189 protein-coding genes and 8 tRNA genes (2 of these 197 running past the window's edge) are annotated in these 230,686 nt (G+C 64.0%); 123 read left to right on the top strand and 74 right to left on the bottom strand.

Going from position 1 to position 230,686, the window contains the following annotated elements:
* The 6 genes from DOM33_RS03110 to DOM33_RS03085 form a co-directional block, all read left to right on the top strand.
* Positions 1–1,614, top strand: partial view of a glycosyltransferase gene (locus DOM33_RS03110; protein ID WP_110665714.1) — the 3' portion only. Its footprint begins 1,467 nt before the window's first position; 1,614 of the gene's 3,081 nt are visible here — the last part of the coding sequence; its start codon lies beyond the left edge, outside the window; it ends in the stop codon at positions 1,612–1,614.
* Between the two features lie 129 nt (positions 1,615–1,743).
* Entirely contained in the window at positions 1,744–4,368 is a 2,625-nt protein-coding gene (locus DOM33_RS03105) for an alginate O-acetyltransferase AlgX-related protein (RefSeq protein ID WP_162617873.1), read from the top strand.
* A 13-nt stretch (positions 4,369–4,381) separates the two neighbouring features.
* Positions 4,382–6,874, top strand: coding sequence for a glycosyltransferase family 2 protein (locus DOM33_RS03100; RefSeq protein WP_110665710.1), 2,493 nt, complete (start codon positions 4,382–4,384; stop codon positions 6,872–6,874).
* A 72-nt stretch (positions 6,875–6,946) separates the two neighbouring features.
* Positions 6,947–7,981, top strand: coding sequence for a glycosyltransferase family protein (locus DOM33_RS03095; RefSeq protein WP_110665709.1), 1,035 nt, complete (start codon positions 6,947–6,949; stop codon positions 7,979–7,981).
* A gap of 146 nt (positions 7,982–8,127) precedes the next feature.
* Positions 8,128–9,144 (top strand): phytanoyl-CoA dioxygenase family protein, encoded by a 1,017-nt coding sequence (locus DOM33_RS03090; protein ID WP_110665707.1) that lies wholly within the window; start codon positions 8,128–8,130, stop codon positions 9,142–9,144.
* A gap of 312 nt (positions 9,145–9,456) precedes the next feature.
* Positions 9,457–10,812: a hypothetical protein gene (locus tag DOM33_RS03085; RefSeq protein WP_110665705.1), complete on the top strand. Its 1,356-nt coding sequence runs from the start codon at positions 9,457–9,459 to the stop codon at positions 10,810–10,812.
* Positions 10,813–10,978: 166 nt separating this feature from the next.
* On the opposite strand, the gene DOM33_RS03080 is transcribed toward DOM33_RS03085, so the two are convergent.
* The 6 genes from DOM33_RS03080 to DOM33_RS03055 all read right to left on the bottom strand — a co-directional run bounded on the left by DOM33_RS03080 (position 10,979) and on the right by DOM33_RS03055 (position 25,738).
* Positions 10,979–12,304: an aminotransferase class I/II-fold pyridoxal phosphate-dependent enzyme gene (locus tag DOM33_RS03080; RefSeq protein WP_110665703.1), complete on the bottom strand. Its 1,326-nt coding sequence runs from the start codon at positions 12,302–12,304 to the stop codon at positions 10,979–10,981.
* Positions 12,301–19,860 (bottom strand): type I polyketide synthase, encoded by a 7,560-nt coding sequence (locus tag DOM33_RS03075; RefSeq protein WP_110665701.1) that lies wholly within the window; start codon positions 19,858–19,860, stop codon positions 12,301–12,303. The genes DOM33_RS03080 and DOM33_RS03075 overlap by 4 nt, the downstream gene beginning before the upstream one ends.
* Positions 19,861–20,036: 176 nt before the next feature.
* Positions 20,037–21,545 (bottom strand): LTA synthase family protein, encoded by a 1,509-nt coding sequence (locus DOM33_RS03070; RefSeq protein WP_110665700.1) that lies wholly within the window; start codon positions 21,543–21,545, stop codon positions 20,037–20,039.
* Entirely contained in the window at positions 21,538–22,347 is an 810-nt protein-coding gene (locus tag DOM33_RS03065; protein WP_110665698.1) for an SDR family NAD(P)-dependent oxidoreductase, read from the bottom strand. The genes DOM33_RS03070 and DOM33_RS03065 overlap by 8 nt, the downstream gene beginning before the upstream one ends.
* Before the next feature lie 52 nt (positions 22,348–22,399).
* The gene (locus DOM33_RS03060; protein WP_110665697.1) at positions 22,400–23,677 is read right to left on the bottom strand and encodes a capsule biosynthesis protein; all 1,278 of its coding nucleotides are present in this window, start codon (positions 23,675–23,677) and stop codon (positions 22,400–22,402) included.
* Positions 23,678–25,738 carry a capsular polysaccharide biosynthesis protein gene (locus DOM33_RS03055; protein WP_110665695.1) on the bottom strand — a complete coding sequence of 687 codons (2,061 nt, stop codon included), beginning with the start codon at positions 25,736–25,738 and terminating at the stop codon, positions 23,678–23,680.
* A gap of 751 nt (positions 25,739–26,489) precedes the next feature.
* On the opposite strand from DOM33_RS03055, the gene DOM33_RS03050 reads away from it, so the two are divergent.
* The 21 genes from DOM33_RS03050 (at position 26,490) to DOM33_RS02940 (ending at position 56,222) form a co-directional block, all read left to right on the top strand.
* Positions 26,490–28,265, top strand: coding sequence for an SLC13 family permease (locus tag DOM33_RS03050; protein ID WP_338053814.1), 1,776 nt, complete (start codon positions 26,490–26,492; stop codon positions 28,263–28,265).
* A gap of 93 nt (positions 28,266–28,358) precedes the next feature.
* The gene (cysQ, locus tag DOM33_RS03045; protein ID WP_110665691.1) at positions 28,359–29,174 is read left to right on the top strand and encodes a 3'(2'),5'-bisphosphate nucleotidase CysQ; all 816 of its coding nucleotides are present in this window, start codon (positions 28,359–28,361) and stop codon (positions 29,172–29,174) included.
* A 47-nt stretch (positions 29,175–29,221) separates the two neighbouring features.
* Positions 29,222–30,139 carry a sulfate adenylyltransferase subunit CysD gene (gene cysD / locus DOM33_RS03040; RefSeq protein WP_110665689.1) on the top strand — a complete coding sequence of 306 codons (918 nt, stop codon included), beginning with the start codon at positions 29,222–29,224 and terminating at the stop codon, positions 30,137–30,139.
* Between the two features lie 86 nt (positions 30,140–30,225).
* Positions 30,226–32,136 (top strand): sulfate adenylyltransferase subunit CysN, encoded by a 1,911-nt coding sequence (gene cysN, locus DOM33_RS03035; RefSeq protein WP_110665687.1) that lies wholly within the window; start codon positions 30,226–30,228, stop codon positions 32,134–32,136.
* A gap of 73 nt (positions 32,137–32,209) precedes the next feature.
* A complete protein-coding gene (locus DOM33_RS03030) occupies positions 32,210–32,614 on the top strand; it encodes a DVU3141 family protein (RefSeq protein ID WP_162617872.1) in 405 nt (134 codons plus the stop codon).
* Positions 32,615–32,748: 134 nt separating this feature from the next.
* A complete protein-coding gene (locus tag DOM33_RS03025; protein WP_239495242.1) occupies positions 32,749–34,569 on the top strand; it encodes a polysaccharide biosynthesis/export family protein in 1,821 nt (606 codons plus the stop codon).
* A 70-nt stretch (positions 34,570–34,639) separates the two neighbouring features.
* Positions 34,640–35,449, top strand: coding sequence for an ABC transporter permease (locus DOM33_RS03020; protein ID WP_204352592.1), 810 nt, complete (start codon positions 34,640–34,642; stop codon positions 35,447–35,449).
* Positions 35,450–35,459: 10 nt separating this feature from the next.
* Positions 35,460–36,404, top strand: coding sequence for an ABC transporter ATP-binding protein (locus DOM33_RS03015; RefSeq protein WP_110665683.1), 945 nt, complete (start codon positions 35,460–35,462; stop codon positions 36,402–36,404).
* Positions 36,401–37,501, top strand: a complete 1,101-nt coding sequence (locus tag DOM33_RS03010; protein ID WP_110665681.1) for a KpsE/RkpR family capsule polysaccharide export protein — start codon at positions 36,401–36,403, stop codon at positions 37,499–37,501. Before DOM33_RS03015 ends, DOM33_RS03010 begins: the two co-directional genes overlap by 4 nt.
* 88 nt (positions 37,502–37,589) lie before the next feature.
* Positions 37,590–38,669 (top strand): dTDP-glucose 4,6-dehydratase, encoded by a 1,080-nt coding sequence (rfbB, locus tag DOM33_RS03005; protein WP_110665679.1) that lies wholly within the window; start codon positions 37,590–37,592, stop codon positions 38,667–38,669.
* Positions 38,666–39,553: a dTDP-4-dehydrorhamnose reductase gene (gene rfbD, locus DOM33_RS03000; RefSeq protein WP_110665677.1), complete on the top strand. Its 888-nt coding sequence runs from the start codon at positions 38,666–38,668 to the stop codon at positions 39,551–39,553. The genes rfbB and rfbD overlap by 4 nt, the downstream gene beginning before the upstream one ends.
* Positions 39,554–39,693: 140 nt before the next feature.
* Positions 39,694–40,587, top strand: a complete 894-nt coding sequence (gene rfbA, locus DOM33_RS02995) for a glucose-1-phosphate thymidylyltransferase RfbA (RefSeq protein WP_110665676.1) — start codon at positions 39,694–39,696, stop codon at positions 40,585–40,587.
* 83 nt (positions 40,588–40,670) lie between these two features.
* Positions 40,671–41,216 (top strand): dTDP-4-dehydrorhamnose 3,5-epimerase, encoded by a 546-nt coding sequence (rfbC, locus tag DOM33_RS02990; RefSeq protein WP_110665674.1) that lies wholly within the window; start codon positions 40,671–40,673, stop codon positions 41,214–41,216.
* Between the two features lie 131 nt (positions 41,217–41,347).
* A complete protein-coding gene (locus tag DOM33_RS02975) occupies positions 41,348–44,185 on the top strand; it encodes a glycosyltransferase (protein WP_162617871.1) in 2,838 nt (945 codons plus the stop codon).
* A gap of 812 nt (positions 44,186–44,997) precedes the next feature.
* Complete coding sequence (locus tag DOM33_RS02970; protein ID WP_110665667.1) at positions 44,998–46,044, top strand: HAD family hydrolase; 1,047 nt, start codon at positions 44,998–45,000, stop codon at positions 46,042–46,044.
* A 20-nt stretch (positions 46,045–46,064) separates the two neighbouring features.
* Positions 46,065–48,869 (top strand): rhamnan synthesis F family protein, encoded by a 2,805-nt coding sequence (locus tag DOM33_RS02965; protein WP_204352591.1) that lies wholly within the window; start codon positions 46,065–46,067, stop codon positions 48,867–48,869.
* The gene (locus DOM33_RS02960; protein WP_110665665.1) at positions 48,869–49,798 is read left to right on the top strand and encodes a hypothetical protein; all 930 of its coding nucleotides are present in this window, start codon (positions 48,869–48,871) and stop codon (positions 49,796–49,798) included. The genes DOM33_RS02965 and DOM33_RS02960 overlap by 1 nt, the downstream gene beginning before the upstream one ends.
* A gap of 63 nt (positions 49,799–49,861) precedes the next feature.
* Complete coding sequence (locus DOM33_RS02955; protein ID WP_110665664.1) at positions 49,862–50,890, top strand: glycosyltransferase family protein; 1,029 nt, start codon at positions 49,862–49,864, stop codon at positions 50,888–50,890.
* A 32-nt stretch (positions 50,891–50,922) separates the two neighbouring features.
* On the top strand, positions 50,923–52,806 hold the full coding sequence (locus tag DOM33_RS02950; protein ID WP_110665662.1) for a glycosyltransferase family 2 protein: 1,884 nt from the start codon (positions 50,923–50,925) through the stop codon (positions 52,804–52,806).
* 4 nt (positions 52,807–52,810) lie between these two features.
* Positions 52,811–55,132, top strand: coding sequence for a glycosyltransferase family 2 protein (locus DOM33_RS02945; RefSeq protein WP_162617870.1), 2,322 nt, complete (start codon positions 52,811–52,813; stop codon positions 55,130–55,132).
* A gap of 52 nt (positions 55,133–55,184) precedes the next feature.
* A complete protein-coding gene (locus DOM33_RS02940) occupies positions 55,185–56,222 on the top strand; it encodes a glycosyltransferase family protein (RefSeq protein WP_110665658.1) in 1,038 nt (345 codons plus the stop codon).
* A gap of 233 nt (positions 56,223–56,455) precedes the next feature.
* On the opposite strand, the gene DOM33_RS02935 is transcribed toward DOM33_RS02940, so the two are convergent.
* From DOM33_RS02935 to DOM33_RS02925, 3 genes are all read right to left on the bottom strand, one after another.
* On the bottom strand, positions 56,456–57,769 hold the full coding sequence (locus tag DOM33_RS02935) for a capsular polysaccharide export protein, LipB/KpsS family (RefSeq protein ID WP_162617869.1): 1,314 nt from the start codon (positions 57,767–57,769) through the stop codon (positions 56,456–56,458).
* A 174-nt stretch (positions 57,770–57,943) separates the two neighbouring features.
* Complete coding sequence (gene ligB / locus DOM33_RS02930) at positions 57,944–59,743, bottom strand: NAD-dependent DNA ligase LigB (protein WP_110665655.1); 1,800 nt, start codon at positions 59,741–59,743, stop codon at positions 57,944–57,946.
* Between the two features lie 255 nt (positions 59,744–59,998).
* Entirely contained in the window at positions 59,999–62,080 is a 2,082-nt protein-coding gene (locus DOM33_RS02925; RefSeq protein WP_110665653.1) for a carboxy terminal-processing peptidase, read from the bottom strand.
* A gap of 131 nt (positions 62,081–62,211) precedes the next feature.
* On the opposite strand from DOM33_RS02925, the gene DOM33_RS02920 reads away from it, so the two are divergent.
* The 4 genes from DOM33_RS02920 to DOM33_RS02905 all read left to right on the top strand — a co-directional run bounded on the left by DOM33_RS02920 (position 62,212) and on the right by DOM33_RS02905 (position 66,498).
* Positions 62,212–63,528 carry a M18 family aminopeptidase gene (locus DOM33_RS02920; protein ID WP_110665651.1) on the top strand — a complete coding sequence of 439 codons (1,317 nt, stop codon included), beginning with the start codon at positions 62,212–62,214 and terminating at the stop codon, positions 63,526–63,528.
* A 90-nt stretch (positions 63,529–63,618) separates the two neighbouring features.
* Positions 63,619–64,620: an N-acetyltransferase DgcN gene (dgcN, locus tag DOM33_RS02915; protein WP_110665650.1), complete on the top strand. Its 1,002-nt coding sequence runs from the start codon at positions 63,619–63,621 to the stop codon at positions 64,618–64,620.
* Positions 64,614–65,594, top strand: coding sequence for an N-acetyl-D-Glu racemase DgcA (gene dgcA / locus DOM33_RS02910; protein WP_110665648.1), 981 nt, complete (start codon positions 64,614–64,616; stop codon positions 65,592–65,594). The genes dgcN and dgcA overlap by 7 nt, the downstream gene beginning before the upstream one ends.
* 43 nt (positions 65,595–65,637) lie before the next feature.
* Entirely contained in the window at positions 65,638–66,498 is an 861-nt protein-coding gene (locus DOM33_RS02905) for a D-amino-acid transaminase (protein ID WP_110665646.1), read from the top strand.
* Positions 66,499–66,642: 144 nt separating this feature from the next.
* Here the strand turns inward: DOM33_RS02905 and DOM33_RS02900 are convergent.
* From DOM33_RS02900 to DOM33_RS02860, 9 genes are all read right to left on the bottom strand, one after another.
* A tRNA-Met gene (locus tag DOM33_RS02900) sits at positions 66,643–66,719 on the bottom strand.
* 92 nt (positions 66,720–66,811) lie between these two features.
* Positions 66,812–67,903 (bottom strand): redox-regulated ATPase YchF, encoded by a 1,092-nt coding sequence (ychF, locus tag DOM33_RS02895; RefSeq protein ID WP_110665644.1) that lies wholly within the window; start codon positions 67,901–67,903, stop codon positions 66,812–66,814.
* A gap of 207 nt (positions 67,904–68,110) precedes the next feature.
* Positions 68,111–68,698 (bottom strand): aminoacyl-tRNA hydrolase, encoded by a 588-nt coding sequence (gene pth, locus DOM33_RS02890; RefSeq protein ID WP_110665642.1) that lies wholly within the window; start codon positions 68,696–68,698, stop codon positions 68,111–68,113.
* Between the two features lie 35 nt (positions 68,699–68,733).
* The gene (locus DOM33_RS02885; RefSeq protein WP_110665640.1) at positions 68,734–69,381 is read right to left on the bottom strand and encodes a 50S ribosomal protein L25/general stress protein Ctc; all 648 of its coding nucleotides are present in this window, start codon (positions 69,379–69,381) and stop codon (positions 68,734–68,736) included.
* A 150-nt stretch (positions 69,382–69,531) separates the two neighbouring features.
* The gene (locus DOM33_RS02880) at positions 69,532–70,473 is read right to left on the bottom strand and encodes a ribose-phosphate pyrophosphokinase (RefSeq protein WP_188112401.1); all 942 of its coding nucleotides are present in this window, start codon (positions 70,471–70,473) and stop codon (positions 69,532–69,534) included.
* A gap of 275 nt (positions 70,474–70,748) precedes the next feature.
* A tRNA-Gln gene (locus DOM33_RS02875) sits at positions 70,749–70,823 on the bottom strand.
* A gap of 134 nt (positions 70,824–70,957) precedes the next feature.
* Entirely contained in the window at positions 70,958–71,854 is an 897-nt protein-coding gene (ispE, locus tag DOM33_RS02870; RefSeq protein ID WP_239495241.1) for a 4-(cytidine 5'-diphospho)-2-C-methyl-D-erythritol kinase, read from the bottom strand.
* Positions 71,851–72,522, bottom strand: a complete 672-nt coding sequence (gene lolB / locus DOM33_RS02865) for a lipoprotein insertase outer membrane protein LolB (RefSeq protein WP_110665637.1) — start codon at positions 72,520–72,522, stop codon at positions 71,851–71,853. The genes ispE and lolB overlap by 4 nt, the downstream gene beginning before the upstream one ends.
* On the bottom strand, positions 72,497–74,263 hold the full coding sequence (locus DOM33_RS02860; RefSeq protein ID WP_110665635.1) for a tetratricopeptide repeat protein: 1,767 nt from the start codon (positions 74,261–74,263) through the stop codon (positions 72,497–72,499). Before DOM33_RS02860 ends, lolB begins: the two co-directional genes overlap by 26 nt.
* Positions 74,264–74,698: 435 nt before the next feature.
* Here DOM33_RS02860 and hemA point away from each other — a divergent pair, with 435 nt between their 5' ends.
* The 5 genes from hemA to DOM33_RS02835 all read left to right on the top strand — a co-directional run bounded on the left by hemA (position 74,699) and on the right by DOM33_RS02835 (position 79,497).
* Entirely contained in the window at positions 74,699–75,973 is a 1,275-nt protein-coding gene (hemA, locus tag DOM33_RS02855) for a glutamyl-tRNA reductase (RefSeq protein WP_110665633.1), read from the top strand.
* Complete coding sequence (prfA, locus tag DOM33_RS02850) at positions 75,970–77,058, top strand: peptide chain release factor 1 (protein ID WP_110665632.1); 1,089 nt, start codon at positions 75,970–75,972, stop codon at positions 77,056–77,058. Before hemA ends, prfA begins: the two co-directional genes overlap by 4 nt.
* Positions 77,051–77,917 carry a peptide chain release factor N(5)-glutamine methyltransferase gene (prmC, locus tag DOM33_RS02845; protein ID WP_110665630.1) on the top strand — a complete coding sequence of 289 codons (867 nt, stop codon included), beginning with the start codon at positions 77,051–77,053 and terminating at the stop codon, positions 77,915–77,917. Before prfA ends, prmC begins: the two co-directional genes overlap by 8 nt.
* A gap of 253 nt (positions 77,918–78,170) precedes the next feature.
* The gene (locus tag DOM33_RS02840; RefSeq protein WP_110665628.1) at positions 78,171–78,671 is read left to right on the top strand and encodes an Lrp/AsnC ligand binding domain-containing protein; all 501 of its coding nucleotides are present in this window, start codon (positions 78,171–78,173) and stop codon (positions 78,669–78,671) included.
* Between the two features lie 70 nt (positions 78,672–78,741).
* Positions 78,742–79,497 (top strand): HesA/MoeB/ThiF family protein, encoded by a 756-nt coding sequence (locus tag DOM33_RS02835; RefSeq protein ID WP_110665627.1) that lies wholly within the window; start codon positions 78,742–78,744, stop codon positions 79,495–79,497.
* On the opposite strand, the gene DOM33_RS02830 is transcribed toward DOM33_RS02835, so the two are convergent.
* A complete protein-coding gene (locus DOM33_RS02830; protein ID WP_162617868.1) occupies positions 79,476–80,255 on the bottom strand; it encodes a lipopolysaccharide kinase InaA family protein in 780 nt (259 codons plus the stop codon). The genes DOM33_RS02835 and DOM33_RS02830 overlap by 22 nt on opposite strands.
* A gap of 119 nt (positions 80,256–80,374) precedes the next feature.
* Between DOM33_RS02830 and DOM33_RS02825 the strand changes: the two genes are divergently transcribed.
* Positions 80,375–81,655, top strand: coding sequence for an NAD(P)/FAD-dependent oxidoreductase (locus DOM33_RS02825; protein WP_110665623.1), 1,281 nt, complete (start codon positions 80,375–80,377; stop codon positions 81,653–81,655).
* 39 nt (positions 81,656–81,694) lie between these two features.
* Here the strand turns inward: DOM33_RS02825 and DOM33_RS02820 are convergent, their stop codons facing one another.
* A complete protein-coding gene (locus tag DOM33_RS02820; protein ID WP_110665622.1) occupies positions 81,695–82,666 on the bottom strand; it encodes a LysR substrate-binding domain-containing protein in 972 nt (323 codons plus the stop codon).
* A 142-nt stretch (positions 82,667–82,808) separates the two neighbouring features.
* Between DOM33_RS02820 and DOM33_RS02815 the strand changes: the two genes are divergently transcribed.
* The 6 genes from DOM33_RS02815 to DOM33_RS02790 all read left to right on the top strand — a co-directional run bounded on the left by DOM33_RS02815 (position 82,809) and on the right by DOM33_RS02790 (position 91,479).
* Positions 82,809–84,023: an aldose epimerase family protein gene (locus DOM33_RS02815; protein WP_239495240.1), complete on the top strand. Its 1,215-nt coding sequence runs from the start codon at positions 82,809–82,811 to the stop codon at positions 84,021–84,023.
* A 350-nt stretch (positions 84,024–84,373) separates the two neighbouring features.
* Positions 84,374–85,363, top strand: coding sequence for an arabinose ABC transporter substrate-binding protein (locus tag DOM33_RS02810; protein WP_110665620.1), 990 nt, complete (start codon positions 84,374–84,376; stop codon positions 85,361–85,363).
* A gap of 66 nt (positions 85,364–85,429) precedes the next feature.
* On the top strand, positions 85,430–86,929 hold the full coding sequence (gene araG, locus DOM33_RS02805) for an L-arabinose ABC transporter ATP-binding protein AraG (protein WP_110667456.1): 1,500 nt from the start codon (positions 85,430–85,432) through the stop codon (positions 86,927–86,929).
* A 115-nt stretch (positions 86,930–87,044) separates the two neighbouring features.
* On the top strand, positions 87,045–88,049 hold the full coding sequence (gene araH, locus DOM33_RS02800; RefSeq protein ID WP_110665619.1) for an L-arabinose ABC transporter permease AraH: 1,005 nt from the start codon (positions 87,045–87,047) through the stop codon (positions 88,047–88,049).
* Between the two features lie 228 nt (positions 88,050–88,277).
* On the top strand, positions 88,278–89,678 hold the full coding sequence (locus DOM33_RS02795; RefSeq protein ID WP_110665617.1) for a GntP family permease: 1,401 nt from the start codon (positions 88,278–88,280) through the stop codon (positions 89,676–89,678).
* 16 nt (positions 89,679–89,694) lie between these two features.
* A complete protein-coding gene (locus tag DOM33_RS02790) occupies positions 89,695–91,479 on the top strand; it encodes an IlvD/Edd family dehydratase (protein ID WP_110665615.1) in 1,785 nt (594 codons plus the stop codon).
* Between the two features lie 83 nt (positions 91,480–91,562).
* On the opposite strand, the gene DOM33_RS02785 is transcribed toward DOM33_RS02790, so the two are convergent.
* Together DOM33_RS02785 and DOM33_RS02780 are read right to left on the bottom strand one after the other, a co-directional pair.
* Positions 91,563–91,982: a secondary thiamine-phosphate synthase enzyme YjbQ gene (locus DOM33_RS02785; protein WP_110665613.1), complete on the bottom strand. Its 420-nt coding sequence runs from the start codon at positions 91,980–91,982 to the stop codon at positions 91,563–91,565.
* Positions 91,983–92,042: 60 nt separating this feature from the next.
* Positions 92,043–93,149, bottom strand: coding sequence for a phosphotransferase (locus tag DOM33_RS02780; protein WP_110665611.1), 1,107 nt, complete (start codon positions 93,147–93,149; stop codon positions 92,043–92,045).
* Positions 93,150–93,474: 325 nt separating this feature from the next.
* Between DOM33_RS02780 and DOM33_RS02775 the strand changes: the two genes are divergently transcribed.
* Complete coding sequence (locus DOM33_RS02775) at positions 93,475–94,602, top strand: zinc-dependent alcohol dehydrogenase family protein (protein WP_110665609.1); 1,128 nt, start codon at positions 93,475–93,477, stop codon at positions 94,600–94,602.
* Positions 94,603–94,765: 163 nt separating this feature from the next.
* Positions 94,766–96,145, top strand: a complete 1,380-nt coding sequence (locus tag DOM33_RS02770; protein ID WP_110665607.1) for a class II fumarate hydratase — start codon at positions 94,766–94,768, stop codon at positions 96,143–96,145.
* An 88-nt stretch (positions 96,146–96,233) separates the two neighbouring features.
* Here DOM33_RS02770 and DOM33_RS02765 read toward each other — a convergent pair whose 3' ends face one another.
* From DOM33_RS02765 to DOM33_RS02755, 3 genes are all read right to left on the bottom strand, one after another.
* Positions 96,234–97,328, bottom strand: a complete 1,095-nt coding sequence (locus DOM33_RS02765) for an endonuclease/exonuclease/phosphatase family protein (RefSeq protein ID WP_110665605.1) — start codon at positions 97,326–97,328, stop codon at positions 96,234–96,236.
* Between the two features lie 110 nt (positions 97,329–97,438).
* Positions 97,439–98,965 (bottom strand): glycerol-3-phosphate dehydrogenase, encoded by a 1,527-nt coding sequence (glpD, locus tag DOM33_RS02760; RefSeq protein WP_204352590.1) that lies wholly within the window; start codon positions 98,963–98,965, stop codon positions 97,439–97,441.
* Positions 98,966–99,113: 148 nt separating this feature from the next.
* The gene (locus tag DOM33_RS02755) at positions 99,114–99,935 is read right to left on the bottom strand and encodes a DeoR/GlpR family transcriptional regulator (RefSeq protein ID WP_110665601.1); all 822 of its coding nucleotides are present in this window, start codon (positions 99,933–99,935) and stop codon (positions 99,114–99,116) included.
* A 342-nt stretch (positions 99,936–100,277) separates the two neighbouring features.
* On the opposite strand from DOM33_RS02755, the gene DOM33_RS02750 reads away from it, so the two are divergent.
* From DOM33_RS02750 to DOM33_RS02730, 5 genes are all read left to right on the top strand, one after another.
* The gene (locus DOM33_RS02750) at positions 100,278–101,006 is read left to right on the top strand and encodes an MIP/aquaporin family protein (RefSeq protein WP_110665600.1); all 729 of its coding nucleotides are present in this window, start codon (positions 100,278–100,280) and stop codon (positions 101,004–101,006) included.
* Positions 101,007–101,057: 51 nt separating this feature from the next.
* On the top strand, positions 101,058–102,566 hold the full coding sequence (gene glpK / locus DOM33_RS02745) for a glycerol kinase GlpK (RefSeq protein WP_110665598.1): 1,509 nt from the start codon (positions 101,058–101,060) through the stop codon (positions 102,564–102,566).
* Between the two features lie 326 nt (positions 102,567–102,892).
* Positions 102,893–102,969 (top strand) — tRNA-Val (locus tag DOM33_RS02740).
* 25 nt (positions 102,970–102,994) lie between these two features.
* A tRNA-Val gene (locus tag DOM33_RS02735) sits at positions 102,995–103,071 on the top strand.
* A gap of 140 nt (positions 103,072–103,211) precedes the next feature.
* Positions 103,212–104,045 carry an HDOD domain-containing protein gene (locus DOM33_RS02730; protein ID WP_162617867.1) on the top strand — a complete coding sequence of 278 codons (834 nt, stop codon included), beginning with the start codon at positions 103,212–103,214 and terminating at the stop codon, positions 104,043–104,045.
* Positions 104,046–104,083: 38 nt separating this feature from the next.
* Here the strand turns inward: DOM33_RS02730 and DOM33_RS02725 are convergent, their stop codons facing one another.
* The 4 genes from DOM33_RS02725 to DOM33_RS02710 all read right to left on the bottom strand — a co-directional run bounded on the left by DOM33_RS02725 (position 104,084) and on the right by DOM33_RS02710 (position 107,430).
* Complete coding sequence (locus DOM33_RS02725; protein WP_110665595.1) at positions 104,084–104,548, bottom strand: GAF domain-containing protein; 465 nt, start codon at positions 104,546–104,548, stop codon at positions 104,084–104,086.
* Between the two features lie 245 nt (positions 104,549–104,793).
* Positions 104,794–105,594 carry a MetQ/NlpA family ABC transporter substrate-binding protein gene (locus DOM33_RS02720; protein ID WP_110665593.1) on the bottom strand — a complete coding sequence of 267 codons (801 nt, stop codon included), beginning with the start codon at positions 105,592–105,594 and terminating at the stop codon, positions 104,794–104,796.
* Positions 105,595–105,752: 158 nt separating this feature from the next.
* Positions 105,753–106,406, bottom strand: a complete 654-nt coding sequence (locus tag DOM33_RS02715; protein ID WP_110667454.1) for a methionine ABC transporter permease — start codon at positions 106,404–106,406, stop codon at positions 105,753–105,755.
* Entirely contained in the window at positions 106,387–107,430 is a 1,044-nt protein-coding gene (locus DOM33_RS02710) for a methionine ABC transporter ATP-binding protein (protein WP_110665591.1), read from the bottom strand. The genes DOM33_RS02715 and DOM33_RS02710 overlap by 20 nt, the downstream gene beginning before the upstream one ends.
* Positions 107,431–107,727: 297 nt before the next feature.
* On the opposite strand from DOM33_RS02710, the gene DOM33_RS02705 reads away from it, so the two are divergent.
* The 11 genes from DOM33_RS02705 (at position 107,728) to DOM33_RS02655 (ending at position 115,298) form a co-directional block, all read left to right on the top strand.
* Complete coding sequence (locus DOM33_RS02705; protein ID WP_110665589.1) at positions 107,728–108,336, top strand: riboflavin synthase subunit alpha; 609 nt, start codon at positions 107,728–107,730, stop codon at positions 108,334–108,336.
* A gap of 170 nt (positions 108,337–108,506) precedes the next feature.
* On the top strand, positions 108,507–109,055 hold the full coding sequence (locus DOM33_RS02700; protein WP_204352589.1) for an adenine phosphoribosyltransferase: 549 nt from the start codon (positions 108,507–108,509) through the stop codon (positions 109,053–109,055).
* A 55-nt stretch (positions 109,056–109,110) separates the two neighbouring features.
* Positions 109,111–109,599 carry a xanthine phosphoribosyltransferase gene (gene gpt, locus DOM33_RS02695; protein ID WP_110665585.1) on the top strand — a complete coding sequence of 163 codons (489 nt, stop codon included), beginning with the start codon at positions 109,111–109,113 and terminating at the stop codon, positions 109,597–109,599.
* Between the two features lie 87 nt (positions 109,600–109,686).
* Positions 109,687–110,376 (top strand): uracil-DNA glycosylase, encoded by a 690-nt coding sequence (gene ung, locus DOM33_RS02690; RefSeq protein WP_110665583.1) that lies wholly within the window; start codon positions 109,687–109,689, stop codon positions 110,374–110,376.
* A 60-nt stretch (positions 110,377–110,436) separates the two neighbouring features.
* Positions 110,437–111,066 (top strand): uracil phosphoribosyltransferase, encoded by a 630-nt coding sequence (upp, locus tag DOM33_RS02685; protein ID WP_110665581.1) that lies wholly within the window; start codon positions 110,437–110,439, stop codon positions 111,064–111,066.
* Positions 111,063–111,668 carry a molybdenum cofactor guanylyltransferase MobA gene (gene mobA / locus DOM33_RS02680; RefSeq protein WP_110665579.1) on the top strand — a complete coding sequence of 202 codons (606 nt, stop codon included), beginning with the start codon at positions 111,063–111,065 and terminating at the stop codon, positions 111,666–111,668. Before upp ends, mobA begins: the two co-directional genes overlap by 4 nt.
* Positions 111,652–112,269 carry a molybdopterin-guanine dinucleotide biosynthesis protein B gene (gene mobB, locus DOM33_RS02675; protein WP_420820179.1) on the top strand — a complete coding sequence of 206 codons (618 nt, stop codon included), beginning with the start codon at positions 111,652–111,654 and terminating at the stop codon, positions 112,267–112,269. Before mobA ends, mobB begins: the two co-directional genes overlap by 17 nt.
* 176 nt (positions 112,270–112,445) lie before the next feature.
* Entirely contained in the window at positions 112,446–113,270 is an 825-nt protein-coding gene (gene moaC, locus DOM33_RS02670; protein WP_110665577.1) for a cyclic pyranopterin monophosphate synthase MoaC, read from the top strand.
* Positions 113,271–113,396: 126 nt separating this feature from the next.
* Positions 113,397–113,858 (top strand): molybdopterin synthase catalytic subunit MoaE, encoded by a 462-nt coding sequence (moaE, locus tag DOM33_RS02665; protein ID WP_110665575.1) that lies wholly within the window; start codon positions 113,397–113,399, stop codon positions 113,856–113,858.
* A complete protein-coding gene (gene moaA / locus DOM33_RS02660) occupies positions 113,855–114,844 on the top strand; it encodes a GTP 3',8-cyclase MoaA (RefSeq protein WP_110665573.1) in 990 nt (329 codons plus the stop codon). Before moaE ends, moaA begins: the two co-directional genes overlap by 4 nt.
* A gap of 160 nt (positions 114,845–115,004) precedes the next feature.
* Complete coding sequence (locus DOM33_RS02655; protein WP_110665570.1) at positions 115,005–115,298, top strand: H-NS family histone-like protein; 294 nt, start codon at positions 115,005–115,007, stop codon at positions 115,296–115,298.
* Positions 115,299–115,462: 164 nt separating this feature from the next.
* On the opposite strand, the gene DOM33_RS02650 is transcribed toward DOM33_RS02655, so the two are convergent.
* Positions 115,463–117,064: a ribonuclease J gene (locus DOM33_RS02650; protein WP_110667450.1), complete on the bottom strand. Its 1,602-nt coding sequence runs from the start codon at positions 117,062–117,064 to the stop codon at positions 115,463–115,465.
* A 416-nt stretch (positions 117,065–117,480) separates the two neighbouring features.
* Between DOM33_RS02650 and purU the strand changes: the two genes are divergently transcribed.
* Positions 117,481–118,347 carry a formyltetrahydrofolate deformylase gene (gene purU, locus DOM33_RS02645; RefSeq protein WP_239495239.1) on the top strand — a complete coding sequence of 289 codons (867 nt, stop codon included), beginning with the start codon at positions 117,481–117,483 and terminating at the stop codon, positions 118,345–118,347.
* A 137-nt stretch (positions 118,348–118,484) separates the two neighbouring features.
* Here purU and dinB read toward each other — a convergent pair whose 3' ends face one another.
* A complete protein-coding gene (gene dinB, locus DOM33_RS02640) occupies positions 118,485–119,549 on the bottom strand; it encodes a DNA polymerase IV (RefSeq protein ID WP_110665568.1) in 1,065 nt (354 codons plus the stop codon).
* 14 nt (positions 119,550–119,563) lie between these two features.
* Positions 119,564–120,223, bottom strand: coding sequence for a transcriptional repressor LexA (gene lexA / locus DOM33_RS02635; RefSeq protein WP_110665566.1), 660 nt, complete (start codon positions 120,221–120,223; stop codon positions 119,564–119,566).
* Between the two features lie 303 nt (positions 120,224–120,526).
* On the opposite strand from lexA, the gene DOM33_RS02630 reads away from it, so the two are divergent.
* The 3 genes from DOM33_RS02630 to DOM33_RS02620 all read left to right on the top strand — a co-directional run bounded on the left by DOM33_RS02630 (position 120,527) and on the right by DOM33_RS02620 (position 122,921).
* Positions 120,527–121,186, top strand: a complete 660-nt coding sequence (locus DOM33_RS02630; protein ID WP_110665564.1) for a TetR/AcrR family transcriptional regulator — start codon at positions 120,527–120,529, stop codon at positions 121,184–121,186.
* Positions 121,187–121,237: 51 nt separating this feature from the next.
* The gene (nagZ, locus tag DOM33_RS02625; RefSeq protein ID WP_110665563.1) at positions 121,238–122,269 is read left to right on the top strand and encodes a beta-N-acetylhexosaminidase; all 1,032 of its coding nucleotides are present in this window, start codon (positions 121,238–121,240) and stop codon (positions 122,267–122,269) included.
* Between the two features lie 79 nt (positions 122,270–122,348).
* Entirely contained in the window at positions 122,349–122,921 is a 573-nt protein-coding gene (locus DOM33_RS02620; RefSeq protein ID WP_110665561.1) for a hypoxanthine-guanine phosphoribosyltransferase, read from the top strand.
* Positions 122,922–122,981: 60 nt separating this feature from the next.
* On the opposite strand, the gene ppsR is transcribed toward DOM33_RS02620, so the two are convergent.
* Positions 122,982–123,815, bottom strand: coding sequence for a posphoenolpyruvate synthetase regulatory kinase/phosphorylase PpsR (gene ppsR, locus DOM33_RS02615; protein WP_110665559.1), 834 nt, complete (start codon positions 123,813–123,815; stop codon positions 122,982–122,984).
* A gap of 231 nt (positions 123,816–124,046) precedes the next feature.
* Between ppsR and ppsA the strand changes: the two genes are divergently transcribed.
* Complete coding sequence (gene ppsA / locus DOM33_RS02610; protein ID WP_110665557.1) at positions 124,047–126,419, top strand: phosphoenolpyruvate synthase; 2,373 nt, start codon at positions 124,047–124,049, stop codon at positions 126,417–126,419.
* Positions 126,420–126,545: 126 nt separating this feature from the next.
* Here ppsA and DOM33_RS02605 read toward each other — a convergent pair whose 3' ends face one another.
* From DOM33_RS02605 to acnB, 3 genes are all read right to left on the bottom strand, one after another.
* Positions 126,546–128,360: a glycerophosphodiester phosphodiesterase gene (locus DOM33_RS02605; protein ID WP_110665555.1), complete on the bottom strand. Its 1,815-nt coding sequence runs from the start codon at positions 128,358–128,360 to the stop codon at positions 126,546–126,548.
* Between the two features lie 188 nt (positions 128,361–128,548).
* Positions 128,549–129,136, bottom strand: coding sequence for an outer membrane beta-barrel protein (locus DOM33_RS02600; protein WP_110665554.1), 588 nt, complete (start codon positions 129,134–129,136; stop codon positions 128,549–128,551).
* A gap of 319 nt (positions 129,137–129,455) precedes the next feature.
* Entirely contained in the window at positions 129,456–132,059 is a 2,604-nt protein-coding gene (gene acnB / locus DOM33_RS02595) for a bifunctional aconitate hydratase 2/2-methylisocitrate dehydratase (RefSeq protein ID WP_110665552.1), read from the bottom strand.
* Positions 132,060–132,516: 457 nt separating this feature from the next.
* Between acnB and DOM33_RS02590 the strand changes: the two genes are divergently transcribed.
* The gene (locus DOM33_RS02590; protein ID WP_110665550.1) at positions 132,517–133,158 is read left to right on the top strand and encodes a MiaE family protein; all 642 of its coding nucleotides are present in this window, start codon (positions 132,517–132,519) and stop codon (positions 133,156–133,158) included.
* Between the two features lie 109 nt (positions 133,159–133,267).
* On the opposite strand, the gene DOM33_RS02585 is transcribed toward DOM33_RS02590, so the two are convergent.
* Positions 133,268–133,993 (bottom strand): UDP-2,3-diacylglucosamine diphosphatase, encoded by a 726-nt coding sequence (locus DOM33_RS02585; protein WP_110665548.1) that lies wholly within the window; start codon positions 133,991–133,993, stop codon positions 133,268–133,270.
* Positions 133,994–134,030: 37 nt separating this feature from the next.
* Positions 134,031–134,525: a peptidylprolyl isomerase gene (locus DOM33_RS02580; RefSeq protein ID WP_110665546.1), complete on the bottom strand. Its 495-nt coding sequence runs from the start codon at positions 134,523–134,525 to the stop codon at positions 134,031–134,033.
* A gap of 315 nt (positions 134,526–134,840) precedes the next feature.
* On the opposite strand from DOM33_RS02580, the gene DOM33_RS02575 reads away from it, so the two are divergent.
* On the top strand, positions 134,841–136,562 hold the full coding sequence (locus DOM33_RS02575) for a glutamine--tRNA ligase/YqeY domain fusion protein (RefSeq protein ID WP_110665544.1): 1,722 nt from the start codon (positions 134,841–134,843) through the stop codon (positions 136,560–136,562).
* Positions 136,563–136,626: 64 nt separating this feature from the next.
* Positions 136,627–138,015 carry a cysteine--tRNA ligase gene (gene cysS, locus DOM33_RS02570; protein ID WP_110667446.1) on the top strand — a complete coding sequence of 463 codons (1,389 nt, stop codon included), beginning with the start codon at positions 136,627–136,629 and terminating at the stop codon, positions 138,013–138,015.
* 143 nt (positions 138,016–138,158) lie between these two features.
* Here the strand turns inward: cysS and mtnN are convergent, their stop codons facing one another.
* Together mtnN and folD are read right to left on the bottom strand one after the other, a co-directional pair.
* Positions 138,159–138,863 carry a 5'-methylthioadenosine/S-adenosylhomocysteine nucleosidase gene (mtnN, locus tag DOM33_RS02565; protein ID WP_110665543.1) on the bottom strand — a complete coding sequence of 235 codons (705 nt, stop codon included), beginning with the start codon at positions 138,861–138,863 and terminating at the stop codon, positions 138,159–138,161.
* A complete protein-coding gene (gene folD / locus DOM33_RS02560; protein ID WP_110665541.1) occupies positions 138,860–139,741 on the bottom strand; it encodes a bifunctional methylenetetrahydrofolate dehydrogenase/methenyltetrahydrofolate cyclohydrolase FolD in 882 nt (293 codons plus the stop codon). Before folD ends, mtnN begins: the two co-directional genes overlap by 4 nt.
* Positions 139,742–139,978: 237 nt before the next feature.
* Here folD and DOM33_RS02555 point away from each other — a divergent pair.
* The 11 genes from DOM33_RS02555 to DOM33_RS02505 all read left to right on the top strand — a co-directional run bounded on the left by DOM33_RS02555 (position 139,979) and on the right by DOM33_RS02505 (position 150,261).
* Positions 139,979–140,055 (top strand) — tRNA-Pro (locus DOM33_RS02555).
* A gap of 42 nt (positions 140,056–140,097) precedes the next feature.
* Positions 140,098–140,174 (top strand) — tRNA-Arg (locus tag DOM33_RS02550).
* Between the two features lie 39 nt (positions 140,175–140,213).
* A tRNA-His gene (locus DOM33_RS02545) sits at positions 140,214–140,288 on the top strand.
* Between the two features lie 23 nt (positions 140,289–140,311).
* A tRNA-His gene (locus DOM33_RS02540) sits at positions 140,312–140,386 on the top strand.
* A 278-nt stretch (positions 140,387–140,664) separates the two neighbouring features.
* A complete protein-coding gene (gene tig / locus DOM33_RS02535; RefSeq protein WP_110665539.1) occupies positions 140,665–142,017 on the top strand; it encodes a trigger factor in 1,353 nt (450 codons plus the stop codon).
* 85 nt (positions 142,018–142,102) lie between these two features.
* Positions 142,103–142,723 carry an ATP-dependent Clp endopeptidase proteolytic subunit ClpP gene (gene clpP, locus DOM33_RS02530; RefSeq protein WP_110665537.1) on the top strand — a complete coding sequence of 207 codons (621 nt, stop codon included), beginning with the start codon at positions 142,103–142,105 and terminating at the stop codon, positions 142,721–142,723.
* A gap of 64 nt (positions 142,724–142,787) precedes the next feature.
* Complete coding sequence (clpX, locus tag DOM33_RS02525; protein WP_110665535.1) at positions 142,788–144,071, top strand: ATP-dependent Clp protease ATP-binding subunit ClpX; 1,284 nt, start codon at positions 142,788–142,790, stop codon at positions 144,069–144,071.
* A gap of 205 nt (positions 144,072–144,276) precedes the next feature.
* Positions 144,277–146,676 (top strand): endopeptidase La, encoded by a 2,400-nt coding sequence (gene lon, locus DOM33_RS02520; protein ID WP_110665534.1) that lies wholly within the window; start codon positions 144,277–144,279, stop codon positions 146,674–146,676.
* Between the two features lie 177 nt (positions 146,677–146,853).
* Positions 146,854–147,126: a nucleoid-associated protein HU-beta gene (gene hupB / locus DOM33_RS02515; protein ID WP_110665532.1), complete on the top strand. Its 273-nt coding sequence runs from the start codon at positions 146,854–146,856 to the stop codon at positions 147,124–147,126.
* A gap of 217 nt (positions 147,127–147,343) precedes the next feature.
* Entirely contained in the window at positions 147,344–149,167 is a 1,824-nt protein-coding gene (locus DOM33_RS02510; RefSeq protein WP_110665530.1) for a SurA N-terminal domain-containing protein, read from the top strand.
* Between the two features lie 92 nt (positions 149,168–149,259).
* Positions 149,260–150,261, top strand: coding sequence for an NADP-dependent oxidoreductase (locus DOM33_RS02505; protein WP_110665528.1), 1,002 nt, complete (start codon positions 149,260–149,262; stop codon positions 150,259–150,261).
* 39 nt (positions 150,262–150,300) lie between these two features.
* Here the strand turns inward: DOM33_RS02505 and DOM33_RS02500 are convergent, their stop codons facing one another.
* The 7 genes from DOM33_RS02500 to DOM33_RS02470 all read right to left on the bottom strand — a co-directional run bounded on the left by DOM33_RS02500 (position 150,301) and on the right by DOM33_RS02470 (position 155,226).
* Entirely contained in the window at positions 150,301–150,552 is a 252-nt protein-coding gene (locus tag DOM33_RS02500; RefSeq protein ID WP_110665526.1) for a YkgJ family cysteine cluster protein, read from the bottom strand.
* 21 nt (positions 150,553–150,573) lie between these two features.
* Positions 150,574–151,416 carry a 6-pyruvoyl trahydropterin synthase family protein gene (locus tag DOM33_RS02495; RefSeq protein WP_110665524.1) on the bottom strand — a complete coding sequence of 281 codons (843 nt, stop codon included), beginning with the start codon at positions 151,414–151,416 and terminating at the stop codon, positions 150,574–150,576.
* The gene (gene queE / locus DOM33_RS02490) at positions 151,416–152,066 is read right to left on the bottom strand and encodes a 7-carboxy-7-deazaguanine synthase (protein WP_110665523.1); all 651 of its coding nucleotides are present in this window, start codon (positions 152,064–152,066) and stop codon (positions 151,416–151,418) included. The genes DOM33_RS02495 and queE overlap by 1 nt, the downstream gene beginning before the upstream one ends.
* A 90-nt stretch (positions 152,067–152,156) precedes the next feature.
* Positions 152,157–152,816, bottom strand: coding sequence for a 7-cyano-7-deazaguanine synthase QueC (queC, locus tag DOM33_RS02485; protein ID WP_420820178.1), 660 nt, complete (start codon positions 152,814–152,816; stop codon positions 152,157–152,159).
* 25 nt (positions 152,817–152,841) lie between these two features.
* Positions 152,842–153,975 carry an asparaginase gene (locus DOM33_RS02480; protein WP_239495238.1) on the bottom strand — a complete coding sequence of 378 codons (1,134 nt, stop codon included), beginning with the start codon at positions 153,973–153,975 and terminating at the stop codon, positions 152,842–152,844.
* Positions 153,959–154,585 (bottom strand): CBS domain-containing protein, encoded by a 627-nt coding sequence (locus DOM33_RS02475; RefSeq protein ID WP_110665519.1) that lies wholly within the window; start codon positions 154,583–154,585, stop codon positions 153,959–153,961. Before DOM33_RS02475 ends, DOM33_RS02480 begins: the two co-directional genes overlap by 17 nt.
* Positions 154,586–154,725: 140 nt before the next feature.
* Positions 154,726–155,226: a hypothetical protein gene (locus DOM33_RS02470; protein WP_110665517.1), complete on the bottom strand. Its 501-nt coding sequence runs from the start codon at positions 155,224–155,226 to the stop codon at positions 154,726–154,728.
* A gap of 260 nt (positions 155,227–155,486) precedes the next feature.
* Here DOM33_RS02470 and fliD point away from each other — a divergent pair, with 260 nt between their 5' ends.
* The 21 genes from fliD (at position 155,487) to DOM33_RS02365 (ending at position 177,569) form a co-directional block, all read left to right on the top strand.
* Positions 155,487–156,893: a flagellar filament capping protein FliD gene (gene fliD / locus DOM33_RS02465; protein ID WP_110665515.1), complete on the top strand. Its 1,407-nt coding sequence runs from the start codon at positions 155,487–155,489 to the stop codon at positions 156,891–156,893.
* A 13-nt stretch (positions 156,894–156,906) separates the two neighbouring features.
* Positions 156,907–157,317, top strand: a complete 411-nt coding sequence (fliS, locus tag DOM33_RS02460; protein ID WP_110665513.1) for a flagellar export chaperone FliS — start codon at positions 156,907–156,909, stop codon at positions 157,315–157,317.
* 4 nt (positions 157,318–157,321) lie between these two features.
* On the top strand, positions 157,322–157,702 hold the full coding sequence (locus DOM33_RS02455; protein ID WP_162617866.1) for a flagellar protein FliT: 381 nt from the start codon (positions 157,322–157,324) through the stop codon (positions 157,700–157,702).
* Entirely contained in the window at positions 157,699–158,907 is a 1,209-nt protein-coding gene (locus tag DOM33_RS02450; protein WP_110665508.1) for a hypothetical protein, read from the top strand. Before DOM33_RS02455 ends, DOM33_RS02450 begins: the two co-directional genes overlap by 4 nt.
* Positions 158,900–159,199 carry an EscU/YscU/HrcU family type III secretion system export apparatus switch protein gene (locus tag DOM33_RS02445; protein ID WP_110665507.1) on the top strand — a complete coding sequence of 100 codons (300 nt, stop codon included), beginning with the start codon at positions 158,900–158,902 and terminating at the stop codon, positions 159,197–159,199. Before DOM33_RS02450 ends, DOM33_RS02445 begins: the two co-directional genes overlap by 8 nt.
* Positions 159,200–159,520: 321 nt before the next feature.
* Positions 159,521–159,850 carry a flagellar transcriptional regulator FlhD gene (flhD, locus tag DOM33_RS02440; protein ID WP_110665505.1) on the top strand — a complete coding sequence of 110 codons (330 nt, stop codon included), beginning with the start codon at positions 159,521–159,523 and terminating at the stop codon, positions 159,848–159,850.
* Positions 159,851–159,852: 2 nt separating this feature from the next.
* Positions 159,853–160,443, top strand: a complete 591-nt coding sequence (gene flhC, locus DOM33_RS02435) for a flagellar transcriptional regulator FlhC (RefSeq protein ID WP_110665502.1) — start codon at positions 159,853–159,855, stop codon at positions 160,441–160,443.
* Positions 160,444–160,737: 294 nt separating this feature from the next.
* Positions 160,738–161,625, top strand: coding sequence for a flagellar motor stator protein MotA (gene motA, locus DOM33_RS02430; protein WP_110665500.1), 888 nt, complete (start codon positions 160,738–160,740; stop codon positions 161,623–161,625).
* Positions 161,622–162,536, top strand: coding sequence for a flagellar motor protein MotB (gene motB, locus DOM33_RS02425; RefSeq protein WP_110665498.1), 915 nt, complete (start codon positions 161,622–161,624; stop codon positions 162,534–162,536). The genes motA and motB overlap by 4 nt, the downstream gene beginning before the upstream one ends.
* Before the next feature lie 46 nt (positions 162,537–162,582).
* Positions 162,583–164,730 carry a chemotaxis protein CheA gene (gene cheA, locus DOM33_RS02420; RefSeq protein WP_110665496.1) on the top strand — a complete coding sequence of 716 codons (2,148 nt, stop codon included), beginning with the start codon at positions 162,583–162,585 and terminating at the stop codon, positions 164,728–164,730.
* Positions 164,727–165,227 carry a chemotaxis protein CheW gene (locus tag DOM33_RS02415; RefSeq protein WP_110665494.1) on the top strand — a complete coding sequence of 167 codons (501 nt, stop codon included), beginning with the start codon at positions 164,727–164,729 and terminating at the stop codon, positions 165,225–165,227. Before cheA ends, DOM33_RS02415 begins: the two co-directional genes overlap by 4 nt.
* A gap of 414 nt (positions 165,228–165,641) precedes the next feature.
* Positions 165,642–167,267 carry a methyl-accepting chemotaxis protein gene (locus DOM33_RS02410; RefSeq protein WP_110665492.1) on the top strand — a complete coding sequence of 542 codons (1,626 nt, stop codon included), beginning with the start codon at positions 165,642–165,644 and terminating at the stop codon, positions 167,265–167,267.
* A gap of 130 nt (positions 167,268–167,397) precedes the next feature.
* Positions 167,398–169,572, top strand: coding sequence for a methyl-accepting chemotaxis protein (locus tag DOM33_RS02405; RefSeq protein WP_110665490.1), 2,175 nt, complete (start codon positions 167,398–167,400; stop codon positions 169,570–169,572).
* A gap of 14 nt (positions 169,573–169,586) precedes the next feature.
* Positions 169,587–170,492: a CheR family methyltransferase gene (locus tag DOM33_RS02400; protein ID WP_239495236.1), complete on the top strand. Its 906-nt coding sequence runs from the start codon at positions 169,587–169,589 to the stop codon at positions 170,490–170,492.
* Positions 170,489–171,592, top strand: a complete 1,104-nt coding sequence (locus DOM33_RS02395) for a protein-glutamate methylesterase/protein-glutamine glutaminase (protein WP_275425786.1) — start codon at positions 170,489–170,491, stop codon at positions 171,590–171,592. The genes DOM33_RS02400 and DOM33_RS02395 overlap by 4 nt, the downstream gene beginning before the upstream one ends.
* Positions 171,593–171,654: 62 nt before the next feature.
* The gene (cheY, locus tag DOM33_RS02390) at positions 171,655–172,044 is read left to right on the top strand and encodes a chemotaxis response regulator CheY (protein WP_110665486.1); all 390 of its coding nucleotides are present in this window, start codon (positions 171,655–171,657) and stop codon (positions 172,042–172,044) included.
* An 18-nt stretch (positions 172,045–172,062) separates the two neighbouring features.
* A complete protein-coding gene (gene cheZ, locus DOM33_RS02385) occupies positions 172,063–172,728 on the top strand; it encodes a protein phosphatase CheZ (RefSeq protein WP_110665485.1) in 666 nt (221 codons plus the stop codon).
* A gap of 314 nt (positions 172,729–173,042) precedes the next feature.
* Positions 173,043–174,209 carry a flagellar biosynthesis protein FlhB gene (gene flhB, locus DOM33_RS02380; protein WP_110665483.1) on the top strand — a complete coding sequence of 389 codons (1,167 nt, stop codon included), beginning with the start codon at positions 173,043–173,045 and terminating at the stop codon, positions 174,207–174,209.
* The gene (gene flhA, locus DOM33_RS02375; protein WP_110665481.1) at positions 174,206–176,290 is read left to right on the top strand and encodes a flagellar biosynthesis protein FlhA; all 2,085 of its coding nucleotides are present in this window, start codon (positions 174,206–174,208) and stop codon (positions 176,288–176,290) included. The genes flhB and flhA overlap by 4 nt, the downstream gene beginning before the upstream one ends.
* An 11-nt stretch (positions 176,291–176,301) precedes the next feature.
* The gene (locus DOM33_RS02370) at positions 176,302–176,718 is read left to right on the top strand and encodes a flagellar protein FlhE (RefSeq protein ID WP_162617865.1); all 417 of its coding nucleotides are present in this window, start codon (positions 176,302–176,304) and stop codon (positions 176,716–176,718) included.
* A 152-nt stretch (positions 176,719–176,870) separates the two neighbouring features.
* Positions 176,871–177,569, top strand: coding sequence for an RNA polymerase sigma factor FliA (locus DOM33_RS02365; RefSeq protein ID WP_110665478.1), 699 nt, complete (start codon positions 176,871–176,873; stop codon positions 177,567–177,569).
* A 199-nt stretch (positions 177,570–177,768) separates the two neighbouring features.
* Here DOM33_RS02365 and DOM33_RS02360 read toward each other — a convergent pair whose 3' ends face one another.
* The 3 genes from DOM33_RS02360 to DOM33_RS02350 are packed head-to-tail and all read right to left on the bottom strand — an operon-like array spanning position 177,769 to position 181,431.
* Entirely contained in the window at positions 177,769–178,371 is a 603-nt protein-coding gene (locus tag DOM33_RS02360) for a PqiC family protein (RefSeq protein ID WP_239495233.1), read from the bottom strand.
* Positions 178,368–180,065 carry an intermembrane transport protein PqiB gene (gene pqiB / locus DOM33_RS02355; RefSeq protein WP_110665476.1) on the bottom strand — a complete coding sequence of 566 codons (1,698 nt, stop codon included), beginning with the start codon at positions 180,063–180,065 and terminating at the stop codon, positions 178,368–178,370. Before pqiB ends, DOM33_RS02360 begins: the two co-directional genes overlap by 4 nt.
* A complete protein-coding gene (locus tag DOM33_RS02350; protein ID WP_420820177.1) occupies positions 180,058–181,431 on the bottom strand; it encodes a PqiA/YebS family transporter subunit in 1,374 nt (457 codons plus the stop codon). Before DOM33_RS02350 ends, pqiB begins: the two co-directional genes overlap by 8 nt.
* A gap of 356 nt (positions 181,432–181,787) precedes the next feature.
* Here DOM33_RS02350 and DOM33_RS02345 point away from each other — a divergent pair, with 356 nt between their 5' ends.
* Positions 181,788–182,780 carry a calcium/sodium antiporter gene (locus DOM33_RS02345; protein ID WP_110665473.1) on the top strand — a complete coding sequence of 331 codons (993 nt, stop codon included), beginning with the start codon at positions 181,788–181,790 and terminating at the stop codon, positions 182,778–182,780.
* A gap of 65 nt (positions 182,781–182,845) precedes the next feature.
* Here DOM33_RS02345 and DOM33_RS02340 read toward each other — a convergent pair whose 3' ends face one another.
* A complete protein-coding gene (locus tag DOM33_RS02340) occupies positions 182,846–184,129 on the bottom strand; it encodes a multidrug effflux MFS transporter (RefSeq protein WP_204352588.1) in 1,284 nt (427 codons plus the stop codon).
* Positions 184,130–184,710: 581 nt separating this feature from the next.
* Between DOM33_RS02340 and DOM33_RS02335 the strand changes: the two genes are divergently transcribed.
* The 6 genes from DOM33_RS02335 to DOM33_RS02310 all read left to right on the top strand — a co-directional run bounded on the left by DOM33_RS02335 (position 184,711) and on the right by DOM33_RS02310 (position 193,210).
* Entirely contained in the window at positions 184,711–186,123 is a 1,413-nt protein-coding gene (locus tag DOM33_RS02335; RefSeq protein WP_110665471.1) for a cytochrome ubiquinol oxidase subunit I, read from the top strand.
* Positions 186,124–186,126: 3 nt separating this feature from the next.
* Positions 186,127–187,128, top strand: coding sequence for a cytochrome d ubiquinol oxidase subunit II (gene cydB, locus DOM33_RS02330; RefSeq protein ID WP_110665469.1), 1,002 nt, complete (start codon positions 186,127–186,129; stop codon positions 187,126–187,128).
* Positions 187,125–188,858 carry a thiol reductant ABC exporter subunit CydD gene (cydD, locus tag DOM33_RS02325; protein ID WP_110665467.1) on the top strand — a complete coding sequence of 578 codons (1,734 nt, stop codon included), beginning with the start codon at positions 187,125–187,127 and terminating at the stop codon, positions 188,856–188,858. The genes cydB and cydD overlap by 4 nt, the downstream gene beginning before the upstream one ends.
* Before the next feature lie 71 nt (positions 188,859–188,929).
* The gene (gene cydC, locus DOM33_RS02320) at positions 188,930–190,681 is read left to right on the top strand and encodes a thiol reductant ABC exporter subunit CydC (RefSeq protein WP_239495232.1); all 1,752 of its coding nucleotides are present in this window, start codon (positions 188,930–188,932) and stop codon (positions 190,679–190,681) included.
* A gap of 96 nt (positions 190,682–190,777) precedes the next feature.
* The gene (locus DOM33_RS02315; protein WP_110665463.1) at positions 190,778–191,956 is read left to right on the top strand and encodes an acyl-CoA dehydrogenase; all 1,179 of its coding nucleotides are present in this window, start codon (positions 190,778–190,780) and stop codon (positions 191,954–191,956) included.
* A 6-nt stretch (positions 191,957–191,962) separates the two neighbouring features.
* Positions 191,963–193,210, top strand: a complete 1,248-nt coding sequence (locus tag DOM33_RS02310) for a CaiB/BaiF CoA transferase family protein (protein WP_110667436.1) — start codon at positions 191,963–191,965, stop codon at positions 193,208–193,210.
* A 51-nt stretch (positions 193,211–193,261) separates the two neighbouring features.
* Here DOM33_RS02310 and csiR read toward each other — a convergent pair whose 3' ends face one another.
* Positions 193,262–194,302, bottom strand: a complete 1,041-nt coding sequence (gene csiR, locus DOM33_RS02305; RefSeq protein WP_338053810.1) for a DNA-binding transcriptional regulator CsiR — start codon at positions 194,300–194,302, stop codon at positions 193,262–193,264.
* 134 nt (positions 194,303–194,436) lie between these two features.
* On the opposite strand from csiR, the gene DOM33_RS02300 reads away from it, so the two are divergent.
* Positions 194,437–195,660 carry an AGE family epimerase/isomerase gene (locus tag DOM33_RS02300; protein WP_110665462.1) on the top strand — a complete coding sequence of 408 codons (1,224 nt, stop codon included), beginning with the start codon at positions 194,437–194,439 and terminating at the stop codon, positions 195,658–195,660.
* A gap of 109 nt (positions 195,661–195,769) precedes the next feature.
* Here DOM33_RS02300 and DOM33_RS02295 read toward each other — a convergent pair whose 3' ends face one another.
* From DOM33_RS02295 to flgA, 7 genes are all read right to left on the bottom strand, one after another.
* Positions 195,770–197,587, bottom strand: a complete 1,818-nt coding sequence (locus tag DOM33_RS02295; protein WP_110665460.1) for a SulP family inorganic anion transporter — start codon at positions 197,585–197,587, stop codon at positions 195,770–195,772.
* 327 nt (positions 197,588–197,914) lie between these two features.
* Positions 197,915–198,277 (bottom strand): hypothetical protein, encoded by a 363-nt coding sequence (locus DOM33_RS02290; protein WP_110665458.1) that lies wholly within the window; start codon positions 198,275–198,277, stop codon positions 197,915–197,917.
* A gap of 418 nt (positions 198,278–198,695) precedes the next feature.
* Entirely contained in the window at positions 198,696–198,962 is a 267-nt protein-coding gene (locus tag DOM33_RS16090) for a hypothetical protein (RefSeq protein WP_162617864.1), read from the bottom strand.
* 276 nt (positions 198,963–199,238) lie between these two features.
* Positions 199,239–200,300, bottom strand: a complete 1,062-nt coding sequence (locus tag DOM33_RS02285) for a flagellin N-terminal helical domain-containing protein (RefSeq protein ID WP_110665456.1) — start codon at positions 200,298–200,300, stop codon at positions 199,239–199,241.
* 323 nt (positions 200,301–200,623) lie between these two features.
* Entirely contained in the window at positions 200,624–201,076 is a 453-nt protein-coding gene (locus DOM33_RS02280) for a flagella synthesis protein FlgN (protein WP_110665454.1), read from the bottom strand.
* A gap of 64 nt (positions 201,077–201,140) precedes the next feature.
* Positions 201,141–201,416 carry a flagellar biosynthesis anti-sigma factor FlgM gene (gene flgM, locus DOM33_RS02275; RefSeq protein ID WP_110665452.1) on the bottom strand — a complete coding sequence of 92 codons (276 nt, stop codon included), beginning with the start codon at positions 201,414–201,416 and terminating at the stop codon, positions 201,141–201,143.
* A 207-nt stretch (positions 201,417–201,623) separates the two neighbouring features.
* Complete coding sequence (gene flgA / locus DOM33_RS02270) at positions 201,624–202,322, bottom strand: flagellar basal body P-ring formation chaperone FlgA (protein ID WP_162617863.1); 699 nt, start codon at positions 202,320–202,322, stop codon at positions 201,624–201,626.
* A gap of 372 nt (positions 202,323–202,694) precedes the next feature.
* Between flgA and flgB the strand changes: the two genes are divergently transcribed.
* The 11 genes from flgB (at position 202,695) to flgL (ending at position 213,901) form a co-directional block, all read left to right on the top strand.
* Positions 202,695–203,111 carry a flagellar basal body rod protein FlgB gene (flgB, locus tag DOM33_RS02265; protein WP_110665449.1) on the top strand — a complete coding sequence of 139 codons (417 nt, stop codon included), beginning with the start codon at positions 202,695–202,697 and terminating at the stop codon, positions 203,109–203,111.
* A 4-nt stretch (positions 203,112–203,115) separates the two neighbouring features.
* Entirely contained in the window at positions 203,116–203,529 is a 414-nt protein-coding gene (gene flgC / locus DOM33_RS02260) for a flagellar basal body rod protein FlgC (protein WP_110665447.1), read from the top strand.
* 113 nt (positions 203,530–203,642) lie between these two features.
* Positions 203,643–204,356, top strand: a complete 714-nt coding sequence (locus DOM33_RS02255) for a flagellar hook assembly protein FlgD (RefSeq protein WP_110665445.1) — start codon at positions 203,643–203,645, stop codon at positions 204,354–204,356.
* Positions 204,357–204,493: 137 nt separating this feature from the next.
* On the top strand, positions 204,494–205,978 hold the full coding sequence (locus DOM33_RS02250) for a flagellar hook protein FlgE (protein ID WP_110665443.1): 1,485 nt from the start codon (positions 204,494–204,496) through the stop codon (positions 205,976–205,978).
* A gap of 105 nt (positions 205,979–206,083) precedes the next feature.
* On the top strand, positions 206,084–206,848 hold the full coding sequence (locus tag DOM33_RS02245) for a flagellar basal body rod protein FlgF (RefSeq protein WP_110665441.1): 765 nt from the start codon (positions 206,084–206,086) through the stop codon (positions 206,846–206,848).
* 29 nt (positions 206,849–206,877) lie between these two features.
* Entirely contained in the window at positions 206,878–207,660 is a 783-nt protein-coding gene (gene flgG / locus DOM33_RS02240; protein WP_110665439.1) for a flagellar basal-body rod protein FlgG, read from the top strand.
* Between the two features lie 155 nt (positions 207,661–207,815).
* The gene (locus tag DOM33_RS02235; RefSeq protein ID WP_239495292.1) at positions 207,816–208,460 is read left to right on the top strand and encodes a flagellar basal body L-ring protein FlgH; all 645 of its coding nucleotides are present in this window, start codon (positions 207,816–207,818) and stop codon (positions 208,458–208,460) included.
* The gene (locus DOM33_RS02230) at positions 208,460–209,614 is read left to right on the top strand and encodes a flagellar basal body P-ring protein FlgI (RefSeq protein WP_110665435.1); all 1,155 of its coding nucleotides are present in this window, start codon (positions 208,460–208,462) and stop codon (positions 209,612–209,614) included. Before DOM33_RS02235 ends, DOM33_RS02230 begins: the two co-directional genes overlap by 1 nt.
* The gene (gene flgJ / locus DOM33_RS02225) at positions 209,614–210,771 is read left to right on the top strand and encodes a flagellar assembly peptidoglycan hydrolase FlgJ (RefSeq protein WP_110665432.1); all 1,158 of its coding nucleotides are present in this window, start codon (positions 209,614–209,616) and stop codon (positions 210,769–210,771) included. The genes DOM33_RS02230 and flgJ overlap by 1 nt, the downstream gene beginning before the upstream one ends.
* 207 nt (positions 210,772–210,978) lie before the next feature.
* Positions 210,979–212,604, top strand: coding sequence for a flagellar hook-associated protein FlgK (gene flgK, locus DOM33_RS02220; RefSeq protein WP_110665430.1), 1,626 nt, complete (start codon positions 210,979–210,981; stop codon positions 212,602–212,604).
* Between the two features lie 85 nt (positions 212,605–212,689).
* Positions 212,690–213,901 (top strand): flagellar hook-associated protein FlgL, encoded by a 1,212-nt coding sequence (gene flgL, locus DOM33_RS02215; RefSeq protein WP_110665428.1) that lies wholly within the window; start codon positions 212,690–212,692, stop codon positions 213,899–213,901.
* 216 nt (positions 213,902–214,117) lie between these two features.
* On the opposite strand, the gene fliR is transcribed toward flgL, so the two are convergent.
* The 13 genes from fliR to fliF all read right to left on the bottom strand — a co-directional run bounded on the left by fliR (position 214,118) and on the right by fliF (position 225,915).
* A complete protein-coding gene (gene fliR / locus DOM33_RS02210; protein WP_110665426.1) occupies positions 214,118–214,912 on the bottom strand; it encodes a flagellar biosynthetic protein FliR in 795 nt (264 codons plus the stop codon).
* A gap of 70 nt (positions 214,913–214,982) precedes the next feature.
* Complete coding sequence (gene fliQ / locus DOM33_RS02205; protein WP_110665424.1) at positions 214,983–215,252, bottom strand: flagellar biosynthesis protein FliQ; 270 nt, start codon at positions 215,250–215,252, stop codon at positions 214,983–214,985.
* A 46-nt stretch (positions 215,253–215,298) separates the two neighbouring features.
* Positions 215,299–216,060, bottom strand: coding sequence for a flagellar type III secretion system pore protein FliP (fliP, locus tag DOM33_RS02200; protein ID WP_110665422.1), 762 nt, complete (start codon positions 216,058–216,060; stop codon positions 215,299–215,301).
* Complete coding sequence (gene fliO / locus DOM33_RS02195; protein ID WP_110665421.1) at positions 216,060–216,530, bottom strand: flagellar biosynthetic protein FliO; 471 nt, start codon at positions 216,528–216,530, stop codon at positions 216,060–216,062. Before fliO ends, fliP begins: the two co-directional genes overlap by 1 nt.
* Positions 216,527–217,048, bottom strand: coding sequence for a flagellar motor switch protein FliN (gene fliN / locus DOM33_RS02190; protein ID WP_110665419.1), 522 nt, complete (start codon positions 217,046–217,048; stop codon positions 216,527–216,529). Before fliN ends, fliO begins: the two co-directional genes overlap by 4 nt.
* Positions 217,041–218,057: a flagellar motor switch protein FliM gene (fliM, locus tag DOM33_RS02185; protein WP_110665417.1), complete on the bottom strand. Its 1,017-nt coding sequence runs from the start codon at positions 218,055–218,057 to the stop codon at positions 217,041–217,043. The genes fliN and fliM overlap by 8 nt, the downstream gene beginning before the upstream one ends.
* An 18-nt stretch (positions 218,058–218,075) precedes the next feature.
* The gene (gene fliL / locus DOM33_RS02180; protein ID WP_110665415.1) at positions 218,076–218,576 is read right to left on the bottom strand and encodes a flagellar basal body-associated protein FliL; all 501 of its coding nucleotides are present in this window, start codon (positions 218,574–218,576) and stop codon (positions 218,076–218,078) included.
* Positions 218,577–218,851: 275 nt separating this feature from the next.
* Positions 218,852–219,469, bottom strand: coding sequence for a flagellar hook-length control protein FliK (locus DOM33_RS16085; protein ID WP_162617862.1), 618 nt, complete (start codon positions 219,467–219,469; stop codon positions 218,852–218,854).
* 820 nt (positions 219,470–220,289) lie between these two features.
* Positions 220,290–220,760, bottom strand: coding sequence for a flagellar export protein FliJ (fliJ, locus tag DOM33_RS02170; RefSeq protein ID WP_110665412.1), 471 nt, complete (start codon positions 220,758–220,760; stop codon positions 220,290–220,292).
* A 186-nt stretch (positions 220,761–220,946) separates the two neighbouring features.
* Positions 220,947–222,359 (bottom strand): flagellar protein export ATPase FliI, encoded by a 1,413-nt coding sequence (gene fliI, locus DOM33_RS02165; protein WP_110665410.1) that lies wholly within the window; start codon positions 222,357–222,359, stop codon positions 220,947–220,949.
* Positions 222,349–223,125, bottom strand: coding sequence for a flagellar assembly protein FliH (locus DOM33_RS02160; RefSeq protein ID WP_110665409.1), 777 nt, complete (start codon positions 223,123–223,125; stop codon positions 222,349–222,351). The genes fliI and DOM33_RS02160 overlap by 11 nt, the downstream gene beginning before the upstream one ends.
* Positions 223,118–224,116 carry a flagellar motor switch protein FliG gene (gene fliG / locus DOM33_RS02155; RefSeq protein ID WP_239495231.1) on the bottom strand — a complete coding sequence of 333 codons (999 nt, stop codon included), beginning with the start codon at positions 224,114–224,116 and terminating at the stop codon, positions 223,118–223,120. Before fliG ends, DOM33_RS02160 begins: the two co-directional genes overlap by 8 nt.
* Complete coding sequence (gene fliF / locus DOM33_RS02150; RefSeq protein ID WP_110665407.1) at positions 224,113–225,915, bottom strand: flagellar basal-body MS-ring/collar protein FliF; 1,803 nt, start codon at positions 225,913–225,915, stop codon at positions 224,113–224,115. Before fliF ends, fliG begins: the two co-directional genes overlap by 4 nt.
* A gap of 293 nt (positions 225,916–226,208) precedes the next feature.
* On the opposite strand from fliF, the gene fliE reads away from it, so the two are divergent.
* Positions 226,209–226,544 (top strand): flagellar hook-basal body complex protein FliE, encoded by a 336-nt coding sequence (gene fliE / locus DOM33_RS02145; RefSeq protein WP_110665405.1) that lies wholly within the window; start codon positions 226,209–226,211, stop codon positions 226,542–226,544.
* Between the two features lie 10 nt (positions 226,545–226,554).
* On the opposite strand, the gene rarD is transcribed toward fliE, so the two are convergent.
* Positions 226,555–227,514 (bottom strand): EamA family transporter RarD, encoded by a 960-nt coding sequence (rarD, locus tag DOM33_RS02140; RefSeq protein ID WP_110665404.1) that lies wholly within the window; start codon positions 227,512–227,514, stop codon positions 226,555–226,557.
* A gap of 112 nt (positions 227,515–227,626) precedes the next feature.
* Between rarD and DOM33_RS02135 the strand changes: the two genes are divergently transcribed.
* Positions 227,627–228,433, top strand: a complete 807-nt coding sequence (locus DOM33_RS02135) for an amidohydrolase (protein ID WP_110665402.1) — start codon at positions 227,627–227,629, stop codon at positions 228,431–228,433.
* Entirely contained in the window at positions 228,430–229,137 is a 708-nt protein-coding gene (locus DOM33_RS02130; protein ID WP_338053808.1) for a pseudouridine synthase, read from the top strand. The genes DOM33_RS02135 and DOM33_RS02130 overlap by 4 nt, the downstream gene beginning before the upstream one ends.
* A gap of 62 nt (positions 229,138–229,199) precedes the next feature.
* Here DOM33_RS02130 and DOM33_RS02125 read toward each other — a convergent pair whose 3' ends face one another.
* Positions 229,200–230,686, bottom strand: the 3' portion of a protein-coding gene (locus tag DOM33_RS02125; RefSeq protein WP_110665400.1) for an ABC transporter ATP-binding protein. It continues 94 nt past the right edge of the window; the window shows 1,487 of its 1,581 coding nt (coding positions 95–1,581); the start codon falls outside the window, past its right edge — the gene reads right to left on this strand; it ends in the stop codon at positions 229,200–229,202.

The raw sequence follows: 230,686 nt of genomic DNA, 5'->3' as shown, positions 1-230,686 counted from the left end.
ACCGGCGAGCGAGGTAGACGCCATCGGCCGTTTCCGGCACCGCCAGAGTTTTTGCGAGAGCCTGATGCAGCGGAAGCCCTCGTACGCGAAGGCGAGGCGGTGGACGAGCGGGACCGCCTCGAGGCTTCGCCGCTGTTCGATGCCGGCTGGTATCTACGCCGCCACCCCCAGCTACACGACACGCGCGTCGAGGCGTTCGATCACTACTGGCGAGAAGGGCGCTTCGAGGGGCTCGACCCCGGTCCGGATTTCAGTCAGTCCGGTTACGCGCGCTCGCTGAACGGCGCCGTGGCGCTGGAAAACGCCTTGACGCACTGGCTCGTCTCGCCGGTCGCGCAGCGCGGTGATCCGCTGCCGGTGTTCGAGGGCAGGCACGTGCCAACCGAGGCGAAGGCCACGCTCCTGCTGTGCGGCCACCAGGCCGATGTTCAGCTCTACGGCGCCGAGCGAAGCCTGCTCGACGTGGCGCGGGGGCTATGCGAATCGGGGTATCGGCTCATCGTCGCGCTGCCGAGTGCGGTCAACGACGAGTATCTCGAAACGCTGCGTACGATCAGCCACGCCGTGGCAATCCTGCCCTACGGCTGGTGGCAGCTCGGCGGTGAGGCGGAGCCGAGAACGGTCGATCACTTCTCGCACCTGATCGAACGCTTCCAGGTCGATGCCGTCTCCCTCAACAGCCTGGTGCTCGAGGCGCCGCTGATCGCCGCGCGTCGCTGCGGTGTACCGGTCGGGATTCACCTGCGCGAACTGCCAAGGGCAGACGCCATTCTGTGCGACACGCTCAATGCCGATGCCGAGACGATCATCGCCGCCGTGCGCGAACGCGCCGATTTGCTGATCGCCAATTCGGCATACACCCAGGCGGCTTTCATCCAGGAGGCTTCCATTCAGTCGGCTTTCACCCGAACCACGACCGACGTGCAGAGTGAGTCATCCACTACCGCTGGTCCGAACGAATCGGCGGGGGCGCGGCTGACGACGGTATCGAACACCATCGATATGGACCCGCTCCTCGCGCTGCCGGTAGCGGGTGGCACGACCGACGCGCCGCTCCGGGTGGGGATTCTTGCCAGCGCCAGTGCCAACAAGGGGCTGACCGATCTCGAGGCCCTGGCCGCCGCGCTGGGCGAGCGCGAGGCGGCCGTCGAATTCATCGTCTTCGGCACGCCGACGCCGGCCCTGGAGGCGCTGGCTGATCGCGTCACGCAGCGTGCCTGTTGCCGAGTGACGCTGGCGGGGTACATAACGTCACCCGCAAAGGCGTTGACGCGGGTGCAGGTCGTGCTCAGTCTGGCCCACTTCGAAGAGTCCTTCGGCCGTACGGCGCTGGAGGCGATGGCCGCGGGCCGGGCGTTTGTCGGGTATCATCGCGGCGCGCTGCCGGAGGTCGTCGGCGCCGAGGCGGGCGAGGGCGAAGCCGGCGGGTGGCTGGTCCCGTTCGGTGATACCGATGCCCTGGCGCAGGCGCTCGCCACGCTGGCGGCTGATCCCAGCCGGCTCTTGGCGCTGGGGGAGGCGGGACGCCGCCGGGCCGTCTCCCGCTACGGCTGGGATCGGTATGTCGCCTCACTGGACGAGGCCTATGCGACTCTGCTCGGCCGTCGCGAGTGACTGCCCAAGAATGACGAGCGAAAGCATGACGGGCGAGAGCATGACGGGCGAGAGGACGGCGGGTAGGGGCATGACGGGGGCGCGAATCGCGCGAACCCGGTCGACGGAAGATTGTGAAGGGAGTCATTGGTGAAGCTGGCTATTGCGGCAATTGTGAAAGACGAGATCGACTCCCTGCTGGAGTGGATCGCCTATCACCGCGTCGTCGGTGCCGACCGTTTTCTCATCGCCGACAACGGCAGTCAGGACGGCACTCGAGAGATGCTGGAAGCGCTGAGTCGCGATGCCGAAGACGACGACTGGCTGCAGGTCATCGACGTGCCGACGCCATCGGATCGGGCCCCGCAGCTGCTCGCCTACGAGAAGCTTGCCGCGCTCTGTCCCGAGGACGTCGAGCTGATCGCCTTCATCGACGCCGACGAATACATCCTGCCTGTCCCGCCGAAAGGCAAGGAAGACACCGACCCGCGGGCGCGGCTGCATGCCTGGTTGGAGCAGCGCTTCGCGGATGACGCCATCGGCGCCGTCAGTCTCAACTGGTGCTGCTTTGGCTCCAGCGGCCAGCGCTTTCGCCAGGAAGGTCTGGTGATCGAGCGGTTCCAGCGGCGCGCCAAGCAGGCTTTCGGTCCCAATCACCATTACAAATCGATCGTGCGGCGCTCGGCGCTGGCGCGGATGCAGAACCCGCATCACCCCGAACTGACTCGCGGCGAAATGCGCAATGCCAAAGGCGAGCCGTTCGAGTTTCGCCTCTCCCGCGAGGGCATGCCGCGTCGCGGCCTCTCCGAAGAGATCGTCTGGAACGAGGTACGGCTCAACCACTACCTGGTGAAGTCGGTCGAGGAGTTCGTGCTGAAGAAGGCGCGCCGCGGCAGTGCGGCGACCGTGGGCTATACCAAGACCGCCGTCTACTTCGAGCGCCACGATCGTAACGACGACACCTGCACGCTGGCGGCAGCGCTGGCGCCGCGCGTGCGCGATGCACTGGCCGAGCTCGAGGTCATCATAGAGCTCCACCGCCGCCTTCGCGGCGATGCGACAGCGAATCTCCTGCCGATGGGCCACACCTGGCGTGCGCCTCGGGAACCCAAGGAGCCGCTGGTGAGGCGAGAGCCCTCAGCGGGGAGAGAGCCTTCAGCGGGTAGAGAGCCTTCAGCGGGGAAAGCGCCCTCAGCGGTTAGAGAGCCTTCACCGGGAAAAGCGCCGTCAGCGCAGAAAGCGCCCACAGTGGGGCAAGAATTCTCAGCGGGTAGCGGGCTGTCGGCGGACATGGCGCCTTCGACGGAGACCTCCCCCGCGGTCGGGGCGCAGGCGGCGTCCCAGGCACCGAAAGAGAATAAGGCCCCCGCGGCCAAAAAGGAGTGGTCGCTCTTTTCTCGCAAGCCGAGCGAGCCCGCTTCTCCGGTTCGCCACTGGGTGATCGACTATCCCAAGGCCGAGGGGCCGGCGCGAGTCGAGGCGGGGCAGGTTCTGGTGCAGGGATGGCTCTTTCTTACCGACGCCTTCGCCGATTTCAACGCCGCCGCCCGGCTGGTAGCGCGCTGGGCACCGGATTACGAACTCAAGCAGGCGTTCACCAAGAAGCGTCCTGATGTGGTGGCCCATTTCGGCTTCGATGACGCCCCTAGCCACCCTCAGCTCCAGTGCGGCTTCCAGTTCTTGTTGCCGCTTGGCGTGACACGCTGCGAGCTGGAACTCGAGATCGGCCGTCGGCGCTGGCCCCTGCAGACGCTGAAGGTTCGCGGCGACACCGCAACCGTGCGAGAGGCGGATAAGGTGCTGGTCGGCAAACACGACTGGCTCTTTCTACGCGCGGACACCAACTTGAGCGCCGAGCAGCACCGCGGCAATCTGCTGCTCACCCGCCGCGGGCTCGCGAGCTGGCGGGTCTATTTCGACGCCCTCGCCCAGGCCGCGGTGGCCAGAGGTATCGAGCATCGCGTTCTGATCACGCCCTCCAAGGAAACCGTGCTGGAAGAGGCCTACGGCTCCCCGCGAGCGACCACCACGCCGGTCGACCAGATCCTGACGCTTGCACCGGGGAACACGCTCTATCCGCTCGATGCCTTGAAGGCCCTGGGTGACGACGCCTTCTACCGCACGGATACCCACTGGACCCATCGCGCGGCGAAGGAAGCCGCGACCGAGCTGGCCGTCGCCTTCGGCGTGCGGCGCAAGGCGGTGAACAAGCGCTTCGCCAAGGACAGTTATCGGACGGTGGATCATCTGGGCGATCTCGGTGGCAAGCTCGAGCCGCCGGTTCGCCAACCGGTGGAGATCCTTGGCTCGTTCTCCAACGCCAAGCACAAGGTCTACGACAACGCCGTGCCCAACTTCGGCCGGCTGGCGATCTTCGACAATCCCAAGCCGCTGAGCGACGCGACGCTGCTGCTCTGCGGGGCGTCTTCGAGCGCGGGCCTTTTCAACTATCTCTCGCGGATCTTCGCACGGCTGATCTTCGTGCATACGGCCGGCAACCTCGACCCCTCGCTGGTCGAGGCGTTCGCGCCGGACTACCTGGTGATGCAGACCACGGCGCGCTTCGCCATCCGGGCACCGACGACGGATTTCTCGTTCGACACGACGCTGCGGGAGAAACTCGCCTCGCTCGACGCCGACGCGTGGCGCAAGATCGACAAGAACCGGGTCGCACCCGACATTCGCCCCCTTTGGGAACGCTGGGAAACCCTCTACCAACGCGAGCGGGACAAAAGCCCCCTGTCACAGGCTCGACCGGAAGGTGACTCACCATGAAGCCCACGACACGATGAAACCGACAACGCCCCCCAAACGTCGCGTCGCCAGGCGCTCGCGCCAGCTGCGTCTGCGCTACCCGCGATTTCGGACCATCCCCGGCCTGATGCCGATGGGCCAGATGTTCTCGCTTGCCAGGGAGCGCGCGGCGGGCAGCGTCGACGCCCCGGCGCTGGAAACGCCGCCGCCCGGCGCGGCCCAGCCGGATACCCCTGATGCGGGAAGGCGAGAGCCGGACGAGCCACTGGCCGGTGAACGGCCAGCGGACGAACGAGCGACGGACGGTCCCCCGGAGAGCGCGGCACCGCTCGAACCCTTCGAGTGGCGGGTCGGCGAAGGCGAGGCGAGCTTCATCCTCCTCGGCGATCGGCCCACCGCCGGCTGGAACATGATCGAGCTCGGCGTCAGCCACGACCTGCGCGCCGCCGCCGCCTGCATCACCTTCGACATGGGGCGCGGCTTCGAGCGGCGCCACAGCATCTTTCTGGTCATCCGCCGGGGCAAGGTCTCCAAGCGGGTCTGCTTCGTGCCTTACGGCACGCGACGCATTCGGCTGGAACCGCTGGTCGGCCAGCAGGGTCAGTTTCGGATCGATCACTTCAACTTCGTCTGGCTGACGCCGCGCTTCGCCTACGCCCGCATGATCAATCGCATCGGTTACGCGGACAAACGCTTCGACGACGTCAACGAGAAAGCGATCGTTCGCGCCCTCAAGCAGGAGGGCAAAGAGGAGGGCATCAGCTGGAAGAAGCTCCTCGGCGCCTACTACGAAGCGACGTTCATTCACTGTGCGCCGGAGACCAGTTACGAGTACTGGCAGGAGCACATCGAAATGCTGCGCGAGCCGTCGGCGAACAAGGTGGCGCGCCAGCAGTCGCAGTTCTTCGATCCGGCGGAAATCGCCGTGGTCCTGGTCGACGACGGCACGGCGGCCGCCTCCGGCGAGTCGGAGGCGCATCGCGCGCTGCTCGACTCCGTGCGCTCGATCACCGAGCAGCGCTATCCCCATTGGCAGCTCTTTCTGCCGGAAAGCCTGGTGTCGGTTCCCGATGACGGCGAGGCGGGCGAGAGAGGGCTTGCCGCTCGGCTCGCGGCCCGCGAGGAGCGCCTGCGTCGAGTCGCCAGCCCCCGCGAGGCGATCGCGCTGGCGGGTCAGCCGGGCGAAGGGCTCTGCGACTACGCGGTGTTCCTGCGCGTCGGCGACCGGCTGGCGCCGAACGCGCTCTTTCACCTCGCCAACCACTGCCAGATCTCGCCCGATGCCGCCCTCATCTATGGCGACGAAGATGTTCTCGACGAGAGCGGCGAACGCACGCGACCGAACTTCAAGCCGAGCTGGAACCCGGACTTTTTGCTCTCGACCAACTACATCGGCCACGCCTCGGCGTTCTCGCTCGATGTGCTCGAGTCGAACCTGGCGATGCTCGAGCGCGCGCCGTTCGATCTGCACCGGCTGCTGTTGGCGGTGACCCACGGCGTGGACGCCGCGCGGCTGCATCACGTGCCGTTCGTGATCTACCACAACGCGCGGGACAACCTGAATGGCGGGGCGGGTTGCCGGCCCGAGGCGCTCGTCGCGCACCTCCAGCGCCTCGACCCCGGCGCGACCGTCGCGCCGGTGGCGGCCCAGGAAGCGTCAGCGGCAACGGGCTATCGTGTCACCTGGCCGGTACCGACGCCGGCCCCCCTGGTCAGTCTGCTGATCCCCACGCGAGACCGGGTCGAGATTCTCAAGCCCTGCGTCGACACGCTGCTGGCGGTCACTGACTATCCGAACTACGAAGTGATCATCATCGACAACGGCTCGACCTGCGCCGACACGCTGGCGTACATGGATACGATCGTGCGGGATGCTCGAGTGCGCGTGCTGAGTTTCGATGCGCCGTTCAACTACTCGGCGATCAACAATTTCGGCGCTCGCCATGCCAAGGGGTCGGTCATCGGTCTGGTCAACAACGACATCGAGCCGATCAATCCGACGTGGCTGAGCGAGATGGTGGCGCACGCCTGCCGCCCGGAGATCGGCTGCGTCGGCGCCAAGCTCTACTACCCCAACGACACCGTGCAGCACGGCGGGGTCATACTCGGCCTCGGCGGCGTCGCCGGACACGCCCACCGTTTCTTCCCGCGAACGCACCCGGGCTATCAGAATCGCCTCTGCCTGGTTCAGAACCTGTCGGCGGTCACGGCGGCCTGTCTGCTGGTGCGCCGCGAGATCTTCGACGAGGTCGAGGGGCTCAACGAACGCGAGCTGACCGTCGCCTACAACGATGTCGATTTCTGTCTCAAGGTGCGCGAGCGCGGTTATCGCAATCTCTGGACGCCGTTCGCCGAGCTCTACCATCACGAGTCGATCTCGCGGGGCGCCGACGACAACCCCGTCAAGCAGGCCCGCGCCAAACGCGAAGTGGACTACATGCGTCGCCAGTGGCGGGATGCCCTGCAGCAGGATCCGGCCTACAACCCCAACCTGACGCTGAGCTATGAAGACTTCTCGCTGCGCTGATCGCGAGTCGCCGCCTGGGGGGCGGTCACGCTGTGGGGAACGTGGCGAGACGCGCCGGCGTCGAGGTCATCCTTGAGCGGGGCCAGCAGCGGTTGGCTGGTGCTGAGCGACGGGGCGGAACCGACCGAGGACATCTACTTCAGCCACGTGGCCGAGTGGCTGAGGCAAAAGGGCATAGACACCGCGCGCGTCGACACGCGGGACCGCTCGCCCTGGCGAGACTGGCCGTGGCGCGCCTGGCGCTGGCGCCACGTCAACGTTCTCGTCACCCGCTCGCTGAAGGAGCCGTGGCTGGGTTGGCTCGAGCGCTACCGGCGCTGGTTCGGCGAGATCTACTATCTCGTGGACGACGATCTGCTCGCCGCGGCGCGGAATCCGAGCGTGCCGGAAGAGTACCGGTTACGGATGCTGGCCCTCGTCTGCGATGTGCAGCCGAGGTTGTTCGCGCTGGCGGATGAGGTCGTGGTCTGTAGCGAGGCGCTGGCGCAGGTGACGCGCCACCATCATCCCCGCGTCAGCGTGCTCGAACCCTCGTTGATATCCCCGCTGCCGTCGCTCGATCACCACGGCGACGCGCGCCGCGAGATCGGCTTTCACGGTACCCGTGCGCATCTGGGAGATCTCGGCGCCCTCATTCCGGCGCTTCAGGCCGTACACGCCGCCAGGCCGGAGAGCGATTTCGAGATCATGCTGGGCGAGAACACGCCGGCGGCACTGCGTGAACTCGAACGGGTCGCGTGCCCGACGGCGCTCAAGTGGCAGGCGTTTCTCGACTACCAGCGCGGGCGGCGATTGCACATCGGCCTTGCACCGCTATGGCCCTCGGCGTTCAATCGAGGCAAGTCGTGGATCAAGGTGCTCGATATCGCCGTCATGGGCGGTGTCGGGCTCTACAGCGACCGCGAGCCGTACGCCGACGTGATTACCGACGGTCGGGACGGTCTGCTCGTGGCGGATGACCCGCGGGCCTGGCAGGCCGCGCTGGAGCGCCTGGTCGACTACCCGCGGGACACGCATCGACTGGCCCGCGCTGCCGCCGATACCGCCGCCGCGATTGGCGACCCCGAGAAAGCCAGAACGTTCTGGTGGCGGCGGACTCGGGGTTAGCCACGGGCTCGAATCGGCTCCGCCCCTCATGGGCGGGAGTCTGTCCGCGAGCCGATGCAACCGCGGCGTTACATACAGACGCGAGCGCGGCTCGCGAACCCGGGCGATATCCGATCGCTCGCGACTTTCCTGGGAGGCCAACGCTGATGAAACCCTGGACACGCTATCCCCTCTGGCTGGGTGAACTCTTCACCGGGGCCAAATCCTTCGCTGCCAACCCGATCATCGGCAGTGAGCGGCTGAATCGCTACGGCCTGCACGCCGGACGCGTCTGGGCGGCGTATTGGATCTCGCGCCTGCGCATGGCGTTCTTCGCCCCGGGCGTTCCCAAGGCGGATCGCGAGCAGTTCCAGACCCTGGGTTATGTGCTCAAGGAGAACTACCTGCCGCAGGAGCAGTTCGAACGCCTGGTCACGGCGGTTCGCCACTACGAAGGGGAGATCCGGGAGTGTCTGCAGGGTGACACCCGCACGCACCGCGTGCTGCTCTCCCCGGAGGTGCTCGAGACGCTGCCCGAGGTCAAGGCGGTACTCGAGAAACCGTCACTGAAACGGCTCTTCCGCTACTGCGCCGGCCATGCTCGACTGCCGATCTGCCATATCGAGAACGTGCACAACGGCAGCCGTGACAGCGTCACCGAGCGCGACCCGCAGAAGAATCTTCACGTCGATACCTTTCAGCCGACGATGAAATTCTGGCTCTATCTGGAAGAGGTGAGTGACGTCAACGGCCCCTTCGTCTTCGTCCCGGGGTCCAATCATCCCCACCGCGAGCGCCTCAAGTGGGAGTACGAAATGAGCCTGCGCGCGCGTGAGCACGCCGATCGCTACACGGCGCGGGGGTCGTTCCGGGTCAGCGCGGAAGAGGCCGAGCGGCTCGGCGTTTCCGGTCCCACGGCGTTCAAGGTCAAGGGCAACACGCTGCTGATCGGCAATACCTTCGGCGTGCACGCCCGCGGTAACGCCGAGCCGGGCAGTTCGCGCCTGGCGCTCTGGGGCATGAGCCGGACCAACCCGTTTCTGCCGCTGCCGGGCCTGGGCTTCAACGCCTTCAACCGGCTGCAGTATCGCGTTCTCCAGCGCGAGCGGGATCGGGCGGATGCCAAGGCCGCGGCGCAGGGCGGCCAGTCCTCATGGCACGTGATCGACCAGCGACGTCTCTAGCCCGGGGCTCGTGCTCGGGCGTCGTTCGAAGCGCCCGACGTCATCACCGAAAGCCACCCCCGGGTGGCTTTCGGCGTTTTCAGGCCGTGGTTTTCAAGGCCTTGCTTTTCAAGTCATGGGTTTCGAGCCACGGTTTTCGAGACATGATTCTCGAGACAGGGTTTTCAAGACGTCTTGGTGTTTTGGGGCCGAGACTCCGGAGACTTCACCACGCTGGTCATCGACCCGCCGGCTCGACCTTCTATGCTGAGTGAAACGCCGCCGACGACCAGGCTATCCGACGTCGGCGGTCGATACTGCCAGGAGCGATTCATGACCTCACGCCAGCAAGCTGCCGAGACGATTCGTGCGGCGCTCGACGCCGCCTCGATGCGCGGTACCTACGTCCTCTACCGCGGTGAGTACCGTGAAATGCCGGTGGTCGAGGTGCCGATCGGGCTACCGCTGTTTCGGCCGGAGAACGGCCGGCTGATCACCGTGCTGCAGCGCTACTGTCGCGAGCAGGGTATCGAGGAAGGGACGCTCGGCGAACAGATCGAACAGCCCTGGGTGCAGCAGGCGCTGTGGGAGCTTCTCCTGCCGCTCTCCCGCGACCCGCGGGGTTCGATCTTCGATGAGCTGGCGCGCCAGGGGCAGCAGACGGAGCCGCTGCTGATCACCTTCGACGGCGTCGTGGTCAACGGCAATCGTCGCCTGGCCGCGATGCGCGCGCTATTCGACGAGGACCCGGCGCGCTACGCCGCTTTCGCCCGGGTTCGCGCCACGGTGCTGCCGGCGGATGCGACGGCAGCGGATGCCGAGTACGTCGAGTCCACGCTGCAGCTCGCCCCGGAAACCAAGCTCGCCTACACCTGGATCAACCGTCGGCTCAAGCTGCGCCGTCAGCGCCGCGAGCTCGAACTGCCGGTGGCGCGCATCGTCGAGAGTTACCGGCTGCCGGACGAGGCGGCGCTGGAACGCGAGCTGGCGGAGGTCGAACTCGCCGAAGCCTATCTCCGCGACTACTGCGAGACACCGGGCGATTTCGATGCCATCGAGGACGCCGAGCCCTACTTCGTCGCGCTGAACGAACAGCTCACCGCGCTGAACGACGCCAAGCTCGAACGCCTCTGGCGGCTCGCCGGTTTCGCGATGATCCAGGCCCGCGGGCGGGGTACCAAGGTGACCGACTACTACCCGTTTCTGCCGCCGCGCCCGGCTAGCGTGCCTGAAAACGCCATGGCGCGTCTGGCGCAGTCGGCGGGGCTCGACGATCAGAGCGACAGCGGCAAGCTCCCGCACGGGGCGCTGGCGCGCTGGCTCGGCGAGCGTTCCCGGGCGCTCGAGGTCACCCAGGCCCTGGCAGACGTACTCGATCAGCTTCGCATCGAGGCCAACTACCACGAAATGCCCAAGCGCCTGCTGCAGCACGTGCAGAAAGCGCGCAAGCTCGCGGAAAAGCTCGAAGCCGACCGGCTGAGTGCCGACGAGAAAGCGCAGATCGGCTCGGAGCTCGCCGCCATGAGCTATCACAGTCGGCGGTTTCTGGAGGGAGGCGACGACGCCCCGGCGGCGCTATCGCCCGCCGCGCGGAAATGGCGCAAGTTTCGCAGCGAACCGCAGCGTTTCTGTGCCGATTCGACCCATCCCGTGCTGCGGTGGGTCGGTCGCCACTGGCCGGGGGCGTGAGTCCGATGCGCGCAGCCATTGGGCTGGCACGACGCGAACACCAGGCAGGGGTGGGGCGCCAACACCTTATCGAGAAAACTCGCGCCATCTGCCGGCGAACACCCCTTGGCGAGCTCGCTCGCCAAGGAGTGTCATTGTCCGAAAGGTAGGGTTTCGGCGTATCGACTCACTGCGTGCGCGCTTTCCACTCCGTTTCCAGCGCGTTCAACACGTGATCGATCTGCAGGCGCGTGTGGTCGCAGTTGAGGAAGAATCGCAGTCGCGCACTCTTCTCCGGGACGGCCGGGTGCAGAATCGGCTGCACGTTGATGTCGTACGCCAGCAGCGCGTCCGACAGCCCCGCGGCAAGCACGGAACTGCCGACGATGATCGGCACGACGGCCACACCGATGCTCTCGCCGACGTCGAACCCGCGCGCCTTGGCCTGCTCGAGGAAGTAACCCGAGATCGCGTGCAGCCGATGAAGCCGCTGGGGCTCGTCTTTCATCACGGCCAGTGCCGCAAGCGATGGCCCCGCTACCTGCGCCGGCATGCCCACGCTGTAAAGAAAGCCCGGGGCGAAGTAGCGCAGCATTTCGACCAGCTCGCGACAGCCGGCAATGTAGCCGCCGCAGCCGGAGAGCGTCTTCGAGAGCGTTCCCATCCAGATGTCGACATCGGGCGAGGGCACGTCGCAGTGCTCGCGAAGCCCCAGTCCGCGCTCGCCGAGCACGGCGAAGGAGTGCGCCTCATCGACCATCAGCCATGCCTGGTGGCGCGACTTGATCTCGACGAAGCGACCGAGATCCGGGGCGTCACCGTCCATGCTGTAGAGACCTTCGATCACTACCAGCACCCGTTCGAACTGATGGCGGTGGCGGGCGAGCAGGGCATCGAGGGCTTGTGGGTCGTTGTGCGCGAAACTCATTCGCCGCGCCCCGGAGAGCTGCGCCCCGACGACGGTACTGTTGTGGATGTACTCGTCGTGGAGCAGCAGATCCTTCGGTCCGAGCAGATACCCTAGCGTCGAGACGTTGGTGGCGTGGCCACTGACGAAGACCACCGCCTCCTCGACTTCGTAGGTATCGGCCAGCGACCGCTCGAGCGCCTGGTGGATCGGCCGCTCACCGGAGACCGGCCGGCTAGCGGAGACCGAGCTGCCGTAGCGGTTGAGCGCATCGATGCCCGCCTGTATCACCCGCGGGTGATGGGCGAGCCCGAGGTAGTTGTAGCTGGCGAAATTGAGCCGTTCGCGGCCCTCGATGGTGGTCGTGGCGCCGGCATTGCCCTCGTGCACCTTGAAGAACGGGTCGGGAATGCCGAGGCGTTGACCGCCTTCGCGCATCAGCTTGAGCTGCTGATAGCCCGGATGGCGGTCGAATCGCGTGAAGCGTTCATCGACCCCCTGGGCGGTGGCATCGACGGTCGGCGAATCGTCTTCGGGGCGGTCCTGACGACGCTTCCTGGCCTGCTGGAGCAGGCGCTGCTTGAGCGCCTCTCTAGATTGACTCAAGACCGGGCCTCCCCGGTCGGGTTACCGCTTGGCAAATCGTTGACTCCATGTTGTGCCGCGAGGTTCTCGAGCGCGTCGTCCTCGCCGTGTTCTTCGCCGTCGCCGCCGAGCTTGAGCATCAGATAGTCGCAGAGCTTGGCGAGCGTGCCCGCTTCGCTCAACACCATGACCGGCACCTGGATACCAAGACGCGACTCCAGCGCCGTGACCAGCTCCACACCCATCAGCGAATCGAAGCCCATGTCGTAGACCGACTTGTGGATGTCGATCTTCTCCTCGTCGATCAGCAGAATCTTCGCCAGCTCCTTGCGCAGCACGCTGATCAGGGTATCGAAGAGTGCCTCGGGGGCGAGGCTCGCCAGCAGACGCTGCAGATCGTCGTCACCCTCGTCGGTACCGGCATCCGGCGCGGTCCGCGCGATCTCGCGATAGCGAGGGGCTTCCGCGGTCGGCAGAAAACGGGCTAGCGCCTGCCAGTCGAGCTCGAGTACGCCGAGCGATGCGACGTCGGCCACCAGCATGCGCTCGAGCACCTCGAGCGCATCGCCGGAGGTCAGCGCCTGCCCGCCGAGACGCTCCTGCAGGCTGTCCCGAGTCTGTGCATTGCGGGCGAGAAAACCCACGTCCTCGATCGCGCCCCAGCGGACCACGGTTGCCGGCCGGCCTTCGGCGCGACGGTGGGCACCGAAGGCTTCCAGCCAGTGGTTGGCCGCCACGTAGCTCGCCTGGCCGGGGTTGCCGAAGAGCGTCGTCGCCGAGGAGTAGACGACGAAGAAGTCCAGCGTATCGTCCCGCGTGAGGGCGTCCAGGTGGCGGGCACCCTCGACCTTGGGCGCCATCGCCTGACGGATTCGCGTCTCGTCGAGATTGCGAATCAGGCCGTCATCGATAACCGTTGCGGCATGCACGATGCCCTTGATCGGCCCTGCCGCGCGGGCTTCCGAGAGCACTGCCGCCAGCGCGGCCTGATCGGTCACGTCGCACGCGCGGGCCCGAACGCTGACGCCCAGGGCCTCGAGTCGCGCCACGCCGGCGATGGCTTCTTCGGTCGTCGCGCCGCGCCGCCCCAGCAGCAGTAGCTGGCGAGCGCCGCGTGCGGCGAGCCACTCGGCGGTGGCGAGACCAAAGCCGCCAAGGCCCCCGGTGACGACGTAGCTGGCGTTCGCCTCGAGCTCGAGCGGTTCGGGCACGGTCGCCGCCGGTGCCACCTTGGGCGGGCGCTCGTAGGTCACGACCACCTTGCCGATCTGGCGCGCCTGCTGCATGTAGCGGAACGCCTCGACCACGCGGTCGCTGCCGAACGCCGTGTAGGGCAGCGGCGAGAGCGTGCCGTCGGCGAAGAGCGCCATCATCTCGCCGAAGAGTTCGCCGGTAAGGCGGGGCAGTTCGCGCATCAGCTGGTCGGAGTCGACACCGAAATAGCTCAGGTTGTTGCGGAACGGTCGCAGGCCGACCCGCGTGTTCTCGTAGAAATCGCGCTTGCCCAGCTCGACGAAGCGCCCGAACGGGTTGAGCACCCGCAGGTTCTGATTGATCGCCTCGCCCGCCAGCGAGTTGAGGATGACGTCGACCCCGTCGCGGCCGTCGTCTCGGCCGCCGAGACCGCGACGTTCGCTGGCGAAATCGTGGAGAATCTCTTCGGCGAAGGTGAGGCTTCGCGAGTCGTAGAGGCGTTCGACGCCCATCAGTCGCAGGAAGTCGCGTTTCTCCGGCGAGCCGACGGTCGCGACGATCTCGGCCCCCAGCCAGCGGCCGATCTGAATCGCCGCAAGCCCCACGCCACCGGCGGCACCGTGGATCAATAGCCGCTCGCCGGGCTGCAGGCGCGCCAGATGCTTGAGCGAGTAGTAGACGGTGAAGAACGTCGTCGGAATCGTCGCTGCCGCGGCGAATCCGATGTCGGCGGGGATCGGGGCGACGGCGTTGACGTCGGCGATCAGCCGGTCGCTGAAGCTTGCCGGGCCGAAGCCGACGACCGGGTCGCCCGGCTTCAGCGTCGAGTCCGCATCCCCGACGCGAACCACCTCGCCGGCGAACTCCAGGCCCAGGGTCGGCCCGGCGAAGCCGTTCTCGATCGCCTCGTCGGAGAGCAGGCCGAGGGCGTACATCACGTCGCGGAAGTTGAGCCCGGTCGCCTTGACCGCGATCTCGACTTGGCCCGCCTTGGGCGCCTCGAGGTCGTGTGCCATCCAGCGCAGATGACGCAGCTGGCCCGGCAGTTCGAAGCCCAGACTCACGGCCCGGCCGTCCCCGCTCTCGAAGGATTCGTGACGGGTGGGCGCGGCGACGCCGGGCGCCGCCTCGAGACCCAGGCGCGGCACCCAGCGCTGGCCGTCGGCATCCAGACAGATCTCGGTTTCGGCATCCGGCGCGCCGAGCTCCAGCGCCAGCGCATCGAGCAGCGCTTCGCCGGGCGCATTCGATGGCAGATCGAGTAGCGTGACCCGACGCGCGCCCGCTTCGTTCTGCAGTGAACGGCCGAAGCCCCAAAGCGCTGCGTCCTCGGGCAGCGCATGAGGAGCCGCTGCGTCCTCGGGCAGCGCCGCGCTGTGAGCTTTGCCGGTCAGCGTCGATGCCACGCCCTGCGTGACGATCCAGAGCGCGGCGTCGAGTCCCTCGGCGTCGAGCCGCTGCAGCCACTCGGCCGCCAGCACGCAGCGGGTTTCGCCGTCGCGGCCGAGGCCACGCAGATCGAGAATGCGGTCGACGTGGCGTGCCGATGTCGATACCTCGAGCAGGGCGCCGGGGCGGGCATCGTCCGTCACCGCGTGGCACGTCTCGCCGAGCGTCTCCAGGCGCTGGCAAAGCGCGGCGGCGAGCTCACGCGTTGGCGCATCGCTCACGACCAGCCAGCGACCGTTTTCGGCGTCACCATCGCCATCGCGCGCTTCGTCTTGCGCGGCAGCGGGTGCCTGCGTGGTGATCAGTTTGAGTCCGCCGTGGTCGCTCTCCAGGTCATGCACGGCGGTCTGGCGATAGCCCAGCGCCTCGAGCTGGCGCTGCGTCGCGGCGAGCGTGGCCGGCAGGGCCTCCGGCGTCGCCGCCAGCGTCAGAAAACGCTGCCAGTCGGCGCGTGCCGGTGCCAGCAGGGCGATCTGCGCATCGAACGCGAGGCGGCCGGGGAGCCACCGCAGCAGGGCATCGATCTCCGGCTGGGTGGCATCCAGGGTGATCAGCGCGACGTTGGCGCCGACGGCGGCCGGGGCGTCCTCGGTCGGGGTGACGAGCGCGACCCGAGCGTCGTCTTCGGCCAGCGGCTGTGCCTCGTGGCGCGCGCCGTCGCGCAGGGCGACGAACGAGAGCGCCGCGCGATCGCCTTCCAGGCTGCCCATCAGGCGCTCACCGAGCTGCGGCCGGTAGGCGGAGGCCTCGAGCATCACCAGCCGCTGATGCGGGGGCAATAGATCGAGCGAGAGCCGATACTGGCCGCGCCAGGTTTCGGCCAGCGCGTGCCAGCCGCGCTCGCCCACCGTGGCCTGCGCCAGACGGGTGAAGCGCTCGGCGTCGAGCCCGAGCGCCTGGCTCTCCATCGTCTCGTCCAGCCAGTCATCGAGGTGCAGACCGAAACGACCGACGCTGTGCGTCAGCGCCGCGTAGTCCGGATAGTCTCGAATCAGCAGGTTCCAGACCGTCGAGGCGTCGATCTCCGGCGCCGCGCCGAGCTGCCAGCCGCTCTCGGTCGCCTCGACCACGCCCACGGCCGTGGCCAGTTCGATCAGGGCGCGTCGTCGCTGGCGCTGCTCCACGCCACCGTCGTCGAAACGCCATGTCGGCAGCTGTCCGTCGGTGTCGGCATGGGCGCGCAGCGACTCGTCGACGAAAGCGGTGACCAGAGTATCCAGCAGCGGCTCGACTTCGTCCGCGTAGCGGCTGCCGGTCACGTCGCGGTAGTGCGAGACCAGCTCGTCGACGGCGAGCGCCGCCGTGGTGTCGTCGAGCACGAGTTCGGCCGCCTCGCGCGGGGCGGGCACCAGCCGGTGGTCGAGATAGCTCAGCCGATGCTGAGGCGCATGACGCAGCCGGGCGGCCTTGAAGCGAGCGCCTTCGACCACGGCGATCGCGTTGCCATCGGCGTCGAAGAGGGCAACGTCGGCGCACAGCGAGTGCGGCGCGCGGCTGGTGAGACGGACTTCCATCGTCGCCGGCGCTGCGGCACCCGCCCGTAGCTGCAGCCGCTCGAGACGCACCGGGACGAAGGCGAGCCCGCCGGCGGCTTTCAGTTCGTCGGCGAGCAGCGGAATGAACAGCTGGAAGGCGCTGTCGAGAATGCCCGGGGCCAGCAGGCACTCGCGCTGATCTTGGCTGATCGCCGTCGGCAGTTCGATCCGCCCGATGGCGCGGTCGTGCTCGACCCAGAGTTCGCTGACGGCCTGGAAACCGGGGCCGTAATCGAGACCGACGTGGGCCGCCATCGCCAGATGGGTCTCGCGGGTGAAATCGGCCGGCCGTGAGGGGAGTGCGGTTGCGCGCCGGGTGAGCAGCAGGCCGCGGCTCTGGGTACTGATGCGGGCGCGGGCGTTGAGCGTCCACGGATCGTCGCTGGCCGGCTCGCGGGTCTTGATACCGACGCTGCCGTCGCTGTCGTCGAGGGTAAGCCGCAGCTTCTTGCCGTGGGTCGCGTCGAGCAGCAGCGGACTCAGGATCTCCAGCGCCTCGATGTCGAGCAGCGGCGCGTTCTTCCACGCGCTGGCGGCGGCCAGTACCAGCTCGGCGAAGCCGGCGCCGGGGAAGACGGTGGCCCCGCCGACCCGGTGGTCGGCAAGCCACGGCAGTCGGCGAACGTCGAGCTGGCTCTCCCACGCCAGTCCCTGTTGGGCCAGACGGTAGCCGAGCAACGGATGCTCGTAGTGGCGCGCCATCAGCCCCTGAGCGTCGCCGGTCGCGGGCGTCCAGTAACGCTCGCGCTGCCACGGATAGTGCGGCAGATCGACGAAGCGCCCGGTGACCGGGAACCACGCGCTGGGAGAGACTGCTCCGCTGACGAGTGCGGTCGCAAGGGTGCGTTCGATGGCGTCGAGCCCGGCGTCATCGCGAGCGAGGGTGCCCACGACGCTGCCCTCGGCGCTCTGCGCCGACAGGGCATCGGTCAGGTAGCGGCGTAGGATCGGCTGGGCACCGAGTTCGACGAAGGTTCGCCCGCCATCGTCGATCAGCGTGTCGATCGCCGGGGCGAACTGCACCGGCTCTCGGATGTTGAGCCACCAGTACTCCGCGCCGAGTTCGGTCCCTGCGATCTCGCGGCCGCTGACGGTAGAGACGAACGGAATGTCGCTCGGGCGTGGCGTCAGGTGCGACAGCGCCTCGATGACCGGCTCGCGAATCGCATCCATCGCCGGACTGTGAAAGGCGTAGTCGAGCGCCAGCCGCTTGGCGAAGATGCGCTCGTCGTGGAGCGCCTTCTCCAGGCGAGTCAGCGCCTCGACCGGCCCGGCGAGCGTGACGCCCTTGGCACTGTTGACGCCGGCAATGACGATCGACGCGAAGGCGGCATCGTCGAGCCACTCGCGCATCGTCTCTTCACCCAGACCCACGGCGGTCATGCCGCCACTGCCGCGGGTGCGGCCCTGACCGGCACTGCGGTGGAAGATGACGCTGACGGCGTCTTCGAGGGTCAGCGCGCCGCAGGCCCAGGCCGCGGCGACTTCGCCCACGCTGTGCCCGGTGACGGCAGCGGGACGCACGCCTTCGGCGGCGAGCAGACGGGTGAGACCGACCTGCAGCGCGAACAGTGCCGGCTGGGCGATCTCGGTTCGCGCCAGCCGGTCGTCGTGGGCGTCATCGGTCGCCTCGGCGCCCGCGGCGCGCTGGTTGGCGCCGGAGAGCTCGTCGCGCAGCGAAAAATCGGCGTGACGCTGGAACAGCGCGTCAACCTCGTCGACGGCCGCGGCGAAGATCGGCGAGGTGTCGAGCAGCGTCTCGCCCATCGCCGTCCATTGACAGCCGTTACCGGTGTAGACGAAGACCGGCCCCTGATGCTGGGCGTCGGCGTCGTGCCATTCCACGCCCTGACCGACGGCCGCGCCGGCCACGGTTTCGCCGGCCGCCAAGGCGTCGAGACGGGTGATCGCGTCCGCGGAGCTGTCACTGAAGAGCACCGCGCGGTGGGCGTGCACCTCGCGGCGATGGACAAGACTGTAGGCGGTATCGAAGAGCGAGGCGTCGCCCTCGGTCAGGCGGTTGCTCACCCGGCCGGCGAACTCGCGAAGCGCTTCCGGCGTGCGCGCGCTCAACAGCAGGGGCAGGCGTCGGTCGAGCGTCTGCGCCGCCGACTCGATCACCGGCGGGGCCGACTGCAGCAGCACATGGGCGTTGGCGCCGCCGAAGCCGAACGAGTTGATGCCCACGTTGAGCGGCCCTTCGGCCTTGAGCGGGCGCGCGCTGTCGACGATGTCCAGGTTCCAGCCGTCGAGATCGATGCGTGGATTGACCTTGCGAATGCCGATGGTGGCCGGCACTTCGCGCTCGCGCAGGGCGTAGAGGGCCTTGGCGAGGCCGGCAACGCCGGAGGCCGTCTCGAGATGGCCGAGGTTCGACTTGACCGAGCCGATCGGCAAACGCTCGCGGCGCTTCTGGCCGATCGCCTCGCCGATGGCGCGGGTCTCCAGCGGGTCGCCGACGGCGGTGCCGGTGCCATGGGCCTCGAGATAGTCCAGATCGTCCGGCGTCAGTCCGGCGCGGGCGAGCGTCTGCGTCATCAGCGCGACCTGCGCGTCGGCATTGGGGACGGTCAGGCCCTTCTTGTCGCCGTCGGTATTGACGCCGCTACCCGTGACCACGGCGAGAATGCGATCGCCGTCGGCCACTGCCTTGTCGTAGTCCTTGAGCAGGAAGACGCCACCGCCCTCGGAGCGCACGTAGCCGTCACCGGATTCGTCGAAGACGCGGCAGCGCCCGTTGGGCGAGAGCATGCTCGCCTTGGAGAAGATGATGAACCCGAACGGATGCAGGTGCAGGCTGATACCGCCGGCCAGCGCCAGTTCGGTCTCGCCGCTGCGGATCGACTGACACGCCTGGTGAAAGGCCACCAGCGACGACGAGCAGGCGGTATCCATCGACAGGCTCGGCCCGTGCAGGTCGAAGACGTACGAGATGCGGTTCGACACGATGCTCGAGGTGTTGCCGGTGGCGGTCGAGGTGTCGATCGAGGCCATGTCGTCGGCCATGCGGTAGGAGTAGTCGAGGCTCGCCACACCGACGAAGACGCCGCACTGGCTGCCGCGAAGCGTCTGCGGCGGGATGCCCGCGTCCTCCATCGCCTCCCAGGTCATCTCCAGCATCAGCCGCTGCTGCGGGTCCATCTGCGCCGCTTCGCGCGGCGAAATGCCGAAGAAGGCGGCATCGAAGCCGGAAATGTCACCGAGACTGCCGGCCGCGAAGGTGTAGCTGGTCCCCGGATGGTGCTTGTCCGGGTGGTGGAAGGCCTCGAGCCCCCAGCGGTCTTCGGCCACCGAAGTGACGAGATCCTCTCCGGTCTTGAGCGCTTGCCAGAAACGTTGAGAAGTCGGGGCGCTCGGAAACCGGTGAGCCGCACCGATAATGGCAACGCGTTGGGTCATTGGGACTCCTTGCTCCGTAGCTCATGGGCTACGCCTTGCTTTATTCGCGCCGTATTCAGAGGGAGCACGTCCAGAGAACAGGGGTGGGAGCGGGACAGCGGCCGATGCCTCGATCGGACGCCAATCGGTTTCGTCCTTGACTGTCGCTCTCTAGCCACCTGTCTCGTGATCGCGTCTCACGCTCGGCCGATGGTTCTATCGTAGATTGTTGTGCCCAGCTTATCGGCTGCCAGAGTCGTGCGCACGTTATCGCCGCAAAGCGCATCGCTCTGCCAGATGAAATAGTTGGTGAGACCGTCCGGTTCACCGTAATGGGCATACACCTTGGGCATGATCGGCACGTGGTCGCCGTAAAACGCCAGTATCCCCTCACGGTCGTTCGCCAACAGGGTGGTCTTGAGCGCTGCAAGCATACTATCGGTGTTGTGCAGATGTCGTAGATAAACCGTGAGGTCTTCGCAACCCTGAGTAACCCCGCCTTCGACCCAGCGTTCGGCGACCGCCGGATCGGGCGTCTCCAGATGCAGCGGCCCGTGGTTCTCCATGCTGATGACGAACACGAACAGGGGGCCCTCAGCGCCTTCCAGCTGCTCGCGCACCTTCTCGGCAAGGGCCAGATCGCCGATGTACTGCCCGTCGCGGTCTCGATCGTCGAACGCCGCGATGTCGATGAATTCATCGAATCCCAGCCGCGGGTATACCCGGTCGCGCAGATAGAAGGTGCCAGGATAGGGATGAATGCAGACGGTACGGTAGCCGAGCGACTTCAGCGCCCGCGCCAGATTGTTCACCTCCAGCCGGGAGAGCTGGTGGTAAGGATTGAAGCGATGCGCGCCCAGCGACTCGGGGGTGAGGCCGGTGAGTACTGCCGATTCGGTGCGCACGGTGTTCGCCCCCCAGGCGGGAACGTCAAGCGGCCCGCTCTGGACCGAGGCTGCCATCATCGCATCGAAGGTTTCCAGCACGTCGCGACGAATGGACGACAGCCAGTCGCGGGGGTCGAAGAACGACTCGCTCTGCACCAGCACCAGGTGGGGCAGCGTCGTCGGCGGGGTCTCGGGCGCGGGGAAGGCGTCGCGGTTGTCGTCGAGGTCGATCGGCTCTCGCGTCATGAGGGCATAGGCCCAGAGATAGGGGTAAAGGCCCAGGCGCTCGAGATCATCGAAAGGCGCGAGCGTACAGCGAGACAGTCGCGGCAGGTACAGCGCCAGCGCCGTCACCGCCGCTGTAGCCAGCGCGAGCGTAGCGAAGAGCGCCCAGGGACCCTGGGGTCGGCCGTAGAGCGAGGGTTCGAGCCAGAAACCGAGACCGATGGCGATGGCGCCGGCGATCAAGGAGGCGATAGTCAGCCCGACGCCGAAAAAGGGGATATAGAGCCGGGGGTGACGCACCGCGTCGACGAAGTACTCGAAGTCCTGGCACAGGAAAGGCTCCCGCAGCGAGGCCGACTTGGTGTTGTTGACCTGGATCACCACCATCTGCAGCGAGGCGGCGATCACCACCGCGAATCCCGGTCGCTGCACGATCAGCAGCCAGAAGGTGAAGTGCGAAAGCGTCGTCGCCACATGCACGACGACGGCCGCACGCTCGCGTTGCCAGAGCGAACGGGGGCGGGGCTTGAGCAGCGTCTCGAACAGCGTGGTCACGACGAGAGTGGCGACGATCGCCAGCAGCAGATCAATCATGGCGGCGCTCCTCGGGTCGCTCGGCGTTATCGACGTTCGCGGCCGGCGGCGAGTAGTCGAGTTTGGCCAGCAGCCACTGGGAGATGCTGGCGGGGAGTACCGCCAGCCACCAGCAGCCGAAATCCAGCGGGAACGGGAAACTGACGCGGGCGCTGTTGCGCGCCGCCCCCGCGGCGATTCGCTTCGCGGCGCGCTCGGGCTGCCACAGGAAGGGTTTGGGCCCGGGCATCTCGTGACACATCTTGGAGCTCACGTAGCCCGGCATGACCACGGTCACCCCCACGCCGCTGGGACCCAGCCAGCCCCGTAGCCCTTCGGCGTAGGCCTTCACGCCGGCCTTACTGGCGCTGTAGCTCGGCGTCAGCGCCAGCCCGTGATAGGCCGCGAGCGAACTCATGAACACCAGCTGACCGCGGCCCGCCGCGCGCATCCGTTTACCCAGCACGTTGCCCATCGCCATCGGGACGCGCAGGTTGATCGCAAGCAGGCGGCTGGCCTCGTCCCACGCCTCGCCCTCGCCGTGCTCGCCGATGTTGATGTTCATGCCCGCGTTGACGATCACGAGATCCGGCGGCGATGGCTCGCAGAGCGCCTCCAGCCAGGGGGTGAGCGCCGCATCGTCGGTGAGATCGATGCCGGAAACGGTCACCTCGGCCCCGCGCTCGCGACACTGGTTCGCTACGTCGTCGAGGACCGACTCGCGGCGGCCGTGAAGCGTGAGGTGCTTGCCCGGTGCGGCGTAGTGCAGGGCCAGCGCCGTGCCGATGGCGCCGGTCGCCCCGGTGATCACGATGCGCGTCATTGCAGCCCGTCAGCCATGTGGAGTCCGGCGTCAGCGGCCGGAGGCATTGATTTCATCGATGTGAGTTCCCTATTTCGTCGACCAGCTGCTCCAGCGGAGAGCGGTCGCGCTGCATCGTCTGCAGCGCATTCTCGGCGGCCAGCTCGATGCCCGGCTGGCAGTAGAAGCCGCCGTTGATCTGTACCGTCTGGGCGACCGTACGGCGGTAGGCGCGAAAGAGTTCCGGGTCCGGTTTCGGTGCGCTGTGCCAGAACGCGTCGAGCTTGCCCTGGTGAGTCAGCCCGGGCATGTCGTAGATCGGCGAGGCCAGCGTGTGGGTCGGGCAGTGAAAACCCAGCGCCACGTTGCCGGCGGTGCTGTTGACCGTGACCAGACCGCGGGCGCGCTTGAGCATCTGCTCCAGGTTGCCGCCCTCGAGATAGATCAGCCGGTCGCCCAGGTCGTACTCCCGGCTGAGAACGTCGATCAGGCGGGCGTAGTGCGCAAGCCCCATGTCCAGCGGATGGTTCTTGATCACCAGCTTGGCATTCGCCGGGGCATGGTAGGCGAACGACGCCGCCACCTTGCCGATCACCTCCTGCATGTTCTTGAAGTCGGAGTGATAGCGAATCTGCGCGTCGCTCTTGAGCTGCAGCGGCAGCAGGTAGAACGGCTCGTCGGCGGCGAGCAGCGCTTCCATGCGTTTCTGATCGCGCCGCTTGAGATACGGCATGCGCGCTTCGCGCAGCAGGAAACCGGCGTACTCCATCGGCGCGGTGACCAGCGCGTGGTTGCGATAGTAGGGATGCAGAAAGGGGTTGGCCGCGCCCGCCAGGTGATAGAGAACGTCGTGACGCGCTCGGGTCTTGAACTGGTTGGGAAACGACTGCGGCCGGCCCACGCTCGGCAGGCGCTTGCCGGCCTCGCGGTACCACGCCGGGTCCTTGGGCAGCAGCGAATGGGCGTTGACGCCTTCGCGCTCCAGTGTGACCCAGAAAGGACGGAAGTAACCTTCTTCGAACACGTGGTTGCGAATGCCGCGCTGGCGGGCAGCGACCACCGCTCGGCGATGGACCGGGCGACGATCGCCGAACACCACCTGATCGGTGATGCCTTCACGCTCCCAGATCTTCGCCAGATAGCGCGGGATGTCCTCGACGTGACCGCGGTAGACACGCGTCTCGCCGAGGCGCCAGTAGACGCTGTCACCGACGGTGAAGTTGACCTTGGTGACGCGATGGCCCGCCGCCTTCAATCGCTCGCCGAGACGATTGAAGAACGGCGAACAGACGCCCTGTAGCAGCAGGAAGTGCTTGCGGGGCGACGTCGTTGTCCGGGCGGCGGCGACCACTCAGACCCTCCCCGAAAACAGGTTGCGGTAGAGCCGATAGAAGCGCACCCGTGCCGAGAGGCCGCGCTGGCGTGCGCGCTGCTGATGCATCAGCTCGATGGCAGTGTCGGCATTGCAGAACTCGCCGCTCTCCGGGTCGACGTAGGTCGGATAGCGCAGCAGTGCACCGGCAATGAGCGCATCGAGCGAGAGTCGACGCTGGCGGCGGGGCGCGCTGAGCCGGTCGACCGTCAGCCCCCAGCCGGCGTAGAACGGCAGGCCGTGGGTGTGCACCTCGACGCCGCGCATCAGGCCCTCGAAGCCCGTCAGCGAGCACATGGTATGGATCTCGTCGGCAGCATCGATGAGCTCGAGGATGTCGGCATCCCGCGCCTCGACGTCGAACAGTTGCCGCGCCGCGTCGTCGATTACCCCGACCCGCGCCCCGGATACCACGTCCGGGTGCGGCTTGTAGACGATGAAAGCGTCCGGACGCTCGGCGCGTACGGCCTCGAGTAGCGCGCGGTTGGTGCGAACCACCGGCGAGCCCTGAGCGATGGAGGCGTCGGTCTCGACCTGACCCGGCACCAGGATCACGCGTCGGTCACCGATCGTCTCGCGCTCGGGTAGCGCCGTACCGGCCGCGACGACGTTGTACTTGGAGAGTTTCAGCGCGATCAGTCGCTCACGCAGCTTGGCGGCGCGGGCCAGCAGCGCCGGGTCGAACTCGGCGTTGCCGAGCAGCCACTCGAGATCGCTCTCGTGATGGGCGTCGTAGTAGAGCCCGCGGGCGTCGAACGCCAGTGACAGCGGCCGGGTCAGATCGACGCCGAGACCCACCGAGCGCACGAAGCCATCCTCCATGCGCCAGAGTTTCAGGCCGTGCCGGCGGCAGTAGTCGCGCACGGTGTCGGTCGCCTTCTGGCCCCAGACGACGAGGCTATCGCAGCCCTTGGCCTCGTCGTCGCCGGGACTGGCGTGCGGGGTGAAGCGCACGCTCGACGCCGGCCCCAGAAAGTCGCGAACGAAGGCGCGCTTCCAGCTCGAGAAGCCGACAGCGAGCCAGCGGCCGGCGAGCCGGTCGCGCTGACGTTTCTGGTCGCTGATCAGATCGATCGTCGCTTCCAGCGTCGACACCTGCCCGGTGTAGGGGTTGGCATAACGGCAGTAGCGCAAGTAGGTGGCGGCGAAAAGCTCGTCACGACTGCGCGTCCGTCGGCGGCGGTCGCACGTCTGGGTGTCACGTGTCAGCCCCCAGCCGGCATAAAAGGGCAGGCCGAAGCAGGAGACCGGCTTGTCGGCCATCAGCGCCTCGAAGCCGAGCTGGCTGGTGACCACGTAGACCGCTGCGACCGCTTCGATCAGTGTCCAGGGGTTGAGATCCTCGCCGATGAGTCGGCAGCGCGGATGCACGGCGGCGTCGGTGAGATAGCCCTGCTTGCGCCCGGCAATGACGTCGGGGTGGGTCTTGATCAGGATTTCGGCGTCGGGGTGCTCGTCGATGGCGCAGGCAAGCATCCGTCGAAACGCCTCGGCGTCGGCGAGCCCGTGGGTGATCGAGGCGTCGTCACGCGTCTGGTCGACGACCAGAATACGCTCGCGATCCGCGGCCGGCAGCGGCCGGTCCGGCGCGTGGTTGTACTTCGACAGCCTGAGCGTGCGGATGCGAGCGATGGCGCGAGCGGCGCGTTCGAGTTCGGCGTCGTCGAAGTTCGCCTCGTTGAGTAGCTGCTCGAGATCGGAGGGGCGCGTGGCGTCGTAATAGATGCCGCTATGGTCGACGACCAGGCTTTGCGGCTGGGCGTAGTGAACGCCAAGCCCGAGCGAGCGCAGAAAGCCGTCTTCGATGGCGACATAGGGGACGCCGCGTTTCGCTGCCAGCCGCCTGGCCTTGACCGAAGTCGGCTTCAGGCCCCAGCCGAGGATGGCGTCCACGGGACGAGACCGACCCGGGCGAAGGCGGACCTGCTGACCGAATTCCGGCAGCAGACAGCTGACGATTCGCCAGCGCTCCAGACCCTTGGACAGGTAGCCGGCCACACGGGTAGATGACGATCGCGGGGCGGTCGAGTCGTTGGGCATGGAAAAGGCCGCGGTAGTGTCCGGTCGGTCGACGAAAGGGATGGCTAAGCTACTCAAGTTCATGGCTTTAGGCAATCGGGGCGCCAGTGTAACGCAGACGCGGCGCCCGATTTTAGCGTCGTTTTCGATCGATCGCTGAAACCGCTTTGCATTGGGTTACGTCGAGGGCAGGGCGTGAACGCCAATGTAAGCAATCATTTCTTTGTAGCAACGTCGCCAACTCGGGCATGAAAAAGCTAAACCGTGAGCCGCGTTGAGACGCGGATTTAACTCACGGTTTCGTCTCCTGGCGGATGACGATAATTGAATAAAACAGTGGGCGAACTCTCCACGTCCTGCATGAGTTTGCCGCGTCGAACATCGCCGCAACGCCTCTTGCGCTGGCCGAACGAAACGATAAACCGTCGATATTGCGGCAGTTTACACGCCATCAGTCTTCTCATGTGCCCCTTCGCGACAAGGCTTAAAACCCCCTCTCTCAGCGAAGTTAGAACTCGCCGATTGTCCCTTTACAAACTGTCACGCGTCACGAATTTAGCGTTTGACTCACCCGGCCCAACCAGTCGAAAAAGAGCGTCGACAGCGCCAGGCAAAGAGCGCGATGAGTCGGTGAAGCGGGCCGTTTTCGCTGACTGTTGGCTTTTGGTTACGCGTCCGACAAACGCCTTGGGTTTCACCGGCGTCGATGGCGGTGAGACGAAGATCGAGCAGAACGCTCCGGGGAAGAGGGACTGTTGATGGGGACCGCACGATGACGATGGGAATGGATGCGTGGCTGAGCGTGGGATGCGTGCTGGCCGTCCTTGCGACGCTGATGCTCACGCGCATTGCCTCCGACGCCATCCTGATGGCGGCGATGACCTTTCTGATCGCCACTCAGGTCCTGACCCCCGGCGAGGCGCTGGCGGGATTCGCCAATACCGGGGTGATGACCATCGCCGCACTCTACGTGGTCGCCGCCGCGCTGAAGGAGACCGGGGCGATCAACTGGGTCGCCAACCAGCTGCTGGGGCAGCCGGCTACCCTGCGCCGCGCCTACTGGCGGGTGCTGCTGCCGGTGTCGTTTCTGAGCGCCTTTCTCAACAACACCACCGTGGTGGCGATGTTCATCCCGGCGATCCAGGACTGGTCGAAGCGGCTCAAGCTCTCGCCGTCGAAACTGCTGCTGCCGCTGAGCTACGTCGCCATCCTCGGCGGTACCTGCACGCTGATCGGCACCAGCACCAACCTGGTGGTGGACGGTCTGCTGCAGAGTCAGTGGAACCGCTCGCTCGGCATGTTCGAGCTCACGGCGATCGGGCTGCCGCTACTGGTCGTCGGCGGCGTCTTTCTGCTGCTGTTCGCCGACCGGCTGCTGCCCAAGCGCGAGGGTCTGGTCGAGCAGCTCGATCAGGTGCGGGAGTACGGCGTCGAAGTGGTCGTCGACAGCGGCGGGCCGCTGGTCGGCAAGCGCATCGCCGACGCCGGCCTGCGCCATCTGCAGTACGGCTATCTCGCCGACATCCAGCGCGGCCAGGATCTGCTCTCCGCCGTGCCGCCGGAGACGCGCCTGGCAGCCGGCGACGTGCTGGTCTTCGTCGGCGCCCCCGAGTGCGCCCGCGAGCTTCGCCAGATACGCGGCCTGACCCCGGCCAACGGCAGCGTCGACAAACTCGCGGTGGCGACCCATCGGCGCTGTCTGGTGGAGGCGGTGATCGGGCCGGACTTCGCGGGGATCAACCAGAGCGTGCGCGACAGCCGTTTCCGCTCGCGCTTCCAGGCGGTGATTTTGTCGATTTCCCGCGGCGGCCGACGGCTCACCGGCAAGCTCGGCGACATTCGGCTGCAGGTCGGCGACACGCTGCTGCTGGAGACCGGCGACGCTTTCGTCGCCCAGTACCGCTACCGCAAGGATTTCCTGCTGGTCAGCGCGCTCAACGATTCCACGCCGCCGAACTTCGACAAGGCGCCGCTGGCCATCGCCATTCTCTGTCTGATGGTGGGCGTCAATACGTTCGGCCTGGTCTCGATTCTCGAAGCCGCTCTCGGCGCCGCCGGGGCGATGCTGGCGACGGGCTGTCTCACCATGGGCAAGGCACGGCGCTATCTGGATCTCTCGGTGCTGATCGTCATCGCTTCCTCGTTCGCCCTCGGGGTCGCGATGACCAAGACCGGCGCCGCCGAGCAGCTCGCCGTCTGGCTCGTCGGTGGGGTGGTCTCGCCGCTGATCGGGCTCGCCCTGGTCTACGGGCTCACCGTCTTCTTCACCGAGGTGATCACCAACAACGCCGCTGCGGTGCTGATGTTCCCCATCGCCGTCTCCGTCGCTCAGCAGCTCGGGGTCGACATCATGCCCTTCGTGATCGCGGTGACTATCGCCGCCTCGGCGAGTTTCATCACGCCGCTGGGGTATCAGACGAACCTGATGGTGCTCGGCCCTGGCGGCTATCGCATTACCGACTACCTGCGCCTGGGGCTGCCGCTGAGCTTGCTGACGGCGGCGACCACGCTGTCGCTGGTGCCGCTGATCTGGCCTTTCCACCCATGACCGGTCCGTTTGCCACACCACCGAGCGCGCCAGCTCTAGGCCTACGACCGCTTTCGACAGACGACCGCTTTCGACAGAAGACAGGAAATCGACATGTGGAATGACGCAACCCGACAGACCCTGCTCGACGGCGTGAAAGCCGCGGGTGACGCGGTTCTCGCCATCTATCACCGCGACTTCGACGTCGAGACCAAGGCCGACGCCAGTCCGCTGACCGAGGCGGACCTCGCCGCTCACCGCGCGCTGGTGGCGCTGCTCAGCGAAGTCGAGCCGTCACTGCCGCTGCTGTCGGAGGAGTCGGAGGCCGTCGACTACGCCGAGCGCGCCAGCTGGTCGCGCTACTGGCTGATCGACCCGCTCGATGGCACCAAGGAGTTCATCAAGCGAAACGGTGAATTCACGCTCAACGTGGCGCTGATCGAGCAGGGCGTGCCGGTCTTCGGCATCGTCCACGCGCCGGTGCTCGGCGTGACCTGGTGGGGCGAACAGGGCGAGGGCGCCTGGAAAATTATCGACGGCGAGCGCACGCCGATCGCGCCGCGATCATTGCCGCAGGCCGACGACGAGGCGTGGCGCATCGTGGGAAGCCGCTCTCACGGCGCCGAGGCGTTCGAGACGTTCTGCGCGGCGCTGCCGGCCCACGAGCGGGTCTCGATGGGCAGCTCGATCAAGCTGTGTCTCGTCGCCGAAGGGGCGGCGGATCTCTACCCGAGACTCGCCCCGACCTGCGAGTGGGACACCGCCGCCGCTCAGGCGGTCGTCACCGCCGCCGGCGGCGAGGTGTTGGATGCCACAACGCTCGAGCCGCTTCGCTGCAACCGCGGGGAGAGCCTGCTCAATCCCTTCTTCATCGTCTGCTCACGGCGCGATCCGCGCTGGGAGTCGGCACTCGCCACGGCGTTGAGCTGACGCGCATGGCTCGGACTTCCCCTGACCCCTTACTCGGAGACTGCGGCATGTCGGAACTCGTACCCACTCGTCAGACCCACCTCAAACAGCTCGAGGCAGAGTCGATCCATATCATCCGCGAGGTCGCCGCCGAGTTTCGCAACCCGGTGATGCTCTACTCGATCGGCAAGGACTCCTCGGTGATGCTGCACCTGGCACGCAAGGCGTTCTATCCCGGTACGCCGCCGTTCCCGCTGATGCACGTCAACACGACGTGGAAGTTTCGCGAAATGATCGACTTTCGCGACCGTATGGCCGCCCAGGTCGGCATGGAGCTGATCGAGCACGTCAATGAGGAGGGGCGCGCCGCCGGCATCAACCCCTTCGACCACGGCAGCGCCAAGTACACCGACATCATGAAGACTCAGTCGCTCAAGCAGGCGCTGGACAAGTACGGCTTCGATGCCGCCTTCGGCGGGGCACGCCGCGACGAGGAGGCCTCGCGCGCCAAGGAGCGGGTCTACTCGTTTCGCGACCGTCACCACCGCTGGGACCCCAAGAACCAGCGCCCGGAACTGTGGAATCTCTACAACGGCCGCGTGAACCAGGGCGAGTCGATCCGCGTCTTCCCGCTCTCCAACTGGACCGAGCTCGATATCTGGCAATACATCTATCTCGAGTCGATCCCCATCGTGCCGCTCTATTACTCCGCGCCGCGCCCGGTCGTGGTGCGCGACGGCATGCAGATCATGGTCGACGACGAGCGCCTGCCGCTGGCGCCCGGTGAAGTGCCCGAAGAGAAGTGGGTGCGTTTTCGCACGCTCGGCTGCTACCCGCTCACCGGGGCGGTGGAGTCCAAGGCCTCGACGCTGCCGGCGATCATCCAGGAGATGCTGCTGACCCGCACCAGCGAGCGCTCGGGGCGGGCCATCGACCGCGACCAGGCGGGCTCGATGGAGAAGAAAAAGCGCGAGGGCTATTTCTGACGCCGGCTCACGCGCCATGAGCCACGGGCGGTGTCGTCTTCTTTCCCGGCGCCTGGCTTTTCATTCTTCATTCTCAGGGGGCATCCATGTCACACCAGTCTTCGATGATCGCCGATAACATCGAGCAGTACCTGCGGGACCACGAAAACAAGGATCTGCTGCGCTTCATCACCTGTGGCAGCGTCGACGACGGCAAGTCGACCCTGATCGGTCGGCTGCTCCACGACTCCAAGATGATCTACGAAGATCAGCTCGCGGCCATCACCCGTGACTCCAAGAGTCGCGGCACGACGGGCGACAAGGTCGACCTGGCGCTGCTGGTCGACGGCCTGCAGTCGGAGCGCGAGCAGGGCATCACCATCGATGTCGCCTACCGTTTCTTCTCCACCGACAAGCGCAAGTTCATCATCGCCGACACCCCGGGACACGAGCAGTACACCCGCAACATGGCGACCGGCGCCTCCACCGCGAGTCTCGCGGTGATCCTGATCGACGCGCGCTATGGCGTGCAGACGCAGACGCGTCGCCACAGCTTCATCTGCGATCTGCTGGGCATCCAGCATCTGGTGATCGCGGTCAACAAGATGGATCTGGTCGACTACTCCCAGGCGCGCTTCGACGAGATCGTCGCCGACTACCGAGAGTTCGCGACCAAGCTGTCGGTGAACGATCTGCGCTTCGTGCCGATGTCGGCGCTCGATGGCGACAACGTCGTCAACCACAGCGAGCACATGCCGTGGTATCTCACCGGGCGCGAGCGCGGCGCGCCGCTGATCCAGATTCTCGAGACCATCGACATCAGCCACGAGCTGCCGCTGGACCAGCTGCGCTTTCCGGTGCAGTACGTCAACCGGCCCAATCTCAACTTTCGCGGCTACTGCGGCACGCTGGCCGCCGGGGTGATCCGCCCGGGCGACGCGATCCGCGTCATTCCCTCCAACCAGCGCTCCCGGGTCTCGCGCATCGTCACCAACGATGGCGATCTGGCGGCGGCCTATCCCGGCCAGGCGATCACGCTGACGCTGACCGATGAGATCGATATCTCCCGCGGCGACATGCTGGTCGAGGCCGACAGCGAGCTCGAACCCTGCACGGCCTTTACCGCGGACGTGGTGTGGATGCACGACAAGCCGCTGGCGATCGGCCACGAGTACGAACTCAAGGCGGGCACGCGCACCGTGGCGGGGCGGGTGATCCGCATCGTCTATCAGGTCGACGTCAACACCATGGCGCGTAGCGCCACCGACCGCCTCGAGCTCAACGGCATCGCCCGCTGCCAGATCGAGACCACCCAGCCGCTGACGCTGGACGGCTACCAGCGCTCGCCGCACACCGGCAACTTCGCGCTGATCGACAAGCTCAGCAACCTCACCGTCGGCGCCGGCATGGTGGTGGACACCCTCAGCGCCAGCAACATCGTCTGGCACGACATGGCGGTGACCAAGAAGCGGCGCGCCGAACGCAACCGTCAGAAACCCTGCATCGTCTGGTTCACCGGCCTCTCCGGGGCGGGCAAGTCGACGGTGGCCAATGCGCTGGAACGTCAGCTCTTCGGCATGGGCTACAACACCTACCTGCTCGACGGCGACAACGTGCGCCACGGGCTGTGCCGCGACCTGGGCTTCAGCGACCGCGACCGTCAGGAGAACATCCGCCGGGTGGGCGAGGTCGCCAAGCTGATGACCGACGCCGGCATGGTGACGCTGGTCTCGTTCATCTCGCCGTTCCGTCAGGACCGGCAGATGATCCGCGACATGGTCGGCCCAGACGAGTTCATCGAGGTGTTCGTCAATACGCCGATCGAGGTCTGCGAGCAGCGCGATCCCAAGGGGCTCTACCAGAAGGCGCGCGCCGGCGAGATCACGCAGTTCACCGGCATCAGCTCCCCTTACGAGGTGCCGGAGGGCGCCGAGGTGGAGATCGATACCTCGGCCTATGACCTGGAAGAGACCGTGGGTCGGCTGATCGCGGCACTTCGCCGTCATCAGGTGATCTAGCGGCCGCGGCAGGATCGAGGCCGCAAGCGTCAGTCATGAAATGCATCAATAACCACGAAAAGAATCGATGACCATGAAAACGATCGATGCAGTGCGTACGCAAAGTCGCCCCCGGTGTCGCCTGGCAGGTGCGGCGCTACTCGTGCTGGCGCTCGCCGGCTGCGCCGCCAATGGCCACCAGACCGGTAGCGGCCCCAGTGTCCCCATGGACGACGCCACACCGGCGGGGCCGCAACTCTCGGCGTTTCTGGACAGCGCCGCCACGGGAAGCGCGACGACGCTCGCCACCTCGCCCTTGGGAGCCAATGTCGCGATCTACGCCCGTGAGCGCTACTTCGCCGCGAGCGGACGCCAGTGCGTCCATCTCGAACTCACCCGCACCGCGGGACCGTCATCGCTCGACGACGGCGCACTCGCCTGTCGTGTGGCGGGCAATAGCTGGTACACGCAGCGCCTGGTGACGGCCCTCATTCGCTGATCGAACCGATCCGCGACGCCGTCGAAACCCGCCGACCCAGATAGCGGGAAGGCATGAACGCCGGAAGGCTCGCGACCCCGTTTTCGGGGCCGGCGGACCCCTCATGGCCGCAATAACGATTGAGGCAGCACAACATGAACAAGCGGGCAGCGTTGATTTTCCGGGCCGGACGCCCGGTGGCGGTAGCGTGTCTGATGGCGATCACGGCATTGGCGATGAGCGGTCTCGACGCCACCCGAGCCCAGGCGCAGTCGATCGGTGTGGGCAGCGCCTCGCTGCTCGGCGGCCAGGAGGAGGCGGAGCCGGTCACCTCGTCCAGCGAGGGCAACGACGTCGAGACCTCGCCCCGGGCCAACTGGAACAACGCCAGCTATGGGGCGCCCTATGGCCAAGGCACCGGGCCCTACGGGCAGCCGGGCCAGAATCCCAACGATCCTCGCGGCCTCAGCGGCGCGGCGATCAACCCGGATCGGCTGCCACCGTTCGGCGCCAATCTGTTTACCGGTGGCTTTCGCGGCATCATGGCCGACGGTCTCAATCCGGAATACCTGATCAAACCGGGCGATCAGATCACGCTGAGAGTCTGGGGCGGGGTGGAGATCGAGCGCGTGCTGGTGGTGGATGCCCAGGGCAACATCTTCTTGCCGGGCATCGGGCCGCTATCGGTACAGGGCATCTCCAACGCGCAGTTGAACTCCCGGGTCCGCGGGGCGATCCAGTCGGTCTATCCGGAAAACGTCAGCGTCTACACCAACCTGCAGGGCGTGCAGCCGGTCGGGGTGTTCGTCACCGGCTACGTCCAGAGTCCGGGCCGCTACTCCGGCACGCCCAACGACTCGGTGCTCTATTTCCTCGATCAGGCCGGCGGCATCGATCAGGCCCTCGGCAGCTACCGGCGCATCGTCATCAAGCGCGGCAACACCACCCTCGAGGTGGTCGATCTCTACGACTTCCTGATCGACGGGCAGATCGCTCGCCCGCAGTTTCGCGACGGTGACACCATCGTCGTCGAGGAGCGCGGGCCGGCGATCAGCGTCGCCGGCGACGTCCAGAAAGCCTACCGCTACGAACTCGTCGGCGAGAGCCTGACCGGGACGGACGTGATCGATCTGGCGCGTCTGCGCGCCGGCGTCTCCCACGTGCTGCTGCGCGGCAGCCGAGAGTCGGGGCCGATCTCGCGCTACCTGCCGCTGACCGCGTTCGGCAGCGCCGAGGTACGTCGGGGTGACGAGGTGCTGTTCAGCGCCGACCGCCGTGACGAGACCATCGTGGTGCAGGTCGAGGGCAGCTACTACGGCCCGTCGCGCTATGCGCTGCCGCGCGATGCCAAGCTCGGCGAATTCCTGAACGCGATCAGCGTGCCCGAGTCGATGACCAGCTACCGCGACGTCTCGATTCGTCGGGTCAGCGTTGCCGAGCAGCAGGCCGAGTCGCTCAAGCAGAGCCTGCGCCGGCTGGAGACCACCTATCTGGGCTATCCCTCGCGGACCGCGAAGGAGGGCGAGATCCAGGTGCGCCAGGCGGAGCTGATCGCGCGCTTCGTGCAGAAGGCCTCCCAGGTCGAGCCCACCGGACGGCTGGTGGTAGCCCGCGACAACGACGTCGCCAACATCCGGTTGCAGGACGGTGATGTGGTCACCATTCCCGAGAGCACCGACTCCGTACTGCTCAGCGGCGAGATCGTGATCCCGCAGTCGATCGTCTTCACCCCGGGGCTGAGCGCGCAGGACTACATCCGGTTGGCGGGCGGTTTCACGCCGCGCGCCGACGACGATCAGGTACTGGTGGTGCATCGCAACGGGGCGGTCATCCACGCCGACGACACCGCGATGCGCGCCGGCGACGAAATCATCGTGCTGCCGGCCGCACCGACCAGCAACATCGAGCTGGCCTCGAGCATCACGCAGATCCTGTTCCAGATCGCGGTCGCCACCCGCGTGGCGCTGGATCTATGAACGTCCGTATCGACGTCGGCGTGAGGCGACCCGCCGCCGACGCCTCCTCGGCCGAACGCGGAGGTGAGTCATGGCACAGCTGAGCCTTTCCCGGCGACCCAGCCGGGGGCCCTGGCGGGTCACTCGCAGCGTCTGGTTCGCGATGTTCATGCGCGAGGCGATCTCGCGAACCATGGCGGATCGCATGGGGTGGTTCTGGATGCTCTTCGAGCCGCTGGCGATCATCGCCGTGATGGTCTCGGTGCGCGGACTCTTCCTCTCCGGCAGCGAGGTCGCCGGGGCCGATCACGTGCCGTGGCTGGTCGTCGGGCTGATGGGGTACGGCCTCTTTCGCGAGAACATGATGCGCGCGCTCGGGGCGATCGAGGCCAACAAGGGACTGTTCGCCTACCGCCAGGTGAAACCGGTCGACACCGTCCTGGTGCGCTGTTTTCTCGAAGGAGCGCTGAAGTCGTTTCTGTTCCTGCTCTTCATCGGCATCGGCACGCTGCTCCAGTTCGACCTGATGCCGGCGCGACCGCTCGGCGTGATGCTCGACTGGCTGTCGCTCTGGGCGCTGGGCTGGGGGGCGGGGCTGACGGTATCGGTGCTCGGCGATCTGGTGCCGGAAGTCGGCCGCGTGGTGCGCATTCTCAACCTGCCGCTGCTGCTGCTCTCCGGCGTCATCCTGCCGGTGATGTACATCCCGTATCCGTACCGGGAGTACCTGCTCTATAACCCCATCGTCCACGGGCTGGAGAGCATGCGGCTGAGCTTCTTCGACGGCTATCACACCCTCGACGGCATCGACATGACCTATCTCTGGTTCTGGGCGCTTTCGCTGATCGCGCTGGGGCTGATTCTCCATCTGCGCTTCGCCGCGAAGCTCAAGGCCGAGTGAGGAGCGCTCCATGATCGAGATCCGCAACCTCTACAAGCGATACCACAACCATCACGGTAGCCCCTGGGTGCTCGAGGACGTGTCGCTGACGATTCCCGACGGCGTCAGCGTCGGCCTGCTGGGGCGCAACGGTGCCGGCAAGACCACGCTGCTGCGCCTGATCGGCGGCATGGACACGCCGGACCGCGGCGAGATCGTGCGCGAAAGCCGCGTCTCCTGGCCGATCGGGTTGGCGGGCGGGTTCCAGGGGTCGATGACGGGGCGCCAGAACGTCAAGTTCGTCGCCCGCATTCACGGCGCCGACGACGAGATCGACGCCATCATCGACGAGGTGGAGGCGTTCGCCGACATCGGTGATGCCTTCGACGAGCCGGTGAAGACCTACTCCTCCGGGATGCGCTCCCGGCTGGCATTCGGGCTGTCGCTGGCGTTCGACTTCGACGTCTATCTCTCCGACGAGGCGACCGCGGTGGGCGATCGCGCCTTCAAGAAGAAGGCACGGCAGGCCTTCGAGGCGCGTATCGGCAAGGCGAGTCTGATCATGGTCTCCCACGGCGAGAGCGTGCTGCGGGAGTTCTGTCAGGCCGGCATCGTGCTGGAGAAGGGCAGTGCCCGCTGGTACGACGACATCGACGCGGCGATCGCCGCCTATCACCAAGCCACCGACGGGCGGGTGCCGCGAGTGCCGGTGGTGCCCCGAACCCATGCCGAGGCGAGAGAGGGGCTGAATGAGGCCAATCGGGATTTCGCCGAGGCCAAGGCCGCTTTCGAAGCGGCCGGGGACGACCCCGATCGCGAGGCCGAAGACGACACGCTGCGCTGGCGGCTCGAAGAGGCGCGCGAGGCCATGCTCGACGCCCGCCGCCACGTTCAGCGCCTGCGGACACCCGCGCAGAAGACTTCTCATCGCAACTCATCCAATCGTAAGCCCCCACACAAGAAGAGACGGCCATGAAGAAACGTTCCTCTTTCGCTAGCCGGTATCTGCACTGGCTGGTCTGTTTCGCGGCGATCACCGGCGTGACGCTCTACTGGATGCTGTGGGCGAGTGACCGCTACGTCTCCCACGCCAACGTGGTGCTGGAGAGCCCGCAGATCGCCGCCCCGAATCTGAGCTTCAGTTCGCTGCTCACCGGCAGCGCGTCCGGCAACCTCTCGGACATGCTGCTGCTGCGCGATTACATGCGCTCGGTGGACATGCTCCAGCTGCTCGTGGAACAGGCGGATTTCCGCGATCACTACGCCCAGTCGGGGGCGGACCCGATGAGTGCACTGCGCGACGCGAACGCCCCGATCGAGACGCTTCACGAGTACTACCTCTCGCGGGTGTCGATCGAACTCGACGACTACGCCGGCGTGCTGCGGCTCGACGTCGAAGCGTTCGATCCTGAAAAGGCGTACCAGATCGCCCAGCTGATGCTCGACGAGGGCGAGCGACACATGAACCAGATGGGACAGCGCCTCGCCGAGGAGCAGGTGCGTTTTCTGGAGAAGCAGGTAGCGATCCTCGAACAGAGGTTTCAGGATACGCGGGACGTGCTGTTGGACTATCAGAACGCCAACGGCCTGGTCTCGCCGGTGGGAACCGTGGAGAGCCTGAGTTCCGTGGTCGCTTCGCTCGAGGGTCAGGTCGCCGTCGCCAAAGCGCGCAAGAGCGCGCTTGCGAGCTTCCAGAGCGGGCGCTCGCCGGAAATGGTGCGCATCAACGCCGAGATCAACGCGCTCAACAGCCAGATCCAGCAGGAGAGCGAGCGGCTGGCGCGCCAGTCCGGCGACGCCCTGAACGCCGTGTCGTCGGAGTATCAGACGCTGATGCTGCGCGCCGATTTCGCCCAGCAGAGCTACTCCGGCGCGCTGGCAGCGCTCGAGAACACGCGCATCGAGGCGGCCCGCAAGTTGAAGCAGGTCTCGATCCTGCAGGCGCCGACGCGGCCGGAGTACCCGGAGCAGCCGGAGCGCCTCTACAACTCGGTAGTGTTCGCCGTGATCGCGCTGTTCGTCACGCTGATCCTCAACATGCTGATCCTCATTGTGAAGGACCATCGCGACTGAGCGCGCTTCGCAACCATTCAACCCGCTACCGAGGCCGTCATCGATCGCTCGGTGGCACCAACGACATGCCAACAACGGGAGAGAGGACATGAGCAAGACGTTTCTGGTCACCGGGGGGGCCGGTTTCATCGGCTCTGCCGTGGTCCGCGAGCTGATCCGGGAAACGGATCACCGTGTGGTCAACGTGGACAAGCTCACCTACGCCGGCAATCTCGAATCGCTTGCCGCGGTCGAGGACGACCCTCGCTACGCCTTCCGTCAGGCCGACATCTGTGATGCCGAGGCGATGGCCAGGCTCTTCGCCGAGACGCAGCCGGACGTGGTGATGCATCTGGCGGCAGAGAGTCACGTCGACCGCTCCATCGATGGGCCCGCGGCCTTCATCGAGACCAACGTGGTCGGCACCTACGTGCTGCTCGAGGCCGCCAGGCAGTACTGGAAAGGCCTCAAGGAGAGCGACGCGCAGAAGGCGGCGGATTTCCGCTTTCATCACATCTCTACCGACGAGGTCTACGGCGACCTGCACGGCGCCGACGACCTGTTCACCGAGACCACGTCCTACGCGCCTAGCTCGCCGTATTCCGCGAGCAAGGCGAGCTCCGATCATCTGGTTCGCGCCTGGCAGCGCACCTACGGCCTGCCGACGCTCGTCACCAACTGCTCCAACAACTACGGCCCGTATCACTTCCCGGAGAAGCTGATTCCGCTGACCATTCTCAACGCCGTCGCCGGCAAGCCGCTGCCGGTCTACGGCGATGGCAAGCAGGTCCGCGACTGGCTGTTCGTCGAGGATCACGCTCGCGCCCTGATCCACGTCGCTGCCACCGGCGAGATCGGCGAGACCTACAACATCGGCGGGCACAACGAGAAACCCAACATCGAGGTGGTCGAGACGATCTGCGCGCTGCTCGAGACCCTCGCCCCGGCCAAGCCGGAAGGGGTCACGCACTACCGCGATCTGATCACCTTCGTCACCGACCGCCCCGGCCACGATCTGCGCTACGCCATCGACGCCGGCAAGATCGAGCGCGAGCTGGGTTGGACGCCGCGGGAGACCTTCGATTCCGGCATGCGCCGGACGGTTCAGTGGTTCCTCGACAACGAGCAGTGGTGGCGCCGCGTCCAGAGCGGCAAATACCAGGGCGAACGACTGGGAGAGAGCGCATGACGATACTGATTCTCGGGGGCAACGGGCAGGTCGGCTTCGAACTCAGACGCGCGCTGGCGCCGCTGGGTGCCATCGATGCCCCGACCCGCGAACGACTCGATCTGATGGACGCGGAGGCGGTGGACGCGCATCTGAAGGCGCAGCGCCCGGCGCTGATCGTCAACGCGGCGGCCTGGACGGCGGTGGATGCCGCGGAATCGGCGGCCGAGGAGGCCTACCGGCTCAACGCCGGCCTGCCCGAGCAGCTCGCCGCCCACGCCGTCGAGAGCGGTGCGGTGCTGGTGCACTACTCCTCGGATTACGTCTATCCGGGTGACGGCGAGATGCCCTGGACGGAAAAGAGCGCCACCGGGCCGCTCTCCGTCTACGGCGCCAGCAAGCTCGCCGGCGACGAGGCGGTCGCCGCGAGCGGTGCCAGTGCCATCGTCTTTCGCACCAGCTGGGTCTACAGCGCCCGCGGCGGCAACTTTCTCAAGACCATGCTGCGTCTGGGGCGCGAACGGACGTCGCTCAACGTCGTCGTCGATCAGATCGGCGCGCCAACGCCGGCGCGGCTGATCGCCGAGGTCACGCTGTTGGCGCTGCAGGGGCTGCGACAGGGCACCTTCGCCCCGGGGCTCTATCATCTCGCCCCCCGGGGGGAGACCAGCTGGCACGGCTTCGCCGAGGCGATCTTCGCCGCCGCCCGCGACCGCGGCGAGACGCTGGCCATCACCGATGAGGGGCTGGGCGCGATTCCCACCAGCGACTATCCGACGCCGGCGACGCGTCCGCTCAACTCGCGGCTCTCGCTCAACAAGCTCGAACGCGAGCTGGGAATCGATCTGCCCACTTGGCAGGCGCAGCTCGATCTGACGCTGGAAGATATCCTGAGCACGCGCTGAGCACACGCCGCGACGACCGCCAGGGTCGCGGGTATCGAAACGGTTTCAGCAGGGCGCCGGTCAGACCGGCGAGTCAGTCACGTTGCCGGCCGCGCCGGCGTCACGCGTCAATGTCGGTCATTCCGACAAGGAGTTTCAGCATGGCACGTAAGGGCATCATTCTCGCCGGCGGTTCCGGCACGCGTCTGCACCCCATCACTCAGGGCGTCTCCAAGCAGCTGCTGCCGGTCTACGACAAGCCGATGATCTACTACCCGATCTCGGTGCTGATGCTGGCCGGCATCCGCGACATCCTCATCATCTCCACGCCGGAGGATCTGCCGCAATACGAGTATCTGCTCGGTAGCGGCGAGCAGTTCGGCGTGCGTTTCGCCTATGCCGAACAGCCCTCGCCGGACGGGCTGGCGCAGGCGTTTCTGATCGGCGAGTCTTTCATCGGCGACGACTCGGTCTGTCTGGTGCTGGGCGACAACGTCTTCCACGGCCAGCACTTCTCCGAGCAGTTGAAACGCGCCTCCGAAGTGGAGAAGGGCGCGACGGTCTTCGGCTATCTGGTCAAGGACCCGGAGCGCTTCGGCGTGGTGGAGTTCGACGACAGCGGCCGTGCGCTCTCCATCGAGGAGAAACCCAGCGATCCCAAGTCGCCCTACGCGGTGACGGGTCTCTACTTCTACGACAACGACGTGGTCGCGATCGCCAAGGACGTCAAACCCTCGTCCCGCGGCGAACTCGAGATCACCAGCGTCAACAACGCCTACCTCGAGCGCGGCGACCTGCACGTCGAGCGCCTCGGCCGCGGCTTCGCCTGGCTGGATACCGGCACCCACGACAGCCTGCTGGAAGCGGGACAGTACGTGCAGACCATCGAACACCGCCAGGGGTTGAAGGTGGCGTGTCTCGAGGAGATCGCCTGGAGCCAGCACTGGATCGACGACCAGCAGCTCGCCGCCCGCGGCGACGCGCTCAAGAAGACCGGCTACGGCCAGTATCTGCTCAAGCGTCTCGAGGACAGTCGGCGCGGCTCGGTCGCCTGACCGGGCGCGTCTGCTGGCCAGAGGTCGAGACAACCGACTCATAGACGTCGAGACAATCGGCTCATTTCGATAGGGAGACCCCCATGCAATACGAACGCCTCGCGATCCCCGATGTCGTCCTGCTCACCCCTAAGGTGTTCGGCGACGACCGCGGCTTTTTCATGGAGACGTTTCGCCATAGCGAGTTCGTCGAGCACTGCGGCGACTACGCCTTCGTCCAGGACAACCACAGCAAATCGGGCCGCGGCATTCTGCGTGGCCTGCACTACCAGCTCGAGCACCCGCAGGGAAAGCTGGTGCGCGTGACCCGCGGCGAGGTCTTCGACGTCGCGGTGGATCTGCGTCGCGGCTCGGCCACGTTCGGTCAGTGGGTGGGCGCTCGACTCAACGAAGAGAACCGCCAGATGCTGTGGGTACCGCCGGGCTTTGCGCACGGCTTCTACGTCACCAGCGACGAGGCGGAGTTCCAGTACAAGTGCACCGACTACTACGCCCCGGGCGACGAGTACAGCCTGCGCTGGAACGACCCGACGCTGTCGATCGACTGGCCGCTGGTCGACGGCGAGCCGAAGCTTTCCGCCAAGGACGCCGAGGGCGCGACGCTCGAGAACGCCGCAACCTTCGACTGACGTCACTTGGGGTCCACCTTCGACTGACGTCACTCGAGCAGGGCGGCCGAACCGAACTGGGCAGCAGGGGCGTGTAAGAGAGCCGAGCGAGAGCCGGGTCAAAGAGTCGAGCGTTAGCACAGGAGCGAGCGATGAGTGATGACGTTTCCAACGTCGGGCCGGCGGCCAACGACGAGCGCGTCGAAGGCGCCCCGCGTTTCGAGGCCAATCTCGACGATCACGATTGCGGCGTGCTGATCGGCTGGGCCTGGGATCGCCAACGCCCGGAGGCGGCGCTGGCGATCGAGGTGCGCGACGCCACGGGGGTACTCGCGGTCACGCGCGCGGATGGCTGGCGCCGTGATCTGGTGACGGCGGGCAAGGGTAACGGCCGTCACGGCTTCGAGGTCCGTCTCGACCTTGCGGCACTCGCCTCGCCGACCGCGATCCAGCTGTTCGAAGTCGGCAGCGTCGAGCCTTTGCTGAGCGTGCCCTATACGCTGACGCTCGCGCGGGGGCTGCGGGTCACGCTGGGCGGGATCGACTGGGGCCGGCTCGTCGGTGAGGTGGCGTACGAGGACGTCTCGGCCGGCGAGCCTGTCGCCGCCGATACGCCGGCATCGGTCGACGAGCGGCTGGCCACGAGCCGAGCCGTGCTGATCGATGCCGCCGGTAAGATCCATGCCCGGGCGGCCGTGACCCGGGACGAGGCCGACAAGTGGCGCTTTGCGCTGACGCTGCCCGCCGCACTCTGCAGTGGCGAGATTCAGCGCCTCGACGTTGCCGTCGAAGGCTTCCCCGGGGCGGAAGCGCGCTTCGTGGGCGTCGTCCCTCGTCGGCTGGGGGGCGTTGCCACGCTGGAAACGGGAGTCGATGACGAGAGTCACGTCGCCCGGCGCCGCTACGCTTCGCTCACCCGTCAGCTCGGCCGCCTGACCCATCGCCGCCAGGGGGCGGTGAAGGCCATGACGACGCTTCATCGCGCCCACCAGGTGCTGGTCAACGGCTGGCAGGGGCGGCGGCACTTCCCCACGCTCTCGCTGACGCCCGAGCGCAAGCCGGCGGTGAGCGTGCTGCTGCCGGCCCAGGGTGGTCTGCCGCGGCTCTACCATACGCTGGCGTCGTTGGCCTTGACCGCGGGCACGACCCCCTTCGAGGTTCTGGTAATCGACATGGGCGAGCGCGACACCGCCTGCGCGAGCCATGTCAAAGGCGGCTCGCCGTGGCTCGCGCGCCAGGCCGCGGCGGTGTGCGGGAATCTTCGGGTGGTGGAAGCCCTCGGTACCGGCGAACGTCTGGCGACGCGAGTCGCACGAAGTGTGGACGAAGCGCTCGCCGAGCATGTTCTCTGGCTCGAACCCGGCACCGAACTGCTCGAAGGAGCGCTCGAGACGCTGCACGCCACGTTCAGCGATTTCGATCAGGTCGGCGTGGTGGGCGCGAGTGCGCTCGAACCCGACGGTCGTCTGCGGCATGCCGGGGCGATGGTCCTGCGCAACGGGACGTGGCGCCGCTGCGGGGCGAACGAGGCGCCGTCGCTCACCGCCTGGTCCTACGTGCGTCGCGTCGACGCCGCGCTGCCGGGGGCGGTCATGTTCGAACGCCGGACATGGCACTCGCTGGACGGGGTGGCGTCGGTGGACGAGGGTTGGGAAAGCCTGCTGGTGGATCTCTGCCTGCGGGCGGAAGAGCGCGGCTGGCACACGCTCCATCAGCCGGGGGCACAGCTCGTCGCCCTGGAAACGTCGGCGAACGCCCGACAAGCGGCTCCGGTGTCACCTTCGTTCGTGGCGTGCTGGCTCGAGCGGCTCAGCCAGCGAGGGGTGACGGGTGACGAGATCGCCCCCGTCTATCGCGTGCTGATGATCGACGCCGAGATACCGCGGCCCGATCGTAGTGCCGGTGCCTATGCCGCCTGGCAGGAGATGCGGCTGCTGCAGGCGTGCGGCTGTCAGGTGAGCTTCGTCGCCGACAGCCTGGAGTTCGCCGACGCCTATACCCGGGCGCTCGAGCGCGCCGGCGTTCGCTGCTTCCACGCCCCCGAGGTTCGCAGCCTCGAGGCGTTACTGCGGGAACACGGGCGAGATTTCGATCTGATCTACATCACGCGGTTCAACGTGGCCGAGAAGCACCTGGCCGCGATCCGCCAGTTCAGTCACGCCAGGATCGTCTTCAACAACGCCGATCTGCACTTTCTCCGCGAACTTCGGTTGCGGCTCAGCGCCGGCGACCCGGATCTCTCCTTCCCGCTGGCGATTCGAGACAGGGAGCTTGCGGTCATGCGCGAGGCGGACGCCGTGCTTTGCTACAGCGAGGCCGAGCAGGCGGTGATCACCAGCCACAATCTGCGCCAGGACAATCTGTTTCGCTGCCCCTGGGTGGTGGAGGGGCGCGGTGCACGGGGCGGTTGGTCGTCACGGGCGGGCATCGCCTTTCTTGGCGGCTATCGACATCGGCCCAACGTGGAAGCGGTGGAACACTTCGTCACCCAGGTCATGCCGATGCTGCGCGAAGCGCTACCCGGCGTGAAACTGCATCTCTACGGTAGCGACATGCCGACGAGCTTTCAGGCGCTGGCCTCGGAAGACGTGGTGCTCGAGGGCTACGTCGAGGATGTCGCCACGCTCTTCGATGCCCACCGGCTCTTCATTGCGCCGCTGCTCTCCGGGGCGGGGATCAAGGGCAAGGTGCTGGAGGCGATGTCGTTCGGGCTGCCCTGCGTACTGACGCCGATCGCCGCGGAGGGAACCGGTCTGGTGGACGGGGTGAGCGCGCGGATCGTTCAGTCGCCGGCCGACTGGGTCGCGGCGATCGACGAGCTGTATGCCGACGCCGATCGCTGGCAGTCGCTCTCCGAGTCGAGTCTCGGCGTGGCACGGACCCATTTCAGTTTCGCCCGTGGACGCGAGCAGATGCGCCACATCCTGCGCGGCGTGGGTCTTGAGCCGCCGGTAACCCCACGCGCGCTCTGCACGCGGCACGCGCGCTGAATCCGAGCGGTCGTGGCGCCTGGGCGCCGCGGTCGCGATCTCGGCGCGGCGAGAAGTCGCCCCGCTGAGGTCGCTCGCCATCCACGCCTCGCAATCGTCCTACCCGCGTCGCATCCGCTCCCTTCGTTCGCACCGCTCCGACCTGATCCGCTCAGCCATGTCGCCCGCCTCATCGGTCCCGTCATCGGCGTTTTCCCACCACGACCGTCAGACCGAGGCTCGCGACTCGGCACCCGCGCGTGGTTGCGACAGGCACCGTTGACGGCCGAATTTCCAGCGATCATCGATCGATACGTTAATGCCTGTGTCGTCACAAAGCGTCACTACCGGCGATGGCCGTCACGCTTTAGCAACAGTGTCGGATAGTCGCGACGATTTACGTATTTAAACCGTAACCGGGTTATCAATGCGAATACAAATGATCCATTCCGATGAGTAAATTCATCTTCAGATAAAGACCGCCCAAGCTTAGCCTTTAGTCACGGTGAAACGGCGCTTTCGGCCGCAGGATGGCAAGCGTTGGGCGCCTCTCTAGTTACTCATTAAGAACGTCTCGAGAACCGTTAAACAGCGGGCTTTCGTATTCTATCTTTCGATATCGCGAGGCGATATCAGCGAGATGTTCAAAAGAATTAAATGATTTTGACGTTGTCGTTAAGTCGTTGTGGATTGAATATCACGACGCGCTTTTTTGCGAATTCAGGAAGGCTCTCGATCGTACGAATTCCGTCATGCGTTCGAGAGTGAGTTCATTCATTGGTGTCCGTCGTGGCGGGCATCTGGAAGTGGTTAAACGGTTTTCGAGGCCCATCATGCAAGCGAAGAGTCGAGCGTTACAGGATTTCGGCGCGACCTTTCTGGGACCCGCATTACATGCCTACGCCGACGCCATCGAGGCGGAGTCGGCGGGGCATCTTCCGGTCTGTCTGGCCCGGGAAGGGTGGTGTTTCCATCGTCTTCTCGGTCGGCTCAAGCGTGAAGGGCTCATCGAGCTCGAACATGACCCAGTCTATCTGCGCGTGTCTCGAACCTTGCTGTTCCGGGCCATGCTGGGTTCGTCGACGATCATGCCGATCGCGCTGGGCAGCGACTTCAAGGGCAGCGTGCTGGATCTGATGCGCAAGCGCTTCGGCCTGCAGCTCCACGAGATCTTCGCCGTTCTGCCGCTGGAGCTTTTACGCTTCCAGTGCGAGCTGCCGCAGGACCAGGACAAGGTCAGCCAGTGGCTGGCAGCGCATCTGCCCGCGCTGACCGAGCTGGTGGCGCCGACACGCAACGCGCTCGTCGCCTATCTGGCGCGATCCGGACTCACCGATTCGCGCATGAAGCCCCTGATGCTGGACCTGGGATACGCCGGGACTATCCAGAAAATCCTGACTCACGTGCTCAAGCGAGATACCGACGGTCTCTACTTCATTGCGACCAAGCCCGGTGACGCCCCGGTGGGAAATCATCATGCCCATCTCAAAGGCATCTTTCACGAAGGCGTCGGCTGGCGGAGCGGCTGCGTGATGCTCGATCGTTCGCTGCTCTTCGAGTCGCTGCTGACGGCACCCCAGGGCCAGATGGTCGACATTCGTCAGAAGCACAACGGGGAATTCGAATTCTTTTACGGCCGTGAAGCCGCGACGCAGCGCCACTTTCAGGATCTGAAAATGGTGTTCGACGGCGCGATCGATCACGTCATCGACTGTCGACGTCACGGTGTGAGCTATACCCCGACCGATGTACAGAATCTCTACGAAGTGTTCGCCACGCGTCCCAACTGCATTCCCAGAGACGTCTGGCACTTGTTCAGCGTGGATGACGACATTACCGGCAATGGACTCATCAATCCGTTGAAGATGTTCGCGATATAAAAAAGCCAGAGGATCATCTCATGAAATCAGCGGGGAAAATGACATCGCTACTGCCGTGGCTGTTCCAGGATTCGTCCCGGCGCGGCGCGAAGAAGCGACGCGGCCAGCGGGACAAGCTGGCGCGGGAGGAAGCGCCGTTGGAGATCGCCTCGTTGGACGGTGATACCGCCATGGTCAACGCAGCCGTCGGCGATCGCGTTCGCATCGAAGAGCGACCGGTCGCCGTGGCCGTGCGTGAGGCGCTTTTCAGCATGTCTCGAGGCGGTGGCCCGGGGTTGTCGCGCTCAAACAGGCAGCGGGAGAGAGCCAAGGATGAGGCGGCCATGAACCCAAGCGATGACATGCAGCGCGACCTGCAGGCCGAACGCGGTGAGGCTGAGGCCTACACCTTGCCTGCTGCATCGCTGCCCTCGCTCGGCGAGGGGATGGGTGACGCCGTGGCGGCGGAGAGACCGACCGAGCCGATGACGGCACAGGACTCGATGGTCGCAAGCTTGGGCGCGCATCGCTTGGGCGCGCATCGCTTGGGCGCGCATCGCTTGGGCGCGCACCCAGAGCGCGCCATGCTGCAGTCGGCGAATTCGGAAGCGCTCGAGCTGTCGTCGAGACCGGCCAGGCGAGCGGAGGTCGCACGAGACCCCGACGCGGGACGCCAAAATATCGAAGCGATGACGTCGGATCGGGACGATCGGCCAACGCCCGCCCAGGGCGCTGCCGACGACTCGGCGACACCGGGCGAGTCGCCGAGGCGTTCGACGGTTTCAGCGTCTGCCGGCGGCCCGGGGCCGGCTTCGAATGATCCGAATGACGGCGGCGGACCCGACGACGAAACGCCGCCAGGCGCCGGGTCGGTAGCCAACCCTCGCGCTGCCAATGACGAAACGACGCTGTCACTGGTGGATCGCCTCCAGCAGCTCGAGCAGCGCTCGGCGCTGGCCAATCAGCAGGCGATGATGGACCGCGTCTATCAAGAGGCGCTGAAGAGCGAGCTCTTCGACCCGAAGTGGTACCAGGCCACCTATCGCCAGACGTTCGAAAGTCCCCGGGCGGCGTTCGACGACTATCTGCGCAAGTCGCGTTTTGCGCCGGTCAATCCGTCGCCCCGATTCGACAGCGAAACCTATCACCGCATGTACATGGACGTGTTCCACGCCCAGCAGAGCCCGCTGCAGCACTACCTGCTGCACGGTCGTACGGAAGGTCGAGTCCACGCGCCAGCGACGGTGCGTTGGTTCCCGCGCGAGGTGATCGAACCGGCCGCGACGCTCAGCGAGGCGGCGAGCGAGTTGAAGGTCGCACTCTGTCTGCACGTCTTCTATGACGACTTCATCGACCGCTTCGCCAATGCCATCGCGGCGTTTCCGGTCACGGTCGATGTGTTTCTGACGCTGGCGGATGCCAAGTTCGAGACCCGGGCGCGCGAGGTCTTCGAGCAGCACGCGCGAGTGGGACGAGTCGAGACGCGTGTCGTTCCCAACCGCGGGCGCAACTTCGGGCCGATGCTGGTCGAGTACGGCCCGGCGCTGGACGAGTACGACCTGCTATGTCACCTGCACTCGAAGAAGTCGCTCTACTCCGGCAAGGAGCAGACCCAGTGGGCGGAGTACCTGATCGAATATCTGTTGCGCGACGTCTCGGTCATGACGCGGCTGCTCAATGCGTTCGCGGGCGATGACACGCTCGGCATGTACTACCCGACGACCTTCTGGATGATGCCGGGCTGGGTGAATCATCTGACCATGAACAAGGGCGCGGTGCGCGACTGGCAGAACCGTCTGGGGCTGGGGCGCATTCCCGACTTCTTGAGCTACCCGGCCGGTGGCATGTTCTGGGCTCGTCCCAAGGCGCTCGAGGGCATCTTCGATCAGACCTGGGCCTACGACGATTTTCCGTCGGAGCCGCTGCCCAACGACGACTCGATGCTCCATGCCCTGGAGCGAGTGATCGGGCCGCTGGTGGAGCATCTCGGTTACCGGCAGCTCTTCTTCTACCCGCCGACCGGGCAGTTCACCACCGATAACGGCTACATCACGTCGAGCTATCACGGCCACCTCGACCACCATCTGCCGAGCATCCAGGCGCACCCCTGCGTCAGCTTCGATGTCTTCGACACGCTGGTGAGGCGCCGCTACACCATTCCCGATTACGCCAAGTTGAAACTCGGCGCGCGTCTTCAGACGCAGGGCATCGTGGAGAGCGCGCAGGCATTCGTGGCGCTGCGTAACCAGACGGAGTCGGATATGCGGCGGCGCGCCAATTTCCAGGGCGACGTGCGTATCGCCGACATCTACACCGACATCGGCGAGCGTCTCGGCGTCGAGGATGCGCAAGCCCAGACGTGGATGAATCAGGAATTCGAGCTCGATCTCGAGATGATTCTGCCCAAGGACGAGATGGTCGAGCTGTTCAATCACCTGGCGGCAAGTGGCCACATTCTCTGGGTCATTTCCGACAGCTACTACACGCGCGACCAGGTCGGATTGATGCTGCGCAAGGCGGGCGTTTCCGCCGCCTATCGGCTGATGGTGTCGAGTGAAGAGCAGGCACGCAAGGACAACGGCACGCTCTGGATCAAGGTGAAACAGGATCTCGCCAGAGAGGGAATTTCACGCCATCTACACATCGGCGACAACGTGGTCGCCGATGCGCAGCGTCCGGGCGACATGGGCATGACGACATTCCACATCCTGCATCCGATGGATAAATGGCGCGCGCTCGGATTTCCGGACGTGCTGGAAGGGGGGGAGTCTCTCGACGAACAGGAGATTCTCAAATGGGGACGCTTGATCAGCGAGGTTGGACGTAATCCGTTCATTGGCCAATGATGAAAAAAGACACGCTTTATCTCCACGTAGGTTGGTCCAAGACGGGAACGTCGGCGATTCAGGCGCAGATCCAGGCGCAGAACGCGGAGTTTCTCGCTCGCGGCATTCTCTATCCGCAGTCGCTGCAGTGGCCGGATCATTCTCACCATCCCTTTGCGCTCGCCTTTCGCAACGCCGGTGTCTACGCCAGTGACATGTCGCCGGCGCAGGCAGTGGACAAGCTGGAAGCGGAGGTGAGCACGAGTAATGCCGACAACGTGCTGATCTCCTCGGAACTGTCACCGTTCTATTTCGACAATCCGCGGTTCCGTCAGTTCGTGGGCCAAACATTCCGCCAGGTCAAAGTGATCTTCACGCTGCGCTGCCAGTCGGAGCTGCTGCTGTCGCTTTTCAATCAGCTGGTGAAAGATCCCAACATTCGCTATCCGTCGTCGCTCTTTGCCCTGGCGATGAACAACGTCAACTGGCTGAACTATCACCAGACGATCAAGCGCTGGGTGGATGTCGTCGGCCGGGAGAACGTCGTCATCGTGCCTTACGGTCGTGACGTGGTGGATCGCTTCCTGGGGCTTTTCGACGTTCATTACCGTCAGACCGAGACGGGCGAGGCGACCATCGTCAACCCCTCGGTCCCCACTCGCTGTCTGTCGATGATTCAGTCGAAGACCCGCCAGGCGAGCAACAACGAGGAGTTTCTGGCCATTCGCGATCGCATCATCGTCGCCTCCAAGTACGTCGACGGCGATCAAGACAAGCACGTGCTCTTTGCCGTTCCCGAGCAGCAATCCTTCGATCAGTACTTCAAACGCTCCAACCAGACGCTGGCGGAGCAGTTCGACTTCGACGTCGGGTTGCTCGAAAAGTCGAGCTACAAGCCGGTGCTGGTGCTGCCGCCCAATTTCAATCTCGAAGCCTGTCAGGTGGCCTAGAACGCGTCGACGTCGAGCGTGCCGCTCACGTGCGCCCGACTCGTTTTTCGACAGGAGAACGTCATGAATAACGCCTGCTTTACGGCACTGACCATGGTGAGAGGGGAAAGCGACATCGTCTGGTCGTCGCTCGAGCACCACGCGCGTCTTGGCTTCGATCGCTTGATCGTCATCAGCCATCTCGAGCACACCTTCCTGCGCGACTGCGTGGATGTGCTTCGCGAGCGCTTTTCCGACTGCGAGATCGATCTGATCGAGCTCGAATACGACGGCAACTTCTCGCAGAAGAAGGCGTTCTACGTCAATCGGGCGCTGACGCTCTTTCTCGATCCGAAGCGGGAGAACCACGTGTACTGCTTCGACGCCGACGAGTTCCTCTCGCTCGGGCCGTATCGAGACGTGCACGGCTTCTACCGGGCGTTCGCCGAGAGCCTTCCCGAGGGCGGCAATCCCAACGTCGCCTCCCGCTGCTTTCTGCTGCCCTGGCTCAACCTCATCCCCAAGACGCAGGCGTTCGGCGCTGCGGACCTCACCGCCCAGTTTCTGTCAGCGGAGTACTTCTGCGTCGATCGGCGTGAGGAGAGTCGCACCAAGGTGCTGTTCCAGAAGAACGCCGCGACGCGCATCCATATGGGGTACCACTTCTCGTTCGACTCGCCGAAAGACGTGGCCATGATGATGACGCCGGCAGCCAAGCGTTTCGTCGAGACCACGGGTTGCTGTGTCTACCACGTCCCGCTGCGAAGCTTCGCCCAGTTCAGCGACCGGCTCGCCGTCTACCGTCGCAGCGCCACGCAGACCGAAAAGTACAACACGCTGATCGCGCTCTCCGACGGCCGAGAAGAGGACTTTCTCCAGGCGCTGTTCATGGCGTGTACCGCGGCGCAGCCGCTGTTCTCGACGCTCGACGAGGCCGCCGGGGTCTTCGGCGACGCCATTGTCGACAAGAAGCTTCAGGCCATTACCCGCTTCATTCACAAGCCGCGAGTCGACGTCGGCGCCGTGCTGGCGAAGGCGACGGAAGTGCCGGAGACGACGTCGCGGACGATTCGGGACGACGTGACCGCGGCCTCGGCCGTGACGTCGGCATAGGAGAGAGCGATGCGTCAGACAGGAATTCGACGATGAACGAGTCGACGGCTCGTCCCCGCCATGCGTTTGCGATCGCCGCGATCATCAAGAACGAGGCGCCGTACCTTGCCGAGTGGATCGCCTATCACCAGCTGATCGGCTTCACGCACTTTTTCATCGCCGACAACGGCAGCGAGGACGGTGGCGGCGAGATGCTGGCGGAGTGGGCGCGTCGTGGGTGGGTGACCACCCGGCGCTGGATGCCGGAGGAGAAGGCACAGACGAGCTGGTATCGCTACGTGCTCGATGAGTATGGCGACCAGATCGATCACCTGGCGTTTCTCGATGCCGACGAGTTCCTGGTGCATCCGGAGACGGATCGGCCACTCGAGTGGCTATCGCCGGTGCTGGCACGGGCCGATGTCGGTGCCGTCGCGGTCAACTGGCGCATCTTCGGCTCGTCCGGCATGCGTCATCGACAGCCCGGCGGCGTTCTCGCTCGCTTTCGGCGGGCGAGCCGTGTCGAACGTCAGGTCAACTGCCACGTCAAGTCGATCGTCAAGCCGCGTCACGTGCAGTCGATGACCGCCCATGCCGCCGTGCTCGAACCGGGCTTTGGCTACGTCACCGCGGACGGCCAGCCCGCGGCCTTCGTCGACGGAAAATCGGCTTCCGGGCGGACTCAGACGGTCTCCCCGACGCCGCTGAAGATCTATCACTTCAACGTCAAATCCCGCGATGAGTTCGTCGACACGAAGATGACCCGCGGACGCGCCAACATGGGGCCGAACCACTCCCGGGACATGAACTACTTCCGTCATCACGACCTCAACGAGGAGCCGGCGGCGCTCCCCGACGGGCTGTTCACCCCGCTACAGGCGCTGATCGCCCGCTTGAGCACGGCGGCACGCGAGGGCTCGGCACTGGCGGCCACGTCATCTGACGTCATGTCAGCGCAGACCGCGCCACCGCGCTTTTTCGTGCATATCCCCAAGACCGCGGGGACCAGCTTTCGTCTCGGGGCCAAGCAGTATCTGGGCGAGGCTCACGTCTGGCACGACTACGGCGAAGCGCAGCGCGAGACGGCGCCGGCCGTGGTGCGCTGGGCCTACGAGCGGCGTGACTACTGGTGGCTCTGGCAGACGGTGCGCGAGAGCCGGATCGCGCTGCTCGCCGGCCACGTGCCGTTGGCGAAATACGCGCACCTTGCCGGGCTGCGCGACTGCTTCACCTTCGTGCGCGAGCCGCTTCAGCGTATCGCCTCGGACTATCACCACTTCGCTCGCCATCACGGCTACGAGGGGAGCTTCCAGGACTTCTATCGGCGTTCGGACATGGTCAATCGTCAGAGCCGGTTTCTCGAGTCGACCCGGCTCGAGGCGCTGGGTTTCGTAGGGATCACCGAGCGCTACGCCGATTCGCTGGCGCTGATCAACGATCTCTACGGCTGGGCGGTACCGGGGCTCAAGGAGAATCTCGGGCACGCCAGCGCCGAGCACGTCTACGAGATCGGCGCCGACGATCAGGAGGCGCTGCGGGCGCTGAATCTCGAGGACATCCGGCTCTACGAGCAGAGCCTGCGCATCTTCGAAACGCGCCTTGCGCTCTGGAAAGCCGGCCAGCCTTTCGTTCACGGGGCGATCCAGCAGTGCCTGTCGGACCGTGTGGTTGGCTGGGCCTGGTGGGCGAGTGAGGACATGCCGGTAGAGCTCGACGTCTGGGTCAACGGCATTCGCGTCGGCGGCTGTCTCGCCAACGCCCTGCGCCCCGGCTTCTTGCGCTGGGGCGCCCCGCGCGGCGCTTACATCGGCTTTCATCTGCCCCTCGATGCCGAACCCGGCGACCGCGTCGAGTGTCGCGTCGCTCTCACCGGCCAGTCGCTCGGCGAGCAGCGTATCGCTGCCACCGAACGCATGGCCGCGACCACGGAGGCCTGAGGTCATGTCGCCACGTCCCGTTTCGCTCGTCCCCCCCGAGGTGGCGCCGATCCCGTTACGCCAGCGACTGCAGTCGGCGGCACGATTGGTGTGCGCGCCGCGTCTGCGGCCCGTGCATCAGCTCGAGGCGCTCGCGCCGGATTCGGCGGCGGCCCGGGAGGGCTTCGCCTGGCGAGCGACCGGCGAGGACCCGCAGTTCCTCTGGCTGCGTCGGCTACCGCTGCCGGGCTGGAACATGCTGGAAGTGACGCTGGCCCACGATCAGCCCAACGCTGCGGTCAGACTCTATCTCGATACCGGTGAAGGCTTCAGCGAGGCGCAGAGTCTCTATCTGGTGCTGTTGCCGGGGCGCATGAGCAAGCGGCTCTGCTATATCCCGCCGGGGACGCGGGCGATTCGTTTCGATCCGCTGGAGACGCCGGGAAATCTGGCGATTCGCCATCTCCGGCTGGTGTGGCTGCTGCCGGGCTTCGCTCGCGACCGCCTCGCCCAGCGCCTGTGCAATCTACACCCGGAGTGGCTGGAAACGCCGAAGTCGCGGGTCGTGTCGGCGCTCAAGGTCTCCGCGCGAAATCGCGGCGAACCCTGGCTGCCGCTGGCGCTGGCCCACTACGAATCGACCTTCGCGCGACGCTGCGCGGGGCGCAGCTACAGCGAGTGGCTGCGCGGACAGACGCCGCTGTCGGCGGGGGCCATCGCCCAGCGCATCGCGCGTTTCGCCCACCGGCCGCTGGTCTCGATCGTGGTGCCGGTGCACGACCCGGCGCCTGCGCATCTGCGCGAGTGCCTGCAGTCGGTGATCGACCAGCACTATCCGCACTGGCAGCTCTGCATCGCCGACGATGCCTCCCGCGACCCCGAGGTCTGGGAGACACTGTCGCGTATCGCGGCGAGCGACTCGCGCATCGAACTGATTCGGCGCGAAACCAACGGCCACATCTGCGCCGCGAGCAATACCGCACTGGCATTGGCGAGGGGGGAGTTCGTGGCACTGCTCGACCACGACGATCGTCTGCACCCCGAGGCGCTCTTTCGGGTGGTGGAGGCGCTGCAGGACAACCCCGGTGCCGAGGTCTTCTACTCCGACGAGGACAAGATCGACGATCGTGGCCAGCGCTTCGATCCCCACTTCAAGCCGGCCTGGAACCCGGATCTGCTGCTGAGCCAGAACTACATCTCGCATCTGGGCGTCTATCGCCGGGAGCGGCTGACCGCCCTGGGCGGCTTTCGGATGGGGTTCGAGGGCAGTCAGGACCACGATCTGGCGCTGCGCTTCGTGACGGGGCTGGCGGCTGACACCATCGTGCGAGTGCCGCACGTGCTCTACCACTGGCGCGCGGCCACCGGTTCGACCGCGACGGCGGCTGCGGCCAAGGATTACACCTGTCGGGCCGGGCTCGCAGCGGTACGCGAGCATCTCGAGCGTGCCGACCTGGCCGCGACGGTCGAGGAGGGGCGCTATCCCAACACCTACCGGGTGCGCTGGCCGCTGCCGTCGCCGGCGCCCAAGGTATCGCTGCTGGTGCCGACCCGGGATCGTATCGAGGTGCTGAAACCCTGCCTGCAGGCGTTGCTCGAGCGCACCGACTATCCCGATTTCGAGCTGCTGGTGCTCGACAACGGCTCGACTTGCCCGGAGACGCTGGCGTTTCTGGAGACGATCGCAAGCGACCCCCGGGTTCGGGTGCTGCGCTGGCCGGCACCGTTCAACTACTCGGCGATCAACAATTTCGGGGCCCGCGAGGCCAGCGGGGAGGTTCTGGCGCTGATCAACAACGACATCGAACCGCTCAATCCGGACTGGCTCACCGAGATGGTCAGCCAGGCATGCCGGCCGGGCGTCGGCTGCGTCGGCGCAAAACTCTACTACCCCAACGGCACGGTCCAGCACGCCGGGGTGGTGCTGGGTATCGGCGGTGTCGCGGGGCATGCGCACAAGTATTTCTCGCGCCACGAACCGGGCTATTTCTCTCGACTGCACCTGGTCCAGAACTACTCGGCGGTGACGGCCGCCTGTCTGGTGGTTCGACGCGAACTCTTCGAGACGGTCGGCGGGCTCGACGAGGCCAATCTGGCGGTGGCGTTCAACGATGTTGACTTGTGTCTGAAGGTCGGTGAGGCGGGCTACCGCCACGTCTGGACCCCTTACGCCGAGCTCTGGCATCACGAGTCCGTCTCGCGGGGGGCCGACGATACGCCGCAAAAACGGCTGCGCGCGGCGGGCGAGGCGAACTACATGCGCGCACGCTGGCGACACCGTCTGTTCGATGACCCCGCCTACCACCCCAACCTGACGCTGACTTACGAGGATTTCTCGCTGCGTTGACCGGCACCGCCGAGCCTCTCGCGCGTGTCCATTTCTTCAAGGGGAATCGATCATGACTTATCCGCGCTGGGTCGTATTGAGTGACGGTAGCTGTCCCACCGAGGACATCTACTTTCTGCGGTCGGTCGCTCCCTGGCTTCAGACGCGCGGGGCCGAGGTACGGCGTATCGATACCAGTTACTGGCGGTTGCCGATTCTCTGCATGCCGTGGCTGGTCGGCGAAATGCGCAGCGCCCATGTGATCGTCTGCCGTTCGATCAATACGCACTGGCTTTCCTGGCTGGAGAACAACCGTCGTCAGATGGCGTCGATTCGCTATCTGATCGATGACGACATCGCGGCTGCCGCGCTGGACCCGCGCCTGCCCGAGATCTATCGCCGGCGCATGGCGCACATTGCCGCCAACGTGCAGCCGCGACTGATGGCGATCTGTGACGAGATCGTCGCCTGCAGCGAGGGCCTGGCGAAACGCTACCGGGAATTTCACTCTTGTGTGTCGGTACTCACGCCGTCGCTGATCGTCGCGCCCCCCGCGCGAAACGATACCCCGATCTCGGCGACTTCCTCGTCGGTGGTGGGCTTTTTCGGTTCTCGCGCCCACCTGGCGGATCTCGAGTCGATCACGCCGGCGCTGGTCGAACTTCACGGCAGCCACGCAAGCCTCACCTTCGAGATCATGCTCGGCGATCACTCACCGGCCTCGCTGCAGTCGCTCGACCGCGTACACACCCCGAAGCCCATGAGCTGGCGGGCCTTTCAACGCTATCGTCAGCACCAGCGAGTGGACATCGCCCTCACGCCGATGGTCGACACGCCGTTCAATGCCGGGAAATCGCACATCAAGTTCCTAGATAACGCCATCACCGGCAGCGTCGGGGTCTACAGTGCCTGCTCACCCTATCGCCATATCGTCGAGCACGGCGCGGACGGCTTGCTGGTGGAGAATCATGCGGGCGCCTGGAAAGCGGCGATTCAGCGGCTCGTCGAGCGACCCATCGAGGCCCGGCGCATGGCGGGCAATGCGGCGCGCAAGGCGAGGGAACTGGGGGATCCGGTGCAGGCGCAGGCCTTCTGGTGGCAGCGTCGCTAGCCGATCGTTGACCGATCCATTTCGTTCTTTTACGGCCCACCGTTCTGCCGCGCCCACCGTTAGCACCGGTGGGCGCGGTCGTTTGGCGAAGCTGTCTCAACGGTGGGTGACGAACGGTGAGCGCGGCAAACGGTGAGCGCGGCAAACGGTGAGCGCGGCAGAACGGTGGGCGACGAGCAGTACTGCGCCACCGACATGCCCATCCGATAGGCTATCGGCGAGGCGGCCGATTCTTAATAGGCGACACGGGCGTAGGAGTGGCGCAGCAGTGTCTCCAGCGGCGAGTCGCTGTCGATCAAGCGAGGGGCGGCGTTGATGACCGCGAGTGCGCGACCGCCGGGACTGTAGAAGTCACCATTGAGCTGGGTGGCGTGGATGAGTACGCGCCGGTAGATGTCGACGAGACTGGCATCGGGAGACGGCGGGGCGTGCCAGAAGCGATCGAGATGCTGGCTGGCAGCGAGTCCGGAGAACGCGCAGGGTAGCGCGGCGAGCGTAAAGGCCGGGCAATCCGCCTGTAGCGCCAGAAGCGCCTGCGGCAGATGGGGCGTCACCCAGCCGGCGGCGGCGCTCACCGCCGTCGTCGATGGCGGGCCGATGATACCGAGCCGGCCCTCGAGCCCCCAGCGACGGGCCAGATGTCGCAGCCGACGGGTAGACGGTATCGAGCGGTGAAAGGCGCGGCGAGGATCGACGAGCAGGAGACGACAGGCCGGGGGGCCATGACGGGCGAACGAGGCAATGACACGCTCCAGTTCGGAGAAGGCGAGCGTGGGGCGACCACTGGGTTCAGCAGCCGAATGGCCCCTCGGTCGATCGCCCGAACGGGATGACGACGACAGCGAGAGCAGGAAGTAGGGCGCGGCGAGTCCGGTGGTTCGACGATTCGTCGCTCTGAGGGCTGGCGCCCAAACCGAAGTTTCGGCCCGGGGCGAAAACGAACGCGCGGTCGCGGCGCCATCGCGGGGCACACGCTCGAACGAAGGGGGCGGCGAGGCGCTCTCGCTGTAGCGTCCGGGTAACCTCAGCAGAGGATTGAGGATCGCGACGCCCCGTTCGAGCGTCCCGAAAAGGCCGCGCCGGGTGCGGCTGTCACCAGTGGCGCGCGCGGGCAGAGCTGGCGCGAGACGCCGGTTTGCCTGGTGGTACCACTCGGGGTCGTGAGGCAGCAGCGAGCGCTCGTGCGAGCCCTCTCGTTCGAGCGTGATCCAGTCCGGGGCGAGATATCCCTCGTCGAAGACATGGTTGCGAATACCGTAGCGCCTGGCGAGCGGGGCGGCGATGGCGTGCCATGGCCGAGCGTCGCGAAACAGGATTTGGTCGGTAACGCCGTACTCGCGCCAGAGCGTCGTCAAGGTGTGATCCAGCATGCCCAGCGGGAGTCGGTGAAACAGGGCCGGCGAGTGGTGCCAGAAGAGGGCATCGCCAGCCTGAAAATGCAGTTTCACGACCCGGTGTCCGTCGGAGAGTAGCCGCTGCGCCAGCTGTTGAAAGAACGGCGATGGCGGACCCTGCAGGAAGAGAAACGTGCGCTGATGATGAAACATCGAGTTACCCGGTGGCATCGACGAAAGCCGACTCGGGGTGTGGCGCGGGGCAGTCGTGACCCGGCAGTCGGTAAGGGCACTCTAGCCTGAACCCGAAGCGTCGCCATGAACCGTTTTCGTGAACGTGGCGATGGGAAATCGTCATTTCCCGGTCTGTGCGCGGTATGACCTGTCTCAGTCCGAGGCCTGCGCGGATATGGTTGCATCGTCGAGAGCCTCGAGCGATCCCAGTAGCCGGTGGATCTCCGGCGTAGCGAAAAAGCGTACCAGTTTATCCGCACCGACCGGGCCGATACCGGGATACTGTTGCCATTGCGTCCGGCTACGCCCGGCGAGCGCTGGCAAGGGACTGGACAGCGCCTCGGCCCGCATGGCCTTGGGCACCCCGGGGATGCCGAGCGCGACGAGCCAGCGAGAAAGGGGCTCGGTTCGCGTCGCGTCGAACGCTTGGGCCCAATTGGCGGCGCGAGTCGCGCCGACGCCGGGAAGCGTCTTCAACTGCGCAGGCGAGAGCGTTCGCCAACCCAGTAGGTCGTCGACCAGCCCGGCGTCGACCAGGGTCGCCCAGCTTTGCTCGCCGACGCCGCGGATATCCAGTCCTTCACCGCCGCCGAGCCAGGTCAGCCGAGCGATGAACTGCTCGCGACAGCCCTCGGTGGGTCGCAAACAGGTGAACGGTCCATAGCGCGACGCGTTCGGCACGGTGAGAGCCTGGCGTGGCTCGGCCGGGATCACCACGCGGTCGAGACGCGGGATCGTGGCGCCGGCGAGACTCAGCTGAACCTGGTCCTCCGGTCGAACGTCCAGCTCGACCCAGCGATCGACCGAGCCAAGGCTGACCGAACGAACCACGCGATCGTCCAGGCGCACCGGCTGCAGCGTGGCGACCGGCGTCACTCGACCGGTTCGGCCAACGGTAACGTCGATGCGCTCCACCGTGGCGAACGTTTCAACGGCAGGGTACTTCCAGGCCCGGCTCCACGCCGGTGGCGCGGCTTCCCAATGCTCGCCCGGCGGACGATCGGCACGTTTGACGACGACACCGTCGGTAGCAAAGGGTAGCGATGCGCGGTACCACCGCTGGCGCCAGTCGGCGACGGTGTCGAGGGACTCGACGGGATGGGTGAATCGCCGGGTTTGATCGAAGCCGAGCGCGCTCAGGCGCCGCAGCCGCTCGGCGCCGTTTTCTGGGCCGTCCGGCCAGCCCCAGGCGAAAAAACCGATCCGTTCGCGATCCGCGGCGATGAGCGTGTGGCGGGACATGAGGCCGGCCACCACGGCGCGTGCGCCATCGGTACCGTCACGCCGCTGAACGTGATCCGTCTGGCGCAGATAGAGCTCGCCCTGGAGCGTGATGCTGCCGGCGTTCGCCAGACGTGTGCGCACATGGGGCAGGGCGCGGACGGTGTCGGTCCAGTCTTCGCCCGTAAGGCCGTTGCCGCGGCTGATCGCGCGGGTGAGTTCGCCGTCACGATAGACCAAGGTGACCGCGACACCGTCGACCTTGGGCTGAACCCAGAGTGTTCGATCGCCTTGTGCCCGAAACCAGCGGTCGAACGCCTCGCGGTCCGGCGTCTTCGCAAGCCCGGTCTGGGCGTAGGGGTGGGCCGTCTCTCCGCTGTCGACGAAAGCATCGCGGCTCGCCGAGCTTGCCGGCAGCCCGGCACAGTTTCGGAGCCGCGCGAGGCGCCGCTGGGCCTCGTCGTAGACGCCGTCGGTGACCTGCCGCACGCCGTCGCCGTAGTAGGCCGCGTCCCAGCGCTGAATCCGTTCGGCGAGGGTATCGATTCGACGCCGCAGTACCGACTCGCCCTTTACCGGCGCGGCTGCCTGCTCACAGCGAGCGCCGACCGCGACGGAATCGGCGACGACAGAACTGGCCGCGATAGCATCGTCGGCGACAGGATCGGCAGTGACCGGATAGGGAGAACACAGCAGGGTGAGGGTCGCGATGACGGCAAATCGGCGAAGCATGAGAACTCTCCGAAAGGACGGATGTACCCGTTACAACGACGAGGCATGCCATTTCTGAAGGGAGCGTGCGCCGATACCGCGGCGAGGATGATGCCAGCGCGGACGCGAGCGCCGAGATGGCGCGGAGGACGACAACGCCGCGGCTGGCGGGTGAGTGTGGCGCCGACAGCCCCAGCCACTGAATCAGGCACCATGCAAAAGCCCCACGCGGGCGTGGGGCTCGGTCACTGCATTCGATGCCGAAACCGCCGGGTCTCAGCGAGCGGCGGGCTGCTTGAGCTGCACGTAATCCAGCAGGATCTGTGCGGTCTCCTGAAGCTCGGCGCGGTCGAGCGGTTCGGCATCGTCGGTGGTCTGCTCGGATTCGGCGCCGTCTGCCGTCGACTCACTGGCGTCGCGAGCGTCGACCCAGTCCTCGAGGGGCTCGAGACCCTGCGCTCGGCGGCGCTGATTCTCGAGGGCGAGCTGTTCGCTTTCCTGCGCATCCATCTCGCGCTGACGCTGCTCTCGATTGAGACTGATGCTCGTCTGCTGTTCGCGCAGGCGCTTGCTCAACTGGGCCTGTTTTTCGAGGTAGACGAAGTCGGGGTCGGTGGCGATACGCTGCTCGTGACGATCCTGCAGCGTTTCGAGATAGCGCCACGGCTGGCCGTATAGCTGGTACTGAACGGGCCGGACTCGGTCCCAGGGGAGGGCATTGTCGAGAGCGCTCTCGCCGATTTGATCCGGGTCGATCAGGCTCGGGTAGAGGATGTCGGGTTCGACGCCGCGGTGCTGCGTGCTCTCGCCGGAGATACGATAGAACTTGGCACGTGTGAGCTTGATCTGGCCGTGGCTCAGGTCGTTCAGCGTCTGCACGGTTCCCTTGCCGAAGGTGCGGCTACCGATGACCAGGCCTCGGCCGTAATCTTGGATCGCACCGGCGAAGATTTCGGAGGCGGAAGCCGATAGCCGGTTGACCAGCACGGCGAGAGGCCCGTCGTAGGCGGTACCGGCGTCGGTGTCACCGTAGAGGTTGATGCGGCCGCGGGCATCGCGGACCTGAACCGTCGGGCCGCGGTCGATGAACAGGCCGATCATCGAATTGGCTTCCTGCAGGGCGCCACCGCCGTCATTGCGCAGATCGAGCACGATCCCTTCGACGTTCTGGGCCTTGAGCTTTTCGATCTCCTTGGCCACGTCTCGCGTCGTGCTGCGGTAGTCCGTTTCGCCCGCTTGCCAGGCATCGAAATCGACGTAGAACGCCGGCACCGTGATGATGCCGATCCGCTGCGTTTCGCCATCGCGAGTCAGCGTTTCGACGCTGCTGTGCGCCGCCTGATCCTCGAGCTTGACCGTGTCGCGAATGATACGAACTTCCTGCGTCCGGGTGACATCGACCGCCTTGGCGGGAATGATCTCGAGCCGCACCGTCGAACCTTTCGTGCCGCGGATCAGGTCGACGACTTCGTCGAGACGCATCCCCACGACATTGACCATGTCGCCATCCTCGTCCTGACCGACCGAGACGATCCGATCCGCAGGCTGAAGCACGCCGCTCTTGTCGGCCGGGCCCCCGGGAACGAGGCTCGATACCTTGACGTATTCACCGTCGTTCTGGAGTAGGGCGCCGATCCCCTCGAGAGAGAGTCGCATCTGGATGTCGAAGGATTCACCCTGCTGGGGCGAGAGATACTCGGTATGCGGATCGACGGTGCCGGTCACTGCCGCCATCACCAGCACCAGCACGTCTTCCGGCTTGGTCTGCCGCACTCGGTTGAGCTGATTGGTATAGCGGTCGTGGAGCGTGTCCTGGATGTCTTCCGGGGACTGATCGCTCAGCGACAGCGTGAGCGCCGCATTTTCCAGGCGACGGTTCCAGAGCTCGTCCAGCGCCTCTTCACTGCCCGGCCACGCAGCGCCTTCTCGATCGAGTGCCAGCCGCTCGCTGGAGCTGTAGTCGTAGTCGAGGCCGGCGTCGACGCGATCGACAAGCCACTGAAGGCGCGATTCGACGCGTTCCTGATACCGGTTATAGAAGGCATAGACTCGATCCAGTTCGCCATTCTCGACCGCCTCGTCGAGCGACGTCTCGAGATCGCTGAACTGGTCGACATCGCGCTGAAGGAGATACGAGCGCTGCTCGTCGAGCACGTCCAGCAGCCGCGTGAAGGCGCGCTGCGACCAGTCGTCGTCGAGGTTCACATCGGCGTAGGAGCCGTACTGTAATGACTCTGCGACTTCGATCGCCGCTTGGCGCTGCTCATCGGTTGGAGTCGGCGCGGCAAGCGCCGCTGCGCTCCATCCCATCACGAGCAAACACATGGCCGCGTGCCTGGCGGCGACAGTCAGGGTCATCAATGAAGCACTCCCGGTTTCCTGTACACTCTGTTCCCTAGAATACGACCGAATTCATGAATCCGATTCAGCTCCGAAGCCCATTGTAGCAGTCACTCCGACTGACCACAGATCGCCATCAGAGGAACCCGATGACCGAACGTGTTGCCGACACCGCCACTATCGACCGTTTGATCGACTTTCTTCGCCGCTCCCCGTCACCCTGGCACGCTACCGCCAATCTGGCGGCGCGGCTCGAAGCCGCCGGATACCGCCGACTCGACGAGACCGAGAGCTGGACGCTGACGCCCGGCGACAAGGTCTACGTCACGCGTAACGATAGCTCGCTGATCGCGCTACAGCTGCCGGCCTCGAAGCTCGAGGCGCTGCGTATGGTCGGTGCGCACACGGACAGCCCGGCACTGCGATTGAAGCCTCAGCCGGCGCAGGTCAACAAGGGTTGGCTACAGCTCGGTGTTCAGGTCTACGGCGGGGCGCTGCTGGCACCCTGGTTCGATCGCGATCTGGGCCTTGCAGGCCGAGTGCATGTTCGTCGAGGGGACGGGCGACTGCAAGGAGTATTGATCGACGTCGCCGAGGCCGTCGCTACCATCCCGAGCCTGGCGATCCACCTCGACCGCGAGGCCAATAGCGGTCGCGCGGTCAATCCGCAGACCCAGATGGCGCCGCTGTTTCTGCAGGGGGGCGAAGCACCGGATTTCGACCGCCTGCTCCTTGACTGGGTGGAGCGCGAACACGGCTTTACCGATGCCGAAGTGGTCGACTTCGAGCTGGGTTTCTACGACGTGCAGCCTCCGGCGCGGGTCGGTGTCAACGGTGAACTCTTGGCGAGCGCCAGACTCGACAATCTTCTCTCCTGCTTCATTGGACTCGAGGCGCTGCTGGCGGCCGACGGTGAGCAGGGCGCGGTACTCGTCGCCAACGACCACGAGGAAGTGGGCAGCGCCAGCGCCTGCGGTGCCCAGGGTCCGTTCCTGGCCGACGTGCTGAGACGCGCCAATGCGGCGCTCGGCGAGCCCGGTGACGAAGGTTTCGTCAGGCTGATCCAGCGCTCGCTGATGATCTCGTGCGACAACGCGCACGCGGTGCATCCCAACTTCAGCGACAAGCACGACCCCCAGCACGGCCCGGCCCTCAATGCGGGGCCGGTGATCAAGATCAACGCCAGCCAGCGTTACGCGACCAACAGCGCTACCGGCGCGCTGTTTCGCGATCTGTGCCGGGAGGCGAACGTGCCCGTTCAGGAGTTCGTAACCCGTGCCGACATGGGCTGCGGCAGCACCATCGGGCCGATTACCGCTACCGAACTCGGCGTGCCCACCATCGACGTCGGTGTGGCCCAGCTGGGTATGCACTCGATCCGGGAAACCACCGGTACCCGAGATCCGGACTATCTGATTCGCGCGCTGACCACGTTCTTCAACCGGCCGTCGCTAGCGGTGGGTTGAGCAGGACGACGCTGCTGCAGGCGCGGCGGCTTTCTACAGTCATAAAGCGGGTCGCGCCACCGTCCTCTATCGATGAATAGGAGATGTTCCATGCTCGAGACCCCTTACCTGCTATTCCTGGGGGACGTCCCCGACCCGCTCTCTGCCAAGGTCGCTCAGGGTATCCGCGACTGGCGTCCGGAGTACGCCCTCGGGCAGTACCGCCTGCCGGGCTGCCAGGCCGACATGCAGCTGCCGGACCTGGACATCGAGGCGGCTGTCGACCAGGGCGCGAAAACGCTGGTGATCGGCGCCGCCAACCGCGGCGGAGTCATCTCGCGCCGCTGGATCGCGGTACTCAAGGAGGCGCTCGCCGCCGGTATGGACATCGCTTCCGGCCTGCATAATCTGCTGCGCGACGAGCCGGAGCTGGTCGAGGCTGCCGAAACGCATGGTGGTCGACTGATCGATGTGCGGGTGCCGCAGGTGCAGTACCCCATCGGTGACGGCAAGAAGCGGCGCGGCAAGCGCTGCCTGGCGGTGGGGACGGACTGCTCCATCGGCAAGATGTATACCGCGCTGGCGCTGGATATCGCGCTGCGCGACGCCGGGACCAAGTCGAGTTTCCGCGCCACCGGCCAGACCGGCATTCTGATCACCGGCCAGGGGGTGCCGCTGGACGCCGTGATCGCCGATTTCATGGCCGGTTCCATCGAGTGGCTGACACCGGACAACGACGACGATCATTGGGACATCATCGAAGGGCAGGGCAGTCTGTTTCACCCTTCCTACTCGGGCGTCACCATGGCACTGATCCACGGCGGCCAGCCCGACGCGCTGATCCTCTGCCACGAACCGACCCGAACGCACATGCGTGGGCTGCCGCACTACCAGCTGCCGACGCTGGAGCAGCTGCGAGACACGGCGCTGCCGCTGGCGCGCGTCGTCAATCCCGCCTGTCAGGTGGTCGGGGTCTCGGTGAACACCGCGGCCATGGACGCCGAAGAAGCCGAGGGCTATCTGCAGGGTCTGGAGGCGCGTCTGGGCCTGCCGTGTGTCGACCCCTATCGCCAGGGCGGTAAGCGGCTGGCCGAGGCGGTGTTGGCATGCTGACGCTGACGGTCGAGGAGCAGGTATTTCCGCTCGCTGAGGTATTCACTATCTCCCGCGGCTCGCGCAGCGATGCCCGGGTGGTGGTGGCGACCCTCAGCGATGGCACTCACATCGGGCGCGGCGAGTGCGTGCCCTACGCCCACTACAGCGAGTCGGTCGAGAGCGTGATCGCCCAGATCGAGTCGGTACGCGACGATCTGGCCAAGGGCATGGATCGACAAGCGCTGCAGTCGCGGCTTGGGGCCGGGGCGGCGCGCAACGCGCTCGACTGCGCGTTTTGGGATCTCGAAGCCAAGCTGGCTGGCCAGCCGGTGTGGCAACTGGCACAGATGGAGCCCCCGCGGCCGGCGATTACGGCGTTCACGCTGTCGCTGGACGCGCCGAAGGTGATGCGCGACAAGGCGCGGCAGCACGCGGAGAAGCCGCTACTGAAGCTCAAGCTCGGTGGCGAGGGAGACATCGAGCGTCTGCAAGCGGTGCGCGAAGGGGCGCCGTCGGCGCGGATCATCGTCGATGCCAACGAAGGCTGGGATGCCGAGGCCTACGAACGTCTGGCGCCGGTACTGCTCGAACTCGGCATCAGCATGGTCGAGCAGCCGCTGCCGACGGCTGTCGACGAAGCGCTGGCGGCGATCTCCCGACCGCTGCCGGTATGCGCCGACGAGGCCTGCCACGATCGCGGATCGCTTTCCCGGCTCGTCGGCCGCTACGACATGGTCAATATCAAGCTGGACAAGACCGGCGGTCTGACCGAGGCGCTGGCGTTGAAGCGCGAGGCGCAGGCGCAAGGTTTCGAGGTCATGGTCGGCTGCATGGTGGGCTCGTCGCTGTCGATGGCGCCGGCGCTACTGGTGGCGCAGGGCGTCGCGATCGTCGATCTGGACGGGCCGCTGCTGCTGGCCCGGGACCGCGAGTACGGTATGGTATTCGACGTTCAGGGGATCCATCCGGCAGATCGCAGGCTCTGGGGATGAGTCGGCACATGATCCCGCAACAGATTCGTCTCGGAGAGCGCGCATGACGCAGCGAACGGTTTTCGTCAACGGTGACTATGTCGATGAGCGCAAGGCCACCGTCTCGGTCTTCGATCGCGGCTTTCTCTTCGCCGACGGTGTCTACGAAGTGTGTTCGGTACTCGACGGCCGTTTGATCGACTTCGAGGCGCACGTGCGCCGATTGCGTCGTTCGGCGGGCGAGCTCGAGATCGCAGTGCCGTGGAGCGATGACGCGCTGCTCGAGATCCACCGCGAGCTCCTGCGGCGTAATGAGCTGAAGGAGGGGATGGTCTATCTGCAGCTGACGCGCGGCAGCAGTGGCGATCGCGATTTCCACTACCCCGAAGCGGTAACGCCCACGCTGGTGCTCTTTACCCAGGCCAAGTCGCTGGTCGACGCGGCTTCGGGGCGTCGTGGCATCCGCGTGGTGACACAGCCGGACTGGCGCTGGGCCCGACGCGATATCAAGACGGTGCAGCTACTCTATCCGGCGATGGCGAAGATGGCCGCTCGCAACGCGGGCGTCGATGATGCCTGGATGGTTGAGGACGGTTTCGTTACCGAAGGCGCTTCCAACAACGCCTGGATCTTGACGACGGAAGGGCGTCTGGTCACCCGCGAACTCTCGCACGACATCCTGCCTGGCATCACCCGCGCGGTGGTGTGTGAGCTGGCCGAGACGCTCGATCTGGTGGTGGAGGAGCGGGCGTTCACCGTCGAGGAGGCGCAGAGCGCCGCCGAGTGCTTCGTGACATCGGCCTCGTCGTTCGTGACGCCGGTGATCGAGCTCGACGGGGTCGCCATTGCCGATGGATATCCTGGCGAGGTAGTGCGTCGCCTGCGTGAGCGCTATATCGAGGAAAGCCGGCGTCGCGCCCTGTAACGTTGAGCCCTGGCGTCGCCGAGGTCCGGCGCCGATTGGGCGAGATCAGCAGGGCCTTGGGCGCGGCGGCTTGATGGGGCCGAGCGCAACGCGACACACACCCACAAAAAAGCCCACCGTGAGGTGGGCTTTTTCGATGCTGTCTGGTGGCTACGCCCTGATTCGAACAGGGGACCCCATCATTATGAGTGATGTGCTCTAACCAGCTGAGCTACGTAGCCGATGTCGTCTCGCCTGACGCGTGACAACGGAGGCGAATATTACCATAACCCGATGATGCGTCAACGAATTTCTGGCATTTTCGCCGTTCGCTTTAGACGTTGAAGCGGAAGTGCATCACGTCGCCATCCTTCACTACGTACGTCTTGCCCTCGAGACGCCACTTGCCGGCTTCCTTGGCGCCGTTCTCACCGCCGAGAGCGACGAAGTCGTCATAGCTCACCACCTCGGCACGGATGAAACCCTTCTCGAAGTCGGTATGGATCGCACCGGCCGCCTCCGGCGCGGTAGCGCCGATCTTCACGGTCCAGGCGCGGACTTCCTTCACGCCGGCGGTGAAGTAGGTCTGCAGGCCGAGCAGACCGAAACCGGCGCGAATCACGCGGTCGAGCCCCGGTTCTTCCATGCCCATCTCATCGAGGAACATGGCGCGCTCCTCGTCCTCGAGCTCGGAAATTTCCGCTTCGAGTTTGTTGCAGACGGGCACGACCACCGCGTTCTCCTCGGCGGCGATCTCGCGAACGATGTCGAGATGCGGATTGTTCTCGAAGCCGTCCTCGGTGACGTTGGCGATGTACATGGTCGGCTTCAGCGTCAGAAAGCCGTAGCTACGGATCTGACGCTGTTCGTCGGCATCCAGGGAGAGGCTGCGCAGCGGCTTGCCCTCTGCCAGATGCGGCTGGATGCGGTCGAGGATCGCCTTGGTGGCCACTGCCTCTTTATCCCCGCCCTTGACCGCGCGTGCCAAGCGCTGGATGCCGCGCTCGACGGCGTCGAGATCGGCCAGCGCCAGTTCCAGATTGATCGTCTCGATGTCCGCACGCGGATCGACCTGGTTGGAGACGTGGATCACGTTGTCGTCGTCGAAGCAGCGGACCACGTGGGCGATGGCATCGGTCTCACGAATGTTGGCCAGGAACTGGTTGCCCAATCCCTCACCCTTGGAGGCCCCCTCGACCAGCCCGGCGATATCGACGAACTCCATGGTGTTGGGGAGCACCTTCTGCGGTTTGACGATCTCGCTGAGTCGGTCGAGACGCGGATCGGGCATCGGTACGATCCCGGTGTTCGGCTCGATGGTGCAGAAAGGAAAGTTCTCGGCGTCGATGCCGGAGCGCGTCAGCGCGTTGAAGAGAGTCGATTTGCCCACGTTGGGCAGGCCGACGATGCCGCAGTTGAAACCCATGGTGCGTTCCTGAAGGCTAGTTCTGAAAGCCGTATCTGTAGACACGGCGAAAGAGCGAATGGCGCGCATTCTACGGGACGTCGCCTGTCCGGGCCACACTCTTGGCGTCGAGCGTCGAGATGCTAATAACGCAATATCGAACCACGCGAACTGTTGATGCTATTGCGGGAAAGGAAAAAGGAGAGAAACGCAGGCGGGGGAGGGGTATCAGCTCGGTTTGAAGCTGTGCAGGCGATTCATCGCTTTGGCCCAGTCACCCTTGAGCGCATCCGGAAGCGTCATGATGATCTCGTCGATGACATCGTCGATGGCCTGACGTTCGGCCTTGCCGGGCCGGCCCAGTACGTAGTTGGTGACGAGCTTGGCATTGCCGGGGTGGCCGATGCCGATGCGCAGGCGGTGAAAGTCCTTGACGTTACCCAGAGCACTGACGATATCGCGCAGGCCGTTGTGGCCACCGTGACCGCCGCCGGTCTTGTAGCGCGCGAGTCCTGGATCGATATCGAGTTCGTCGTGGGCGACGAGCAGTTCTTGCGGGGTGATCTTGAAGAACTGACACAATGCGGCCGTGGAGGCGCCGCTGCGATTCATGAAGGTGGTGGGGTTGAGCAGGTGCAGATCACGTCCACCGAGCGTGATCTTGGCGTAGAGCCCCTGAAACTTACGCTCGGGACGCAGCGATACCGCTGCGTCCCGGGCAAGACGCTCGACCAGCCAGGCGCCGGCGTTGTGACGTGTCTCCTGGTACTCCGACCCTGGATTACAGAGGCCGATGACCGCTTTGACTTCACTCATACCACCTGCCTGTGCTGATCACGTCGTCGAGGCGCTTACGCCTCGTCTTTCGGCTCGCCGTCTTCGTCGACGCCTTCACCGGCCAGCTCGTCATCACGTACGACGGTCGGGTGAGTCACGCTGACGACGCCAGCGTCGTGCTCTTCACCGTGGGACAGCTCGACCAGCGTCAGGCCTTCCGGCAGTTTGATGTCGGAGAGGTGGATGGTCTCACCGAGCGCCAGGTCCGCGACGTCGACTTCCAGGTACTCCGGAAGCTTCGACGGCAGGCAGCTGACCTGAACGTCGTTGTTGAGCACGTGCAGCACGCCGCCTTCGTCCTTGACGCCCTTGCAGTCTTCCTCGTTGAGGAAGTGGAGCGGAACGTTCATGGTGATTTCGTGCGTGGCATCGACACGCATGAAGTCGGCGTGAGTGATCAGCGCCTTGTACGGGTGGCGCTGCAGATCGCGGATAACGACCTGCTCGCTCTTGCCGTCGACTTCGATATCGACGATCGAGGAGAAGAACGCCTCGTCTTCGATGGCCTTGTAGAAGGCCGGCTTGTCGATGGTGATCGGCTGCGGCGCGGTCTCACCGCCGTAGATGATCGCAGCGACCTGTTCGTTCTTGCGGCGCAGGCGGCGGCTCGCACCCTTCCCCAGCTCCGTACGAACGTTGGCAGTAAGCGTGTAATGGGACATCGATTGTCACCTCTATTGAGCAATAAAGGAGAGCGGCACGGCCCGCGACCAGGCCGTGCCGTCTCCTGAGTGCGACTGCCGTCACGGCAGTCGCTCGGCTATCCGCGCGGTGTGATCCCTTCGATACCGAGCCGCGAGGGCTTCGGCGTCTTAGTGGAACATCGCGCTGACGGATTCTTCGTTGCTGACGCGGCGGATGGCCTCGGCGATGAGGCCGGCGACCGTCAATTGACGAATCTGACCGCTGCGACGCGCAGCTTCGGAAAGCGGTATGGTATCGGCAACCACGAGTTCGTCAAGCACCGACCCGCTAATATTGTCGACCGCCGGCCCCGAGAGGATGGGGTGCGTGGCATAGGCCACCACGCGACGCGCGCCGTGATCCTTGAGTGCCTCGGCCGCCTTGCACAGGGTGCCGGCGGTATCGACCATGTCGTCGACCACCACGCAGGTGCGATCCTGTATGTCGCCGATGATGTGCATCACCTGCGCCTGATTGGCCTGAGGCCGACGCTTGTCGATGATCGCCAGGTCGACGTTGAGCTGCTTGGCGATCGCGCGGGCGCGCACTACGCCGCCGACGTCCGGGGAGACGACGACCAGGTTGTCGTAGTTCTGACGCTCGATGTCGTCGAGCAGGATCGGCGAGCCGTAGACGTTGTCCACTGGGACGTCGAAGAAGCCCTGGATCTGGTCGGCGTGCAGATCCATCGTCATCACGCGATCGACGCCTGCCTTGACCATCATGTCGGCGACGACCTTGGCCGAGATCGGCACGCGCGCGGAACGAACTCGGCGATCCTGACGCGCGTAGCCGAAGTAAGGGACCACGGCGGTGATTCGCGTGGCCGAGGCGCGACGAAGCGCGTCGACCATCAGGATCAGCTCCATCAGGTTGTCGTTGGTCGGCGCGCAGGTCGACTGCAGGATGAAGACATCCTTGCCGCGCACGTTTTCGTTGATCTCGACGGCGATCTCGCCATCGCTGAACTGACCGACCGTGGCATGGCCGAGCCGGTTGTCGAGACTCTCGGCAACTTTCGACGCGAGGGCGACGTTGGCGTTACCGGTGAAAACCATCAATTTAGACACGCGCAGCCACCTTTGAGAGCTTTAGAGGGTCGGTAGGGAGTCGATTTGCGTTGAAGCGAGCGAGTCTGCAGAGGGAACTCGGGGAGAGCGGCGAGAGCTCATGATCCGATGTCGAGCCGGCGCGAGCGAACACGTCTCCCTGGCGAGTCTCTCGACCCGGGGAACGAACGTCGAAGCGGCGGGAGAAGCCATGGCGGCGCCGGTAGGGAAGTCGTGTGGACTGAATGGCCATCGCGTCCCGGTTTCCGTATGCAGGCTTTGGAATAGCGAAGAGATGGCTGGGGTACCAGGATTCGAACCTGGGAATGCCGGTACCAGAAACCGGTGCCTTACCACTTGGCTATACCCCAGCAATGTCGGTAGCGCACATTATGCGCAAAGGCGCTGACCGTTGACCAGTCGTGCACGTAAAACCAGTCTCGAGTCGCTGTTGGCTAAGAGAAAATGACGATAATCCTTTCATCTCTCTTCGCGCGATCGCGGCTCACGTGCAGCCTCGGTCGAGCTTCAAGGTGCGATGCAGCGGTGAGCGATTGCAGCCGCGAGCCTTGAAGACCTGCCATTCGCTCGGCGCATTGCGCAGGGCCTCTTCGGCCAGGGCGTCGTCGAGCGGACAGAAGACGCAAGCGCCTGTCCCGGTAAGCATGGCCGGCCCGTACTGCGAAAGCCAGGCAATGGCACGGTCGACCTCGGGATAGAGCGCACGAACGCTGCTTTCGCAGTCGTTGCGCCACACCGTCTCGGGGGTGGCCCCGTCGAGTGCGTGGCGCATACTAATGGCGAGGCTATGACGTGTCAAACCGGGGTCGTTGAAGACGGCTGCAGTGGAAACGCTGACCCCAGGATGCACGATGACGAACGCCGTTTCATCGAGCCGAACCGGATTCAGGCGCTCGCCGATACCCTCGGCCCAGGCACTGTCGCCACGCACGAAGACCGGCACATCGGCCCCGAGTTCGAGGCCGATCTCGGCCAGACGATCGAGTCCGAGCCCCAAGCCCCATAGCTGATCGAGACCGACGAGCGTCGTCGCGGCATCGGAACTGCCGCCGCCCAAGCCCCCGCCCAGAGGGAGACGCTTGTCGAGCACGATGTCGACCCCATTGCCGGTACCACTGATCGTCTGTAGCCGCTGTGCGGCCTTGACCACCAGATTGTCGTCGTGAGCGACGCCTTCCAGTGCCGATGACAGCTTGATCTGTCCGTCATCGCGGCGGGTGAAGTGCAGGGTGTCCGCAAGATCGAGCAGCTGAAAAAGCGTCTGCAGATCGTGATAGCCATCGTCGCGACGCCCGGTGATCCGCAGCAGGCGGTTGAGCTTCGCCGGCGCGGGCAGCGATAGCGTATTGGGGCGGTCCGTCTGCGCGTCGACCGGCATCATGGCGTTGCGTCGGCCGTGTCTGGCCGCCACTCATTGACCACCAGCGTGGCGCGGACGTCGTCGTAGGTCATGACCAGACGTCGCGGTAGCCAGAGGTCGCCGGCATAGGTCCAGTCCCGATATTCGATACGCCAGCCCGCCTGTTGCAGCGCTTTGGGGAAGCCGAGCTCGTCAGGCGTAGTTTCGAATGCCGTTCCCGGCGCCGGTAGACCGCGCACCCAGTAATCGAGGGCCGAAATCGGCAACGACCAGCCCAGCTGCTGCTGCATCAGGGCTTCGGGCGAGGCGGCCGTGAAAGTGCCGTCACCGGTGGTCAGCTCGACCGAGCCTTCACGGCCTTCGAGCACGCTACGCCCGGTGCCGAACGGTCCGCTGATCAGCATCCGATAGTGCTGCGGCGTCTGGGACCAGTCGAGATTGGCGCTGGTACTGTCATCCGGTGTGCGCAGCCCGACCTTGCCCGCGATCTCCCAGGTATCGAGTGCGACCAGATCATTCTGCTGGCGCTCCCAGTCGTCGCCCTGGCGGGGGACGTCGGGAACCGGCGCCTGACCGGCGCAGCCGGCTAGCCAGAGTGCAAGGCAAAGGGCCCCTAAGGGCCGGTAGCGGCGCCATGGCCGGGGAAAGGGGAGATACGGTCGATCATTGGCCGGTAGACGCGTCGGCATGGGGACGTCCTGTCGAAATCGGAGAAGAGGGTGGCGCAAGTTCGGGATGCCGGCGGAGCAGATCGTCGATGGCCGGATGCGTATCGCTGTTCGCCATCGCCGCGTCGATCACGCGCCTTGCCTCGGCGGCCTGGCCGAGCGTCAGCAGCGCCTCGGCGAGATGGGCAGCGATCTCCTGGTCGGGAACTTTGTCGTAAGCGCGCCGGAGGTAGTCGAGTGCCTTCTGCGTCTCACCGAGTCGGAAATGGATCCAGCCAAGGCTATCCATGATCGCCGGGCTATCGGGATCGATGGCGGCCGCCCGCTCGACAAGGGGAAGCGCTTCGTCCAATCGATCGGTTTCCGTCGCCAGGGTGTAGCCAAGGGCGTTGAGTGCAGCGGCATCGTTGGGATCGCGCTCGATGATCTGACGAAGTGTCGCCAGCATTCGGGGAACGTTGCCCTGCGTGTAGTCCCGCATGGCGCGGGTATAGAGAAGATCGCCGTCGTTGGGCGCTTGGGTTAGCGCATCGCTGAGTAGCGCATCCGCCGCCTGCGTCTGGTCTGCCGCATCCAGCGCCTCGATACCCAGCTGTGTCAGCGTCGAGCGCTGACGCGTGTGCCGGAGCGACTCGATGCGGACGAACTCCTGAAGGGTCGCGTAGCGCGCATCGCGTGCCAGCATTCGAATCGCCAGCGCTCGTGATTCATTGAAACCCGGGCCAGGGGGGACCTGGCGGTAATAGAGCAGCGCGTTGTCCGCCTCCCCCCGAGATTCGGCGATGCTCGCCAGCAGTAGATAGGCGCCGGGCGGCGTGTCGTCGCGATCCAGCAGTGGCAGCAGCAGTCGTTGCGCCGCGTCCGGTGCGGCAGACTGCAGGTAGAGCCGGGCGAGCGCGATGCGAAGCGTGGGGTTGTCGGGGTAGCGCTTGAGCAGACGATCGATCTGCGCCTCGGCGGCCGGAATGTCACCGCGGGCGATCGCACTTTGCGATAGCGCCAGCAGGAAACGGCTGTCACTCGGGGCGAGGGCGAGCCCGCGCTGGGCGGCGGCTTCGGCGAGGCCAGTGTCACCCGCGCCCAGCGCGATCTGAGACTGTACCAGCCAGAGTTCCGCCGATACGGTCGTCGTCGCGGCCAGATGGTCGAGGCGAGCCAGCGCCGCCGCGGGATCACCGCCGACGGCTTCGAGTCTCGCCATCGCGAGACCTGCATCGAGATCGGTAGGATGGCCAGCGACGTAGTCGCGCAGTGGCGCAATGAGTTCGTCGATGGCCGCGCCGGACTCGAGCGCCAGATCGATGAACGACAGTAGCTCGGCCTCTCCCCCCTGACGGGCGAGTTCGAGGCGATGTCCCAAGGCGGCGGGCCAGTCGCCGCGATCGATGGCAATGCCCGACAGCAGAGCCTCCGGCCCATCGTCTTCGGGGGCGAGACGCTGCCACAGGGCGGCGGTCTGGGTGAGCAGGTCGGTGTCTTCGGTATAGCGCGCCGCGAGCGTCGCCCGCTCGGCGAGCGCCGGCGAGCGATAGCGCTCGGCAGCGCCTTGATAGCCGAGCGCGGCGCGACGAAAATTGCCGCGCTGACCTGCCATCTCCGCGAGCAGCACGTCGGATAGCCCCTGGGCGTCGAAGCCGCGGGTGATCGGCGGCGCGTTGCGCAGAGGATCCTGATCTGAAGACGCGGTGGAATCGGCCGACATGCCTTGGCAGCCGGTCAGCAGCGCCGCGCAGCCGGCGGCGTAGAACAGACGTTTGGACATGCCGTCCTCGGGATCGATCGGTGGCTCAAGCATACCCGGTGAATGCGGCGGGTCAATCGGCGCCGCGGGCGGTTTGGCGGTGCCGAGTGCACCGGCGCAAAACGCTTGCCTGCTAAGCGTTCTTCGGTTGTGCTAAAATGGCGTCGCCGCGAGGGCAGGGTTGGACGACACGCGACGTTGCAAGAGGCGAGGGGCCGCAAAGGCTAGCGTCTCGAGAAACAGGCGTCTCGGATTCGAGCCGGTGTCGTCATCCGTTCGACCGGGACCTGCGTAACGACGCACGAGGCCCCGTATTCGGCCCGCCCCGTTTCGGCGAGCCTCTCGACGGCTGCCGCCGGTGTGCGACCGGGCCCAAGCGGCTCCGGCCTCCCAGGTGTCATTCGGGTGAATCGATGCCGGCGGCTCGACCCATGCAAGATTATCGACTGTGATTTCATGACGCTGCTAGCTCTGGGTATCAATCACAAGACCGCCGCGGTGGACATGCGCGAGCGGGTCGCTTTCTCACCGTCGCAGTACGCGGCGGCGCTGGGGCAGCTGCGTGCGCTACCGGACGTGCATGAAGCGGCGGTACTTTCGACGTGCAACCGTACCGAGCTCTACTGCGTCACCGCCGATGGCGGCGAGAGTCAGCTGCTGGAGTGGTTGAGCAGCTTTCACGGCATGGCCGCTCATGAGCTGCTCAATAGCGCCTATCACTACCACGAAGGCGAAGCCGCCCGGCATCTCATGCGCGTGGCCGCCGGGCTCGACTCGATGGTGCTGGGCGAGCCGCAGATTCTCGGCCAGCTAAAGGATGCCTATCAGCTTGCCCGCGAGCACGCCGGTCTCGGTAGTGAGCTGGAGCGGCTGTTCCAGCAGACCTTCTCGATCGCCAAGCAGGTGCGTACCGAGACATCGATCGGCGAGAACCCGGTTTCGGTTGCCTACGCCGCGGTGAGTCTCGCCAGCCGAATCTTCGACGACTTCGGCCGCGCCCGGGCGTTGCTGATCGGTGCCGGCGAGACAGTGGAGCTCGTGGCCCGACATCTGCGCGAGGCGGGAATTCTGGGGATCACGGTGGCCAACCGTACGCTGGCCCGTGCGGAGGCGCTTGCCGACGACTGCGGGGGCAAGGCGATCGAACTCGGCGGCATTCCCCAGGCGCTGGAGCAGGCGGACATCGTCATCGCTTCCACTGCAAGCGATCTGCCCATTCTGGGCAAGGGGATGGTCGAGCGGGCGCTCAAGGTGCGCCGACATCGGCCCATCTTCATGGTCGACATCGCCGTGCCCCGCGATATCGAGCCCGAGGTGGGCGATCTCGACGACGTCTTTCTCTACAGCGTCGATGACCTGCAACAGGTGATCGCCGAGAACCGGCGCCATCGCGAGGTCGCTGCGCATCAGGCGGAGCGACTCATCGAGCAGGGCGTCGAGCACTGGCTTCACGAGCGTCGCGTGCGCGGCGCGGGCGATCTGATTCGGCGCTATCGTCAGCACGGCGAGTCGCTGCGTCGCGACGCCGAAGCACAGGCGCTCGCACAGCTGGCGCGAGGCGAGGACCCCGAGACGGTCATCAAGCGGCTTTCGCATCAGCTCGCCAACAAGCTCATGCACGGTCCGACCCTGCGACTTCGCGAGGCCTCGGGCGAGTCACGCCAAGACATCATTCAGGCGGCCGACAGCTTGCTGATCGACGCCTCAGCAACGACACAGGATTCCGCATGAAAGCGTCTCTGCGCGAACGACTGGACGCCTTCCAGGACCGCTTCGAGGAGCTGTCCGCGCTACTTTCCGAACCCGATACCATCGCCGACCAGGCCCGCTTTCGCAGTTATTCCCGCGAGTATGCCGAACTCGAGCCGGTGGTTGAGTCATGGCTCCAGTATCGCCGGACCGAAGGTGACATCGATGCCGCCGAACAGATGCGACACGACAGCGACCCCGAGATGCGCGAGCTCGCCGAAGAGGAGTGGCTCGCCGCCCGCGCGACTCTGGAGGAGCAGGAGGCCGAGCTCAAACGTCAGCTGGTGCCCAAGGATCCCGACGACGCCAGCAACGTCTTCCTCGAGGTCCGAGCGGGTACCGGCGGGGACGAAGCGGCACTGTTCGCCGGCGATCTCTTTCGCATGTACGCCCGCTACGCCGAGCGTCGTGGCTGGGGCGTGGAGGTCGTCAGCGCCAATCACGGCGAGCACGGCGGTTACAAGGAGGTCATCGCCCGCATCAAGGGGGATAACGTCTATGCCATGCTCAAGTTCGAATCCGGCGCACACCGCGTTCAGCGCGTTCCCGCCACCGAATCCCAGGGGCGTATTCATACCTCGGCCTGCACCGTAGCGGTGATGCCGGAAGCGAGCGAAGTCGGCGATATCGACATCAACGCCAACGACCTGCGCGTGGATACGTTTCGCTCGAGCGGCGCCGGCGGTCAGCACGTCAATACCACCGACTCGGCGATCCGGATCACTCATCTGCCGTCCGGTGTCGTGGTGGAGTGCCAGGAAGAGCGCAGTCAGCACAAGAACCGCGCCAAGGCGATGTCGCTGCTGGCGGCGCGGCTCAAGCAGTCGGCGGTGGACAGCCAGCGTCAGCAGCAGGCGGACACGCGCCGCTCGCTGGTCGGCTCCGGCGATCGCAGCGAGCGCATCCGGACCTATAACTTTCCCCAAGGGCGGCTCACCGATCACCGCATCAATCTCACGCTCTACAAGCTGGGGGAGGTGGTCGGGGGCGATCTCGACGAAGTGCTGGTGCCGTTAATCAACGAGTATCAGGCCGATCAGCTGGCGGCGCTGCAGGGCGATGCCTGAGACTCGTCCGCCGCTTACGGTCGATGAGGCGCTGCGGCGAGCCTCGGGTCGCCTCACTGAGAGCGACTCGGCGCGGCTCGATGCCGAGCTCCTTCTGATGCACGTGCTCGGCGTGGGGCGAACCTGGCTCTACACCTGGGGCGATCGCCCTCTCGATGCCGATGCGCAAGACCGCTTCGACGCTCTGCTCGCTCGGCGCGAGGCGGGGTGGCCGGTTGCCTATCTCGTCGGCCGGCGAGAGTTCTGGGGGCTCGAACTGGATACCACGGCGGCGACGCTCATTCCGCGTCCCGATACCGAGCGTCTGGTCGAGGCGGCGCTGGCCTCGGCGCCACGGCAAGCGGGAGCACTGCTCGATCTCGGCACCGGTACCGGCGCGGTGGCGCTGGCCTTTGCCTGCGAGCGGCCCGGATGGCGGGTCAGCGCTGTCGACGACTCCGCCGACGCGGTGGCGCTGGCGGCGGCCAACGCCGAACGGCTCGGCCTTGAGGTCGAGGTGATGATCAGTGACTGGTTCTCCGCGCTCGCCGGACGTCGATTCGACGTCATCGTCTCCAATCCCCCCTATATCGCCGACGACGACCCGCACTTGACTCGAGGAGACGTGCGGTTCGAGCCACGCAGCGCGCTGGTCGCCGACGCTGACGGTTTCGCCGCTCTCGAGACGCTCGTCATCGGCGCTCGTACGCATCTGAACGTCGGCGGCTGGCTCTGGCTCGAACACGGATTCGAACAAGGGGCGACGCTCCGGCGACGCCTCGAGCACCACGGCTATCGCGACGTCGCGACCTTCGAAGATCTGGGCGGCCGCGAGCGGGTGACCGGCGGCCGCTGGGACGGTGAGCCGCAAAAGCGGTGACGGGAGACATTACCCGACGCTCCCTCGCGCTGCGTGGCTGACCCGGTCGGGCTCGGCGATGACCCGCCCGGGAACCGTTCGGCGGGGGCGTTCGCGAGGACCGATGGGCTCGGCGCGCAGCTGTAGGCGTCCGCGACACGCAGCGGTGGATGTCCGCGACGCGCAGCTGTGATAGTACTAACGCGCCGACCCCGCCGGTGCCAGGCGGGCGGGGTCGACGTTTCTCGATCCACTGGCTGGAACAATGACAGCAATGAAAGCCAAATCGCGCTCGCTCGACCGTATCGATCTCAACATTCTGCGCTGTCTTCAGGACAACGCGCGCATCTCCTATGTCGATCTCGCCACTCAGGTGGGGTTGTCGACCACGCCGTGTCTCGAGCGGGTCAAACGACTTGAACGCGCCGGCGTCATTCGTGGCTACCGGGCGCTGCTCGATCCCAAGGCGCTCAAGTCGAATCTGCTGGTGTTCGTCGAGATCAGTCTCAGCACGCAGTCGCCAGCGGTGTTCGACGAGTTTCGTCGGGCCGTTGCCGAGCTGCCGCAGATCCAGGAGTGCCACCTCGTATCGGGCCAGTTCGACTACATTCTCAAATGTCGCATTCCCGAGATGTCCGCCTATCGTCAGCTTCTCGGCGACGTGGTACTGACCCTGCCCGGGGTCAAGGAGTCGAAGAGCTACGTGGTGATGGAGGAGGTCAAAGAGGCCCTGTCGCTACCCATTCCCGAACTCGAGGCGATCGACGAGCGCTGAGTCGGGTACGCCCCCTCGATTCGCGCCTTTGCCCGCTCCGATCCACTTCCGACGTAACCCGCGAGAGGCCATGAACGACGACCAGCTACTTCGCTACAGCCGCCATATCCTGCTCGACGAGATCGATGTCGAGGGGCAGACGCGTCTGCTCGAGTCGCACGCGCTCATCGTCGGGGCCGGCGGGCTGGGCTCACCGGCGGTGCTCTACCTGGCAGCTTCCGGCGTAGGGCGACTGACCGTCGCCGATGACGACGTCGTCGAGCGCTCCAATCTGCAGCGCCAGATCGCGCATACCGAGGCCTCACTGGGGTCTGGCAAGGCCGCCTCCGCCGCCAAAGCGGCACTGGCACTCAATGGCGACTGCCGGATCGAAGCGCTGCCGAGCCGACTGGCCGGCGAGGCACTGCTCGCTGCGGTGGCGCAGGCGGATGTCGTACTCGACTGCACGGACCGCTTCTCCAGCCGTTTTCCGATCAATCGCGCCTGCGTTGAGACCGCGACACCTCTGGTCAGCGGGGCTGCCATCCGCTTCTCCGGTCAGCTCGCGGTGTTCGATCCCCGAGTTGCCGAGGGCCCTTGTTACGCCTGCCTGTATGGCGATGAGGCGGGCGAGGATGCCCTCAGCTGCGCCGAAAGCGGTGTGGTGTCACCGTTAGTCGGCGTCATCGGCAGCTTCCAGGCGCTGGAGGCGCTCAAGCTCTTGAGTGGGGCGGGTGTCTCGCATCGGGGGCTTTCGACCTTCGACGGGCTTCGCGGCGAGTGGCGGCGTTTCGAGCTGCCGCGTGATCCACACTGTCCGGTCTGTCAGCTACGCTCGGCTGACTGAAGCGACTCCCTTTCGAGAATCGTCTGCCAGCGTGCGTCACGACGGCCATCGCCCGAGCGCCCGAGATATTCGTCCAGGAAGAGCCGCCACTCTTCGCCCCCCCACTGAGTCAAGCGACGAGCGAAGCGCTGAACGTCACGGCGGCGCTCGTGGCGCGGGTTGATCAGTGGCCGCGCCTTTTCCAGATCGATGAAACAGGCGGCGAAGCCATGCGTGGCGGCCGCATCGGGGCGCAAGAACACATGCTTGGCGTACAGGCTGCCGTGGCGCCAGCGTCTGGCGTGCAGTCGGCGCAGGAGTGCCGCACAGCTGACGACGATCGACCGGCGAATCGGCTGTGAAAGCGCTTCCCACTGCTCATTGAGCGAGACGAGATCGGTGTAGTCTTCCAGTTCCGGCGTTGCCAGGATCGCCTCCCAGTTATGGTCGCGGCGGCGCTCGGCATGGTAGGCAACGGTCAGCGCTGGAATATCCAAGCGATGAAACGTCTCGATATTGCGCACTTCGCGCGAGAATGTCGGCTCGCCGAGAGGTCGACGCAGGCTGCGCCCGAGGTGATTGGTCTGTCGCTTCAAGAAAAAGGTACGAGTGGGCAGGCCCGGCGCATCGAGCGTCAACCGCGTTACTTCGGAGTGACCGCCGCGCTCGCGGTTAGGCAGATCGACCGGCTCGAGCGTCAGCGCCCATAACGCGTCGAAATCCGTCAGGCCATGGTGTGCAAAATAAGGGCGGTAGGTGGGAGAAATTGTCGGGTCCACGTGAGGTCTCGGTAGCCGGCGGTCGTTCGGTAGGCCGACGAGTCGCTGCGGAATGGGTTCCCGATGCGCTCGTCCGAAAGCGACGATACCATTAATTTAAGCGGGGCTTAAGATTTGCCATGAGCGTTTCGTTACCGCGCAGCTACTACCACGCTACCCGCCAGCTCGACTTGGCTTCGACAAGCGCTCTCCAAGGGGATGAGACGACAGATATCTGCATCGTCGGCGGTGGCGTGACCGGCTGCTCGGCGGCGCTGCACCTGGCCGAGCGCGGCTATCGAGTCGTTCTGTTGGAGGCTGGGGAGATCGGACACGGTGCGTCGGGGCGCAGTGGCGGCCAGATACTGCCGGGCTTCGGCACCGAAATGCCGGCGATCGAAAACGCCGTCGGGCTGGATGCCGCGCGTCGTCTCTGGGCGATGAGCTGCGAAGCCGTCGACCTCACCGAGCGCCTGATCGCGCGCCACGATATTCCCTGCGATCTGCGTCATGGCTACGTCCATGCGGCGGTGAAACCCCGCCACGCCAAGGCCATGCAGGCGCATACCGAGCGCATGGCAAAGATCTACGGCTATACCGGTGAGCGCTGGCTCGACCGGGATGCCCTTCGCGATCACGTGCGTACCGATGCCTACCTTGGCGGACTTTTCGATGCTGCCGGTGGCCACCTTCATCCGCTCAACTACACGCTCGGCCTGGCGCGCGCCGCCGAGCGCGCGGGGGCGACGTTGCTCGCTCGCTCCCCGGTCACGCGAGTCGAGCGTGGCGACGTCACGCGGGTCATGACGGCCAGTGGCTGCGTGCGGTGTAACGCCGTCGTCGTCGCCTGTAACGCCTACCTGAACGGGCTGGTTCCGCAGCTCGATGGCCGCATCATGCGAGTCAGCAATTACATCATCGCCACCGAGCCGCTCGACGCGGCGCTCGCCTCCCGCATTCTGCCGAGCGATCCGGCGGTCTCGGATGCCAATTTCGTGCTCGACTACTACCGGCTCTCCGCCGATCGGCGCCTGCTCTACGGTGGCGAGGTGAGCTACAGCGGCCGCGAGCCCCGCGCGCTCGATCGACGCATGCGCGAGAAAATGAGCGCGCTCTTTCCGGCGCTGACGGGAACGCGAATCGATTATCGCTGGGGAGGAGACGTCGGCATCACACTCAACCGGGCGCCGGATTTCGGGCGCCTCGGCGACACGCTCTATTACGCGCACGGCTACTCGGGGCACGGCATGGCGCTGGCGGGGCTGGCGGGGTGTCTGCTGGCGGAAGCGATCGACGGCGAGCCGGCGCGGTTCGACGAGATGGCGGCGATCCCCCACCGGCGGTTTCCGGGGGGCGAACGCCTGCGAGTGCCACTGCTCGCGCTGGCGACCACGTTCTATCGCCTGCGTGACCGCTGGTGAAAGCTGGCAGCCGGTACTTGAGCCCCGGGGCGTCCGGGATCAGACCGCGGGCGAGGCCTGGCTCTCGCGCACCATTCGGTGCAGCGTGCTCATCAGTCTCGCCGCTCCCGGCGACATGCGACGCTCGCGAAGGCTGATCAGTCCGTAAGGCTGGACGCTGAGCGCTTCCGGCAGGGCGAGAATCGCAAAGCGGGGCTGGCGGCAGAGCAGCTCCGCGACCTCGCGCGTCGTCACGGTGATCGCATCGGACTTGTCGACCATCGCCAAGGCCATGTAGATGTCCGGCGTGTTGATGATTCGCGCCGGTGGCGGTGAGTCGAAGTGCAAGAAAAGGTGCTCGACGCGCTGGCGCATCAGCGAGCCGGTGGGCTGCAGCACCCACGGGTATGGACTCAGCGCTCGAGGATCGTTGATCGGCGTGTCCGCCAGCGGATGGTCGGCGCGGCACACCGCACACAGGGCTTCCTCGCCGATCTCCTCGAAGACGAAATCGCTCGCCGGCATGTCGGCGGGGATGCGGGCGATGGCGAAGTCGTAGGCGCCGGCTCGCAGGCGCGGCACCAGCTGGCGGCTGACGTCGACGTCGATGTTGACCTGCAGGTGGGGCGCTTCGCGGTGCACCCGCTCGACTGCCGTCGCCAGCAGCGTCACCGCCGGCGCCATCACCGTGCCGATGGAAACGGTGCCCGCGTTGCCCTCCCTGAGCGCGTTGATCTCGTCGCTGGCCTGGGTCAGCGAGGTGAGCATGGCGTGAGCGTGCCGGATCAGGCTCTCGCCGTACCAGTTGGGCGTGACGCCGCGGGAGTGACGCTCGAACAGCGTCACCCCGAGCAGCGCTTCGAGATCGCCCAGCAGCTTCGATGCCGCCGGCTGACTCATACCCAGGCGCTCGGCGGCCCGGTGCAGGTTGCGGCACTCGTCCAGCGCCACGAACAGCTGCAGGTGTCGGAACTTGAGCCGGACGTTGAGGAACCAGTCGGGGGCCAGGAGATGGTTGGAGCGAGAGCGCATGACGTTACCTCGACGGTTCGACTTTGGTTCAGTGTGGAAACGGCTTTCCGGCGTAGCCAACTCACCGAGCAGCGGCTAGTTTGAAAATTCCGAAGCCGGCATTCGCCGCGGCTTCACCGTGTCAAACGTCGAGGGGTCTTCCATGAAACATCTCGCTTTTTCTTGGTCGATGGGGGTCGGACTGTCACTGGCGACGATTGCCGCCGGTTCGGCCGTTGCTGCAACGGGCGGTGGCAGCGGGGGCATGTCTTCGATGCTGCCGGCGGGCATCGAGCAGTCCGGGTTCGGTACACTGCCGGATGGTCGCAGCGTCGAGTGCTACACGATCACCAATGCCAACGGCATCGAGATGCGGGTGATCAATTACGGCGGGATCATCCTGTCGTTGGAGACGCCGGATCGTTACGGCCGCATGGACGATATCGTTCTCGGGTTCGACTCGCTCGGCGATTATCTCTCACCCACCTATCGTCAAGCCAACCCCTACTTTGGTGCCCTGATCGGCCGCTACGGCAATCGTATCGCCGACGGTCGATTCGCCGTCGACGGCCAGACCTACCAGCTGCCCACCAACGACGGCCCGAACACGCTCCACGGCGGCAACGAAGGCTTCAATCAGAAACTCTGGAACGCCCAGCCCTTCTCGAGCTCCGATGGCCGCGGGGTGGTAATGACCTACACCAGCCCCGACGGCGAGCAGGGATTTCCCGGTGAGCTCGCCACCCGCGTCACCTACACGCTCACCGATGACGATGCGCTGGTGATCGACTACCGCGCGCGGACCAGCAAGACAACGCCGGTGAACCTCACTCAGCACAGCTATTTCAACCTCGCCGGCGAAGGCAACCCGAGCATTCTCGATCATCAGCTCACCATCAACGCCAGTGCCTACACGCCGGTCGACGAGACGCTGATTCCCACCGGCGAGATCGCACCGGTCGCGGGGACGCCGTTCGACTTCCAGACGCCGACGACGATCGGGTCACGGCTGGGGCAGCGCGATACCCAGCTCGCCTACGGCAAGGGCTACGATCACAATTTCGTGCTCATCAAGAATGCCGCGGCGCCACAAACGCTGACGCGAGCGGCGCGGGTGGTCGAACCCAACAGCGGTCGCGTTCTGGAAGTGGAAACCACCGAGCCGGGCCTGCAGTTCTACTCGGGCAACTTCCTCGACGGCACGCTGGTCGGCAAGAGCGGCCAACCCTACGTTCTCCGTTCGGGATTGGCGCTGGAGACCCAGCACTTTCCCAACTCTCCCAATCAGTCGAATTTCCCCTCGACGCGTGTCGAACCCGACGAGACCTACCACAGCCAGACGGTCTATCGCTTCTCGACCGAGGACAATCTGCCCTGATCCTGGCTCGCCCGTGGTACCCCAAGGTGTGACGGGCGCCCGACCCAGGCGCGGTGCGATCATTCGTGCCGCCAAGGACCGCCCGCCCGGGCGGTTTTTTTGTGCGCCGGGATCACGCCTGACCAAAGTCGAGGGCGACTTTGGTCTGTCGGAGAACGCCGCCTGCCGGCTGGCGCGGGGCTGAATACCTGGGCTCGCGAAGAGCGATATACAAAACGGTATCGGCGAACGGCGGTTTGAATATTAGGCGGTTATTGACCTCGCTCTTATCGTCGCAGCGTACCCAAGGCAGAAGCACCGGCAGTCTCTGCCGTCCATAACAATCGAGCCCGACAGGGCGGAGGACAACCATGAACCGTGCCTTCCAACGTTCGCTACTCGCTTTGAGCATCTCCGTGGGTCTCGGAATCGGCGGGGCCCACTCTCAGGACGACGTCAAGATCGGCTTCATCGTCAAGAAACCCGAGCAAGCCTGGTTCATCAACGAGCAGGACGCGGCGACGAAGCTCGGTCAGGAAGAGGGCTTCGAGGTGGTGCGACTGGCCGGAGAAGATGGCCAGCAAGTGCTCAGCGCCATCGACAACCTCAACTCCCAGGGCGCCGACGGTTTCGTGATCTGCCCGCCGGACGTTCGTTTGGGGCCGGCCATCATGAATCGTGCCAAGCAGTACGGCATGAAGGTAGTCACCGTCGACGATCAGTTCGTCGGCGCCAACGGCGAGCCGATGGCGGACGTGCCGCACCTGGGCATGTCGGGCTACAAGATCGGTCGGCAGGTGGGTGACGCGATCGCCGCCGAGATGGAAGCGCGCGGTTGGGACATGGATAGCGTCGCGGCGCTGCGACTCAGCAACAACGAGTTGCCGACCGCCAAGGAACGCACCGACGGTGCCACCGATGCGCTGGTCGAGTCGGGCTTCGATGAAAGTCACATCTTCGATGCGCCGCAGCAGAACACCGACACCAGCAGTGGATTCGCCGCCGCCTCACCGGTGTTCTCGAAAAATGCCGACTACGAGCACTGGGTGATCTATGCCCTCAACGAAGAGAGCGTGCTCGGCGGGGTACGCGCCAGCGAGCAGTACGGTCTGGCACCGGAGGACGTCATCGGGGTGGGCATCAACGGCTCGGGCGCGGCCTTCGCGGAGTTCCAGCGCCAGAGCCAGACCGGCTTCTACGGCACCGTGGCGGTGAGTTCGACCATGCATGGGCGCCAGAGCGCGGAGAATCTCTACACCTGGATCACCGAAGACGACATGCCGCCGGCCAACACCGAGACCACCGGCGAACTGATGACCCGCGACAACTGGCAGCAGGTGCGTGACGAGCTTGGGCTGTGATCCCACGCCAACCGAGCGGAGCGGCATTAACCGAGTCGAGCGTCATCAACCGAGCGGAGAGCCATGATGGCACGAGCGCAAGCGAGCCTGCGCGTTGACGGCATCACCGTCGAGTTTCCCGGGGTCAAGGCCCTCGACGGGGTGAGCTTTTCCGCGCGTGGCGGAGAGGTTCACGCACTGATGGGGGAGAACGGCGCCGGCAAGTCGACGCTGCTCAAGGTTTTGAGCGGGGTCAATCGCGTTACCGCGGGCCAGCTCTGGATCGACGACGAAGCGGTGGTCTTCGCCAACGCGCGGGAGGCGTTGGCGAGGGGCGTGGCGATCATCTATCAGGAACTCACGCTGTCGCCCAATCTCTCGGTGGCGGAAAACCTGCTGCTGGGCCAGCTGCCGGCCCGCGGCGGCTTCATCGACCGTCGGCAGATGCGCGAGCGGGCGATGGCGATTCTCGAAGAACTGGGCGAAGGGAGCATTCATCCCTCGACCAAGGTACGCGAGCTCTCCATCGGCCAGCAGCAGATGATCGAGATCGGCCGGGCACTGCTGCGAGACGCCCGGATCATCGCCTTCGACGAGCCCACCAGTTCGCTGTCGGTGCAGGAGATCCGACATCTCAAGCGGATCGTCTCGCGTCTTCGCGACGAAGGCCGGGTGGTGCTCTACGTCACCCATCGCATGGAGGAGGTGTTCGACATGTGCGATGCGGTGACGGTGTTCCGCGACGGTCGCCACATTCGCACCCACGACACCCTCGACGGTGTCGACAACGATCTGATCGTCAGCGAGATGGTGGGGCGAGACATCGCCGACGTCTACGGCTACCGCTCGCGCCAGCGAGGCGACGTGCTGATGCGCCTCGAGGGGATCGAGGGGCGAGGCGTCAGTGCCCCCGTCAGTCTCGAGATTCATCGCGGCGAGGTGCTGGGGCTTTTCGGCCTCGTGGGCGCCGGGCGTAGCGAACTGATGCGCCTGGTCTGCGGCGCCGAACGGGCCAGCGGTGGGCGCGTGATCTTCGACGGGCAGCCACGGCGTTTTTCGACGGCGGGCGAGGCGATTCGCGCGGGCATCGCCATGTGTCCGGAGGACCGCAAGTCACAGGGCATCTTTCCGGTGGCGAGCGTCTCCGACAATCTCAACGTCAGCTGTCGCCGATTCTTCCGCCGCTGGGGGATCTTTCGCAACGCCAAGCGCGAGACCGAGAACACCCGCGACTACATCCGCCGGCTGAGCATCAAGACGCCGGGACCGAAGACGCCGATCGCCAACCTGTCGGGGGGCAATCAGCAGAAGGTGATCCTGTCGCGCTGGCTCGCCGAGCGGATCGAGCTGTTCGTCATGGACGAGCCGACCCGCGGTATCGACGTCGGCGCGCGGCGGGACATCTATTCGCTGCTCTACGACCTCGCCGAGCAGGGCAAGAGCGTGCTGGTCATCTCGAGCGATCTGGCGGAGGTGAGTTCGATCTGCGATCGCATTGGCGTAATGCGTGATGGCGAGCTCATCGATGTCGTGCCGCGCGACGAGGCGACACCGGAGCGTCTACTCGGCCTCGCGCTTCCCGCATGACGGGGCATCGTCAACGCCACCCCGCTTACCGGGCCGAGTGCACGCTCATCCGACCGCGCGCCGGCTCATCGAACCGATCGTCCGCTTACCGAACTGATTGAAAGGAACCGTCGTCATGTCCAGTGACAAAGTCGCATCCGCCGGCGCCGCCGCTCCCGAAGGGCGTCGGGGGTTGCCGAAACCGCTGCGAGCGCTGCTCGATACCTCGGGGCTCATCGCGGTATTCATTCTGCTGTTCATCGGCCTGTCGGTGCTGGTGCCGGACTTCCTGACCGGCCGCAATATCGTCGGGCTGCTGCTGTCGATCACGCTGATCGGCACCATTGCCACCACCATGATGATGGTGCTGGCGCTGGGCGAGGTGGATCTCTCCGTAGCCTCCATCGTCGCGTTCGCCGGGGTCGTTGCCGCGACGGTGACCTCGACCAGCGGCAGCGTGCTCATCGGCGTCGCCGTGGGGATCGCGGCCGGCGCCGCCGTCGGCGCGTTCAACGGTTTCGTGGTCGCACGCTTCGGAATCAACTCGCTGATCGCCACGCTGGCGGCGATGGAGTTCGTTCGCGGACTCGCCTACATCACCTCCGGCGGCGACGCGGTGATGATCACCGTGCCGGGCTTTTTCGACCTGGGCAGCGCCAGTTTTCTCGGCCTGACGCTACCGGTCTGGACCATGATCGGCTGTTTCCTGGTATTCGGCGTGGTGCTCAATCTGACCGCGTTCGGCCGCAACACGCTGGCCACCGGCGGTAACGCCGAGGCAGCGAGTCTCGCCGGGGTCAACGTGCGCCGACTCAAGATCACGGTCTTTGCGCTACAGGGGCTGGTGGCCGGCATCGCCGGGGTACTGCTCACCTCGCGTATGGGACTGGGCGATCCCAATACCTCTCAGGGGCTCGAGCTTGCGGTGATTTCCGCCTGCGTACTCGGCGGCGTCTCGCTCGCCGGCGGGGTCGCCTCGATCACCGGCGTTCTGGTCGGGGTACTGATCATGGGCTGTGTGCAGAACGCGATGGGATTGCTCAACGTCCCCACGTTCTATCAGTACCTGGTTCGCGGGGCGATCCTGCTGCTGGCGGTGATGTTCGACCGCTGGAAGCAGAGCCGACGCGCCGGCGGCTGAGCCAACGAACCACGCGACGATGGTCTAAATCGTCTTCGACTTTTGTCGTGGTGAAAGGGCGGGGCGCAAGTGTGACCGCCCCGGCTCATCCGCTACCGCGCTCATTAATATGCGTTTGGATATGAATGTCTGCGTGAGTGGGCATTATCGGTTATCGAGTCGGCTGGATAACGTGGCGAGGTACTTCCACCGATCGTAACCGGCAGCGTCACTGCCGAGGAGACCGCCATGCAAGACACGGTACCGACGGCGTCGGCTCTGCCCACCCTCATGCTGATGGGGATCGCCGGGCTCGCCATTGCCGTCCTTCTCGTCCTGATCATCAAGATCAAACTGCATCCGTTCTTCGCGCTGGTCATCGTGAGTATCGCCACCGCGCTGGCGACGGGCATCGCCGTTGCCGACCTGCTGCCGGTGCTGCTCGACGGTTTCGGCACCACGCTGGGTAACGTGGCACTGCTGATCGGTTTCGGCGCCGTGCTCGGGCGGCTGGTGGCGGTATCCGGCGGCGCTCGCGTGCTGGCGGATACGCTGATCCGCGCCTTCGGGCGCGAGAAGGCGCCTCTCGGACTCTCCATCGCCTGTCTGCTGTTCGGCTTCCCGATCTTTCTGGATGCCGCCTTCGTGGTGATGCTGCCGGTGATCTACTCAGTGGCGCGGGAGCTCAAGGCATCGCTGCTGCTCTACGGGCTGCCGGCAGCCGGGGCGTTTCTGGTGATGCACGCGCTGATGCCGCCGCATCCTGGACCGGTCGCCGCCGCGGTCTTTCTGGAGGCGGACATCGGTAAGGTGCTGTTCGTGGCACTCATCGTGGGGCTGCCGACCTGGTACCTGATGGGCTATCGGCTGTCGCTGCTGCTCGCCAACCGAACGCCGTTCCAGCCGGTGCCGAGTCTGATGGGCGGTGAAGACGACGAGGTGGAACCGGCGCGCCGTCCGAGCTTCAAGACGGTGCTGCTGGTGCTACTGCTGCCGCTGGCGCTGATCTTTCTCAACACCGGGCTCTCGACGCTGGTCGAAGGTGGCGCCATTCAGGGGGACAACGCCTTGGTGCAGGCACTCACGCTGATCGGCGAAACGCCCATCGCCATGCTCATCAGCACCTGCGTGGCGATGTGGCTGCTGGTGATCCGTGGCGGCGGGGGCGGCGCCATGGCATCGATCAACGAGGTCGTCGAGCAGGCGCTGGCACCGGTCTGCAGCATCATTCTGATCACCGGGGCCGGTGGCATGTTCGGCGGCGTACTCACCGCCAGCGGCATCGGCGACGCGCTCGCGGAGAGCCTGCAAGCATTCGGGCTGCCGGTGATTGTCGCCGGTTACGTGATCGCGGCGGTGATCCGGGTCGCACAGGGCTCGGCGACGGTCGCGGGGACCACGGCGGCGGGGATCATGGCGCCGGTAGTACTGGCGGAGCCGTCGCTCTCGGGGCTGCCGGCGGCCTGCGTGACGGTCGCGATCGTGGCCGGGGCCATCGGCTACTCCCACGTCAACGATTCAGGGTTCTGGCTGGTAGGACGGTTTCTGGGCGTCGATACCCAAACCATGCTCAAGACATGGACGGTGGTCTCGACAGGTATCTCACTGATGGCATTCGGGCTTGCCTGGCTGTTGTTCACGCTACTGTGATTCGAGGAGAAGTTTCATGAGCGATTCATCGTCCTATAACCCGGACGCGAAAGATGCGGCGAGCCAGGGCGTTAAACTGCGTTCCGCCGAGTGGTTCGGCCGCGCCGACAAGAACGGTTTCATGTACCGCAGCTGGATGAAGAACCAGGGCATTCCGGACCATGAGTTCGCGGGCAAGCCGATCATCGGCATCTGCAATACCTGGTCGGAACTCACCCCGTGCAATGCGCACTTCCGCAAGCTCGCCGAGCACGTCAAGAAAGGCGTTCTGGAGGCGGGCGGTTTCCCGGTGGAGTTCCCGGTCTTCTCCAACGGTGAGTCCAATCTGCGCCCGACGGCGATGTTCACCCGTAACCTGGCCAGCATGGACGTCGAAGAGGCGATCCGCGGCAACCCTATCGACGGGGTGGTGTTGCTCACCGGCTGTGACAAGACGACTCCGGCGCTGCTGATGGGCGCGGCGAGCTGCGACGTACCGGCGATCGTCGTCACCGGCGGACCGATGCTCAACGGCAAGCACCAGGGCAAGGACATCGGCTCGGGTACCGTCGTCTGGCAGCTCTCGGAGCAGGTCAAGGCGGGCAAGATATCGATGCACGACTTCATGGCCGCCGAAGCGGGCATGTCCCGCTCCGCCGGGACCTGCAACACCATGGGCACCGCCTCGACCATGGCCTGCATGGCGGAGTCGCTCGGCGTCTCGCTCCCCCACAACGCAGCGATTCCGGCGGTGGACGCGCGACGTTACGTACTGGCGCATCTCTCCGGCAACCGCATCGTCGAGATGGTCAACGAGGATCTCAAGCTTTCGAAGATTCTGACCCAAGAGGCGTTCGAGAACGCGATTCGTACCAACGCCGCGATCGGTGGCTCGACCAACGCGGTCATTCATCTCAAGGCGATCGCCGGACGAATCGGCGTCGATCTCAGCCTCGACGACTGGACGCGAGTGGGTCGGGGAACCCCCACCATCGTCGACCTGCAGCCCTCCGGGCGCTATCTGATGGAGGAGTTCTATTACGCCGGCGGGCTGCCCGCGGTGCTGCGTCGGCTCGGCGAAGCGGACCGGCTGCCGCATCCGAACGCGCTGACCGTCAACGGTCATACGCTATGGGAGAACGTCCAGGATGCGCCGCTCTACAACGCCGACGTGATCCGCCCGCTTGAGGATCCCCTGCGCGAGGACGGCGGCATGTGCGTGCTGCGGGGCAATCTCGCGCCCAACGGCGCGGTGCTCAAGCCCTCGGCGGCGAGCGCCGAACTGATGAAGCATCGCGGCCGCGCGGTGGTGTTCGAGAATCTCGACGACTACAAGGCGCGGATCAACGATCCCGAGCTCGACGTCCTACCCGACGACATTCTGGTGATGAAGCACTGCGGGCCGCGTGGCTATCACGGCATGGCGGAGGTGGGCAACATGGGGCTGCCGCCGAAGATCCTCGAGCAGGGCATCACCGACATGGTGCGCATTTCCGACGCGCGCATGAGCGGCACCGCTTACGGCACGGTGGTGTTGCACGTGGCCCCGGAAGCCGCGGCGGGCGGCCCGTTGGCCGCCGTACAGAACGGTGATTATATCTCGCTGGACTGCGATACCGGCTCGCTGGAGCTGGAGGTGGCTGCCGAGGAGATCGCACGGCGGCTCGAGCAGGCGGACCCGACGGCGGCGTCGGCCAGGATCGCCAGTACCGGCGGCTATCGTCAGCTCTACATCGAACGCGTGCTGCAGGCCGATGAGGGGTGCGACTTCGACTTTCTCCGCGGCTGTCGCGGGGCGGAGGTGCCCCGACACTCCCACTGATCTAGGGGGTCAGGGGCGCAGGTCGCTATCGATGCGGCCCATCGCCGCGGCCCATCGCGCCCGCCAGAGGCTCGCTCGTCGCGTCACTCGCCCGTGAGTGTCGCGACGACTTTGCGCGCGCCGCCGTGGCGGCGATGCTCGCCGAGCCAGATTCCCTGCCAGGTACCGGTCAGCAGTCGGCCTCTCTCCACCGCCAGCGTCAGTTCGGTACCGAAGAGGCTCGCCAGCACGTGGGCGGGCATATCGTCGGGACCTTCCAGCGTGTGTTGCATGCCGGCGACGTTGGCCGGGGCGAGCTTGTCGGCGAAGAGCGTCATGTCGTGGCGCACGTCGGGGTCGGCGTTCTCGTTGAGCGTCAGCGAAGCCGAGGTATGCATGAGCTGGAGATGCAGCAGGCCTGTCTGAACTCGCTGGAGTTCGGGCAGTGCCGCGAGAATCTCGTCGGTCACGAGATGAAAGCCCTGACGGCGGGACTCGAGACTGAACTGGGTACGATGCCACATGCTGATGACTCCTGGATTGCGAGGATAGAGAAAGGCGCGCGAGAGGGAGAGCGGGATGATTCACTTCGACAGGGCGGTGACGGCGATCGGCGCCGATGACTGCGTCTCCGTCGCCGAATCGTTTTCGACGGCGGACGCCCCCCGAGTACAGGCATCCAGTAGATAGTCGAGCCTGGCGACGAGTACGTCTAGCGTGCCTGCCTCGACGTGCGTACGAATCGTCTGTTGCTGAAGGCAGCGCCACAGCGAGAGCAGGGTGAATAGCGTCTGGCGATTGAAGGCGGCAGTGGCGACGAGGTGGTGCGCGCCATAGTCCTCGGCAAGTGCCTGGTCGTAATCCTGCTCGAACCGTCGGCGTACGTCATCGAAGCGGGACAGCGGCGTATGCACGAAGAGCTTGGCGAGCAGATCCGCACCGTCGAAGCCGATGCGTCCGATCTTGACCTCGCTCCAGTCGAGCAGATAGAGGCGGTCGCCATCGACGAGCATGTTTTTGGCGGCATAGTCGAGGTGACAGACGCAGCGCGGCGTCTCTTTCGCCGCACGCAGGCGCGCCTTCAGCCGGGGGCCGAGCGCCTTGAGGGGTGGCAGCAGACGCTCGCGGGTTTCGCTGGCGATCTCGGGTATCTCCAGATTGACCAGAAAGCGCTGAAAATTGAGGCGCGTGTGCCGCAGGTAGGGCCAGCGAAAGAAATCCATCAGCCAGAAATCGAGACGGGCACTCGCGGTGCCGGCGGCGATGTAGCGCGCCGATACGGCTTCCAGCTCCGCGATTCCACCCGCGGCATCGTGCAGCAGTTTCTCTCTCACCGGCCGCTTGCCAGCGATGTACTCCGAATAGATGGATGAGCGTCGAGGCGTTTCCGTCACGCCGAGAAGGGCCGGGTAGGCGATCCGGCGACACGTCGTGAGCATGGCGTAGTGGCGGTAGAAACGGGCTTCGCGACTGCGGTACAGAAGCGGTTTGCGCAAGGATTTCTCGACGACGTTCCAGCTCGTGTCGGTTTGGCGGCTGGTCAAGGCGTGGTGACGAACGTAGTCGACGCCGGCGCCGTTCGAGGGGAGCTCGCGTATCGTGTGGGCATGCCATTCACTCTCGGCGGGCGCCAGACGTGTGAGGCGTGCCGGCGGCAAGGCTTGGCTTGGGGCGTTGTGGTGATCGTTCATGCGTTTTGCTGGCTATCCGGGCGACGTACGTGTCGCTGACGACAAGTCCATCGGGTCCGTCGTGACTCGATCGATGAGTGGTGACAGCGCGAGGAGCGATACTGCGACAGACGTCTTCCTGACGATGGAAGCAGCGTAACGGGGTTTGCCGGAGAGGCCAAGCGAGCGGGGCGCCGTCAGCTGGTCGGCATCGGCAACGAGTGCTGCGCTGCCGCTGAGAAGTGGCCGGCGGGCGACCAAAGTCTCGGTCACCCCCGGCGCAATTGCGCTTAGGCTAGCGCGTGGTTGCCACAATGCCAGCGCCTACCTGTCTTTTGGAGAAGCCATGAAAATCCGTGCCGCCGTGATTCATGAGATGCAGCGCCCGCGACCGTACAGCGATTCTCTGCCGCTTTCCGTCGAGGAGGTCGAACTCGACCCGCCCGGCGCCGGCGAAGTGCTGGTCAGGATTCGTGCCGCCGGGCTTTGCCATTCGGATCTGTCGACCATCAACGGCGATCGCCCGCGGCCGTTGCCGATGGTGCTGGGGCACGAGGCGGCCGGCGAGGTGGTCGAGGTCGGCGATGACGTCACCGATCTCGCGCCGGGCGATCACGTGGTCTTCTCGTTCGCCCCGAGCTGCGGCGGCTGCGCTTCGTGCCTCGCGGGTCGGGCGGCGCTGTGCGCACCGGGACAGGTCGCTAACACCGCCGGACACCTGTTGGGTGGCGGTATGCGCCTGCATCGTGACGGTCAGCCGGTCTATCACCATATCGGCGTGTCGGGATTCGCCGAGTATGCCGTGGCATCGCGGCGGTCGCTGACTCGAATCGAGGCGGACCTGCCGTTCCATATCGCGGCGCTGTTCGGCTGTGCGGTCCTCACCGGCGTCGGCGCGGTGGTCCACACCGCGGGACTGCGGCTGGGGCACTCCGTACTCGTCGTCGGGCTCGGCGGGGTCGGTCTGGCGGCGGTGATGGGCGCGCTCGGCGGCGGGGCGCGCCAGGTGATCGCGGCGGACATCGCCGCCGACAAGCGCGAGACGGCCAAAGCGCTGGGGGCGACCCACGTGGTCGATCCCGGCGCTCCGAACGCCATCGAGCAGGTTCGCGAGATCAGTGGCGGCGGCGTTGATATCGCGGCAGAGTTCGCCGGCGTCTCCCAGGCGCTCGAGTTCGCCTATGAGTGCACCGCCCGCGGCGGCACGACGGTGACCTCCGGATTGCCCCACCCGGACGTGCGGTTTGCCATCAGCCCGACCCGCATGGTCGCGGAGGAGCGCACGTTGAAGGGCTCGTACCTGGGCGGCCACGTGCCGTCGCTGGATGTGCCGGAGTACATCGCACTCTACCGCTCGGGGCGCCTGCCGGTGGACCGGCTGCTGACGCACCGGCTGCGGCTCGACGAGATCAACCACGGCTTCGAGCGTCTGGCGAAGGGGGACGCCATCCGGCAGATCATCGAATTCGACTGACGTTGCCGGCAGGGATGCCGCGCTATGCTCAGTCGCGCCATGCTCAAGCGCGGCATGCGGAATCGGCGCTATGGTGGCGATCGGCTGCTAGCCTTGTAACGTCCCGGCCGCCGGCAGGCGTGCCGCTGGTCGGTCAAGCATCCGTATCGTAAAGGAGAAGGTCATGACCCAGACACGCGTCGAACGCGACAGCATGGGGGAGCTCGAAGTACCCCAGGATGCGCTCTATGGCGCGCAGACTCAGCGCGCCGTGAATAATTTCCCCGTGAGCGGCCAGCCGCTGCCGGCCGAGTTCATCGCGGCCGTGGCGCGCATCAAGCGGGCAGCGGCGCAGGTGAATCACGAGCTTGGGCTTCTCGATGAGGCGCGCGCCAGCGCGATCGTCGCCGCCGCCGACGAGATCATCGCGGGGCGTCATGGCGATCAGTTCCCCGTCGATGTCTTTCAGACCGGCTCCGGCACGTCGACCAACATGAACGTCAACGAGGTCATCTCGCATCTCGCCAGCCGCGACGATCTCGAGGTCGGCCCCAACGATCACGTCAACATGGGCCAGTCGAGCAACGACGTCATCCCGACGGCCGTGCATCTCGCCGCTGCCATCGAGGTTCAGGCACGGCTGCTGCCGGCGCTGACGCATCTCAAGTCAAGTATCGATGACAAGGCCAAGAGCCTGGACGACGTGGTCAAGACCGGGCGCACGCATCTGATGGACGCGATGCCGGTTCGCATGAGTCAGGAGCTCGGCGGCTGGTCGAACCAGGTGGGTCAGGCCGCCGAGCGCCTGCAGGACGGGCTCAAGCGCATCACCCGTCTGGCACTGGGCGGCACGGCGGTCGGGACCGGCGTCAACGCGCATCCGGATTTCGCCGCGAAGGTGGCGGGAAAGCTCGCCGAGGAAACCGCTCTCGACTTTCAGCCGAATGACAGTTTCTTCGCCAGTCTCGCTTCCCAGGACGCGGCGGTCGAACTCTCGGGGCATCTCAAGACGTACGCCTGCGCGGTCATGAAGATCGCCAACGATCTGCGCTGGATGAACTCCGGGCCGCTGGGCGGGCTCGGTGAGATCGAACTCGAGGCCTTGCAGCCGGGCAGCTCGATCATGCCGGGGAAGGTGAACCCGGTGATTCCGGAATCCGCGGCACAGGTGGCCGCTCAGGTGATCGGCAACGACACGGCGATCACCGTGGGCGGGCAGAGCGGTAACTTTCAGCTCAACGTGATGCTGCCACTGATCGCTCACAACCTGCTGGGTTCGATCCGGCTGCTCACCAACGTGAGCCATCTTCTGGCGGACCGTGCCATCGCGACCTTCAACGTGCGCCGCGACAACATCGAGACGCCGCTTTCCAAGAATCCGATCCTGGTGACCGCGCTCAACTCCGTCATCGGCTACAACGCCGCTGCGGGCGTGGCCAAGAAGGCCTATCAGGCCGGGCGTCCGATTCTCGACGTGGCCGAGGAGGAAACCGACCTGTCGCGCGAAGAGCTCGAGCGGTTGCTGGATCCCGCCAAGCTGACGGAGGGCGGCATTCCCGAGTGAGCCATCGTGCAGTCGCCCCGATGCCGGCCGGCAAACGAAAAACGCCACCCCTGGGGGTGGCGTTTTCGATGGCGTGGTTACCCGAGTGCTATACCGGATCTTCGCCGTGACGGTCCTCGGCTTCCTGGATGGTTTCCCGCGCGTCTTCTTTCTCTTCGGCATCGGCGCTTTCGGGTTCGTTCTCGTCGGCGTAAGTCGGCGTGTAGCTCAGCGTCACCAGTATCGGGAAGTGGTCCGAGCCAATTTCGCTCAGCCGCTCCATCGACACCAGCGAAAAGTGCGTCGAGACGAAGACGTGATCCAGCGGCCATCGCAGCAAGGGATATTTGGCGTGAAAGGTGCTGTACATGCCTCGACCGCGACGCAGATCGAGCATGCCACTGATCCGACAGAAGAGCTTGGTGGTGCGTGACCAGGCGACGTCGTTGAGATCCCCCGCAACGATGGTCGGGCGGCTGGTATCGGCGATTTCCTTACCTACCAGCAGCAGTTCGGCGTCGCGCCAGAGCGATTCCTCGCTTTCGGAGGGCGCTGGCGGACGCGGATGCAGCGCGTGAAAGCGGATGCGGTTACCGCTATCGAGCTTGACCCAGGTGTGGATCGAAGGGATGTCGTCTTGGATCAGCCATTTTACCTCCGTCTCTTCGAGCGGCAGCCGGGAATAGAGGTGCATGCCGTAGAGATTGTCGAGCGGAATTCGCACGGCTTCCGGCATGGCCTCGCTGATGGCAGCGTCGAGCTGGTCTCCCCACCACTGATCCGACTCCAGCGTCAGCAGCATGTCTGGCTGGTGGTGCTTCACGTGGGCAATCAGTTTGTCGGACTGGCGATTGGGCGTGAGCACGTTGGAAACGAGCAGGGTGAATGTCTGTTCGCTGTTCTGCTCGGTGCGTGACTCGTGGCGCTGGGTACGAATGACCTGCGAGCGCGCCAGCGGCGTCCAGGGATAGATCCGTGCCCATTGAATGGCAGCGGCGATCAGACTGGCGCCGACGCCGCCCCATTGCCACCACGTCTCGGGGCTGAAGGCGAGCTGAACGATGGCGAAGAGGGTGGCAAGCGTTGCGATCTGAAGCAGCGGAAAATCGAGGCTGCGGATCACGTAGTGGCGAATCTTGAGGTAGGGCAGCAGGGTAATGAGCAGTACGAGGCAGCCGAGCAGGGTTGTTAGCGTTTGAAGCAAGGGAAAACACCTCGAGGAGGAATGGAGGGGTGCATCCCGCTAGGGTAGCAGAGCCCTCGATGGGGGGTAGTGATTTCCCCGTCGAGGGCTGGGCAGTGGCATCGACGGCGCTAGACCGCCGCGCTGTTCAAGGCGTGGCCGGCCAGGTGTGGATGCCCTTCGAGGTAGGAGTCGAGCGCTTGCCGCTGAGGGGCGTCGAACAGCAGGCCGAGCTTGGTACGCCGAAGCAGGATGTCGTCGCTCGTGCGGGCCCATTCACGCTTGATCAGGTAGTCGACCTCTACCTGCGTCAGCCCCGCGCCGAAGGGATAGCCGAGAGCGGCCTGGCTCTCGCGGCCCTCGAGGAACCGCAGACAAAGTGTGCCGTAGCTCGAGGCGAAGCGTTCGCGCTGATCGGTCGTCAGGAAGGGATACTCCCGCGCGAGGCGCTCCGCGAACGCCGCGCGGCTGTCGATATCGCCACCCGGCAAGATCGCATCCGCCGTCCACGGGGCGCCGAGCGTCTCGAAAAGTGGCTCGAGCTTTTGCATCGCCGCCTCCGCGAGCTTGCGGTAGGTGGTGATCTTGCCGCCGAAGATCGAAAGCATCGGTGCGCCGTGGCGGTCGAGATCGAGCGTGTAGTCGCGCGTCATGGCCGATGGGCTCTCGGACTCGTCATCGCAGAGCGGGCGCACTCCTGAGTAGGTCGCGATGACGTCGTCACGCCCGAGCTTCTTGACGAAATGCGAGTTGAGCACGTCCAGTAGATAGTCCGTCTCTTCCTCGCTGATGCCTACCTGCGAGGGGTCGCCTTCGTAGCGCCGGTCCGTGGTGCCGATGAGGCTGTAGTGTTGCTGGTAGGGGAGCACGAAGACGATGCGGCCATCCCGGTTCTGCAGGATGTAGGCGCGCTCGTCGTCATTGAGCCGCGAGACGATCAGGTGACTGCCCTGAATCATGCGAATGCCGTAGCGAGACTCGCGCTGGGCATTGCCCTTGACGAACGACTCGACCCAGGGGCCACTGGCGTTGACCAGTGCCTTGGCGCGCACGGTGTCTCGCCCTCCCGTGAGTCGGTTCTCCAGCGTCACTTCCCACTCGCCGTCGATCTCCCTGGCGTCGATGCAGCGGGTGCGCACACGAACGTCGGCCCCTTTTTCCTGAGCCTGCAGCGCGTTCAGCACGACGAGCCGCGCATCGTCCACCCAGCAGTCCGAGTATTCGTAACCGCGCTGAATTTCGGGCACCAGCGGGCCGTTGCCATCGAACTTGAGCCGCTTGGCATTGGGCAGGCTGTCGCGGCGGCTCAGATGGTCGTAGATGAAAAGCCCCGTTCGAATCATCCAGCCCGGGCGAAGGTGGGGTTGATGCGGCAGGATGAAGCGAAGCGGCCAGACGATGTGCGGCGCCTTTCGCAGCATGACTTCACGTTCACGCAGCGCCTCGCGAACGAGGCGGAACTCACGATGCTCGAGATAGCGCAGGCCGCCGTGTATCAGCTTGCTGCTCGACGAGGAGGTAGCGCTGGCAAGGTCGGCCTGCTCGCAGAGCAGAACCGACAGCCCCCGCCCGGCGGCGTCGTTGGCGATGCCCGTACCGTTGATACCGCCGCCTACCACGACGAGGTCGTAACGCTGCTGCTCTACATCGGCGCTCATGAGGTCGCTCCCGGTCATCTGCCTGTTGGTCACCTGCGTTCGAAAACGAACATAGTGTAATCGGTTCCGAACATCAATGCGAAAACACGGGGCGGCGCGGTACCGCGATCAGAGCCCTTGAGTGTGGACCGGCGCTGAGGGGGCGTTTTTAGTCTGCAGGACGGGCGGCGTCTTCCGCATCGGTGAGCGCATCGACGCTTGCCGCGTCCGGGTTGGCGACGTGAAGTGCCACCCCGTGCTCTCGCATCAGTTGCACCAAGGGGTCAGGGGGCTGTCTGTCGGTAAAGAAGGCGTCGAGCTGGGCCAGGTTACCCTGGCGCACCACGGCATTGCGATGAAACTTCGAATGATCCGCAGCGAGAAAGACCTGCCGGGAATTCTGGATGATCGCCTGCGCGACGCGGACTTCCTGGTAGTCGAATTCCAGCAGTGAGCCGTCGCGGTCGATGCCGCTGATACCGATGATGCCGAAGTCGACCTTGAACTGATTGATGAAATCGATCGTCGCCTCGCCAATGATGCCGCCGTCGCGAGAGCGAACCTGGCCGCCGGCGACGATGACGTTGAAGTCGGTCTTGTGCTGAAGAATGGCAGCGACGTTGAGATTGTTGGTGATGACCTCGAGCCCGCGATGCTGGCACAGCGCCTCGGCAATGAACTCGTTGCTGGTACCGATGTTGATGAACAGCGACGAGGAGTCGGGAATCCTGTCGGCAAGCAACTCGGCGATGCGACGCTTGGCGTCGAGGTTCAACGTCTTGCGGGTGTGATAGGCAGTGTTGACGGTACTGGACTCGATGCCGGCACCGCCATGTACACGCTTCAGGACCCCGTTGTCGGCGAGCAGATTGAGGTCGCGTCGCACCGTCTGCGGGGTGACCTCGAACGTCTTGGCCAGCTGCTCGATAGAGGCGTAACCATGGCGTTTGACCATCTCGACAATGGCCTCGTGGCGTTCCTGCTGCGTCATTGACTGCCCGTCGTCATACGGTTGCTCGATGGACGGTCAGATTATCCGCCTCCCTCGAGTTCGGCAACAGCCGTCTGTGAGCCGTTTTCACTTTCCAGGAAGGTACGTTCGGTCCAGAACGATCTTTGGCCTCTAGGGTCGATACGAGCGCCGTTCCGACGCCTTTTTTCAAGTGTAAGACTAAGGTTTAACGTTTTAAAAAATCTTTTAAATCAGTAAGATAAAAGTTTATTGCGCCACCGAAGACGAGAGCTATCGATTTTTTCGATTGCGAAGATAGGATGCTCGAAATACGACATGCTCAGTGAGTAGCGTTCGGAACATCCGCATTTCGAGGTGGTGATGGGCATTATCGAAACCATTCTGGTTCATGAAATCGTCGGGACGGCTTTCCTGACACTGTTGGGCTGTGGCGTCGTCGCCAACGTGTTGCTCAGCAAGACCAACGGTCACGGCAGCGACGGCATCGTCATCTTCTTTGGCTGGGGGCTTGCGGTCTTTGCCGCCGTTTACGTCGCGTACGATACCGGAGGGCACATCAACCCGGCCGTGACTATTGCGTTACTCGTCGGCCCCGCGACACAGTACGCCGATGGCATCCCGATCACTGTCGCAACGACCCTTGCCTACCTTTTCGCCGAGTTCGTCGGCGCGTTTCTGGGGGCGATCATCTGCTACCTGGCATACAAGAAGCAGTACGACGAGACCGGGGACGTCGGCGCCATCCTTGCCACGTTCTCGACCGCTCCGACGGTCAAATCTCACGGCTGGAATCTCGTGACCGAAATCGTCGGTACGTTCGTGCTGATCTTCGTGATCATCATGTTCGGGCATACCCCGAGCGGGCTCGGACCGCTCGCCGTGGCGCTGCTCGTGGTGTCGATCGGCGCCTCTCTGGGCGGCCCCACCGGCTACGCCATCAACCCGGCGCGGGATCTGGGGCCCCGTGTCGCCCACGCGCTGTTGCCGATCCGGCACAAGGGCGACAGCAACTGGAGCTACGCGCTGGTCCCGGTGATCGGGCCCATCATCGGCAGCCTTCTTGCCGCGCTAGCCGCGCAGGTCTATTGAGCGATCACCATCGCGCATCTTCCGCTCACGCCAATCGAGGAGTCTTTGCTCATGAGCCAACAGAAGAAATACATTCTCGCGATCGATCAAGGAACGACCAGCTCACGCTCGATGCTGTTCGATCATCACGGTCACGTGGCCGGCATCGCACAGCGCGAGTTCGAGCAGATCTTCCCGCGGCCGGGCTGGGTCGAGCACAACCCCCGCGAAATCATGACCAGCGTGCTGACGACGCTCGCCGAAGTGATCAACAACTCCGAGGTCGACGTCGCCGACATCGCCTCGATCGGTATCACGAATCAGCGTGAAACGACGGTGGTATGGGACAGGAACACCGGGCATGCGGTGTGCAACGCCATCGTCTGGCAGTCCCGTCACTCCGCTGAGATCTGCGACGCGCTGCGGGAGGCCGGCCACGCCGATCTGATCCGCGACAAGACAGGGCTGGTGATCGATGCCTACTTCTCGGCAACCAAGCTTAAGTGGATCTTCGACAACGTCGAAGGCGTCAAGGAGAAGGCGGAGAGAGGGGATCTACTGTTCGGCACCATCGACAGCTGGCTGGTGTGGAACCTGACCGGCGGCAAGGTACACGTCACCGACGTCAGCAACGCCTCGCGGACGATGCTCTACAACATTCGCGAACGCCGGTGGGACCCCGAGCTGCTGGCGCTGTTCGGCGTGCCCGAGAGCATGCTGCCCGAGGTGAAGTCCAATAGCGAAGTCTATGGGCAGGTGATGCCGAAATACCTGTTCGGTCACGAAGTGCCGATTGCCGGCATGGCCGGCGACCAGAACGCGGCGCTGTTCGGCCAGGCTTGCTTCGAGCCGGGCATGGCCAAGAATACCTACGGCACCGGCTGCTTCACGCTGATGAATACCGGTACCGAGGCGACGCCTTCCGACAACGGGCTGCTCACGACCGTCGCCTGGGAAGTCGACGGCACGCTGGAGTACGCGCTGGAAGGCAGCGTCTTCGTCGCCGGCTCCGTGATCCAGTGGCTCCGCGACGGGCTGCGGATGCTGGGCCGGGCGTCCGACTCCGAGGCCTATGCCGAGCGCGCGGGCAGCAATGACGGCGTCTATATGGTGCCGGCGTTCACCGGTCTGGGCGCACCTTATTGGAACTCCAATGTGCGCGGGGCGATGTTCGGCCTGACGCGCGGCACCTCCAAGGAGCACTTCATTCGCGCCGCAGTGGAGTCCATGGCCTATCAGAGCGCGGACGTGCTGAAGGCGATGCAGGCTGATGCGAACATCGCACTGACGGAACTCCGCACCGACGGCGGGGCGATTTCCAACAACTTTCTCGCCCAGTTCCAGGCGGACATTCTGGGCGTCGACGTGCTGCGCTGCCAGGTGAACGAGACCACCGCGCTCGGCGCGGCCTATCTTGCCGGACTCGCCGTTGGTTTCTGGGCATCGCGGGAAGAGATTGCCGAGCGCTGGGCGATTGAGCGGCGTTTCGAACCTCGAATGGGCGAGCAGCAGCGGGAAACCCTCTACGCTGGATGGCGGCAGGCGGTGGAAGCGACCATGGGATTTCGAGTGGACTCCTGAACGGCGCCAACGGCCGTGGCGAGCGGGCTGTCGATGAGGCGAGATCCACTCTCACAGCCGCTTGCCCGAAGAGGGCGGCCGGTTCTGACGGCGATCACGAATGTCGATGTGGCGAAGGGCGTCACTCGACCGTTCAAGCCCGTGCGATTGATTCGTACGGGCTCGATCGCGGGCGACGACGCGCCGAAGGACTTCCAAGCTAAGCCGTTGACTATGCGGAAAGTTATTCGCAAATTTTTTATTTTGGGGGTTGCATTCCCCGCCGGGGTCGGTAAAATTCGCATCCGTTGTCACGGCGAGATCGCCAAAAGACGACAGCCAGGTATAGGACCGTAGCTCAGTTGGTTAGAGCGCCACGTTGACATCGTGGAGGTCAGCGGTTCAAATCCGCTCGGTCCTACCAAGTCTGGCCGTCATGACATCGCTTCAGGACCGTAGCTCAGTTGGTTAGAGCGCCACGTTGACATCGTGGAGGTCAGCGGTTCAAATCCGCTCGGTCCTACCAGATTCGAAACCTCGAGTTGCCGCTCGGGGTTTTTTTGTGTCCGTTCGTCGCGCATGCTGAAGCGCCCGGTCTCCGGATTCGGCGTTGACGATAACCCTGCGCTCACGCACCGGATCGGCGCTCATCACGCGAGAGTCGACATGTCACTGCTTCCGCTATTCGAGAAGATTCATCAGCTCCCTACCGTGCCGGCGGTCGTCAGCGAGCTCATCAGCAGTCTCGGCAATGACCGCATCAGCATTCACCACGTCTCGGCCAGCATCCGCAAGGACCCGAGTCTGAGCCTCAAGCTGCTGCGCTCGGCCAACTCGGTGCGCTATGGCGTGGGGCGCAACGTTGCCTCGATCGACAACGCGCTGCTGCTGCTGGGGTTCGACCGGGTGCGTACGCTGGTCATCGCGTCCGGCATGGTCGGCGTGCTAAAGGACGTGCCGGGGCTCGATCGTCGAACCTTCTGGCACGAATCCTTCATGGTGGCCAATATCAGCCGGGCGCTCATCCGGCACAGCCGTCTCGACGGGCTCGCGCCCGAAACCGCGTTTACCTGCGGGATTCTGCATCGCGTCGGGGCGGCGTTGATGCACATCGGCTATCCGGAGGTGATGGCGAGGGTCGACGCCCTGGTCGCCAGCGGCGCGCCGAGAAGCGAGCTGGAGATCGATCAGTTCGGGTTCAACTACGCCGAAGTGGGGGCGGAACTGGCCCGGCACTGGCGCTTCCCCGAGCCGATCAGCACGGCGCTCGCCTATCAGGAGCGCCCGCTCGAGGCGGTGCCTTTTTCGCCCTATGCAGCCGCGGTCAATCTCGCCATCGAGCTGGCGCGTCACGTCGGTGATGGCTGGCGCGAAGAGCATGCACTCAGCGAGATGCCGCGGGCGGTGAGGCGCCCGCTGGCGATCGATCTGTTGAGCCTGTATGAGGCGGTTCTCGAGATCCTGCGGGCGGATGACGAACTCGACGTCTTCCTTGATTGATGCCGCCCGCGGCGTCTGCCCGAGGCTGTCGTCCGGCTTCAGCCGAAATCGCAAGCGCTGACGAAGGTTTGGCAGAGCCGCTCGATGCCGGCCTGATCCTCGGCGCTGAAGCGCGTGGGCTGAGGGCTGTCGATATCCAGAACGCCCCATAGATGCCCCTCCACGACGATCGGAACGACCAGCTCTGAGCGCGAGTCAGCGTCGCAGGCGATGTGGTCGGCGACCGCATGTACGTCGTCCACCCGCTGGGTTTCACGGCTTCGTGCCGCGGCGCCGCAGACGCCGCGGCTGAAGGGGATGGGATTGCATGCCGGTTTACCCTGGAACGGGCCGAGAATCAGCGTTTCGGGCTGGCGCTGCAGGTAGAAGCCGACCCAGTTGAGCCCCTCCAGGCTCTGCATCAGAAAAGCGCTGGTCTGGGCGGCATTGGTCAGCCAGTCGCGGGTGTCGAGCAGGGCGGCGAGCTGACGCCCAAGGCTTGCGTAGTCGGTGGGTTCTTGCATGGGGAGGCGATCTCGCATCGATAGCTGGGAAGATAAGCCCGCGCGTGGAAAGACGCGCCTTCGGCGGCGCGAAGCGCTTCTCGCGACAGGCATGGGTCAGAATGAGTCCGGGTCACTATCAGTGCGGGCGAGCCGGCATTCGTTGCCGGTTTGGTTCATTCGCGGCGTGACCCGGTAACGGTCAGCGGTCGGCCAGAACGCAAAAACCAGCGCCGCAGCGCTGGTTTTCGGTCACGCCGATGCAATCACTTCCAGCCGGGCACGGCGCCGGCGCCGAAGAGCTCTTCGGCTTTATCGGCCACGGCCTCGGACTGGTAGGCCTTCACCAGGTCCTGGATCGCTTCACGATCCTGATCGCCTTCGCGCACGACGATCAGATTGACGTAGGGTGATTCCGGTCCTTCCTTGATCAGCGCGTCGTCCAGCGTCAGTCCGGCCGGCTGAGTGAAGGTGCTGTTGATGAACGCCATATCGACGTCTTCCAGGATGCGCGGCATCTGCGCGGCTTCGATCTCTTCGAAATCGTAGTCGTGGGGATTGTCCGCGACGTCGATCGGAGTCGCTTCCAGATTTTCCGGGTCGTTGAGCTCGAGCATTCCCTCGTCGTGGAGCAGAATCAGCGCGCGCCCTTCGTTGGTCGGGTCGTTGGGCAGGGCGATGGTGGCACCGTCCGGGAGATCGTCGATGCTATCGTACTTGGCCGAGTAGGCGCCGATCGGGTAGACGAAGGTCTTGCCAGCCACCGCGAAGTCGTAGCCGCGGTCCTTGACCATCGCTTCCATGTAGGGCGCGTGCTGGTAGGCGTTGGCGTCGAGGCTGCCATCCGCCAGCGCCGCGTTGGGCGTGACGTAGTCGCTGAACTCGACGATCTCGACGTCGAGACCGTACTGCTCCCTGGCCACGGTGGCAGCTGCCTGCATGACGTCGCTCTCGGGGCCGGCCATCGTGCCGACCTTGAGGCTCTCGTCGGCGGCGTGCACATTGCCGGCGGCAAGACCCAGGCCCAGTGCGGCGGCGCCGAGGGTGTGTTTGAGTGAAATCGGCATTGGCGAATCTCCTTGATCGATAGATCGATGAAAGCCTGATGCGACCGGTTCGATGACGGAACCGGTCACGGGAAGCGTCGAGATCGTTAAAACTAACGGAATAACCGAAATCCCGCTAATTCGTTTTGGTTATCAAAACCTTGAGATGGCGTCAGCGGTCACTTATGATCGCTCTTGCGCACCAGGTAGTCCCCCAGGCTCTGAAATACCTGCACCATGACCACGAGAACCACCACGGTGATCAGCATGACGGTGGGGTTAAAGCGGTTGTAGCCGTAGCGGATGCCAAGATCGCCCAGGCCGCCGCCGCCAACGGCGCCGGCCATCGCGGAGTAGCTGACGAGAGCGACCACGGTGATGGTCAGACCGTTGATGATGCCGCCACGCGCCTCCGGCAGCAGCACCTTCATGACGATTTGCATCGGCGTCGCCCCCATCGACTGCGCGGCTTCCACCAGTCCCGGCGGCACTTCGTTCAGAGCGCCCTCGACCAGACGAGCGACGAAGGGAATGGCGGCGATGGTCAGCGGGACTGCGGCGGCGTTGGTGCCGATGGAGCTGCCGACGATCATCCGCGTGAACGGAATGATCGCCACCAGCAGGATGATGAAGGGAATCGAGCGGCCGATGTTGGTGACCAGCCCGAGCACGCGATGCGCGACCGGCTGGGCGAGAATCTGCCGCGGCCGCGTCACGTAGAGAAGTATGCCCAGCGGGATGCCGAGCAGGGCGGCGATGATGCCCGACACCGCCACCATGTAGAGGGTCTCGAGAGTGGATTCCCAGACGAGATCAATCAGTGCGCTGGACATGGCCCAGTACCTCCACCTGCAGATCGAAGGATTCGAGTGTCGCCAGTGCCTGCGTCGTCTGCTCGGCCTGGCCCATCAGTTCGGCGATCATCAGCCCCAGCGTGCGCCCCTGGACGGATTCGACCTTGGCCTGAAGGATGCTGACGTCGATGCCATGATCGCGGGATAGCGTCGAGATCAGCGGCGTCGAGACGCTGTCCCCCGAGAAGGTCAGACGCACCACCGGGTGCGTCTTCTCGCCGGGCGTCGGTTCGAGACGCTCGACCAGGGCGCGGGGTGGCTCCAGCTCGAGGAAGTCGTTCAAGAAGGTGCGGCCGAGCTGCGTACGCGGGGCGGTGAAGAAGTCGCCGACTTCCGCGTCTTCGACCAGTCGGCCATCGGAGATCAGGCCCACGCGATGGCAAATCGTCTTGACCACTTCCATCTCATGGGTGATCAGCAGAATGGTCAGGCCGAGCTTCTGATTGATCTCCTGTAGGAGCGCGAGAATCGATGCCGTCGTCTGCGGGTCGAGCGCCGAGGTGGCCTCGTCGCAGAGCAGGACCTTGGGGCGGGTAGCGAGCGCGCGGGCAATGGCGACGCGCTGCTTCTGTCCGCCGGAGAGCTGGGCCGGATACTGGTGCGCCTTGTCGGCAAGCCCGGTCATTTCGAGCAGGGACTCGACGCGTTCCTGAATGGTCTGGCGCGATTCGCGCATCAGTTCCAGCGGCAGCGCGACGTTGTCGTAAACGCTGCGATTGGTCAGCAGGTTGAAGTGCTGGAAGATCATGCCGCAGCGATGGCGCGCGGCGCGCAGTTCAGCGGCACTCATCGCCGTCATGTCCTGGCCGTCGATGTGCACGCGACCGGTAGACGGGCGTTCGAGCAGATTGACGCAGCGGATCAGCGTCGATTTGCCGGCGCCTGACAGGCCGATCACGCCGTAGATGGCGCCCTGGGGCACGTCGAGGTCGACGTCGACCAGTGCCGGGACGGCACCCGCGCCGCTGCCATAGGTCTTGGAAACCTTGTCGAGTGAAATCATGGGACCCGTGAGATCGTGGGGGCCGTTGAGCCGAAAAAATGGACTGGTTGCCCGAGGCGGCGCCTGCCAGACGCTGCCCCGGCGTCAGCGAGCGCGCTAGTATACTGATCCCGCTCGTTGGCGGCGACCGCCGAAGCCCTCTCGATCAACGTTGCCGACAGGCTCGCCGCGAGCGACGCGTGCTAGACTGTCGCCACCCTTTCAGCCCATCGGTTGTCAGTCTCTGTCGTTTTTCAGCCCCATTCACCGCCGCCCGGCGATGCGCCGAGGTGGGCCCGTCGTCTCGTGAGGTCTTTCATGTTCACCGGCATCGTCCAGGAAGTCGGCACCGTCGTTGCGATCGAAAAGCGCGATCAGCTCTTCACTCATGTCGTCGCGTTCTCCGAGGCGATGCGTGAGGGGCTCGAACTCGGTGCGTCGGTCGCGCACAACGGCTGCTGTCTGACGGTCACGGCGATCGATGGCGACAACGTCAGCTTCGATCTGATGCGGGAAACGCTGCGGCTCACCAATCTCGGTGATCTCGACGTGGGTGGCCGGGTCAATCTCGAACGCGCCGCGCGCATCGGCGACGAGATCGGCGGTCACTCCATGTCCGGCCACGTCATGGACATGGCGAGCGTGGTCGAGATCGAGGAGGCGCCCAATAACCGACGGCTATGGTTCGCGCTACCCCCGACGCTTGCGCGCTTCGTGTTCGACAAGGGCTATATCGGTGTCGATGGCATCAGTCTCACCGTCGGCGCGGTCGACGAGGGGCGATTCTGTGTCAACCTCATTCCGGAGACGCTGGATCGCACGACCATTGGCGAGCGGATGCCCGGCGATCGAGTCAACATCGAGATCGATCCGCAGACGCAGGTGATCGTCGAGACCGTGGAGCGAGTGCTGGCAGCGAGAGGGTGATGGGGCGAGGCGGGGCGGCAGTGGGGCAGGTCATGATGACGGCATTCGCCGGGATGCCCGGCCTGCGGGTCGCGTCGACGTTCGGGCTTGGTTAACATTGCCGACTTTGCGCGGTGGTCGCTCGTTTCTAGCCCCATCGCACTGCTACCCGGTCCATGGAGTCTTCTTCGATGAGCAGTATCTACGGCGACTATATCAAGTCGGTGGTTCGCACCGTTCCCGATTGGCCGCAGCCCGGCGTGAACTTTCGTGACATCACGCCGCTTCTGCAGAATAGCGCCGCGTTTCGCAAGCTGATCGACAGCTTCGTACACCGGTATCAGGAGCTCGAGGTGGATGCCATCGCCGCCATCGATGCCCGCGGTTTCATCGTGGGGGCGCCGCTCGCCTACGAACTCGGCTGCAGCTTCGTGCCGGTGCGCAAGAAGGGCAAGCTGCCGTTTCAGACCATCAGTGAGACCTATTCGCTCGAGTACGGCGAGTCGACCATCGAGCTGCATTCCGATGCCTTTCGCGAACACGATCGGATCGTGCTGATCGACGATCTCATCGCGACCGGCGGCACCATGCTGGCGGCGGCGTCGCTGATCTCGCGCAGCGGTGGGCATATCGTCGAGCTCGCCTCGATTCTCGATCTCCCCGAACTGGGCGGCTCGCAGCAGATTCGCGATGCCGGCTACAGCGTCTTCGCCGTGTGTAGCTTCACCGAAGACGAGTAATCTATTCTGCCGTCGCCTCGTGGCCACGGCGTCTCTCTGAATACGGAACACGCCCATGACAGCCGATCGCTATCATCATCAATTCACTGTCTCCTGGGATCAGATCCATCGCGACGTGCGTGCGCTTTGTCATTTGCTCGTCGAAAGGGATTTCCAGGGAATCGTTGCGATCACGCGGGGCGGGTTGATCCCGGCAGCGCTGATCGCACGTGAGCTCAACATTCGCCTGATCGATACGGTCTGCATCAAGAGCTACGAGGTTCAGGAGCAGGGGCAGCTGGACGTGATCAAGGGCGTCGACCACGACGGCGATGGCTGGCTGCTGGTCGATGACCTTGTCGATACGGGCAAGACGGCCCGTGCGGTGCGCGAGATGCTGCCGAAGGCTCATTTCGTCACCGTGTACGCCAAGCCCGAGGGGCGACCGCTGGTCGATCAGTATTTGACCGAGGTCGCCCAGGACTGCTGGATCCAGTTCCCCTGGGATCTTGCGCCAGCCTACGTCGAACCGCTGGTGGACCAGGTTCGCGCGTCCAAGTCCTGAAAGGTCGACGCCTCGATCGATGAGGTCGTCTGGCGTCGCGCCGCTTGTCAGTCATCGTTCACCATGATCTCCAAGGAGGGAGTCGAGATGGCGTCATCGCCGCTTCCCGAGAGCTGGAACGCGTATCTGGGTCAAGAATTCGACGCGGATTACATGCGAAAGCTCCGCGAATTTCTCGCCGCTGAGAAGACGGCCCACAAGGTCATCTACCCGCACTCCGCCAACTGGTTTCGGGCTTTCGAGCTCACGCCGTTGGACGCGGTGAAGGTGGTGATTCTGGGCCAGGATCCGTACCACGGCCCCAATCAGGCCCACGGCCTGTGCTTTTCGGTACGCCCCGGCGTACCGACCCCGCCGTCGCTGCAGAACATCTATCGCGAGTTGAGCGAGGATGTCGGCACGACGCCGGTCAAGCACGGGTTTCTCGAGAGCTGGGCGCGTCAGGGAGTGCTGCTGCTCAACAGTGTGCTGACAGTGGAGCAGGGCAATGCCGGTTCGCACCGTAATCGGGGCTGGGAGACCTTCACCGATCGGGCGATCCAGACGGTCAACGAGCAGTGCGACGGCGTGGTCTTCCTTCTCTGGGGAAGCTATGCCCAGAAGAAGGCGAGCTTCGTGGACTGCGAGAAACACCTCGTGCTGCATGCCCCGCATCCCTCGCCGCTCTCGGCGCACCGCGGTTTTTTCGGCAAACGCCACTTCTCGCAGGCCAATGCGTTTCTGGAATCTCGGGGGCGTGGCACCATCGACTGGCAATTGCCAGCCAGCGTCGCCTGAGCGGCCCCTTCTCGCGTATAATGCCGGCGTTTAGATCCATTTTTGACGAAGGCGCCGATCATGAGTGTTCACCAAATCGACCACCCGCTGGTTAAACACAAGCTGGGCCTGATGCGCGCGGTCGACATCAGCACCAAGAGCTTTCGTGAGCTGGCGTGCGAGGTGGCGAAACTGCTGACCTATGAGGCGACGCAGAATCTCGAACTCGAGCCCGCGACGATCGAGGGCTGGGACGGTGGCCCGATCGCCATCGAGCAGATCAAGGGCAAGAAGGTCACCATCGTACCGATCCTGCGTGCCGGGCTCGGCATGCTAGACGGCGTCACCGACCTGATTCCGAGTGCGCGAATCAGTGTCGTCGGCCTGTATCGCAACGAAGAGACGCTGGAGCCGGTTCCCTACTTCGAAAAGTTCGTCAGTGATCTCGACGAGCGGCTCGCCATCGTCATCGATCCCATGCTCGCCACCGGCGGCTCGATGGTGGCGACGCTGGACATGCTGCGCCAGCGCGGCTGTCAGCAGATCAAGGTCATCGTGCTGGTCGCCGCACCCGAGGGGATCGAGCGGGTTCGCCAGGCGCATCCCGACGTCGAGATCTACACCGCTGCCGTTGACGAGAAGCTCGACGAAAGTGGCTATATCGTCCCGGGTCTCGGCGACGCCGGCGACAAGATCTTCGGCACGCGTTGATTCCTGCCTCTGATATCACAGCGGCGCTGCTCGCCGGGGGGCGTGGTACTCGGATGGGCGGCGTCGACAAGGGGTGGGTCGACGTCTCGGGTCGATTCTTGGTCGAGCGTCTCGTCGAGCGTCTTTCGCCGCAGGTCGGCGAAGTAGTGATCAACGCCAATCGTGAACTCGACCGCTACCGTGAGCTGGGTCTGCCCGTCATCTCGGATGACGTTCACGGCTTTCCCGGCCCGCTCGCCGGGGCTGCCGCTGCCATGCGCGCCGTGCGTACGCCCTGGACCCTGCTGGCACCGATCGACATGCCATGGCTGCCGCTCGACTGTGCAACGACGCTTTCGGCCGCCGCAGACGGCGCCGACATCGTCTCGGCCCACGACGGCGAGCGTCGCCAACCGCTGGTCGCGCTGATTCGCACCTCTCTGCGAGAGGATCTGCAGGCATGGCTGGCCACGGGCGAAGCCAAGGTCATCGTCTGGTATGCGCGGCACCGCTGGCGAGAGGTGTCGTTCGAGTGCGGCGGTCGGGCTTTCGCCAACTTGAATACGCCGGAGGAGCGGGTCATGGCCGAACGCCAGGAGAGGGGTGATGATGCCGCGACCTGAGACGCCTGCGGCGGTGATTCCCGTGCTGGGTGTCTTTGCTTGGAGCGGGACCGGGAAGACGACTCTTCTCGAAGCCTTGCTACCTCGCCTTCGCGCGCTGGGTTGGCCAGCGGCTGTCATCAAGCATGCGCATCACGCTTTCGATGTCGATACACCTGGCAAGGATAGCTACCGCCTGCGGGCCGCGGGCGCGGCGCCTACCCTGGTGGCGTCGGATCGGCGCTTCGCGTTGATGATGGAAACGCCAGGACAGGAGGAGCCGGATCTGGGGGCGTTGATCGCTCAGGTAGCGGCTCTTCGCCCGGCGCTGATCCTGGTCGAAGGGTTCAAATCCTGGCCGATCGCCAAGCTCGAACTCCGTCGATGTGAAACGTCCTCCCGGGATGGGCGGGCCGTAGAGAGAGCTACCCAGTCCGATCCCTGGGTTCGGGCGATCGCCATGAAACCCCTGGTGGAGACGTCGGGCGCTGTCGCGCTGGATCTCGACGATCCCGACGCGATCGCCCAGTGGATCGGCGTCTGGGCAGACAACTTCGATCCCGCTTGCGACATCGACGAGAGCCTCGTTGCCGCGGCCACACCGTATGACCGTCGGCGCTGAACGCGAACCGTCGAGTCGCCTACCTCACTCGAGTATCAGCCCCGTTGGGCTCCCATCGGCGACCGACTGCCTCTCGCGGGACTGTTACCGGCAACGCCGGCCGGGTTGGGAAGTCGCCAAGATCCGAACTACGCTTAACGATTGCCGTTAAGACTGACTAGCGAGGCCGAAGCGTTATGACGCTCACCCATCTCAATGCGCGCGGTGAAGCGCACATGGTCGACGTCGCCGACAAGCAGGAGACGCGACGCGAGGCAACGGCGTCCGGACGGATTCGTATGCGGCCGGAGACGCTTGCGCTACTCGCCGAGGGTGGCCTACCCAAAGGCGATGTATTGGCCACGGCGCGCATCGCCGGGATACAGGCCGCGAAGCGTACCCACGAGTTGATTCCGCTCTGTCACGCCCTTGCGCTCTCCAAAGTGACCGTGGATTTCGAACTCGACGAGATCGAATCCTGTGTCGACGTGACGGCGACCTGTCGTTTGAACGGGCGAACCGGCGTCGAAATGGAGGCGTTGACGGCGGTCTCGGTCGCCTGCTTGACGCTCTACGACATGTGTAAAGCCGTCGACAAGGCCATGACGATCGATGCCGTCCAACTTGAGGCGAAGCGTGGTGGGCGTTCCGGCGATTTCTCCCGCGATACCGCACCCGGACTCTCGATCCCGACGACCCCCGATGCGGCGTCAGCGCCAACCCAAGCCGTCGATACGAAAACGACAGTATCGAAAGCGGACAGCGAGCCGTCGATTCGTGTTCGCTTTCTCGCCGAGCTGCGCGAACGATTGGGACACGAGAGTTTGACGTTACCGGTGTCGGCGCTGGCCGAAGCCGACATTCAAGGCGTGAAGCGTGCGCTCCGTGATCACCAAGAGCAGTACGCCATGCTTGACGAGCCGCGTATTCTGATTGCGTGCAATCAAACATTGGCGAGTGACGACACGCGCGTCGAGCCCGGCGATGAGGTCGCCTTCTTTCCGCCGGTGACCGGTGGCTAGAACAGGTCTTCGTGCTCGCGGTTCGAGATTTTGCGCCCAGAGACACGAATCTGAGGCCGGCCGAGGCGAGCAGGGGGGCGGGATACTGGAGAGCGGACGCTAGACCGTTCGAATGAGGAGAAAGACGTGGCCTGGGAAGTTCGAGTACAAGAGTCGCCGTTCGATGTTGGCGTCGAGCAGGCGCGGTGGTTCGGCAATCGGCATGACATCGGTGCGGTCGTGAGTTTCACCGGTCTGGTCCGGGATTTCAACGAACGTCCCGACGTCCAGGCACTGACGCTCGAACACTTCCCCGGTATGACCGAAAAGGCCCTGACCGATATCGCCCGTGCGGCGGGAGAGCGCTGGCAGCTCGAAGGCGTAGGCATCATTCATCGCATCGGACGACTGGCGCCGGGCGATGCGATCGTCCTGGTCAGCGCAGCCAGCGCACATCGACGAGATGCCTTTGAGGCGTGCGACTTCGTCATGGATTATCTCAAGACTCGCGCACCTTTCTGGAAAAAGGAACACACCGCCAGTGGGGACTACTGGGTGAGTGAACGACAGAGCGATCGAAACGATGCCGATCGCTGGGAGCGACAATGACAGCTTTGATCGACAATTTTTCTCGCCAGGTACGCTACGTACGCATATCGGTTACCGATCGCTGCGACTTTCGGTGCGTCTACTGCATGAGCGAGGAGATGACCTTTCTACCGCGGGCGCAAATATTGACCCTCGAAGAGCTTCAGCAGATAGCCCGTGCGTTTACCGAGCTCGGTGTCGAAAAGATCCGGTTGACCGGTGGCGAACCACTGGTGCGGCAGGGAATCGGGGAGCTCGTCACGGGCATGGGCCAGCTACCGGGACTCAAGGATTTCGCCATGACGACCAACGGGGCGAGCCTTCCCAAGCATGCGGTCACGCTGAAGCAGGGAGGTCTTTCTCGCCTCAATATCAGCCTGGATTCGCTGGACCCGGGCCGATTCCGCCAGCTGACGCGTACCGGGGATCTGGCAAAAGTCATCGATGGCATTCACGCAGCTCAAGATGCGGGTTTCGAGCGGATCAAGCTCAACGCCGTCATTCTCAAGGGTCGCAACGACGATGAAGTTCTCGATCTCGTGGATTTCGCCAGAGACGAATCACTCGATATCAGCTTCATCGAAGAGATGCCGCTCGGTGACGTATCGGATCACTCGCGGGGTGAGACTTTCTTCTCAAGCGACGACGTGCAATCGCACATCGAAACCCGCCACTCGCTCATTCCCTCGCCGGAAACCACGCTGGGTCCGTCGCGTTACTTCCGAATGCCTGACAGCACGAGTCGGATCGGCTTCATTTCGCCGCATAGTCACAATTTCTGCAGTACCTGCAACCGGGTACGCGTGACAGTGGAAGGGCGTTTGCTGCTGTGTCTGGGTAACGAACACTCGGTCGATCTACGTCAGACACTACGACGCTATCCCGGCGAAATGGAGCCGCTCAAGGACCAGATCATCCAGGCCATGGATCTCAAGCCGGAGCGGCATCATTTCACCACCGACGGCGACGTGCAGGTCGTAAGGTTCATGAATATGACCGGGGGCTAGTACCGGAAATCTCTCGAGTGACATCGCTTTAACCCCGAAAAGGCACGCTTTTGACGCGTGCCTTTTAACTGGGTTTCTTGCCAAAATCCCGCGCGAGCATATACTTTTATTCGATCACCTAGCGTCAAGCTGCTATCGGTATTCGCAACGGGAGGGGACGATGTCCACCGAATCATTGGAGCGGATCGCTCGTAACAAGAACGTCGCACGCGCAGCGGCTCGCCAACTCAGCATGGAGCAACTCCATAAGCTTTCTGAGGTCATCGGCGAAGTCATCGAGCAAAAGCAGCAGGAAGACCATCTGCGTCAGAAAGAAGAGGCGGACAAGCAGCAGAAACTGGCCGAAATTCGCGATGCCATGAATACGGCCGGGCTTTCGATGGATGATCTCGTGGGTGAGCAACCGCGTAAACGTCGTGGGCGTCCGCCGAAGAGCGCCAGCAAGAATGCGTGATCCTCGAGGTGGGCGATGGGTCTAGGCGCGTCATCGGGACGCGGTGAGCGGTGTAAGCCACCACGCCAGCCTACTAGATCGGTCGGTATCTTTGGGAATCGGGCAAGTTCGAAAAAGAGCGTACGGGTTTTCTACCCGTGCGCTCTTTTTTATCGGCGCAAACCCTAGAACGAATCGTTTGTCCTTACTTCGTACTGGGGTTCGGGGTCAGCCGGCATGAGCTGAAGGTGAACCTGCACGACGCTCGACAGTCGTTCTTGCAGCCAGTCACACAGGGGGCGAAAAAGTTGCTGGCGCAGTTGGAGCAGCGTTTGTGCCGGAATCGCATCGATGCGCTCGTCCAGCCATTGCGCCAACGCCTGTTCATCGAGGTCGAGTTCGACGGCGCTATCCCAGATGAGGCGACCGATGCGCGTCCAGCCGGTTTCGGTGGGCAGAATGGTCAATGCAATGGCAAGCGAGCGGGTATCGCGGGACGTTTCGGGCTTCGGCTTGTCTCCGGGTCGCTGGCGCCCTTTGAGGAGGACCGGACGTAGATGGTGGTGTGTCTTGACGTTGAGCGTCTCACCTTCCCAGGCGACGATCGCGCCATTCTGCGCCAGTATCGGCACGTCGATATCCAGAGACCGTGCGAGATCCCGGTGTGCCTCCTGATGGGCGATTTCACCATGAACGGGTAGCAGGGCTTTCGGGCGCAGCCAGCCGTATAGCGTTCGTAGCTCGTCGCGCCCTGGATGACCGGAGGCGTGTAGCGAGGGGTTGGTGGTCTCGTCGTGGACGATGACGCCGAGACGCTTGAAGCCGTTCTTCAACCGCTCGATGGGCCGCTCGTTACCGGGAATGGCGCGCGCCGAGAAGACGACGTTATCGCCGGTATTCAGATCGAGTACGGGATGGCGGCCCTGGGCCATGCGCGAAAGGGCCGAACGCGGCTCACCCTGGCTGCCGGTCGCTATGATCAGGACTTCGTCCGGCGGCAGGTAGCCGATGTCGTGAGTCGGCACGCGCGCCGGGAAGTCCTCGAGATAGCCCAGCTGCATCGCCGTTGCGACCATTCGCTCCATCGAGCGGCCGAGCAGGCCGACACGGCGACCGCAGCGCTGCGCGATCTTGCCGAGCGCTTCGATGCGCGCCAGGTTACTGGCGAAGCAGCTCACCACCACGCGCCCGTCGCAGCCGCGGATGGCGGTTTCGAGGGCGCTGGCCGCCTCGGATTCGCTACGTGAATGCCCCTCGACGTCGGCATTGGTCGAGTCCGCCACGACGAGATCCACCGGGGAGAGGGCTTGGAAGGTCGAGGCTTTCATGGGCGAGCCGATCAGCGGCGCTTCGTCGAGCTTCCAGTCGCCGGTGTGAAAGACATGACAGGCCGGCGTGACGATCGATAGGGCGCAGCTCTCGGGAATCGAGTGCGTGACCGGCAGGAAGGTTACCTGGAATCGCCCGCAAACGGTTTCACTCCCCGGGGTGATCGGTTTGAGTGCGTCGGTTTTCAGTCCCTGTTCGATGAACTTCGTTCGCAGCATCTCGATCGCCAGCGGCGTCGCATAGATGGGGCAGCCCCAATGGGGCCAGATCCAGGCTAGCGCGCCAATGTGATCTTCATGACCATGCGTGATGAAAACCGCCTCGGGGACCATCGATTCGGCCGCCAGATGATCCACGTCGGGAATCTGGAGCGGCTGGTCGGGCAGGTCTTGGCGGATCATCATGCCGCAGTCGACGGCGATCCAGTGATCGTCATAGCCGTACAACGAGAGATTCATGCCGATTTCGCCGCAGCCGCCGAGAGGATGAAACAGCAGAGGGGGATGACTTCGGGGGCGGATCTGAGCGCGGGTGGGAAACATCGGCGTCCTTAGCGGGGAAAACTGCTTTCACTATAAGTCATGGCTCTCGACGGGCTCAAACGCCCGGTGCCCCCGGCTGCGAACGGGCGTCGTTGCAGTGATCACGGCGGCTGGTCTTTTCCGCGGGCCGGTACGCGTCCCGGTGGCCAAATCGGATACAATATCGCGCTCGACAGCGAGTCCAATCCTTCGATCGAGTCAGGGATTCGGACTTTTCACCCCCTTTGCTCATTGTGAATCGCCCTTCAATTTCTATGTCGACATCAGCCAGTGTTTCGCAAACGGCCATGCCGTCCTCTACCGCCGTCTCTTCGTCGGCCGCCGAGACGTCAATGGACATGGCGCAGCCCGCGCCGCATCACTACCGTCTCATCGTCTCCTGTCCCGATCGCGTGGGTATCGTCTCGCGCGTGTCGAGCTTCATTGCCGAGCAGGGCGGCTCCATTGTGGAAGCGAATCAGCATTCGGATCTCGATGCGGGACGTTTCTTCATGCGCTACGACATTCAGTCGAACGCGCTGAGCGCCGAGGATTTCCGCGCGGCCTTTGAAACGATTGCCCGAGAATTCGACATGGCATGGCGGCTGAGCGAACCGGCGCGTCCGCAGCGGCTGGTCATCATGGTCTCGCGTCAATCGCACTGCCTCGTGGACCTGCTCTATCGCTGGTCCTCGGGTGAGCTCGACTGCACGATTCCGTGTGTCATCTCCAATCATGACGATCTGCGCGCGCTGGTCGAATGGTACGGCATCGCTTTTCACCACGTGCCGGTCGACCCGGCGGACAAGGCGCCTGCGTTCGCTGAAGTCGAGCGTCTGATCGAGGCAGAGGATGCCGACAGTATCGTTCTGGCGCGCTACATGCAGATCCTGCCGCCGGCCCTTTGCCAGCGGTATATGGGGCGGGTCATCAACATCCACCACAGCTTCCTGCCCTCGTTCGCCGGCGCGAAGCCCTATCACCAGGCATTCGAGCGTGGCGTCAAGCTGATCGGTGCGACGTGTCACTACGTGACCGAGGAGCTCGACGCCGGGCCTATCATCGAACAGGACATTCAGCGTGTCTCGCACTGCCACGCGCCGCAGGATCTGGTGAGGCTGGGCAAGGACGTCGAGAAGGCCGTGCTCGCACGCGGGCTGCGCTGGCATCTACAGGATCGTGTGCTGATCCACGGCAACAAGACCGTCGTCTTTTCCTGATCGGCATACCCGGCTGTTCGCGAGCATCGCCAGGGTGGTCAGCACCGGCCGTCACCGGCCAACGTGAGGCGTCAGCCGGGGTGAGGGGTGAGAGGAAGACCGCTGGTCCGGTCACGCGGCGCCGATTCGTCGCGGATTCAATCGGCAGCGTCGAGCGTGTCGAAGAGTCCGAGCTGGCGCTGTTCGTGCTCCGGGGCGAGACGTACGCCCACCCCCAGCAGGCGAACCGGGCGGGCGCCTCGCTGCCAGGCGCTTTCTAGCAGTTCGTGGAAGCGGGCGTGAATGATACCTCGCCCCCCGGTTTCTTGGGTCGTGCTGGTGAAGTCGTTGAACTTCACCTTGACGAACTGCTTGCTGATGCTCGGCTCGCCGTGCTTCGCAAGCCGCTCGTGGAGTCGTTCGATCAGCGGCAGTAATGCTTCTTGGCACTGGGCGAGATCGTTCAGGTCCTGGTCGTAGGTGTTCTCGACGCTGACCGATTTTCGTTCTCGGGTGACGTTGACCGGTCTGTCGTCGATGCCGTGGGCGAGTTCGTGCAGGCGACGGCCGAACTTGCCGTACTGATCCAGCAGTCGTTCCAAAGGTTGCGCCCGCAGGTCGGCACAGGTGGCGATTCCCTGGCTCTCGAGCTTCTGCGCGGTAGCGGGGCCGACACCATGCAATTTCTTCACTGGCAGATCGGTGATGAATCGCTCGGTCTCCTGAGGGGGGATCACGTAGAGCCCGTCCGGCTTGTCCCAGTCGCTGGCGATCTTGGCCAGAAACTTGTTGGGCGCTACACCCACCGAAACGACGATCCCGGTACGCGCGAGTACCTCCTGCTTTAGCCAGCGCGCCATCCAGGTCGCGCTGCCCTGGAACTGCTCGACTTCGGTAACGTCGAGATAGGCCTCGTCCAACGAAAGCGGTTCGACCAGTGGCGTGAGCTCGTGGAAGGTCGCCAGAACCTGCTGCGAGACCTGACGGTACTTGTTGAAGTCGGGAGGGAGGACCTTGAGATCAGGGCAGAGCCTGACCGCGCGTGCCGTCGGCATTGCCGAGTGGATGCCGTACCGGCGCGCCGGGTAGTTGCAGGTCGCGACGACCCCCCGGCGCTCGGCGCTGCCGCCGATCGCCAGCGGTATGTGGGTGAGCGACGGATCGTCTCGCATCTCGACTGCGGCGTAGAAGCAGTCGCAGTCGGCGTGAAGGATCTTTCGCATCGCGGCGTGAAGACTTACTGCAGACCGGAACCGCCGCCGCGAATGACGCCGACGCCGAGGCCTTCTATCTCCAGATGCTCGTTTTCGAGATCGATCTCGATCGGTGCGAAATCCGGGTTCTCGGCCACCAGCGTGACGTGACTACCGTGACGCTGGAAGCGCTTCACGGTCACGTCGTCCTCGATCCTCGCGACGACGATCTGCCCGTCGCGCACGTCCTGTGTGCGATGCACCGCAAGTAGGTCGCCATCGAGGATGCCGGCGTCCTTCATCGAAAGCCCGCGCACGCGCAGCAAGTAGTCTGCCTTGGGCGTGAAATAGTCCGCCGGCATGGGGCAGTAGCGGTCGATGTGTTCGGCGGCGAGTATCGGGCTGCCGGCGGCGACGTTACCGACGATCGGCAGGCCCGCGTCGGCGTCTTCCGAGCGCGTCTCGGCGGTAACTTCGGACTCCGTTTCACCTGCCGGCAGGCGGATGCCGCGTGATGTGCCCGGGATCATGCGAATGACACCCTTGCGGTCGAGCGCGCGAAGATGCTCTTCCGCCGCATTGGGCGAGCGGAAGCCGAGGGCGCGAGCGATCTCGGCGCGGGTCGGCGGATAGCCGAACTCGGCCATCGTCTTGACGATGAAATCGTAGACCGTTTGCTGTCTGGCGGTGAGCGGTCGCGACATTGGCGTCTCCCGGGGCCCGAGTCGTGATAGACACGACGTCGAGCGTGTTTATGTATACAGCCTGGGATTGTATCCAGTCATTGCGGTGTTGGAAAGCGAGCTAGCGCCGCAATCACGCCTGTCAGCGCCGGCCGCCCCAATCTAAGGCGCAATTGTTCATTGCCCCAAAGGGTGCTTAGAATCGCTGGCGTTTGAAACGCGCGTTTTTACCTTCCAGTCGCATAGCCGACGAACGCTCTCGCTGAGAGATATTACCGGCGACGCGCGTTTTCGATGAGAGACATTGCCAGTCCAGAGGAAGTCATGGCGCAATCCGATACGGTCACTCGCATTCTCGACACCGCCGAAGTGCTCTTCGCCGAAAAGGGCTTCGCCGAGACGTCGCTTCGCAGCATTACGACACGCGCCAAGGTCAACCTGGCCGCCGTGAACTATCACTTCGGTTCCAAGAAAGCGTTGATACAGGCTGTTTTCGCCCGCTATCTCGATCCCTTTGCCGAGCGGTTGCACACCGCGCTCGACGAGTTGGAATCGCGCTATGCGGGAACTGCCATCCCTCTCGATGCATTACTCGAACAGCTGGCGCATAGCGTGCTGGAGGTGCCCGCCGAGCGCCACAGTCTTCAGGTCTTCATGAAGCTTCTCGGATTGGCCTATAGCCAGGCGCAGGGGCATCTGCGTCGCTACATCCAGGCGCAGTACGGCGAGACCTTTCAACGCTTCGTGGCGTGTCTGCGCATCGCGACCCCCGAGCTGCCCGACGCCGAGCGGTTCTGGCGGCTCCACTTCATGCTGGGCACGGTGATCTTCACCCTCTCCGGGCTCGATGCGCTTCGCGATATCGCCGATCACGAATACCAGCAGCACATGTCGGTACGCGAGCTGATCCGCCATCTACGGCCGGTCGTGGTGGCCGGCATGCGCGCGCCGTTGCCCGAAGACGATGGTTCAGCGCTGTCATGACGGCAGGGCGTCGTCTAGAATCGGCCGCTTCACGGTTTCAGGTAACGGCTAATGACTCAACCTCTCGGCCCGGTGATGCTGGACGTCGAAGGCATCAGACTGCGAGACGACGAACGCGAGCTGCTCGCACGTCCCCAAGTCGGTGGCGTCATCCTGTTCGCCAGGAACACCCCGGACGCGGCGACCACGCAGGCACTCACCGCCGACATTCGCGCCTGTCGCCCGGACATTCTGATCGCCGTCGATCAGGAGGGCGGCAGGGTCCAGCGGCTCCAGCAAGGCGTTACCCGGATACCGGCGATGGCAACGCTCGGGCAGCAGTTCGCAGTGGACCCGGAAGCCGCGCTGCTGCTGACACAGGACACCGGCTGGCTGATGGGAATGGAGCTCGCCGCCTGCGGTTTCGATCTGACCTTCGCGCCGGTTCTCGATCTCGATGACGGCCAATCGCCGGCGATCGGTACGCGAAGTTTCTCGCCGGATCCCGATGTCGTCTCTCGGCTAGGCGCGGCGTTCATCGATGGCCTGCACGAGGCCGGCATGGTCGCGGTAGGCAAGCACTTTCCCGGCCACGGCGGCGTGACGCAGGACTCTCATTTCGATGTCGCCGAGGACCCAAGGTCGCTGGAAGCGCTGCGCGAACGCGACCTCGTGCCGTTCATGCGGCTCGCCGGCAAACTCGATGCCATCATGCCCGCTCACGTGATCTACCGCGCGTTCGACGATCGGCCCGCCGGGTTCTCGCCCAGCTGGCTGGGACTGTTGCGCGAGGAGTTCGGTTTCAAGGGCGCGATCTTCTCGGACGATCTGACCATGGCCGCCGCGCATGCCGCCGGCGCTCCCGACGAGCGCGCACGCGCGGCGTGGGCCGCCGGTTGCGACATGGCGGTGATCTGCAACGCGCCGGACGACGCGCGCAAGGTCGTGGACGCCTGCGAAGGGGACGGCTCGATCCGCGTTGGCAAGCTGCGCTATGCCCGCGCCAGGCCCAGCCTCGAGTCGCTGGCCGCGATCTCTCGCTGGCGCCGGACTCACGCTCGCCTGGAAGCACTCAACGACACGGCGTCTGCCGCCACGCCTTGACCGACGATTCGCGGCGCATGGCACCTCGATCACGACGAATCATGCGCCGTCGTCACTCTCAGCAATGATATGGAAGACGATGACTCACTCTTTACCGACCGATGCCCTTGCCTCGATGCAGGACGTGATGGACAACGCCGACTGCCTGATCGATCAGACACAGGTGGAAGCGGCACTGGATCGCATGGCCGACGAAATCACCCGGGATCTGGGAGAGAAGCTCCCGGTCTTCTACTGCGTGATGAACGGCGGTCTGATCACCACCGGGCATCTGCTGACTCGGCTGGGATTTCCCCTCGAGGTGGACTATCTGCACGCCACGCGCTATCGCGGCGGCACGCGCGGCGGTGAGCTTTTCTGGCGCGTGTCGCCGGAAGTGCCCATGGCCGGGCGCCACGTGGTCATCGTCGATGACATTCTCGACGAGGGCGCGACGCTTGCCGCCATCCTCGACTACTGCCGCCAGGCGGGTGCTGCCAGCATCACCACGGCCGTGCTGGTCGACAAGCAGCACGATCGCAAGGCGGCGCCCGATCTGAAGGCGGATTACTGCGGGCTGGAAGTGGTCGACCGCTACGTCTTCGGTTTCGGCATGGACTACAAGGGCTACTGGCGTAACGCACCGGGTATCTTCGCGCCCAAGGATCTCTGACCGCCTGCGGTCGCTTCCCAGATCTGGCGATACGTCGTCACGCTCTCCACTTCAGCCCGCCTAGCGCGGGCTGAAGCGCCTCTGCAATCCGCTCTCGTTGATCATCCGCGTCGAGATCTCCTCGATGGAGAAGCGCGTGGTATCGATGTAGGAGATGTTGTGCTTGCGGTAGAGCGCCTCGGCCTGGGCGATCTCCTGCATGCACTGATCCATCGAACAGTACCGACTGTTGGGCCGGCGCTCGGTGCGAATCGCCGAGAGACGTCGCGCGTCGATGGTCAGGCCGAACAGCTTGTGGCGATGTTTGGAGAGCGACGCCGGCAGCGTCAGGGTGCCGTTCTCGTCGAGATCGTCTTCGGTCAATGGATAGTTGGCGGCGCGGACGCCGAACTGCAGCGCCAGATAGAGCGATGTCGGCGTCTTGCCGCAGCGCGAGACGCCGATGAGGATGACGTCGGCCTCCTCGTACTGATAGGTGCGGGCGCCGTCATCGTTGTCGAGCGCGAAGTTCACCGCCTCGATGCGGTGCATGTAGACGTCGTCCTGACCGATGGCGTGAGTGCGCCCGACGGTGTAGGTCGAGTGGGTGGCGAGCTCTTCCTCGAGCGGCGCGAGAAAGGTCGAGAAGATATCCACCATGAACGCCGGCGCTTCGGCGACCACGCGTCGCACGGCCTGGTCGACGATGGTATCGATCACGATGGGTCTGACGCCGTCGCGCTCCGCCGTCGTTTCGATCAGCGTGACCAGGGCATTGGCTTTCTCCAGCGTATCCACGTAGGGCTTGGTGACGTGGGTGAACTCCATGTTCTCGAACTGCGACAGCAGGCTTCGGCCCAAGGTTTCGGCGGTGATGCCGGTACCGTCGGAGATGAAAAAGGCGGTGCGAGTCATCGGCGTGCGTCCAATCGTAGGGCGGTCATTGTCGACCGGAGTTCGCATTGCGATCAACTCGCCCCCCGCCGACTACATAAAACGTTAAAAAGCGGGAAATCCTGTAGAAATACTCCAAACCCTACGCCTTTAAAGCGCTAGCGGTGCCCCGGGGTGGCTGATAGGTTCTGGCGTCATTGCGGTGCAGCCTCTGCGCCGGCGCGTTCAGCAAGAACCGATCAGGAGAGAGCCTTGGACCCGTTCATCATCACTTTCGAGAAGCTGGGTATGGGAGACGTCGAGCGCGTCGGCGGCAAGAATGCGTCGCTCGGCGAGATGATCTCCAACCTGGCGGATGCCGGGGTCACCGTGCCCGGCGGTTTCGCCACCACGGCGCACGCCTATCGCGAATTCCTCGCCCATGAGGGGCTCAACGATCGCATCAACGACGAACTGGCGCGGCTCGACGTTGACGACACCGAGGCGCTGGCCGAGGTTGGCGGTCGCATTCGTCAGTGGGTGATCGATACGCCATTGCCGCCGGCGTTCGAGCGCTCGCTGGCGGATGCCTACCAGACGCTGCAGGTCCAGTATCCCAATCTGAAAGTCGCGGTGCGCTCCTCCGCCACTGCAGAAGATCTACCCGATGCGTCCTTTGCCGGTCAGCAGGAGACCTTCCTCAATATCGACGGCTTCGACAACGTCAAGCGTGCCGTTCATGAGGTCTTCGCGTCGCTGTTCAACGATCGGGCCATCTCCTATCGCGTTCATCGCGGCTACCCGCACGAGAATGTCGCGCTCTCCGCCGGCGTGCAGAAGATGGTGCGCTCGGAAACCGCCTCGAGTGGCGTCATGTTCACGCTGGATACCGAGTCCGGCTACCGCGATGCGGTGTTCGTCACCGGCGCCTGGGGGCTCGGCGAGACGGTGGTGCAGGGCGCAGTGAACCCGGACGAGTTCTACGTTCACAAGCCGACGCTCGCGGCCGGCAAGCCGGCGGTGCTGCGACGCACGCTGGGCTCCAAGCGGATCAAGATGATCTATACCGAGGACGCGGCGGCGGGGCGCTCGGTGCAGACGGTGGATGTCGGCATCCAGGACCGCCAGCGGTTCTGTCTCAGCGACGAGGACGTCATGGCGCTTTCGCGCCAGGCGGTGACCATCGAGCAGCACTACGGTCGGCCGATGGATATCGAGTGGGCCCGCGACGGCGACGACGACAAACTGTATATCGTGCAGGCGCGTCCGGAGACGGTGGTCTCGAATCAGGAGGCCGGCACGCTCGAGCGCTTCACGCTGAAGGAGAAGAGCCGGGTACTGGTCGACGGCCGCGCCATCGGTCAGCGGATCGGTCAGGGTCGGGTGAAGCTGGTCGAGACGCCGGAGCAGATGCACAAGGTGCAGTCCGGCGACGTGCTGGTCACCGACATGACCGACCCGGACTGGGAGCCGATCATGAAACGGGCTTCGGCGATCGTCACCAATCGCGGCGGCCGGACCTGTCATGCGGCGATCATCGCCCGCGAGCTGGGCATCCCGGCCGTGGTGGGTTGCGGCGACGCTACCGAACGCCTCGCCGACGACCAGGAGGTGACGGTCTCCTGCGCCGAGGGCGATACCGGCCACGTCTATACCGGCAAGCTCGAGTTCGAGTGCCGTTCCACCAGCGTCGATGGCATGCCGGACATTCCTTTCAAGATCATGCTCAACGTGGGCAATCCGGACCGCGCATTTGCGTTCTCGGGCTTGCCCAACGAGGGGATCGGCTTGGCGCGGCTCGAATTCATCATCAATCGCATGATCGGTGTGCATCCCCGCGCGCTGATGGACTACGACAAGCTGTCGCCGGATCTCAAGCAGACCATCGACCTGCGTACCGCGGGCTATGACGATCCGGTGAGTTTCTACGTCGACCGCCTGGTCGAGGGTATCTCCACGCTGGCGGCAGCGTTCTACCCCAAGCGGGTGATCGTGCGGCTCTCCGACTTCAAGTCCAACGAGTACGAGAACCTGATCGGCGGCAAACTCTACGAGCCGGGTGAGGAGAATCCGATGCTCGGATTCCGCGGCGCGTCACGCTACATTTCGGAGGATTTTCGTCCCTGCTTCGAACTCGAGTGCCGGGCACTCAAGCGCGTGCGCGACGAGATGGGGCTCGACAACGTCGAGATCATGGTGCCGTTCGTGCGCACGCCGGGTGAAGGCAAGGCGGTGGTCGAGCTGCTCGAGGCCAACGGTCTCAAGCGGGGCGAGCGCGGTCTCAAGGTGATCATGATGTGCGAGCTGCCGGCCAACGCGCTGCTCGCCGACGAATTCCTCGAGCACTTCGACGGTTTCTCCATCGGCTCCAACGATCTGACCCAGCTCACACTCGGCCTCGACCGGGACTCCGGCGTCATCGCGCATCTCTTCGACGAGCGGGACCCGGCAGTCAAGAAGCTGCTGTCGATGGCGATCCAGGCGTGCAAGGCGCAAGGAAAATACGTCGGCATCTGCGGACAGGGACCGTCGGATCACCCGGAGCTGGCGAAGTGGCTGATGGAGCAGGGCATCGATTCGGTCTCGCTCAACCCGGACGCGGTGCTCGAGACCTGGTTCATGCTGGCGGGCGAAACGCTCGCCTGATTCCCACCGGCCGGTACCGGAGCCATGAAAGAGGACGCCGGCGCGACACTTGTCGCGTCGGCGTCACCGTTTCTGGCTGCGCGATCCATTCCGTTCGCCTTGCAGTCCGATGCGCGCAACGTCGGCCTAGGAGCGAAGCCAGTTGCGCAGCTTGATCAGCAAAAGTTCGCCGTCCGACATGGCGTGGCGCTCGTCGAGCATCTCCTGGAGCGCATCTGGGCGGTCGGTGATGATGTTGTCGACCCCCATGTCGATGTAGCGGGACATGTCGCGAGGCTGATTGACGGTCCACACGGCGACACCGCGCCCTCCGTCGTGAATCGTGCGCAGCAGACTCGGGTTGGCCTGGCTGTGGCGCAGTCCGATGATATCGGCGTCGGTCGTGCTGAGCGCGCCGGGCAGAATGAACTGGATGAACAGCGTGGTGCGGATCGAGTCGTCGATCGCTTTCACCGTGCCGATGACGCTTGGCGACAGCGACGCGATGACTGCGTGTTCGGTCATGCCTGCCGCCCTGAGCTCGGCGATGACCTGGCGTGCCAGCGCCTCGGTATCGCCGGGTTCCGGCTTCAGTTCGACGTAGAGACCGATACGTCCGGCGGCCCGGTCGATCACCTGCGCCAGTGTCGGAATCCGCTCGTTGGCGAAGGTGTCGCCGAACCAGCTGCCCACGTCGACCGTTGCGATCTCCGCGAGCGTCATGTCGCTGATGTTGCCCTCGGTACCGGTGACGCGCGCCAGGTTGTTGTCGTGAAAGACCACCACTTCACCATCGCCGCTCAGACGGACGTCGAGCTCCATGTAGTCGGCGCCGTCGACGATCGCCTGCTCCAGCGATGCCAGTGTGTTCTCCGGCGCCTTCTGCGAGCTGCCGCGGTGGGCGGTGATCTGCACGCTGTCGTTGATCTCGAACCCCTGCAGCACCCAGACGGCCTGGCCGATCGCGAACGCCAGCACCAAAAGTTCCAAGCCCCAGACGATAAGCCCCGAACGTTGGGGGGCGGGTGGCGGTGTCACCACTGACGCGCGATTCGTCGCCCGCCGGTAGAGGGTGGTCACGAGCAGACTGTTGGCTGAGATACCCAGAAAAGTCAGGGCGATGGTGCCGAGTATGTAGAGAACCAGATAGGCGACCATCGCCGGGATCAGAACGGCGTTGCGCTCGGGCATTGCCGCTAGCAAAGGCGTGCCCAGTGCATTGAAAACGAGCGTGAAGACGATGGGAATCGCGGTGACGGCGAGCGCGGTCGCAATGACCACCGACGCCATGCGCGTGCGCTGGCCTTTGGTGAGCGAGCGGCTCCGTTTGAGTGCGGCGATGGGGTTCAGATCGTCGAGCATCATCGCAGGCAGGGCGAGAAACCAGCGAAAATAGAGCGCGCCGCTGGCGGCGGCGAGTAGCCCCAGTAGCGGCAGGGCAACGGCGAGGAATTGCCAGAGCGCCGGCGGTTGGACGCGCAGCAGCACGTAGGGCTCGATGCCGCCGATGATGGCCGAGTAGAGGTGCGCCAGGCCGACGGCAAACGGCGTGGCGAGCAGCAGATGGCTGCCGACCTGAAGGAAAGTCAGCGCAGCGAGGGCGGGCAGGCGCCTGAGCACGTGCCATAGCGCCCCCATCGCGGCTCGGTAGCGCCCGCCGGCGCGACGAGAGACTACCAGCATCATCCCTGCCTGCTGGAGAAAGATCACCAGAAAGCTCAGGCCGATCGCAGCCAGTAACCACACGAGGCCCCAGGCGGAGAGCGCGACGTCTACGATCTGACCGTTACTGAGAACGGGGCGACCGATACGATGCAGAAGACCCGAGAGCGTACCGGCGGAGAGCGGCACCCACAGCGCCGTGGCCAGTAGCGTAAAGAACAGATGAAAAGCGATCAGCGAGCGAAGATGGGCACGAATCTGACGCGCAATATCCTGCATCAGCGTTCTGGAGGCGAGCATGGGGCGTTGCCGAAGTCCTTGAGGGCAATGGGTGTCACGGAGGGCCAGGCAGACAGATTGTCTTCAAACCGTCATCTTCGCAAGCCGCTGTTGGGGTGCAAGGCGCCGCTGCGGGCCACGTGCCGGTATAAACGAAGCGGGCCGCTTAGCGCGGCCCGAAGAACGGATTCGACGTTGCGTGACCGGCGTCAGAACTGCCAGCCGACCGAGGCGGTTACCGCATCGACCTGATAGTCGCTGTCGAAGTCGAAACGCTCGTATTCCGCACGCACCAGTACCGGCGCCAGATCGAGCTGGGCGCCGAGACCGTAAACGGGATCGATACCGTCGTCGTCATGAAGCTCGGTGTCGCCTGCACGGCCGCTGGTGTCGGTATCCCAGCGCGCCATCCCGGCCTTGGCGAAGAGATCGAGCCACGACGTGACCGGCAGTTTGCCGATCAGGCTCAGACCGTAGGCGCGAGTATCGATCTCGCCATCGCCCTGAGCGCTTTTCAAATCGAAGGTGCCGAGATCGGTGTAGAAGATCTCGGTGGCGAAGAAACGGTTGTATTCGTAGCCGACGAACGTCTTGAGCACGGTGTCATCGTCGTCGACGTTGAAGTCGCCATTTCGAGAACCGACGAAATCACCGAGTTCCCCATCGCTGCTGTCGAGCGAGCTGACACCGGCGCCGATGCCGGTGTAAAGGCCGTCGGCATTGGCGGCGTAGGTCGCCGGTGCCGCAAGGGCCGCGGAAACGAGAAGGGGGAGAAGCGAGCGAGTCGTATTTTTCATGATGTTTTTCCTGAGATACCGTCGGCTCGATGTGAGGGAATCGCTTCCAGCCGTGGATCGATTATGCGAACACTGTTCGAGGTCGTTCGGGACTGTAAGATTTGAGGCTCTTCGGCGCAAGCTTTGGCTGCCTTTGCGCCGCGCCACGTCGTCGCGGCGGTAACGGCGTCGCCTTGACGCTGCGGGATTGCCAGTCTCATCGAGGGAGTGATAGCGGGCTCATCGCCAGAGCCAGGCCGGGTTACAGAAAAAAACGCCCCGCGATAGCGGGGCGTTTCGGTAGCCTCTTCTGGAAGCTGCGAGCATCGGAAGAGCCGTATCAGGCTTCCTGAGCGACCGGAATGACGGTAGCGGCCGCTTTCTGGAAGTCTTCGATCTCATGGAAGTTCAGGTAGCGGTAGATCTCACCCGCCATGGCATTGAACTCGCCCATGGTCGCTTTGTACTCCTCGACCGTCGGCAGGCGGCCCTCCACGGCAGCGATCGCCGCAAGCTCTGCCGATGCGAGATAGACATCGGCGCCGTCGCCCAGACGGTTGGGGAAGTTACGCGTGGAAGTGGAAACGACGGTGGACTTCGGTGCGACGCGTGCCTGGTTACCCATGCAGAGCGAACAGCCCGGCATCTCCATGCGTGCGCCGGCGCGACCGTAGATACCGTAATAACCCTCTTCGGTGAGCTGATGTTGATCCATCTTGGTGGGCGGCGCAAGCCACAGTCGCGTCTTCAGACTACCGGCAGGCTGCTTTTCGAGAAGTTTGCCGGCGGCGCGGAAGTGCCCGATGTTGGTCATGCACGAGCCGATGAAGACTTCGTCGATCTTCTCGCCGGCGACTTCGGAGAGCAGGCGTGCATCATCCGGATCGTTGGGCGCGCAGAGCACCGGCTGATCGATGGCGTTCATGTCGATCTCGATCACGGCGGCGTACTCGGCGTCGCCGTCGGCGCGCATGAGGCTCGGATCGTCGAGCCAGGCTTGCATCGCTTCGATACGGCGCTCGAGGGTACGTGCGTCGCCGTAGCCGGCGCTGATCATCCACTTGAGCAGCGTGACGTTGGACTCGAGATACTCTTTGACGCTGTCGTCACCGAGCGTGATCGTGCAGCCGGCGGCGCTGCGCTCGGCGGAGGCGTCGGAGAGTTCGAACGCCTGCTCGGCGGTGAGATCCTCGAGACCTTCGATCTCCAGGATGCGTCCGGAGAAGACGTTCTTCTTGCCGGACTTGGCGACCGTCAGGTGGCCCTGCTGAATGGCCTGATAGGGAATGGCGTGCACTAGGTCGCGCAGCGTGATGCCCGGCTGGCGTTCACCCTTGAAGCGCACCAGCACCGACTCCGGCATGTCCAGCGGCATCACGCCGGTCGCTGCCGCAAACGCCACCAGCCCCGAGCCTGCCGGGAAGGAGATGCCCATGGGGAAGCGCGTGTGCGAGTCACCGCCAGTGCCCACGGTGTCCGGCAGCAGCATGCGGTTGAGCCAGGAGTGGATGATGCCGTCGCCCGGGCGCAGGGAGACGCCGCCGCGGTTCTGAATGAAGTCCGGTAGCGTGTGGTGAGTCTCGACGTCCACCGGCTTCGGGTAGGCGGAGGTGTGGCAGAAGGACTGCATCACGAGATCCGCCTGGAAGCCGAGGCAGGCGAGATCCTTGAGCTCGTCGCGGGTCATCGGGCCGGTGGTGTCCTGAGAACCGACGGTGGTCATGCGCGGCTCGCAGTACATGCCGGGGCGCACGCCCTCGAGGCCGCAGGCCTTGCCGACCATCTTCTGCGCCAGGGTAAAACCCTTGCCGGTGTCGACCGGCTGCTCCGGCTTGCGGAAAATGTCCGAGGCCGGCAGATCGAGCGCTTCTCGTGCCTTCTCGGTGAGACCGCGGCCGATGATCAGCGGAATCCGGCCGCCGGCGCGGACTTCGTCCAGAATCACCTGCGTCTTCAGCGAGAAGGTCGAGATGACCTCGTCACTATCGTGGCGCGTGACCTTGCCTTCATAGGGGAAAACATCGATGACGTCGCCCATCTCGAGCTGCTCGACATCCAATTCGATCGGCAGGGCGCCGGCATCTTCCATCGTGTTGAAAAAGATGGGGGCGATCTTGCCGCCGAAGCAGAAGCCGCCGGCGCGCTTGTTGGGGACGTGCGGGATGTCGTCGCCGAAGAACCAGAGTACCGAGTTGGTGGCGGACTTGCGCGACGAGCCGGTACCCACGACATCGCCGACGTAGGCGACGGGAAAGCCCTTGGCCTTGACCGCTTCGATCTGACTCATGGGGCCTTTACTGCCAGGCGCCTCCGGCTCGATGCCGTCCCGCGGGTTCTTCAGCATGGCATTGGCGTGCAGCGGGATGTCGGGGCGCGACCAGGCATCCGGGGCGGGGGAGAGATCGTCGGTGTTGGTCTCGCCCGGCACCTTGAACACGCTGATGCTGATCTTGTCGGCCAGCGCCGGCTTGGCGAGGAACCACTCGGCCTCGGCCCAGGATTCGAGCACGCGCTGTGCGACGGTGTTGCCCTGCTTGGCGCGATCGGCGACGTCATGGAATGCATCGAACATCAGCAGGGTGTGCTTGAGCTGCTCGCCGGCTTCTTCCGCCAGTGCGCTGTCGTCGAGCAGTTCCACCAGCGAGACGATGTTGTAACCGCCCTGCATGGTGCCCAGCAGTTTCACGGCGTGGATCTCGTCGATCAGCGGCGATGTCGCCTCGCCCTTGGCGATGGCGGTCAGGAAGCCGGCCTTGACGTAGGCGGCTTCGTCGACACCGGGCGGAACGCGATCGGTGATCAGTTCGAGCAGAAACGCTTCCTCGCCGGCGGGTGGCTGCTTGAGCAGCTCGACCAGCTGCGCGGTCATGTCGGCGGTCAGCGGTTTCGGCGGCACGCGCTCTAGAGCGCGCTCCTCGACGTGTTGGCGGTAGGCTTCGAGCACGGTGGGGAACCCTCGTCTGGTATCAGGGCCTCGCTGCGACGCCCGCCCATGCCGGATGAGAGGCGATCTGACGGAGGGGGCGGGCGGCGCCAAGGCGCGGCGAAGTCTACGGCAAACTGTCGACAATGTTAAGACTGTCGACAATGTGCGCGCAGGTGTATCTCCGGTCGGGAACGCGGTGCCGGGGTGCTCGCGGGGCAACGGCCCTCGACGCCGGTCGCGTCGATGTCCGCTCGATTCCGACGGTCGTCAGCTTCTCGTGGAGGTGTCGACGCCCGGCCGCCCCAGAATGGATGGCCACGGTGCTCGAACTCGCTGAGCGGTGGCGCTACCATGCGCCATCGAACGACGTTTCCATCATCGAATGACGCTTCCGGCATCGTTTTATTCCACCTTGGTTTTCACGCGCCGGCGCCCGGCTCACTGGGGCGCTTGCGCCACTCAATCGGCGAGATGCATGACCGCTTATACCGACACCGCGACCGATGCGTCGCTGCCTGCCGAGCTGCTCGATTTCCTGCCGTGCCCGACTCCGAACCGCTGGGTCGAGGCGGCGATGAAGAATCCTGCGCTCTTGATGATCGATCACGCCCAGTGCGAGAAGAAGGCGGCCTCGACAGCGATGAGCCTGATGTTTCGCTACGTGGATCGCCCGGAGCTACTCAACAAGATGTCGCAGCTGGCCCGCGAAGAACTTTTGCACTTCGAGCAGGTGATCAACCTGATGGAAGAGCGGGGGATCGACTACTCGCATCTCCAGGCGTCTCGATATGCGGAAGGGTTGCGCCAGCACGTGTCGAAGCAGGAGCCGCAGCGACTGATCGATACGCTGATCGTCGGGGCTTTCATCGAAGCGCGCTCCTGCGAGCGGTTCGCGCGGCTCATTCCGCATCTCGACGAGACGCTGGCGAAGTTCTATCGCTCGCTGGTGCGCTCCGAAGGGCGACATTTCGAGGACTATCTATCCCTTGCCGAGCGCTACGCCGATCGCGATGGCGTCAAGGCGCGGATCGCCGAGTTCGGTGAGTTCGAGCGCGAGCTGATCGAAAGCGACGACGCGACGTTTCGCTTTCATAGTGGGGTGCCTGCCGAATCCTAGCCCGTGCGTGCCGACGTCGACGTTTACCGGCCGAGAGGGAAGCGTGGAACGATCCGTGGGGAGATGATGAGAGGAGGGCGCACGATGTGCGCCCTCGAGAACCGCCGGATCAGCCGAGGGTGAAGGATTCCAGCGTCATCGAATCCCCGTCGACTCGCAGCTGCCAGCCCTGCCCGGGGCGCCAGTCACCGATCACGTAGCGCTTGGCCGGCTCGCCCTCGACGATGAGATCATGGACCGCGGGGCGATGCGTATGGCCGTGGATCAGCACGCGAGCGTCGTGATCCCGTAGCGTCTCGACCACCGCACTCGGGGTGACATCCATGATGTCCTCCGCCTTGTTGGTATTCGCTTCACCGGACTGTTCGCGGAGCTGCTTGGCCAATGCCAGGCGCTCGTCGACCGGCATGGCGAGAATCTGCGCCTGCCACGCCGGGTCGCGGGCCTGACGGCGGAATGCCATGTACGCTTCGTCCCCGGTGCAGAGACTGTCGCCGTGCATCAGCACCACGTGCTGCCCGGCGAGCTCCAGCGTCGTCGGATCTTCCAGCAGCGCGCAGCCGCTGTCGGCGGCGAAGTCCTCGCCGATGAGGAAGTCGCGATTGCCGTGCATGAACGCCAGTCGCGTGCCCGCATCGCGCAGCGCCCGCAGTTCGGCGATCATCTGTCGTTCGAAATCGCCGCGGCAGTCGTCGCCGATCCACGCCTCGAACAGATCGCCGAGAATGGTCAGGGAGGAGGCCTCGCGCGCCGGGCCGCGCAGGTAATCGACGAATGCCTGGGCGATCTCGGGCTGGCTGGGCTGCAGGTGAAGATCGGCGATCAGCAGTTGCATGGCATGACTCGATGGATGGCTGGAAGAGGGTGACGATTCAGTCGATGACTTCGGCGTGCTCGAGGATCACGTCCTCGACCGGCACATCGCTGTGCATGCCGCGGCGGCCGGTCGGCAGCTGGCGGATCTTGTCGACCACGTCCATGCCTTCGACGACGCGACCGAAGACACAGTAGCCCCAGCCCTGCAGGCTCTTGTCGCGATGATTGAGGAAGTCGTTGTCGGCGACGTTGACGAAGAACTGCGCGCTGGCGGAGTGCGGGTCCTGGGTGCGCGCCATGGCGAGCGTGCCTTTCTGATTGGTCAGGCCGTTGTCCGCCTCGTTGTCGATCGGCGCGCGGGTCGATTTCTGCTCGAAATCGGTATCGAATCCGCCACCCTGAACCATGAAGCCGTCGATGACGCGGTGAAAGAGGGTGTTGTCATAGTGGCCGTCGCGAACGTACTGCTCGAAGTTGGCGGCCGTCTTGGGTGCCTTGTCGTAATCGAGCTCGAGCTTGAGAGTGCCGTAGTTGGTCTGTAGAGCGATCATGGTCATTCCTGGTCCGGGAGCGAAGCGTGTCGCACCCGCATGGCCGAGTCCTGGCATTGTGCGGATGCATGGCGCTGTTCGTGCGCGGCGCTATAATAACGCGCTTTGTCGGATGCGGAAAAACGCACCTAAGAAACGCCCGGCGACGCATGTTACTGTGCAGCATATTCCCATTGGCCATGCCACGGTGACATCTGCTGCGCCTGCCAGCGTCTTCCGCCACGGCGCTTTTTGCGTCACCGCCTGAACTTCGCACTGTCACTCGAACCCGCGTGTTCGAACTTTCGTTTTCCCCACAGAGGTTGCCTGCATTCCATGAGCGTCGAAAGCCGCGCCGATAACGACGGTGAAACTCAACACGCCGCCCCCAACTTCCTGCGCAATCAGATCCGCGACGAGATCGCAGCGGGCCAGGCGTCGACGATCGTGACGCGTTTTCCGCCGGAGCCGAACGGGTTCCTTCACATCGGTCACGCCAAGTCGATCTGGGTGAACTTCGGTCTCGCCGAGCAGTTCGGCGGTCGCTGTCATTTGCGCTTCGACGACACCAATCCGGCGAAGGAAGAGCAGGCGTACATCGATTCGATCCGCGAGGACATCGCCTGGCTGGGCTACGAGTGGAGCGGCGAGATTCGCTACGCCTCGAGCTACTTCGATCAGCTCTACGCCTGGGCGCAGCACCTGGTGCGAGAGGGACTGGCCTATGTCGACGATCTCTCTCCCGATGAGATTCGCGAGTATCGCGGTACGCTCACTGAGCCGGGTAGGCCGAGCCCTTACCGTGACCGTGGCGTCGAAGAGAACCTGGATCTGCTTGAGCGGATGAGCCTGGGTGAGTTCGACGAGGGCGCCAAGGTGCTGCGGGCGAAGATCGACATGGCGGCGGGCAATATCAACCTGCGTGATCCGATCCTCTATCGCATTCGACATGCCCATCACCATCAGACCGGCGACAAGTGGAAGATCTACCCCTCCTACGATTTCGCCCACGGGCAGTCGGACGCGATCGAAGGCGTGACGCACTCGCTGTGCACGCTGGAGTTCGAGGATCACCGTCCCCTCTACGAGTGGTTCCTGGCCCATCTGCCGGTGCCGTCACATCCGCGGCAAACCGAGTTCGCGCGGATGAACGTCAATTACACCGTGACCTCCAAGCGCAAGCTCAAGCTGCTGGTGGACTCGGGTGTGGTCGACGGCTGGGACGATCCGCGGATGCCGACCATCTCCGGGCTGCGACGTCGCGGCTATACCCCGGGCTCGCTGCGCAAGTTCTGCGACATGACCGGCGTCAGCCGGGCGGCGAACGTCGTCGACATCGCCATGCTGCATTTCGCGATACGTTCCGATCTCGAAGACAACGCGCCGCGGGCGATGTGCGTACTCAATCCGCTCAAGGTCGTGCTGACCAACGTGTCAGCGGACCACTCGGAGTCGTTCGAGGTTGCCGGCCACCCGGCCCGCGACGATATGGGAACCCGTCGCCTGCCGCTGACCCGAGAGATATGGATCGATCGCGACGACTTCATGGAAGAGCCGCCGAAGAAGTTCTTCCGTCTGGCGCCGGGCAAGGAAGTGCGGCTGCGTAACGGCTACGTCATTCGCTGCGACGACGTGATGAAAGGCGACGATGGCGAGATCGAGGCGCTTCACTGTAGCGTCGACTTCGATACCCTCGGCAAGAACCCGGAAGGCCGCAAGGTCAAGGGCGTCATCCACTGGGTCAGCGCCGAACACGGCGTGCCGGTCGAAGTTCGCCTCTACGACAATCTCTTTCTCGAAGAGGCGCCGGATCGTGACAAGGATGCCGACTTCCTCGAGCACTTGAATCCAGAATCGCTGGTCACCGTTGAAGGCATCGCGGAGCCGTCGCTGGCGGAAGCGACGCCGGAATCGCGCTACCAGTTCGAGCGCGTGGGGTATTTCTGCGCCGATCGCCACGCCAGCCGCGACGGCAAGCTGGTATTCAACCGGACGGTGGGGCTCAAGGACTCCTGGGCCAAGATTCAGCAGAAGCAGGCCCAGGGGGCGCAGTCGTGACCCAAGGATCGCAGTTGTTGGAGAGTGACCCCAGGGGCGTTAGCAAGGACGAGGAATGAGCGCGTTGCAGATTTACAACACGATGACCCGGCGCAAGAGCGAGCTTGCGCCGATCGAGCCCGGCAAGATTCGCATGTACGTCTGTGGCATGACGGTCTACGACTACTGTCACCTGGGACATGCGCGCGTCATGGTCGCTTTCGACGTCATCACCCGCTGGCTGCGGCAGACCGGGCTCGACGTCACCTACGTGCGCAACATCACCGATATCGACGACAAGATCCTCAAGCGCGCCGAGGAGAACGGTGAGTCCATCACGGCATTGACCCATCGCATGGTCGAGGCGATGCACGAAGACGAAGGGCGACTCGGCGTGCTCAGGCCGGACCGTGAACCGCGGGCGACCGAGCACGTCGCTGACATTCTGGCGATGATCGAGCGTTTGATCGGTAACGGCTACGCCTACGCGGCCGATAACGGAGACGTCTACTATCGCGTTCGTCACTTCGAGGGCTATGGCAAGCTCAACAACCGCAATCTCGACGAGATGCGGGCCGGTGCCCGGGTCGACGTGGATAGTCACAAGGAAGATCCACTCGATTTCGTGCTCTGGAAGGCTGCCAAGCCGGGAGAGGCGAGCTGGCCTTCACCCTGGGGCGAGGGGCGTCCTGGCTGGCACATCGAGTGCTCGGCGATGTCGACCTGCTGCCTTGGCGATACCTTCGATATCCACGGAGGTGGGCCCGATCTCACTTTTCCGCATCATGAAAACGAGATCGCGCAGAGCGAGGCGGCCACCGGCGAGACCTACGTCAATACCTGGATGCATGCAGGCGCCGTGCGAGTGAATCACGAGAAGATGTCGAAGTCGTTGGGCAACTTCTTCACCATTCGCGATGTGCTCGAGGTACATGATCCGGAAGTCGTGCGCTACCTGCTGATATCCAGTCACTACCGCAGCCCGATCAACTACGCGCCCGAATCGCTCGACGAGGCGCGGCGATCACTGGAACGTTTTTATCACGCGCTCGACGGTATTCCTGCGGTGGAAGGCGATGTACAGGGCGCGTATGCCGAACGCTTCTCGGCGGCGATGAACGACGACTTCAATACCCCCGAGGCGCTTGCGGTCCTGTTCGACCTCGTTCGTGAAATCAATCGACTGCGCGAGGCCGATCCCGCCCGCGCCGGCGCGATGGGGCAGGAGCTCAAGCGACTGGCGAACGTGCTGGGTCTGCTCGAGCGCTCGCCGGAAGCGTTCCTGAAGGCGGGCGCGGCGTCGCTGCCACTTGACGAAGCCGAGATCGAGGGGCGAATCGAGGCGCGCAACGAGGCCAAGCGAGCCCGTGACTTTGCCGAGGCGGATCGCATTCGAGACGAGCTGGCGGCACTGGGCGTGGTGCTCAAGGATTCGCGTGAGGGCACGCGCTGGAGCTTCGAGCCAACCGCTTGATGTAGGAAGCCCGGCATCGCCGCGGTGAAGCCGCGTTCGGCGAGCGCCGCCTTCCGCGCTAAACAAAAAGCCCCGCTTCGGCGGGGCTTTTTGCGTGAGGTCGTTGCGACCGATCGGCGCTGGCGAAGGCGGCCATGGCCGCCTTAGGCCGTGGCGAGCCGAGCGACGATAGCGTCGACCATTTCGGCAGAGTGAGTCGCTGCGCGCTCGAGAAAGGCGTCGAAGGAGAGGTTCGACTCCTTGCCGGCGATGTCGGAGAGGGCGCGAATGACCACGAAGGGGCAGTCGAAACGGTGGCAGGTCTGGGCGATGGCGGCTGCTTCCATCTCGACGGCCTGCATCTGCGGGAAATGCTCTCGGGTCCTCTCGACGCGTGCGGGATCTGCCATGAAGCTATCACCGGTGCAGATCAGTCCTTCATGAACGTGAATCTCTCCGAGGGCTTCGGCACATTCTCGCGCCGTATCGACCAGGCCGGCATCGGCGACGAAGGCTGGCGGCAAGCCCGGCACCTGGCCCATCTCGTAGCCGAAGGCCGTCACGTCGACGTCGTGATGGCGCACCTCGCGGGAAATGATCACATCGCCCACCTCCAGTGCTTCGCCGAAGCCGCCGGCCGAGCCGGTATTGATGATGGCATCCGGGGCGTAGTGGTTGAGCAGCTGCGTAGTGCCGATCGTCGCGTTGACCTTGCCGATGCCCGACTGCAGCAGAACGATCTCCATGCCATGAAGACGGCCGCGATGAAAGCTGGCGCCGGGGTGGTGTTCGATCGTGGCGTTGTCGAGACGTGACGCCAGCAGGGTGATCTCCTGCTCCATGGCGCCGATGATACCCAGTGTTTTCATGAGGGCTCCACGTTGTCGGTCAGGTTGTCGTCGTGCAGAGCGGCGGCGTGAAGCGTGTTCTGCAATAGCGTGGCCACGGTCATCGGTCCGACGCCGCCGGGTACCGGCGTGATCCAGGCGGCGCGTTCAGCGGCCGGTTCGAAGTCGACGTCACCCACGAGAGAGCCGTCGTCGAGGCGGTTCATGCCGACGTCGACGACGACGGCCCCGGGTTTGATCCACTCACCCTGAATCAGGCCCGGCTTGCCGGCAGCGACCACCAGAAGATCGGCCTGACGTACTTTCTCCTCGAGATCCCGAGTAAAGCGGTGACAGATGGTCGTCGTCGCGCCCGCGAGCAGCAGTTCCATGGACATGGGGCGTCCGACGATATTCGACGCGCCGACAATGGTGGCGTCCATCCCACGCGGGTCGATGCCGCTCTGCTCGAGGAGCGTCATGATGCCCTTGGGCGTGCAGGGCCGCAGCAACGGGCGACGCTGTGTCAGGCGGCCCAGGTTATAGGGATGAAAGCCGTCGACGTCCTTATCAGGACGAATGCGCTCGAGCAGCGGGTTGGCATCCAGGTGAGCCGGCAAGGGCAGCTGAAGCAGAATGCCGTCAACGCTTGCATCGGCGTTGAGCTCGTCGATGACGCGCTCCAGCGTCTGTTGGGACGTATCGCTTTCGAGGCGATGGCTGAACGAGCGGAGGCCGGCGTTCTCGCAAGCGCGATGCTTGTGACTGACATAGATCTCCGAGGCCGGATCGTGGCCGACGAGGATGACCGCCAATCCGGGGCGGTGACGTCCGTCTTCGAGTCGACGATCGACTTCGACTTTCACCTGCTGACGAATGGCACCGGCAATACGTTTGCCGTCGATCAACTGAGCGGTCATCGACTTTCCTTTCTGAGTAGCGAGGGCGAGCAGCGCCCGACAAAGGTGGCAATTCTGGCACGCTCCGTGGCGCAGTCAACGAACCATGCTGCGTCAAAGGGTCATTCGGCGGCTTTTCTCCAGACCCTTCGGCAGGGCATCCAATTCACGTAAGGGCTTGACGGTGCTGAAAGGATCCGTAGAATACGCAGCGCATCGAGGGGCTCGTAGCGTCGCCGACTCGGTTTTACGGTCGTTCGGGGTATAGCGCAGTCTGGTAGCGCGCCTGCTTTGGGAGCAGGATGTCGGGGGTTCAAATCCCTCTACCCCGACCACGGTGAAGCAGCGGTCGACGAAGATGCCGTCGGTTATGGAACGCGCCTATAGCTCAATCGGATAGAGCAACGGCCTTCTAAGCCGTAGGTTGCAGGTTCGAGTCCTGCTGGGCGCGCCACGGCAATCGTGGAAAGCGTCTCGAAGCATCGTCGTAGTGGTGGGTGTAGCTCAGTGGTAGAGCCCCGGATTGTGGCTCCGGTGGTCGTGGGTTCGATCCCCATCATCCACCCCATTCGACGATCTGCTCAAGAAATGGTGGATGTAGCTCAGTGGTAGAGCCCCGGATTGTGGCTCCGGTGGTCGTGGGTTCGATCCCCATCATCCACCCCATTTCTTTTCCTTCTGTTGTTTTTCTCCGCGTCTATCTGTTCGTCGTTTCACGGCCGGTTCATGTGCTTGCTGATCGAGCGCAGGACGCAGTCCGTCACTAACGCGAGTGGTAAGAATGCGGTAGAGTCGCGTGATTTTTCCCTCTCTCCCTTGTATTCCACGGCTTCGAGACCCATGTACGCGGCAGGCCCGCTTGCCAGTGGGCATGGGGATTCATAGAATCGCCCTTTTATTTTTCGCTGTAATCACAGAACGCCCCCGTCGGTAGAGGATCATCTATGCAAGTTTCCATTGAGACGACTTCCCAGATCGAACGTCGCATCACCGTGCAGGTTCCGGCCGCTGAGGTCGACCAAGCGGTTGCCTCGCGTCTTCAGGACACGGCCAAGCGCGTTCGGCTCAATGGCTTTCGTCAGGGAAAGATCCCGATGTCCGTCGTGCGTCAGCGTTTCGGTGGCGATGTCCGTAACGAAGTCGTAAGCGAAATGATGCGCCAGCATTACGTCCGTGCGATTACCGAGCAGAGCCTCAACCCGGCCGGTGACCCGTCGATCGAGCCCACCGTCAACCAGGACGGCAAGGATCTCGAGTTCGTGGCGACGCTTGAGGTCTATCCGGAGATCGAGCTTCAGAGCATCGAGGGCACCGAGATCGAGCGTCCGCAGGCCGAGATCACCGAGGCCGACATCGATTCGATGATCGAGACCCTCCAGAGCCAGCGCGCCGCTTTCGAGCCGGTCGACCGGGCAGCTGAGATGGGTGATCAGGTCAAGATCGATTTCGAAGGTTTCCTCGGCGACGAGCCCTTCGAAGGCGGTGCGGCAGAGGGCCATGACCTGGAACTTGGCTCCAATCAGCTCATTCCGGGTTTCGAGGAGCAACTGGTCGGTGTGAAAGCGGGTGACGATACCGTGGTCAAGGTGACGTTCCCGGAAGATTACCAGGCCGAGCAGCTCGCCGGTCAAGAAGCGTCCTTCAAGGTCAAGGTTCACCAGGTGTCGGCGAAAACGATGCCTGAAGTCGACGAAGCGTTCATCAAGGAGTTCGGCGTCGAAGACGGCGATCCCGAGAAATTCCGCGCCGAAGTGAAAGGCAACATGGAGCGGGAGGTCAAGCAGGCGACCCAGAATCGCGTCAAGCAGCAGGCGCTCGACGCGCTTCAGAAAGCCAACGACTTGACCGTACCGCAGTCGCTGATCTCTCAGGAAACGCATGGCCTCAAGCGTCAGGCGGCTCAGCAGTTCGGCCTCGGTGAAGACTTCGACGTCAGCCAGCTGCCCGACGAGCTGTTCGCCGATCAGGCGCGGACTCGCGTGAAGATCGGTCTGCTGCTCGCCGAGCTGATCAAGCAGCACGAAATGGACGCGACGGACGACGAGATCCGCGCCCGCGCCGAAGAGCTTGCCGGTCAGTATCAGCAGCCGGAACAGGTCGTCGAACAGTACCTGCAGAACGACGAGCTCAAGAACCAGATCAAATCGGCCGTGCTCGAAGACAAGGCGGTCGACAAGCTGCTCGAGCAGGCCAATGTGAAAGACGTCAGCATGAGCTATGGTGAAGCTCTTCAGGCGGCCCAGCAGTCCGAGGAAGAGGCGGACGAGGCAGAAGAAGAGGGCGATTCCAAAGCCTGAATGGCGTTTGGTAATCACGATGACCCGGCTGCGGCCGGGTCTCTAGTCGATGGGCCTGACAATTACCGGATGTAAGGAAGTCGCGATGCAAAACCAATTCGATATCAGCAATGCCGGCGGTTTGGTGCCGATGGTGGTGGAGCAGAGCGCTCGGGGTGAGCGATCCTACGATATCTACTCCCGTCTGCTCAAAGAGCGCGTCATCTTTCTGGTCGGTCCGGTCGAAGATTACACGGCTAACCTGATCGTGGCGCAGCTTCTGTTTCTCGAATCCGAGAACCCGGACAAGGACATCCACCTTTACATCAATTCGCCCGGCGGTTCGGTGACGGCCGGCATGTCGATCTACGACACCATGCAGTTCATCAAGCCGGATGTCTCCACGGTCTGTATTGGTCAGGCCGCAAGCATGGGGGCGTTGCTGCTGGCTGGTGGTGCTCATGGCAAGCGCTATTGCCTACCCCATTCGCGTATGATGATTCATCAGCCGTTGGGTGGCTTCCAGGGGCAGGCGTCGGACATCGAAATTCATACGAAAGAGATTCTGACCATTCGTCAGAAGCTCAATCGAATCCTGGCACACCACACCGGGCAGGACATCGACAAGATCGCGCAGGATACGGATCGCGATAATTTCATGGACGGCGATCAGGCAGTCGAGTATGGCCTTATCGACGCCAAACTGGATAAGCGTCCGGTATCCTGATAGCGTTTTGAGTCAAGGTTTCACACGGTGACGCGCGTCGTCACCGTCCTGACGAGGTACACGAATGGCCGACGGTAAAGGCAAAGACGATAGCGGCAAACTGCTTTACTGCTCGTTTTGCGGTAAGAACCAAAACGAAGTGCGTAAGCTGATTGCCGGCCCGTCTGTCTACATCTGCGACGAATGCGTCGATCTCTGCAACGACATCATCCGTGAAGAGGTGCTCGAGGCGGACGCCGAAGGCGATGAAGATCGGCTGCCTGCGCCGCGCGAGATCCGCAATACGCTCGACGACTACGTGATCGGCCAGGACCGCGCCAAGATGGTCCTTTCGGTCGCAGTCTACAACCACTACAAGCGTCTACGCAGCAGTAGTGGCAAGAGCGACGACATCGAGCTGGGTAAATCCAACATCTTGCTGATCGGTCCTACCGGTAGCGGTAAGACCCTGCTGGCCGAGACGTTGGCGCGGCTGCTGAACGTGCCGTTCACCATCGCCGATGCAACGACGCTCACGGAAGCAGGTTATGTGGGTGAAGATGTCGAAAACATCATCCAAAAGCTGCTTCAGAAGTGCGATTACGATGTCGAGAAGGCTCAGCGAGGGATCGTCTATATCGATGAAATCGATAAGATCTCGCGTAAGTCAGACAACCCCTCGATCACTCGTGACGTTTCCGGCGAGGGTGTGCAGCAGGCTCTCTTGAAGCTGATCGAGGGCACGACGGCCTCGGTACCGCCTCAGGGTGGCCGCAAGCACCCGCAGCAGGAGTTCCTTCAGGTCGATACCGGAGACATCCTGTTCATCGTCGGCGGTGCATTTGCCGGCTTGGACAAGGTCATCCGCGATCGCGCCGAGAAGGGCGGCATCGGTTTCAATGCTAGCGTCAAGAGTAAAGATACCGAGAAGGGTGTAGGCGATGTGCTTGCCAACGTCGAACCTGAAGACCTGGTCAAATTTGGTCTCATTCCAGAGTTCGTCGGGCGCCTTCCGGTCATCGCCACGCTGACCGAGCTGACCGAAGAAGCCCTGATCGAGATCCTGGTCGAGCCAAAGAACTCCCTCGTCAAGCAGTATGCACGGCTATTCGAGATGGAGGGGGTCGAGCTCGATTTTCGCGATGACGCACTTCGCGCCGTGGCCCACAAGGCAATGGCTCGCAAGACCGGTGCGCGTGGCCTTCGGTCCATTCTCGAGGCCGTACTACTCGAGACGATGTACGACGTGCCCTCTCTCGAAGGTGTCAGTAAGGTCGTCATCGATAGTTCCGTCATCTCCGGCGATAGCGAACCGCTGCTGATTTACTCCCAGAAAGAGGAAGGGCGAGTCGCCAACCAGGACGGCTGAGCGAGCGCGGTCAGGGTATCGACGAACGATGCCGATAATGAAGGGGGCTTACTGCCCCCTTCTTGCTATGCGCGCAAGACAATCTCGCCTGCCGGTCGTTCATCGACTTGTAACCGTTCGCTGCAGCCCTCATTAAGGCTCGAGTACTTTTTTATTGCCGCGCTGGTGGCTCACTCATCCTATTGTAAGCCGAGGAAATGCTGTAATGGCGCAGAGCTCAGACCAGACGACCACGCTCCCCCTGTTACCACTTCGAGACGTCGTGGTATATCCCCAGATGGTAATCCCGCTATTCGTGGGTCGCGAAAAGTCTATCCAGGCGCTGGAAACGGCGATGGAAAGTGACAAGCGAGTGCTCTTGGTTGCGCAGCGTGAAGCCGCGCAGGACGACCCGGGCGCGGACGATCTGTTCAAGGTAGGGACGGTCGCGGAAATCATGCAGCTGCTCAAGTTGCCCGATGGCACTGTCAAGGTGCTGATCGAGGGCAGCTATCGAGCGGACATCCGTCAAATTCACGAAACCGACGATTTCGTCACCGCCGATTTCGAGCAGCGGGATAGCGAGCCACTCGGCGAGCGTGAGCAGGAGTCCTTGGTAAGAGTACTGCTGAATCAGTTCGAGCAGTACGTCAAACTGTCGAAGAAAGTCCCCAGCGAAGTTCTATCGTCACTCCAGGAGATCGAAGACCCCAGCCGACTGGTCGATACGATTTGCGCGCACCTCTCGCTGAAAATTGACGATAAGCAGGAACTGCTCGAGATGGATCGCGTTCGCGATCGAATCGAGCATCTGATGGCGCTGATCGAATCGGAAATCGATCTACTGCAGATCGAGAAGCGAATTCGCTCGCGCGTCAAGGATCAGATGGAGAAGTCTCAGCGCGAGTACTATCTCAACGAGCAGATGAAAGCCATCCAGAAAGAGATGGGTGAGCTCGAGAATACGCCGAACGAGGCCGACAAGTACGAGCAACGCATCAAGGATGCGGGGATGCCGCAAGATGCTGTCGACAAAGCGACTCAAGAGCTGAACAAGCTCAAGATGATGTCCCCGACGTCGGCAGAAGCAACAGTCGTTCGCTCCTATCTCGACTGGGTGCTCTCCGTGCCATGGAAGAAGCGTACGCGCGTCAAGCATGATCTTCCGCATGCCGCACGGGTGCTGGACGAAGACCATCACGGTCTCGACGAAGTCAAAGAGCGAATCCTTGAATATCTCGCGGTTCAGAAGCGGGTGAAAAAGCTCAAGGGGCCGGTGCTGTGCCTGGTGGGCCCGCCGGGTGTCGGCAAGACGTCGCTGGGTCAATCCATCGCTAGGGCAACCAATCGTCGCTACGTTCGTCTGGCGCTAGGTGGCGTGCGCGACGAGTCGGAGATTCGCGGCCACCGGCGTACCTATATCGGTTCTCTGCCGGGCAAGCTGATTCAGCGCATGAGCAAAGCCGGTGTACGTAACCCGCTATTTTTGCTGGATGAAGTCGACAAAATCGGCATGGATCATCGAGGCGATCCCTCTTCCGCGCTGCTGGAAGTTCTCGATCCGGAGCAGAACGACAAGTTCAACGATCACTACCTCGAGCTGGATTACGATCTGTCGGATGTCATGTTCATCTGTACGGCCAACTCGATGAACATTCCGGGGCCGTTGCTGGACCGTATGGAGATCATTCGTCTACCGGGGTATACCGAAGACGAAAAGCTGGCGATCGCCAAGCGTTACCTGATCCCCAAGCAGCTCAAGGCCAACGGACTCAAGGACGGGGAGTTGAGCTTCGCGGACGAGGCAGTGCTCGAGCTGATTCGTTACTACACCCGTGAAGCCGGCGTCCGAGAGCTCGAGCGCCAAGTGGCCAAGGTATGCCGTAAAGTGCTGCGTGAGCGTGTCGAAACCGAGAAGGGCCAGGGTGCGCAGTCCGGGCAAACGCTGGCCGCCGGCGACATCGACCAGTACGCCGGCGTCCGTCGTCATAGCTATGGGCTCGCCGACCAAGAGGATCAGGTGGGTCGCGTGACCGGACTCGCCTGGACGTCCGTCGGTGGTGAGCTGCTTTATATCGAGTCCGTCGTCACGCCTGGCAAAGGTCGGCTCAACAAGACCGGCTCGCTCGGTGATGTCATGAAAGAGTCCATCGGCGCGGCGCAAACGGTCGTTCGCGCTCGGGCGTCGCAGTTCGGTATCGACCCCGAACGTTTCGAGAAAGAGGACCTGCACATTCACGTTCCTGAAGGCGCGACGCCCAAGGATGGCCCTAGCGCCGGTGTGGGTATGGTGACGGCGATGGTGTCGGCCTATAGCGGCCGTCCGGTCCGGTGCGACGTCGCGATGACGGGTGAGGTCAATCTGCGCGGTGAAGTCATGCCAATCGGTGGGCTGAAGGAGAAATTGCTGGCTGCCAGGCGCGGTGGTATAAAGATCGTTCTCATTCCGGAAGAAAATCGCCGCGATCTGAAAGAAGTTCCCGACAACATCAAGAATGCCTTGGACATTCGCCCCGTCAAATGGATCGATGATGTGCTGTCGGTAGCATTGGTACCCGGGAGCGAAGGCGAAGAGAAGAACGCCGAAGATGTCAAGAATTCGCAGGCCAACGTCAGTACGCATTGACATGTTTAAGGCAGGCAATTTTAGCGTGAGGCCCGATGTGACGCGGTTTTTCTGGCGATCTCGATTGACAGTAGGAATGACGCATTGCTATAAAATGCGCACTTGTTGTGGTCGAGATCGCATTCAATGACTGCGCATCGATTCCTGTCAATTTCGTATACAGTCAAGGGGTGAAGTGTGAATAAATCCGAGCTAATCGAAGCCATTGCCGCGTCCGCCGATATTCCGAAGGCCGCTGCAACTCGTGCGCTGGATGCCATGATCGAATCGGTTGCGGATAGCCTGAAGAAAGGGGATTCCGTGGCTTTGGTAGGGTTCGGGACGTTTTCGGTCAAGGAGCGCGCCGCGCGTACAGGCCGTAACCCGCAGACGGGTAAGGCGATCGAAATCAGCGCTGCGAAAGTACCGAGCTTCAAGGCAGGCAAGGCGCTGAAAGACGCCGTCAACTGAGGTTGACCGTGCTGGCTGTCGACTATCGTAAGCGAGACCGTCGTACTCTCGACTTGTGATCGATTTCGACCAAGATAAGCGCATCGCTTCGCGATGCGCTTTTTTTATGCATCGTGATAGCGTTCGAGAGTGACTCCTTCGTGTCCAGGGTGTCTGTGACAATCGCGACGTTGTACGATGCGAGCGCAATAACGAGCAACCGACATGCGAGGACAGCATGCTGCAAAGAATTCGTGAGGGTTCCCAGGGGTGGGTAGCCAAGCTCATCGTGGGTGCCATTATCGTGACGTTTGCGCTTTTCGGCGCAGAGTCACTGGTGGGGTATTTCACGGCCGGCAGTAACGATGTCGCGACCGTGAATGGTGAAGGTATCGACCCTCAGGCGGTAGAAACCCAAGTACAGCGTGGCATTCGCTCAGGTCAGGTGCCACCGGGGCAAGAGCGTCAATACCGCGGGCAAGTGATCGACCAGATGATTCGACAGCGGGTGCTGGATCAGTACGCCGGCAATGGTGGACTGCATCTCTCCGATGACCAGCTGGATCAATTGATCGTGTCGATGCCGGAGTTCCAAGACCAACAGGGTCGCTTTTCCAACGAGGTCTTCAGCAATCGTCTGGCGCAGGCGGGCTATACGCCAACGTCATTTCGTCGCGAACTCCGAGCGGACACGCTACGTCGTCAGCTCCAAGCGGGCGTGGCCGGCGCCGCTTTCGCGCTTCCGAGTGAAAACCAGCGGCTGACAGCGCTACAGCAGCAGCAGCGAACCTTTCGGTACGCGACCCTCACCTCAGCGAATCTCGAGACGCCGGTCGAACCGCAGCCCGCGGATCTCGAACGTTACTACGAAGCACATCAAGACGAATTTTTGCGGCCCGAACAGGTCAAGGTCAACTACCTCGTCTTGAATCAGCAGGACCTCGTCGATGACGACGAGATCGACGAGCAAGCGCTGCGCGACGCCTATGAGCGCTCGCGTGAGCAGGCGCCCCGCGACGTCTCGCAGATTCTAGTGACCTACGGCAGTGAGCGCACTCAGGCCGAAGCCCGCGAGAAGCTCGAGCAGGCTCGAAGTCGGTTGCAGGACGGCGCCGATTTCGCCGATGTCGCGCGTGAATTTTCCGATGATAGCGGTTCGGCGCAGCAGGGCGGTGCGATGGGAACCGTCACAAGCCAAGACGACTACGGCGGTGACTTCGTCGATACGGTGCTATCGCTGGACGTGGGAGAAGTCTCAGACATCACGCAATCGGATTACGGGTTGCATCTGTTGAAGGTGACCGGCTTGGAGATTCCGAGCTTTGAAGAGGACCGCGAACAGTTGGCGCAACAACTACGCGAGGATCAGGCCAGCGACGCCTTCCGGGAGCGAGCGCAGCAGCTCACCAACGACGTCTACGAGTCGGACGATCTCGCGAGTGTAGCGGAGGACCTCGGCCTGACACTGCAGAGCAGTGACTGGTTCTCACGCGACAGCGGGGGAGACGGCGTGCTGTCGAATCCCGACGTGGTTGCGGCGGCGTTCTCGCCCGACGTGCTGGAGGATCGCTATAACAGCGATGTCATCGAGACTGATACGCAGCAGCGAGTCGTCGTGCGCGTCATCGAGCATCGCGACGCCAGTACGCTCGACCTGGCCGAAGTACGGGATCGTGTATCGAGTGCCGTCGAGCGTCAAATGACGCAGAGCCGATTGGATGAGCTCGCCGACCGCCTGATCGGGCAATTGCGTAGTGGCGAGTCCGTCGATGGGCTGAGCTGGCAGCAGGTACAGAGCGGCACCCGCGACGACGTCTCGGCGCCGAGTGCGGTCGTTACCGAAGCCTTTCGACTTCGTCGTCCCGACAGCGATTCGGTGTCCTGGGGACGGGTTCCGATGGATGGGCGCATTGCGCTCATTGGTCTCCAGTCCGTCTCGGCCGGCGAAGCCGACGACGGTGATGCGTTTCCGACACAGCTGGCGTCGCGACTGCGTTCGCAGAACGCCTTGCAAGCTCTCGACCAGACCCTGCAGGACGAAGCGGAGATCGAGCGACGTTAAGGGGTTGCTCCAAGCGTCCTAACGATTTGGCATAACCTGACTGACCCTCCTAGGCTGTACGTTCTCAGACGTACAGCCGGGAGGGTTTTTTTATGACGACGAGCCGCTATTTCACGCTCAAGCAGTTTCCGGAAGGGCTCCCCAAGCGCGAGGATTTCGCCTTGGAAGAGACCACGTTGCCGGCGCTGGATCACAACGAAGTGCGCATCCGGAACCGCTGGCTCTCGGTGGACCCTTACATGCGCGGTCGCATGAGTGGCGCCATGACCTACATCGAGCCCTATGAGCTGCGTCAGCCAATGTCCGGTGCTGCAGTGGGCGAGGTCATGGAGTCGAACCACCCGCAGTTTCAGGTTGGCCAGAGGGTTCGCCATATGGGGGGCTGGCGTGATGTTGCCCAGCTTCCTGGCAACGAGGTCGAAAAGCTGCCTGACTATGACGTGCCCGAGCAAGCCTTTCTCGGTGTACTGGGGATGCCGGGTATGACGGCCTGGACGGGGCTCAATCGCATTGCCCGGATGCAGGAAGGCAATCGGGTTCTCGTGAGCGCCGCCTCAGGCGCCGTGGGATCGCTCGCCGTCCAGCTCGCCAAGTCGGCAGGTTGCCACGTAGTGGGTGTCGCCGGCAGCGATGACAAGTGTCAGTGGCTCGAAGAGCGCGGGGTTCATGCCGTCAACTACCGTGGGAAGGATGTCGATGCACTGACCAAGGCGCTGAAGGACGCTTCACCCGAGGGATACGATGTCTACTACGAAAACGTCGGAGGCCCACTGATGGAGGCGGCACTGGCTAGCCTTCGAGATCACGCGCGAGTGGCGATCTGTGGCCTGATCGATCGTTACAACGATACCGAAGCTGGCGCCGGCCCGCGCAATATCAATCAGTTGCTGTTTCGCAAGGCGCGAATGGAAGGCTTCATCGTCATGGAGCACTGGGACTTCTACACGGACTTTCTCGGTGAGGTCGCGCCCTTCGTGGAAAAAGGCGCGATCGATTACCGCGAGACGATCGAGGAGGGGTTGGAAAGTACGCCTGACGCCTTTATCAGACTTTTCGAAGGAAGCAATTTCGGAAAGATGCTGGTCAAACTGTAAGCTGCGTTCTTATACCGTTATCCCATTAATGCCATTATTTTAGCGGGTCACTTCCTCCCAGTGTGACAGGATGGTCAGCGCTTCTTCCCGGCTATCGCCACAGAGCTCGGGATCATGATCGAAGCGAAAACAGACCGCTGGGCGGCTGGGGTGCCCGAATAGCCGGCAGAGATTGTTCTCGTCGAGATTCACGCAACGCATGCCGGCGGGCTTACCCGCCGGCATTCCCGGTATGGACGAGGTAATGGACGGCGCAATACAACACGCGCCGCAGCCAGCGCGACAACTCACGTATTCGATCCTCTCAGCCAGTCAGTCTGCTTTCGCCTGCGCCAAGGCACCCTTGTCGATCCCCTCGAAAGCTTGAACGCGTATTGTGCCATCGTTCGATTTAGCGACGTTGTCGGCGATCCACCCGGCAATGTGCTCGACGGTCGTTGGAGAGTTCAGAACGTGGCAGCGCGCCGCGGGTATCTGGAGTTGAAACTGTCCCTGTGCCGAGCGATAACGCACCGTGACTCGCTCGTCCGTATCACGGTTTCTGACGACGTCGCTCTTATCGACCAGATAGCAGTTGTTCAAGACTTGCGCCCAGTGCATCTCCAGATCGACGTTGCGGTGACCGTTCTGCCAAATCCGTAGGTGCGAGCGATGGCCATGCGCGATTCGCTGACAGTTGCCGGAATGATGTTTCAGGCCGTGGCTGTAGCGATAGATCGCCCCATCGGGCGTCTCTTCCCGTAGTCGTACCCGGATCGCTTCCACGCGAGGCGGTAGTCGCTTGCTGAGTTCTTGACTCATGTGGGCCTCGAGACGCTCAGCGGTGATCTGCGCCCAGGGAAAGAGAGTGAACGCCTGGCGCGGGGCGCGCATGTCGAGCGAATAGGGCAGCTCCGCGGTGAGATGCAGCCCTTCGAGGCACTCCTCGACTTTGATCCCGCCGCCATGACTCGGTACCAAGAGCGTGTGGTCGAGGCCGGCGTCGATCCGGGTCTTGATCCACGGTTTGACCTCGCCGAAGTCGAATAGCATGCCATCTTCGCCGATCTCGCCATCGAGCTCGACGTCGACATGCCAGCTTGCGCCCATCAGGCCATGCTGAGGCGACCAGATCGAGACATCGACGTTGGTCAGGTTGTTAACGAATAGAGTCATCAGTCGATTCCCGCGATCTTGTGAGTCTGCAGTGAGAGTCGCCATTGAGGGTTCGCCATGCAGTACTCGACCGCGTCTTTCATGGGGTGTCGATCCGATGCGATCGTCGCGTACGAAAGATCCATCGGCTGCAGATAGAAGTGGTCGAAGTCCATCGTGAGGAAGTCCGAGGGATCGACGCCCGCTTGAGGGTAGACCAGCTTGAGTTCGTCACCGCGGTTTTGAACGATCGGGTTGTTGCCCTTCGGACTGACGCAGATCCAGTCGATGCCCGGCGGCGCTGCCAGCGTGCCATTGGTCTCCACGGCGATTTCGAAGTTGCGCGCGTGCATCGCAGCGATGAGCGCGGCGTCCAGCTGCAGCAGCGGTTCGCCGCCGGTGAATACCACGTAGCGCTTAGCCCCCGATGAATCCGATGGCCAGAGCGCGGCGAGATAGTCGGCGAGGGCATCAGCCTGCTGGAACCGACCGCCGTTCTGGCCGTCGGTCCCAATGAAGTCGGTATCGCAGAAAGTACAGCGAGCCGTCTGACGATCCTGCTCGCGTCCCGACCAGAGATTGCATCCGGTGAACCGGCAGAAGACGCTGGCGCGACCGGCCTGGCCGCCTTCGCCCTGCAGAGTGTAGAAAGCTTCTTTGACGCTATACATGTCGAGTTCGTTGAAGACCTTGCAATAAATGACGACGAGTCGTGACGCGCCCCGACCACGACGCGCCAAAAAATGAAAAGGAGCGCCCGTTCAGGCGTAGGGCAGTGGGTCCGTCTCACCCCAGTGAGCGAAGGCGGCGAGTCGCTCGCGACAGCTACCGCATTCACCGCAGGCGCGCGCCTGGCCGAGATAGCACGTCCAGGTCTTGGCGTAGTCCAGGCGCATGTCCAGGCCGTCCTTGAGAATCTCGGCCTTGGTGCGCTCGAGATAGGGGGCGCGAATCTCTACCGGCTCGAAGTTGGCGATAGCTGAAACGTCATTCATGCGCTCGACGAATTCGGGGCGGCAATCCGGATAGAGAATGTGATCCCCGCCGTGCGCGCCGTAGAAACAGATCGGTGCATCGATGTTCACCGCATAGCCGATCGCCAGCGACAGCAGAATCATGTTCCGGTTGGGAACGACGGTATCCGCCAAGTTGTCGCCGTCGTACTCACCGACGGGAATCTCTCGATCGGGGTCGGTCAGCGCCGAATTGTCGATGAGCTGGTGGATCGCCCGGATATCGACCACCCGATGAGGAATGCCTTGCGTTCGGCAAACCTCGGCGGCGATTTCCAGCTCCTTGGCGTGGCGCTGTCCATAATCGAAGGAGAGGGCATGGACGCGATAACCCTCCCGGATGGCGCGATGCAGGACGGTATACGAATCCATGCCGCCGGAGTAGATCACCACGGCAGCAGAGTTCATGGAATCCTTGCGGGAAGTCATACGGTCAACCTGTGGAAGCGTCCTCTGCCTGCGGTGCGCGATCGGGCGCGACTGACAGCGTACTGCGCTCGCCGCTGAGCGGTGTCAAAAAGCGGCGTCGGACCTCGGGCAGGGGGAGTTGCTGAGAAAGAAGGTGCAAGAGCTTACAGAAGGCAGCCTCGGTCGTCATGTCATCGCCGGAAAGAACGCCGATTTCGTTGAGCGTCTCGCCACTGGCGTAAGCGCCAACGTTTAGAGAACCCACCGGACACTGGCTTACGGCAACCAGCGTCTTGCCCGCACCGACGGCTTGCGCCAATACGCCGATCAGCGCTGCATCTTCCGGCAGGTTGCCGCTACCCCAGCATTCGAGAACGCCGCCGCGGACCGACTCCATCTCCAGCCACCGCGCGACCAATGCCGGATCCATCCCGGGCCAGAGTGGCAGCCTGACCACGCTGGCTGTCTCGGGAAGCGACACGAGTTCGAAGCGCGGCGCTCCCTGATTGGCAAGAAATCGATCGACGTGGAGTTTCGCGTCGCCGTCGACGATCTCACCAAGAATGGGACAGTTGGGGCTTTCGAACCCCCGCGTGTCATGCGTGTAGATCTTGCGAGTTCGACAGCCTCGAAGGAGCCGCCCCCCGAAGACGAGGCCGACTTCACGCAGTGAGTCGGACGCGGCAAATGTCAGGGCCGCTTCGAGATTGGCAAGCGCGTCGCTGGCGTGGACCCCCAAAGGGCGCTGCGAGCCGGTGACAATGACCGGCTTGGTCAGGCCCTGAAGCTGAAACGTCAGTGTCGAAGCACACCAGGCAAGCGTATCCGTACCGTGCAGGACGACGAAGCCGCAGTAGTCCTGATAGTGCGCCGCGATCAGTTCGGCGATATGAGACCAGTCGGATGGTTTGGCGCTACTCGAATCGATCGGTGTCGGGCTCTCACGAAGTTCGTAGTCGGGCAGGCCTGAGCGTCGCTCGACGGGCAGCGTTGCCAATGCCGACGACATGCGATCGGCAAAATCGCGCCCCGGCACCAGCCCCCTCTCGCCGGCTTCCATGCCGATCGTGCCGCCGGCGTAGATGACCAGCACCTGGGCCGGGGGAGGCGCGTCCGCTACCGCGCCGCCGACCGTTTGCAATTCAGAGTTCGTGGCCACGGACGACCTGACAGATCGAGGCGAAGGTTCGGGCTTCCGGCGGGTGATTGAGATCGACCCCCAGCGCGCGGCTGATATCGGACGCGGAGATCAATCCGCGCAGACGCGAGCGGCCTTCGCCATTGGGTTCGGTAATCAACAGGTGTTGATCGCCGGAGGATTTCAGTGTTTCCACCAGATCGCCGACGCTGGCGTGCGAGATTCGCGTATAGGAAAGCGAATGAAGTTCACTGCGCGGCGTCTGGATCATGTCGATCGTAACCTCGTCGCGATCGATTCGGTGCTGCTGCATCGCAAGCGTTGCCCGGCGGCCACCGATGAGCTCCTGCGCATTGACGACACCGGTGAAGTCACCGTGCGCGCTGATCGCTAGCAGTAACCTCACGCCGGCCTGCTTCATGGCATCGAGCGCTTGCGCTACCGAGCTCGATGTGGAGACGGTATGAGGTTCGCTGACGCTGAAGTCGGTGACGAGCAGAACGGCGGAACTTTCCAGCGTCACTTGCTGCGTCGCCTCGGCCTGCGGATGAACGATACCGCTGACGCTGTCGAGGCTGTCGAGCGTGAGCGTAGTGAAATGAATCTTGGAAGGGTGTGGCGTATTGGCCATCGATGAATCTCCCCGGTGAATGACAAGATCGCAGAGTCGATCGGATGAAGCGCCGATAGGTTCGCCCGGCAGGCGGCATCGGTGGACGTCGACTTCGTCAAGCGTAGAACGAACCTTGCGCGCGGTGTTTCAAAACAACCCTATAGGTACTGGCGGAGATCGCCACGCACGCTGTCGAGAAAAGTGATGAAGCGCGTATCGCGAGCATCGTCCTGACGATCGGCGCGACTCCCGAGCTTCATCGACTTGCTGACCAGTAGCTCGTCGTAGATATCCAGCGTGATCTTCTTGGGGCTCTCCGCGGAGGGCTGGATCTCGCCGTCTTCGAGCGTGAAGGTTTCGAAAAGAGTCGCTCGAATACGCGTGGTGCCGCCCTCGGCGAGAACACGGCGGACGAAGAGCCAACCCTCGCAGGCGAGATTGTCACCCTCATCGCGTTGACGTTGGAAAAGCGTGCGATAGCTCGCGCCTTCTTTGGCGGCGCGATCCGCCATGCTGCGATAGGCCTCGGTGACTCGGGAAGCCATGGCGCCCGTCTCCGCCAGTTTCTGCACGGCTGCCCGATGCTCGCGTCCGAGTTGCTCCTGGCGCTGAAAGCGTAGCCACATCCGGTAGTCGGCCTGAAGGGAGTTCGCGTCCATGTCTGCTCCTGATAATGACGAATTGTCAGCCGCCTATGATCACCCATCCGATCTCTCTCTGACCACCCGAAGGGCAAATTCCTTGCAAGGAAGCAGGGCAGCGCCTCGACAGCGCCCTTGACGGGGAAAAACGTACGTTCAGTTAAAGTTTTGCCCGCCAAAAGCCGATGTGTCGATTAGACCGCGGAAAGCACGTCTTCTCCGCGACTGCGGCTAGCGGCGGCGTGGTACAAAGAGCGCCAGCAACTGAGAGAGGCAACATGGCAAGCATATCGTCCTTAGGCATCGGTTCGGGGTTGGACCTCAACGGTCTGCTTGGCGATCTCGAGAAGGCCGAGAAAGAGAAACTGACGCCGATCGTCAATCAGCAGAAAAGCTACAACACCAAACTTTCGGCCTTCGGGAAGCTCGAAAGCTCCCTCGAGTCGCTGCGCGATTCGTTGACCAAACTCGATGACGCTGAGACCTTCACCGCAGTGAAAAGCTCGGTTACCGGCGATGCGATATCGGCCACGACGACTGGCGATGCCGTGGAAGGGCGATACGATATCCAGGTCTCGCAATTGGCGCAGGCGCAGTCGCTTGCTTCCCGCGGGCATGCCAGTCAATCGGAGGCGCTTGAAGCTTCAGATAACTCGGAGCTTGCCGGACAGCTGAGCTTCACCGTTGGAAAAGGCGAAGACGCGTCCACATTCTCCATCGATGTGATAGCCGGTGGCTCGCTGGAGGACCTACGTGATGCGATCAATGGCGCCAATAAGGGAGTGTCCGCATCGATCATCAACGATGGTAGTGGTACGCCCTACCGGCTAGCGCTGACGTCGAAAAAGATGGGGGAAGATCATCAAATCGCCATTCGTGGCGATAATGACAATCTGAACGCCGCTTTTAGTTACGACCCCGCGAAAAGCAGCGATACGAACGGCATGGCGGAGAAAGTGCCTGCCCGTAATGCCCTACTCAAGGTCAATGGCGTGGATATCGTGAGTCAGTCCAACACCGTCGAAGGAGCGCTGCAGGGCACAACGCTGGAACTGACCGCCACAACCGAATCGGCAACGCTTTCCGTCTCGAAAGACACCGAGTCGATGACCAAGGCGGTCAATGCGTTCGTCACGGCATACAACAGCTTCCAGACAATGGCTGATAGTCTGACGTCCTACGACGCCGAGTCCGACACGGCAGGGGTGCTACTGGGTAACTCCACGATGCGCAGTATCGAATCGCGTCTTCGTAGCGCGTTGAGCGCGGGCACTGGTACGGACGTCATGTCTCGGCTAAGTGACCTGGGCATCGAGCGGCAGCTCGATGGCAAGCTCAAGGTCGACGACGACAAACTCAGCGAAGCCATTACCAGCGATAGTGATGCCATCAGTCGGTTTTTTGGCGGAAGTGATGGCGCAGACGGCTTCGCGGACAGTTTCAACGTCACGCTGAACTCGATTCTAGATGAGGGCGGACTGCTAGAAACCTCCACTAGCGGGATCGACACCTCGCTCAAACGTCTGGACGATCGATACAATCGTACCCAAGAGACGATCAATTCGACGATCGATCGCTATCGTAAGCAGTTTTCCCAACTGGATAGTCTGGTGGCGCAAATGAACTCGACCAGCAGCTACCTCACCCAGCAGTTCGATTCTCTGAACGCGCAGCTCAACCAGTAACAGCGAGGCGACAATGATTAATAGACGGGGGGCTGGCGCCTACGCTCGTGTGGGAGTCGAATCTGCGGTTATGTCCGCCGACCCGCATCAGCTGATCGTGATGCTGTTCGACGGTGCACAGGCTGCCATCAGTAGCGCAAAGCTCCATATGGAAGATGGGAATCGTGCGGCCAAAGGAGCGGCTATCTCCAAAGCGATAGATATCGTGAACAATGGGCTGGCGGCCGCACTCGACTACGAAAAAGGCGGTGAGATTTCGGGCAACCTGGGTCGTCTTTACGACTACGTCTCCCGTCTTCTACTGCAGGCTAATCTAAAGGACGATGCGCAGGCACTGGAGAGCGCAGCGGCGATTCTCGATAATATCGGTTCCGGCTGGCGAGAGCTTCGTCAGAATTCCTCACCGCTCGCCGAGGGAGCCTGACGTCATGGCCCAAGTATCGTCTTTGACCCAGCGCTACGAAGAGCTCTTGGTGGTCTCGACTCGCATGCTCGCGCACGCCGAGCATCAGGAGTGGGAGGCGCTGGTGCAGTGCGAAGCCCAGTACCTGGTCGAGCTTGACCAGGTTCGCTCGCTCGACGCGCAGATCGCGCCGAGCGAGACCGAGCAGTATGAAAAGCTCGCACTGCTCGAACGCATCCTCGAGCAGGATGCCCGGACACGCCAACTGCTGGATACCCGCCGTGAAGAACTGAGCCGGCTACTCGGTGATTCGAGGCGCCAAAAGGCAGTAAGCCAGGCTTACCAGGGCGGGATAAGCCAGATGGTGTCGCGACCGCGCATGGCCATCGCCGACGAGCGACCGTGAGCGGCATTACGCCGATTCTCGACACGCTCCTACACCAAGTGCTGGGTAAGCGTGTCGATGTGCCGGTTGCCAAGGATCAGCCGGCACCGGTCTCGTCCACGGTGTCGTCGGATGCCGTACAGTCCGGGCAAAGCGACTCTCGCCTTCATCAGCAGTCCCACAACCGTCTGAGCGACGTCGTCCCAACGCGTAACGATAGCCACGCCACCGGGACGATGACCGCGCGGGCCGATCAATCACCCGCCTCGACGCAGACGCATCTCAGTCGAGCCGCAGTCGATATCGCGACACTCCTGGCCAAATTTCCCACCTCGACCGGTGCGATGCCGGCTGCCCGCACCGCGTTGCTCAATGAGGTTCCGAACCAAGGGGCCACACTCGCTAACGCGCTAAAGGATGGCATCGCATCCAGCGGCGCGTTCTATGAATCCCATCTTCTCCGCTGGTCGCAGGGCCGTTTCCCCGTGCAGCGTTTGTGGCGAGAGCCGCAGGCTTGGCTGGCGCTCACTTTCCGCCCTGTACCGGAACCACCCGCGCCATTGGCGTCGGGCCCCAATGCCTGGTTGCAAACAGGAAGGGCGGCGCGGGCCGACAACCAGGCGTCTGGTCAAGCCTCTGCCATGCCGTCAGGGGGTCGCGGGGCACTGCTCGATGGACCTTTGCGTCCGGTGGTTTCACGCTCTCAGGGCCGGGTCGCAGCGCCTTTCCAGTCTTCTGTCGGTGGTCCACCGCAAGAGGGGACGAACCCGTTAGCGCCGGCACTGGAGAGGCTATCGGCGATTCACGCACACCAGTTGAATGCCCCAACTACGCCGGAGGCGCTCCAATCGCTGGTTCGGCATCAGCTCGAACTTCTCGTTTCGCCGCAGGTGCAGTGGTCTGGTGAGCTTTGGCCCGGAATGCCGGTCACGATCGAGCTGATCCCCATTGTCGAATCTGAAGGGGAAGAGGGTCGCCGGTCTGAACCGGAGCAGGCGTCTGACGAGCGCTGGCGAGCTCGTGTCCGACTGACGTTGGACCGGTTGGGGGATGTGACGCTCGTGCTAGAGAACAGCGGTCGTGACTGGCAAATCGAGATTCTTCCGGATGTCACGGAATCGTTGCCCCCACTTCAGCGTCATGTCGCGGACCTCGAAGCACGTCTGCAGCTTGCGGCCATCACCGCCGACATCCGCTTGAAACCAAGTGGGGTGGGGGATGAATGATGGTCACGACAGCCGGAAGCGTGCCGTGGCGCTGGCCTACTCCGGCGAGCGTCACGACGCTCCGCGCGTTGTCGCCAAAGGGCAAGGTGATGTCGCCGCTCGCATCGTTGACAGCGCACAGCAGTCCGGGGTGTTCGTACACGACTCCCCCGAGCTGGTCGCACTGCTGATGCAGGTCGATCTCGACGACAGAATTCCCGAAACGCTCTATCAGGTCGTCGCCGAGCTGTTGGTGTGGATTGCCGAAATCGACCGATCCGGTATGAGCGGGTGGGACGAAAAATCGGTTTGAGGGGCGTCTAGGCCGCCCTGAGCGCGAGTTTCGCAATCAACGGTTACAAATTCTCAACCCCCCTACCTTTCCCCATCTTCGTCCGCGTGAAGGTATTTTATAAAAATATCAAACACTTAAGCATAATAGGCTCGATTTCTAGGCGTTTGTCGGATTACCCAAAAATAATTTTAGTAACAAAACTTGCTTTTATTCACTAAAAAGTCGCAAACTGCGTCCATCATAAAGAACTGATGTAAGCGCGCTCACGATCTCGCTGGGCGCATTGTCAGTAAAGAGTGCCCGCCATAAGGGCATCGATAAAACGCAGGGACTCCCAAAATGCCTTCGAATAGCCTCATCGACGATATTCAGGATCTGAATTTATCGTACTTGCTGCTAGTCCAGCGTCTGCTGAGCGACGATCGCGAATCGGCGATGTTTCGTCTCAATCTCGATGCTGAGCTGGCGGACACGATCGGTGCGCTCTCCATTCGCCAGCTCACCCAGCTTTCGCGAACCAATCAGCTGCTGTGCCACTTACGGTTCACGAGTGCCGATCAAGTCAATCTTCTGCTTCACAATCCTCGTGCCCAAGGCCTGAGCCAAACGCACGCATCGTTGTTGATGGCGGGTGCCAGTCGCGCCGTTGCCAAGTCTTCGGAGGCCTGAGCATGGCGGACAAGAGTCTGGTAGGTGAGATGTTGCAGGTTCAGCTCGCTATCGAGCTGATCGAGCTGGGTGCCCGACTACAGGTGCTGGAGACGGAGACCGAACTGAGTCGCGGCCGTCTGATCAAGCTCTATAAAGAGGTCAAGGGCATGTCTCCGCCGAAGGGGATGCTCCCGTTCTCTGCGGACTGGTTCATTACCTGGTTGCCCAACGTCCATTCATCGCTTTTTTACAATATCTATCAGCGATTGGATCAGGAGCTCGGTTGTGAGCGCATGTCGGCCTTCGTCAAGGCTTATCGCCTCTACCTGGAACAGGTCGAGCTCGACGGCGCCGAGCCCACGCTCGGTTTGACTCGTGCCTGGACGCTAGTGCGATTTTTCGAGAGCGACCTGCTGCAGCTGACCCGCTGCCAAAGCTGTCACGGCGATTACGTCGCCCACGCGCACAGCCCGCGCCAAGGCTATGTCTGCGGCATCTGCCAGCCGCCGTCCCGCGCCGGTAAGACGCGTCGTTCCAAAGCTGCAGACGCGCAAGCGCTCGAGGCCGCCTCGGAAGAGACACAGGCGCCTGCGCGGCGAGTCGCGAACTAAAAATGGCCGACGCATTGGCCGTTGCTATATGACGCGAAGAACGGGCCCCTAGGGCCCGTTCTTCGGTTCCGCCTCATGGCTCGGCATGGAGTGTCCAGCGCCGATCCTCCATCAACCGGCTTTCGATGACGAAACATCCTATCCGGCATGGAGCTTACTCCCCAGTCGGCGGCGCCACCATTCGCATAACCGCTGACCGCGTTTACCCACCGCACATGAAATGTCGCTCAAGCCCGCCCCCGCGCTGCCGATAGAGAAAGCAAGTTCACTTGCCTCATTTCTGGAGCGTGCCCTGTGTTAATTCTGATTGGATACGCCGTCGTTCTGGCCAGCGTCTTCGGTGGCTACGTCTCCATAGGCGGTCACCTTGGGGCGCTGTTTCAGCCCGCTGAGTTCGTCATGATCATCGGCGCGGCGATTGGGGCGTTCATCTGTGCCAACAACGGCAAGGCCATCAAGGCCACGCTGCGATCGTTCTCGAAGCTCAAGCGAACCAAGCGCTACAACAAGATGATGTACATGGAGCTGATGGCACTTCAGTACCGCTTGCTCACCAAGGCCCGGCGCGACGGTATGCTGGCGATCGAGCGAGACATCGATGCGCCGAAGGAGAGCGCGATATTCGCTGACTATCCGAAGATCCTGTCCGACCCGATGATCATGGCTTTCCTTACCGACTACCTGCGTTTGATGGTGAGCGGCAATATGGATCCGTTCGAGATCGATGCGCTCATGGAGCACGAGATCGAGACCTTCCAGCACGAGGCGGAAATTCCCTCGCATTCGTTGACTGCCGTGGGTGACGGACTACCGGCGTTCGGTATCGTCGCCGCCGTCATGGGGGTCGTCCACGCATTGGGCGCTGCCGACCAAGGAGCCCAGGTAATGGGCCAGCTCATCGCACAGGCGCTGGTCGGTACCTTCGTCGGCATCCTGCTGGCCTACGGCTTCGTCACTCCGGTCGCACAGCATCTTTCCCACCAGGTGAACGAAGCCGCCAAGATGCTGCAGTGCATTCGAGTAACACTGATGGCGAGCCTCAACGGCTTGGCGCCGCAGCTCTCCGTGGAGTTCGGCCGAAAGGCGCTCTTCACGGCAGTCAGGCCTTCGTTCAGCGAGCTCGAGGAGCACGTGCGCTCTAGTGGCCAGACGCTCAAGAGTACCGGGACGGACAACGCATGAGCGACGGAGAACGCCGCCCCATCATCGTCAAACGTCGTCGGGCGGGAAAAGGCGGCCACCACGGGGGCTCATGGAAGATCGCCTACGCGGATTTCATGACGGCACTAATGGCACTCTTTCTGGTGCTCTGGATCCTGTCGACGGTCAGCGAGGACGAGCTCAAGGGAATCGCCGAATATTTCCGTACGCCGCTCGCCGTCGCCCTGACCAACGGCGATCGCAGCTCGGCGAGCACCAGCGCCATTCCCGGCGGCGGCGCCGATCCTACGGCGTCCGAGGGAGAGGTTCGGAAAAGCGACGATGCTCGCCAGCGGATCCGTCCGAGCGACGAGCAGCGCAGCCTGCGAGCGCTGCGTGATCGCCTTCAGAGTGTCATTCAAAGTGACCCTCAGCTGCGCGAACTCAGCTCGCAGTTGCGTATGGACTTCTCGCCCGAAGGGTTGCGAGTGCAGATCGTCGATAGCGATCGGCGGCCCATGTTCCAGATCGGCAGCGATCGACTCGCCCCTCACATGGTGACGATCCTGCGGCGCATTGCGCCGGTACTCAACGAGATGCCCAATTCGATCAGCATCAGCGGTCATACCGACGATCTTCCCTATGCCGGGGGCGAGAAGGGCTACAGCAACTGGGAGCTCTCTGCGGACCGAGCCAATGCCTCGCGACGTGAACTGATCGCCGCCGGGCTCGATTCGGCGAAGCTACTGCGCGTTGCCGGTATGGGATCGCGGGTCATGCTGCCGGATACCCGAGCGAGCGATGCGGTCAATCGGCGTATCAGTATCGTCGTGCTCGACGCGCGAGCCAGCCGGGCCATCGAGGATCAAAACGAGATCCCGCTTCCCGAGACGGTACCGTCGGGCGCATTCACGGCAAGCGATAACGAGCGAGCGCCGCGCGCCACGAGCTGACGACGGCGTCTCGTTCTACAAAGGACTTCCCCACTGGTGGGTCTGTATGGACATTTCGGATTTCTACGACACTTTTTTCGAAGAGGCGGACGAACTCCTCGCTGACATGGAGCGACTGCTCCTGGATCTCGACGTCGACGATCCCGATAGCGAAGAACTCAACGCCATCTTTCGTGCGGCTCACTCGATCAAGGGCGGTGCGGGAACCTTCGGGTTCACGGTGCTGCAGGAGACGACACACCGTCTCGAGAACCTGCTCGATCACACTCGCCGGGGTGAGCTCACGCTGAGACGCGATATCGTCGACACCTTCCTGGAAACCAAAGACATGCTTCACGATCAGTTGGACGCTTACCGCAACGGTGATGAGCCCGATGCGCAGGCGTTCGAGCGTATCTGCCGGGTCCTTCAGCAGATGGCGATGGACGAGCTCGGACAGAAGGAGGGTGCCGCCGCGGTACCGCCGCCGCCCGCGCCGACGATCGAGGCACAGCCGACGACACCCGCCGTGGATACCGAAGCGAGTGAGTCGGCCGAACCGCAAGGTACGGTACGTCTGGCCATCACGCTGCTTGGCGTCGATGAGAAGGACCGTCAACTACTCATCGAAGAACTCGCCCACTTCGGGGAGCTCGGCGAGCACGCCGGCGACGTCGAGCGTTACCGCATCGAACTCGAAAGCGGCGAATCGCAGACCGACATCGAGGCGGTACTCTGCTTCATCATCGAGTCCGAGCAGCTCCTCATCGAAACGATTGCCTCCAGCGAAGCGGCTGTCTCCAGCGACAGTGCCCCCGAAGACGCGACACCGGCTGACGAGACGTCGCCTCATGCCGACGCCCCGGCGGCTGTGGAAGCACACGATGCCACGGCGAGCGGCGAAAGCGTAGAGAACTCGACACCGGCGGTGGCGGCACCGGCCAAGGAGCGCAGTGGCGCCAAGCCCAAGGCGGCGAAAAGTGCGAAGGGCAGCGAGTCCAGCACCATTCGGGTGCCGGTCGACAAGGTCGATCAGATCATCAATCTGGTCGGTGAGCTCATCATTACCCAGTCGATGCTCGAGCAGACCGCCAACGACATGGACATCGTGTCGCACGGACCGCTGGTCAACGGCATGAACCTTCTGCAGCGCAATGCTCGCGATCTGCAGGAGTCGGTGATGTCCATTCGCATGATGCCGATGGATTACGTATTCAGTCGCTTCCCGCGTCTGGTTCGCGATCTCGCTGACAAGCTCGGCAAGGACGTGGAGCTGATCACGGAAGGCAAATCCACCGAACTCGACAAGAGTCTGATCGAGCGGATCGTCGACCCGCTGACCCATCTGGTGCGCAACAGTCTCGATCACGGACTCGAGTCCCCGGAGAAGCGCCAGGCCGCCGGCAAGTCGACGACGGGGCGGCTGACGCTCTCGGCTCAGCATCAGGGCGGCAACATCCTGATCGAGGTCATCGACGACGGCGCCGGACTGAGCCGAGAGCGGATTCTGGCCAAGGCTCGATCCAACGGTCTGCCCGTCAGTGACACCATGAGCGACGACGACGTCTGGCAGCTCATCTTCGCCCCCGGATTCTCCACCGCCGACCAGGTCAGCGACGTTTCCGGCCGCGGCGTCGGCATGGACGTGGTCAAGCGCAACATTCAGGAGATGGGCGGACATGTCGAGATCCTGAGCCGTACCGGTCACGGCACCACGACCCGAATCGTACTGCCACTGACGCTTGCGATCCTCGACGGCATGTCGATCCGCTGTGGCAAGGAGACGTTCCTGCTTCCGCTCAATGCGGTGCTGGAGTCGCTCCAGCCCGTCGCCGAAGACATCTACTCGATGGCGGGTAACGATCAGCTGCTCAAGGTTCGTGACGAGTACCTACCGATCATCACGCTGCACCAGGCGCTCGACGTCGTCGGTGCCAAGACTCAGGTCACCGAGGCGATCGCCGTCATCGTTCAGGGCGAGGGGCGGCGGTATGCACTGATGGTCGATGACCTCATCGGCCAGCAGCAGGTCGTCGTCAAGAATCTCGAAACCAACTATCGCAAGGTGCCGGGCATTTCCGCCGCCACCATTCTTGGCGACGGCAGTGTCGCGCTGATACTCGATATCGCCGACCTGCACCGGCTCGACCGCCGCAAGGCTCAGCAGCGCCAGGAAAACCAACGCCAGCTTTCACCGGAGGTATCGCCAGCATGACAACGCAAGCAAGCGCCGCCGCCAGCGTCAACGACGCGGCTAGCCGAGAGTATTTGGTCTTCTCTCTGGGCGAAGAGGAGTACGCCGTCGACATCCTCAAGGTTCAGGAGATCCGTGGCTACGAAAACGTCACTCGCATCGCCAATGTGCCGGCCTTCATCAAGGGCGTGACCAATCTTCGCGGCGTGATCGTGCCGATCATCGACCTGCGTTTGAAGTTCAATCTCGACAACGTCGAGTACGGTGGTCAGACAGTCGTCATCGTGGTCAACGTCGCCAATCGCATCGTGGGGATCGTCGTCGATGGCGTCTCCGACGTGATGAGTCTGACACAGGAGCAGATCAAACCGGCGCCTGAGTTCGGCGTCACACTCTCTTCGGACTACCTCAACGGTATCGGCAGTCTCGATGACCGCATGCTGGTGCTCGTGGATATCGAAAAACTGCTGACACATGAAGAGATGCAGCTCGTCGAGCACACCGCCGAAACTGCCTGACGGCGCCGGGCGCCCGCGCTACGCCTCGTCACAATGATCGAACGGCAAGTCCTTTGCTCGGCGCGCCAGGGCTGATCTCCATACGATGAAACCGCCCCGCCCGCCCGAGCTGGCAGGGCGGCTTTCGTCGCTGATCTTTCTCATCGTTTCCCCACGTCCAATCCGGTCTTCTTGCCCGATAGAAGCTCAATCGCGCTTCACCCCTTGCGCCTCGCCGACTCCCGATGAATGCCGGGGATCGGCGTCGCTCGTGCGCGTGAGTCTGTCAACTAGCGACCCTATCTTTGGTCGTAGCAGCCTCTTCCTCTCTCGCGAGCCGTCGATAAACGATCTACCTGGTGTCGCCGTGACGCCAAGTCCCGCGTCGCTGACGCCTCGATCGGATATCGATCCACGAACTCGGAGAATCAAATCATGTCGGGATTCCAGAATTGGACGATGCGACGCAAGCTCTGGACCACTCTGGTTCTGATGTGGATCGGTCTCGTGCTGGTCGCGGTCTGGTCGCTGTACTCGATGCGGGAGAACCTGTTCGAGCAGCGAACGCAGAGCCTGGAATACTTCATCGGCAGCGCCAAGCAACTGACCGAAAGCTACGTCGCGAAAGCCGTTAGTGGCGACCTGTCGACGGAAGAGGCCAAGGCGCGCGCGTTGGCACACATTGCCAATCTCAGCTTCGGCGCCGACGGCTACATCTTCGTGTTCGATTCGGACCTCGCCATCGTCGGACACCCCCGACGCGAGGTCGGCACCTCGATGAGAGACTACCAGGACGCCAACGGCACCTATCTGTATCGCGACATGCTCGACGTCGCCAACGCGCGTGGCGAGGGGGTCGTACGCTACGTCTCCACGCGTAGCGAAGGCGATTCCCTGTTCGACAAGCTCAGCTACGTCACTCGAATTCCCGAGTGGGATTGGCAGCTCGCCACCGGTGTCTACATTGACGACATCGATGGCGTGCTCGAGAAGGGCATCGTGGTCTACCTCGGACTGATCGGCCTCATTGGTGGCGTGCTCTCGCTGATCGTCGGCTGGGTCATTCGCGACGTGCTCAATCGGGTCGGCGGCGATCCCGGGCGTGCGCGAGAAGACGTTCAACGGATTTCCGAGGGTGACTTTTCTCGCCCGCTGGAGCTCAAGGCTCGCGACGATACCAGCCTGCTGTTTGCGATCGAGAGTATGCGCGCGCGGCTCGCGTCCACGTTGGCCGACGTGCGGGCGAGCGCCGAATGGGTCAACGTCGGGGCCGGCCAGATCGCCACCGGCAATCAGGATCTCGCGGTGCGCACCGATCAGCAGTCCGCGGCCATCGTCGAAACGGCCTCGAGCATGGAGCAGTTGACCCAGACCGTGCGTCAGAACGCCGACAACGCCGATGCGGCGACGCTCGCTGCCAGTCAGACTCGCGCACGGGCGGAGCAGGGCGGGCAAACGATGCAGGAAGTCGAGTCGACCATGACCCACATCCAGCAAAGCTCGCGAGAGATGGCCGAGATTGTCGACATGATCGACAACATCGCCTTCCAGACCAACATCCTGGCGCTCAATGCCTCCGTGGAGGCGGCAAGAGCGGGGGAAGCAGGGCGCGGTTTCGCGGTCGTCGCCGAAGAGGTGCGTCATCTCGCCAGCCGTAGCGCCGAGGCTTCGCGTGAGATTCGCACGCTGATCACGCGGTCGGGCGAGCAAGTCGAGAGCGGTGCCGCGCTGGTCGGGCGGGTCGGCCAGGCCATGTCGGCGATCGTCGAGTCGGTGGCCGGCGTCAGTGCCCTCATGAGCGAGATCGCCAGCGCCACGCGGGAACAGCACAGCGGTATCGAGCAGGTCAATCAGGCGATCGCGCAGCTCGACGAAGTGACCGGGCAGAATGCCGCTCTGGTACAGCAGACCGCCAACGCTTCGCAATCCCTGGTCGCGCAGTCGAAGCGCCTCGAACAGGCGCTGGACGTCTATCGAATCGACTCGCGGAACATCGTCGAGCGCGGCGGCTTCCAAGCGTGGCAGCCCGAAGCGCGGCGTCAGCCGCTCGAGCAGGCCTGAGCGGTCGCGTCGCATGCGCTCGACTCAAGTCCCAATGGGTTCGGTCGATAATCTTGTCTAGTAGAGACGGTTCGCCGGGTGAGTTCTGGCGGGCTACGTGTGACTAGGGATAACAACACCAGGAATCGCCATGCGTAACAATCAGCCGGTGACCGACCAGGAGTACAGCCTGAAGGATGAGGACTACCTCATCTCGCGGACCGATCTCGAAGGCTACATTACCTACGCCAACCCGCAGTTCATCGAAGCCAGTGGGTTCGACCGCGAAGCGCTGATCGGTGCCCCGCACAACCTGGTGCGTCACCCGGACATGCCCAGTGCGGCGTTCCAGAACCTCTGGTCCACGCTCAAGGCGGGGGAGAGTTGGTCAGGGACGCTCAAGAACCGGCGCAAGGACGGTAGCTTCTATTGGGTACAGTCGACCGTTACCCCGATCGTCGATGCGGGCAGTGTCGTCGGCTTTACCTCCGTACGGGTCAAGCCATCGCCGGCGCAGAGGCGTCTGGCCGAGACCGCCTACCCGAAGATGCAGGCCGGTCAACGCTCGGGAATGCGTCTGGAGCGCGGGCAGCTGGTGCGACGAGGGCCGCTCGCGGCGATCCAGCGGATGAGCTTTCGTTCACTCAAGGGCCGGCTGGTCAGCATGGTGGCGCTTGCGTTGATCGTGCTGGCGGCGAGCGGGGCGATATCGCTGCACGTTCTGCAAAAGGATGGCGAGCTGCTGGAGCGTCTGACGGTCGATGGCGTCGAAGACATCGCGCGCCTGCAGCAGATCGATCAGCTGACCTCGCGAGGACGCTCGGTACTCGAAAAACCGGTAGGCAATCCGATGGCCGCCGATCTCGAGCCGGTCAACGCAACGATCGACGACCTGCTGAGCAACCTCCAGTCCACCTGGAGCGACTACTACGACGGTCGGCCCGACAACCAGACGCCTAGCGCCAATGCGCTGGGAGAGCAGCTCGAACGCTATCGGGTCGAAGGGGTGGGCGCGGTCATGGAGTCCCTCAATGAGGGGGACTTCTATGCTTCCTACGTCGCTTACAACGACGTGCTGCTCGCCGGTGCCGACACCCTCAGCGCCTCTCTCAATGCCCTCGTGGACGAAGAGCGCGCGGCGAGCGCGGCCCTGACGGCGCAAGCCGCGCAGGCGCAGCGCAATGCCATCTATCTCCTGCTCGGTCTTTTGGGGATCGGCGCGCTGGCGTTACTGCTGATGGGGTGGAGCACGATTCGAGCGACGCTCAATCCGATCCGCGAAGCCCTCGATTTCACGCAACAGATCGCCTCCGGCAATCTCGGTGCGACGCTCAAGCAGCGCGGTGACGACGAAATCGGGCGTCTGACGCAGGCACTCAATCGCATGCGTCAGAGCCTTGGCAACATCGTCGGCGACGTCAATGCCAACGTGAACGTGGTCAAACCCGCGACCCGGGATATCGCCAGCGGTAACGAGGATCTCTCCTCGCGCACCGAACAGCAGGCAGCGTCGCTCGCCGAGACCGCCAGCAGCATGGAGCAGATGACTGCGACAGTTAAGCAGAACGCCGACAACGCGCGTCAGGCCAGCCGGCTCGCCGATGGCGCCACGGATACCGTACGCCGCAGCGGCGATGCCATGGGGCAAGTCGTCGACACCATGACGCGCATCACCGACAGCTCGCGCAAAGTGGCGGACATCGTCGGTGTCATCGACTCCATCGCGTTTCAGACCAACATTCTCGCGCTCAACGCTTCGGTGGAAGCGGCCCGCGCCGGCGAACAGGGGCGAGGCTTCGCCGTCGTCGCCGGAGAGGTACGCAACCTGGCCAGTCGTAGCGCCCAGGCGGCCAAGGAGATTCGCGACCTGATCGACAGTTCGACACAGGAAGTCGGGCAGGGCGCCGATCTGGTTCGTCATGCCGAGGGGTCGATCTCCGAGGTCGTCAGCGCCGTCACACGGGTCAACGACATCATCAATGAGATCTCCGCGGCGTCGGAGGAGCAGACCAGCGGCATCGAGCAGATCGGTCAGGCCATCTCGCAGATGGACGAAGTCACGCAGCAGAACGCCGAGCGCGTCCAGACGACGGCATCGTCGGCGGCGAAGCTGCGAGCCAGCGTCGATCACCTCTCGAGCTCCATCGCCGTCTTTCGTCTTGCCGGCGCCGGACCAGAACACACCAGTCACCAGACGGCTGCACCGCAGCGGTCCGATTCGGATCACGCCATGTCATCGCGCGCGTCGACCCAGGTGGAACCGGCAGCAATGCCAGCCTCTCGCCGCGTAGTCAGCGGCGATAACGAAGAATGGGAAGCCTTTTGAACGACACCGGCGTAGTGACCGCAAACTCGCACAGCGGTTTCAATGAAGCAGGAACGCCATTCGCGCGGGATATCGAGTTTACCGCGCAAGATTTCGACCGAATCCGTGAATTGATCTATCGGCGCGCCGGCATCGTCATGGCCGAAAACAAGCGTGAGATGGTCTACAGCCGCCTCGCCAAGCGTCTGCGGCTACACGGGCTTACGCGCTTTGGCGACTATCTCTCGCGCCTGAACGCCAACCCCGGGTCCGAAGAGTGGGAAGCCTTCACCAATGCGCTGACCACGAATCTCACTGCGTTCTTCCGAGAGGCGCATCACTTCCCGGTGCTCGCCGAAGAGATTCGCCGCCGCGGATCCGGCATCAAGATCTGGTGCGCCGCTGCCTCCACCGGCGAAGAGCCGTATTCGCTGGCGATGACGGTCCAGGAGACGCTCGGTGCCGCCGCCGCCTCGGTAAAGATTCTGGCAACGGATATCGACACCGAGGCGCTGAAGACCGCGCGGCAGGGCGTCTATCCGCTCGAGAGCGTGGAGAAGCTCGGCGAGGCACGCTGCCGGCGGTTCTTCCAGCGGGGCAGCGGCTCGCAGCAGGGCAGGGCGCGCGTGCGTCCCGAGCTTGCGGCGATGATCGATTTCCGGCCGCTCAACCTGGTGACCTCGTCGTGGTCGTTGAACGGGCCGTTCGACGTCATTTTCTGTCGAAACGTGATGATCTACTTCGACAAGACCACGCAGAGCGACATTCTCGGGCGCTTCGCCGGGCAGCTCAAACCCGACGGCATGCTGTTCGCCGGGCACTCGGAGAACTTCTCCTTTCTCAACCAGGTCTTTCGCCTGAAAGGCCAGACCGTCTATACGCTGGCATCGCCGTCGACGCGTGCGGTGCCGGACTCAGCGCGCCGAGGCCAGCCATCGTGATATTCACACATGCCAATGCCGCCACCGCGACCGGCAAGCCCAAGATCAAGGTGCTCTGCGTCGATGACTCGGCCCTGATCCGCGACCTGATGACCAAGATCATCGACGCGCAGCCGGATCTGACGGTGGTCGCGACGGCGCCGGACCCGCTGGTCGCCCGCGATTTGATCAAACGCTACAACCCGGACGTGCTGACGCTGGACGTCGAGATGCCGCGCATGGATGGCCTCGACTTTCTCGAGCGGCTGATGCGTCTGCGTCCGATGCCGGTGCTGATGGTGTCGTCGCTGACGCAGCGAGGCTCAGAGATCACGCTGCGCGCGCTCGAGCTCGGCGCAGTGGACTTCGTGGCCAAGCCCGAAGTCGGCATTCGCGACGGCATGCTCGACTACGCCAATACCATCGCCGACAAGATACGCGCCGCTGCCCAGTCGCGGCCGAAGCGCCAGGGTGGGCCAAGCGTCGAGAATCGCGTGCCGGAAGAGCGTTTGAAAGCCCCGATCCTGTCGAGTGAAAAAATCGTCATCATCGGCGCCTCGACCGGCGGCACCGAAGCGATTCGTCAAGTGCTCGAACCGCTGCCCGCCAACAGTCCGGCCATTCTGATCACCCAGCACATGCCCAGCGGCTTCACGCACTCCTTCGCCGAGCGGCTGGACAGGCTTTGCCGCGTTCGGGTCAAGGAGGCCGAGCACAACGAGCGCGTGCTGCCCGGACACGTCTATATCGCCCCCGGTGACTGGCACATGCGGCTACAACGCTCCGGGGCCAATTACGTCATTGCCCTCGATGCCAGTGCGCCAGTCAATCGCCATCGACCTTCGGTGGACGTGCTGTTCAGCTCGGCGGCCAGCTGCGCCGGACGCAATGCGCTGGGGGTGATCCTCACCGGTATGGGCAAGGACGGCGCGGCGGGGCTGGCGGAGATGCGCCGTGCCGGTGCCCACACGGTCGCCCAGGACGAGGGGAGCTGCGTCGTCTTCGGGATGCCCAAGGAAGCGATCGCGCTCGGCGGTGCCGAGTGCGTGGTGCCCTTGACGGAGATCGCCGGTCATCTGGTTCAGCAGATGCAGCTGTCGGGCCGTGCTCAGCGGGTTTAAAGCTGATCGACCCGCTGCCGATAAACACGGCAACGCCCATTTATCGAAGGATGAAAGACCTCATGGCTGACAAGAACATGCGCATTCTGGTGGTAGACGATTTTCCGACCATGCGTCGGATCGTGCGCAGTCTGCTCAAGGAGCTCGGCTTCGAGAACGTCGAGGAGGCCGAGGATGGCCAGGAAGCGCTGACCAAGCTGCGCGCCGGCGGCTTCGAGTTCGTGGTCTCGGACTGGAACATGCCCAACCTCGACGGTCTCGAGATGCTCAAAGTGATTCGTCAGGAACCGGCGCTCCAATCTCTGCCGGTGCTGATGGTCACGGCCGAGGCCAAGAAAGAGAACATCATCGCGGCGGCGCAGGCCGGGGCCAATGGCTACGTGGTCAAGCCGTTCACGGCGGCCACCCTCGAAGAGAAGCTCAACAAGATTTTCGAGAAACTGGGCAAGTAAAGCCGCGGAGGGTAGATCATGAGCGTTGCCAACCCTCACGTCAGTGCCACGGAGAGCGTAGCCTCCGACGATCTCATTCGTCGGATCGGTAACCTCACGCGGATGCTGCGAGAGAACATGCGCGAGCTGGGGCTCGACAAAGAGGTCGAGAAAGCGGCTCAGGCGATTCCGGACGCCCGTGACCGGCTGAGCTACGTCGCCTCGATGACCGAAAAGGCCGCCGAGCGCGCGCTGAACGCCATCGATCGTGCGCAGCCGATCCAGAACGCGCTCGAAAGCGAAGCCAAGGCGCTGGATCAGCGCTGGGGTGACTGGTTCGCCGAACCCAAAGCGCTCGACGAGGCCAAGGCGCTGGTCAGTGACACGCGTCACTATCTGAAGACGGTACCCGATCAGACTGGCGCCACCAGCGCGCAGCTGCTCGAGATCATGATGGCTCAGGACTTCCAGGATCTGACGGGCCAGGTCATCAAGCGAATGATGGACGTGATCCGCGAAATCGAACAGCAGCTACTGCAGGTGCTCATCGACAACGCGCCCGAAGCCAGCGAACGCCGGGAGGGCGCCAAGGAGAACACGAGCGCCTCCTCACTTCTCAACGGTCCGCAGATCAACCCGCAGGCGACCGACGTTGTCAGCAATCAGGACCAGGTCGACGATCTTCTCGATAGCCTGGGCTTCTGACGCGCCACGGCCTCGACGGATCGGATTCGGGTCGCTTTCCTGGCGGCCCCGAGACCCAAACGCCGTCACGACGGCCGGGCTCACGAGCCGATCATCCAGTCGCCTCCCCGCCGGTCGCGCCAGCCGCGTCCAGGCCGGCGTCGACGCTCCCCATGCCATCGAGCGGCCGCGTCTATCGACGCCCGCTTGAATGGCATTCTCCCCGCGCCATGAATAACCCCCTCTAAATCCTGCTGTTCGTGCCTTTGACGTCGTCGACGTCTGCGCAGAATGTCGGCCACGCGAGATGCCGCCTTACGCGCCGGAGACCCCGCTTGGCAGAGCAGAACGACAGCGATCAGGAAAAGACCGAACCTGCGACTCCTCGACGGCTGGAAAAGGCGCGCGAGGAGGGGCAGATCGCGCGCTCCCGCGAGCTCGCCACCTTCTTGTTGCTCATCAGCGGGGTCTTCGGCCTCTGGCTGACCGGCGGCGCGCTCTACGGCGAGCTTGGCGGCGTCATGGAGCAGGCGTTCCTGTTCGACCGCGGTCTGGCCTTCGACAGCACGCGAATGCTCAGTCACGTGTGGACGCTCGGCGAGCAGGCCCTCTTCGCGCTGGTTCCGCTGTTCGCGCTGTTCGTCGTCGCCGCCATGCTCGGCCCGATGCTGCTGGGTGGGTGGCTGCTCTCGGCCAAGTCGATGAAGCCGCAGATTGGCAAGCTCAACCCCTTCAAGGGGCTCAAGCGAATGTTCTCCTCCCAGGCCCTCGCGGAGCTGGGCAAGGCGATCGCGAAATCGATACTGGTCGGCGGAGTGGGCGTCGTTTATCTGATGTCGCAGCGCGACGTGCTCATCGGCCTGATGGAGATGCCGCTCTCCCAGGCGCTGGCGACGGCGATGCGGATCACCGCGGTAGGCTGTGCGCTGATTGCAATGTCGATGATCTTCGTTGTGATGATCGATGTGCCGTACCAGCTCTGGAGCCATGCCAAGAAGCTTCGCATGAGCAAGGAAGACATCCGCCAGGAGCACAAGGAGAGCGAGGGCGACCCGCATGTAAAAGGTCGCATTCGCTCTCAGCAACAGGCCATGGCACGCCGGCGAATGATGAGCAAGGTGCCCGAAGCGGACGTCATCGTCACCAACCCGACCCACTACGCCGTCGCGCTCTGCTACGACCAGACATCGATGGCGGCGCCTCGCGTGGTCGCCAAGGGGGCCGATGAGGTGGCCGCTCGCATTCGCGAGATCGGCGATGCCAACGACATCCCGCGGCTAGAAGCGCCGCCGCTGGCAAGGGCGCTTCACCGTCACGTCGACCTCGACCAGGAGATACCCGCGGCGCTGTATACCGCGGTGGCCGAGGTGCTGGCGTGGGCGTTTCGCCTCAAAGAAGTGGCAACCGACGGGGGCGAGACGCCGCCGACCCCGCAGGACCTCCCCGTACCCACTGAGCTGGACGAAGCCGGTGGCGATAATGACGCCAAGGAGCGTGAATGAACGCACTCACTCAGTGGTTCGGCCGCCAGAGCTGGGCCAGTGACACGCAGATGAAGGTGCTGGCAGGCCCGGTGCTGATCATCATGATTCTCACCATGATGATCCTGCCGCTGCCGCCGTTCGCGCTGGACATGTTTTTCACCTTCAACATCGCGCTGTCGATCATGGTGCTGCTGGTGAGCATGTTCACCCAGAAACCGCTCGATTTCGCCGCGTTCCCCGCCGTGCTGCTCTTCTCGACCCTGCTGCGCCTGTCGCTGAACGTGGCCTCGACCCGCGTGGTGCTGATGGAAGGGCACGAAGGGGGCGACGCTGCCGGCAAGGTGATCGAAGCCTTCGGGGCGTTTCTCATCGGCGGCAACTTTGCGGTGGGCCTGGTAGTCTTCCTCATCCTGGTCGTCATCAACTTCATGGTCATCACCAAGGGCGCCGGGCGTATCGCCGAGGTCGGGGCGCGTTTCATGCTCGACTCGATGCCCGGCAAACAGATGGCGATCGATGCCGATCTCAACGCCGGCCTCATCGGCGAGGACCAGGCGCGTATTCGCCGTCTGGAGCTGAATCAGGAGTCCGAGTTCTACGGCTCGATGGATGGTGCGAGCAAATTCGTGCGTGGCGATGCCATGGCGGGACTCTTGATCATGGTGATCAACCTGATCGGCGGTTTGATGATCGGCATCATCCAGCACGGCATGCCGTTCGGCGATGCCGCGCGCACCTATACCCTGCTGACCATTGGCGATGGTCTGGTGGCGCAGATTCCGGGGCTGGTGATCTCCACCGCCGCCGGCGTGACCGTGTCGCGAGTCAACACCGATCAGGACGTCGGCCAGCAGCTGCTCAGCCAGCTCTTCAACAACGCTCGGGTCATGTATCTCGCCGCGGGCGTGATGGCGCTGCTCGGCATGATCCCGGGCATGCCGAACTTCGTCTTTCTGCTGTTTGCCTCGGCGCTTGCCGGACTCGGCTGGTGGCTCTCGCGGCGTCAGCACGAACAGGCGGTTCAGAGCGTCGAGGAGAGGGCACCGACGGCCGTGCAGGAGACGCCGGAGGCGAGCTGGGATGACGTACAGCTCGTGGATACGCTGGGTCTCGAGGTGGGGCATCGACTCATTCCGCTGGTGGATCAACGCCAGCAGGGCGAGTTGCTCGGGCGAATCAAGAGCGTGCGCAAGAAGTTCGCGCAAGACATCGGCTTTCTCCCCGCCGTGGTTCACATTCGCGACAACCTCGAACTGGGGCCCAACGTCTACGTGATCACGCTCAAAGGGGTGGAGGTCGGACGCGCCGAAGCCTATCCGGGCAAGTGGCTGGCGATCGATCCGGGACAGGTCTCGGGCGCGATCGACGGGACGCCGACGCAGGATCCGGCGTTCGGTCTCAACGCCTGGTGGATCGAGACGGCTCAGCGTGAGCGCGCGCAGATCTACGGTTATACCGTTGTCGATGCGAGCACCGTCGTTGCGACTCACCTCAACCATCTGCTGCACGAAAACGCCGGCGAGATGCTGGGCCGCAGCGAGGTTCAGCAGCTGCTCGACAAGGTCGGTGAGAAACAGAAATCGCTGGTCGACGATGTAGTCCCGAAAGTGCTGTCGCTGACGGCGCTGCAGCGCATCCTCCAGAATCTGCTGGCCGAGGACGTACCGATTCGCGACATGCAGACGGTGCTCGACGTGCTGGCGGAGTACGCCCCCCAGCAGAGCGATATCGGCGAACTGACGGCGATCGTGCGCGTTGCGCTGGGACGGTCGATCACGCAGCAGTGGTTCCCCGGGCGCGAACCGATGCACGTGATCGGGCTCGAGCCGCGCCTGGAGCAGGTGCTGAGTCAGGCACTCAACAACGGTGGGGCGCTCGAACCCGGGCTCGCGGAGACGCTGATGCAGCAGTCCGCGGCGGCGGTCGAGCGCCAGCAGAGCCGCGACGAACCCACGGTTCTGGTCGTACAGCACGCCTTGCGCCCGCTGCTGTCGCGGTTCTTGCGTCGTCAGCTCAAGTCGCTGGCGGTGCTCTCTCAGGCCGAGATTCCGGATGACCGGCAGCTGCGCGTGACCACCTCCATCGGGGGCCTGTCTTGAACTCTCGGGGCTTGAGCCGAGTCGTCGCGCTCGCAGGTGTCGCGCTTGGCCTCTCATCGATGGGCGCGGGTGCGGTGCAAGCGGCCGCGGGGAGCTGGGTGGCATCGCTGTCGCGTCAGACCGTCGCCGCGAGCGAGACCCCGCTACGAGACCGACCGCTCGACAAGCCCGAACACATCGAGCAAGGCAGGATCACGACGGTGCACTGGTCGTTCGCCGTCGAGGGGGCGGATGTCCCGCTGCAGGCGTGGCTCTGTCACGCGAGTCTCTGCGTGGCGCTACCCGCAGCCCAGGGCTCGACACCGCAGTTCTCGGGGCATTCGGTCACGACGGATCTCCGTTTTCGATTCTGGTATCCGGCGACCCAGGGCGCCTCGGGCAGCGCAAGCGTGAGCCGAGCGCAGGTGATCGTCGACTACGAAGACTGATACGCCGCCCGGCACTAGCGGGCGACGTCAAAAAGCCAAAATGCGGGTCTTCACGGCGAGAACTCGACCGCTTGCGATGACCGAGACTGCGCATAATGGGTGGCATGGCAGTGGTCCGTTGGGACGACTTCGACACGACATGAGGCGATTCGATGTATACGGCACAGGGCAAAGTCGATCAGCGTGCATTGATTGAGCAATACATGCCGATGGTCAGGCGTCACGCGCTTTCCTTGCAGGTTCGGCTACCGGCGAGCGTCGAACTCGACGATCTGATACAGGCGGGGATGCTGGGTCTACTCGATGCCATGGGCCGGTACGACGACGCCCACGGCGCCATGTTCTCGACCTACGCCAATCAGCGTATTCGCGGGGCGATGATCGACGAGCTGAGAAGTCGCGACTGGATGCCAAGGAGCGTGCGGCGCAGCGCTCGATCGCTCGATCAGGCGGTGCGCCGTCTCGAACAGGAGCTGGGGCGCGCCCCGGACGAGCGCGAGATCGCCGCCGAGATGGGTATCTCGCAGGCCGAGTACCACAAGCTGCTCGCGGACGCGAACAACGGCTTTCTGCTCAACTACGACGAAAGCGATAGCGAGAACGGTGTCGGCGCGGTGAGCGAAGGCGGTCCGCCATCCCCGTTGGAAGCCCTGATGGACGGCGACAACCGCGCCCACCTGATGAAAGCGATCGATGCCTTGCCAGAGCGCGAGAAACTCCTGCTGGGCCTCTACTATCAGGAAGAGCTCAACCTCAAGGAGATCGGCGCGGTGCTGGGCGTGAGCGAATCGCGGGTATGCCAGCTACACAGCCAGGCCGTTGCCCGACTGCGGGCACGTCTGACTGCCTGAATTCCCCGATCGGCACCGCCGAGAGCTCCTTTCCGCCAGAACCGCGCGTTCCTCTCAATAACGTGGCCGCAACGCCGAGCGATCGACGTGCGGCCATGGCTCTTACGCTTGCGACCGTCTCGTTACCGTTCACTCCGATGACGATGGCCGCGCCTTTGTCGGCGCGATATTACCGCCGTGTGTAGTGGATCTTCGTGGATCAGCGTTCCCGAGACACACCGTCTGCGATCTGATCGGCTACCTCCCCCCATGCCTGTCCTAGAGTGCGCACCAGTGCCGGGTACCCATCCTCGGTCAACGGCTGCGTCACGCTGAAATCACGCTGCAGGATCAATCGGTCGCCATCGAAGAGTTGCCATTCGCCGGCGGCGACGGCCTGACCGTCATAGCGGCCCTGAAAGCTCTCGACGCTGACGTCGAGCTGTGGCGCGCCGGGTACGGACTGACCGGTCGAGACGACCGTGGTATCCCCGAGTCGATCTGAGAGCGCCTGGCCCAGGCGCCGAGTCAGCTGTCTGCCCAAGGCTTCCGCCCAGAGATTCTGATTGGCAGCGTTGAGCTCGATATCGCTCAGCTGCATGACGATTCCCTCCTGATTCAGGTAGCTCGCCACCTGAACCGGGCGGACGACCAGCGACGCACCGTCGGCCCGTACGCTGGCGGCCGAGGTCGCCGATGGCGCCTCCGGCAGCGTGTAGCGGCTCGAGGGAGTCGCTTGGCCGGCACAGCCAGTCAGCGCCAGCGCTGTGCCGGCGAGAAGCATGGCGGCACGGGTGCGCCGCCAGACGGTCGATCTCATCATTGCGAGGCCCTCGGCATGGGATCGGTCTGAACTTCGCGGTCGAAGATCAGCGCGTTGGGTTTTTCGCTCAGCGTGCGTGCCACCGGTTGGAGGTCGCGCATCAACGTTTCGAGCTGCTCGAGCGTGTCGTTGAGCTGGCGGTACCCGCTGGAGCCCGACGAGAAGCCGTTGAGCGTTCGCTGCAGCTCTTCGAGCGTGTCGTTGACGCTGCCCGGCAGTGACTGGGTCGCAGGGTCGGAGACGAGCGAGTTGATCGACTCGGAGATCTCGCGCACCTGTTCCAGCGTCTGCTGCGACGTCTGCAGTGTATCGTTCAGGCCGGTGAGAATCGGCTCGACCTCAAGACCGTTGAGCTTGTCGAGCAGACTGGACACCTTCTGTTCGATCTGGGCGAAACCGCCCGATATGGTCGGAAAGACGTTCTTGCCGTCGAACTGGAGCGCTTCGTAGGGTTCGACCTCTTCATTGAAATTGAGATCGACGAAGAGTGCGCCGGTCAACAGATTGCCGGCCTTGAGCGTCGCCCGCAGTCCGTACTCCTTGAACATGCGCTCGAACCGATCATGCACGTCCTCGTCGTTGACGTTGTCGTCGACGTTGGCGCCGCTCTCGAGCCGCTGGGGCTCGATACGAATCAGGACCGGGATGGCGAACTGGGTCAACGTGTCCGGCTGCGGTGCCGTGAAGTGCCAGGGCACGGCAACGACCGTGCCCAGACGCACGCCGCGGTACTCCACCGGGGCGCCGCGACTGAGACCGCGCACGGTGTCGTCGACCAGCAGCACGTATTCGATGTACTGATCGTAGGTCCCTTCGCGGGCACTCTCTTCGTTGTTGTAGAGCGTGTAGGTCGTGTTCTGCTTGGCCGGTTTGCCCGGCGAGATGTCCTCCGGCACGCCGAAGGTCACGCCGCCGCTGATCAACGTCTCGAAAGAGTCGAGATTGACGTTGACGCCCTCGGAGTTGAGCTGAAGATCGATGCCCGAAGAGCTCCAGAACCGGGTGGTGTCGGATACCAGCGTGTCGTAAGGCGCCTGAATGAAGATGCGATGGCGCATCTCCTTGTCCTCGGGGTCGAACTCGGTGCTCTCGACGCGGCCTACGGTATAACCCTGATACGTCACCGGGTCGCCGGCGCTGAGCGAGTTTCCGACCTGGCTGACCAGGTTGATGCGCAGCCCCGGCGCGTCCGGCGGTGCGACCGGCGGCTGTTCCAGGACGTCGAACGTTTCCTGGAAGGCTTCCGCGCTACCCGGCGCGAGCTGGATATAGGCCCCGGAGAGAACGGTATTCAAACCGCTGATGCCTTCGCGGCCGATGCGCGGCTTGACCACCCAGAAGCGGGAATCCTCGTTGAGCATCCGCTCGGCATCGCTCGCCATGCGTGCCGTGACCACCGTGTGCGAAAGATCGTCGGAGAGGCGTACCGCTTCGACGTGGCCGACCTCGACGTTGCGCGTCTTGATCAGCGTCTTGCCGGCTTCGATACCCTCGGCGCTATCCATGTTGAGATGGATCAGCGGCCCCCGGCTCGAGAAGTTGTCCCAGACCATCCAGGCCCCGATCAGCGCGGCGAGCAGGGGCACAATCCAGATCGGCGACAGGCGGGATCGGGACAGGCGCTTGGCACGCTGCATCGAGCGGTTATTGGACGAGTCGCTCGTGGCTGTATCAGGTGTCTTCGAGTCAGACATCCTCGGATTCCTTGACGGGGGAGTAGGGCGAGTGGCGCTTGAGCGCAACGGGCATCTTCGGCTGCATGTCGCGGGTGTCCCAGATCAATCGGGCGTCGAAACTGTTGGCTGCCAGCATGGTGATGATCACGACGGCGGCGAACGCGAGCGCGCCGGGGCCCGGGGTGATGGACAGCAGCGAACCGGCGTGGACCAGCGCGACCAGAATCGCCACCACGAACACGTCGATCATCGACCAGCGGCCGATGAGCTCGGTGATGCGATAGAGCTTGAGCCGCTTGTCGCGTCGGTCCGTCGCCTCGCGACGTTTGACCACGATGCAAAGCCAGCTCAGCGAGATCATCTTGCCAATCGGCACGACCACGCTGGCGGTGAAGATGATCAGGGCGATCGGCCAGTCACCGTGGCTCAAGAAGATCAGAACCCCGCCGACGATGGTGGACGCCGATTCATCGCCCAAGGACGCGGTGTTCATGATGGGATAGACGTTCGCGGGGATGTAGAAAATGACGGCTGCCGCCAGGAGCGCCCAGGTTCGCTGCACGCTGTGCGGGGCGCGAAAGCGTAGCGGTTCGCGGCAACGCTGACAGCGCCCGCGGCCGAAATGACTGAGTCGATTGACCAGTCCGCAGGTCGGGCAGCCCGTGACACCCTGTTCCGCCGCCGGACGGCCGGTTTCACACCCTTCCGGCGCCAGCGGCTCGCTCTCCAGCGAGAACCACATCCAATCGGTATCCAGCGAACGGGTCGTCCAGAGCAGCAGGAGCGCGAACGCGCAAAACGACCAGAACGAGAAACCAAGCTCCACCGAGGCCATCCCGGCGATCTTGATCAGGCTCACCAGCGCGCCGATGACGAAGACGTCCGCCATCATCCAGGGGGCGAGGTGCGAAAGTGCCCGGGCGATCTGGCGGCTGCGCGGAAGCGGTGCGCGGCGTAGCAGGCCGATCTGCAGCCAGATGACCGCACACAGAAAGAAGATCGGCAGGACCACGATCGTCAGCAGTACCAGGATACCCACGAACGGCTCCTGGAAATTGATCATGCTGCTGGCGGTGTCGGTCAGCTGTATCGAGTTGCTGATCCCGCGCGCCTCGAAGCGGATGAACGGGAAGCTCACCGACGCCGCCAGCGCCATGAGCGCCGTGATCGCCAGTGCCAGGCTACGCTCCGCCGGTCGGTAGTGCCGATAGCTCAACGTGTGCTCGCAGCGCGGACACTTCGCGCACTCGTGCGGGCGCAGCGGCGGCAGTGCCACCAGCAGGTCACACTCCTGGCAGGCGCGCAGTCTTCGCCGCGTGCGGGGAATGGTACCGTCGGCCGAAGAGGGCACTCGATCGGTCGTACTGTCAGCGGATGGGGGCAAGCGAGCTTCCTTGAAAAAGCAGGACTTCCAGAGCGCCATGGTAGCTGAGCCCATACACTCTTGCATGTTTCCCGCGCAGACGACTCGGCGGGTGTCGGACGCGGTTCCTGGCCTTTACCCGATGCGCGGATTACGCCGAGACCGCCTCAGCGGATGCGCCCGCGTGGCCGATCGTCATGATCGGTTGCCATCGGACCCAGCGGGGAAACGTCACTACAGTGCTGGCCGGGTTCGAGGCACTATGCTCGAAGTGCGCCGAGGGCCCCATGGGCGCGATCACAACGCCCGACGGGATTGGCGCTTTTGCCCGCGGGAACCCGCACCTAACTCTGTTTCATCGACAAGGAGACGTCAGCGTGCTCATGGCAATCACGGCCATTCTGGTCGGACTCATCGTACTGGTCTGGAGTGCCGACCGATTCGTCGACGGCGCGGCGGCCACTGCGACCCGTCTCGGGCTCTCTCCGTTACTGATCGGCATGCTGGTCATCGGCTTTGGCACGTCGGCGCCGGAACTGATGGTGTCGGCGCTCGCCGCGGGTCAAGGCAATCCGGGATTGGCGCTCGGCAACGCCTACGGTTCGAACATCACCAACATCGCCCTGATCGTCGGGCTCGTGGCGTTGATGAGTCCGCTAGCCGTGCACTCACAGGTGGTTCGGCGCGAGCTGCCCATTCTGGCAGGCGTCACACTGCTCTCGCTGTGGGTACTGTATGACGGCGCGGTCTCGCGTCTCGATGCGCTCCTGATGCTCGGTGTCCTCGCCCTCGTGCTCGCGATGAGTATCGTCTTGTCCCGACGCCAGAGCGGGGATCGCGCGGGCAGGAATCACGATGCGTTGGCCGCCGACGTCGGACAGCGGACGGGCGAAGAGACGATGTCGCTGACGCGCGGTATCGTCTGGACCGTGATCGGTCTGGTGATGCTGATCGTCAGTTCGCGGCTACTGGTATGGGGGGCCGTGTGGATCGCCGAGTCGCTGGGCGTGAGTGATCTGGTGATTGGCTTGACCGTGGTCGCCATCGGTACCTCGCTGCCGGAACTCGCCTCGTCGATCTCGGCAGTGCGCAAGAACGAGCACGATCTGGTGCTGGGTAACGTCGTCGGCTCCAACCTTTTCAACACGCTGGCGGTGGTGGGGCTGGCGGGCGTCATCCATCCCATCGATGTCGACCCGGCCGTACTGGCGCGGGACTGGCCTGTCATGGCGGCACTGACACTGGCGCTGCTGGTATTCGGAATCGGGGTCAAAGGCGCCGGACGGATCAACCGTATCGAGGGCGGCGTGCTGCTGGCGAGCTTCATCGGCTATACCGCTTGGCTGGTCAGCAGCGTCGTCGTTGCCTAGCGTCCCGCGTCGTCGTTGCCTAGCGTCCCGCGTCGTCGTTGCCTAGCGTCTCGCGTCGTCGTTGCCTAGCGGCCTGCGGCACTGCCGCGGGCGTTGGCGTCGAAGCGTAACCCGGTTCTCAGCGCCAGCTGGCCGATGAGGGCGGCGACGAGCAGCACGCTCGCCGCCGCTAGCGCCGGATTCGTGCCGAGGCCGGCCAGGGTCGTACACAGTGCGCCGATCGCCATCTGGGAGAAACCGTAAAGCCCCGCGGCCGATCCGATCACGCGCGGATTGACGCCGACCGCCAGCGTCAGCGCCGTGGGGCCGGTCATGCCGACCCCAAAGGTGAACAGCAGCATCGCCGCTTCGAGCGTCACCGGGGAGGCCCAGCCCGCCAGCACGATGACGACCATCGCACACGAGCCGACCAGGCTCAGCCAGCTCGCCGTCAGCATCAGTCTGACCATCCCCACGCGCTGAATCGTACGGTTGGTGACCAGATTGCCCAGCGAGATGCTCAGAATCAGCAGCGACAGGTAGAAGGCGACGTGATTGGTGGGCGCGTCGAGCTGCTCGAAGATGAAGGGCGCCGAGGCGACGAAGGCGAACATCGCCGTCGTGACGCAGCCCCCGCCGACGGCATAGCCGATGAAGGCCGGCGAACGGAGTAGCGTGCGGTACTCGATGGCGAGCACGTGGGTATCGATTCGCCCGCTCGGTCGTGCAGTCTCCGGCAGCCAGCGCCAGACGAACAGCAGGTTTCCCAGCCCCATCACACAGAGCGCCAGTAGAATCGAGCGCCACCCCAGCACGTCGGCCAGCACCGTCCCCACCAGCGGCGCCAGCGCCGGGCCAATCGCCACCACCAGGTTGAGTACCGACAACGTCTGCACGGCGCGGTCCGGGGCGGCGGTATCGCGAATCATCGCCCGCCCCAGTGCAAGACCGGCGCAGCCGCCAAAGGCCTGGAAAAAACGCGCGGCGATTAGCGTCTCGACGGTTTGCGCCTGCCAGGCGACGAGCCCCGCCGCGGTGTAGATCACCATGCCCAGCATGAGTGCCGGTCGCCGGCCGAGTGCGTCGGAAAGCGGGCCGTAGAATAGCTGGCCGATCGCGAGACCGAGAATGTAAAGACTGATGGTGAGCTGCATGATCCCGCTGTCGGCCATGAGTGCCTCACCCGCGACGGGAAGCGCTGGCACGAAGATATGCATGGCGAGCGTACCGGCCAGCGTGATCAGGACCAGCATCCACAGCGCAGGCGTCTCAGGCGCATCGTCATAGCGCTGCGCTGCCAGCGAGCGAGAAGGGCGGCGAGGGCGGATCGGGGTCTCCTCGAAGAGATGAACGCACGGGTGAATGCCCAATGGCAGATGCCGAGTTGCGTGCCGACGCGTCCATGAAAGGCCAGAGGGTGCGGCGACATTGATGGGATGGCGAACCGGCGTGAACGATAGCGGGCTAGTCATTATTAGCTTACGCGACTTCCTCGTTCGCTGACAGTTGACCAAAGCGGTATTGCCAGGGAGGCGGCAGCGTATCGTGCAAGTACACGGCAGACGAAAAACGCGGCGGAAAACCGGCATTTTGTCGCAGGGCAACCGCACTAAAATCTCTCATTCTTCTTAGCTTTAATGGCCCTGATACGCCGAAACGCTTGAATTCATTGGGCCGGGATACCGTCGAATATTACCGATCAATTCATCGACTGCGACACTCCTGCCGCCCTCGCATCCCCCTGCGACATTTGGGCACTAGAGCCGGCCTTCAGGCGCTGCTTATGATGATCGAGGTGGGATGGCTGCAACGGCCATCTCGCTATGAGAGCCAGCAATAGAGGGCTTTTCGTCGTCGCAGCGCGTGCTCGACGGCCGGGATTTCACCGAGGCGTCGTCGAACGGACGGGGGCTAGATCCGGGGGCGGCAAGTCGCATTCGAGGAGCCAGCCATGGCGTTAGATCCGATTCTCCTGTCACGATTGCAGTTCGCTTTCGTGGTGACTTTCCATGCGATATTTCCGGTATTCACGATAGGACTCGCGTCGTATATCGCGTTGTTGCAGGGCCTCTTCGTGGCGACCGGCAACAACGTCTGGGATCGCCTGGGTTACTTCTGGACCAAGATCTTCGCCGTAGTATTCGGCATGGGAGTGGTCTCGGGTATCGTCATGGCGTTTCAGTTCGGCACCAACTGGAGCAACTTCGTCCAGTTCGCGGCGAACTTCGTCGGACCGATGCTCAGCTACGAGGTCATCACGGCGTTCTTTCTCGAAGCGGGCTTTCTCGGCGTGCTGCTCTTCGGCCGCCACCGCGTCTCGCCGTCGGTGCACTTCTTCGCCGCACTCATGGTGGCGTTGGGGACGTTCGTGTCGGCGTTCTGGATTCTGGTGACCAATAGCTGGATGCAGACGCCAGCCGGGGTCGAGATTCGTGATGGGGTGGTGCACGTCGTCTCCTGGAGCGACGCTATGTTCACCGCATCCTTCCCGTATCGCTTCATGCACATGGCGATGGCGGCGTTTCTGACCGGCGGCTTCGTCGTCTGCGGTGTCAGCGCCTGGTTTCTATTGCGCGGTCGCGACGTCGAGGTCCACAAGCGTGCGCTGTCGATGACGATGTGGCTGCTGTTGATTCTCACCCCGCTGCAGGCGTGGATCGGCGACGAGCACGGGCTGAACACGCTGGAGCATCAGCCGGCGAAGCTGGCGGCGATGGAAGGCAACTGGGAAACCGGTCCGAACGTCCCGCTGCTTCTCTTCGCACTCCCGGATCGCGATCTCCAGGCCAACCGCATGGAGATCGGGATTCCCAATGGCGCGAGCCTGGTGCTGCGCCACGCTGCCGACGGCATCGTCCCGGGGCTGGATCGGGTGCCGGAGAGCGAGCAGCCGCCGGTGTGGATGGTCTTCTACAGTTTTCGCGTGATGGTGGCGCTCGGCATGCTGATGATCGCTTTCTCGGTGATCGGCCTCTTGCTACGCCGCGGCGGACGTCTCTACACCTCACGCTGGTTCCTGCACGGCCTGCAGGCGATGAGCCTGTCTCCGTTCCTCGCCGTCACCGCGGGTTGGTTCGTCACCGAGATCGGCCGCTCGCCCTGGCTGGTCTACGGCATCATGCCCTACGGCGACGCCGTCACGCCGTCCCTCACCGGCGGCATGGTACTGGCGACGCTGATCGGCTACGTCGCGGTCTACGCGGTGATCTTCTATGCCGGCGTCTACTACCTGTTCAAGGTGGTACGTCAGGGCCTCGAACCCCTCGATGCCGATGAGGAGATGGTCGACGTCGATCGTCCTGCGCGTCCTTTCTCCGCCACCCACGTGCCGTTCGACGGCAGCCTCTCGTCGTCCAGGAGCTGAGCCATGGAAATGTTCGATCTTTCTCTAATATGGGCCATCATCATCGCCGTGGGGGTGATCATGTATGTCCTGATGGACGGCTTCGACCTGGGTCTGGGAATTCTCTTTCCCTTCGCGCCGGACGAAGACGCCCGCGACGTGATGATGAACTCCATTGCCCCGGTCTGGGACGGCAACGAGACCTGGCTGGTGCTTGGCGGCGCGGGGCTCGTCGCCGCCTTCCCGCTGGTCTACACCATTCTGTTGCCAGCGCTCTATATCGGCGTCTTTCTGATGCTGGCCGGGCTGATCTTTCGCGGCGTGGCATTCGAGTTTCGCTTCAAGTCGCGACGCACCCGGCACTGGTGGAACCGGGCTTTCGCCGGGGGCTCCTTCGTCGCCGCCTTCGCTCAAGGGTGCGTGGTCGGGGCCTATATCCAGGGCTTCGAAACCGCAGACGGCGTCTATACCGGCGGTGCCTTCGACTGGCTCACACCCTTCACGATTCTCACGGGGCTCGGGCTGGTGGTGGGTTACATGCTGCTCGGCGCCACCTGGCTGGTGCTGAAATCTGAAGGCCACGTTAGGGAGTGGGCGCGCGGTCTGGTGCCCAAGCTGCTGGTCGGCGTGCTGGCGGTCTTTGCGATCGTCAGCCTCTGGACGCCGTGGATCGATGCCGGCGTGTCGGCACGCTGGTTCGATAACCTCGATGTCATCTGGCTGCTGCCGTTCGCCGCGCTGCTCTGCGCACTCGGCATCTTTCTCGCCAATCGGCACGGGCGCGAGGGATCGGCATTTCTGCTCACGCTGGGGCTTTTCCTCTTCACCTACCTGGGGCTGATCGTCAGTCGCTGGCCCTATGTGGTGCCGCCGGAGTACACCCTTTGGGACGCCGCCTCCGCACCGGAGTCGCAGTTCTTCCTGCTGATCGGCGTGCTCTTCGTGCTGCCTATCGTGCTGGCCTATACCGCCTGGTCCTACTGGGTGTTCCGGGGCAAGGTCCGCGTCGGTGAGGGCTATCATTGAGCGCTGAGGCCACCCGGCGTCGCCGCCCCGCGAATCCCTCGCGGGCGTGGCTCAACCGCCAGACCCGGGGCGTGGAGCGTTGGTTTCGCGGGGCGGTTGGCTGCGGGGTGATCGTGGGCCTGGCAACGCTCGTCCAGATGGGAGCGCTCGCCTGGACCGTCGATCGCCTGATCACTCACGGCGTGCCGCTCGAGCAGACCGTCAGTGGTATCGGGATCATCGTCGTGGCCATCGTTGTGCGAGCAGTCGCCCAGGCGGGGCAGGAGCGCTGCGGTCAGGAGTGCGGTCTGCGGGTGAAGCAGCACGTTCGCCAACGGCTGCTCGAAACGCTGGCGGCGCTCGGCCCGGTTCGTCTCGCCTCGCGACACAGTGCAGGGCTGGCGAGTCAGGTCGTGGATCAGGTGGAGTCGCTGGAGGGCTACTACGCGCGTTTTCTTCCGCAGATGTGGCTTTCGCTGCTGGTTCCGCTGATCTACCTCGCTGCGGTGTTCTGGCTCGACTGGCTGGCGGGGGTGTGGCTGCTCGTCGCCGCGCCGCTGATTCCGCTTTTCATGGCGCTGATCGGCATGGGCGCGCAGCGTTTGAACGAGGCGCAGTTCCAGGCGGTGACGCGTCTCTCCGGACACTTTCTCGATCGGGTGCGCGGCATCACCACGCTCAAGCTCTTCGGGCTCGGCGAGCGCAGCGTCGCCGAGGTGGAAGCGGTCGCTCACGATTACCGGCGGCGCAGCCTCAAGACGTTGCGGGTAGCGTTTCTCTCCTCGGCGGTCCTCGAATTCTTTGCTGCCGTCTCGGTGGCCGTGGTCGCGATCTACATCGGCCTCGGTCTGCTCGGTTACATCGGCTACGGGCCGTCGGGATCGCTCGATCTCTTCACCGGGCTGTTCATCCTGCTGCTGGCACCGGAGTTCTTCCAGCCGCTGCGCACGCTCTCCCAGCACTACCATGATCGCGCCTCGGCGCTCGGTGCCGCCGACGGGCTGCAGGCACTGCTCGCCGAGGGCGATGCGCTCACGCCCGAGAGCGAGTCCGCGCGGGGGCTCGCCGATGACGAAGTGCTGCGATGCGAGCGGGTAGAGATCGCCCATGCAGGGCGGGAACGACTGCTCGGACCGCTATCGCTCAGCGTGAGACGGGGTGAAGTGGTTGCCCTGGTCGGTGCCTCGGGGAGCGGCAAGTCGAGCCTGCTGCAGCTGATGGCCGGTTTCATCGCCCCGGCTGCCGGCGTACTGGCCGTCCGCCGAGCGCCGAGCGTGGGGTGGATGGATCAGCGCGCGCTGATCGTTCACGGCACGCTCGCCGACAATCTGCGCCTGGTCGCCCCCGACGCCAATGACGCCGAGCTTGGCGAGGCGCTTCAGCAGGCGGGGCTCGGCAAATGGCTGAACGCCTCGGCGCAGGGGCTGGAGACGCCGCTTGGCGAACGGGGTGTCGGTCTCTCCGGCGGTGAAGGGCAGCGTCTGGCGCTGGCGCGGCTCTTCCTGTCACCGGCGCCACTGCTGCTGTTGGACGAACCCACGGCGGCACTCGACCCGGTGACGGAGCGTGAAGTGATCGCCGGGCTGCAGCGACTCGTGGCGGCGGGGCGTACGCTTGTCGTGGCGACGCACCACCCGGCGATCATGGCGATGGCGAATCGGGTCGTCGCCATCGAGCATGGCGGACTACGAAGCGTCGGGCCGGGTGAGACAGTCGCCCTCGACGTCTTTCACGACGAGGAGGTGTTCTGATGCGGCGCCATCGTCATACGACTCAGCGGAAAACGAGTCATCACCGAACGGGGCAGTATCGAACTGACTCGGTGCCACCATCACAGCGGTCCGCCACGGGAGCGTTCACGGCGCTTCGTTCGCTCGAACACTGGATCGGCGTCATCGGTGAGCGCCGGGGGCGGCTGTTCATCGGCGCGATGCTGATGCTTGCGACGTTCGTGAGTGCCTTGGGACTGCTGTCGCTCTCCGGCTGGTTCATCACCGCCACCGCGATGACGGCCCTGACCGCGGCGGGCTATCTCGACGTCTTCACGCCGGGGAGCGGCATACGCTTTTTTGCGGTCTCGCGCACGGTGAGCCGCTATCTCGAACGACTCTACAATCACGATACCGTTCTGCGGCTGCTGGCGGATCTACGCGCCCGGGTCTTCGCCGGGCTGCTGAAGCTGGACGCCGCCACGCTCTCGCGCAGTCGCGCTTCACAGTGGCTCAACCGGCTGACGGCGGACATCGACACGCTGGACTCGCTCTATCTTCGCCTGCTGGCGCCGCCGCTCGTCGCGCTGGTCGGCATCGCCGGCTTCGCGCTCTTCGCCGGGCATTTCCTACCGGTGGCAGGGTGGACGCTCGCCGTCGTTCTCGTGCCGCTCTGGTTGGGAGGGACGCTGGGGTGTGCGATCTGGGGCTGGCGGCCGAGCCATCGCCGGATGGATCGACAGGAGCGGCTACGGGGACGGGCGATCGAGCAGGTCGAGGGGCTCCCGGAGCTGCTCGCCTATCGCGCCGTCGAGCGGCATCGTCGGCTCTGGCAGGAGGAGGAGGCCGCGCTGACGCAAGACCAGCGGACGCTCGGACGACGTCTGGCGGTCAGCAATGCCGTCGTCACGCTGACCATTCAGCTCACCGTGCTCGCGGTACTGCTGCTCGCCGCCGTGGCGTTTCGCGATGGGGTCGTCACGGGGCCGGTCATGGTGATGCTCGCACTGGGAACGCTGGCGATGGGAGAAGGGCTCGGCAGCTTGCCGATGGCTTTCGGCCAGTTGGGGGCGACGGTGCGGGCCGCCGAGCGGCTCAATCAGCAGGCGCCGGTGGCCACCGAGCGGGACGCGGCGCCGGACGTTGATGGCGATTCCGCCGGGCCGAGCGGGGCAGCGCCCGCACTGCGCTATCAGAAGGTGGATGTCACGCGTGACGCCCGCGTGGTGCTCGCCGGGCTCACGCTCGCCATCGCCCCCGGCAAACGGGTCGGCATCATCGGGCCTTCCGGCATCGGCAAGTCGACCCTCGCCGAGCTCGCCGTGGGTCTGCTGCCCCCTTCGCATGGGGACGTAATGCTCGACGATCACGCGATCAATGACAGCGATTCGGCCACCAGTGAGGCCGCCTCGTCTCGGGCGCGCATCGGCTATCTGACGCAGCGCAGCGAACTCTTTCATGACACGCTCGCGGCGAACCTGCGACTGGGCGATCCCGACGCCGACGACGCCGCGCTTCTGGCGGCGCTGGATCGCGTCTCGCTGACGGCGTGGGCGAATTCGCTACCCGAGGGTCTGGAGACCTGGGTGGGTGAGCAGGGCCGGCAGCTCTCCGGGGGACAGGCGCGGCGTGTGGCGCTCGCTCGGGTGATGCTGCGCGACTCGCCGCTGGTGATTCTCGACGAGCCGCTGAGCGGGCTGGACGCCGAGACCGCCAACGCCATCAAGCGTGAGCTGGAGACCTGGTTGGGCAGCAGAACGCTGTTGGCGCTGGGGCACGCCTTCGAGGCGCTGCCGCGCTGCGACCGCTATCTGCGCCTGGACGTCTCGGCCGCGGGGCAGACCCGTCTGACGCCGGTCGAGTAGGACGTTAGCCAATAACGTAGACATTCTGCCAATAGTGTCGACATTACTGACAGCGTAGGCTTGGCGAATCACCTCGATTCGCCAGGAGCTAGTGCCATGACCGGTTTTCAGTGGGACGACCCGTTTCTCTTCGATCAGCAGCTCGACGACGAGGAGCGTCAGATCCAACAGGCGGCGCGGGACTACTGCCAGGAACGCCTCGCTCCCCGCGTGCTCGAGGCCTACGAGCACGAACGCTTCGACCGCGAGATTTTTACCGAGATGGGCGAGCTTGGCCTGCTCGGGGCGACGGTCTCGGAGACCTACGGCGGCGCCGGGGCGAGTCACGTGGCCTACGGGCTGATCGCGCGCGAGGTCGAGCGAGTCGACTCCGGCTATCGGTCGGCGATGAGCGTTCAGTCATCGCTCGTCATGTACCCCATCGAAGCCTACGGCACCGAGGAACAGAAGCAGCGCTACCTGCCACGGCTCGCCAGCGGCGAGCTGATCGGTTGCTTCGGCCTCACCGAGCCCAACTCCGGTTCCGATCCTGCGAGCTTGCAGACCCGCGCGACCCGAGTAGAAGGCGGCTATCGCCTGCGCGGTCAGAAGATGTGGATCACCAATAGCCCCATCGCCGATCTGGCCGTGGTGTGGGCGAAGTCGGACGCGCACGACGACAAGATCAAGGGTTTCCTCGTCGAGCGGGAGAGCGAGGGGTTCTCCACGCCGCGTATCGGCAACAAGGCGTCACTGCGCGCCTCCGACACCGGCGAAATCGTGCTCGATGACGTCTTCGTCGGCGACGAGGCGCTGTTGCCCGGCGCCTCCGGTCTCGGCGGGCCGTTCGGCTGTCTCAACAAGGCGCGCTACGGCATCAGCTGGGGCGTACTCGGCGCGGCCGAGTTCTGCTGGCACGCCGCCCTTCAATACACGCTGGATCGACAGCAGTTCGGGCGACCGCTGGCGGCGACGCAGCTGGTGCAGGTCAAGCTCGCCGACATGCAGACCGAGATCGCGCTCGGCCTCCAGGCCTCGCTGCGGGTCGGACGGTTACTGGACAGCGGCCAGGCCACCCCGGAGATGATCTCGCTGATCAAGCGCAACCACTGCGGCAAGGCGCTCGGCGTGGCGCGCCAGGCCCGCGACATGCATGGCGGCAACGGTATCTCGCTGGAGTACGGGGTGATCCGCCACATGATCAACCTCGAAACGGTCAACACCTACGAGGGCACCCATGATGTCCACGCGCTGATTCTCGGCCGGGCACAGACCGGCATCCAGGCGTTCGGCTGAGTGGCGATGGACGAGCAGACGCCACGGGCGAATCACGCGACACCCCTGGCCGGTATCAAGGTGCTCGATCTGACGCGCGTGCTGGCCGGGCCCTGGTGCACGCAGCAGCTGGCGGACTACGGTGCCGATGTGGTCAAGATCGAACGGCCCGGGCGAGGCGACGATACCCGTGGCTGGGGGCCGCCCTGGCTGGCGGGCGGCGACGAGTCCTGTGCCCTCAGTGCCTATTTCCTCAGCGCCAATCGGGGCAAGCGCTCGGTCGCCGTCGATCTCGCCACCGCCGAGGGGCAGTCTCTCGTGAGGCGACTGGCGCGACAGGCCGACGTGGTGATCGAGAACTTCAAGGTCGGTGGGCTCGAGGCCTACGGGCTGGACTACGCCACGCTCAAGGGCGACAATCCGGGGATCGTCTACTGCTCGATCACCGGTTTTGGACAGGACGGGCCCTACGCCGGACGCCCCGGCTACGATTTCCTGATCCAGGGGCTGGGCGGGTTGATGAGTCTCACCGGTGCCGCCGACGAGGCCGGCGGCGAGCCGACCAAGGTCGGCGTGGCGGTCACCGATCTCTTCGCCGGGCTCTATGCCGCCAATGCGATTCTCGCCGCGCTCCTGGCTCGGGCGAACAGCGGCGAGGGCGCCTACATCGATATGGCGCTGCTCGACGTGCAGGTGGGCGTGCTCGCCAATCAGGCACTCAACTATCTCACGGCCGGGCAGACGCCGCAGCGCATGGGCAACACCCATCCCAACATCGTGCCGTACCAGGCGTTCGCGGCCGCCGATGGCCACCTCATCATCACCGTGGGCAACGACGATCAGTTTCGTCGCCTGGCCGAGGCCCTCGACGATCCCGCGCTGGCAAGCGATCCCCGTTTCGTGACCAACGCCCAGCGCGTCGCCCACCGTGACGTACTCGTCGCCCGTCTGGGCGATCGGCTGAAGGCGCACTCTCGTGATGCCTGGCTGGCCCGACTGGAGGCGTTCGGCGTGCCCGCTGGGCCGATCAACAGCCTCGATCAGGTCTTCGCGGACCCGCAGGTACGTCACCGCGGGATGCAGATCGAGCGCATCCTCGGCGACGGTCGCCCGATGCGACTCGTGGCGAGCCCCGTGCGGATGAACGGCCAACGGCCGAGCAGTGAGCGCCCGCCGCCGGGGCTCGGTGAGCATACCCGAGAGGTCATGCAGGGCTGGCTGGGCATCGAGGAAAGCGAGTGCCGTACGCTTCAGCGTCGGGGCGTGATCGGCTGAGCGGGAGAGGACGTGTCGTTCGAGAGGAGCGGGCGATGGCCGGCACGAGGCTCACTGATCGAGGTGGGTGGCACCGAGTCGCTCGCGAATGATAGGGACGGGCGTCAACAGATGCGCGCGCACCTGGCGGCAGGCGAGTTCGGCCCGGCGTTCCAGCACCGCCTCGACCAGCGCGTCGTGTTCCGCCCGCTTGTCGGCGAGCGCGTCGTCGGAGAAAACCGTATCGCGAAGCCACAGATACCGGTAGCGCTGGGCCTGATCGAACAGTGCCGCGCGGGCCTGCAACAGCGGTTCGCAACCGCAGCCGGCGACGATGGCGTCGTGAAACGCCTGGTGTCGGGTATCCCACAGCGTGAGGGTCTGCTCGGCACTTTTCAGCCGCTGGATTTTCGAGAGGCGGTGGGCGCTGGCGACGATGTCGGCTTCCCAGTCGTCGTCGCCCCGCTCGATGGCGAGCCTGACCAGCAGTGCCTCGAGCTCGGCGCGGGCATCGTAGATCGTCTCCAGTGCCTCCAGCGACAGCGGGGCGACGCGATAGCCGCGCTGACTCACGGTGGTCACCAGGCGCTCGCCGACGAGACGTGTCAGCGCTTCGCGAAGCGGGCCGACACCCAGCCCGTAACGCGCTTTCAGATCGTTCATGACGAGTTTGCCGCCGGGTGTATGAGACCCGCGCACGATGTCTCGCTTTAGCTGACGATAGGCGTCATCGGCGGTCTGGCTTGCCGGTGCTGGGTCGGCGCTTCGGGAGACGGATATCGGCATGGTTATCGCAACGGTCAGGACTGGAGGATTCCATCGCCATTCAAACAGAACGTCGGTGTTTTGGCATGTCCGGGACGGGCGCTTGGGTCCGAGTGCCACGCGGTGCCACATCCGAAAAGACGGGATGGTGTCATCGGAAGTCCCCTCCAAACGGTTGGCAACGTGCTCTAGTCTGGCGCCCACTTCGCGAGCCAGGTAGTCGCTGAAGCCCGGGCGCTCGAGCGTTTTCTCCAGGGTGTCGATAGGCAGAAACCGCTGCAGGTAGTCGCTGAAGCCCGGGCGCTCGAGCGTTCTCTCCAGGGTGTCGATGGGCAGAAACCGCTGCATCTCGCCTCTAAAGTCCGCGCTCGCCAACGGGCATTCGATCCCGCGAGATTTCCCATCATCGACCAGTGGCGTATGGCGTTCGTCGTCCCAAGCGCGCTAGATCGAATGACGTTCGCTTGCCGACGGAGCCTGCCATGCCATTGACCAGTTCACGCGAGATCGCCCACCAGATCGAGCGTATCGTGCAGTTCTACCACCCGCGCTGTATCGACACCCACGCGGGCTTTCATCACTACTTTGGCGACGATGGGCGCACCTACAACCCGGGGCGGCGTCATCTGCTGTCGAGCGTGGGGTTCGTCACCCTCTACGCCGATGAGGCCCGGCGCACGGACAGTCGAGAAGCCCTGAGCTGGGCGCGCCACGGCCTTCGCTACCTGGAGAGCACGCATTTTCAGACGCGCACGGGGGACTACGCCTGGACGCTCGATCACGGCGAGCCGGACTCGGCCACCTACCGAGTCAGCGGCCTCGTCGGCGTCATCGACGCCTATGCGGCCGCGGCGGGTGCGGGTATCGAGGCGGCGCAGGCGCCTTTGCGTCGCGAGCTGAAGCGGCTGGAGACGCGCTATTTCGATAGCGACCACGGGCTCTACGTGGACGCGGTCGACGCCCAGGGTCGCTGGCAGGCACCTCGAACGACGGCTGCGCAGCTCGATGTCGTCGCGTCGCTGATTGGCGCGTTCGCCGTCACCGCCGAGCGAGGGCTGATCGAACGGGCGCTCGCCGTGACCCGTCTCGTGTGGCATCGCCTTGCCCCGGTGGGCGATGGCTGGCTGTGGCCCCATTACGACGCCGAGTGGCGACCGGACTTCTCCCGTCACCGCTTCGCGCGCCGTCAGGAGGCGCTCGACGGTCGCTCGCCGCAATGGGGGGTTCAGATCGGCGAGCAGCTGGGGTGGGTCCGGCAACTCGTCGCCCTGTCTAGGCACTTCCCCCGCGAGCGATGGCTATTGGAGACCGCCGAGCGGCGATTCACCCAAACGATGGCGGCGGGGTGGGACAGACAGTGTGGCGGAATGATCCAGAGCGTCGATTTCGACCGCGAGCCGCTGGGCCGCGACAAGTGCTACTGGGTTCAGGCGCGGGGGCTGGCGGCGGCGGCAGAACTGCACGCGCTGACGGGGCAGGCACGCTTCGGTCGCGCGTTCGACAAGCTGATGGGCTTCGTCTGGCAACACGTCATCGACCACGAGCGTGGCGGCTGGCATGACCGGTTGACGCCGGACAACCGCCGCTATTCCCGGGAAAAGAGCCCGGCGCCCAAGGTGGACCAGGCCGCGCTTCAGGCGCTCCAGACACTGCTTCGCCTGGCCGAGCGTCGCGAGACGGGGCTGAGCCTCGCGGGGTCCGGCTGAACGCACCTGAACAGCGGTTTAGCCTGAATATCGAGGAGCCTCAGCGACGACTTGGCTTGAACGACGATCAGCGCGAACGGCGGTCAGCCTGAAACACAGCAAGAAGCGCTCAGCCGGCGGGCGCGGTATCGCCGGCTCTCGCATCGCTCTCCAGTCGATGGCGCAGGTCGGTCCAGGCAGCATAGGTGCTGAGATAGACCTCCCCGGTCAATTCGTCGAGCAGATCGCTCTTCTTCAAACGATCCATCACCGGGCCCTTGATCTCGGCCAGGTGAAGGGTGATCTGCGAGTCCTTGAGCCGCGCGTTGATCGACTCCAGGGTTTCCACCGCCGAAGCGTCGATCAGATTGATCGCCGAGCCGATCAGCACCAGATGCTGCATCGCCGGGCGGTCGGCCAGCAGGGCGTACACCGTATCCTCGAGATAGCGTGCGTTGGCGAAGTAGAGGCTTTCGTCGATGCGCAGCAGCGCGATCTCCTTGTCGATCTCCGTTTCGTGACGACGCACGTTACGAAAATGCTCGGTGCCCGGTAGCTTCCCCACCACGGCGGTGTGCGGCCGGCTGGTGCGGTAGAGATAAAGCGCCAGCGAGACGGCGACCCCCGCCATGACGCCCGCTTCGACGCCTTCGACAAAGGTGAGCAGGATGGTGATCAGCATCGCCGTGAAGTCGCTGCGGGAGTAGCGCCAGGTTCGCTTGAGCGCGCTGATGTCGACCAGCGTCATGGCGGAGACGATGATGCTGGCGGCGAGTGTCGCAATGGGCAAATACGCGATCAGGGAGGTCAGAAACAGGATGACCAGCGCGACGCCAAGGGCAGTGAAGGCCCCGGCAGCCGGGGTGCGTGCGCCGGCGTCGAAGTTGATCACGGTGCGCGAGAGGCTGCCCGACACCGGCATGCCCGACGTGATGGCCGCCGCGATATTGGCCGCCCCCTGTCCCACCAGTTCCTGGTCCGGCGAGATACGCTCGCGACGCCGCGCGGCCAGCATCTGCGCCAGTGACACCGACTCGATGAAGCCCACCACGCTGATCAGGAATGCCGGCAGCAACAGATCCCGCAGCAGTCCGGGATCGAAAGAGGGCAGACTGAGCGGCGGCAGGTGCGCGGGGATGTCACCGACCACGTTGACCCCACGCGCTGGCAGGTCAAGCCACCAGGAGACCAGCGTGGTGATGGTCACCGCGGTGACCGGGCCGAGGCGCACGATGAAGGTCGCCGCGGACGCGGACAGGCCGAGTCGGCGAAGCGTCGGCGCGGCGCGGCGCATCAGCATCAGAAAGGCCAGCGCCCCCGCCCCGATGATCAGGGTCGGAAGGTGAATGTTCTCCAGATGGGTCGCGATGTGGGTGAGCTGGTCGATCAGCGTGAACCCTGAGCCGCCGATGCCCATCAGCCCCGCGATCTGGCTCGCCGCGATCAGCACGCCGGAGGCGGTGAGCAGTCCCGAGATCACCGGGTGGCTCAAGAAGTTGGCGAAGAAGCCCAGTCGCAACAGGCCCATGACGGCGAGCATCAGCCCGGAAAGCATCGCCAGCGTGACCGCTCCCTCGCTGTAGGCCGGCGAGCCTGGCACGAAAAGCGGTGAGAGCGCCGCCGCCGTCATCAGCGCGACGATCGCCATCGGACCGACGGAGAGCGTTCGGCTGGTCCCGAAGATCGAGTAGGCAATGAGCGGCAGCATGCTGGCGTAAAGCCCGGCGACCGCCGGCAGCCCCGCGAGAATCGAATACGCCAACGCCTGCGGGATGACCATCAGCGTGACGATGATCGACGCGACCAGGTCTTCGCTCAGCAGGTGGCGGTTGTAATAGGGCAGCCAGCTCGCGATGGGGAAGTAGCGTGCCAACCGCGCCCGAAAATGGATCCGCTCGCGCAGCGTCTCGTCAGGTTCGTGTGGGTCTTCGCTCGGTTCGCCGCTCATCGCCGCCTCATGCTTTCTAATCGTTCATAAGCTTATCGTTTGCAGCCATAAATGGTGCGCGGGATTGGGGTAGGGTGCAAGGCAGGTCTCATCGCGAGCCGTCGGCAAGTAGGGCCGGCACCCGAAGAAAACCGTTTTGACATCAATGAAGGGCGAGAAAATCGATTTTGAGCCCGCGTAAACGTTTTGAACCCCACCGGCGGCGACGGCAACCGACTCGGCCGCATCATTCGTCGCGTTCGCGCCCGCGCCCGAGTCAGTAACGAACGGCAGAAGGCACTCCCGATTCTTCAGGGGCGTTACCTGCCGACGAGATCGAGAGGATCGTCAGAGAGGGGCGACGACGACGTGCCCGCCAGCATCAACGGATGATTCATCGATAATGGGGATTTGCGTCTGAGATGAAAGCTGTTCACTTGCTCTCGATAACTCACCGAAGCATGCGGCATCGATAGCATCCTGAGCCCCTAATGGGCTATCACGGGCGGCGCGCTCCAGTCGATCGAGCAGGGCCAGCGTCTGCTCGCGCTGGGGGGCCACTGCGCGCTGGTAGATCGTTTGCAGCGCGTCGTAATCCGCTGTCATTTTGTCGTCCATGTCTGTCGCTTCGAAGTCCGATATCAGCACTTTGGTGTCTTCGATGAGCCGATCGATCTTGGCGAGTGCGAATTCACTGTCTTGGATCGTCATGGCGCGATTTCCGTGTTCAGGGTGTGGCTATTGGACCAGAAAGTGGGTGGTCTAGAAGGCGAAATTAAAGATTGGAAATAGGGTTAATTGGCTAATTTGCCAAACGATCAAGAAGAAAAAGGCCGACTTTCGCCGACCTTCAGCTTGCGACAATTCGGAATACTCAAGAGATTAATTCAGGAGGGGTAAAGCGCCCTGCGAGCTTTGATTGGTATGGGCACAAAATTGATATGCTTGCCTGCTAAAGAATTGGCTCGTGGGTAATCACGAAGATTCCACCCGTGTAACCAGGCTCTTCGAGCCTCGGCTGAGCGGCACTCCGGTTCTTGGCGTTGTAAACTGTTTTACGAAGGTACCCCTGTCGCAATAATCAGCTAGGCATAGGGGGCCACTATGCTTGTGGTCCGCAGCTTGGTCATCAACTGTAATTATGCTCAGACTGAGAACGCTTGCGCTGCCTCAATATAGACCGGGCAGCGCCTTTTTCCTGGTAGCTCTTCGCAAAAAAGCCAGTGCTCTCAATGATTTCTAACAGCTCTTTATTTGACCTGTTTTTATAGTCCTTATGTAGCTGATTTATTTCATTGGATTGTGCTTCAACCTGATTGGCCAATACATTTGCTGTGGCATACCCGACCTTGGCTGTTTTTAGTGCTAATGAACCCGTTTTCTTCCAGAAGCTCACAGGAATCTCCTTCTGTAGTTATTATCTTAGATCAGGACAAGTTCTTCGGTCATGCTGGTAGCTCTTGCAGTAGCTACAGCGTCTAACTTCTGGACAGGTTTGAATATTATGCCCCACGCCATTGCAGTGGGAGCAGCGCGAAGGTTTGGGGCAATTTCTTCCAGTGTGGTTTCCCGATCCACAGAACGTGCAAGCCATAATGTAATTCTTTTGAATGTGTATGGAAAAGGCCGGCTTTCGCCGGCCTCGATACTACTTTTTCGACTGCTCGGCCGATTAGCCCAGGAGGGAAAGAACGCCCTGCGGAACCTGGTTGGCCTGGGCCAGAACCGAAGTGCCGGCCTGCTGCAGAATCTGCGCGCGGGTCATGTTGGAGACTTCGACCGCATAGTCGGCGTCTTCGATGCGTGAGCGGGCAGCAGAGATGTTGGTAGAAGTGGTGTTCAGGTTATCGATGGCAGATTCGAAGCGGTTCTGAACGGCACCCAGATCAGATCGCATGCCGTCGACCTTGCTCAGGGCAGCGTCGATCGTTGCTAGCGGGTCCGCGGTTTTGTCTACGGTCCCAGATACTGTGTCGCCATCAGCAACGGCAGCTTCATTCTTGATGTCAGCAGCATCGATAGAAGCGCCTCCGCCCGTCACGACTCCATCACCATCAATTGTGGCGGCAGCGTAGGTAGCGTCGCCCGTGGCCGGAGTCGTTTTCACCGCGTAGGCTGTACCGCCGTTCTCGTCGGTATAGGACACAACTGAGTCATTTGTACCAATGATCCCCGATGTATCCGCCTCAACGTCTTTTGAACCACTAACGTTGAACCCGTTAGCGCCAACTAAGGATTCAGAATCCATCTTTTGAAGGGAGATAGAAATGGTCTGGCCATCCTTCGAGCCCACCTGAATGCTGACCGAGTCTTTATCGCCGTTCAGAACCTTGGTGCCGTTGAAGTCGGTCTCCTTGGAGACGCGATCGATCTCGTCCAGACGCGCGGAGATTTCGTCCTGGATGGAGCTCAGGTCGCTGTCGGAGTTCGTGCCGTTCTGGGCCTGAACCGTCAGTTCACGTACGCGCTGCAGGTTGTCGTTGATCTGGTTCAGAGCGCCTTCAGTAGTCTGCGCCAGCGAGATACCGTCGTTGGCGTTACGGCTGGCCTGATTGAGGCCGGTGATCTGGCTGCTCATGCGGTTGGCGATGGCCTGACCGGCGGCATCGTCCTTGGCGCTGTTGATGCGCGAACCGGAGGAGAGACGCTCCATGGCAGTCGACAGATCGTTCTGCGACTTGTTCAGATTTTGCTGGCCGATCATGGAGGTGATGTTGGTATTGATAACTGCCATTGTCGTAATCCTTTCGCTGGAAGAGGGCTATCTGGGCCTGACCCAAGGAGCGATTTGGTGGCTCGTTGTGCCTTGCTGAAACGGCCCCGTGGCCGTTATTCCCTTTATCGACGTCGGCTGCGATCTCTTTAGGAAAATCCGCCAATTTTTAGGATTTTTGTTCGATTGATTCCTGGACGCTAAAGACGCCGAAACCGCAGCAAGCTGCGGTTTTCGAGGAGTCTATATCGGGAGAGTTATTCAGGAGCCGAGCTGGATATTTGAAGGTGTCGACAGCACGCCTTGCCCCATTTCTTCTTACACCTTGCTGCCGTCTCCATCGCTCAAGCACTGGAGCTGATACCGCCAAACCCCTGACGGAGTGACTTGCCCTTGGGGCCGTAAGTGCTGCCGCCGACGGCGCGCTGAAGAAAGTCGATCGCCTGCTGATTCTGCTCGAGCCGTTGAGAGATGATGTGGCCATTGAGTCGGTTGGTCTGGCGAACGTGCTCGGCGAGTTCGCGGATGCGCTGCCACGATTCGCCGGCGTCGATGGCTTCGGCGAACCTTTCCGCCCCCTGGCTGCCTTCGCCGAAGCCGGCGTCGCGCTGCTGGGCCCGGCGTGAGGCTTCGATGCCATCCAGCGTGGTCAACAGAGTCTGCTTCTCTTCGGCGATCACGCCCAGTCGCTTACCGTCGATCTCGCCGGCGTTCAGAAGTCCGCGCTCTTCCTCGAGAAACGCGTCGAGCGCTTCGAGGTGGCGCCGTTGATCGGCGAGAAGGGAGGTCAGGGACATGGCGTGATTCCTCTTGATGTTATGAAGCGCGTCATAAGAGCGTCATGCGGCTCGAAACGCAGACTCAGCGCTGGCCGAGCTGTGCCTCGACGTCGGCAATGAGGCCGTCGGCGATCTTGCTGGTATCGAGCTCGAATCGGCCATCGGCAATCGCCTGGCGAATCTCGTTGACGCGGGCGGTGTCGATATCGCCGGTGTCGTTCTGCCGATCGATCTGGCTCAGCGTGGTCGTCGAGCTCGGCTGCGGTTCCGCGTTCTTGGCGGTCGCGGCGTTCTTGCGGGATTCGACGTTCTCGTTCGATGTCGGGCGAGTCAGTGACTGCGTGTGATCGATTTTCATCTGTCTGGCCTCTGGGCTGTCCGCTGCGTCAGGGAATACATCCTAAGTCGCGGCGGTGGTGTCCGGGAAGCATACGGTGTACGCGGATACGTTGCGTTCTCGTGCTTCCACCGGGTGCTGTGGTTCTGATCACCCTATCGGCATGCCCAAGCAAAACTGAAAGCGCAGTATGAAACGTTTTGTTAAGCGCGGGTCCGCAGTCGGTCATCAAAAATCGACCGCCAGGCGCTCGGGCCCGATGACCTTGCCCTGCAGAATCTGGTTGCTTTCGGTCTTCAGCCGCACCGTGCTGCCGAGCCCGCCGTTGTCCAGCGCTTCGACGGTACGGCTGACGCTGAAACCGTCGCCGCGGGCGGTGAGAACGACACTGTCGCCGCGCTCGACGAGCCACGGCGCACGGACCATCGACTCGGTGAGCGTGGCGCCAGCGGGAATGCGTCGCGTCGCGACCGTGGCACTCGTCACATCGAGTGAGTCCAGATACCCGCGCTGCAGGCGGGTAATGTCCGTGGTGGCCCAGTCGAGGGCGTTGGCATCGACCCGCTCTCCCGCATCGATGGTGCGGGCGGCGACCAGATGACGAATCGTCGCCGACACCGTCGCTTGAACGTACCGCGTTCTCGCACTGTCGCCGCCGCAGCGCAGTCCCACCGTAACCCGGCCCTGAGGCACGCCCGGGCGGGGCAGGAAGGGTTCGGGGGCGATACACGCCTCGAGACGACTATCGGTGTCGCGAACGTCGATCTCGACGCTATCGCCGAGCGACGCTGTCTGCGCCTGCAGGAAAACCCGCACGCGCTGTTCGACGTCGCTCTGCTCGTCCTGACCATCCGTCGCTGGCGACTGCGCCGTGGCGGTGAGCGCCATACCCCCCAGAGCCGCGGCGAGAACCGCACGGGCCGTCAAGCGACGAACGCGTCGCAATGTCGATCGATGTTCTCGGCGCATGGCGGCTTTCTCTCGAGGGGCTGGGGGCACTCGTCTTCCTTCATTTCTTCTTCGGGCAGATTCGAGCGGCTTCGAGACGACTCGGTCGACTCTGGACCGCTGCGGGCGTTGCCGATCTGCGTTCGACAGCGCCCATGAACCGCGTGGGCACGCCGATGGAGAGCGATTGTAGGGGGAGGCGCGTCACGTCATCGCTGAAAATGACGCGCATTCGAAGGCCTATTTACTCGATTGGGCGTTGACGCTCGCCGCTATTCTCCACTTCGTCCAAAAACCTCCCGCCTCGTAGTGCTCTCGATCGAGGCCGAGGCAGTCGCAGGGTGGCTCAACATGTTCGATAAATTGGAAAACGCGATTCGGTTCCAGCAGGAGGCGATCAGCCTGCGCGCCGAGCGACAGAAAGTACTGGCGAACAATATCGCCAATGCCGATACGCCGAATTTCAAGGCCCGGGATTTCGACTTCGGCGCCGAGCTCGGGCGCGTCATGCAGGAAGGCCGCGGCGACGCGAACGGGCTGTCGCTGTCACGCACGTCGTCGCGTCACATTGCCGGGCAGGGCAGCGATTCGCTGGGTATCCACGATCTTCGCTACCGCATGGCCGACCAGCCCAGTCTGGACGGCAACACCGTCGACATGGATCGCGAGCGAGCGGCATTCGCCGACAATTCGCTGCGCTACCAGGCAGACGTCACCTTTGTCAGTCGCCGTATTCAGGGGCTGAAGAACGCGATGCAGTCGGAGTAACGCCATGTCGATGTTCAGTGTTTTCGATATTTCCGGGTCGGCGATGACGGCCAACTCTCAGCGCATGAACGTGACCGCGAGCAATCTGGCCAATGCCGACAGCGTTGCCGGGCCGAACGGTGAGCCGTATCGCGCCAAGCATGTGATGTTCCAGGCGCTGAGCCAGAACAACGGTGCCGGGCCCGGTGGCGTACGTGTCGACAGCGTGACCGAAGACAACGAGACGCCGTTGCGCTCCGAATACCGTCCCGGCCACCCGCTCGCCGACGACGATGGCTACGTACAGCTGCCCAACGTCGATCCGGTCAACGAGATGGTCGACATGATCGCAGCGTCCCGCTCCTATCAGGCCAACGTCGAGGTGATGAACACCGCCAAGGCGCTGATGAGCAAGACGCTGACGATCGGCGAGGGCTGAGCCGTCGCCCTGTGAGGCCATGGCCTCCAATACGAGCCGATTCATGAAGAGTCGGTCGAGAAAGTGAACCGATTCGATGACGTCGGCAACGCGCCGGCAGGGGAGAGAGAACGATGGCGAGTCCGGTGATCGGCAGCAATGCGCTGGCCAACATCAATGGGCCGGCGCCCGCGGGCAGCGCAAACGGCGCAGCCGGGACCAATTCCAGTGGCGAGCTCAATGATCGCTTCATGACGCTGCTGGTGACGCAGCTCAAGAACCAGGACCCGACGAGTCCGATGGAAAACTCGGACATGACCGCTCAGCTGGCGCAGATCAACACGGTCAGCGGTATCGAAAAGCTCAACGACAACCTTTCCGCGATCACCGAGCAGATCGACGCCGGCCAGACGCTTCAGGCAAGCGCGCTGATCGGTCAGGGCGTGATGGTACCGGGCAGCCAGATCCTGGTCGGCAAGACCGACGAGGTGACCGGCAAGGTCGCGGCCACGCCGATCGGTGTCGATCTGGATCAGGGCGTCGAAGATATGGAGATCGCGATCAAGGGCGCCAACGGCGAAGTCGTCAGTACCTTTGCCACCGGCCCGCTCGCCGCCGGCGTCCACAGCTTCACCTGGGACGGCAAGCTCGCCGATGGCAGCTATGCCTCGGACAACACGACTTACAGCGCAGAAATGACGGCGATCAACGGCGAGGAGAGAACGTCAGCCGCACCGTTGAACTACGCGCTGGTCAACGGCGTCATTCAGCGCGATGGCGGCCCGCTGCTGGATCTGGGCTACGCCCAGGAACCCGTGGCGCTCACGCAGGTTCGTCAGATTCTCTAGTGACGCGCTATCGGGTGCTACCCGTTTTGCGTCACTCGATTCAGCCCTAAACCTCGCTTCACCGGATCGCGGCCGTCGCCGAATGGCGGTAGACGCCTGCCGAGTCCGGCCCCAAACGCTAACGCAGGGAGTCAGTCATGGGATTTTCGCAGGCACTCAGCGGCGTCAACGCCGCCTCGCAGCAGCTCGATGCCATCGGCAACAACATTGCCAACTCGCAGACCAAGGGCTTCAAGAGCTCCTCGGTTCAGTTCGCCGACGTCTACGCCGGTAGCAAGATCGGACTCGGGACCAAGGTCTCCGGCGTCCTTCAGGACTTCGCCAACGGCACGCTCGAGACCACGGGCCGCAACCTGGACGTGGGCATCAGCGGTGACGGCTTCCTGCGTTTCTCGCAGGGCAACGAAGTGGGTTACTCGCGTAACGGTCAGCTCACCATGACGACCGAAGGCTATCTCGCCAACGCGCAGGGCGCCTACCTCACCGGGTACAACGTCAGCAACTTCAACTCCCTGGATACCAGTGCCACGGTTCCCACCGGCGGCCTGCCGGAAGTCATCCAGCTGCCGGGCGACTCGATGATCGCCAAGGCGACCCAGAACGCCAGCGCGGCGATCGACCTCGACGCCAGCTCTGCGGTACCGACGGACAACAACGGTAACGCGCGGCCGTTCAACGCCGCCAATTCGGCAACCTACAACTACAGCACTTCTACCAGCGTCATCGACACGCAGGGTAACGCGCACAACCTGCAGATGTACTTCGTTCGTGCCGACCAGGACGCCAACGGCGGTGAGCTGGAGAACAGCTGGAAAGTCGAGACGCGTGTGTCGCTTGGCGAGAACAACACCTTCCCGAAGTCGACCAACAATCTCGATGGTGACCCGGTCTTCTCCCGCAACCCGCGGGGACGTAACGGGGGTAACGGTGAATACAGCGTGCGCGCCGACGGCACCGACTACATCGCAACGGTCACCGGAACGACGCCGCGGACCAATGCTGCCGGCGACGTGACCGGTTACACCGGTGGCCGGATCAGCTACGCCGCGGTACTCGACGACAAGATGCTCTCCTTTACCGCCAACGGTCAGCTCAGCGGTATCAGCACCAACGGCGGTCTGGACTTCGATAACACGACAAGCGCCGGCTACACCTTCGATCCGCAGAACGGCTCCGAAGCGCTGGACTTCGACTTCGACTTCGCAGGCTCTTCGCAGACGGCGCAGGCCTTCGCGACCAACTCGCCGAACCAGGACGGTTACGCCGCCGGTCAGCTCGTGGGTATCGCCGTCGAGGAAGACGGTCTGATCGTCGGCAACTACTCCAACGATCAGCGTGTGGGTCTAGGGCGCGTCACCGTCGCCGACTTCGCCAACCCCGAAGGACTGACGCCGCGCGGCGACAACCTGTGGGCCGAGACGTCCTCGTCCGGTCAGGCGGTGATGGGCGTTGCGGGTTCCGGTCGTTACGGCTCGCTGCAGGCGGGCACGCTGGAGGCATCCAACGTCGATCTCACCGAAGAGCTGGTGGATCTGATCATTGCGCAGCGCAACTTCCAGGCCAACACCAACACCATCAAGACGCAGGACGAAGTGCTGCAGACGGTGGTCAACCTGCGCTGATCGCGCGATCGGCGGCCTGCGGCTTTCGCGAGCGCCAGGCCGCCATCATCGAGACCGAGCCGCGTTGCCCGGCTCCTGTCACGCCCAGAGGGATAGAGCCACACCATGGATCGCATCTTCTATACCGCCGGTGGCGGTGCCAGCCAGACCATGGCGCAGCAGGCGGTGGTCAACAACAACCTGGCCAACGTCTCCACGCCCGGGTTTCGCGGCGAACTGATGGCGCAGCGTGCCGTACCCGTCGAGGGTGAAGCCCGTCTGGGCACGCGAATCGCCTCGATGATGACAACGCCGGGTGCGGACTTCACCCCGGGCGATATCAGCACGACCGGTCGCAGTCTCGACGTGGCGATGCAGGGCGACGCCTGGCTTGCGGTGCAGTCGCCGGATGGCGGCGAGGGCTACACCCGCCGGGGGGACCTCAAGGTCGACGAGACCGGTCTTCTCACCTCGCTGGGCAATCCGGTACTGAGCGATGACGGCCAGGCGATCGTGATCCCGCCGGGGGGCGAAGTCAGCGTGGCCGGCGACGGTTCGATCAGCGTGATCGAACCGGGCCAGAACCCGGACGCCATCGCGCCGCTGGCTCGCCTGAAGCTGGTATCGCCGGGCAACGAGAACCTGGTGCGCGGCGAGGACGGCCTCTTTCGACTGACGCCGCCCGAGGGCGAAGACTTTGCGCCGCCGCAGCCGGCGGACGACACGTTACGCCTGGTCTCGGGCGCACTCGAGGGCAGTAACGTCACCGCCACCGACGCCATGATTTCCATGATCGACGCCTCGCGGCGCTACGACATGCACATGAAAGTGATCGAAAGTGCCAACGAGAACGAGCAGCGCGCCAACAGCCTGCTGTCGATCAACGGTTAACGGCCTTAGCGGCCTTTGAGGGTTTCAACATGATCAAATCGCTCTGGACAGCCAAGACCGGCCTGGAATCGCAGCAGACCAAGCTGGACGTCATTTCCAACAACCTGGCGAACGTCTCGACCAACGGTTTCAAGCGTTCGCGCGCGGTCTTCGAGGATCTGCTGTATCAGAACGTGCGCCAGCCCGGCGCGCAGTCATCTGTAGTCGATACGCTGCCGTCCGGCATGCAGGTGGGTACTGGCGTGCGGCCTGTAGCGACGGAGCGGCTGCACACCCAGGGTGGGCTTCAGAACACCGAGAACTCCCGCGATCTGGCGATCAACGGCCAGGGGTTCTTCGCCGTACAGATGCCCGACGGTACCAGCGGCTTCACCCGTGACGGCAGCTTCCAGGTCAACGAGAACGGCCAGATGGTCACCGCCAACGGCTATCCGGTCGATCCGCCCATCGTCATCCCGCAGAACGCGCTGTCGATCAGTATCGGTCAGGACGGCACGGTCTCCGTGACGCAGCCCGGCTCGTCGCAGAGCAATCCGGTGGGGCAGATCATGCTGTCGACCTTCATCAACCCGACGGGGCTGCAGAGCATCGGCCAGAACCTCTATCTGGAAACCGACGCCTCCGGCCCGCGGGCCGACCTCAACCCGGGCATGGATGGCGCCGGCGTGCTCTACCAGGGCTTCGTCGAAACCTCCAACGTCAACGTCGTCGAGGAGATGGTGAGCATGATCGAGACGCAGCGGGCCTACGAAATCAACAGCAAAGCCGTCGAAAGCTCCGACGAGATGCTCGCGCGTCTCTCCCAGCTCTAATCGCGACGTCCTGATCGAGACGTCGAACCGAGATGTTCATGCCGACCGTAACCGCCAGGGAAAACGCCATGTCGCCCGTTCACCAGACCGCCCTCGTCGTTTGCGCGCGCCGCGACCGTCAGCGTCGCGGCGCCGCCTGCCGCCTGGCGTTGCTGATGCTGGTCGTACTGCTGGCCCTTGGCGGCTGCGCTCAGATTCCGCGGCATTCGGTGGTCGAGAATTCGGACCCGGTCACGGTCCCGTCGACACCGCCGATCCAGGCGAACGGCTCGATCTATCAGGCGCGCTTCGGCTATCAGCCGCTGTTCGAGGACCGGCGTCCGCGGCAGATCGGCGACATCCTGACCATCGTGCTCGACGAGCAGGTCAGTGCCAGCAAGAGCTCGGCGGCCAACGCCACGCGCAACGGCAGCGTCGGTCTGACGGTGAATCAGGTGCCGGACGTGATCGATTTCCTCGAGGACTACAGCACCGATGTCGAGGGCGAGAACGTCTTCAGCGGCGCCGGCGGCGCCAATGCCAACAACACCTTCACCGGGACGATCACGGTCACAGTCTACGACCTGCTGGCCAACGGCAACCTGAAAGTCCGTGGCGAGAAGCAGATCGCGATCAACCAGGGTACCGAGTACATCCGCTTTTCCGGCGTGGTCAACCCGCGGGCGATCACCGGCGCCAGTACCGTCCAGTCGTCTCAGGTCGCCGATGCGCGCATCGAGTACATCGGTGACGGCTACATCAACGAAGCGCAGACGATGGGCTGGCTGCAGCGCTTCTTCCTCAACGTTTCGCCTTTCTGATGCCTATGACTTCTCTTCGCCGTTCGCTCATCGCCCGTCTCGCTCCCGGATCGAGATTCGGCCAGCTCATCGTCCTGCTGCTGGCCCTGAGTCTCTGTTCGAGCGCGCAGGCGCAACGCATCCAGGATCTCGCCGAGTTCTCCGGCGTGCGCGACAACCCGCTGGTGGGCTATGGCCTGGTCGTCGGACTCGACGGCACGGGTGACCAGACCACGCAGGCGCCGTTTACCGGCCAGAGCATCATCAACCTGCTTTCACAGCTCGGGGTGACGATCCCGCCGGGCACCAACATGCAGCTGCGCAACGTGGCGGCGGTCATGGTCACCGCCCAGCTGCCGCCGTTCTCGCGGCAGGGTCAGCAGATCGACGTGACGGTGTCGTCCGTGGGCAACGCCGACAGCCTGCGGGGCGGTACGCTGCTGATGACGCCGTTGAAGGGCGCCGATGGTCGGGTCTACGCGATCTCTCAAGGCAACGTTTACGTCGGCGGCGTCGGCGCATCCGCTGCGGGGAGCAGTGTGGCGATCAACCACCAGGCGGCGGGACGCATTCCCGGCGGCGGTATCGTCGAACAGGAAGTGCCGATGCGACTGGGCGAAGTCGACGGCTCGCTGGATCTCTTTCTCAATCGCTCTGACTTCGAGAATGCCAGCCGCGTCGTCACGGCCATCAATCAGGAGTTCGGCGCGCCGGTGGCCGCGGCACTCGACGGGCGCACCGTGCGCCTGCAGATGCCGGCCGACGACAATTCTCGCGTCAACTTCCTGGCCCGGGTGCAGCGGATCGACGTCACCGCCGATCGCGGTCCTTCGAAGGTGATCATCAATTCGCGAACCGGCTCCATCGTCCTGTCGGATACCGTCACCTTGACCCGCGCGGCGGTGGCGCACGGCAATCTCTCGATCGTGATCGACTCCAATCCGCAGGTCAGCCAGCCGGGCGCTTTCTCCGGCGGCCAGACCGCCGTGGTGCCGGATGCCGACATCACCGTGCAGCAGGAGGGCGGTGCGCTTCAGGTGCTGCAGACCAGCGCCGATCTGATGGACGTGGTCAACGCACTCAATGCGCTGGGGGCGTCGCCGCAGGACATGATGTCGATCCTGCAGGCGCTGAAATCCTCGGGCTCGCTCAATGCCGAACTGGAGGTCATCTAATGGCGATCGGTGGCGGTGCTTCGTCGATGGACCTGTCGTCCCAGTTCGCGCTCGACGTCAAGGGAATTCAGAAGCTCAAGGTCGGCGCGTCGCACTCGACCGAGGGGAGTCTCAAGGAAGCGGCGCGTCAGTTCGAAGCGATCTTTCTGCAGACGATGCTCAAGAGCATGCGGGATGCCTCGCCGCAGTCGGGACTGCTGCAGAGCCAGCAGCGCGACATGATGACCTCGATGCAGGATCAGCAGTGGGCGCAGCATCTCGCCGGCAAGGGCTTCGGTCTCGCCGAACAGCTCGTCGCCCAGCTCGAGGGAAGCGGCCTGCCCGGCACGCAGGCAGCGCCACCGGCGGATGGCGGGAAGGACGATATCGCCGAGCTGATCGCGGGTATTCCCCGCGGTGAACCGCGGCTTCTTCAGGACGGGCTCAGGGTGCAACGTCACGATGCGAGCGAATCGCTGCTGAATCGGCTCGTGACCGAAGGCGCGACGCGCGATGCGGCGTCCATGACGAGTGACGCTACTGCCGAGCCCTCCGAGACGGCGCCATCGGAGGCGTCCTTCGGTGCAACCATCGCCGCACTCGCCGGCGATGCCGCCCGGTTTGCCGGGCGCGCCGCTCACGTCGCCGACTTTCTGACCCAGCTGGCCGGACCGGCGAAAAAGGCCGAAGCGGCGTCCGGTGTCCCCGCCGAACTGATCCTGGCCCAGGCCGCGCTCGAAACCGGCTGGGGCCGTCGAGAGATACCGACCGCGGACGGCGGCAACAGTCACAACCTCTTCGGTATCAAGGCCGGCAGCCACTGGCGTGGCGCGACGACCGACGTCGGTACGACCGAGTACGTTTCCGGCCGGCCGGTGAAGATGGTCGACAGCTTCCGCGTCTACGACTCCTACGCCGATGCTTTCACCGACTACGCCAAACTGATCGGCGACAACCCCCGCTATCGCGACGTCGTCGAGGCCCGCACCCCGCAGGGCGCCGCCGAGGCGATCCAGCGCGCGGGCTATGCCACCGATCCGCGCTACGCCGAGAAACTCGGCCAGATCATGCGGCAGTTCGGTTCGCTGGACGGGGCGGGTGAAACGCTCGCGATGGCCGGCAACGCGCCGCCGGCCAACCCCCACGCCGCCACCAACGCACCGACCACCATCTTCTAACCGACTGCCACCGCCGGCCCTGGAAAACTGGATTCGCCCCGGCCGGCTGCGCCGTCACGTCGAGTGGCACGTGCCGGCATCGTCCATTAACAAAACGTTGCGAATACCGAGTGCGCGAGGATCAAGACCCGACGCATTCGGCCGATAAACCAAGCAACTTCGCAATCACATCGCCACGCATGCGACGGCGACACACGGGAACCCGGTATGAGCCTGTATTCGATCGGTCTTAGTGGTCTGAACGCTGCCCAGTCCGCGCTCTCCACCACCAGTAACAACATCACCAACGTCTATACCGAGGGCTACAACCGCCAGTTGATCCAGCTCGGCGAGAACGGCTCGGGCGGTGCGCTGGGGTCCGGGGTGAACGTCAACGGCGTCCAACGTCAGTACAACGCCTATATCGGTACGCAGCTCAATCAGGCCAACAGCCGTGAAGCGGCGCTCGAGACGTACAGTCAGCAGATCAGCCAGATCGACGATCTGCTTGCCGACGGCGACTCCGGTTTGAATACGCTGATGCAGAAATTCTTCTCGAGCGTCGAGGATCTCACCGGCGCGCCGTCGGACCCGGCGGCCCGGGAAGGGATGCTCGGCACCTCGAAGAGCATGGTGGCGCAGTTTCGCGCCTACGACACCTACCTCAACGACATGCGCGACGGCGTCAACGGCCAGCTCGAAAGCGCCGTCTCCCAGGTCAACGATCTCAGCGAACAGATCGCGGGGCTCAACAAACAGGTGAGCCTGGCCCGCGCCAAGACCGGCGAAGAACCCAATGCGCTGCTCGATCAGCGTGACAACCTGGTGAGCCAGCTCAACAAGGTCGTGGACGTCAAGGTCGCGGTGCAGGACGGGGCCAACTATCAGGTGTCGCTGGGCAATGGTCTGCCGCTGGTCGCGGGGAGTCAGGCGTTCGAACTCGCGGCGGTCGAGGGGCGTGAAGATCCCACCAATCTGACCGTCGCCTACCGTAACGCCAGCGGCAACCTGACCCAGATGGAAGAGTCGGTGATTCAGGGCGGCGAGATGGGTGGCATGCTCGGCTTTCGCAGCGAAACGCTCGATCGCGTGCAGAATCAGCTCGGCCAGCTCTCCGTCTCGCTCGCCGGCAGTTTCAACCAGCAGCACCGGCAGGGTGTCGATCTCGAGGGTAACGCGGGCGAGGCCTATTTCGATCTGGGCAGCCCCACCGTGTTCGGCGATCGTCAGAATGCCGGAACCGCCTCCTTCAGCGGTCGCTTCGACGAACCCAGTGAAGTGACCGCCGACGATTACCGGTTGACGTTCCAGGGTGGCGATCGCTACCAGCTCGAAAACCTCACCAGCGGCGATCGCTCTACGGTGACCGCGAAGGATGGCAAGGTCGCGTTTGCCGGCGTCGAGTTGACACTCAAGGGGACGCCCTCGCGGGAGGACAGCTTCTTGGTCCAGCCAGCGCGCAATGCGGCCACCGGGCTCGACGTGGCTCTGAGCGATACCACCAAGATCGCGGCGGCGGACGGCACCAACGGTGGGGTGGGAGACAACCGCAACGCGCTGGCGCTGCTCGACCTGCAGAATCAGAAACTGGTGGGCGGCAAGGCTTCGTTCAGCGGCGGCTTCGCTTCGATGATCAGCGGCGTGGGCAACCGGGCGGCGATCACCGACGCCAATCTCGCCACTCAGAAAGGGCTTGGCGAGCAGCTCTACACCTATCAACAGGCCGATTCCGGCGTGAACCTCGACGAGGAGTACGCCAATCTGATGCGCTATCAGCAGTATTTCGCGGCCAACGCCAAGGTGATCGAAGCGGGCACGTCGACGCTGGATACCATTCTGGGGATTCGCTCGTAGTCGATGACCCCGCGGGGCGTGCAGTCAGTGCCCGCCGATTACTCTTATACCGTTTTCACGGCCACCGGCCATTGAGGAGTTCACCATGCGTGTCAGCACGGTCGTGATGTTCGAACGTAGCGTCAGCTCGATGAATCGCCAGCAGGGCGATTTCATGAAGGTCGGCGAGCAGCTCGCCGCCGGTAAGCGGGTCGTCCGCCCCTCGGACGACCCGCAGGCGGCTTCGCGCGCCGTCGGCGTATCCCAGTCACTCGCCGCCAATGCTCAGCACGCCGATAGTCGGATCACCACTCGCAACGCCCTGAGTCAGGAGGAGAGCGTGCTCAACAGTACGACCGACTCGCTGACACGGGCCAAGTCACTGCTGGTACAGGCGGGCAACGGCACCTTGAACGATGCCGCCCGCCAGTCGATCGCCACCGAACTGCGCGGTGTCTACGAAGCGATGGTCGGCCAGGCGAACTCTACCAACGGCAACGGCGACTATATCTTCGGTGGCTTTCAGGATGGCGCGGCACCGTTCACACGGAGTGAAACGGGTGGCGTCGAGTACGCCGGGGGCACGCAGAGCCGGCAACAGAAAGTCGATGCTTCTCGTCTCATGGAGGTCGGTAATACCGGACAGGAAGTCTTTCAGCGCGTCGCTCCCGGTGCCGGCTACGTCGCCTCGGCGAATGCTGACAACGCCGGCACGGCGACGTTCAGTGGCCCGCAGGTCGCCGACACGTCGGCCGAAGGCTACGGCGACACGTTCAGCGTGCAGTTCAGCGAGGGTGAACCTCGCCGTTATACCGTTATCAATGAAGACAATGGCGATGAAATCCAATCCGGGAAGTACGAAACCGGTAAGACCCTCGAGTTCGGCGGTCTGAGACTGACCCTGTCGGGTGACCCCGAACCCGGCGACCGCTTCGAGATGGGGCGTGCCCAGGACCGCCAGCCGGACGTTTTCAAGTCTTTCGAAAACGCGCTCGCGGTGCTCGAGAAACCGATCGAATCACCCCAGGATCAAGCCGCGTTCGCCAACGGGCTGTCGAGCACCAGCCGTGAAATGGACAACGCGCTGGATAACGTGCTGACGGTTCGGGCATCGGTCGGGGCTAGGCTCAACGAGCTGGATACGCTGGACAGTGTCGGCAGCGATCGCGCCCTCAGCTACACCCAGACCAAGAGCAACCTGGTCGATCTCGATTACAACGCCGCCATCTCCGATTACGTGCTGAGTCAGGTCGGTCTGCAGGCCGCGCAGAAGTCCTTCTCCAACCTGCAAGGCACTTCGCTGTTCGACATGATGTAACGGTGATTTACCTCGCTGAAGCACCCGAACCGGNNCCGGTTCGGGTGCTTTGCGTTCAGGCCGGGAGAGCGGTGCGCCAACGTCCGTGAAAAGGCCAAGCAGGGCGCTCGTATCAGGCGCGCGCGAAGACGTTGTCGACTCGTCGCCGATGCAGCCGACCTCCGCCCGCTTTCGGCGCCTGGATGGAACAGAGCGGCACCGGTCGCATCGCAGAGGTTAGCCGGCGGCACCCGCCATCTGTTCGATCAACCCCTGCATGAAGCGCAGATTCTGGTCGAAGAGATGGCCGAGAAAGCTCCCCAGATGCGGCATCATCACGGTCATCAGCACCAGCCCTGACGTGAGCGTGATGGGAAAGCCCACCGAGAAGATCGAGAGCTGGGGCGAGGCGCGATTGAGGATGCCGAGTGAAAGGTTGATCATCAATAGCGCGGTAATGATGGGCACCGCAAACAGCAGGCCGGTACTGAAGATCGTTCCGCCCCAGCGTACCAGCGTCTCGGCGAAGCTGGTGTCGATCGATACCAGTCCCACCGGCAGGGCCTCGAAGGTCCAGGCGAGAATCTCGATCGAGATCAGGTGTCCGTCGAGCGCCAGGAACATTAGCAGCGTGATCATCTCGAGAAAACGCGAGAGCACCATGGTGTTGGTGCCGGAGTCCGGTGTGAAGAAACTGGCGAACCCGAGTCCCATCTGCATGCTGATGAATTCGCCGGCGGTCTGCACCACGGCGATCATGATGCGCAGCACCAGCCCCATGGCGATGCCGATGAGCAGCTGCTGTAGCGTGAGCGCCACGCTCTCGAGAGAGACGAGCGCGATGTCCGGCATGGGCGGCAGCGTCGGGGCGATGGCGATGGTCATGGCCACGCCGAAGAGCAGCTTGAACTGACGCGGCAAGCTGGACCATCCCCACAGCGGTGAGGCCATGAGGAACGCGAGGATTCGCAGCAGTGGCCACCACAGCAGCTGGATCCAGCTTTGCCATTCGGCGCTGGTGATCTCGATCATCGAGGGGCGCGCCCCGCGCCGGCCGTTGACGTAAGCGTTGCCGGGCAGCTCGTCCGCATGGCGAGTGCCATCAGCCGACGAGCTGCGGAATGCTCGTCAATAGCTCGACGGTGAAGTTGGTGATCAGCTGGATCAGCCAGGCGCCGGACAGGATCAGCATGCCGAATACGCCCAGGATTTTGGGAATGAACGACAGCGTCATCTCGTTGATCTGTGTCGCGGCCTGGAAAAGGCTGACCAGCAGGCCGATCAGCAGCGCTGTGAGCAGCAGAGGCGCCGCCATCAGCAGGACCAGCTTCATGCCCTGATAGGCCAGGCTCATGACGGTTTCGGGGGACATCGTGCACTCCCAGCGCCGCAGTGCGGCATCGAAGAACCCAAAGGGTTCAGCCCATGTAGAAACTCTGCGTCAGCGAACCGATCAGAAGCTGCCAGCCGTCGACCAGTACGAAGAGCATCAGCTTGAATGGCAGCGAGATCGTCGCCGGTGGCACCATCATCATCCCCAGCGCCATCAGCACGCTCGCGACCACCAGGTCGATGATCAGAAACGGTACGAAGATGGTGAAGCCGATCTGAAACGCGGTTTTCAACTCGCTCGTGGCGTAGGCGGGGACCAGGATGCGCATCGGAATGTCCTCCGGCCCCTGCATTTCACCGACTTCGGCGATACGCGCGAACATCGCCAGGTCCGCCTCGCGGGTCTGGGCGATCATGAATTCCCGCAACGGCTGGCTGCCACGCTCTACCGCTTGTTCGAGTGATATCTGGTCGGCCGAAAACGGCTGCCAGGCCTCTTCGTAGATGCGGTCGAGCACCGGCGACATGACGAAGAAGGTCAGAAAAAGCGCCAGTCCCAGCAGCACCTGCGTCGGGGGCGCCGAGGGGGTGCTCATTGCCGTGCGCAGCAGTCCCAGCACGATGATGATGCGGGTGAAGCAGGTCATCATCAGCAGCATCGCCGGCAGAAACGCCAGCGACGACAGGAACAAAAGCGTCTGCAGACTCAACGACCACTGCTGCCCCCCGTCCGCGGTCGGCTCGCTGACGATACCCGGTAGCGCCTGGGCGAGAGCCGGCTGGCTTGCGATCGAACCGCCCACCGCGAGCGCAGCGACTCCCAGCCCGATGATCGCGCCGCGTTTCATCATGCATCCCCCTTCGGGGGGCGCGTTTGGCTGGAGTCGTCGCGCTCGGCGGGCGCCGTGCGCGTCCCGCGGGAAGCGGTCAGGTTGTGCTTCATCGCCTGACGCAGACGCTGAGAGAAACTGCCAGCAAGCGGCGGCTCCCCGATGTGGGAGGCGGGCGGGCCGACGGGCGGGGCCAACGAGTCGAGCTTTGTCACCTGCCCGCCGCCGACCCCCAGTACCAGCCAACGGTCTTCCACTTCGACGATCACCACGCGCTCACGCTGGCCGACCGGCGTACTGGCCACCACGCGCAAATGCTGACTGCCAGCGCGACGATTGGGGCCCATCCGCTTGAGTAGCCAGGCGCAGAGCAGAATGACGCCGACGACCACGGCGAGAGACAGGGCGGTCTTGCCCAGCGCCATCAGGCTCATGGCATCGCCGCCGCCGACCATCCCGCTCGTGCTCGAGGTGACGTCGTCGTTCATCGATTGAGTTTCTGTACGCGTTCGGATGGGGTAATGATCTCGGTCACGCGGATGCCGTACTTGTCCTCCACGACGACCACTTCGCCCTGAGCGATGAGGTAGCCGTTGATCAGGATATCCATCGGCTCACCGGCCAGGCCGTCGAGCTCGACGACCGAGCCCTGGGCGAGTTCGAGAAGCTGCTTGATGGTGATCCGGGTACGGCCCAGCTCGACCGAGAGCTTCACCGGGATGTCCATGATCATGTTGAGATCGCGAGTCTGCCGCGAGTCGCTTCCCTCGTCGAAAGAGGGGAAGACTCCGGCATCGGCGGTGGCCGGCGTGGACGCTTCCGGTTTCGGTGCCTCAGGTTTCGGCGCATTGGCGCGCGCCGGTGCCGGCTCGGGTTCGGGGGACGGCTCCGGTTCGCTGGTCACGCCCTGTTCGGCCATCGCTGCCGCCCAGAGATCGTCCGGATCGGGCGTCGCCGAGGACGCAGCGTCATCAGTCTGGGAGGCGGGTTTGTTGTCATCACTCATTGTCGAAGTCCTTCATGGCAGAGTACGTACCATGGTCGATGAGATGCTTGACGCGCAGGGCGCGATGCCCCTGGCGCGTGCCATATTCGCAGGCCATGACCGGCACACCGTCGACGCTGACGTCGATGGCGCGCGGCAGGTCGATGGGAAGAATGTCGCCGACGTTCAGCGACAGCACGTCGCCGAGGCTCGAGTCGATCTCGGCGAAATCGGCGACCAGTTCGACCTCGGTCTGCTTGATCTCGCCGGCCATGCGCGACTCCCACTGAGTGTCCTCGCTGTCGTGCACGCCAATGGGGCTCGAGAGCACGTCCCGAATCGGCTCGATCATCGAGAACGGGATGCAGATGTTGAACTCGCTCGCCAGATTGCCCACTTCGAGATGGAAGGTGCTGTTGACCACGATCTCGTTGGGGGAGTTGGTGATGTTGGCGAAACGCACCTGCATCTCCGAACGCATGAAGTCGATCTCGACCGGGTAGACCGACTTCCAGGCGTCGCCATAACCCTCGAGCGCCAACGACAGAAGGCGCTGGATGATGCGCTGCTCGGTCGCCGTGAACTCACGTCCGTCCGACTTGGTCAGAAAGCGCCCGTCGCCGCCAAACAGGTTGTCGACGACCATGAACACCAGACTCGGCGGAAACACCAGCAGGGCCGTACCCTTGAGCGGTTTCATGCTGATCAGGTTGAGGTTCGTGGGTACCGGCAGGTTGCGCGCGAACTCGCTGTAGCTCTGGTAGCGCACGCCGCTGACGGTGATGTCGGCACTGCGTCGAATCAGGTTGAACAGCGCGACCCGGAACAGCCGCGCGAAACGCTCGTTGATGATGTCCAGCGTCTGCAGACGCTCGCGAACGACACGGCGCTGGTTGGCAGGATCGAACGCCTTCGTCGCGCGCTCGTTGCCGGGTTGGCTAGCACTGGGCGCCGGCGCGTCTTCATCGCCGCTGACGCCGTTGAGCAGCGCATCGATCTCTTCCTGCGACAGCAAATCGTCTTGAGACATGGTCGGTAGGGGTGCCAGTTACTGGACGATGAAATCGGAAAACAGCACGTCGTCGATGGCCAACGTCGGCTGGGGTGACGTAATCGGCTCGTCGAAAAGCGCAAGGATTTCCCGCTTGAGTTCGACCTTGCCCTCGGGGCTGACGAGATCCTCCGCGCGCTTGCCCGACAGCAGCATCAAAAGGCGGCTGCGTACCTCGGGCATGTGCTGGGTAAGAAAGTCGCTGGTCTGCTGATCGTTCACGCGAAGCGACACCCCCACGTAGAGCAAACGGTCGCTGTAGTCGCTCTGCAGGTTGACCGTGAACGGCGACACCGTGACGAAGATCGGTACCGGCGGTTCGGCCGGCTCCTCTTCGGCGGCGGCGGTCTCGGCATGCGTTTCCGTGCCGCGGGAGTCGAGGTAGAAAAAGGCGGCCACCGAACACGCAATCGATAACAGAACGACCAGTAGGCCGATCAGTATCAGTGAGCGTTTCTTGCCGGAGGCGGCTTTGGGTGCGGCCGTTGCATCTGCCATAGCGAGGAGTCCCTGGAAATTGCAGAGGATTATGGGGGTGAGATCGCCATCGCGATCGATCGAAAAGACCCTATACGGTTCGCCAACTTCGCCTTTCGTTAGCGCCGTCTCGACGTCTTGCCGGCATCCAGCGCGAATCGACGTTTCCGATCCGGTCAAGGGTCAGAGGGGCGCTGGCGAAAGTGCGTCATCGCGGCGCGCGAACGGCCTCGGCCGACCGGCGTGCGAAAGCCCCCCGAAGGGGGCGATGGCTCCACCGTTATCGGCCGGCCGGATCAGGCGTAAAGGTTGATGTTGCTGCTATCGCCGAGTGTGATCGGTCGAGACGGGACGTCGGCCAGTGACTCCTCGCCGGCGATGCCAGCGGCGCCGGCATCCTGGCCGGCGAATCGGGTACCGCCGTCACGCTGCTCCGACTGTTCGCGGGGTTGGCCTTGATCGCCGACCGTCGCTTCACCGAGGGCGATGCCGCTCTGGGCGAGCGCTTCACGAAGCTGGGGAATGGCGGCTTCGACCGCGGCACGAACCCCGGCATGGGCGGAGAGTGCTTGGAGCTGCGCCTGCTGGTCGTTGACGGTCAGGGTGACGCTCACGGGGCCGAGATCTCGCGGGTTGAGATGCAGTTCCATGCGGTTCTCGCCGCGCTGGTGAAGCTGCAGAACCTGCTGGCCGAACGCCCCGGGCCACTGCGGGGAATTGACTGCCACGGGGATGGTGGCGCCGGCGGGGGCCGTCGCCGTTGGCGTGACCCCCGGGGCGCCATTGCCGACGGTGGTCGAGTTGGCGAATAGCGTCGCGGCATCGGTACCCGAGGCGTCGAGGGAGAAGGTGGCCGGCGCTTCGCTTCGGGCTTGCCGCTCCCCGTTCGCTCCGTTCGCTGCGTTCTGCAGCATCGCAAGTGTCGCGTTCGAGGGAGTGGCCGGCGTCGCGCCGGGGCTAGCGTTTTGATTCGCGCTCGCGCCCAGGCCCGATGTCTCAGCTCCCGCCTCGGGGTCGGTTGGCATCCCGTCCGTTAGCGAAAGAGCGGAGAAGCGCCCCGCGGCGCTGCCCTCGGTGTCATTCGCGCGTCGGGAATCCGTGGCGAGTGAACGAGCCGCGCTCTGGCCCGCCACGGCTGGCGCCTGTACCTGTCGCAGCAGGGAGGCCGTATCGGCCCCACTCACGGCAGCCGGCGGCAGCTGAGGCACGACACCGGTCGGGGGCTGTGGGCCGCCTGCGGTGAGCGGTTGAAGTCCGGGCAGCGCGGAAAGAAGGGCGAACATGTCTTCGGCGATGTCATCGCCGGAGCGCTCGTTCTCCGACACCGACGGCAGGGCGCGCTCAGCGTCGAAGGCCATCGCGGGGGAGGTTGCCGCCAAGGCCCCCTCGGCTGGCGTCGCGAGCGGATCCGCCGACGGCTCGGAAGCGGCACGATCCGCAAGCGTCGACTCAGCGGGCGCGGGCTTGCTGGCCGGCTGACCTTGCGCTCTCTCCGCCGTCGGAGCGCGCTCGTTTCCCGCGGTATCACGCTTTTTCGACGGTGCCGTTGGTCCGTCGGCCGCGGGTTGAGCGCCCTTGGCACGGGTCATGGCCTCGGAGAACGGTGCGGCGACGTCGGGACCGCTCGAGCGGGACGAGGCGGCGCTCGTGGGGCGTTCGCTCGTGCTCGCCTTCAACTGGGTAATCTGAGAAATGTCCATGGTCGATCCCGATATCGTCGGTCGCACGGGCCGTTCAAAGGCCGTGACCGGTGTCCTGTTGGCGGCGGCGCAGCTGCGCGGCCATCTCGTCGCTCTGGCGCTGTTCGTCTTTCGACTGGCGATAGGTGCGCTCGCGCAGTCCTCGGCTGTGCAGCATGTCGTAGGCGTTGAACTTGCGCTGCTCGCCCTGCCAGCGATGCATGCCGCCATCGACTCGGGTCTGCTGCTCGCCGAGCTGGCGTTTTTGCTGTTCGATCGCGCGATCCAGCGAGGCCAGAAACTGCTCGAAGTCGCGCCACTGACTCGACGACACGCCACTCGACAGGGTGTCGTGGAGTTTCTGGCGATACTCGTCGCGATACTGTTCGAGCTGTACCAGACGTGCCTCGGCATCCCGGTGCTGACGCCGTAGGTGACCGAGATCCTCGACCGCCTTGTCGCTCTGGCGCTTGGCGAGATCCCGCAGCATTTCCATCGATTCCACGTTGGCCAAGGCTGCCTCCATTCGAGGTGTCGTTCTATTCGAGGTGTCGTTCTGTTCGAGGTGTCGTTCTGTTCGAGAGTGTCGTCTTCGATGCAGAGCTAGCGCCGGCACCGATCACTGCCAGGCATTGTCAGGCCTGAAGGCAAAGACAAAGCCTCGAATAGCGCCTCTACGCACGAGCTATTCGCGGGGTGTGATGCCCAGTTCTCAGCCGGCGTCGGGTATCAGACGTTCGAGATCGCCGAGGGTGTGCGGCATGTCGGCGATGTCGTCCATACGCTGCTGGAGAAACGACTCGAGTCTCGGGTAGAGCAGTACGGCCTGATCGAGCTGGGGATCCTGGCCCTTGACGTAGGCGCCGACGTTGATCAGGTCCCGATTGCGCTGGTAGCGCGAGATCATCTGCTTGAAATGCTGGGCCTGCCGCAGTCGTTGGCTCGAGACGACGGCCGGCATGGCTCGGCTGATCGACGCCTCGATATCGATGGCGGGGTAGTGGCCGCTCTCGGCGAGATGCCGCGACAGTACGATGTGCCCATCCAGGATCGCCCGTGCCGAGTCGGCGATGGGGTCCTGCTGGTCATCGCCCTCGGCGAGTACGGTATAGAAGGCAGTGATCGAACCGCCGCCGCGCTTGCCGTTACCCGCACGCTCGACCAGTGCCGGCAGTTTGGCGAAGACCGAGGGCGGATAGCCCTTGGTCGCCGGCGGCTCACCGATGGCGAGTGCGATTTCGCGGGCGGCCATGGCGTAGCGGGTGAGCGAATCCATGATCAGCAGCACATTGCGCCCCTGATCGCGAAAATCCTCCGCCAGTCGCGTGGCGTAGGCGGCGCCCTGCATGCGCTGAAGCGGTGAGACGTCTGCCGGGGCCGCGACGACGACGGCGCGAGCGAGCCCCGCGTCGCCGAGGATGTTCTGGATGAAATCCTGCACTTCGCGTCCACGCTCGCCGATCAACCCGACGACGATGACATCGGCATCGGTGAAACGGGCCATCATGCCGAGCAACACGCTCTTGCCCACGCCGGAGCCGGCGAAAAGCCCCATGCGCTGACCGCGTCCCACGGTCAGCAGGGCGTTGATCGAGCGGATGCCGACATCGACGGCCGTGTCGATGGGCGCTCGCGCCAGTGGATTGATGGGGGGCGTGTCCAGCGGGGCGTGTCGACCCTGCTCGAGCGGGCCGAGATCGTCCAGCGGTCGGCCGTTGCCGTCGAGAACCCGCCCGAGCAGCGCATCGCCGAGTGGGAAACGCCGGGCGCTGGCAACGTCCAGGCGATTGCCGCCCAGCGCCAGCACGCGGGCGCCCGGCAGTAGTCCGCTGGTTGCCGCCAGAGGCATGAGGAAGAGCTTGTCGCTGGCGAAGCCGACGACTTCGGCCTCGGCGTAGCGCTCCTCACTATGCACGGAAAGCTCGATCAGGCAGGCGCTCCCCAGGGGGAGACGAATGCCCACCGCTTCCAGGACCAGGCCCGTCGCGCGGACGACGCGTCCTTCGTAGCGGTAGTGGGAAAGCGCCTCGACGCGATGCGACACCTTGGCGAGCGTCTCTCGCCACCGGCCCGCGTGGGGCGAGGCGTGCGTAGTCGCGGTCTCCGGCGGCGCGTCAGGCGTCATCATCGCTCTCCGGCGGCGTCGCCAGCGGCTTGCGACGACCGCGTCGCTGATCGAGTATCGCCTGCCACTGCGTCGAGAGACTGGCATCCAGCCCGCCGCTGGCGCTGGTCGCGCGGCAGCCGCCGCGCTCGAGCGTGGTGTCTTCCTGACACTCCCAGCCGGCCTTGGCGAGGGCATCGCCGAGCGTCGCTTCGACGAGCGCCAGGTCCTCGGGATGGAGCCAGAGTCGCGGGCGACCGGTCAGGCTGGTATCGGCGTCGAGCAGTTCACGCACGACCGACAGCACGTGATCGGGATTGGCCATCAACGAGTCGCCGGCGAGCTTGCGCCCCGTGATGAGGGCGAGTTCGACGAGCTGGTCGCCGACCTGGTCGTCGAGGGCGGCGAGGGCGCGCTGAAACTCCTCAGCCAGCGTGGTGAGCGGCGTCAGGGTGTAATCGAGACGCTTCTGGAACTCGAGCTCGGCGACGGCCTTACCTTCGCCGAGACCGGCGTCGTAGCCTTCCCGATGCCCGGCCTCGTAGCCCTCCGCGCGTCCGGCCTCGAAACCTTCCCGGCGGGCCTGCTCGCGCGCTTCCTCGAGTGCCGCTTGCTGGCGCTCGGCCTCGGCCTCGCGAGCTCGGTGTCGCTCCTCGTTGCCGCGGGCGGTGCTGCGTTCGCGGCGCGGGGTGTCCTGGCGCTCGAGATCCGCCATCTGCCAGCGGTGCCAGGTTTCCGACGACAGCAGTCGGCTGCCGCCCGGCGCGGTCGTGTCACGATCAGACATAGCCATCGTCTCCGCCGCTCAGCGCAATCTCGCCGGAATCCGCCAGACGCCTGACGACGCCGAGAATCGCCTTCTGCTCGTTTTCGACCTGGGAGAGGCGCACCGGGCCGCGGTTCTCCATGTCTTCGCGCATGAGCTGCGCCGCCCGCTGGGACATGTTGCGCATGAACTTGTCGATGAGCGATTCGTCGGAGCCGCGCAGCGCGATGACCAGCGAGTTCGTCTCGACCTCGCGCAGGATGAGCTGGATACCGCGATCGTCGATGTCGAGCAGGTTCTCGAACAGGAACATCTCGTCGATGATGCGCTGTGCCAGGTCCTCGTTGTGCGCGCGGACGACCTCGATGACCTGCTCCTCTTGCGAGGAGTTCATCAGGTTGAGGATTTCGGCGGCGGTTCTCACGCCGCCCATCTTGCTCCGCTTGAGGTTGGTGCCGTCGAGCATCGAGGTCAGCACCTCCGTCAGCTCCTGCAGGGCGGCGGGCTGAACGCCGCTGAACGTGGCGATGCGCAGCATGACGTCGTCGCGGCGCTTCTCGTCGAAGAGTTCGAGAATGCTGGCCGCCTGCGCCCGTTCCAGATGGACGAGGATGGTGGCGATGATCTGCGGGTGCTCGTCGCGAATCATCTCGGCGACCAGCGACGCCTCCATCAGGTTGAGCGAGTCGATGCCGTTCTCGGTGTTGTTGGACTCGAGAATGTCCTCGATCAGGCTGCTGGCGCGTTCGCTGCCGAGCGCCTTGGTGAGCACCGAGCGAATGTGATCACTGGTATGCAGATTGATCGCGGTGAATTGCTCGGTCTCGGTATGAAAGTCCCGCAGTACCGCTGCCATCTCTTCGTGAGAGACCTGGCCAAGCTTGGCCATCTCCTGGCTGATCTCCTGGACCTCACGGGTCGAGAGGTACTTGAAGATCTCGGCGGCACTATCCTCGTCGAGCGAGAGCAGCAGGATCGCGCCACGGCGAGCACCCGTCATGGCTACCGTCATGATGTCTTCTCCATCCAGCTTCTGACTACCATGGCGACGAGGCGAGGATCTTCCTGGGCGATGTCGCGCGCATCCTTGAGATCCTGCTCGTAGCTCGACGAGCGCCGCTTGCCGCGGTCACGAGAAGAGGGGGCGCTCTCGGTCCCGCCGGCGGTGGTGTCGTTGATCTCCTGATAGCTCGCGGCACCCGCGGCGGCGCTGGCACCGGTCGGTGTCGTCTCGGGTGCGGCGGCCTGGGGCGGTGCGGTCGGCTCGGTCTGACGACGCAGCAGAGGCTTGACCACCTTGAACCAGAGGAAGAGTGCGACCAGCGCCAGCACCAGATACTTGAGCAGGCTCGTCGCCAGGCGCCAGACGTCCGGCGTCTGCCACCAGGGGGCGGGCTCGAAATCGCTCTGCTCGACCTGGAACGGGGTATTGACCACTTCGATGGCGTCACCGCGGACCTCGGAATACCCCATCGCCTGACGGACGAGACTGCGAATCTGCGCCATCTCGGCGTCGCTCAAGGCTTCCGGGGCAGGATTGCCTTCGTCGTTCACACCGTTGCGGTAGTTGACCACGACGGCGACCGAGAGGCGTTCCACCCCCCCTGTCTGCTCCTTGACGTGCTCGACGGTGCGATCGACCTCGTAGTTGATGGTGCTGTCGCGCCGGCTCTGTCCGCCACCGCTCTCCTGAGTGTTACCCGTGCCCGTCTGGGCGGCATCGCCCTGGGCATTGCCGGCGTTCTCGGTGTCCGCGTCATCGTCCTGGGCGTCGGCCTGCGTGCCCTCGGCGTTGATCGGCGACGGCGCGGTCCCCGGGGGCTGGTTGCTGAGTGCCCCGGGCACGCCCTGGGCGATGTCGGAGTCGCTCTGGTAGGAGGCGCTCAACTGTTCGCTGCGCACGGCGGCCTGATTCGGCGCCTGGTTGGGGCCGTAGCGCTCGGCGGTCTGCTCTCGCTGGGAGAAGTCGACCTGCGCGGTGACCTGAGCCTGGACGTTGTTGGCGCCGACGATGGGGGCAAGAATCGATTCGATGCGCTTGGCGTATCGGCTTTCGAGGTTGCGAACGTAGTCGAGTTGAGTGCCGTCGAGTTGATCGTTGTTGCCCTGCGACCGGGTGAGCAGCGTGCCGTTCTGATCGATCACGGTCACGGCGTCGGTGGGCAGATGCGGAACGCTACTGGAGACCATGTGTACGATCGCACTGACCTGACCCGTACCGAGCACCCGGCCGGGCTGCAGGTCCAGCACCACGGAGGCGCTGGCCGGCTGGCTCTCGCGAACGAATACGGAATCCTTGGCCATGGCCAGATGTACCCGCGCGTGTTCGACGCTGCCGAGTGCGGAAATGGTGCGCGCCAGCTCACCTTCGAGCGAGCGCTGGTAGTTGATCTGTTCGGCGAACTGGCTGATACCGAAGGCCTGGTCGTCCATCAGCTCGAAACCGACGCCGCTCGCTTGCGGCAAACCCTGCTCGGCCAGTCGGAGTCGCAGCGGGCGAACCTGATCCGCGGGCACCAGTAGCGCTTCACCGCCGTCGCTGAAGCGGTAGGGCACGCCCATGGAGTCGAGCTGACCGATGATACGGCCGCCATCGGCTTCGGTGAGCGTGGAATACAGGACGCGATAATCGGGGCTGCGCGCCCAGAGGAAGAGCGCGACGAGAATCGCAAGCGCCGCCGACCCCCCGATGAGCAGCGGGATCAGCGGATTGCGTTTGAGCTTGTCCAGCCAGTCTCGCCCGGAGGCCGCAGCGGCGCCCCGGGACGAGCCGGTGTTGGCGGTGTCATTGGACGTGGCAGCCGAACTCATGGCTTGCCTCGTCGGATGCACGGAGTTTGACTCGATGACATGGCGGTCTTTCGCTCCTGCGATACAACGACTCGGCCGCGGTGTGCCCGACCGAAGGCTCGGACCGTTGGCGGCGTGAGGTAAATGTGACGGCGGCTATTATGTGGGGGGGCGATCATCGTGAAGGTGGGAAAAGCCGCTGTTTTCGCGCGCATTTGGATCAATGGCGCGGGACCCGGCCTTGATAGGCTGCGCTTCGTCCGATGCCTCAGGCATCTCACCGTTGTCGACAGGAATACCTACCAGGAACCCCTATGAGTGCACCCGCCATTCAGGCCGCGCTTGCGCAGATGCAGGCGCTTTCGACCCAGGCAACCGGGCAGACCGGGGCCGCGACGCTGCCCGCGGATGTCGCCGGCGAACCCAACGGCGGTTTCGCCGGCGAACTCCAGGCATCGCTTGGACGCATCAATGCGATGCAGCAGTCTGCGAATCAGCAGGCGATGTCGTTCCAGTCGGGCGATACCGACGTCGCGCTCAACGACGTCATGATCGACATGCAGAAGGCGAGCGTGGCGTTCGATATGGGGGTTCAGGTGCGTAACCGGATGGTGACGGCCTACAAGGAAATCATGGGCATGCAGATCTGACGTCGAGCGCTTAGCCGGCGCTCGTGTCGGAATCTCGACGTACGCTGCGTTGCCGACGATGCGCGCGCCAGGTCGAGACCGAGTAGATTGCAAGCCCGATCCAGATCAGGACGAACGTTGCCGACTGCGCTTGCGACAGCGGCTCGTCGAAGACCACTAGCGCGATGAGAAACTGAAGGCTCGGGTTCACGTACATCAGAAAACCGAGTGTCGCCAGCCTCAATCGCCGGGCCGCGCCCGCAAAGGCCAGCAGCGGAAGCGTCGTGACGACACCACTCGTGATCAGCAGCGCCCCGGTCGAGACGCTCTGGGTAAAATGTGAAGTCCCTGTCGCCGTCAGCCAGGCGAAGGCGCCGAGCGTCACGGGGGCGAGCAGGGCGGTTTCGGCGAGTAACGCCGAGAGCCCGTCCAGCGCAATCCTCTTGCGCAGCAGGCCATAGGTCCCGAAGGTCGCCGCCAGCGCCAAGCTGATCCAGGGCAGCCTCCCCAGCCAGATCAACTGCAGCACGATACCTCCCACGGCGAAGCCTATCGCCACTGCCTGCCATCGCCCCAGGCGTTCGCGCAGCGCCAGCATCCCCAGCCCGATATTCACCAGCGGCGTAATGAAGTAGCCAAGGCTCGCTTGCAGCACGCGCGACGTTTCGACCGCGTAGATGAAAAGGCCCCAGTTCGTCGCAATCAGTACGGCGCACCCGGCCACGGGCAGCAGCGTTCCGGGGCGACGAATGCCGACGCAGACGCCGGGCCAGCGACCGAGCAGCGTCACGACCCCCATCAGGAAAACGCAGGACCACAGGATTCGGTGGAGCAGCACTTCTGCGGCAGGAACGGCACCGAACAGCGCGAAGAAAAGGGGAAAGCAGCCCCACAGTGTGTAGGCGAGCAGGCCTAGGCCGACGCCGGCCCGGGCGGGGCCATCATCGGCGGGCTGAGAAATGCGTGCGGTCGGCGATGAAGGAGCGGTCATTGGCGGGGCTGCCGGCTTCGAGTTGGCGGGGCGGACAATCTATCATGAGCAGTAACGGGATGGCCGAACGATCGGCCAGTCGCCTCGAACCCTTGTATCTGGAGACGTCAACATGAGTGATTTGCGCGTCAGTCTCGTTCAGACGGACCTGCACTGGGAGGACCCGGCTGCCAACCGTCGGGATATCGAGAAATGCCTCGTTTCCCTCGATGCCGGTGAGACCGACCTGATCGTGCTGCCGGAGATGTTCGCCACGGGTTTTACCATGCGCCCGGAACGCTTTGCGGAATCGGCCGATACCAGTCCCACGCTCGACTGGATGAAGGCGCAGGCGCGCGAGCGCCGCTGCGTGATGACGGGTAGCCTTGCGATTCGCGACGGCGAGCGCTGCGTCAATCGGCTCTATTGGGTCACGCCCGACGGGCAGGTAACCCATTACGACAAGCGCCATCTCTTTCGCATGGGGGAGGAGCCTCTGCACTATGCCGCGGGCGATGAGCGCAAACTGGTGACTCTCAAGGGATTCCGGCTGCTGCTGAGCGTCTGCTACGACCTGCGCTTCCCCGTATGGCTTCGCCAGCAGCCGTCGTCGTCGTCGGCACCATTCGAATACGACGCCCTGCTGTGTGTCGCCAACTGGCCGGGCGTGCGTCGACAGCCCTGGCGCACGCTGTTGCAAGCGCGCGCCGTCGAGAACTTGAGCTATGTCATTGGAGTCAACCGCGTGGGCGAGGATGGCAACGGGCTGAGCTATACCGGTGACTCGCTGCTGGTGGACTTCAAGGGTGACCCGTTAGTCGATGCAGAGGCGGGGCGGGCGTTCGTCGAGACGGCAGTGCTTTCGAGAACGGCGCTCGATCGGTTTCGCGAGCAGTTCCCCGCGTGGCAAGATGCCGACCGTTTTCAATTGGATGAATGATGATGCGTTTGGATCGATTTTTGAGCGAGTCCACCGATTTGACTCGCAGCCAGGCCAAGCAGGCGCTGCGACGGGGAGAGGTGAGCGTCGACGGTGAACCGGTGCGCAGCGGAGCGCTACACGTCGACGACGAGCAGGATGTGCTCTGGCTCGGAGAGCCCATCGCCCGGATAGGCTTTCGGTATCTGATGATGCACAAGCCCGAAGGCGTCGAATGTTCGCTCAAGCCGACCCATTACCCGTCAGTGCTGAGCCTCATCGAGATCGAACAGCGGGAGCGACTGCACCCGGTAGGGCGGCTCGACGTGGAGACGTCGGGACTCCTGTTGATCAGCGACGACGGCCAATGGACGCATCGCGTCACCACCCCCAATCGGGACTGTCTCAAACGCTATCGCGCCACGCTTGCCGAACCAATGGACGAGAAGGACGCGGAGCGAGTCACGGCCCGTTTCAAGAAGGGCGTTACCCTCGAGGGCGAAGACAAGCCCACCAAACCGGCCACTTTCGAGCGGCTGAGTGAGCAAGACGTCCTCATTGGTGTGACCGAGGGTCGATACCATCAGGTGAGACGCATGATGACGGCGGTCGGGCACTCCATCGTGTCGCTTCATCGTGAATCGATCGGTCCACTTGAGCTCGATCCCGACCTGGAGCCTGGCGAATGTCGCCACTTGCGGCCGGAGGAAATCGCTGCCTTCTAAAAAGAGGGCATGATGATTTTCGGGTTTATACCGTTATCTTTTATATTTAAACATCGAAAAAATCAGACGTATGCCGCTTGAATAAGCTCGCGAGTATGCGACGACTGCGGGGCCTGAAAAACGGCCTCGATATCGCCGCATTCGACCAGCTTGCCATTCTTGAGCACCATCACTCGATGCGACATGGCTCTGACGACGGCCAGATCGTGACTGATGAACAAATAGCTGATGCCATGACGGGTTTGAAGATCCCGAAGTAACTGTATGAGCTGTTTCTGCACGGTGCGATCCAGAGCCGACGTCGGCTCGTCGAGCACCAGCATGCGTGGCCTGAGAATCAGCGCGCGCGCAATGGCGATGCGCTGACGTTGCCCGCCGGAAAACTCGTGCGGATAGCGATCCCCGCAGTTGGCGGGGAGACCGACCTCGGCAAGCACTTCAGACACTTGCGCCTCGATACGCTCGGGCGTGAGATCCGGCTGATGGAAGCGCAACCCTTCACTGACGATATCCGCCACCGGCATCCGCGGTGACAGCGAACCGTAAGGATCCTGAAAGACGATCTGAAACTGGTGGCGTCTCTGACGTAGGGCACGACCTTGAAGGGTATCGAGACGTTCGCCATCGAAGGTAATACGGCCATTGGCCGTCAGCAGTCGCAGCAGCGCGAAGGCGAGGGTGGATTTACCCGAGCCGGATTCACCGACCACGCCAAGCGTCTCACCCTGACGTAGCGAGAATGATAGCGGTTCGAGCGCGACGAAGGGGGGCGGGCGACGTCCCAACAGCGGTTTGGCGCGAGCGAAATTCACGCTGAGAGCCTGCGTTTCCAGCAGCACCGGCGCATCGCCGGCGATCGCCGGCGGATGCCCCTCGGGCACCGCGGCGATCAGTTCGCGACTGTAAGCCCTCTGCGGCGATGCAAACAGCGTCGCTGTCGCGGCGGTCTCGACGACAGCGCCGGATTTCATGACCACGACGCGGTCGGCATGGCATTGCACCAGATTCAGGTCATGGCTGATGAGGATCACGCCCATTCCCTGCTCGCGGCGCAGCTCGTCGAGCAGCGTCAGTATCTCGCGCTGCACTGTCACGTCGAGCGCCGTGGTCGGTTCATCGGCGATCAGCAGTTCGGGCGCATTGGCGATCGCCATGGCAATCATCACCCGCTGTCGCTGTCCGCCGGAAAGCTGGTGCGGACGTGCCGTGAGCATGTCATCGACTCGGGGCAGGCGTACCCGCTCGAGCAGTTCCCGGCTGCGCCGGGTCGCCTCACCGCCGCGTAACCCCTGATGCAGCCGCAGCGTCTCCTTCAACTGCTTCCCCACGGTATGCAGCGGGTTGAGCGAGGTCATCGGTTCCTGAAAGACGAAACCGATTCGCCCCCCGCGCAGGGCATTCCACTCGCCTCTCGGCAGCGCCCCGAGATCGCGCTGCGCGAAGCGCCTCACGCCGGATATCTCGCTACCGGGCGGCAGCAGATTCAACGCCCCCAGAACGCTCACCGACTTGCCCGAGCCCGACTCACCCACGACCGCCACCGTCTCCC

The sequence above is a fragment of the Salinicola halophilus genome (genome assembly GCF_003206155.1).
Lineage (GTDB): Bacteria > Pseudomonadota > Gammaproteobacteria > Pseudomonadales > Halomonadaceae > Salinicola > Salinicola halophilus.
The sequence above is the reverse complement of the archived record's forward strand: the minus strand, read 5'-3'. Positions and strand labels throughout refer to the sequence as shown.

Coding starts and splice junctions, on each gene's coding strand:
- DOM33_RS03100 (WP_110665710.1), top strand. CDS start 4,382: ATGAAACCGACAACGCCCCCCAAACGTCGCGTCGCCAGGCGCTCGCGC.
- DOM33_RS03090 (WP_110665707.1), top strand. CDS start 8,128: ATGAAACCCTGGACACGCTATCCCCTCTGGCTGGGTGAACTCTTCACC.
- DOM33_RS03085 (WP_110665705.1), top strand. CDS start 9,457: ATGACCTCACGCCAGCAAGCTGCCGAGACGATTCGTGCGGCGCTCGAC.
- DOM33_RS03075 (WP_110665701.1), bottom strand. CDS start 19,860: ATGACCCAACGCGTTGCCATTATCGGTGCGGCTCACCGGTTTCCGAGC.
- DOM33_RS03070 (WP_110665700.1), bottom strand. CDS start 21,545: ATGATTGATCTGCTGCTGGCGATCGTCGCCACTCTCGTCGTGACCACG.
- DOM33_RS03065 (WP_110665698.1), bottom strand. CDS start 22,347: ATGACGCGCATCGTGATCACCGGGGCGACCGGCGCCATCGGCACGGCG.
- DOM33_RS03055 (WP_110665695.1), bottom strand. CDS start 25,738: ATGCCCAACGACTCGACCGCCCCGCGATCGTCATCTACCCGTGTGGCC.
- DOM33_RS03050 (WP_338053814.1), top strand. CDS start 26,490: ATGACGATGGGAATGGATGCGTGGCTGAGCGTGGGATGCGTGCTGGCC.
- cysQ (WP_110665691.1), top strand. CDS start 28,359: ATGTGGAATGACGCAACCCGACAGACCCTGCTCGACGGCGTGAAAGCC.
- cysD (WP_110665689.1), top strand. CDS start 29,222: ATGTCGGAACTCGTACCCACTCGTCAGACCCACCTCAAACAGCTCGAG.
- cysN (WP_110665687.1), top strand. CDS start 30,226: ATGTCACACCAGTCTTCGATGATCGCCGATAACATCGAGCAGTACCTG.
- DOM33_RS03030 (WP_162617872.1), top strand. CDS start 32,210: ATGAAAACGATCGATGCAGTGCGTACGCAAAGTCGCCCCCGGTGTCGC.
- DOM33_RS03025 (WP_239495242.1), top strand. CDS start 32,749: ATGAACAAGCGGGCAGCGTTGATTTTCCGGGCCGGACGCCCGGTGGCG.
- DOM33_RS03020 (WP_204352592.1), top strand. CDS start 34,640: ATGGCACAGCTGAGCCTTTCCCGGCGACCCAGCCGGGGGCCCTGGCGG.
- DOM33_RS03015 (WP_110665683.1), top strand. CDS start 35,460: ATGATCGAGATCCGCAACCTCTACAAGCGATACCACAACCATCACGGT.
- DOM33_RS03010 (WP_110665681.1), top strand. CDS start 36,401: ATGAAGAAACGTTCCTCTTTCGCTAGCCGGTATCTGCACTGGCTGGTC.
- rfbB (WP_110665679.1), top strand. CDS start 37,590: ATGAGCAAGACGTTTCTGGTCACCGGGGGGGCCGGTTTCATCGGCTCT.
- rfbD (WP_110665677.1), top strand. CDS start 38,666: ATGACGATACTGATTCTCGGGGGCAACGGGCAGGTCGGCTTCGAACTC.
- rfbA (WP_110665676.1), top strand. CDS start 39,694: ATGGCACGTAAGGGCATCATTCTCGCCGGCGGTTCCGGCACGCGTCTG.
- rfbC (WP_110665674.1), top strand. CDS start 40,671: ATGCAATACGAACGCCTCGCGATCCCCGATGTCGTCCTGCTCACCCCT.
- DOM33_RS02975 (WP_162617871.1), top strand. CDS start 41,348: ATGAGTGATGACGTTTCCAACGTCGGGCCGGCGGCCAACGACGAGCGC.
- DOM33_RS02970 (WP_110665667.1), top strand. CDS start 44,998: ATGCAAGCGAAGAGTCGAGCGTTACAGGATTTCGGCGCGACCTTTCTG.
- DOM33_RS02965 (WP_204352591.1), top strand. CDS start 46,065: ATGAAATCAGCGGGGAAAATGACATCGCTACTGCCGTGGCTGTTCCAG.
- DOM33_RS02960 (WP_110665665.1), top strand. CDS start 48,869: ATGAAAAAAGACACGCTTTATCTCCACGTAGGTTGGTCCAAGACGGGA.
- DOM33_RS02955 (WP_110665664.1), top strand. CDS start 49,862: ATGAATAACGCCTGCTTTACGGCACTGACCATGGTGAGAGGGGAAAGC.
- DOM33_RS02950 (WP_110665662.1), top strand. CDS start 50,923: ATGAACGAGTCGACGGCTCGTCCCCGCCATGCGTTTGCGATCGCCGCG.
- DOM33_RS02945 (WP_162617870.1), top strand. CDS start 52,811: ATGTCGCCACGTCCCGTTTCGCTCGTCCCCCCCGAGGTGGCGCCGATC.
- DOM33_RS02940 (WP_110665658.1), top strand. CDS start 55,185: ATGACTTATCCGCGCTGGGTCGTATTGAGTGACGGTAGCTGTCCCACC.
- DOM33_RS02935 (WP_162617869.1), bottom strand. CDS start 57,769: ATGTTTCATCATCAGCGCACGTTTCTCTTCCTGCAGGGTCCGCCATCG.
- ligB (WP_110665655.1), bottom strand. CDS start 59,743: ATGCTTCGCCGATTTGCCGTCATCGCGACCCTCACCCTGCTGTGTTCT.
- DOM33_RS02925 (WP_110665653.1), bottom strand. CDS start 62,080: ATGACCCTGACTGTCGCCGCCAGGCACGCGGCCATGTGTTTGCTCGTG.
- DOM33_RS02920 (WP_110665651.1), top strand. CDS start 62,212: ATGACCGAACGTGTTGCCGACACCGCCACTATCGACCGTTTGATCGAC.
- dgcN (WP_110665650.1), top strand. CDS start 63,619: ATGCTCGAGACCCCTTACCTGCTATTCCTGGGGGACGTCCCCGACCCG.
- dgcA (WP_110665648.1), top strand. CDS start 64,614: ATGCTGACGCTGACGGTCGAGGAGCAGGTATTTCCGCTCGCTGAGGTA.
- DOM33_RS02905 (WP_110665646.1), top strand. CDS start 65,638: ATGACGCAGCGAACGGTTTTCGTCAACGGTGACTATGTCGATGAGCGC.
- ychF (WP_110665644.1), bottom strand. CDS start 67,903: ATGGGTTTCAACTGCGGCATCGTCGGCCTGCCCAACGTGGGCAAATCG.
- pth (WP_110665642.1), bottom strand. CDS start 68,698: ATGAGTGAAGTCAAAGCGGTCATCGGCCTCTGTAATCCAGGGTCGGAG.
- DOM33_RS02885 (WP_110665640.1), bottom strand. CDS start 69,381: ATGTCCCATTACACGCTTACTGCCAACGTTCGTACGGAGCTGGGGAAG.
- ispE (WP_239495241.1), bottom strand. CDS start 71,854: ATGATGCCGGTCGACGCGCAGACGGACCGCCCCAATACGCTATCGCTG.
- lolB (WP_110665637.1), bottom strand. CDS start 72,522: ATGCCGACGCGTCTACCGGCCAATGATCGACCGTATCTCCCCTTTCCC.
- DOM33_RS02860 (WP_110665635.1), bottom strand. CDS start 74,263: ATGTCCAAACGTCTGTTCTACGCCGCCGGCTGCGCGGCGCTGCTGACC.
- hemA (WP_110665633.1), top strand. CDS start 74,699: ATGACGCTGCTAGCTCTGGGTATCAATCACAAGACCGCCGCGGTGGAC.
- prfA (WP_110665632.1), top strand. CDS start 75,970: ATGAAAGCGTCTCTGCGCGAACGACTGGACGCCTTCCAGGACCGCTTC.
- prmC (WP_110665630.1), top strand. CDS start 77,051: ATGCCTGAGACTCGTCCGCCGCTTACGGTCGATGAGGCGCTGCGGCGA.
- DOM33_RS02840 (WP_110665628.1), top strand. CDS start 78,171: ATGAAAGCCAAATCGCGCTCGCTCGACCGTATCGATCTCAACATTCTG.
- DOM33_RS02835 (WP_110665627.1), top strand. CDS start 78,742: ATGAACGACGACCAGCTACTTCGCTACAGCCGCCATATCCTGCTCGAC.
- DOM33_RS02825 (WP_110665623.1), top strand. CDS start 80,375: ATGAGCGTTTCGTTACCGCGCAGCTACTACCACGCTACCCGCCAGCTC.
- DOM33_RS02820 (WP_110665622.1), bottom strand. CDS start 82,666: ATGCGCTCTCGCTCCAACCATCTCCTGGCCCCCGACTGGTTCCTCAAC.
- DOM33_RS02815 (WP_239495240.1), top strand. CDS start 82,809: ATGAAACATCTCGCTTTTTCTTGGTCGATGGGGGTCGGACTGTCACTG.
- DOM33_RS02810 (WP_110665620.1), top strand. CDS start 84,374: ATGAACCGTGCCTTCCAACGTTCGCTACTCGCTTTGAGCATCTCCGTG.
- araG (WP_110667456.1), top strand. CDS start 85,430: ATGGCACGAGCGCAAGCGAGCCTGCGCGTTGACGGCATCACCGTCGAG.
- araH (WP_110665619.1), top strand. CDS start 87,045: ATGTCCAGTGACAAAGTCGCATCCGCCGGCGCCGCCGCTCCCGAAGGG.
- DOM33_RS02795 (WP_110665617.1), top strand. CDS start 88,278: ATGCAAGACACGGTACCGACGGCGTCGGCTCTGCCCACCCTCATGCTG.
- DOM33_RS02790 (WP_110665615.1), top strand. CDS start 89,695: ATGAGCGATTCATCGTCCTATAACCCGGACGCGAAAGATGCGGCGAGC.
- DOM33_RS02785 (WP_110665613.1), bottom strand. CDS start 91,982: ATGTGGCATCGTACCCAGTTCAGTCTCGAGTCCCGCCGTCAGGGCTTT.
- DOM33_RS02780 (WP_110665611.1), bottom strand. CDS start 93,149: ATGAACGATCACCACAACGCCCCAAGCCAAGCCTTGCCGCCGGCACGC.
- DOM33_RS02775 (WP_110665609.1), top strand. CDS start 93,475: ATGAAAATCCGTGCCGCCGTGATTCATGAGATGCAGCGCCCGCGACCG.
- DOM33_RS02770 (WP_110665607.1), top strand. CDS start 94,766: ATGACCCAGACACGCGTCGAACGCGACAGCATGGGGGAGCTCGAAGTA.
- glpD (WP_204352590.1), bottom strand. CDS start 98,965: ATGAGCGCCGATGTAGAGCAGCAGCGTTACGACCTCGTCGTGGTAGGC.
- DOM33_RS02755 (WP_110665601.1), bottom strand. CDS start 99,935: ATGACGCAGCAGGAACGCCACGAGGCCATTGTCGAGATGGTCAAACGC.
- DOM33_RS02750 (WP_110665600.1), top strand. CDS start 100,278: ATGGGCATTATCGAAACCATTCTGGTTCATGAAATCGTCGGGACGGCT.
- glpK (WP_110665598.1), top strand. CDS start 101,058: ATGAGCCAACAGAAGAAATACATTCTCGCGATCGATCAAGGAACGACC.
- DOM33_RS02730 (WP_162617867.1), top strand. CDS start 103,212: ATGTCACTGCTTCCGCTATTCGAGAAGATTCATCAGCTCCCTACCGTG.
- DOM33_RS02725 (WP_110665595.1), bottom strand. CDS start 104,548: ATGCAAGAACCCACCGACTACGCAAGCCTTGGGCGTCAGCTCGCCGCC.
- DOM33_RS02720 (WP_110665593.1), bottom strand. CDS start 105,594: ATGCCGATTTCACTCAAACACACCCTCGGCGCCGCCGCACTGGGCCTG.
- DOM33_RS02715 (WP_110667454.1), bottom strand. CDS start 106,406: ATGTCCAGCGCACTGATTGATCTCGTCTGGGAATCCACTCTCGAGACC.
- DOM33_RS02710 (WP_110665591.1), bottom strand. CDS start 107,430: ATGATTTCACTCGACAAGGTTTCCAAGACCTATGGCAGCGGCGCGGGT.
- DOM33_RS02705 (WP_110665589.1), top strand. CDS start 107,728: ATGTTCACCGGCATCGTCCAGGAAGTCGGCACCGTCGTTGCGATCGAA.
- DOM33_RS02700 (WP_204352589.1), top strand. CDS start 108,507: ATGAGCAGTATCTACGGCGACTATATCAAGTCGGTGGTTCGCACCGTT.
- gpt (WP_110665585.1), top strand. CDS start 109,111: ATGACAGCCGATCGCTATCATCATCAATTCACTGTCTCCTGGGATCAG.
- ung (WP_110665583.1), top strand. CDS start 109,687: ATGGCGTCATCGCCGCTTCCCGAGAGCTGGAACGCGTATCTGGGTCAA.
- upp (WP_110665581.1), top strand. CDS start 110,437: ATGAGTGTTCACCAAATCGACCACCCGCTGGTTAAACACAAGCTGGGC.
- mobB (WP_420820179.1), top strand. CDS start 111,652: ATGATGCCGCGACCTGAGACGCCTGCGGCGGTGATTCCCGTGCTGGGT.
- moaC (WP_110665577.1), top strand. CDS start 112,446: ATGACGCTCACCCATCTCAATGCGCGCGGTGAAGCGCACATGGTCGAC.
- moaA (WP_110665573.1), top strand. CDS start 113,855: ATGACAGCTTTGATCGACAATTTTTCTCGCCAGGTACGCTACGTACGC.
- DOM33_RS02655 (WP_110665570.1), top strand. CDS start 115,005: ATGTCCACCGAATCATTGGAGCGGATCGCTCGTAACAAGAACGTCGCA.
- DOM33_RS02650 (WP_110667450.1), bottom strand. CDS start 117,064: ATGAATCTCTCGTTGTACGGCTATGACGATCACTGGATCGCCGTCGAC.
- purU (WP_239495239.1), top strand. CDS start 117,481: ATGGACATGGCGCAGCCCGCGCCGCATCACTACCGTCTCATCGTCTCC.
- dinB (WP_110665568.1), bottom strand. CDS start 119,549: ATGCGAAAGATCCTTCACGCCGACTGCGACTGCTTCTACGCCGCAGTC.
- lexA (WP_110665566.1), bottom strand. CDS start 120,223: ATGTCGCGACCGCTCACCGCCAGACAGCAAACGGTCTACGATTTCATC.
- DOM33_RS02630 (WP_110665564.1), top strand. CDS start 120,527: ATGGCGCAATCCGATACGGTCACTCGCATTCTCGACACCGCCGAAGTG.
- nagZ (WP_110665563.1), top strand. CDS start 121,238: ATGACTCAACCTCTCGGCCCGGTGATGCTGGACGTCGAAGGCATCAGA.
- DOM33_RS02620 (WP_110665561.1), top strand. CDS start 122,349: ATGACTCACTCTTTACCGACCGATGCCCTTGCCTCGATGCAGGACGTG.
- ppsR (WP_110665559.1), bottom strand. CDS start 123,815: ATGACTCGCACCGCCTTTTTCATCTCCGACGGTACCGGCATCACCGCC.
- DOM33_RS02605 (WP_110665555.1), bottom strand. CDS start 128,360: ATGCTCGCCTCCAGAACGCTGATGCAGGATATTGCGCGTCAGATTCGT.
- DOM33_RS02600 (WP_110665554.1), bottom strand. CDS start 129,136: ATGAAAAATACGACTCGCTCGCTTCTCCCCCTTCTCGTTTCCGCGGCC.
- DOM33_RS02590 (WP_110665550.1), top strand. CDS start 132,517: ATGACCGCTTATACCGACACCGCGACCGATGCGTCGCTGCCTGCCGAG.
- DOM33_RS02585 (WP_110665548.1), bottom strand. CDS start 133,993: ATGCAACTGCTGATCGCCGATCTTCACCTGCAGCCCAGCCAGCCCGAG.
- DOM33_RS02580 (WP_110665546.1), bottom strand. CDS start 134,525: ATGATCGCTCTACAGACCAACTACGGCACTCTCAAGCTCGAGCTCGAT.
- DOM33_RS02575 (WP_110665544.1), top strand. CDS start 134,841: ATGAGCGTCGAAAGCCGCGCCGATAACGACGGTGAAACTCAACACGCC.
- mtnN (WP_110665543.1), bottom strand. CDS start 138,863: ATGAAAACACTGGGTATCATCGGCGCCATGGAGCAGGAGATCACCCTG.
- folD (WP_110665541.1), bottom strand. CDS start 139,741: ATGACCGCTCAGTTGATCGACGGCAAACGTATTGCCGGTGCCATTCGT.
- tig (WP_110665539.1), top strand. CDS start 140,665: ATGCAAGTTTCCATTGAGACGACTTCCCAGATCGAACGTCGCATCACC.
- clpP (WP_110665537.1), top strand. CDS start 142,103: ATGCAAAACCAATTCGATATCAGCAATGCCGGCGGTTTGGTGCCGATG.
- clpX (WP_110665535.1), top strand. CDS start 142,788: ATGGCCGACGGTAAAGGCAAAGACGATAGCGGCAAACTGCTTTACTGC.
- lon (WP_110665534.1), top strand. CDS start 144,277: ATGGCGCAGAGCTCAGACCAGACGACCACGCTCCCCCTGTTACCACTT.
- DOM33_RS02510 (WP_110665530.1), top strand. CDS start 147,344: ATGCTGCAAAGAATTCGTGAGGGTTCCCAGGGGTGGGTAGCCAAGCTC.
- DOM33_RS02505 (WP_110665528.1), top strand. CDS start 149,260: ATGACGACGAGCCGCTATTTCACGCTCAAGCAGTTTCCGGAAGGGCTC.
- DOM33_RS02495 (WP_110665524.1), bottom strand. CDS start 151,416: ATGACTCTATTCGTTAACAACCTGACCAACGTCGATGTCTCGATCTGG.
- queE (WP_110665523.1), bottom strand. CDS start 152,066: ATGTATAGCGTCAAAGAAGCTTTCTACACTCTGCAGGGCGAAGGCGGC.
- queC (WP_420820178.1), bottom strand. CDS start 152,816: ATGAACTCTGCTGCCGTGGTGATCTACTCCGGCGGCATGGATTCGTAT.
- DOM33_RS02475 (WP_110665519.1), bottom strand. CDS start 154,585: ATGGCCAATACGCCACACCCTTCCAAGATTCATTTCACTACGCTCACG.
- DOM33_RS02470 (WP_110665517.1), bottom strand. CDS start 155,226: ATGGACGCGAACTCCCTTCAGGCCGACTACCGGATGTGGCTACGCTTT.
- fliD (WP_110665515.1), top strand. CDS start 155,487: ATGGCAAGCATATCGTCCTTAGGCATCGGTTCGGGGTTGGACCTCAAC.
- fliS (WP_110665513.1), top strand. CDS start 156,907: ATGATTAATAGACGGGGGGCTGGCGCCTACGCTCGTGTGGGAGTCGAA.
- DOM33_RS02455 (WP_162617866.1), top strand. CDS start 157,322: ATGGCCCAAGTATCGTCTTTGACCCAGCGCTACGAAGAGCTCTTGGTG.
- DOM33_RS02445 (WP_110665507.1), top strand. CDS start 158,900: ATGAATGATGGTCACGACAGCCGGAAGCGTGCCGTGGCGCTGGCCTAC.
- flhD (WP_110665505.1), top strand. CDS start 159,521: ATGCCTTCGAATAGCCTCATCGACGATATTCAGGATCTGAATTTATCG.
- flhC (WP_110665502.1), top strand. CDS start 159,853: ATGGCGGACAAGAGTCTGGTAGGTGAGATGTTGCAGGTTCAGCTCGCT.
- motB (WP_110665498.1), top strand. CDS start 161,622: ATGAGCGACGGAGAACGCCGCCCCATCATCGTCAAACGTCGTCGGGCG.
- cheA (WP_110665496.1), top strand. CDS start 162,583: ATGGACATTTCGGATTTCTACGACACTTTTTTCGAAGAGGCGGACGAA.
- DOM33_RS02415 (WP_110665494.1), top strand. CDS start 164,727: ATGACAACGCAAGCAAGCGCCGCCGCCAGCGTCAACGACGCGGCTAGC.
- DOM33_RS02410 (WP_110665492.1), top strand. CDS start 165,642: ATGTCGGGATTCCAGAATTGGACGATGCGACGCAAGCTCTGGACCACT.
- DOM33_RS02405 (WP_110665490.1), top strand. CDS start 167,398: ATGCGTAACAATCAGCCGGTGACCGACCAGGAGTACAGCCTGAAGGAT.
- cheY (WP_110665486.1), top strand. CDS start 171,655: ATGGCTGACAAGAACATGCGCATTCTGGTGGTAGACGATTTTCCGACC.
- cheZ (WP_110665485.1), top strand. CDS start 172,063: ATGAGCGTTGCCAACCCTCACGTCAGTGCCACGGAGAGCGTAGCCTCC.
- flhA (WP_110665481.1), top strand. CDS start 174,206: ATGAACGCACTCACTCAGTGGTTCGGCCGCCAGAGCTGGGCCAGTGAC.
- DOM33_RS02365 (WP_110665478.1), top strand. CDS start 176,871: ATGTATACGGCACAGGGCAAAGTCGATCAGCGTGCATTGATTGAGCAA.
- DOM33_RS02360 (WP_239495233.1), bottom strand. CDS start 178,371: ATGATGAGATCGACCGTCTGGCGGCGCACCCGTGCCGCCATGCTTCTC.
- pqiB (WP_110665476.1), bottom strand. CDS start 180,065: ATGTCTGACTCGAAGACACCTGATACAGCCACGAGCGACTCGTCCAAT.
- DOM33_RS02335 (WP_110665471.1), top strand. CDS start 184,711: ATGGCGTTAGATCCGATTCTCCTGTCACGATTGCAGTTCGCTTTCGTG.
- cydB (WP_110665469.1), top strand. CDS start 186,127: ATGGAAATGTTCGATCTTTCTCTAATATGGGCCATCATCATCGCCGTG.
- DOM33_RS02315 (WP_110665463.1), top strand. CDS start 190,778: ATGACCGGTTTTCAGTGGGACGACCCGTTTCTCTTCGATCAGCAGCTC.
- DOM33_RS02310 (WP_110667436.1), top strand. CDS start 191,963: ATGGACGAGCAGACGCCACGGGCGAATCACGCGACACCCCTGGCCGGT.
- csiR (WP_338053810.1), bottom strand. CDS start 194,302: ATGCAGCGGTTTCTGCCCATCGACACCCTGGAGAGAACGCTCGAGCGC.
- DOM33_RS02300 (WP_110665462.1), top strand. CDS start 194,437: ATGCCATTGACCAGTTCACGCGAGATCGCCCACCAGATCGAGCGTATC.
- DOM33_RS02295 (WP_110665460.1), bottom strand. CDS start 197,587: ATGAGCGGCGAACCGAGCGAAGACCCACACGAACCTGACGAGACGCTG.
- DOM33_RS02290 (WP_110665458.1), bottom strand. CDS start 198,277: ATGACGATCCAAGACAGTGAATTCGCACTCGCCAAGATCGATCGGCTC.
- DOM33_RS02285 (WP_110665456.1), bottom strand. CDS start 200,300: ATGGCAGTTATCAATACCAACATCACCTCCATGATCGGCCAGCAAAAT.
- DOM33_RS02280 (WP_110665454.1), bottom strand. CDS start 201,076: ATGTCCCTGACCTCCCTTCTCGCCGATCAACGGCGCCACCTCGAAGCG.
- flgM (WP_110665452.1), bottom strand. CDS start 201,416: ATGAAAATCGATCACACGCAGTCACTGACTCGCCCGACATCGAACGAG.
- flgB (WP_110665449.1), top strand. CDS start 202,695: ATGTTCGATAAATTGGAAAACGCGATTCGGTTCCAGCAGGAGGCGATC.
- flgC (WP_110665447.1), top strand. CDS start 203,116: ATGTCGATGTTCAGTGTTTTCGATATTTCCGGGTCGGCGATGACGGCC.
- DOM33_RS02255 (WP_110665445.1), top strand. CDS start 203,643: ATGGCGAGTCCGGTGATCGGCAGCAATGCGCTGGCCAACATCAATGGG.
- DOM33_RS02250 (WP_110665443.1), top strand. CDS start 204,494: ATGGGATTTTCGCAGGCACTCAGCGGCGTCAACGCCGCCTCGCAGCAG.
- DOM33_RS02245 (WP_110665441.1), top strand. CDS start 206,084: ATGGATCGCATCTTCTATACCGCCGGTGGCGGTGCCAGCCAGACCATG.
- flgG (WP_110665439.1), top strand. CDS start 206,878: ATGATCAAATCGCTCTGGACAGCCAAGACCGGCCTGGAATCGCAGCAG.
- DOM33_RS02235 (WP_239495292.1), top strand. CDS start 207,816: ATGCTGGTCGTACTGCTGGCCCTTGGCGGCTGCGCTCAGATTCCGCGG.
- DOM33_RS02230 (WP_110665435.1), top strand. CDS start 208,460: ATGCCTATGACTTCTCTTCGCCGTTCGCTCATCGCCCGTCTCGCTCCC.
- flgJ (WP_110665432.1), top strand. CDS start 209,614: ATGGCGATCGGTGGCGGTGCTTCGTCGATGGACCTGTCGTCCCAGTTC.
- flgK (WP_110665430.1), top strand. CDS start 210,979: ATGAGCCTGTATTCGATCGGTCTTAGTGGTCTGAACGCTGCCCAGTCC.
- flgL (WP_110665428.1), top strand. CDS start 212,690: ATGCGTGTCAGCACGGTCGTGATGTTCGAACGTAGCGTCAGCTCGATG.
- fliR (WP_110665426.1), bottom strand. CDS start 214,912: ATGATCGAGATCACCAGCGCCGAATGGCAAAGCTGGATCCAGCTGCTG.
- fliQ (WP_110665424.1), bottom strand. CDS start 215,252: ATGTCCCCCGAAACCGTCATGAGCCTGGCCTATCAGGGCATGAAGCTG.
- fliP (WP_110665422.1), bottom strand. CDS start 216,060: ATGAAACGCGGCGCGATCATCGGGCTGGGAGTCGCTGCGCTCGCGGTG.
- fliO (WP_110665421.1), bottom strand. CDS start 216,530: ATGAACGACGACGTCACCTCGAGCACGAGCGGGATGGTCGGCGGCGGC.
- fliN (WP_110665419.1), bottom strand. CDS start 217,048: ATGAGTGATGACAACAAACCCGCCTCCCAGACTGATGACGCTGCGTCC.
- fliM (WP_110665417.1), bottom strand. CDS start 218,057: ATGTCTCAAGACGATTTGCTGTCGCAGGAAGAGATCGATGCGCTGCTC.
- fliL (WP_110665415.1), bottom strand. CDS start 218,576: ATGGCAGATGCAACGGCCGCACCCAAAGCCGCCTCCGGCAAGAAACGC.
- DOM33_RS16085 (WP_162617862.1), bottom strand. CDS start 219,469: ATGCTGCAGAACGCAGCGAACGGAGCGAACGGGGAGCGGCAAGCCCGA.
- fliJ (WP_110665412.1), bottom strand. CDS start 220,760: ATGGAGGCAGCCTTGGCCAACGTGGAATCGATGGAAATGCTGCGGGAT.
- fliI (WP_110665410.1), bottom strand. CDS start 222,359: ATGACGCCTGACGCGCCGCCGGAGACCGCGACTACGCACGCCTCGCCC.
- DOM33_RS02160 (WP_110665409.1), bottom strand. CDS start 223,125: ATGTCTGATCGTGACACGACCGCGCCGGGCGGCAGCCGACTGCTGTCG.
- fliG (WP_239495231.1), bottom strand. CDS start 224,116: ATGACGGTAGCCATGACGGGTGCTCGCCGTGGCGCGATCCTGCTGCTC.
- fliF (WP_110665407.1), bottom strand. CDS start 225,915: ATGAGTTCGGCTGCCACGTCCAATGACACCGCCAACACCGGCTCGTCC.
- fliE (WP_110665405.1), top strand. CDS start 226,209: ATGAGTGCACCCGCCATTCAGGCCGCGCTTGCGCAGATGCAGGCGCTT.
- rarD (WP_110665404.1), bottom strand. CDS start 227,514: ATGACCGCTCCTTCATCGCCGACCGCACGCATTTCTCAGCCCGCCGAT.
- DOM33_RS02135 (WP_110665402.1), top strand. CDS start 227,627: ATGAGTGATTTGCGCGTCAGTCTCGTTCAGACGGACCTGCACTGGGAG.
- DOM33_RS02130 (WP_338053808.1), top strand. CDS start 228,430: ATGATGATGCGTTTGGATCGATTTTTGAGCGAGTCCACCGATTTGACT.